The sequence below is a fragment of the Mucilaginibacter endophyticus genome (assembly GCF_003351025.1).
Classification (GTDB): Bacteria; Bacteroidota; Bacteroidia; order Sphingobacteriales; family Sphingobacteriaceae; genus Mucilaginibacter; species Mucilaginibacter endophyticus.
In genome coordinates this window covers 1-230,686 of record NZ_QPCG01000001.1, presented here as the reverse complement: position 1 = coordinate 230,686, position 230,686 = coordinate 1, and the positions used below count along the sequence as shown (strand labels likewise).

Below are 230,686 nucleotides of genomic sequence, written 5' to 3'. Positions count from 1 at the left end.
GGTACAGTCTTCAGGTAATCATCGGCCTCGGCTCCGGCACCATGCAACACGGATTTCTCGGGTGCATTGTAATCCACAACCACATTCAGCACGTCACCAGGCGAAAGATAAAGCTCATTTCGTCCCAGAAAAAAATAGTTAGCTTCCTTTAAATTGAATTTGACAGAGAAATACCCGTTTGTATCAGGCATGATCTGTAGGTTACTCTCAAAAGGCTTTAAATATGATAGTTCAGAATAGTCAAATAGTATAGCCCGGTCATTAAAGTTCACAAGTTTCCCGGATATAGTCACTTCATTATTTCCGTGTTTTAAGTCGGATACATTGAGAAGACCGCGTGAAACCGGATGCTTATTAACCTTCACCCCATTATCAATTTTAATAACAGGCTGTTTTTGCTGAGCAATAATTGGATTGTGAAATAGAAAAAGTAAAAACAAGGGCAAGATAAATTTGATTTTCATGAAAGGTTTAAGATTATATAAACTAAGATAGCCTGTTTTATAAACGCCATTTGTTAAATAGTCTTAAATATGAATGATCTCTCCCTTAACTCCTAACCCGCTTTTGATGGCAAACGTTAATAAACAACAAAGGCCGCCAATGGCAGCCTTTGTTGTTTTAAATATACTTTGGGTTCAATAATTATTGTTTATCCCAATATACCCTTGTATTAAGTGCATCTGCACCCTGACGTGCAATCACAGCATTATAATTGGCCGTGTTAAGATCACTTTCTGTTTGCGGGTATTGTTGCCTGCGCGGGATTTTTTGGCCCGGGCTTAATGAACCAGGAACCGGATCAAGCAGCTTAGGCAAACCTGTACGACGGTACTCTGCCCATGACTCCCAACCATTGCCTAAGAAACCGGCAATCCATTTTTGAGTCATGATCTGATCCATTGCTGTTGCAGCCGAAAACTGAACTGATGCCTGAGCAAGATAAGCAAGTTCATTAGTTAGAGTAACACCGTTTTGTTCCAATGACGCTTCTACGCCTTTATTATAGTAATCAGCGGCAGCACCGTCACCACCGGCTATCCAGCCAAGGTGGGCAGCTTCTGCCTGTGTAAACATGATTTGTGCGTATGAAGTCCAAACAGTTGGTGAAGCCTGACCAGAAACAGCTATACCTATTAACGATATGTTGCCTGGTTTGCTACGTGTACCTTGATTATAATCGCCCAAAGCATCGCCATATGTACCATACGGTAAACCTACGTAAGTACCTGCTGCAGTTGGCGCCGCATAAACAGATAACCTTGGGTCATGAAGATTAGTTAGTGTGTTAACAACTAAACTGCTAACCGCGTAATCATAACGGTTACGGTAGTTAGTATAGTAAGGGTTTTCGTTAGTTTGAGCAGCAAGGTAAGCGTAAACCGCGTTTTCGTTATTTGAAGCCATTAGACCACCAGCTACGGCTTTGGCATACTCTGTTTTGCCGGTAGCCGGGTCAACTTTCGAAAGCCTCAAAGCCATGATTGCATGTAATGAGTTGGCCCAGTGTTTCCATTTGGTGACACTTCCGCCAAATAAAATATCCTGTTGTCCATCGAAAAATGCCCCGCCGTCAAACTGAGCCTGCGCTTCGTCAAGCTCTTTCATTAAAGCTGTATACACATCTTTTTGAGCGTCAAACGCCGGAGAAAAGTTAGCCTTACCATTTAAAGCCTGTGAGTAAGGAATATCGCCCCAACGATCGGTAATAGTCAGGTAGATAAAAGCGGTTAGAATCCTGGCCGTAGCAATTTGATTGCTGGTAGAGCCATACCTTTTAACAATTTCCTGATCCTTTTTAGTTGGATCTGTGTTAACTTCTATTATCGTTTTCAGATCTTTTAACGGACCGGTATAGTAACCCTGATAATCGTATTGTTTCAATGAAAACAATGACTCATTGGTGTAAAAGGTTTCTGCCAGGTACTGCGAATACAAATTGCCTGTAAACGCGTTGATGTTGGTTGTAGCACCCGCACCACTAACACCGCCCAGGTATTGAATAGCACTGGACAATAAAAAGCCAGGCAGCGCATTTGGCGATTGGTTGGGGTTAACATTCAAGTCGCCCCCGGTTTTACATGAGGCCAGGATAACTATACCCGCCCCAACTATATATTTACTAATCTTAGATATTCTTTTCATGATTTGTGCGCTAATTAGAACGTTAACTTGATGTTAAACCCTAAATTTCTTGTGTTTGGTAACTGACCACCTTCGTAGAAAGAGGTTTGTAATTGAGATGGGTCTACTCCTTTTAATTTAGAATAGATCATCCAAGGGTTTTGAGAAGTTATGCCAAAATATGCTGTTTGGAACGGCAACCTACCCAGCATTTTTTTAGGGAATGAATAACCTACGCTAACTTCTCTTAATTTGATGTAAGAAGCATCGTAAGTCCATTTTTCCCAGATTTGGCTATATGACTGCTCATACAGGGTACGTGTTTCAACGTAAGTAGTGTTAGGTGTACCGTCTTCATGAACGCCAGCAACTAAAACACCGCCACCATCGGCAACTGGGTTACGTTTTGGATTGCCTTTAGCATTGTTACCTACAGTTTCGATACCTAAACCAGAACCGTTAAGGTTTTGCTGGGTAACTGACACAAATTTGCCGCCTTTCTGGAAATCAAGTGAGAAAGCCAGGATAAAGTTTTTGTAGTTAAACGAGTTGGTAAAACCACCGGTGAAGCTTGGCAGCATGCTTCCTAAATTAACGGTATTGTTTACAATAGGTAAGCCGTCGTCACCAACTATGATGTTACCGTTTTTGTCGCGGGTAAAGCCCGATCCTATAATCTGACCATAAGATTTGCCTACTATACCATTAACACCAAAGCTTGGTGAACCAACAAAGCCAAAGCTTTGGGTACCTGCAGCCTGATTGCCGCCCGAAGCTGTATAACCACCTAAACCATCAGGAGTAACTTTCAGATTATTAAGGCCAGGGTATAGTGATATAACTTTATTTCTGTTGAATGAAATATTGAAATCAGAATTCCAGGTAAATTCTTTCGATTTAATTGGTGTACCGCCAAGAGTGATCTCGATACCGTTGTTCCTGATCTGACCTGCGTTGATCACCGCTGTAGAGTAACCAGAAGTTCCGTTTACCGGAAGTGGCAGGATCTGATCTTTTTGAGTACGTGTATAGTAGTTGAAATCAAACCTTACACGGTCTTTAATGAAATGCAACTCGGTACCAATCTCATAAGATGTAGAAAGCGATGGCTTCAGGTTTGGATTAGGCAGCGTGTTTGGCACAGTTTGAATTGCAGCGTTACCCACTTTTGTAGGTCCGTACGGTGTGGTAGTTAAGTTATAAGTTTGGTAAATTGAGTAGATAGGAGCATCAGAACCCAATTTAGCAGCCGAAAGCCTTAATTTACCAAATGTAAGGATGTCATTTTTCGGCATCAGTTCGGTGAACACGAATGAACCTGATAAACCGCCATACCAATATGAATTATTATTTATCGGTAAAGTTGATGAAATATCATTACGAGCGTTGAAATCAAGATATAAGAAATCTTTATACCCGAATGAAGTAAAACCGTAATAGCTGTTTATCCTTGATAGTGCTTTGTAACTAAATGATGTTGGAGCATTTAAAGAGTTGGTAAGCGTATACAATTCAGGGATAGAAAGGCCACCATTTGTATTACCAGAAGTATACAGGTAACGGTCCTGACGGGTTTCGGCATATAAACCGGCTTTTACAGAAAGATCTTTAAAATTGTGGCTATATGCTAAGTTAGCAACATAGTTATTCTCTTTGTAAGTGTACTGGCTTTGTGAATATGAATCGGTGTTAACAGTACCCGAACCTACGCGTGAGTTATCATCACGGTTTAATAGATCTTCCCTTGCAATTAACGACAAAGATAGATCCTTAGTAAACTGGTAAGAAGCAGTTAAGTTACCAAATACACGATTGTTGTTTGACTGTGAAGTATTCACATAAGCCTCAGTATATGGGTTATCCCAGTAGTGTGGCGTTAAGTCGTCAGGACTTGTGATGTTCCATGAAGTATAAGTACCATCAGCCCTTCTGTAATTCTTAAGCTTGTCAATTTCAACATCCCTGTGAAACCACTGGCTAAATGAACCGGCAGTTTGAGTACCGTAACCTTCCTGAGGTACGTTATTTGAATTGATTTGCGAAAAGTTGAAGTTAGCGCTTACTGTTAATTTCTTGGTTAATTTAAGCTCGCCGTTTAAACCAACGTTGTTACGTTTTTGGTTACTGTTAGGGGTAATACCAGTACGATCGATGTTAGTATATGATACCCTGAAGTTGTAATTATCGGCAGCTTTTGAAAAGGCAGCATTCGTATTGTAAGTAACACCTGTACGGTAAAAATCACGTACGTTGTTTGGCTGGGCCACAAACGGTTTTAACTTACCAAAGTCAGGATTTGAAGGATCCCAGAAATACCATGGCGCATACAGGGTACCGTCCATTTTAGGGCCCCAGCTTTCATCAACACCATAATCGTAAATTTTTACACCATTAAATTTAGCAAATGATGCCGGAGATCCATTGTTAGGATCGTAGGTGTAAGTATCCCATTGCGTACTTGTACCACCGCCATACTCATTTTGATATTGAGGCAACTGATAAACTTTTTCAAAGGTTGTTGATTGGTTTAATGAAACACCAATCCCTTTATCGGCGCCTTTCTTCAAGGTTACCACAACTGCACCTTCAGATGCACGCTGACCGTAAAGCGCGGTAGCAGCAGGGCCTTTAAGCACCGTTAGCGACTCGATATCATCGTTGTTGACAGCGTTAGGATCGGTAACAACACCGTTAACCACGTAAATAGGATTAGCACCTGATAATGAATTGACACCACGGATACGAATAGTTGATGTACCAAATTTAGCGCCGGAGCCACCTAACACCTGTACACCGGCAATTTTACCGGCAAGGGCAGTGTTAAGGTCAGATTGCTTGGTTACTGTGAGGTCATCACCTTTTACCTGCTGCGCGGCATAGCCTAATGATTTTTGCTGCCTTGAGATACCTAAGGCAGTCACAATCACCTCATTAAGGCCTTTAGCCGACGCTTCTAAAACCACTTTCAGGTTTGCTGAAGCTCCAACAGGAACATCCTGAGTGGCATAGCCAATAAAGCTGAATGATAAAACCGCGTTGTTAGGAACGCTAAGTGAAAATTTACCGTCGACGGTAGTTTGAGTACCGGTTGTTGTACCTTTTATTTTAACCGATACACCCGGCAGAGGAAGACCGTCCTCTTTGGCTGTTACCGTGCCGGTAACAGTGTGATTTTGCGCAAAAAGCTGTGTTACAGCGAATACGAAACTGCACAAAATTAGTAGTAATCGTTTTTTCATAGAAAAAATTTAGCTAATAGTTAAGACGGCAAACTTAATATACAAGGGTAAAATAAAACAACAGCCGAATGTAATATTTCCTTTACAGGAATTTATTTAACCATAGAGAATGTTTTAGGAAATAACTAACAAGAAATTACCTTTGCCGACGTTAATACCACATGGCCGATTAGATCCGGCCGGTAATAAGTCAGTTAATATTGTTAATTATAAATTAGGAAAATGCGCGAGGCATTTTCCTAATTTGCTTTATAAGCGTCTGTATATCAAACTGCAATAAAATTAACTGCAACGATAGATTAAATAGAAAAATCTGTGTGTAAAGACGCATAAAACCGCGTCAGTTTTAGCCTAAAAAGCCCGGCGAAACCGCCTCTAAGAAGAAATTATTTCCCTGAAAAAGCATTAAAAACATTACTAAAATCATGTTTTTAAGCTTTAAAAATAGATGTAACAATATATTTACGTGATAAAAACCACTATATATGGCTTTAAACCGCATACTAAATGACAAAAGCCTGACAGAAGACGATAGTAAAATTGTCTTCCGCCAGGCCTTTTTGATCGTTTACTAACCTTTCAACACTTCCCTGCTGATCACTATTTTTTGGATTTCACTTGTTCCCTCCCCTATTGTACAAAGTTTGGCATCGCGGTAAAATTTCTCCACCGGGAAATCCTTTGTATAGCCATATCCGCCAAAGATCTGTACAGCTTCGGTAGCTGTACGTACCGCCGTTTCAGAGGCAAAATATTTAGCCATGGCCGATTGTTTGGTTACCGGCAAATGCCTGTTCTTTAAATCGGCCGCCTGCATTATCAATAGTTCGGCAGCTTCTATTTCAGTGGCCATATTGGCCAGCTTAAACGCTATCCCCTGAAAATTACCAATAGGTTGCCCAAACTGGTGGCGTTCCTTGGCATATGCAACAGCGGCATCAAAGGCGCCTTTTGCTATTCCTAACGACAGTGCCGCTATCGAAATTCTGCCACCATCCAACACTTTCATAGCTTGCTTAAAACCTTCACCCTCAACACCCAGCAGGTTTTCTTTAGGCACACGGCAGTTATCAAAAATAAGTTCGGTAGTTTCTGAAGCACGCATGCCCAGCTTATTTTCCTTTTTACCATGAGTAAATCCCGGTGTACCTTTTTCAATCACCAAAGCCGAGATGCCGTGCGAATCGCCTTTGTTGCCGGTACGTACCATCACCACGGCAACATTGCCCGATTTGCCATGGGTTATCCAGTTTTTGGAACCATTTACCACATAATGATCACCATCCAAAACAGCGGTAGTATTCATACCCAACGCGTCCGACCCGGTATTGGCCTCAGTAAGCCCCCAGGCACCAAGCCACTCGGCGGTAGCCAGTTTAGGCAACCATTTAAGTTTCTGCTCCTCGTTCCCAAAGGCCAGGATATGCCCCGTGCAAAGCGAATTATGAGCAGCAACTGATAAACCTATAGCCCCACAAACTTTGGCTATCTCACTTATTACGGTTACATATTCAAAATATCCGAAACCAGAGCCACCATATTGTTCAGGTACGAAAACGCCCATCATGCCCAATTCGCCCAGTTGCTTAAATAAGTCGATAGGAAAATGCTGGGCCTCGTCCCACTCCATTACATGAGGTTTAATATAGCGTTCGGCAAAGTCTTTGGCCATCTGGCCAACCATTTGCTGATTTTCGTTCATAGCAAAATTATACCCATCGGTATGAGGGGTATCAGTTAACATCGCATCCATACATTTTATAATTGGTTACCAACAAAATAACGTATAAAAAATGACATTGGTTTGCCTGTAAAAGCCTGCAAATCAAGAACGCTTTGGTATTGGGTATGAATTATAGGTTTAGTTTAAATAGGGTGGTTTTGGGGTAGAAAAATTGGTAAAAATATTTTTCAGGAAAATATTAATATAATCACTGTTTTAGTATCTCGCTACTAAAACAGTGATTATAAATAGAGTCAGGAAAGCTTGACATTTATGTTTCGTGCCTTTTTTAGGTCATAGTGTTATCTTCGGCCGGGCAGCACGCTCATAGGCTCGCAGGCCGGTATCCGCTCCTATCACTAACGCGAGGGATAGTAAAGAATTCAATAATTAATAATCTGCCAACACCACCAGCTTATCGCAAATAGGTGTTATACGATCCCGGCCATTCAGAAACCCAAGTCCTACTACAAAGGAAAAACCGGCAACAATGCCCCCCATTTCTTTAATAAGTTCGCTTGCCGCGGTTACGGTTCCACCGGTAGCCAGCAAATCGTCATGTAATAAGATGTGCTGGCCCGGTTCAAAGGCATCTGTATGCAGTTCGATAGTCGCGGTACCGTACTCCAGTTTATATGCTTTTTGTTTTATGGTGAACGGCAGCTTGCCGGCCTTGCGCACCGGAATAAACGGAACACCTAATTTGGTAGCCAAGGTAAGCCCAAACAGGAAGCCCCTGCTTTCAATTCCTGCCACAACGTCAATACGGGTACCCTTCAACTGCTCAACAAAAGCGTCAACAATGTTTTCGCACAGTTCGGGATCTTTAAGTATGGGGGTGATATCTTTAAAAATAATTCCTGGTTTCGGAAAATCGGGAATATCCCTTATGGCTGCTTTTATTTGCTGAGCTATCATTTGAAAACTAAATAAGGCCCAATTTTACGCAAAATTCCGTCATTAAGTATGGCAATATTTTTCAGATCGGTCAAGGTATTGTAATTACCATGCTCATCGCGGTAAGCGATAATGGCATCCATCTGCTTAAAACTCATATACGGAAAACGTTTGAGATCATTAAAAGTAGCTGTGTTAATGTTCACTTTAATAATATGCCTGCCATCTACCGCAACCTCATCTTTTATCTGGTCGTACTTTTCCAGGTCAAGGCCATAAACTTCCTTTAACTGCTCCTTGCTGTAAAAGCCGCCAACCCGCTGACGATAACGAACAATACGCCGGGCGAACGCGGGGCCTATCCCGTGGATCATGGTAAGCCTCGCTGAATCAGCACTGTTGATATCAACTACTTCGCCCGGCTTAACCTTATTGAGATGCAGGGCAGCACCATCAGGTAAATCAATATACGGCTCAAGACGCTTGTATTCGACCGGACTGATACTGTACATTTTCTGCACATCTCCTTTGGTAAAAAACCGCCCGCCTTTTTCTTCGTAATGTTTAATCACCTGTGCCTGGTGCGCTGTAAGGCCAAGCTTTATCCAGTTTGCAACGGCTAAATTATTGGGATTAAATTTAAAGAGTGTAACGGGTAAAACTGTATGATTGGTGGCAGAAGTATTCTCATCAGCTATAAGATCGCCCGTTTTATTGGCATCGGCTACTGCTTTATCAAAAGCCTTAAAATTTATTGTATTATCTTTGTGGTTTGCCAGGAATACATAGGGGGCCAACAAAACCATCGCTATTAAAATAATCAGCACTACCATTCCGTTCCATTCTTTTTTTGTGATGGACAGGTAGCTTTTAACTTGCGGCCTCATTTATATACATTCCTGCCGTTAAATTAAATAAAAATTTAGGATATTTATTTGTTAAAACATACTGCTTATAAACAATGAAAGTTATAACCACCGAAGAGTTTGCCAAAGCCACCAAACTGGATAAGTTGAAAATGCCGGGCCTGGCCGCTTTATTGATGGAATTAATGAAGATAAACCAGGTAAACGACCTGTTTGCACAGGCGCAACCTAAACAAGGACCTGAGTTTGTTGACGCAATATTAGAGGGATGCGGCATCGACATTGAATTTGACGAGCGCGAGCTGCGTAACATACCTAAAGACGGAAGCTTTATTGCCATAGCAAATCACCCTTACGGGGGTATCGAGGGCATGGTGCTGTTGAAAATCCTTTGCATGGCCCGCCCCGACTCGAAGTTGATGGCCAACTTCCTGCTCAAAAAAATCCCAAACCTTGCCGATTATTTTATAGGGGTAAACCCATTTGAAAACGTTGAACATTCATCAAGCATAAGTGGCCTAAAAAACACACTTGAATTGTTAAACCAAGGTACGCCGATAGGTATTTTCCCTGCAGGTGAGGTTTCAACCTTTAAAGTAGAACAAAAACAGGTGACCGACCGTATGTGGCACCCCGTTGTGGGCAAAATCATAGCTAAAGCTAAGGTACCTGTTGTTCCAATCTACTTCCATGGTAACAACGGCTTACTGTTTAACTTCCTGAGTTTACTGCACCCTACCCTGCGCACAGCCAAGCTACCCTCAGAGTTATTTAACAAGCATGGCCATACCATTAAGTTGCGTATAGGCAAGCCTATCAACGTAACCGAAATTCCTGATTATACTAACAGTACAAAACTGCTTAACTTTTTACGTGCCCGTACTTATGCTTTAGGCACTGGCCTGGAAGAAGAAAAGAAAATCTTTAGCCCGCGTAACCTGTTTAAAATTAAACGTGACGCGGAAGAAATTGCTCCTGAAATTGATAGCGCTATCCTTGAAAAAGAAATAGAGCCGCTAAGGGAAAACTACAAGGTTTGGACCGAAAAAAACTACGAAGTATTTATTGTTCCTACTTCAACCATTCCGAATGTAATTCGCGAGATTGGCCGTTTAAGAGAGATCACTTTCAGGCAAGTGGGCGAAGGAACAAATAAAAGCATCGACCTGGATGAATATGATATTTATTACCATCACCTTTTTATCTGGGATTTTGAGGCCAAAATGATTGTAGGTGCTTACCGCATTGGATTGGGGGATGAGATCTTTTACAGCGTGGGCAAAAAGGGCTTTTATGTGAATGAGTTGTTTAAACTTAAAACGCAATTTATTCCGGTATTGCGCCGCAGCCTTGAACTGGGCCGCTCGTGGATCCGCAAAGAGTATCAAACTAAGCCTTTACCGTTATTCCTGTTATGGAAAGGCATCCTGAAATTCCTGATAGATAATCCACGTTACCGTTACCTGATTGGGCCTGTAAGTATCAGTAACTCGTTCTCCAAGTTTTCGAAATCACTTATTGTAGATTATATCAACCGCAATCACTTTGATCATGAAATGGCGCAGTACGTTAAACCGCGCAAAAAATTCAAGGTTGATTTTGCCAAAATTGATACCGACCTGCTCATGGCCGGCGAAGACAGTTTTAAAGGCCTCGATAACCTGATATCGGAAGTAGAAACCCGAAACATGAAAGTGCCGGTATTGCTTCGTCAGTATATTGCCCTGAATGCAAAGATCATCAGCTTTAACATCGATCCTAAGTTTGCCGATTGCCTTGATGGCTTCCTGGTGCTTGATCTTGAAAAAGTACCACAGGATATATTGGATAAGCTGGGGAAAAATTTATAAGCACCCACCTCACAGTAAAAAAAGAGAGACACCCACGACGGGCTTGTCTCTCTTTTTTTATAAACCGTTATTATACAATTCCTCTAAAACAAAAAGGCCTCCGATATCGGAGGCCCTTTTGTTAACTATATTTTGTTTTACAATTACCAGCTGTAACGTAAACCAAATTGCATTTGCCAGCGTGAAGCGAACAAATCAACTGAGTATGGTAAACCTGGGTTGGTAAAATTATAAGTTGGGTATGAAGCCACATTACCATTTTTAACAAATGCAGGGCCACCAGCTGCACCAGGCAAGGCACTTACCGGCGTTAAACCAACACTTGCTGAAGAGTTGAATGTATTTGCTGAGAAATAATATTGGCCCCAGCTCTTGTTCAATAAATTGGTAAGGTTGATGATATCATAAGTAAATGTGATCATCTGTTTGTGTTTACCGTTACCAAATTTAAAGTCTTGAGTAAAGCGGAAATCTAATTGATTGTTCCAAGGTGTGAAAGCAGCATTACGTTCGGTAAACTGACCACGACGTGAGCTTAAATATTTGTCGGCATCAACGTATGCGTTAAATGCAGCTATCTGTTGTGCGGCAGTTTGTACTACTACACCATTTTTCACTTGATCCACAATCATCTTAGCTGTTTCATCTCTGGTTGGAATGTAAGCCAGGCTCAATTGCTGACCTGTTCCATCGATAGCATTCGGATAAGTATCCCAGGTATATGGGTTACCACTTTGTGCGCTAAAGAAGAAAGAGAAGTTAGCTGTATAGTTGTGTCCGGCATCCCAATCGTGTTTGAAGTTCACGTTTGATACGATGCGGTGACGGATATCAAAGTTTGAATTGGCTAAGCCCGGATTGTTAGGATTCAAAGCCTGGTTCAACTGCCAGTTTGACTCCATTGAGTTACGAATACCATTGGTAACATCTTTAGAGTGCCCGTAGGTATAGGCAACCGAGAAGTTTAATGCGTTCAGTGGATCAAACTGAGTAAATTTCGCTACTTGTGCAGTTGCACTGTAACGGTAGCCTTCGCTGGTATTTGATAACAAATAAGCGTTGGTATATTTTGAGTTGATTCCTTTGTTGATGAATATCGGCTGCTGGTGCTGGGTATCATAAGGATAATAAGTTACGCTATCCTTGGTATTTACTTGTTGGAATTTCAAGTCGTGGATAACTTTAGTATAAATACCTTCGGCAGTAAATTTCCATTGGTTATCAGTTGTATAATCAACTGCTAAGCTGCTTCTCCATACCTGTGGCATTTTGAAGTTATTATCAATCATATCCACCTGGGTAGAACCGGTAGCACCAGTATTAAAGTTACCTTGTTGATTAACAAAGTTTAAACCGCCATTAGAAGGAGCCTGAATAGGGTTAGTACCAGGAGTAATCGGCGATGTAGCTGATGGTTTTTTATCATAAGCTCCGTAAGTAGCACCGTTGTTATAAAACGCGTAACCAAACCATGCAAAAGGAACACGACCGGTAAAGAAACCGCTACCACCACGTAAAATAACACTTTGATCACCGTTGGCATCATAGTTAAATGATACACGTGGGTTCCACTCTATGTTACCCAGGTAATTTTGTTTGATATCTTTTGGTTTGGTATAAGTATAAGTAGTGCCATAGTTTGGATCAACCGGAGCACTAGTTGTTTTATCGCTCAATGGTTGTTTGTTTGGCACACCCGCATAATCGGCACGTAAAGCTACAGTCAACTTAAAGTTGTCAGTTAACTGAATATCATCCTGTCCATATAAACTCAGCAGGTTCACTTTAAACTGAGCTGAAGGATGCGCTAAGATATAATCGCGTGTATTATCTGTATAATTAAAGTTTGCACGTACACGAGAAGGATTGTTGGCAATAAAGTTTTCAATGCTGCTATAAGCCACACGACCGTTCCATGCGTTAACGAAGTTATAAGTAATATTATAAAACTCGTTGTGAGTACCAAATGTAAACGTATGTTTTCCTTTTGTTAAGGTTAAGTTGTCGGTAAACTCAGCAGTTTTTTGGTGCATATCAAAGATAGCGGCTTCACGGTCGGTACCCATGAATATGGTTGTACCTGGGGTACGACCAGTGATCTCGATTTGAGGTAGCGCTGGGTTTGAGTTAGGGTCACGATAATCATGAACTGCAGAGTAACCTAAAACCAAGCTATTGCTTAAGTTACCTGAAAACCTTGATTTCAATTCCGCAACTGTTGAAGTTGAGTTATTGTGTGAAGTATAATCAATACCGCTGAAACGGAAATTTTGCTGATCGCGCTCTAAGTTTGTAGCTTTTGAGCTGATGGTATTGTTACGGATAGTTAACTGGTTGTGATCATCGATATTCCAATCTAAACGGTTAAAGTATTTGTTTGAGTTAGAGAATATCGTAGTGTTGTTATAAGTACCTGGATCAATACCATTTGGGTGGGCAGCATCTGTAGTAAATGCCTTAAATGCTGCAACCAATTTATCACCATCAGCCTGGCTTAAGATATTAGCCGAACCATTGTGATCAAGACCACGGATAACCGGATCCTGCCTGCGGGCAAGCTCCTCATTGGTAAAGAAGAATAATTTATTTTTAATGATTGGGAAACCTAAACGGATACCGGTTTGGTAATCATGAAAATCGCTAAGTTTTGAACCATCACCGCCTAAAGCAGCTTTGGCATTGTTAGCGCCCACCATAAATGATCCACGGCCGTAACCATAAACAGCACCGCTAAAATCATTTGTACCGCTACGGGTTACAGCGTTGATACTACCACCTAATACGTTACCAATTTTGATATCGTAAGGAGCAACATAAACCTGGATGTCCTGGATAGCGTCAAGAGAGATAGGGCTTGTACGGGTACTGCTACCTACCTGACCTGAAGCGTTGTTCTGACCACCTAATGATGGGCTGAAACCGATAGCGTCATTGTTGATAGCACCGTCAAGCGTTACGTTGTTATAACGGTAGTTGGTACCCTGAAATGAGTTATTGTTACTTTGAGGGGTATTTCTGGTTAAATCCTGCAAGCTGCGGTTAATTGAAGGAGCAGTACGGATCTGGTTTTGACCAATACGGGTACTTGCACCTGTTTTTGCCGGACCAGCAGAAGCTTTTACTTTAACCTCTTGCAGCGTAGTAGTTTCGTCCTGCAATACAAAGTTTAAAGTAGCGTTACCTAATTGAAGTGTCAGGTCGCTTTTTTCGTCTTTTTTGTAACCGATAAAAGTAGCGGTTACGGTGTAAGGACCACCCGGGTTAATGTTGTTAACCGAGAAACGGCCTTCGGCATTGGTTTGAGCACCATACCTGGTACCAGTGCTGGTGTTAAGCACAGTAATGGTAACACCCGGAAGTGTAGTACCTTTTTGATCTGTGACTTTACCAACAAGTACCGAGGTGGTGATCTGAGCGTTTGCAACGCCCCCAACCCCAATAATTATTAGTGTTAAAATAAGAAAGTAGAGCTTTTTCATTTGTGATTTTTTATTGCACAAAATTGCCCAGACAATGTTAAGTTTACATTAACACCAGATTATTATATTAACAACTACTTAATGATTTCTTTTTTGCTTAACATAAAAGCATCTGCGAAAAAATAAAAACCACTGATTATCAAAAAGATACAAAACAACCCCAATGCATAATGTTAATTTTTCCCTCAATTACAGATTGAGCATAAATTACACAACTATGCACATTAAGACTAAAACCTGACACTATTAAGCCAATCTACCTAATTAATGATAATTAGGTTTTTAACAAATGCTTAATAAACGATATGATAAGATCAATTTTTGATTCTCAGCTTATTAAGCAATTGATTCAGCAGGTATGCCGGCGCTATAGTTAGTGATTTGATATTGAGTTTGTTTTTGGCAAACTCCGGTTCGCGGCTATTGCCTATGAGCAATGCGCTTACAGAAGGAATAAGCATAGAAACACATAACAGCCACATAGCAGGCCCTCCAGTTTGCTGCCACGCTACCAGCTCCATTATACCGTAACTAAACCCTAATAAAACAAACAGGATAAAGTAGGATATAATTGGTGAGAGTTTTAAATAGAAATAGATGGCAATAGCTATAACAAATGAGGCCCAGTTAAAATATCCATTATAAATTCCTAAAAAGCCCAAATGTGGAAAAGGAACGGCCCAGATCAACCCGAAGAGGCTAAACGCTAAAGTCGGGATGCAGATATAATGTATTATACGGTTAACGTCATCCTGGTGAGCTTCTTCATATTCTCTGAAATAGCGATCAACCGGGCGTTCATCAATATTTACCGTTGCTTTTTGTTTGTTGTTAGTTTTTGCGGCCACGCTGTAAAAATAAAAAACCCCTCCGGTTTTGTGCCGGAAGGGTGCTGTTTAATTTTATAATGATTACTTGGCAAATGCTACCGAGCGGGTTTCCCTGATAACGGTAACTTTAATTTGACCAGGATAAGTCATTTCTGTCTGGATCCTGTTTGAAATATCAGCAGCCAACACTTCCGATTGCGCATCGCTGATCTTTTCGCTCTCAACAACAACACGCAATTCACGACCGGCCTGTATCGCGAAGGTTTTTTCTACACCAGGATATGAAAGCGCTAATTCCTCCAACTCTTTCAATCGTTTGATGTAACTTTCAACAACCTCGCGGCGGGCACCAGGACGTGCACCTGAAATAGCATCACAAGCCTGAATTATTGGTGATAGCATTGAGGTCATCTCAATTTCATCATGGTGAGCACCAATGGCGTTACAAACTTCAGGATGTTCTTTATATTTTTCGGCCAGTTGCATACCTAAAATAGCGTGAGGCAGTTCCGGGTTATCATCTGGCACTTTACCAATATCATGCAGTAAGCCGGCACGTTTAGCAAGCTTTACGTTAAGGCCCAACTCAGCAGCCATAGTAGCGCAGAAGTTTGCAACCTCGCGCGAGTGCTGCAACAGGTTTTGACCATATGATGAACGGTAACGCATACGGCCAACCATGCGGATCAGCTCGGGGTGTAAACCATGAATGCCAAGGTCAATCACAGTGCGCTCACCTATTTCAACAATTTCTTCTTCGATTTGCTTTTTGGTTTTGGCAACCACCTCCTCAATGCGGGCAGGGTGGATACGGCCGTCGGTAACCAAGCGGTGCATTGCCAAACGGGCAATCTCGCGCCTTACCGGGTCAAAACCTGATAGAATGATTGCTTCCGGAGTATCGTCAACAATGATCTCGATACCGGTAGCAGCTTCCAAAGCACGGATGTTACGACCTTCGCGACCAATGATGCGGCCTTTGATCTCATCGTTTTCGATATTGAAAATAGATACCGTATTTTCAATAGCGCTTTCGGTAGCGGTACGCTGGATAGTTTGGATAACTATTTTCTTAGCCTCTTTGGTGGCAGTTAATTTAGCCTCGTCAACAATATCCTTGATTTGGATCATGGCTTTTGTGCGGGCCTCCTCGCGCAGGGTATCCACCAATTGGTTTTTAGCATCATCGGCAGATAAGCCGGCAATGGTTTCCAGTTGCTGGATGTGCTGATTTTTCAGGTGCTCAACCTCGTCCTGCTTTTTAACCACTACCTCTGTTTGTTTCTCAAGGTTTTTACGGGTGTTGTCAAGTTCGCTCTCCTTGCGGTTAACATTTTCCAGGCGCTGATTTAATGATTGCTCCTTTTGCTTAACGCTGTTTTCGCGCTGGTTTACAGCGTTGTTTTTATTGTTAACTTCCTGCTCGTGCTCAGCTTTCATCTGCAAAAACTTCTCTTTTGCTTCAAGGAGCTTATTTTTCTTCAGGATCTCGGCATTATTTTCAGCATCTTTTAAAATCTTCTTCACTTTATTCTGAGCTGAGGCTTCCTGGTCTTTGAAAAGCTTTCGAAGCAGGAAGCGGCCAATCAAAACGCCAATGATGGCGCCTACAAGCAGGCCGATGATAACGTATAGTAATATGTCCATTTTAGGTTTGGTGGTGTTGTATATATGTATGTAAATAAAAAAACCGCAACTAACTTTTAAGTATCATGTATTTAAAACTTCATTTCGGATATTGGGGACCATGGGTTGGTTAACGTTAATCGCAACTAACGCATGCCTCTTGATCCGCTTAATATTGAAGCGTTAAGTTTTTAATAGTGAAACCTAAAATTTAACTGCGGTTAAATCTTAATGTGCTCTTGTATATTATGTAAAGAACGTTTATTACTTCGAAAAAAATTCGGTCAACAAATGATCTAAATGATAAACTTTTTCTGTTACCTCGGTATCCTCCACGGTAACTTTCTTTTCAGCCTTCAATGATGATGTTGCATAATGCAGCACACACATTGAAAGTAAATCCTGCTTATCCCTAACCGCATAATTTTCTTGATATTCTTTTATCCGGTCGTTGATCAGCTTAGCCGCCCTGCGTATTATTTCTTCTTCTTCCATGTTAACCTTTAAGGGGTAAACACGGTCAGCAATATTTATTTTTATTGAGATTTCTCCCATTTGAGCTTTTCACTTTTTGTACTATTTTTTCAATAATACAATACACTTATCTATTTCCTGCACAAAGTCGTTAATTTTTTGCTTAATGTCAACACTTTTTTCATTTGTTTCAGAAAAAGACTTAGCAACTTTAACAACTTTTAATTTTTCTTCCAGTTCTTTTGTCTTGGCCTTACTGGCATTAAGGGCTACTGTAAGCGCCTCGCTCTCCAGTTTTAAAAGATCATTTTCTTCCTGCAAAGCAGCGCACAGTTCAATCAGGCGCTCGGTTTTATCTACAATTTTATTTAACTGCTCTGCTAATGAGGCCATGTTTTTGGTTAATTGGTTGATTAAGTTGATTGAGTTTAATGAAGCTCGTCAATCAGGAATAACCTAATCAACTACTCACCCAATCAACCATTCACTTAACTACTTCCTGATTTCCGCTCCGGCTTCTTTTCCTAAATTATAAATTAATTTCTGCATAATAGAATCAATTGCCTTATCCGTTAACGTTTTCTCGATATCCTGAATAATGAAACTTAAGGCATATGACTTTTTACCTGCAGGCAGTTTATCACCCTGGTAAACGTCAAACACATCAACTTCTTTAAGCAATTTACGCTCGGTACGCAGGGCAATTTGTTTCAACTGGCCAAAAGATACACTTTGGTCTATCAGCATAGAAAGATCGCGCCTTACAGCCGGGAATTTTGAAACATCCTGGAAAACGATCTTATTTTTACGGATGGCGGCCAATACAAGGTCGAAATTGAAATCGGCATAAAACACCTCTTTATCAACATCGGCCTTTTTCAATGAAGTACCGGCAACCGAACCAAATTTCACCAATTGCTTACCATTAAGCATGTATTGAATGCCAAACGACATTTTTTTGCAGGTTGCATCCTCAACAGTGAAGTTACTGATGTTCAGGCGTTGTAAAACGCCATCAACTACAGCCTTGATGTTGTAAAATGATACAGGTTTTGATTTCTGGTTCCATTGCTCGCCTGCATTAGCCCCTGTAATGAAAATGCTGAAACGCTGGGTTTCGATATATTTGTCATTTTCCAGTTTATACACTTTGCCAAACTCATAAAATTTCAAATCCGAGCTACGGCGGTTTTGGTTATAAGCGATAGCTTCCAAACCAGAGTACAACAAGGTTTGGCGCATTACATCAAGATCGCTGCTCAAAGGGTTCAGGATCTTAACGGCAGTATCCAGGTTATCTGAATAAGCAGATTTGGTAAGCGAGTTAGCCAGGATCTCATTAAAACCGTTCGCGCTCAACAAATCAGATAACTGATTTTGAACGGTATCTTTCTCCGGACGGGTAGAGTTATTTAGCGATGCCCTGATCTGAGTAGGTATCTCGATATTGTTATAACCATAAATCCTCAGGATCTCTTCAACCACATCCACATCGCGGGTAACATCCACACGATATGGTGGTACTTGTAACGATAGCGAATCCGCAGTTTCATTCACTATCTTAATATCAAGTGCCGTGATGATACCTCTGATCTCATCATTGCCAATCTTCTTACCAATCAATTTATCGATGGTGTTATAAGTGATCTCTACGGCGAAGGGTGCAACCGGAGCCGGATAATGATCAGAAATTTCTGACGATACCTGACCACCCGCCACCTGCTGAATCAGCAATGCAGCACGTTTTAATGCAAAAACGGTCATATCCGGATCGGTGCCACGCTCAAACCTGAACGAAGCATCGGTTTTTAAGCCATGCCTTTTTGAGGTTTTGCGAACAGATACCGGATTGAAGTAGGCACTCTCCAGGAAAATATTTTTGGTTGATTCCTTAACACCCGATTTCGCGCCGCCAAATACACCAGCTATGCACATAGGCTCTTCGGCGTTACCAATCATCAGGTCATCGGCAGATAACTTCCTGTCAACCTCATCAAGTGTTTTGAACACTGTACCTTCGGCATAGTTTTTTACCAATACCTTGCCGCCGGTTATTTCATCGGCATCAAAAGCATGTAACGGCTGACCAAGCTCATGCAGCACGTAATTGGTAACATCCACAATGTTATTGATAGCACGGATGCCGATAACAGCCAAACGCTCTTTTAACCATTGTGGCGATTCTTTAACTTCAACACCACTGATGGTTAAACCCGAATAACGAGGTGAAGCCTGTTCGTTCTCCACAATAACCTCTATGGTACGGTTTGTGTTATCAACTTTAAAAGCGCTTACATCGGGCTTTTGAATACCTATTTTCAGGAAAGCGGCAATATCCCTTGCAGTACCCAAATGCGAGGCCGCATCGGCACGGTTAGGGGTTAAGCCAATCTCGTACATGTAATCGTCGCTCAGCTTAAAATATTCTTTAGCTGGAGTACCCACAGGTGCATCTTCCGGCAATACCATAATACCTGCATGACTGGTTCCCAAACCTATCTCATCCTCAGCGCAGATCATCCCGTGAGATTCTTCGCCCCTGATCTTCGATTTTTTGATAGCAAAAGGCTCACCACTGGTTGGGTAAACTGTTGAGCCCACCACCGCAACCACTACTTTTTGTCCGGCAGCTACATTAGCCGCGCCACAAACAATCTGCAGGTCTTCGCCGGTGCCAACATCAACCTTAGTAACATGCAGGTGATCAGAATTGGCATGGTCAACACTTTCCTTTACGTAGCCAATTACCAGGCCTTCCAGTCCGCCAGGAACAGCCTGTACCTTCTCCAGACTTTCAACTTCCAAACCGGTTCCGGTAAGGATGATTGAAATTTCCTGAGGCGTTTTATCAGTATCAATAAATTCTTTAAGCCAGTTATAAGATATTTTCATTATTCCGAAATGATAATCGGCAAAGATATAAAGATTTCGGATGTGAGGTTGGTAGATATGCAGATTTAAGCTGATTCTTGATTATGCAAACCAATGTTACTTGTTCAACAAATAAAGCTAAACCCTGAATCGAAATCTTGGCAATCAAATATAAAATAACTTACATTGCATTGTTAATCCAAAGATTTTCCCGGAATAAACTTCAACCATTTCCATCAAACTATGATAAAAGATACGCTTAAAGCATTGATCATCCGTGACCTTGAAAAATTAAAGCAGGAAATAGAAGCTTACCAAAACGAGACAAAGCTCTGGCATATTGAAAAGAGTATATTAAATTCTGCGGGCAACCTTTGTTTACATTTGGTTGGCAACCTTAACACCTATATCGGTGCAGAATTTGGAAAAACCGGTTATGTAAGAAACCGCGTTGATGAATTTGCGCTAAAAGATGTACCGCGCTCAGAATTGCTGGATAAAATAGAACATACAATCCTCATGATCGAAAAAACCTTCGATATGATTTCAGACGATCAGTTGAACGAAAAATACCCGGCTGAAATAATCCTAAAAGATGCATCTACCGAATACTTTTTTGTTCACCTTGCCATGCATTTAAGCTACCATTTGGGTCAAATAAACTACCATCGCCGGCTGCTGGATAATTGACTATAGTTTGCACACCTTCAAATCACATCATCCCTTCGTCGGCTAAACTCAAATAGCCTCCATCGGTAATGATTAAATGATCAAACACACCGATGTCAAGCATCCGGCCCGCGGCGCTTATTTTTTTGGTAAGTTGGATATCTTCGTTACTGGGTTTCAGGTTACCAGACGGATGATTATGGACGAGGATCAGTCCACTGGCCTGGTATTGCAGGGCTGAATAAAAAATGATTTTAGGATCGCATACTGTTGCCGATAAGCCCCCCTTACTGATGAGCTCTTTCCCTAATACTTTATTGGAACGCCCTAATAGTATAATCCAAAATTCTTCGTGGTTCAGATCCATCAGGTGCCGGCGCATAACATTGTAACCATCCCTGCTGGAAGTAATCACCTCAATGGCGCCCGATTCAGACTCGTTACGGCGGCGACCGATTTCAAGCGCCGCGATGATAGATATAGCTTTGGCCTCTCCTATCCCTTTAAATTTAGACAGCTCGGTTATTGAGGCCTTGCCAAGTTTGTTAAGATCGTTATCATAATGATGCAAAATACGCTTACTCAACTCAACCGCGGTTTCGGTACGGCTGCCCGAGCCAATCAATATCGCTATCAGTTCGGCATCGGTAAGGGCGCGGCGCCCTTGCCCGCTTAATTTTTCCCGAGGCCGATCTTCCTCGGCCCATGATTTGATACTAATCTTGCTTTCGTAGTTTTCCACGCCCTGAAAGTATGAAAAAGCGCCAAACAAAAAAAGGGACAGTGTTGGTACACTATCCCCTTAGTATATTTTAAATAGCTAAGATTAGCTTAAGCCGTTAACAAATTTAGTAAGCTTTGATTTATTGTTCGAAGCTTTGTTTTTGTGAATAACGTTCTTTTTAGCCAAACGATCAAGCATAGAAATTACTTTACCTAACAATGCAGTTGCATCAGCTTTGGTAGTAGTGTTTCTTAATTTTTTAATAGCGTTCCTGGTTGTTTTAGCCTGGTACCTGTTACGCAGACGCTTCGCAGCGTTTGCCCTGATTCTTTTTAATGATGATTTATGATTTGCCATCTCGTATAGCTTGTTATTCTTTTCTACTTATTTTAAGGACTGCAAATATAGGGCGATTAAATTTAATATGCAAATGGTTTTTTGATTTATATTTTGAAGTAATTGAATTGATAATGTGCAGGATTACCTATTACCTTACAACCCCTGCCATACCCTTTTTAATAAGCTATTAACTTAAGGTTTACAAAGTGTTCATACAACACATTGATTTTTGCAGCGTTATTAATAACTAAAGTTATCGCATCATGGTTACCAACAACACCACCAGGTTTAGCAACCGGGTTGAAGATTATGTAAAATATCGTCCAGGCTACCCTGTTGAAATTGTTAAATTTTTACATGATACCTATAACCTGACCCAGGACAAACTTATTGCAGACATTGGTGCCGGCACAGGCATATCTACTGCCTTATTCCTGAATAAAGGCTACAGGGTAATTGCAGTTGAACCCAACCTGGAGATGCGCGAAAAAGCTATCGAATTATTAGGTGCATACCACGGCTTTATTCCCAAAAGCGGCACAGCCGAAAATACAGGCATTGAGGACAACACAATTAGCGCCATTATAGCCGGACAGGCCTTTCACTGGTTTGACGCAAAAAAAACCCGCATCGAGTTTAAAAGGATCTTAAAGCCGGATGGCATCGTTGCACTTATCTGGAATGAAAGAAAAACAACGTCGGCTTTTGAACAGGAGTATGATGAGCTTATCATAAAGCATGGCAACGATTACGTAAAGGTTGATCACCGTAATATCGATACTGAACATATTGAAGATTTCTTTAACCCCGAACCAGTTCACCTCGAAATATTTGCCAATAAACAGATTTTTGATTTTGAAGGCCTGAAAGGCAGACTGCTGTCATCATCATACATGCCTACGCGCTACGATGCGGGATACCAGCCAATGATCAATGATTTGCAAACGCTTTTTGATAAATTTCAGCGCGATGGGGTTATTGTAATTAATTACGATACCAAAGTGTATTCGGGTAAATTATAAGTTGAGCATTATTCCGTACTGGTGAAACAATCGAATGCGGGTGTTATCTAATAAGCAAAACATAGCTTATAAATACCACTTTTAAACATGATATACTGGATCATCATTATAATATTACTGCCCTTCATATTTATTTTAACGAGCCATTTAAAAAGCAAAGCACAACAAAAAAAGAAACTTGCTGAGATTAAGGAACGCTGGGGCAAACCCATAATTACGAGCAGGAATTTCAAACCGATCAGCAACTATTTAACAACCTATAAGGGCTCAAGCGAGATCTCAACAGATACCGCGACTGATCTGGATATCGATAGCGTATTTGAATATATCGACCGAACAAACTCAAAACCAGGCCAGCAATACTTATACAAACAACTTCATTCGCCGCAAATTTCGGAAGGTTATTTTAAAACGCTTGAACCACAGATCGATCTTGCTGCAACCAACAGAGAACTAAGAGAGCAAACCGAGCTTAAACTATCGGAATTGGGCAGTAATGACGCCTATTATTTACCCGAACTTTTCAAAAAGCCCCATTATTCCATTTTTCCTGCTCTCGGCAATTTTTATATCAGCATAGCGCCGTTTCTGATCATTGGCGTGGCCTTCAGCCTTTTTATAGTTCCTAATCAGTTTATGTTTATGCTGTTGCTGATATTAATGATAACAAATGTTATTATTCACTACAGCAATAAAACCCAAATGCTTAATTACACGCATTCCTTACCACAGCTGCTGATTTTATTCCGGGTTGCAAACTGGCTTAAAAATCACAACCTGCTCCGGGATGACGAACATACCTGCGCCAGCATGGTTAATATGGGCAAACTCAAAAAATCGTTAAATTACATCACCCTGCAAAACAAAGCGGCTATCGACCCAACCGATATCTATTATCTGGTTACCGAATGGCTAAAGATGTTCCTGCTTATTGAGCCGCTGGTATTTATCAAATCCATCAGCAAAGTGAACAAATACCTGGATGATATAAAGGTTATTTACGAAGCAGTGGCCGAAATTGATGTAGCCATTTCTATTCAGTCGGTACGCGAGGGAGCGCCCCATTATTGCAAGCCACAAATAACAACGGGTAACGACAATATTGTTATTAATGATCTTTATCATCCCCTTATTCCAAACTGTGTATCAAATTCTATCTCCATTGATAATACACAGGGCGTGTTAGTCACCGGGTCTAACATGTCGGGTAAAACTACTTTCATCAGGGCTATTGCAATTAATGCCTTGTTGTCGCAAACTATTAACACCAGTTTTGCTACAGTATACCAGGCACCTCCTCTTAAAATATTCACCAGTATCGATATGACTGATGATCTGGGTGATAATAAAAGCTATTTCCAGGCCGAAGCCATGGCTGTTAAAAATATAGTTTCACAAACCATAGCCAGCAAGCCCGTAAACAGCCTGGTGATCATTGATGAAATTTTCAGGGGAACCAACACCATTGAACGGATAGCCGCGGCCAAAGCTGTATTAAGCTATTTTATCCAAAACCAAAGTTTTGTATTTGTATCAACTCATGATCTGGAGCTGGCCGAGTTGTTGGGCAGCGATTATAAAGTTTTCTCGTTTGAGGAAGTGATAGGTGATGACCGGCTGGTATTTGATTATAAGATAAAAGAGGGTCTGCTTAAAAACAGAAATGGCATAGCGGTTTTAAAAGGCGTAGGTTTCCCGGAGAGTATCATTGACGATGCCAATAAAGTAAGCACCCAATTGCGGAAGAAGTATAATTTGTAATTTAAAACTCCCCTTTAAATTGCATCTTTAACCCATGAACCGCCGTATCATTTTAAGCATAACAGGAATCTGTTTAATCATGTTATGCTCATCATGGGGATTCTTTGCACATTACCGCATTAACCGATTGGCTGTTTTCACGTTACCTAAGGCCATGTCAGGCTTTTACAAGGCAAATATCGATTATATAACAGAACATGCCGTGAGCCCCGACAAACGCCGCTATGTTGACTCATCAGAAGCACCCCGCCATTTCTTTGATGCCGATCACTATGGTAAAAAGCCATTTGAAGCCATGCCTAAAAAATGGAAGGATGCGGTAGCCAAATACCCTAAAGATACCATCATTAAATACGGCACCGTTCCCTGGGCTATCCAATACCAATATTACCGGCTGGTGCGGGCTTTTAAAGCGCACGATACCACCGATATACTTAATGCCTCGGCATATTTAGGGCATTACATTGCCGATGCCCATGTGCCCCTACACTTGACCCAAAACTATAATGGTCAGCTTACCGGGCAAACCGGCACTCACGCCCTTTGGGAAAGCCGTCTACCAGAATTGTTTGCCGATCATTATAATTATTACGTTGGTAAAGCCAGGTATATCGATAATCCACTTAACGAGGCTTTCCGTATATGCAAGGCTACCTATAAACGTGTGGATACTGTTTTGCGTTTTGAGCGCATCCTAAACAAAACCTATCCGCAGGATAAAAAATACGAATTGGTGCAACATGGCAAAAGGCAGATCAGTGATTACTCGGTAGCCTACAGCCAGGCCTATCATAAAATGCTGAAGGGGATGGTCGCAAGGCAAATGCGGTCCTCCATACTTTCTGTAGGCAGTTTCTGGTATTCGGCCTGGGTTGATGCCGGGCAACCGGACCTGGATAAGCTTATCGCTACGCCATTAAGCCATGAACAAAAAACAAAACTCCTGCAAGAAGAAGCACTGTACCGTTTAGGCAAAGCACCGGTAATAAAATAATTAACAATCAAATACAGTAGCATCCCGGCTTTATCTTCCTCTACACTCCCTATATAAACTTCGCCAAAACAACGAAGGGATAACTTCGGCTATGCCTCGTTTTACATTATCACGGTACTAATACGCAGTTTTTCTATTAGGTATTTATACGCTATTAGCCGGTTTACAGCCCTCCTAACTTAGTTAAATAAATCAGAAAGTTGATTTGCCTCTCCCTTGTTTCTCGGGGCCGAAAGCCAGAAAGAGATTTAGATAAGCAGCAGGCCATATCAAGTGACTGTATTTTTTATCACTAAATATTTACATCTATAAACTATTATCTTATGGCAAACTTAACTTTAGCACCACGATGGGCATCGAGCGTGCTGCAACTCGGAAACACCGCATATGTTGATTGCGGTACACCAACCGTACTTAGCAATTTAACCTCCTTTACACTGGAGGCCTGGGTAAACGTGTCAAGCCTGAACGGATTTCAATCTGTAGTAGGGAATGTTGATAACGCGGTTGGCGGACAATACCAATTATTTATAGAATCAGGCTATGTTTATGCCTACGTAGGCATTGCTCCATACCTGATCAAATCAACCTTACCTATCACTATTAACGAATGGCACCACCTGGCCTCGGTATTTGACAGTACAACATCCAGTTTATCATTATATGTAGATGGAGTAGCTGTTGCGCAGAGTACTTTTTCAGGAACGTTGCCAACTAATGGTACCAATGTACTGTTGGGTGCCGTAATGCAACAGGGCAGCCCTATCTGGTACTTACAAGGCCAGATCGGCCGGATCATGATCTGGAACACCACACGCGACGCCGAAGATATTCTCAATGATTCGGTACAGGTAAATAATTACAGCGCTGTCCAAAATCCAAACCTTATCTTTTACAGCGACTTTTCCGAAATGCCGGGAGTTGACAGTTCGGGGAATAATATAGCCCTTAACTTCAAAAACAATGTACAATACGCGTTTAATGTTCCATCGGTTGTATTGGGAGCAGATGGCTATGTTGATTGCGGCTCCTTCCCCGAATACAGCATCCCCGGAAATGCGCCTTACACCATTGAAGGATGGTTTTTCCCCGGTAGCAGTAGTAATGGCATTTTGTTAAGCTATGGGTTAAACGGCGCATGGGAATACCGGGTAAGCTATCAAAACAACCAGGTTACAGGCCAGCGCAACAGCGACAGCATCTCTTTATCATCAGCCGCTTCTGTATTACCGCTTAGCTATTATCATTTCGCGCTTAGCTACGACAGTGATGTTAAGGCACTAAGCCTGTACGTAAATGGCAACCTTCAGGCTATTGATTATTTTCCTTCGCCGGTTACTGCCGTTCCGAACGGGCATGTACTCGTAGGTGCTCAGTACGACTCGAATGGAAATATTATCGACAATTTTAATGGCTCTATTCAAAACCTCCGGATCTGGAATGTATGCCTTGAACAATCGGAAATTGTTCAATGGATGTACAACGATGTGATAACCGATAACCGCTTAATTTCAAATTTTGACTTTACCGTTAACCCTCCTATAGATACCACCGATAAATCGACATTGGAGCTGGATAACGGTGCTGTACAGCAACTCCAAACCGTAAATGTTTTAACCACCGAGCAGATCGCGCTTTTGGGAATACCACAATCCATCAATGCCATCTATCTTAATCAAAACGTTGAAACACCGGTACCGCCACCTACAGACATATTATTTAGCAACCAGCCCCAGGTATTTACCGAAGATCATAAAGAAGAAAGCTGGGCTCAGTTCGAAGAATGGTTCGGCAGTAAAAATGGAGGCCCTGCAACCGAAGGTTTTCGTCAGCAATTTGATAACGCCTATGAAAAGGCCAGGCAAATGTTTGATGAAAATGCCAACTTATCCCGCGTTTTTACCCGTACCGATACCAATGGTATAACCCGCATTATTTACCATGGTGTAAAAGCCGACATGCTTGTTTATGAGGGAGCCGTAGGTGCTGAGTCGGATTGTACCTTATGGTGGATCCAATTCATCTTCGCGCTTACTGTAGGCTTCCTGCAGGCTGTGGGGCTGGCACCTACCACCGGCAATATAGCCACCCGTATTTATAACCTGCTGCGTGCAAACCAAACGGTAATGAATGCGATGAGCTCAATGGCCGGAAAAGCAATCAGCGCTACCGCTGCCATCGGATTTGTTGGTGTAGTATATCAGCAGGGATTAATGTGGACCATTATCAAATTTGTGCTGACATCTGCAGGATGGTACGCCTTATTCTGGATCCTGCGCAAAGTGATAGCCATTGTAACAGGCCTTGAGGCGGCAGCCATACTTGCCGGCTTTATTGTATGGGCTACTCAGCTTACCATACTTTCACTTAAATACAATACCTCATGCGGTCAACTTCTTCAATCAACCAAAGTTTCACCTTCTTTTAATTCATAAGCTATGCCAACTTCAGCACCTATTGTCGCTATACCTGTAGTAGATACTTCAGCAAGCATGACATATTCAAATTATGTTGCAATCACCGTCATCGATACCAAGGCTTTCCTGAACAATGCGCTCCCCGGCGATTATATCGGCGTGGCATCCTACGATGTTAACGGAAGGGTAACCTACAACTTAACCGTGGTTGATCAAAACCTCACCGTACCTGTTGCCGCGGCCGCGGCTGTGCAGAACCTAAGCTTCAACGGAAACTGTACCAATATGGGCGGCGGGCTGCAAACGGCAGTAAACATGCTTTCAACAGCTCCATCCGGTGTAAATAAGGGCCTTGTACTGCTTTCAGACGGTTATCAAAACTGCGGCACCAATCCCATACCCCTGCCTGCCGGAACCCCTCCCGTATATTCATGTGCAATGGGGCCTGCGTCTGACCAAAACTTAATGCAGCAAATTGCAACCCAAAGCGGCGGTCAGTATTATTATGCACCCTATGTTTACAACATGATGCAGATCTATAACCAAATCAGGGCGCAAACTCCAGCAGCACAGCTACTTGCCAACAGCTATAAGGTGGCCCAGGCTTATGATTACCTGATGATCCCTGCTACGGTATCTGCAGGTAACGATCTTGGACAGTTTTCGGTTGTATGGAGCGATACTAAATACACCTACACAAATGGCCAGCCCGGGCTTAATCAATTAAGTGTAACACTGGTAACACCAGCCGGTGTGGTAATTACGCCAATGCCTACTTTACAGGGAGGCGCCTATGTAGTGTTTAATATTCCTAATCCGGCCGTAGGCCTGTGGTACATCCAGATCATGTATGGAGGTACAACCCCGCAGGGTTTAACAGGAGGCGCATTTGAGTATGCCCCTTCGGGCAACGCTGCCCCGCTTCAACTTACGGTTGATGCACCTTCGGTTGTACGTAAAGGAGAGCCTATTACCTTTCACGCTCACCTGACTGATGATGGGAAACCGGTAACCGGACAACAGGTACACGCTTTTGTTACCCGCCCCAAACTCAGCCAGCATAGTGCAATTAAAGCCTATGCGGCGGACCTTAAAAGCATAAAGCTACCCGAAGAAACAATGGATACTATACAACATCCTGACTTAGCAAAGCTTGAACTGCTTTACAAACAGCGGTTGGCCGAGGAAGACCTTTTGCCGCATATAAAAAGCGGAGGTATTTTGGCAGCAGCAAAACAAGGCGGCTATTCCGGTTCAATACACGAAACCCATGAAGCCGGAAGCTACACAGTTGAGCTGGAGGTAACAGGATTTTCAGACAAGTCTAAAACCCCATTTTCACGAACTCATCGTTTTAACGTAGTAGTTACCGACGGTGATTGAATAAACCACACTTCCGTTTAATATGCAAAAGCCGTTGCCCGGAATTATATCCAGACAACGGCTTTTTATATTTTCATCTTTTAACAGCTTTTTACCGCCCTTCAGAAACCTTAGCAGTACGCCCTTTTATGGCGGCAAAAATTGGCGGTAATATTGATATCAGGATAATGATTACTCCTACCAACGAAAAGTTTTTAGCTATGATATCTACCTGACCTAATTTGTAACCCGCAAACAGGAATACGATGATCCATGATGCGCCACCGATGATGTTATAAAGGCTATAACGTAAAAAAGGCATCCTGCCAACACCGGCAACAAAAGGCGCTATGGTACGGATAATAGGCATAAAACGACTAAAAATCACCGCCTTGCCCCCGTGTTTGTCAAAAAATGCTTTGGTTTTAAGGTAGTATTCCAGCTTCAGGATCTTATTTTCTTCCTTAAAAACTTTTGGGCCAAGGTAGTTGCCTAAAAGATAGTTTACGGTATTACCTATAAATGCAGCGGCAATAAGTATAATACCTAACAGCCAGATATCTAAACCAGAGCTACCACCGGCAATTAAAGCTCCGGCTGCAAACAGCAGTGAGTCGCCGGGTAAAAAGGGGGTTACAACAAAACCAGTTTCGGCAAATATGATCAGGAAAAGAATGAGATAGGTCCATCCCTGGTAAGCGCTGGTGATTTGTACCAGGTGCTTGTCAATATGCAGTATAAAGTCGATGATGCTTTTTATTACTTCCACAGGCGTAAATTTTGCCCAAAAATATAAATATTAAACAGAAAGCCGCTATTGAAGTGTCTTACTTAGCAGATTATTAGTGAGTACACCTGCACCAAAGGCCAATGAATCGGCTGCGCCAACAACACCTTGGGTGTAAATGGTATAAGCCCGGCCATCCTGTATGGTTATATTTTGCAGGGTCGCCTCAATTTTGGTAGGGGTACGGGTTGCCCTGATGGTAAAGTTATAATTACCAGCAGTAAGATCGTAATATGGGGTAACCTTATTAAAGGTAGTGCCGCTAACCATAAGCGTATCGTTTGCCCTCAGATCGAGTGCGGCTGTACCAGGAGACGTATGCACAAACCTAACTTTGCCTTTACCTATAGGCGGCAAACTGGTACTGTCAGACAATATAAACGAACTGACAAAGGAACTATCCTTCCTGTAACCGGTTATAAACATGGTATATTTCCGGTTGGCTTTGAGCGCATTATCAAACTGAAGCAAAATTGTAGGTGCAGTAGTTGCAGTACGTAACTGTAAAGGCGCTTCCAATGTTGAAAGATAAAAATACCCCGAGCTGTTAGGATACGTATATGTAGTAGCGCTGTACCTGATATAATGCTGATAAAGATATACAGGCTGAATATCGGGACTTAAATTAACTATCTGGAACTGCGTATTGAGGCCTACTGACGATGCATTCCCCCCCTTGCCGCATGATGATATGCCGCATAAAAAAAGGCCGCACATCACAGCTACAAAAAACGAAACCAGAACCTTGCTCTTATTTTTATTAGCCATTAATGTAATTATTGATTAGTAAACAAACCTGTTGCCAGGCCGGTACTTTTATTGCCAAAACCGTAGTAGGTATATACCTTGCCGCCAACCAGCTGCACGGTATCCCTAACAATAGTACCCGGAAAAGCAGCCGAATGCATGGCCATATTGTGTTCTCCCGGCGCTACCAGGTAAAAAGTTGAGGTAGTTTTAAAACCGAGGTCTTTCACCTGTTCGGTATCTATGGCAACTTTATTAGTTGTACCTTCAAAATGCACACTGATATTTCCCGCGTCTGGTGAAGCATTTACAAACCTGATTTTGGCCGATGGTACTTTACTTGTATCGCCCACGATGATATCGGTAGTTTTAAATACCTGGTCTGATGCATTGCCTGCTATGTAAAATGAATACACAGAATCTTTACTGAGCGTTAAAGGCAAACTGAACAGTGGGTTAGGGTTGCTTGGACCATCTAACTTAACCGAATAATTTTGTGTTCCGGCTTTTACCAGGATATAACCCAGCGTACCGCCCGGATAAAAAGTTGTTGTATTGTTGATGCGGATACCGTTCTGGTAAACATTAACATTATTAAATGTGGCGTTGATTACGTTTAATGATGATGTTGATGAATCCACTGCATCGGGCTTATCATTATTTTTTTTGCACGATGCTATGCAACCTGCCGCCGCGGCAATCATCAAAAAAACTTTAACCTTTATCTTCATATACAATTATATGCTATAACTGCTTAGTGTAACTTTTGGTATCGGGTGCTGAACAAAAAAAGTCCGGTTTTATGTTACCGGACTTAGTTTTGGATTTATAATTTAAGTTTACACTTAAGCATAGCTATTGAGCATCACCGGCATTACCAGCATCAGCACATCTTCATTTTCATCTCCGCCTTGTGGCAACAATAAGCCCGCACGGTTTGGAGTCGACATTTCCAAAGATACTTCTTCGCAGCTTAAGTTCTTTAACATTTCTATCAAAAATCTTGCATTGAAGCCAATTTCCATGTCTTCGCCTTCATATTGGCAACTCAGGCGCTCGTGAGCTTCGTTAGCGAAGTCGATATCTTCTGACGAGATATTTAGCTCGCTGCCATTTATTTTAAGCCTTACCTGGTGGGTGGTTTTATTAGCATAGATAGCCACACGGTTTAACGAACCCAGGAAAGTAAGCCTGTCGATGTTTAATTTATTAGGATTATTTTGAGGGATAACAGCCTCATAATCCGGGTAACGCTCATCAATTAAACGGCAAACCAGGTTAATGTTGCCAAATTTAAAGAAAGCGCTGGTGTTGTTATATTCAACCGATACGTTAACATCATCGCTTGGTAATGATGATTTAAGCAGGGTTAAAGCTTTTTTAGGCAAAATGAATGATGCTGTGCTTGCGGCTTTAGCATCTTTACGACGGTACCTTACCAGTTTATGCGCATCGGTTGATACAAAGGTAAGCGCCGATGTAGTAAGCTGGCAGTAAACACCTGTCATGGCCGGGCGCAGCTCGTCATTACTTACCGCAAAAATGGTTTTGTTAATAGCTTCAGCTAAAACAGAAGCAGGCAGGTTTACCGATGAAGCGTTTTCAACAACCGGGATCTTAGGAAAATCCTCACCGTTTTCGCCGCTCAGTTTGTATTTACCATCACCAGCGTTTATTTCAATGGCAAAGGTTTTATCATCAACCGAAAAAGCTACAGGCTGCTCGGGTAACGATTTCAGGGTCTCTAACAATATACGCGACGGGATAGCAATCCTGCCGTTTTCTTTAGCCTCAACAGGCAAAGAGGTGGTCATGCTGGTTTGCAGGTCGGTAGCAGAAATGGTCAAGTTCCCATCCTTTATCTCGAACAAAAAGTTTTCCAATATAGGCAACACAGTGCTGCTGCTCAATGCGCCGCTCACCGCTTGCAGTTGTTTGAGTAATGTTGAGGTAGAAACAATAAATCTCATGTGGTTGTAATTAAGCAATCAAAAATATAAAATTTAACGGGCATACTTTTGCCTGCGGAGATAATGTTGAAAAATAGCACATATTAACACTAATACCAACGGAACAATGTTATTAACCAACTGCCAATACATTTTTTCGCTCCGAATACGCGCCCTATCAAGCAGGCGGATCTTAATTTCCTTGGTACGCAAGGCTATCAGGCCCGAATCATCGGTCATGTAATCGGCTATGTTGAGCAGCAGATTTTTGTTACCGTAAGTTTGATGCGTATAATGATCATACCCTAACGGATATGGCGAACCATCGTTACCTACCTGGTTCTTTAAAATATCGCCATCACTAATCACAATCATTTTTGTAGGCTCGCTTTGCGATAGTACAGGCACCTGCTCTTTTAAGCCTTCGGGCAGCGGACGGTTTTGCCAGTCGCTGGTAAAACGGCCTTCTAACAGTACACCGGTTATTTTAGGTGTACTTTGAAAATCTTTAGGGTTTGGCTCCTGCTCCAGGGCCTGCAATGATAATATGTGCGGGGCAGTTAGCTTTTTATTATAGGGCGATGATGTCAGCAACACCGTTTTATTAACGTTTTTGGTATCGAGGATATCGATAGAACTTGCAAACTCGCTGCTGATACCATCCAGATTTTTCACTACCGGGTGTTTACTTAGCGGAATAAATACCGGGTAATATAACCATGGCAGCATCTGTATCTGCGCCTGCCCGCCCACGTTGCCGGTACTCACCGGTATCTGCGAGCAGTTCATATCGGCTATCAGATCATAGTTAATGCGGATGCCATAACGGAAAAGCTGATCATCAAGGTTAAGCTGCTTGGCGAAAGCCAGTTGTTCGCCCCCATGCCCTCTGAGGCTATCCAGTTCGGCGCTTACCTGGTCTATTGCCCATAATACGCGGCCTCCGTGCATGATGTACTGGTCGAGTTTAAATTTCTCTACCTCGCTAAACTTTTGATCGGGCTTGGCTATTACCAGCAATTTGATCTTTTGCAGATCGGCAAAGGAAATAGCGCTGAGGTCTACCCTGCCTACCTGGAAACCTTCACTAAGCGTTTTCATGGCATCGTTCAGTTGCAGGTCGGTTAGTTCATGGTGGCCCTCGGTAAAGCCTATTTGCGGTCGCCCTCCGGCATCGGCTTTTTTTATGGCTGATGAAAAAGCGTATTCAAGATTTTGGATAGAGTTATTCAGCACTTCATCGGGCGAAAGACCGATACGGCTTAATAACAGCTTTACCGGGATATCCTTCCCTCCTGCCGATACCAATGCCGATGGAAATATCAGCTTTTGCGTTACGCCATTATCGGTTTTAACACTCAGGTTTGTTGGCTCAACACCTTCGGCAGCCATGTTCTGGATCACCTCGTTTTGCTGATCATTATTTAAACCCTTCAAGGGGTCGCGAAATTCAAACTGGATCTTACCATGGCTATAAGCCTGCAGATCGCTCAGCATATCGCGGGTAGCGCTTTGCAGGCGTTTAAAGCCGCCCGGCAGGTTATCGCCCTGTAAATACACTACCACCTTTACACGTTTTTGCAGCTTATCCATAATTTGCGTGCTGATGGGAGAAAGGGTAAAGCGTTTTTCGGCAGTAAAATCAAAACGGGTGAAGGTAAATGCAGATATCATCGCCAAAACAAACAATACCAGGGGTATACCTATCATCGTAGCATTACCTAAACCTGCCTGGCGTTGCTTTGCCAGTACAAACAGGGTAAGCCATATAAAAATACCGGTAGTGATGATAAAGTAAACCAGATCGCGGGTATCCAACACGCCACGGCTTACCGAATCATAATGCTGGGTGATACCTAAGTTCTGCAAGCCCAGATCCTGCAGGGATAACAACTGACTGATAGAATCAAACCCGCTGTAAAAAAAGAAACACAGGAAAACGGAAATGGTAAAAGCGATGATCTGATTTTTGGTGACAGATGAGGTAAACAAACCTATCCCCACAAATACAGCACCCAGCAAAAACAAACCGATGTACGAGCCTATTACAGCCCCGGTATCAATATTGCCATGCGGCATACCCAGTGCACTTACCGAGTAGTAATAAACCAGTGTTGGCAGCAAAGCAAAAAGCACTATTAATAAACAGGCCAGGTATTTGCCCAACACTATTTCCCAATCTTTTAAGGGGCGGGTAAACAGCAGCTCAAAAGTACCTTCTTTCCGCTCCTCGGCAAGAGAGCGCATGGTAATAGCCGGGATCAGGAACATGAACAGGTATGGCGCAGTGCTAAACAAACCTTCGAGCCCGGCGTAACCATATTCCAATATGCTCGACTCGGGGAATACCCATAAAAACAAGCCCAGCACCAGTAAAAATACACCTATGGTAACATAAGCCACCAATGAGCTCAGGTATGATATTATTTCTTTTTTAAGGATGCTCAGCACGTTATAATATATTGTGTTAAGCGCCGAAATTACAACAATATTGCGCCAAAGCAAAGTGCGTTTGGGTATAGGATATCGGAATTTCGATTTCGGATTTAGTTAATTGGCTGTGAAACTCAAAGGATAAAAGTATGGGATTGAGCGATTCCCCTCTTGAGAGGGGTGTAGGGGTGTGTTTCTGCTTTGATAAGTCAATCTCCCCCCTGCTACCGCTCATTCCTTCGCTCCCCTCTCAAGAGAGTAATAGCCCATGAAAAGGCATAATCGCTAAATCATCCCGTATATCGACTCACCCCGACATCGCTGCGCTCGTCACCCCTCTCTACGCAAGCGTAAAGAGGGGATTTTATTTCTTTATTTTTTCTCTCCCATCTCTGCCTGAAGGGCAGAGATGGTGGTCCAGCGTAGCGTAGACCGGGTGAGTCAACTATACAGCCTGCCATTTTCCGTTGCTGCCTTTTCATGGGCTATTACTCTCAAGAGGGGGATTTAAAATCCGCTGAACTTACTGCATCAAATAAATATTAAAGTGTCCGTCCGCTCCGGGAACCAACCATCCCGGCCAAAGCCGGACAATTACCAAAGCCTAAAACCTGTATTTATAAGCCACATTTAACACCAACTGACTAATGGCGTGGTCGTAATCGGTATTTTTATAGCCCCTTTCAAACTGCAAACCAAAATCAAGCCCATGATGCGGCCCAATTGGTACAACTGCTCCTGCCCCTCCTGCATAAATAAACGAAGTACGGGCCCTGCTATTGATACTGAAAGCGCTGCCGGCTTCGGCATTTACATAAAAGTGTTTTGCCCAGTAATATTTTAAGCCTGCAGTTACCGGCAGGTAAGCGTAAAGATTATGATAGTTGTTATCGTAAAAAACGTTTGACGAACTACTTGAAAATAAATAATCTGCGTTTGATTCGGTAAAAACCAAGCCGGTAGCTGCTGTAAAATGCAGGGTTTCGGTTATAGGCTTTTCCATTGTTAAGTTAATGCTAAAGCCTGAATTTATATTAATGTCGGTGCCGCTATCGTTGCGATTATTCATATTGAGCGGTGCAATTATTCCAGACCCTACGCTTAACGATGTTTGTTTGCCCCGCTGGGCGTTGGCGGCAAATGAAAATACAGTAAATAATAAAATGAACGTGATGCGGATAGGTTTATTAATCATGTTGTATAAGATTACAGGTGTTATTTAACGATGATAAGCTTTTCAGCAATATATCGCTACAAAAATATTATTATCGGCCAAACCGGTAAGCAAACCTGATAGCCGTTTGCTGCAAGGTATGGGCCGACCAGCTTTCGTACCTCAGGCCCAATTCAAAATTACGACCGTCGGTACCCGTAGGGATCAGGATTGCAGGGCCAACAGAAAAGGCGAACAGCTTACGCTCATCATAATTAAGCTCGATAGCGCTGCCTGCCTCGGCCTCCAGGAAAACGCCGGAGCTAACACTGTATCTTAGCCCGGCTTTAAGGGGCACAAAAATGTCGCCACCCGAGTGGCCGTTATTAAAGGGAGAATCTTTACGAAAAAAACTATTGAAGCCTGCGGTTAGCGTCAAACTTACCGGGCTTACAATCGGCTGCTCCAGTTTAAGCGATGCGCCAACACCCACATTATACAAACTGCGAGATGGAATGCCCAACTCAACACCGGCACTAAAAGCGGTTGAAGATTTCGGTGCATCCTGGGCATAGGTTTTAAGAGCGGGAAGAATAAGCAGCAGCAATAACAGTTTTTTCATAACGGGCCGAAAATACAAGATTGCTGTAAATATTCTTTAATTATTGGTAAGGCTGATAAACACTTCTTCCAGCGATTTGCCGCCGTTGTTTTTACGGAGCTGCTGCAGGGTATCATTGGCTACAATGGTGCCCTTATTAATGATGATAACCTGATTACATACGGCTTCAACCTCCTGCATAATATGGGTTGAAAGCACAATGGTTTTGTTTTTGCCCAGATCGAGGATTAACTGACGGATACCTATTAACTGGTTAGGGTCAAGGCCGGAAGTTGGCTCGTCTAATATCAGTACTTCAGGGTTATGCAGCATAGCCTGTGCCAGCCCCACCCTTTGGCGGTAACCCTTTGATAGCTGCCCTATCTTTTTATGCTGCTCGGGGCCAAGGCCTGTTTGTTCAATAATATCTGCAATGCGTTTGGCAGGCTCATGAATTTTATGGATGCCGGCAACAAAACCCAATGATTCTTTAACATACATATCGGTATACAGCGGGTTACTTTCGGGCAGATAACCTATGCGGCGTTTAACCTCAAGGGGTTGTTTGGCTACATCAAACCCGCATACCGATGCCGTACCCGATGTTTGCGGAATAAAGCCGGTAAGGATTTTCATGGTGGTTGATTTACCGGCGCCATTAGGCCCTAAAAAACCCAATACACCCGGCTGGGCAGTAAAACTAATGCCATCAACAGCCTTTTGTACGCCGTAAACCTTGGTTAATGCCTCAACACTGATACTCATGGCTGTAAAAATAGATTTTAGATTTGAGATGTGGAGTATTAGATATGAGATTTGAGACCTGAGATTTGAGATTGTGGGTGTCCGTCCGGAAAGGGGAACCACTGATGTTGGACAAATGCAGACGGGCTGATTTTAATTTAACTTCTCGTCAAATTCCGTAATGAATTTCTTGAAGCAGCGACAGTTTTTCTCTACTTTGTTGATGTCTAATTGGCTAAAAATATCGGGACAATCAGACTCTTTAAATTGCTTTCTATTTTTGGTTGTTACATTTATTAAGACTTTTTTAGGGTCTCTTACAAACATAGGATTACCTGATTTATGACTAACGTTATATATTTTATTAAACGATTCAATGTCACCAAGTATTAAGGCTTCAAGTTCCCAGATATTGAGCATAAGAATACCATTGCTCTCAACATGGTTGTCTAACTCTCTGAACCATTTAATCCTTTCCGTAAGTTTTCCTTTATGCGACTCTAATTCGTCCAAATCTCGAACATAAACTATAAAAGAGCACCCGGAATCGTCAAAATCAGCTTTAACAATTTTTTTAATTTTATTTAAAGAATCTAAATTGTTACCTGTGACACGTTTTGCCAAAGTATAAAATTGAACTTTGCCTCTATAACGTTGTTCCAGTAGATTTCTTACAGACGAAGTATCATTCGGGTCTTCGCCAACAAGCCCAACCTTTATCATTCTTCGAGATCTGAATACATCCAGTAATCGCTTAAAAAACCTACGTCTTTAGAGTATTTTTTGGCTTTAGCTTGTTCTTTATCGGTAAGATGCCTTAGTTGAGTGCCTCTTTCCTGATCGTAATAAGTAATAAGAATATTATTCAACTCGTCAGAAGATAGATGATCCAACGCTTTAGGTGAGTGCGTGGAAATGATAATTTGTTTGTTTTCTGATTGTTCTTTCAGGAAGCTCATTAACAAATTAAATTGATGAGGATGTACGCCGAGCTCGGGTTCTTCAATAAATATAGGCCCATCAGCATGAGTTACTTCTGTTATTATATAAAACAAACGACGTGTACCATCCGATAATTGCGACCAGGGCATCCAATTTCCATTGACCTTAAATTCAATTTTTACATTATCAATAATCACTGAATTATCTTGAGGAAAATATATGTTGATATTACTATTGAATCTCACGTCCTCTATTGCGGTAAATGTTCTAAGATTGTCGATTATGTTTTCGCCAATCTTCAAGCTTTCAAAAATAACTGTTGATGTTAAATGATCTAACGTTTTATCTGTTTCGCCATCTAAATATGAAAATTCAAAATCAAAAAAAATATCCTCTAAAAATCTTAAGGTATCTGGAAAATCCCAGTTCCAAACACCTTCGCTTTCATCTGTAACTTTAATTGTACCAATTGTTTCGATACATCCAAGGTCTTCTGGTAAATTAAATTTGATATACAACGGATCTAAATATTGATAACCTAAACGACCAAATAAACTATAAATATTAGTGTAAATGATTTGTTTGTCTCCAAATTTAAACTTTGCGCTCTTGTTTGTTATATTTTCAAAAGCTACTTTCCGATCGATCAAAAAAGATTCTGAAAAGATAATGCGATCTATAAAATCTTCTTTTTGAATTTTATTTAAAATTTCACGTTTAATTTCATATACAAAGACATGATCGTCAGTCGAATAAAACTCAACTTGAGAAGATTTATATGTGAATTTTGAGTTTACACTAATGCTAAGAATAATATTTAGAAACTCCAAAAAATTCGATTTCCCGGCCCCATTCTTCCCAATCAGGATATTCAATCCTTTTTGAAAATCAATGGTAACATCCTCAATGGATTTAAACCCTTTAAGGTGTACTTTATTTAAATAAACTCTCGGGCGTTCTTCGCTATTTGTTGGCATAAAATAATTACCGGTGTGTTTTACAAATGTATTTGTTTTTCCAAACATATTTGAAACGGGCGCAATTAAACAAACCACTCACCTAATCAACTCAATCAACCACTCACTTAAAAACCCCTACCTCAGCACCGTCACTTCCCCGCTTAGTTTTCCGCTGGCGCTTTTCGTATCTATTACATAATAATACGCGCCGGCAGGTACGGTTTTGCCGTTGGCAGTGCCGTCCCAGGGGTGTTGGTAGCCTACCGAGCGGTACATGATGGCGCCATAACGGTTATAAATATTTACAATGCAGTTGGTGTATGACAACAAACCGGGAATATACCAGGTATCATTATACCCATCACCATTGGGCGTAAACGTGTTGGGTACTATAATTTTTTCGGGAATTATTACGGCAACCGTAATGGTATTTGAGCTTACAGAAGGATTGGCGATACATGCTCCTCCCGAAACCATATTACAGGTAACCATATCCCCATCGGCCAGGGTTTTGCTGGTAAATGTAACGCTGTTAGTGCCCACAGTTTGCCCGTTAACATACCACTGATAAGTAGGATTATCCTGCACATCAGACGGTTGCGCTTTAAAAGTAACAGGAGAGCCTGCTGTAATTGTGCCGCTAACCGACGAACTGATGGTTAAGGTAAGCGTAACATACGGAGTGGTTTTTATGGTAGCCTGATTAGATACCGGGGAGGTTAACGGTACACATTCGTCATTATTGGTAACCACGCAGGTAATGATATCGCCGGTTTGTAATGTACTGCTGGTATAAGTATTTGTATGATCGCCACTGTTCTGGCCGTTTAGCATCCATTGGTAGGTTGCATTATTACCCGCGTTTTGGGCGGTGGCAGTGTACGTAACCTCCATACCATCGCATCCATCATACTTATCAGGTGAAATTTTTACTGATGGCATATCCGGAGGAACAACGGTTAATGGTTGCGATTTAGACGTGGCCGGATTATACAAGGTGTTACCGTTTTGCGATGCTGTGATAGTTGTAGAGCCGAGCCCTATGATATGAATAACACCTGTTGCCGAAACCGTGGCAACCGCCGTATTGCTGCTTACATACGTAAGCGGAATGGTAGAATTGGAGCTTGTTGCCCCAACAGGAAAATCAGGACTGCATTGCGACTTATTAGCCAGTACCGGAAAAGTGATTAACTGATTTTTCATGACGGTAAATGTTTGGGACACCGGCACTGCGGGGTCATAGTCATCATTTCCGTTTTGATGAGCAGTAATAACCGTTGTACCGGGTGCCACCGCATGAATTTGCCCATCGGCCCCAACAGTAGCTACATCAGGGTTACTACTGGTATAGGTGATTGGGGTTTGGGTATCGGTGTTTGTACTGGTAGCGTTGGGATGCAGGATATCATCAACATCCATATTGACTATTGCAGGGGGCGGAAATGTAATAACAGCCGGGGGCAGCGTTACATCCGACACCTTTATGCTTACAGTGGTACTGTTACTGCCGGTAGCATTATAACCGGTTATGGTATAAATTGTAGCTGGCGATAACGCAGTTGGCGTACCCGATATGATGCCCGTTTTAGGATCAAATACCAAGCCTTCCGGCAAAGGTTTATCAATGGTATAACCGGTTATTACTATTTTTCTTACGTCATTGTAAATATTTTCACCAACAAATAAATTCCCCTTTCCGTCCATTGCTAATCCAAGCGGCCCGTTGAATGAGGCAACTACCCCGGCGGCATCTTGTACGCCCGCCCCGGCAATAATGGTTACCGCTCCATCAGGACTTATTCTTTTAATCGTGTTGCCGTCCATCTCAGTAACATATACGTTACCGGTGCCATCTACCTTAAGCTCGCGTGGGAAATTAAACCCGGTTGCAAATGTAGAAACTATGCCCGCAGGAGTTATTTTTCGTACGGCGTTATTTAAAACATCCGAAACGTATAAATTACCCGCAGCATCAAACGCAACGCCGGTGGGTGTATTAAACGATGCGGAAGCCGCCGGGCCGTTATCACCCCCTGCAACGCCACTACCCGCATATGTTGTAACCACACCTGCAGCTGTTATTTTCCTGATCCTGTTGTTAGCCTGATCAGCCAGATAGAGATTTCCGGCATTATCCATAGCCAAAGCTCTCGGGTTATCGAACATTGCCGCAGAACCCATGCCATCGGCAAAACCCGGCGAATGGGGAGTGCCTGCAATTGTTGTTACAAAACCTCCCGGTGTTATTTTCCGGATCAGGTGACTTGCCTGATCGCTGAAGTAAATATTGCCCGCAGCATCCGAAAGCAGTGCATCAGGTTCATAAATGGTTGCAGTATTACCCGGCCCATCACTCCAACCGGCCTCTGAATGCCCCACAAAGGTTGAAAGATTTCCGGCAGGGGTTAATTTGTAAATTCTATTATCGGCCCAATCCGCAATAAATATATTTCCGGACGGATCAACGGTAACGCTTGTTACTGCATAAAAATAGCCAATGGTACCGCTGCCTGCTATCCTGCTTACCTGCCCGTAAATGGTTGCGGGCACAGCTCCTCCTGTATTTGTTGGTGCTAAAGGCGTTATAGGCGTAGTGATCTTATATGTATGCGGCGTTGTATATTTTATAACAGGTGCCTGGGCAAACAGATTTGGGGTATAAAAACTTAACGAAACAAGCAAAAACGCAGTAATTCGTAAAGTAGAAAACAATCGATACATTATTGTTTTGATCAGATAAAGTGACAAAGTAAAAGTTGGCGAAAATTAAGCTTTTTGTCTGATACCTGAAATAGATATGAGATTTGAGATTTGAGACGTGAGATATGAGATTTGAGATTGCCGCTAAATGAGGTGAGATCCGGGTGTCCGTCCGAAAGGGTAACAGGGTAGTGTTGGACGAAAGCGGACGGGGCATATTGTTTTTGATTTTACAGTTATGGCGCGTAGGCCAGCGTTAGGGATTGTAGTGTAAAGCCCACAGCTTGAGCAGGCCCTGAGTTTGTGCAAAGCGAGGACTTGCAACGGAAAGCCCGGGCCGCAGGCAACGCCCAAATTGATAATAAAATTAAAAAAGACTTGTTTAACCCCTCTCCACCACGTCATTGCGAGGTACGAAGCAATGACGGATTGGAGATTAACAACCACTCACTTAATCAACCCAATCAACCACTCACTCAAAAACAACTACCTCAACACCGTTACTTCTCCGGTTAGCTTTCCGCTGCTGCTTTTTGTATCTATCATGTAGTAGTACGCTCCGGCAGGTACTGTTATGCCATTGCTGGTACCGTCCCAGGGACGCGGGTAGCCTACCGAGTGATATATGATGGTACCATTCCGGTTATAAACATTTACAATGCATTGGGTATTTGACTGCAACCCGACAATATACCAGTTATCGTTATGCCCATCGCCATTAGGTGTGAATATATTGGGTATCATAACTTTTTCAGGAACTATAACTGCAACCGTAATGGTATTTGAATTTACCAATGGGTTAGCAATACACTTGCCTCCCGAGGTCATATTACAGTTAACTACATCGCCATTTGCCAAAGTTTTGCTGGTAAATGTAGCGCTGTTGGTGCCCACGGTTTGCCCGTTAACATACCATTGATAAACAGGATTATTTAATGTATTAGGAGATACAGCCGTAAAGGTAACCGATACACCCGAAGTAATTGTGCCGCTAACCGATGAGCTGATGGTTAGCTGCAGCATAACAGAAGGATCTACCCTGACGGTAGCCTCGTTGGATACCGGCGAAGTTAGCGGTATACATCCGTCATTATTAATTACCACGCAGGTAATGATATCGCCTGTGTGTAGCGTGCTGCTGGTAAAAGTTTTGGAATGATCGCCACTGTTTTGACCATTTACCATCCATTGATAGGTAGCATTATTGCCTGCATTTTGGGCATCGGCAGTGTACGTAACCTCCAGGCCATCACATCCTGACAACAAGCCCGGTGGCGATATGGTTACCGACGGCATAACCGGAGGAGTAATGGTTAATGGTTGCGACTTAGGCGTAGCCGGATTATACAAACTGTTGCCGCTTTGCGACGCTGTAATAGTTGCCGAGCCCGGTCCTACGATATGGATAATGCCAGTTGCCGAAACCGTGGCTACCGCCGTATTGCTGCTTACATAAGTAAGCGGAATGGTACTATTAGAGCTTGTTGCCCCTGCCGCAAAATCAGCACTACAGGTAGGTTTATCGGCCAGTGCAGGAAAGGTGATCAACTGATTTTTCATCACGGTAAATGTTTGGAAAACCGCTTCCGCAGGAGTGTATTCATCATTACCGGTTTGATGAGCAGTAATAACAGTTGTACCGGGTGCTACTGCATGAATTTGCCCATCGGCCCCCACAATGGCTACATTGGGGTTACTGCTGGTATAAGTGATTGGGGTTTGGGTATCGGTGTTTGTACTGGTAGCGTTGGGGTGCAGGATATCATCAACATCCATATTAACAATTGCGGGCAACGGAAATGTAATAACCGAGGGCTGGGGGGTAACAGACTCGGCTACCCCAATAGTAATGGTGGTAGTGCTGCTGCCATTACTGTTGTAGGCCGTTATGGTGTAAACAGTGGGTGGAAATAATACGGTTGGTTTACCCGAAATAATGCCTGTTTTAGGATCAAATACCAACCCCGAAGGTAAAGGAATAAGATTAATGGTATAACCTGTTAGCACAATTTTCAGAACATCACCTCCGCCTTCGCCAACATATAAATTACCGTTTCCGTCTATGGCCAATCCAATAGGGCCCTTAAATTCGATATTTCCGACACCGTTGGCATCAGGCCTGCCTGTTCCGGCTACAATTGTTACTGCGCCAGACGGGCTTATCCTTTTAATGAAACCTGCCTGTTCGGCAACGTATATATTTCCCGTGCCATCTACCCTAAGTTCGCGCGGAAAATCAAACCCCGATGCTATTGTAGAAACCACCCCCGCAGGCGTTATTTTTCTGACCATGTTATTTTCCGAATCGGAAACATACAGGTTACCGGCAGCATCTAACGCAACACCTGTTGGTGTATTAAAGGATGCTAAAGCTGAAGCGCCATTTTGCGAGCCGGCTGCGCCACTGCCCGCATATGTAGACACCACACCTGCAGGCGTTATTTTTCTGATCAGGTTGTTTGCCTGGTCGGCTACGTAAACGTTTCCGGCATTATCTACAGCCATGCCCCGCGGACCGTTAAACGTAGCGCTTGAACCTGTACCGTTTGTGGCTCCAACCCCATTTGGGGTACCTGCAAGCGTAGTTACTAAACCCGCAGGCGTTACTTTCCTGATCAGGTTATTTGACTGATCGCCAACGTATAAATTACCTTCGGCATCCAAAGCCAGTGCGTCGGGTTGGCTAAAAGTTGCTGCCGGGCCTAATCCATCGTTCCAGCCGGCAGCACCATTTCCGGCTAATACCGATAAATTTCCCGCGGCATTTATTTTATAAATTTTATTGCTATCCCAGTCTGCAAAAAATACGTTCCCATTCTTATCGGCAGCAACACCCGTCACTGTACTAAAATGGCCGAGAATGCCACGCCCAGCCTTAATACTCACCTGCCCGTAAACGGTTGCCGGCACCGCACCTCCTGTATTGGTAGGGGCTAAAGGAGTTATAAGCTTATTGACCTTATAAGTATGCGGCGTAGTGTATTTTATAACGGGTGCCTGGGCAAACAAATTTGGAGCATAAAAACTTAGCGAAACAAGCAGAAACGCAGTGATTCGTGCAACGGAAAACATCCGGTACATTATTATTCTGATGAGATACGGTGTCAAAGTAAAAGTTGCTAAAAACTAACCTTTTACCTCATACGTAAAAAAGATGCAAGATGTTGGATTTGAACGCTATTAAAAACCGGAGTATTGACCGATGTCCGTCCGTCCGGAAAGATATACCTTACTATACTTATGGATAGGCATCGGCGGGGCGTATCTCGTCCACTTCAAGTCCGGGAGTTGGGTACAACCGGACGGACGGACAGGCAAAATTCGAAATTGAGATAAATCCGAAATCGAAATTCCCAATTTCGAAATCAAACCCTATCGCTCAAATACTACCGATTCGGTATCAGCTCCCAAATCGCTTAATAAACTGCCGATCTCTTCAACCATAGCATCAGGACCGCATACGTAAAAATGTTTTGAAAAGTCTTTTACTTCGGCTTTCAGGAAATCGGCATTAATACGCCGCTGATCGTACATGCTATCCTTTTGATTGGTGATGCTGAAGTGAGCATTTTCGCCAAGTATGCTTTTCAGTTCATCGGCCAAAATAATATCCTTATCGGTTCGGTTTGAGAAAAACAGTTTATTATTGCCTATGGCGCCATCATTATTGAGCTGCCTTAATATTGCCAAAAATGGTGTTATGCCTGCACCTCCTGCAATAAAGTACCCCTCGCCTTTATACTCAATAGCACCCCATACATCACGAATAATAACCTCATCGCCAACGTTAAGCTTACTTAACTGATTGGTAACGCCATTATGGTCGTTATAGGTTTTGATAGTAAACTCAAGGTAATCATCGCTATTGAGGCAGGTAAAGGTAAAGGGGCGTTTTTCATCCTGCCATCCTTCGGTATTGATAGATAGCTCAGTAGCCTGCCCAGGTATAAAGCCATAGCCCGATGGTTTTTCAAGCCTGAACTGCCTTACATTATGGGTAACATATTTTGCCGAAAGTATTTTCACTATCTGTTCCATGGCTTTGCGTGTTATTGGTTTAACAATATTAATGCAGCAAATGGTTAATAGTTTTATTTGATGTTAATAATTGCAGGTGATTTACAAATGGGAGAGAAATTAACTCAATACTACGGCATAATAAGGAAGGTAGCAATCGCGACTACTTTCCATCACGCCATTGCGAGGCACGAAGCAATCGCGAACTGTACAGAGGTACTTGCATAGCTGCTCTGTAAGTAGGGGATTGCTTCGTACCTCGCAATGACGCTTATTTTAAAAATGACGATGACGTAAAAAAAAGCAATGACGCTTTTTAGAAAATACCCCTCCATTAGCTAATATTATTATTAACCTTGACCGTAAGCGGATGCTACCGACCTGTAGAATATGAGTGGATAAGCCGAACTGGATTGACCTGTCCGTCCGCCCCGGGGGAAGGGTCCTGACGGACAATAGCGGACAGCCTCATTATTGGAGATAATATTCGGCACTACAAATATACAGAAATTTCTTTATATTTAAAGAACCTATTCGCAACATATCTGTACGTCCGTCCGTCTGGTTGTGCCCAACTCCTAAAAATAAATGGACAAGTTATCACCACACTTTCTCTTAAAAATTGTCATTTCGATAGAGCAGCGAGGGGGGATTGAGCACTGGGGCGAAAGAGAAATCTTATACGCCCTGCATAGTCAATAAGCATGGCGTATAAGATTTCTCCTCTTTCCTCGTTCGATGACAATGGTTTGTAAACAATGCAAATCCGAAATCGAAATTCCGAAATCCGAAATCAAAGTAAATCCGAAATCGAAATTCTCAATTCCGAAATCAAAAATTATCTTTGCAGCTATTATGAGCAAATCAACCGACGAACTTTTTAAAAATGTTATTTCACACGCCAAAGAATATGGCTTTGTGTTCCCTTCCAGCGAGATTTATGATGGCTTAAGCGCGGTTTATGATTACGGCCAAAACGGTGCCGAACTGAAAAACAACATCAAAGCCTACTGGTGGAAAGCCATGGTGCAAATGAATGATAACATTGTGGGCATTGATTCGGCCATATTTATGCACCCTAAGATCTGGAAAGCAAGCGGTCACGTTGATGGCTTCAGCGACCCGATGATCGACAATAAAGATTCCAAAAAACGTTACCGCGCCGATCAGTTGCTGGAAGATAAAATAGAGCGCTACAGCAAAGACGGTAAAACCGATAAAGCCGAAAAACTACAGCACGATATGGATGAGGCCCTGAAAGCCGAAAACCTGCCGCGCCTGAAAGAACTGATCCTGGAACACGAAATTGCCGATCCTATAAGCGGTACCCGCAACTGGACAGATGTGCGCCAGTTTAACCTGATGTTCAGCACCCAGATGGGCGCCGTGGCTGATGATGCCGATACCATATACCTTCGCCCTGAAACCGCTCAGGGTATATTTGTAAACTACTTAAACGTGCAAAAATCGGGCAGGATGAAAATCCCTTTCGGTATAGCGCAAATTGGTAAGGCTTTCCGTAATGAGGTTATTGCCCGTCAGTTCATTATCCGCATGCGCGAGTTTGAACAAATGGAGATGCAGTTCTTTGTTCGCCCTGGCACACAAAAAGAGTGGTTTGACCAGTGGAAGGCCGCCCGCTTAAAATGGCACCTTGCCCTGGGTACCGATGCCGCTAAATACCGTTACCATGAGCACACCAAACTGGCCCATTATGCCGATGCCGCTTATGATATTGAGTTTGAGTTTCCGTTTGGCTTTAAAGAGGTTGAAGGGATCCACAGCCGCACCAATTTTGATTTAAGCCAGCACCAGGAGTTTTCGGGCAAAAAAATGCAATACTTTGATCCGGAGGTTGATCCTGAAACAGGCAAACCATACGGTAACTATGTGCCTTACGTAATTGAAACATCGATAGGTTTAGACAGGATGTTCCTGCTTACCATGATCAACGCTTACGAAGAGGAAGACCTGAGCACCGAAGATAAACAGGACAGCCGTACCGTGTTACGCCTGCACCCATGCCTGGCACCGGTTAAAGCCGCTATTTTCCCGCTTACCAAAAAAGATGGTTTGCCCGAAAAAGCCCGCGAGATCATGGATAAACTGAAGCTGGACTTCAACATTCAGTACGAAGAAAAAGACGCTATAGGCAAGCGCTACCGTCGTCAGGATGCTATTGGTACCCCTTTCTGTATCACCGTAGATCACCAGACTTTAGAAGACAACACCGTAACCATCCGTTACCGCGACAGCATGGCCCAGGAACGTGTTCCTGCCGATCAGCTTGACAAGATCATAGGCGATCAGGTTAGCTGGAGGAATGTGTTAGCGTAAGCTATCGCTGTATCATATTTGAAAGCCTGCATTAACCGTGCAGGCTTTTTTGTTTATGCCCGTTCTTAAAAATTGTCATTTCGATAGAGCCAGAGAGGGCACGAGCCTTGGGGCGAAAGAGAAATCTTATACATCAGGAATTATCGCTTAGCATTGCTGGCTTAGCTGAGCGTATAAGATTTCTCCTCGTCCCTCGTTCGAAATGACATGGTTTTTTATTTAAGGTTAGGAAGAAACAAGCAAGGGTACGTGCGATTTCCTCCCCTGGGAGGGTGTAGGGAGGGGTTTCGTCGCCTTGCAAGTTTCATCGCCTTGCAAGCTTACCAGGCAAAACGTATAAACCCCTCCCTGCCACCACACACCCAAACACACCCCTCCCGGGGGAGGGAATTTTTCTTTTTCCGTCCACTCCCTGTCCACACCACCCCTTACCCCCGAGCGGACGGACACCCTAACCCAATCAGCATAAAACCAGCCTAATTATCTGCGAAGCAAACAATTGCTTATCTTGTTCCTTTGAGTGTTAAAACCCCTGCATCAATGCCTGCTGTTAAAGAATACCCCTTTTACCTTAAAAGTACCGTTATACTTTTCGGATTGATTTTATTGGTTTATGTGTTTGCCCAACTGGCAGATGTCATGATCCCTTTGGCCTTTGCCGCTTTTATTGCCATTTTGCTAAACCCGGTAACTAACTGGCTGGAAGAACGCAAGGTGCCCAAGATATTAGCCATAGGCTTAGCCATGCTGCTCGGCGCTGTTTTACTGGCGGGACTGTTCTACTTCCTCTCTACCCAAATCATCCAGTTTGGCGACTCGCTGCCCATGCTTAAAAAGAAGTTTGCCGAGCTGTTCATCACCTTTAAAGATTGGGTTGCCACTACCTTCAACTACTCTGTTCAAAAGCAGGATAAGCTTATTAAAGATGCTATGGATAACAGTCAGGCGCTGGTTGGGCGCACGCTGGGCAATGTGCTGAGCACCTTTGGATTGGTGTTTGTTGTACCGGTATATGTATTCCTGATATTGTTTTATAAAATACTGATCCTTAATTTTCTGTTCGAGGTATTCTCTGAAGAAAACTCCAAACAGGTTGCCGAGGTGCTTAAAGAAACCAAATCGGCCATACAAAGCTATATACAGGGTTTATTGATTGAGATGCTAATAGTGGCTGTCATGAACTCGGCGGCATTGATGCTGTTAGGTGTTAAATATGGCATCCTGATAGGCGTTATCGGCGCTATCCTTAACCTGCTGCCTTACATTGGCGGCATCATAGCAATTGCCCTGCCCGTGCTGATGGCAACGGTTACCAAAGATGGTTACAGCACGCAGTTAGGAGTGATTATTGCTTATATGGTGATCCAGTTTATTGATAACAATATCCTGGTGCCGCGCATTGTATCATCAAAAGTACAGATCAACGCGCTGATATCCATCGTAGTAGTATTGCTGGGCAACATGCTCTGGGGCTTATCGGGCATGTTCCTATCTATCCCCTTTGTAGCAGTACTCAAAATCATTTTCGACAGGATAGATACCCTGAAGCCATGGGGCAAACTCCTGGGCGATACCGTACCCACCAAACCCAAAGGCGCCGGCTGGAGCAGAACCAGGAAAAAGGCGGTGCTACCGGAGGGAGAGGTGAAAGGTTAAAGGCGAAAGGTTAAAGGCAAAAGGCAAAAGGCAAAAAATAAAAGATTCCACGCGAGTGCGCTACCTTTCGCCTTTCACCTTTCACCTCCTAAAAAATTAATGCATCACCGGGTTATCGCCGTTGTGCAGCGTTCCGTTGATATATAGCAGTTGGTTTACTTTTTTAGGATCGCCCTGGTATACCCATACTATGTTGTTGATATACTTGCGGAAGGCGTTGCTTACGTCATCCGGGGTTAGCTTCTTTACGTCGTCAACCATGGTTAATGAACGTTTCCAGTTGTCGTGCAGTACTTCGTTTGCTGCTATTGATGATGCCTGGGCGCTGTTGGTTTCGTTTTTATAGTAGAAACCGGTAAGGTAGGTAACCTTCATATCGGCAACATCATCGGCTTTAAAGCCCTCGCGTTTAATTTTTTCAACCAGTTTATCAAATACGGCAATGTATTTATCAGGCTCGGTGGTTGATACCGAGAAACGGGCGGTTGATGTTTGACCGGCGCTAAACCATGCCTGCGGCGCGTATGACAAGCCGTTGTTGGTACGTACCTCTAAAAAGTGCATGTTCGAGAAAATGCGCATAGCTACGTTAAAGGCGTTAAAATCGGGCGTACCGGCAGCAGGACCGCTGGCAATACCTTCAACATAGTTGGTAGCCAGATCGCGTTTTTCAACGGCGATACTGTTTTTCTCGGTACGGAAAGTAGATTTCTTAAACGCGAAAGCCGAGCCTTGTTTAATACCGCTCAGCATTGCTTTTACCTTACCTTCAATAGCAGCCTGATCCAAATCGGCAACCACAACAATCACCATACGTGATTTAGTTAATATCGACTGGTAATAGGCCTTAGTTTCGGCCGGGGTTAAGGCTGTAACAATAGCTACGGTGCCGCTTGGGTCTTTAGCGTAATTGGTACCGGCAAAGGCAACCTTATCGGCATATTTATCAATAGCATTGTCGGGCTGTGAATCTTCCTGCTTAATGTTGTTGATGGCATCCTGCTTAATGCGGGCAAACTCTTTATCGTCAAACTTAGGCTGGGTTATAGCCTCAACATATAAAGGCCAAACCACGTCAAAGTCGCCTTTAATACAGTTCATGCGCACTACAGAGTAGTTTTTGTTGCTGCTGCCGTAAACAGTGGCGCTTACCTTATCCAGCTCATCTTTAAAGCTGTTTTTATCGTGCTTTAAGGTACCGCACTCGGTAAGGGCGCTCATGGCTAACGATTCGATACCTGCTTTGGTAGCCGGGTAGTTTTGCACACCGCCTTTTATAATGGTTTGGATCTCAACAATATCGTTACCGCTTGGCTGTACAATAACCTTTACGCCATCTACCGTGGTTTCATAGGCCTGTTTTTGCGCCTTAGCGGTATTTCCTATAGCCGCTGCTACCAGCAGGGCAATTATATATTTTTTCATCATGATGAGGTAGTTTTAAATTACTTGGCTGCAAAAAATGAAGCCGCGTTTACTGTTTTATTTAACTCAGGCGCTATGATCAAACCGGCAGCGTATGGCTTGCCAATGATGTAAGTTTCCAGGTACTTTTTAATATCGGCACGGGTAACTTTCTGATAGTTGGCATCCAGATCGGTATAAAAGTTAAATGAAGTGCTGCACCACTGAAAGCTGATCTGGCTTGGTAATGATGACGGTTTTTCTTTAGCGTGAATATCGTTACGGTGCAGGATAGCTTTGGCAGTAGCCATTTGTTCGTCGGTAAAGTAATCATCCTTGTTCCACATGCTTACCTGGTTCATGAGTTCGGTATAGCACTCTTTAAGCTTGTTGGGGTTAGGCACTACAAAAATATCAATAGGGCCAACGTAACGGCTGGTAGTATAGTTTACATAAACACCGCTGGCCAAACCTTTATCAACCAAAGCCTGCTGTAGTTTTGATGAGTTTAAACCTACGATGGTCGAAAACACATCGGCAACAACCGTACCGGCAGAGTCTGTTGGATATGAAGGGCCCTGCCAGGTAAACTCCATATAAGGTGTTTGGGCAATGGTTGCTTCCTTAACAAAATACTCGGGCTTGGTTAAAGGCTTAAATGCCGGGATTGGGAACTTGGTTTGCGGATCGAAACCACTGTTGGCCCAGTCGCCAAAAATGCTTTCGGCAAGGGCAAAGGCATTGTCATGTTTAACATCGCCGCAAATAGTAAGCAAGCTGTTATTAGGGAAATAATATTTATCCTTAATGATCATCATTTTTTCGGGCGTAGCCGTGTTGATCACTTCGTGGATACCGATAGGGTTTTTACGGGTGATAAGATCGCCCCAAAGCTTTTGCTGCATACCATACCAAAGCTGGAAACCCGGGTCGCTTTCGGCACGCTGAAACTCGCCGTCAACCACAGGGCGCTCCTTCTTCATATCCTCCTCGCGGTAAATAGGAAAACGGATAGCGGCGTTCATGAACTTTAAACCCGCTTTAAGGCTATCCCTGTCAAAGGTAAAGTAGTAGTTTACGCGCTCGGTATTAGTGGTACCATTCCAAATGGCGCCAAGCTCCTGCGTGCGTTTTAAAAACTTTTCCTGAGTTGGATAATCCTTATTAGCCTTAAAAAACATGTGCTCAAACAGGTGCGACAGACCGCTGTACTCCGGGCCTTCCGTATAAGCACCGTTTTTAACAGCTATTTCAATGGTGGTTAAAGGCACTTTGCTGTTTTCTATAACCAGCACGTCCAATCCGTTTGGCAATGTTTTAAGGAAGTAACCTTCCGGCAGCCTCACCTGGGCAGTAGCCATGCAGGCACTAAATACCGCGGCTACGCCTAATGCAAAAATTTTGATAAAATTTCGGTTCATATATTTACAATATTTTTAACACTATAAATATATCGGTATAATCTCAAACAAATGAATGATTTAACCGCTTATCCCCAATTTTTTAACATCAAATTAAGCCTGTGGTGATTTTGGCATATTTGCAAACCGGTAATTAAATACCGGCTTTAATACTATTATAAGGCAAACCCATATCATGTGCGGCATATTGGGTGAGCACGCTATCTTTTATGGTGATATAGTCGCCACTTTGGCTTACATGCAGTTTTTCAACGCCATCGCGGTTATCCATAAGCGGTATAGTGCGCGATACTACAGTGCCGGTGGTATCCAGCTCAATAATATAAGTTTCCTTTTTACCGCCGGCCATATCAGTAAATGGCACAATAACGGTATGGTTATTATCATCAATGAACCGGCCAATGATGTTTTTTCCATCCAGATCGGTTGGGTTTAAACCCAGCAGGTATTTAGCTTTTTCGGCCGAGATACCTGTGATGTTTAACCTAACGGTGTTACCGTCGGCATCTTTAGTGGTATCCTGCATGGTAACGTTATCGCCTTTGGGGTAGCGGGCCACAGCATAAAAAGTATTGGCTCCGGTACTTTTATCATTATGCCCCGGCAGTAAAAAGTTAAGCTGCAGGTTGCTCAGTTTAGCGCTATCAGCCTTAATTTGCGAGGTGATGCTCAGCAGCTCGGCCCATTTAAGCCTGCCATCTATTTTAACTGTAAGACTGGTAGCAGTGTCAGATTTGGTAACCCTCGATATAGTGTAATGCGGTACATTCTTTTTAGTGCAACCAAAAGCCACAAGCATGATTATAAAGCAGGGAAAGATATTCTTGATCATGTGGCAAAGGTAAACCGTTGATTTGAATTTTTGAACCCTGATTTTTAGGATTAGAGGATTACCCTGATAGATTGCTTTGGCTAAACTTACGAAGTTTTGAAAACCTCGTAAGTTTTCTGCACGCTTTTGTCCACTCTTTGGCCAACAATACCCCACTCCCTAAACGGACGGACGGTCGTTATCCTAAACCATTTAACATAATTCACCTTTCACCTTTCACCTTTCACCTTTCACCTTTCACCTTTCACCTTTCACCTTTCACCTTTCACCTTTCACCTTTCACCTTTCACCTTTCACCTTTCACCTTTCACCTTTCACCTTTCACCTTTCACCTTTCACCTTTCACCTTTCACCTTTCACCTTTCACCTTTCACCTTTCACCTTTCACCTTTCACCTTTCACCTTTCACCTTTCACCTTTCACCTTTCACCTTTCACCTTTCACCTTTCACCTTTCACCTTTCACCTTTCACCTTTCACCTTTCACCTTTCACCTTTCACCTTTCACCTTTCACCTTTCACCTTTCACCTTTCACCTTTCACCTTTCACCTTTCACCTTTCACCTTTCACCTTTCACCTTTCACCTTTCACCTTTCACCTTTCACCTTTCACCTTTCACCTTTCACCTTTCACCTTTCACCTTTCACCTTTCACCTTTCACCTTTCACCTTTCACCTTTCACCTTTCACCTTTCACCTTTCACCTTTCACCTTTCACCTTTCACCTTTCACCTTTCACCTTTCACCTTTCACCTTTCACCTTTCACCTTTCACCTTTCACCTTTCACCTTTCACCTTTCACCTTTCACCTTTCACCTTTCACCTTTCACCTTTCACCTTTCACCTTTCACCTTTCACCTTAAAGACTAATCCCCAGCCTTATCGCCGATTTTGCCTCGGTGCCGCCATTGTAGGATACACCATACATTAACCGGATATTGAGGTATTGCAAACCGAAACCAAGCTCTGTATAGTTTTTAAGCGTAGGCGTGTACAGGTAATTCACGTCGATGATCTCCTGGAGTTTAAACTTGCGTATGAGCGGGAGCTTATTGGTAATAAAGCCGGAAAAGTTGTGTTCAAAGTGCCCTTCTATGTATTTATCCGGAGTGCTGAAATCGTAATAATCCAGCAGCAGGAAGCGGTTTAGCCTTGGCTTGTATGAAAGCACCTCGTTACCTGCAAAGTGGAAATAATCGGGAAAGAATACACTTTTGGCATTCAAAAACTTACCTGCTCCTATAAAAAACGAGCTGCTCCCATAAAAGCCCATGCTGATATCTGATTTAGAAATATCCGCGCTGATCTTATCATAGTTAACATCCGAGCCTAACACATTGCTGATGCCTTTGGTATAATTTAGGCTGATGGTTGGGTATTTGGATGGCAGATAACGCCTGCCCGATGGGTAGGTTTCGTACCGGTTGCTGAAATCATAACTGGCCTGCAGGTTTACCGCAAGCGACTGATTTTCGGGAAACAGCAGTGTATTATGATCAGGATCAAGCGGGTTATTTGATGTAAACTGATGCGAATGCGGATCGAAAACACTGAATGACGCCGTGTTTAACAGCGCCTTGCGGTTAGCCCATTCAACCGAAGCACTGCCGCGCAAACCACCGGTAACCCTGCCCGAAAGTGATGCCAGTGCAAATTGCTTTTGATAAAGTTTTTTAAAGTTTTGTTGCGAAAGCAGGCTATGAACGGTATTCACAAAGGCAGACATCGGGGCCTGGTTATTCAGGTCAACCACATCCGAGCCGCCGCTTAAACCCAGCGTAAACCGCTGCATTACCGGGATTGCCGCACCTGCCGAGCCATTGAGCAAATGATTGGCAAAGCCGTAGCGCACCTTACCATTCAGCATAAAATAACGGTTGTTAACTGTATCAATCAGCTTGCTGTATGATGCTCCATAATCAAAAGCCAAACCTTCTACCGTGTTATAAAGCAGGGAGCCGATAATTGGGTCGTAATGAAAATATTCCTTTTTGTAACGGTTACGGGTGTTGATGCCTGTAAAAAGCAGGTTTACCGGTTTAAATTTATTGTTGGCTTTATCCAGCGAGTCGAGGTATTCTTTTGATTCGCGTTTTTTGGCGAGTTTATCTTTATTGGTGTAGTCGGTAACCTCCTCACCGGTAAGCGGTATTGGGCGAGCCTGGCTCCAGTATGCTGTATCTTTACTTATACCTTTGGTAATCCGGAGTACCTCGTTAAAATCGGATTTGTTTAAATCAGGGTCAAGGTTGTAGTTTTTATAGATCGAGATAAAATAGCCCCCCAGTTTAAAGCCAAACAAGCCTCCTGTAAACTCAAATTTAATAGACGAGGTCATCCAAACCTTGTCGCTCACCGGGAAAAACTGCTGGTTAACTTTAAGGGTATCAACAAAATTAATGTTAGCCTTTTTGGTGATGTAAAGCTGCAGGCCATAAATACGCCAGCTATCATCCAAAATATAAATATACCCTTCAAAACATGGGTCGTGCGCCCGTTTGGGCATTACCTCAATCTTGTTGATGGTTTCGCCGTTTTCTACCGATGTGCCTATGTATTTATAGTTATAATAAAACAAGGCGTTATCGGCAACAGGCGATACCAGGGGGCGGTTGCTCATGCCCTGCCAGGTTTCATAGTTCTGGTAAAAGTTAACCGCCATATCCGACGCCCGGTTAAAGCTAAACGCCCTGTTACGGCCAGACACTTTTGACGACACCTGCTCTTCGTGCACCTTATCGGGCCTGATAAAACTGTATTTTGATTCCGACTCAGAAAGATAAACTATCCCACGCCTGTTTGAATCAAGCCCGGCTTCGTTGGTGGCCTTTTGCACGTCAAAGCCCATAAAAGTTTTGGGGGCAGCCAGCAGCTTTTGCAGGCCTTTAATGTAAATATCGCAGGTATAAGCCTTTACTTCGTTAAGATAGGTTTTGCGTTTTTTAATAGCCTTACGCATAATGGCATATGCGGGGTCTTCGCCTCCGGCATGCACAGTAACATTATTAAGCTGATAAGTTTCTGCTTGCAGGCTGATATTGATCACCAGGTTGGCTGCAAGGGCAACAATTTTGCTTTGCTGGGCATAACCTACCGCCTTATACTGAATCTCCTGCCTGCCACCGTTTAAACGCAGTAGGTATGTACCCTCACTATTGGCAGATACACCAGTAGTGGTATTTTTTATAAATACAGAAGCGAAAGGGATGGGCTTACCGTCGTCGCCGGTAATTTTGCCGCTAATGCTGAATTGCTGGGCGTATGAGGAAAAACTAATGATTAAAAATAGCGCTATTAAGGCTTGCTTCATTTAGCAGATGTTTATGCTAAGATGAAACTTATTAATTGATTGTTACAGCACCAAATTGTTAAATAATGTAAAAAGGCACCCGGTTAGGATGCCTTTTTCTTTGAAATTTCGTTATTGCCAAGCGGTGGATGAATCTTGTTTTTAAGGTTCCAGTCGTCAATATCAATCAGGCCTGATTTGGTTTGATAGTGCGACTTATTTTTAGGGCATCTCACAACAAACTTTCCTTTAACCTGTTGAATTACTGGCCTTTCGCCACATTCCTTACACGGTTCACAAAAAATATTCGGTTGTATCTGTATAAATTTATCCATAGCAAATTATTCGGACATAGTACGTTTAATTAATTATGGGGGTCCCTTTGGGTACTACAAAGTAACTAATTTTTGAGTTAAAAAAGTAAAAATTTTAACCCAATGAATAAAATGAACCAAACACAGATGTTAATTTATTAACGCAATTAATTCGTCATCGCTAATAATCGGGATGTTAAGTTTATTGGCTTTTTCGAGCTTCGCAGGTCCCATATTATCGCCGGCAACCAGGTAATTAAGTTTAGCCGAAATACTGCTTAAAATCTTTCCCCCGTTTTGCTCAATAATATCTTTCAACTCATCGCGCGAGAATTTTTCGAACGTTCCCGAGATAATGAAGTTCATCCCGGCAAGCTTTTCGCTGGCCAGTACCACTTCTTTTTCTTCGGCTATAAACTGCAGGCCCTGCTCCCTAAGCTTTTGTATTTCCTGGCGATGGATGTCACCTGCAAAATACTCGGTGATACTTTGGGCAATCCTCTCACCTATTTCTTCGGCAGCAGTCAATTCTTCAACCGAGGCCGCCATCAGTTTATCAATCGACTTAAAATGGAAAGCCAGTTTACGGGCTACCGTTTCACCCACATAGCGGATCCCTAAACCAAACAACACTTTTTCGAAAGGCATTTTTTTAGATGCCTCGATGCCCTCCAGCATGTTATTGATGGATTTTTCGCCAAAGCGGCCCATCTGCTTCAATTCGGCGGCATGGGTATGCAGTTCATAGATATCGCTGATATGACTAATAAATCCTTTATTATACAGGGTTTCGATAGTTTCATCGCCCAAACCATCAATATTCATAGCCTTACGACCGATGAAATGCTGCATTTTGCCAACAATCTGCGGCGGGCAACCTTCATCATTAGGGCAATAAAAAGCGGCCTCACCTTCCTTACGTTCAAGCGGGGTATCACAAGCAGGGCAGGTAGTACGGTAAATAACAGGAACGGCATCGGCTTTCCGCTTTTCGGGATTTACGCTGATGATCTTAGGAATGATCTCACCGCCTTTTTCAACAAAAACGGTATCGCCCTCATGCAAATCCAAACGGATGATTTCATTGGCGTTATGCAGCGTGGCACGCTTTACCGTAGTACCGGCAAGCAGCACCGGCTTTAAATTGGCAACCGGGGTAACGGCACCTGTACGGCCAACCTGGTAGCTTACCTCAAGCAGTTCGGTCTCCACCCTTTCGGCTTTAAACTTATAGGAGATAGCCCAACGTGGCGATTTGGCGGTAAAGCCAAGCTCCTGCTGCTGCGAGTAGTTATTTACTTTAATAACAATGCCATCAATATCATAGCTCAGGTTAAAGCGCTCCTTATCCCATTTATTAATAAACTCCAAAACACAATTAACATCCGGGCAAAGCTCGCTATGCTCATTGGTATGGAAACCCCAGGTTTTAACAGCCTGCAGGCTTTCCCAATGGGTTTTAAATAATGGTTTTTCGGTATACAGGAAGTACAGAAAACAATCCAACGGGCGTTTAGCTACCTCAGCCGAGTCCTGCATTTTTACGGTACCAGAGGCAAAGTTACGGGGATTGGCATATGGTACCTCTCCGTTTTCAATACGCTCGTTGTTAAGCCTGTCAAAAGCTTTACGGTGCATAAACACCTCGCCACGAATATCAAAATAAGCAGGGTAGCCTTCGCCCTCGTGTAAACGCTTTGGTATGGTATGTATGGTTTTAATATTGGTAGTTACCTCATCGCCCTGTACGCCATCGCCACGGGTAACGCCGCGTACCAGCTTACCATCCTCATAGGTAAGGCTCATGCTCAGGCCATCAAACTTAAGCTCGCATACATACTCAAAATTATCGCCAATGGCTTTGCGGATTCGCTGATCAAAATCAAGCAGTTCCTGCTCATTGTAAGTATTACCTAACGACAGCATTGGCCAGCGGTGCCTAACGGTCACAAACTCCTTGGTAATATCCCCGCCTACCCTTTGTGTTGGCGAATCCGGGTCGGCAAATTCCGGGTATTCCTTTTCAAGCTTGTTAAGCTGCTCCAGTTTTTTATCAAAATCAAAATCAGAAATGGTTGGCATAGCCAGCACATAGTAATTGTAATTGTGCTGTTTAAGTTCGGCCGTTAATGCCTCTATTTGTTTTTTTGCTTCAGCTGATGACATAGCTACGAAGGTAATAATTTCCTTTATTCGTTTTTTTGTCGATGGCAAATACCAGAGCAACAGCTTTGGTTTCCTGCAATCGTCCGCCTTGTCCAAACTACCCCTACTCCCGGAGCGGACGGACACCAAACCTATACCCGGCAACAGTAGCAACCGGATATATGATATGGTATATAATATGAATAAAATAAATACATAAATATCCTTTTATAAAAGCACCCTGTAATGTAGTTTTATCAAACAAAAAACTACATCGAATGAAAACACTTAAACTGCTGATCCTATCCGTAATGCTGATGCCTTTTTTGGCGACAGCGCAAACCAAACCACATCATGCTGCAAAGGCGCACCACTTACCGGTACGTGGCGTTACCTACGAAGATTTTAAAAGCTCGGTAGCCGATTTCGCCGACAGCACAAAAAAACCACTTGCCGACTCGGCCTGGGTGTTCTTCAAAACAGAGAAATGGGATGACCTTGAAAAATTCTTCACCAGGAACAACCTTAACGGCGGTTGGCCACCAAACCGAGGCGCCGTAAACCTGATTATTGTTACCCTTAAAAAAGGCGTACTGATAGACCGTTATGGCGGCTACACAGATGATGCAGGCGCTTTTCAGGATAAAGGCACCTTTGTATCTCCAAAAGGTGTACCTTTCCCAATGCGTGCCCTGCCGGATAACACCCTGAGCAAGCCCTACAAAATTTATAAGATCCTGAAACCAATAGCCAAAGTAAGGGAAGGCAAAATCATCCCATGGTTTGGTAAACCGGGCTTAGGTATCCAGTATGAAGTACCAGCCACTGTTAACGACCTTAAGGCAGGTGGTTTCATTGAAGAAGTAAAACAGTAAAAACGATATATATTAAAATATGATCACAAAATATGAAGTAACAAAATCATTATTATTTGATGGCGATGAAGAGCAGGCGGTGCATAAATCATTTAGTCTGCCGGCCGGAAACATAAAGTTCAATGATTTTGCCAATAACAATTTTGAAGATCTGCAAAAGATACTTACACCTGGTGATTTCAATACCATAATAAAAACAGCCGGCTTTACCCCCGGTGGCTTCCTTAACCTATACCAGGGCAGCGATAGGCTCAGGCTTTATTATGCAAAAAAGGAAGACGCGATAATTGTTTTTGCCTATGGCGAATTTCAACCCACCCGGTATAAGCTTTACCTGGAAGGTGTTTGGATCTATAATCCCGGGAAATAATAAAAAATCCCTGTCGGTTTCGGCAGGGATTTTTTTATATGTTTAATTAATGATTTGTAGTTGAAGTTTCGCTTACAACACTCATGGGGAAGGTTACACCGCCTGGTACCTGCGGGCTATCCTTTATTTCTACCGCGCCATCAATGTTTTGTTTAACCTTTGAGCTTGAGATCCAGCCGGTAGCTTTATCAACAACAACATCTGATACCATAGTTCCTTTCATGTTGTATTTCATGGGTAAGTTTCCAACTGTTTTGTAACCGGCTGTGTTATCGGTTTCGATAGTAGCATTGCCATGAATTACAAAGCTTTGCGGCGTAATATCCATCAGTTGATAAACCGTAACCATTTTGGCGCTCATAGCCCCCTGCAGGTTATTTTTTATTGTCCACTTATCGTTTTTAGCAACGGGCACCTCCGGAAGGACAGCCATAGCCATTTCCAGATTGCTTTTAAGCGCGCCCGAACCAAATGACTGGCTTAGCTGAGTTTTTAATTGCTCCTTCTTATCAGCCGGAACTTCTTTAAAACCATCTATCATGGATGTGATCATATTCTCGGCATTCTCAATCGACCTGATCCTGCCGCTTTTGCTTAACGTGGCGGTAAACGGCTTATTGGTTATACCCGCCATGATCCGCGCCATAATATTAGTAGTATCCTTATCGTCAGAACTGAAAGCTACATTACCGTTAGGTAACTGCATATTCATACCTACTTTGGTGTAATTAACCTCCATGTAATACAACGAATCAACATTAAGCACCTTGAATGACATTTTGCCTTCAATGGTCATATCAATATTGTTAAGCTGCCCGTTTATAGTTTGCTTTACAACCGAATGTGCCAGGGTTGACAGGTAATAGGTGTTTCCTTTAACCAGTTTCAGTGCCGGTTTTACCTTTTGGGCATAACCCGCAAATGCCATCATAGCCAGCGCGCCAGCCAACAAAATCTTCTTCATAGTATGCAAAGATGTAAGTGCTAAATATATTATAATATATCTCGCAAAAAACTGAAAATTCCTAACAATTAATTAAAAACAAATTCGTTAACTTTATACTACGCTCAACTCTTTATTTTTTTTCACACACCTAATTTTACGAAGGAGAGGTTTTATGTTACAGCAGATAGCATTTATGCCACAGCACCAGTTTCATGTGCTTATCAATTTTTCGGGAGAAGATGAACGTATTTTGGCCATTTTACCCAATGAAGCCGGTAATTTCCGTGTGGTTTATCAGGGTAAAACAATCGCCGAGCTTAAACTGAACGAAGGTTGTTGTACCTGCTATAAGGGTAAACTGAAGAAGAACGTGATGAATCAGCTTGAGCATCAGATAAAAAATCACTACGCCTAAGCTGTTAATAAAAAGATTTTGATAGTTCATCAGGAAATAAACTCGTGGTTCATAGTCCACGAGTTTATACCTATGGACTATCAATTAATTTCCGCTGGTTTTGGCCAGCATGGCTTCTCGTATAAATTTAACCGGGGCACTACCGTAGCTCAAAAACTTTTCGTTAAACTCTTTCAGTTTATACTTATCGCCCATTTTTACTTTATAGGCATCCCTTAAATCAACAATCTCTTTATAACCGGTATAATAGCTGGTAAGTTGTACACTGGTTACGCTAACACGCTTCCATTTACCATCGGCTTCGGCTTGTTGTTGGAAAGCTTCGCGGGTTAATAACTTAATAGCTTCATCTTTAGTCATGCTGCCGCTGTGTACGCTGTAATCCAATATGGCATTACATACTGAGCGCAAGTTCCATTTGTACCACATTAGCATCATTTCGGGCTCGTTGTTGCCAAAGCCATTTTCCAGCATCATTTGCTCGGTATATACCGCCCAGCCTTCGGCCATGGCGCCATTACCAAATACCGCTTTAATAATGCTTGGTGCTTTGTTTGAATATACACCCTGCACATAATGCCCCGGTACGGCTTCGTGAATGCTCAGAATCTGTAAAATATAGTTATTGTACTCGCGCAGGTAACTTTCAGATTTTTCCTTACTCCAACCGGCCAGGCTGCCTACGTTATAGTATGAGTTACCATTTTTATCATACGGACCAGGCCCGCTCATAGATGCACCTGCTACACCGGCCATATAACCCGGCTCTTTACGGATGATCAATGGTTTTGACGGATCAAGTGTTAACAAGTCTTTAGATTTTACAAAGGCGTTAAGCTTAGGTATAATTTGCTCAATTGACGATTGAAAATCTTCAGGCTTAACATGTTTGGTCGATATCGTGTCTATCAGCTGGCTTATCATCAACAAACTATCGGCAGGTGCTGCTTGCTTACCAAAGTATTTTGGCCAAAGTTGCTTGCTGATCTTACCCATTTCGCGGTGAATGAATTTCTTACGTTCAACCGCAGCGTTGTAAATTTTATCGGCAGTGTTAGATGCTACAATCTCGTATTTAAACTTATCCTCATACAAATCTTTGCCCAACCTGAAACTTCTTGGATGATCGTTCTTCAGTGCTTTTAGCCAGTCGGCATATGCTTTAATAGCAACAATACTTTGAGCAGCTCTGTCGGTCATTAGCTTTTGTTCGGCTTTAGGAATATTAGTTTTCTTGAGCGAATCGGCAAAATCTTTTCCTATTACATCCATGCCGCCCAGATTTTGTTCAATAGCCAGGTTGGTAAGTTCTACAACCGGGTTTTTGATCTGCTTTTCGGCTTCTTTATAATATTGCGGAATGAATGACATGCGCTGATAAAAATGGCGCAGGCGTTTAGTCAATGGCTCGTAATGCTCATTCAAAATATAAGCAAAGGTGCCTATAACATTGTATGACGATGGATCCCACTCGTATTGTTTTAACTGGCGAACCTGCCATTGCACGTATTCAAGCTGATTTTGAAGGATCTTGTAATCTATTTTATTAGCTTCTGAAAGGGTATTTACTTCAAAGCGGCTTAACGAATCTACCTGATATTTGGCGAAGGTTACCAGCTTATCACGGCTTTGATCGTTAGGGATCACCATCAAACTATCATATTTATGATATCCTGCCGATGTAGCCCAGTCGGGGTTTAGCTTCCAGAAATTATCCAGAAATGTATTCTCATATTTCAGAAAAGCGGCATCATCCTTACCCAAAAGCGGACCGGTACCGCTTCCCCCCTCTTTTTTACAACCGGTAAAGGCTACCATAAATAAAACAACGGCGAGTCTTAATTTTAAGAATATATTTCTGATCACAACTGATGGGGTTTTACAATGAAGCATAAACTTAAAACATTTAAGCCAAATAAATCAAACCGGCGACGAATTTGTTACTTTATCAAACATTTGATTGACCTATGAATAATGAACACAAGATTTTAGTTGACGAAATCATCCATTTACTGCAAGGCGGCAACGCCCACGCCGATTTTAAAAAAGCAGTTGACGGTTTGCCGGTACAACTTCGCGGCGCTAAGGTTGACAAGCTCCCTTATACCATATGGCAACTGGTTGAACATATCCGGATAGCGCAATGGGATATGCTGGAGTTTAGTAAGGATGGAAATCATCAATCGCCAAAATGGCCGGAGGCTTACTGGCCAAAAGAACTTGAGCCAAAAGATGACCCAACCTGGAATAACAGCCTAAAACAAATTGACGACGACCTGAATGAACTGATTGAATTGGTCAAAACCGGGGATATCTATGGAAAAATCCCTCATGGCGATGGGCAGACCATCCTTCGTGAGGCTTTACAGGCGGCAGATCATAACGCTTATCATATTGCCGAGATCATTGTGATCAGGAGGTTGTTGGGAGCTTGGTAAGATAACCTCACCCAACCCTCTCCAAGGGAGAGGGCTTTAAACGCTTTCTAAAAGTCTCCCCTTTTGGGGGAGATTTAGAGGGGGTATTATCTCGTTGTTTTCAACACAAAATTGGTTATCGCCGTAACAAACTCCGGTTTAAGCGGCAGGTCGGGCTCATTGTAAGTAGCCTTATTCTTTTCCTTATCTGCCGGGGCTTCTTTCAGCACATGGTTCATGTTAGGGATAATATCAAGTATCGCGTCTGATTTTGCTTTTTTCAGTTTCTCGGCATCGCCAACAGTTACCTGCAAATCTGTTGTTCCCTGTATGATCAGTATTGGAGCCTTTACTTTCCTGATCTCGCGCTGTGGGTTGTACCTGAACCATGACATCAGGTATTTCTGGATACTTGGCCTTGCAATAAAGTATAGTGCAGGATCGATATTATCAGTTGTTTTGCCACGTTTTAAGCTATCCAGCATGCGGTTAAATCCGTCAGATATAAACGCTGGCTGTGATTTCATTTGCTCGGTCAGGATCTTATCTGCCGAATCACCCGCACCGGCTACTGATATAAAGCCTTTTACCGGCTCATCAAAAGCAGCCATCATACCAACCAACGAGCCTTCGCTATGCCCGAGTATAATCACCCTCGAAAATCTTTCATCGGCAGTAAACATATTAAGCAAGGCTGCAGCATCCTCAACATAATCTTCAAACCTAATCTCGTTTTCTTTGATTGAAGTGGTGCTTTTCCCAACCAAACGTTTATCATAACGTAATGATGCTATACCTTTTTTGCCCAACTCATTAGCAATCATTTTATAAATATTGGCATAAAGGCCCAACTTAGGACTGTTGCCGTCCCTATCCGTAGGACCTGAGCCCGCAATGATCAATACCAATGGCACTTTTCCGTTAGCATCCTTTGGCATAGCTAAGGTTCCTGATATTGAACCCAGCAAAGTTTTAACAGTTACGGGAGATTCAACTAACGAAGGGTCGGTTGCCAGGGCCGTGCTGCCTGCCGAAGTTGATACTGCAGCAGTGTTTTCTGCCTTGTATGGTGTTAATGAAAGCCCGGTAAATTTGTTATCGGCATTTAACGAGATGTTTAATAAAAAAACAGCTTTTTGAAATGTAGCTTTATAGTGCGCTATAGGAGTTTCATAGCTTTCAAGATCGGCCTGCAACAGCGAGCCTAACTGCGTTTTTAACTGCGCGGTAGTGCTTTTGAAGTCGGCTTGAGAAAGCGCCTTCATCATTTCGGGCCCAAACATGCTGTAAACACTGTCGGGTTGGTTATTGTTATATAGCTGCTTAAACTTATTTAAAGCCGTGGCATAATTGGCAGGAGGAGTTTGCGCAAACAATTTACCCGCAAAACAGGTAACTAATATAAACAGATAAATTTTTTTCATGTTATAATGGTCAATATACAGTGCGATGATGTACCGAGGCCGAAAATAAAGAAAAAATCAGGTTGTTTTGTCATTTATGTTACTGCAGGCGTTTTTGCAAACAATATATAAACCTTGCTACTGTAAAACCTTTTACCCAACATAATTCAATACTCATGTTGCAACATTATTTTATATTATAACGTTAAAATATCAATACAATACATATAGTTTAATATATATTGTATTATATTGCGGTACATTTTATAAATTTTTAAACTATAGCAAATTTCTACATCTACTGATTAATGAGGGGTTTAACAGCAGGCTTTTTTTTTGCATTCCTGACAGGAATGTATTGTTTTTCTTTTGCCCAAACCAAATCCTCAATAATACAGGGAAAGGTTTTAACAGAAAATAACCAGACAGCGGAAGCTGCTACCGCCGTTTTGCTCTCTGCCGCCGACTCCTCCATTCTAAAATCAAACCTGGTAAATAAGAATGGTCAGTTTGAGTTTACAGGGCTGCAACCCGACAGCTACTTAATACTCATTAGCAAAATAGGATATAATAAAGTTTATGCCGGGCCATACAAAGTAACTGCAGGTCAAAAAACAATTACCAGGGATATTATTTTAAAACTTTCGGATAACCAGCTGCAGGAAGTTAAAGTAGTGGCCAGGAAACCTTATATTGAGGTTAAACCCGGCAAAATTGTATTAAGTGTACAAAACAGTATCCTGGCCGAGGGTAATTCGGCCTTTGATATCTTAAGGCAATCTCCGGGGGTGAGGGTCAACAGTAATGAAACCTTAAGTATCAATGGCAGGCAAGCCGCGTTAATCACCATCGATGGTAAACCTACCAACCTCACCGGCGATGACCTTACCAGCCTGCTCCGCAGTATGCAAAGCAGCACTATCGATCAGGTTGAGATGATCAGTAGCCCATCGGCAAAATATGACGCATCTGGCGGAGGCATTATCAATATCATTCTAAAAAAAGGCAAAAATCTGGGTACAAATGGAACAATTACAGCCATGGCAGGCTACGGCAAGTATTATAAAAGTACAGCCGGAATCGTTTTCAACAATCGCACCAGCAAGCTCAATATCTTTGGCAATTACACTTACGATAATAACAAAGGCACCCGCACCATTACTACCAACCGCAACATTACTTATAACGATATCCTGAGCAACTACGATGTTGATTATAATAACATCCAGAAAACACGGAACCACAACTTTAAGTTAGGCGCCGATTATTCCATCAACACAAAGCAAACCATAGGCTTTTTGGTAAGCGGCATTATCAGGGAAGATGATTTTGCGAAAAACAACGATCTTTACATTCGCAATCAAGGCAAACTCGATTCCATAATCAGGGCCCAATCAAACCTTGACAGGGGCAGCAGCTATTTAAATTACAATATCAATTATAACGCGGTGCTGGATAAAACCGGCAGAAGTATCTCGATAGATGGCAACTATTCAACCTATAAGCGCCATTCAAATGAGTTTATTACTAACAGCTTTTTTACTCCGGCAGGCAATACTTACCGCGATGATCTGGACCTGGAAAATCTTTCGCCATCGGACATCCACATCTGGACATCAAAAATGGACTTTGTAAATCCGCTGAATAAAACTTCGCGATTAGAGGTCGGAATTAAATACAACGATGCCCGGAGCAACAATAATCTTGTTTTTGGCCCTAAAGTAAGTGGCAGATATCTGCCCGATGAAAATTTCAGCAACAGGTTCCTGTATTCAGAAGCTGTGAGTGCCGGTTATATTAACTATGTTAATAAAATAGGTAAATGGGATATCACTGCAGGAGTACGTGCCGAAAACACGCATGCAACAGGCAAATCATGGGGCTTGAATGATGATACCCCAAACGTAAACACTTATAATTATTTCAACCTTTTTCCGCAGGCGCAAATAAGTTATGAGGCCGATAAAAAAAATATTATAGGTATTAGTTATAACCGGGGCATCCACAGGCCGCTATATGAAGATATCAATCCCTTTTTGTACTACACCGATTTGTATGACTATCGCGCAGGTAATCCTCAGCTAAAACCCGAATACACCAATACCATACAGATATCGCACACATACGATCAAACTTTTTCGACCGAGTTATATTATACCGTTACTAACGATGCTTATGATTTCCCGGTTTATTACCAAAACGACTCTACCAAAGTTAATGTAACCTATCGCAAAAACTTTGGGCAGATATTTGTTTACGGCGCTTCATTTTATGCACCTGTGCAGTTCACCAAATGGTGGTCGGCCAGTTTTAACCTCGACGCTATTTATGTACGCTACAAAGCCTATGCCCGCAATGGCGATTTTAACCGGGGCAAACAGGATATCATTTTCGGCAGCACACAAAACTTTGTTATCACAAGTACATTGCTCGGCGAAATATCCGGCAGATATGAAACCCCGACCATTTACGGCATCAATGAATTAAAGGCCAGCTATGCGGTAAATGCCGGTATCAGCAAGCAAATATTAGATAAGCGGGCTACCATTAAATTAACACTGAACGATATTTTTAATACTGACAGAGGGCGCAACAGGGCCGTTTACCAAAACATAGATCTTTCTGAAGTTAACAAACGCGATACCCGTATTGTGAGGCTTAATTTTAGTTACCGCTTTGGCAAAAGCACCATTAAATCGGCCAACAAACGCAATACCGGTAACGATGATGAACGCCGCCGCACCGGAAACTAATAATGCGCAAACCTTACTTTTAATTCGGGGTATTTGCCTTTTATACGGGTAACAAAGAAGTTTCCCAGCGATTCGGCATTAATAAATTTTTTGTAGGTAGATAAAGGAAAACCAAAGTACTGCCATACACCACCATTTTCCCTGAATTCGAGTTCAAGGATCCGGGCGTCCGGGTCATAGCCAACGCTGCTTAAAGCCGATGATTGTACGGGGCGTCTCTGCATTTATTATATATACTATAATAAATACAAAAAAGTTTTCAAAAATATTATCCGGCATGGCCGCTTATCATGCTTGCCAGAATAATAAGCAGCACAAGCATAGTGATTCCGGTATACAGGAAATCCCTTTCCATAATGAAGCCAATAGCCGAAAATACCACCCTGATAACCGGAGTGGCTATCAGCAGCACTATCCCAGCCTGTATAATTGCCCGCCCGCGTAATGTAATTATGCCATGTATAATTCCAGCCGGATTACTCACAAAATCGGGTACACCAACAAATTTGCTGTAATCAACATGGGTATGGCCGTGGCGATACAGGTAAATAACTCCGCCAATAAAAACAATGCTCATTGATACCAGCACCCCTGCGCGCAGTATCCAGCCTATCACGGCCTGCATATCGGTATCTTTGAACTTTTTAGTCATTTTTTCAATCATTTGGTCATTAAGTCATTTCTTCTCATCATGTCGAACAGCCATTGTATTCAACGTCATACAAAAATGACTTAATGACGCAATGACTTAATGACTATATATTACCAGTGATTCCTTTATATATCATTTGTGAGGCCAAAAACGTAACCACCACGGCAAAAACCACACGCAGCCATCCGGATGATGAGGTATGCACCAATATTTTTGATCCGCTTAAAGCCCCTAATAAAACACCTATAGCAACCGGCATGGAAAGTCCCGGGTCGATATATCCCCTTTGCAGGTAAACTACCGCGCTTGCCGCTGCTGTAACCCCTATCATAAAATTACTGGTAGTGGTTGATACCTTAAACGGGATCCGCATAATCCCATCCATCGCCAAAACCTTTAGCGCTCCTGAGCCTATGCCCAGCAAACCTGATATCACTCCGGCAAAAAGCATCATAAAAAAACCGCCGCCAACATTTCTTACCGTATAAGGAACAGCGCCCGCCGGAGTAGGAAAACTACCGTTAAGCTTCAGCTTTTCGGCCAGCACGCTTTTTTGCTGATGAATATGCTCGGCCTTCTTTTTTAATGACATTACCGCCGAAAGGATCAGGATAACGCCAAATAAAATAGCGATGAAATTCGTAGGAATATAAACCGCAATCAGTGCGCCTACCATAGCGCCTATGGTGGTAGCTATTTCCAGGAACATACCCAGCCGGATGTTGGTTATCCCCTCTTTAACATAAGCCGCTGCCGAGCCTGAAGAGGTAGCAATTACCGATACCAGTGATGCGCCTATGGCATACTGAATATCAACACCAAGTAAAATGGTAAGCAGGGGAATAATAACAACACCTCCGCCTAAACCCGTTAATGAACCCAATAAACCCGCTAAGTACGACCCAACAAGTATAATAAGCGTAAGTATGGTAACCGACATAGGGGAATAATAATGATGCTAAAGTACGGATTACTTTCGTAGGATGATTCAATTTTTAAGTTAGCAGAACATTTTGCCGCCTTCAGGAATAAATTTATACCGAGTGAATTTCTTTTGTTATTTTAACCTGTAAAAACCTTATCTGCGTTAACCATGATAAAGAAAATTCACGTTTTATTATTACTCTTCGCAACTTCGCTGCCTGCATTGGCCCAGGTCAAAATCCCCGCAAACATGTTTGTAAAAACGCTGCAAAACGGGCTTACCGTGCTGGTAGTTGAAGACAACAGCGTTCCGTTGGCAACAGTTGCCATGACGTTCAAAACCGGGGCCTTTACGGAACCTTTAAAATACAGCGGACTTACCGGTTTGTACCAGATGATGCTTTTTAAAGCCAATAAGGACTATGGCAATGCTGAGCAGGTTGGCTATCGTACAAGTGTATTAGGCACTCAAAAAAACAGCTCTGTGCACGAAGAGTATGGAACTTGCTATTTTACGCTCCCAAGTTTTAATATAGAAGAAGGGCTAAAGTACATGAATTCCGCTATCCGTTTTCCGGTGCTTAACGCTGAAGAACTTGAACGTGAAAAAACAATTACGCTTGCTCAGTTAACCCAAAAAGAATCTACGGCGGCATTCAAATTTAACGTAGCAGTACAACAACATTTATGGGGTAACCTCGCCACCCGAAAAATTGCCATTGGCACACACGATGCCATAAATGCGGCCACATTGAGCATGGTTGATTCGGTAAAGCTAAAATATTACTATCCTAATAACGCCATACTCATAGTTGCAGGCAAAGTAAGCCATGATGCTATATTTAAACAGGTAACGCCGCTGTTTGGCAGCTGGCAGGCTTCGGCTGTTAGCCCTTTCAAAAAGTGGGTAGTACCGGAGTTTGAACCACTCAAAAAAACCGACTATTTTATTTCAGAATCCAACCTGGCAACCGTACCTTCAATTTATATGGGCTGGCAGGGCCCCGATACGCGGCATGATATTCCGGCAACATATGCTGCCGATATCTTTTCATATATACTTACCCAGCGGTCGTCAAAATTGAGTAAAGCCCTTGTTGAAACAGGCCTGGCCCAGGAAATCAACTTTAATTACCTTACACTGGCACACGGTGGCGAAATCTCCTTTTACATACAACCCAACCCGCAAAAAATTAAAGAATGCCTGGACGAGGCAAAAAAACAGATCAGCTTGTTTGACACTGATGACTATATCACCGACGAGCAGATCCAGACTGCCAAACGAAAACTCCAGATAAGCCAAGAACGACGAGCCGAGATCACTACCCAATACGTACAAACGCTAACATTCTGGTGGGCATCGGCATCACTCAATTATCACTTTACTTATAATGATAAAATAGACAAGATAACCAAAGCCGATGTACAGGCCTACGTGCGCAAATACATTAAAGCAAAACCATATTGTGCCGGCTTGCTGATCAATCCCGATTTAAAGGCACAGGTTAATGCAGATGATTTTTTCAAGGCCAATTAATTTAAACTTTATCATGAAACAATCTATTTTATCTATCATATTATTGCTCACCGGCATCTCTGTAACTTTTGCCCAGGCACCGGCAGCACCAACAGCAACCTCATTTGATGTAAACGGCATCAAAGTAATTTTTAAACCCAGTCCCAAAAATGTAGTTAACGTACGCATGTATTACCGTGGTGGCGTTAGTAATTACAAACCTAACAAAGCAGGTATCGAAGACCTTACCCTACAATCGCTAACCGATTGCGGAACTAAAAAATACACTTCTGCTGCCTTAAAAGATACTGCTGACAAGTACGAGATTTTTATGTACGGCAACTCGTCATACGATTGTGGCTATGTACAGGTTAACACCGTTTCCAAATACCTTAACCAGGCCTGGGACCTGTTTACCGAAGCCATTATGAACCCGGTATTTGAAGACCAGCAGGTTGAGCTGCTAAAAACCAAATTGATTTCGGAAACTAAAAGGGCACAGGCTTATCCCGATACAAGGCTGGAACAGCTGCAAATGCAAAATGCCTTTAGCGGAACGCCTTATGCCACACAACCCGAAGGCAACGAACTTACCTTGCGAAACTTAACAGCAGCCGATTTAAAAGAGTATTACAAAACCCTTTTAAATAAGAATAAGATATTCATAGTGATTGTAGGCAATTTAACCAAGCAGGAAATATTTGAAAAGGTGCTGGCCTCCTTCAGTAACATGCCATCGGCGTTTTATGCAAAGCCCGATTACCCTTCTCCGGCATGGACAGATAATAAACTGGTTGGTGAAAGACGTGATCTGCCAACCAATTATATATCGGCTATCATGAACTCACCGGCTGTTAACAGTGCCGATAATGTTCCGTTCAGGTTAGGGATCTCGGCTTTATCCAATACGCTTTACTATGAATTACGTAGCCAGCGTAAATTAGCCTATGACCCAAGTGCCTTTACATGGTCATACCAAATGCCTTTCGCACAAATGAATTTAAGTACCGACAAGCCACAGGAAGCTATCCCTGCCATGATTAACGTATTAAAAAATTTGCAGGCGGCAGGCGTTAACAATGAATGGCTCACCAGGCTCAAAAATTCTTTTCTGATCAGTAATTTCATTAATGACCAAAGCGCGGCATCGGTTACTAACCGGCTTGGCCTGGCCGAAATAAACGGCGGATGGCAATATGCCGACGATTTTCCCCAGTTAGTATATATGGCCACAACAGACCAGGTTGCTAAAGCTTTAAACACTTATATTGTTGGTTTACGATGGACATTTCTTGGCAATCCCGACGCGATTGAGGGCTTCAAGATTCCGCCATATTAAATTGAACTATTGTTTACTTTTGGCCAATTAATATATTTTAGTTGCTCATGGGTTACTCAAGTTTACAAGCCTGCATTACCGATCTCGAAAAAAACGGCCACCTTATTCGTATTAAGGAAGAAGTGGATCCTTACCTGCAAATGGCAGCGATACACTTACGCGTATTTGAAAACGAAGGGCCTGCCATATTATTTGAGAACGTAAAAGGCAGTAAATTTCCCGCGGTATCCAACCTTTTTGGTACCCTCGACAGGTCGAAATTTATTTTCAGGGACACGCTCGAAAAGATCAAGATTTTAGTCGATATCAAGAACGACCCGATAAAAGCGATAAAAAACCCATTTAAATATGCGGGTGTTGGTTTAACCGCCCTTTCGGCATTGCCTATGAAAAGCGGTGCAGGCGCGCCTATAAAATTTGGCAAATGTAATATCAGCGATATTCCGCAAATTGTAAACTGGCCTATGGATGGTGGCCCATTTGTTACCATGCCACAGGTATATACCGAAGATACAGATCAACCAGGCATTATGAACGCCAACCTGGGCATGTACCGCATTCAGCTGGCCGGTAATGATTATATTCAAAACCAGGAAATTGGTTTGCATTACCAGATCCACCGGGGTATAGGCGTGCATCAAACCAAAGCCAACGCCAAGGGCCAGCCGTTAAAAGTAAGCATATTTGTAGGCGGCCCGCCCGCACATCCGGTAGCCGCGGTAATGCCCCTGCCCGAGGGTTTATCGGAGATGACCTTCGCCGGAGCACTGGCCAATCGTCGTTTCCGGTATTTTTATGACAATGAAGGCTTTTGCATTTCGGCCGATGCTGATTTTGTGATTACGGGTACAGTTATGCCGCACGAAAATAAACCCGAAGGGCCTTTTGGCGACCATTTGGGTTACTATAGCCTGGTACACCCTTTTCCGTTGATGAAAGTGCACAACGTATATCACCGTAAAGATGCCGTCTGGTCGTTTACAGTGGTTGGTCGCCCGCCACAGGAGGATACCAGTTTTGGGGCACTGATTCATGAAATTACGGGTTCAGCTATTCCTAAGGAGATCCCGGGCCTGCATGCGGTTAACGCGGTTGATGCTGCCGGTGTACACCCGTTGCTTTTCGCCATTGGCAGCGAACGCTATACTCCTTATCTTAAAGAACGCAAGCCACAGGAGATAGTGACCATAGCCAATCATATATTGGGCAAAGGTCAGTTAAGTCTTGCCAAATACCTGTTCATTGCCGCTCATCAAGATGATCCAAAACTAAATGTGAACGACATCGGCGGTTTCCTGAAACACATCCTGCAAAGGATTGACCTTACCCGCGACCTGCACTTTCATACCAACACTACTATCGATACGCTCGACTATAGTGGCGAAGGCCTGAACTCCGGCAGTAAACTAGCGGTCACTGTAGCAGGCGGTATTAAGCGGGAACTATGGACGGAGTTGCCCGACTGGTTCAATCTCCCTCGCCCTATAACCGGCTACAAAATGGCTATGCCCGGCGTGCTGATGGTTGAAGTACCCAAGCATGTAAATCACAAGGATATTGATAACGTTATCAGTATTATTGAATATGGCCTACAGGATGAAGACCTCACCGGCTTACCATTAATGGTACTTTGTGACAACGCGGGCTTCGCGGCGCAAACCATCAATAATTTTGTTTGGGTGACGTTTACCCGCAGCAACCCATCGCATGATATTTACGGCGTAGGCAGCTTTACCGAGCATAAACACTGGGGCTGTAAAGGTCCGCTGATTATAGATGCCCGGATAAAACCACACCATGCCCCTGTGCTTGAGCGTGTACCTGAAGTGGAAAAAACAGTTGATAAGCTGGGTGAAAAAGGCGGATCATTGTTTGGGGTGATTTAGAGGTTAGAGGTTAGAGGTTAGAGGTTAGAGGTTAGAGGTTAGAGGTTAGAGGTTAGAGGTTAGAGGTTAGAGGTTAGAGGTTAGAGGACAATGCACTTTGAAATACTTTGTTTTATTTTTTTTGATTTTTCGCGTTAGGGATTGCAGCGGATACCGGCCTGTGGCTAATGCCTGTGCAGTATGAGCGCAAAGCCCGGCCGCAGGCAACGCCCCAATTCAGTTTACAGCTTATTTTTGTCTGAACTCGAATTAAACGAATTAAGAGAATTTATCGAATTTCAATTTAGCGCAAGTCTTGAGCCAGAGAATGCGCGATTGGAGACTTGTGCTTTCGGATAGACACAAGTGAGCATACCCACAGACAACCACACAACACTTGCGCCAAAAGAGAATATTAAGAGAATTTATCGAATTTCATAGTATTCTGGAAATTCTTTAATTCTATAAATTCAGGTTCAGACAAACCTCCCTGCCTCAAAATCTAACTTTAAACAACGCTAAGGCACTTTTCCCGAAAATAAACCTCTAATAAAACCTTAATCTCCAATCACTAATCACTATATTAGCATCCTTTTAATTTTACTCATGAATATATTTTACGGAACAGGGGTAGCTATGGTAACCCCTTTTCATGCGGATGGTCAAATTGACTACGACGGGTTGAGAAACCTGATTGAACATTTGATTGATGGCGGGGTGGAATACCTGGTATCGTTAGGTACAACTGGCGAAAGCGCCACATTGAGCGAGGCTGAACGAAAGCAAGTTTGGGCTTTCACTGCCGAAGTGGTAAATAAACGCGTTGGCCTGGTGGCCGGTATAGGCGGTAATAATACTCATGAAGTTGTTGAACAAATAAAATCATTTGATATTGATGGTTATGATGCTATACTTTCGGCAAGTCCGCATTATAACAAACCTACCCAGGAGGGCATATATCAGCATTATAAAGCAATTGCGCTAAACAGTAAATTGCCTATTATATTATACAATGTACCAAGCCGTACGGGCAGCACAGTTAGCGCCGAGACAACAGTACGACTGGCGAAAGAGTTTAAAAACATCATCGGTATTAAAGAGGCATCAGGCAATTTCGATCTGTTTAACCAACTGATGCGTGATAAACCTGAAGATTTCCTGTTTATTTCGGGCGATGATCCGGTTACTTTACCAATGATGGCTTTAGGCGGTGTAGGTGCAATATCTGTTATTGGTAACGCCCTTCCCCGTCAGTTATCTGAGATGGTCAGGCTCTTGCTTAGCAACGATTACAAAGGCGCACATGCTGCACATTTTGATTTGATAGAGTTTACCCGATTAATGTTTACCGAAGGCAGCCCTGCCGGTGTTAAAACCGCGTTGAAACAATTGGGCATCTGTGGTGATACAGTTAGGCTACCATTAGTACAAGTAAGCGAAAAAACGGCTGATGCCATTGCTACAGAGCTTAAAAAGCTTGCCCCGGTAGCGGTAAAAGCGTAAAAAGCTATAAGGATTCTCTATAAGCGTCATTGCGAGGTACGACGTTTTTTTATAGCCTTAAAGGAAAAGTATCTATAAATAAAAAACCCGGTCCATGGACCGGGTTTTTTATTGGAATAAGATGATAAAAAATCTTACTAAGCTTCTTTATTCTTAGCTTCCTGAACCTCAAGGCGGATTGCCTGAGCCAGGTTTTTTAGATCCTGCATGCCTTTACGTACACGTGTACCGGCAGCGCTGTTTCCTTTGTTGTAGAATTTGTCGGCATCAGCCTCTAAAGCAGCTACAAGCTCTTTTACTTCAGTAAATTTTTTCATTTAATTACTCCTTTTAAATTTTGAGGTTTATTGTTTTAATTAAAGCTAAGCTAAAATGTTTTTTGTTAATTAAAAACTTTTGAAGCCAAAAAATACGGCCTTAACAGTGGTTTTTTTCCACATTTTTGCCGGTTTCTATTTATGAGCCACCTCTTATTTTCTATTAAAAAGTTTAAATCAAACTTATATTTTAAAATAAGTTTGATTAATAATTAAAATACAAATCATATCGAAGTATAAATAATATCCATAGCTATCTATACAACTATAACATAGTATTTAAAATACTTTCAGGTATTAATATATTTACAGGTTTAAAAAGTCTGCTGCAGTATATCCGGGTAATGTTCGTGCACTTTTAGTATCAATTCGCCAAATAAGGTATTAGCCCAGGCAAACCATTTACGGGTAAAGTCCTTTGCATCGTCTTTATTGAATGATTCGTGCATGAAACCGGTGCCCGCATGAGTACTTTTCAGCCATTTGATACACTGTACAATCTCCGCTTTATCGGTTGATGTGATACCGCGCATAATAATTGCCATTGGCCAGATATAGCCAATACCAACGTGCGGACCACCAATACCTTCGGCAGCTGTGCCTTTAAAATAGTAAGGATTGCTATCGCTCAATACAAACTTACGGGTGCTTTGGTATAGCGGATCATCAACCTTTACCGAATCAAGGTATGGCAAAGCCAACAAGCTTGGCACGTTTGAATCGTCCATGAACAACTGGTTTCCATAACCGTCAACTTCAAACGGAATTACCTGTCCAAATTGTGGGTGATGACCAACGGCGTATTGCTTAAGTGCCGCCTGAACCTCTGCTGCCAACGTTTTGCAGGCATCAGCAGTAGCATTATCATGACCAATGGTGCTGTACATTTCGGCCATTTGATTTAAGCTTGCTACCGCGAAGTAGTTTGACGGGATCAGGAATGGATAAATCGTGGCATCATCCGATGGGCGGAAGATAGAGCAAATCAGGCCAACTGGTTTAATCGGGTTACCATATCCCCTGTTAGGGGCAGTATCGCTTTGCGTTTCGGTTTTACGCTGGAAAAAGTACGGACCTTTACCATCCTTACGTTGCTGCTCTTTAAAAGTAGCCAGGATGATCTTACCTGCTTTTTGCCAGTTTTCGTCGAAGAAACTGGTATCGCCGCTTATTTTCCAATAGTTGTAAGCCAGCCTTACAGGGTAACAAAGTGAATCGATCTCCCATTTACGTTCGTGTAACTCGGGTTTCATGGTAGTACGGTCGCTATCCCATTCGCTGCCGGTTGGGCCTTCGTTAAAGGCGTTTGCATAAGGATCAATGATCACGCATTTAGCCTGACGACTCAGCACACCCTGGATTAATTTCTTCAATGCCGGATCATTTTTAATGAGCGGCAGGTACGGCCAAACCTGTGCCGATGAATCGCGCATCCACATAGCATTGATGTCGCCAGTGATCACAAAAGTATCAGGCTTACCATCTTTTTCAGAATAGTTTACCGTAGTATCTAAAGTATTGGGATAGCAGTTTTCAAAAAGCCAGGCAACTTCAGGGTCTTTGATATCGGCTTTAACTTTTTTAATGATGGCTTCAACAGCCTTGCTGGTAAATTTACGGTCGGCAAGTTTCGGGCGTTGGCTTTCAAAGGCAGGGGCCACAGCTGAAGCAAATACCGGGGTTACACCCAAGCCGATGCCGGCTGCTGCAACGCTATTAATTTTTATAAAATGTCGTCTGGTTAATTTCATGGTTTTGATATGGTAGCCGTAAAAATAGAAAAGGTTTTAGTTAAACAAAAAAGCTTGCTAAAATAATTTAGAAAACGTTTTATCAAGGTTTTTAAATGTAGAGACGCGTAATTGCGTCTCCCACAGGACAAGCCAATCTGCAACCGTAAATTACACACGGTAGACGCAATTATGCGTCTCTACCGTAAATAAAAACCACAGATTCTAAAATACAAAAAGCCCCGGATATCTCCGGGGCTTTTAAATATATCATCAATTGCTGTTAAGCAATTTCCAATTTGTTCTCTTTGTAATAACCGGCTTTTAGCTTTTCGCCGATAGCGCTATAGGCATCAAGAGTACGCTGTACGTCTTCCAGGCTATGCGATGCTGTTGGGATTAACCTTAGCACGATCAAACCTTTAGGGATTACCGGGTAAACCACTATTGAACAGAAAACACCGTAGTTTTCACGAAGATCACGGGTTAGTGCTGTCGCTTCAAAAAGATCACCCTTTAAAAATACCGGGGTAACCATGGTGTTTGATGCACCCAGATCAAAACCACGTTCTTTTAAACCGGCCTGCAGGGTATTCGCGATCAACCATAGTTTCTCGCGAAGTTCCGGCTGGGTTTTCAGCATTTCAAAACGCTTTTTCAAACCTAGTACCATTGGCATTGGTAATGCTTTGGCAAATGTTTGCGAACGCATATTATAGCGCAGGTAATGGATGATATCCTGATCGGCAGCTACGAAAGCACCAATGCCGGCCATTGATTTGGCGAAGGTAGCAAAGTACACGTCCACCTCATCCATACAATCCTGCTCTTCATGCGTACCGGCACCGGTTTTACCCATAGTACCAAAACCATGAGCATCATCAACCAATAAACGGAAGTTGAATTTCTTTTTAAGATCGGCAACTGCTTTAAGCTTGCCTTGCGCACCCGACATACCAAAAACACCTTCGGTAATAAGCAATATACCACCACCGGTTTGTTCTGTTAAACGGGTTGCACGCTCCAGCTGTTTTTCGCAGCTTTCGATATCGTTATGCTGGTAAACAAAGCGTTTACCCATGTGTAAACGTACGCCATCAATAATACAAGCGTGCGATTCGGCATCATAAACAATAACATCGTTCCTGTCAACCAAAGCATCAATAATAGATACCATACCCTGGTAACCATAGTTAAGCAAAAAGGCTGATTGTTTACCAACAAATTTGGCTAAGCCATTCTCAAGCTCCTCGTGATGGATTGAGTTTCCCGACATCATCCTTGCGCCCATTGGGTAAGCCATACCGTAATCGGCAGCGGCTTGCGCGTCGGCTTGTCTTACTTCGGGATGGTTAGCCAAACCAAGGTAGTTGTTCAGGCTCCAAACCAAATGCTCTTTTCCATTAAACTGCATATGAGGGCCAATTTCGCCTTCCAGTTTAGGAAAAGAAAAATAACCATGCGACCACTTCTGGTGCTGCCCTATCGGCCCACCTAAGCTTTTTGTTATTTTATCAAATAAATCCAAAATGAATTGTTTTTATAAATTTAAATGCAAATATAGCCGTTAAAACACCTTTAAACAATAGCTATAACTTTTTAGAATAGGTTATAACTTAAGGGAAAGAAGAAGCAAGAAATCAAGAGTCAAGAATCAAGAATAAAAACTAATTCTGCTGTCTAAATAAAAACGGCTGTCATTTCGACACGAGGAACGAGTGAGAAATCTTACGCGTCCTGTTAAACCAACCTGCTTATCAAATTTGCGTGGCGTACAAGATTTCTCTTTCGCCCCAACGCTCTTAATCCCACTCTGCTCTATCGAAATGACATTTCTTTTCAACACAGTAGCAAAAAAAAGGAGACCAACTTCAGATATAATTCCTTTGTTGATCTCCCATTCATAGTTGTGGTTTTCGATTTTATCTTGACTCCTGACTCTAAAAGCCCTGATTCTTTTCTAAGTTTTGCCTCTCTCCTTAATCCGCGTTTCCGTGTAGATAAGAATTATTATTCCTGATCTCTACGTTACCTTCGCTATCCTGCATCAGGGAAAAACGCGAAATCTGGCTTTCGTCAGATGCAGGGGTATCCTGCAATGCTATCTCTTTACGTTTATAAGCTGGCACATTTTCCAATTCCTGGATATTACCTGTACGCAGTTTCATGCTCAGGTCTTTCAGCCTCATAATGCGCTCACGCGATTTTTTCAACTGCTCTTCTATCGATTCGTTGGTTTTGTTATCGTCTGCTCCAGCAAGCGCCTGCGGTGCAGGAGTTGGCTCTGGTTCAGGCTCCGGCATACGAGGTTGTTCCCTTACAGGCTGCTCATAGCTTACTGGTTCGCTCATTTTAAAAGTAAAACCAGCAGTATCCGGCTCGTTATCAGCCTCCAAATCTTCATGCATTAAGCTATGCCTTACAACAGCAGGCTCTTCCTGGCGGCTACCGGAAAACATGTCAAATAAACCAGCTTGTTTAGCATCCTCTTTAGGGGCTTTAGCATAAGGCTCGGCAGGAGCATCCGCTTTAACAGGTTTAATAAACTCATTAACCGGGCGCACTGGTTGAGGTTCTTCAGGAACCAGCATCGAAACTATTTTCTTGTTGTTGTTTTCCTTTTCGCGCTCATCTTTAGTTTGGAAACCGGTAGCAATAATGGTTACCGATAAATGTTCGCCCAAATTTTCGTCGATACAGTTACCCCATATCAGGTCGGCAGCTAAACCGGCTTCTTCCTGAATGTAATCAGTAATTACGCTGATCTCATCCATGGTAACCTCTTTAAGGCCCGAGCTAATGTTCAGCAATATATACCTTGCACCTTCAATTTCATTATCTTTCAATAACGGCGACGCCAATGCACCTTCAACAGCTTTAAGGGCCCGGTTTTCACCATCAGCAGTTGAGCTGCCCATGATAGATACACCGCTATCCTTCATCACTGTGCGCACATCCTTAAAGTCGACGTTGATATAACCCGGTAAGGTGATGATTTCGGCAATACCTTTGGCTGCCGTGGTCAATATGTTATCGGCCTGTGCAAATGCCGAACTCATGGTAAGGTTACCAAAAATCTGACGAAGCCTGTCGTTCGAGATCACGAGGAACGAATCGACATACTTACGCAGTTCTTCCAAACCAGCATCAGCCTGCATTTTACGGCGTTTACCTTCAAATGAGAAAGGTGTGGTTATAATACCCACCGTTAATATATCCATTTCGCGCGCTGCTTTGGCAATGATAGGGCTTGCGCCTGTACCCGTGCCACCGCCCATACCAGCTGTAATGAACAACATTTTGGTATTAACGCCCAACATCTGTTTAATATCGTCGATATTTTCAATAGCCGAATTTTTGCCTACTTCAGGTATTGAGCCTGCACCCATGCCCTCGGTTAAACTGGCACCTAATTGCACCTTGTTAGGTATAGGGCTCAGCTCCAATGCCTGGGCATCAGTGTTGCATATTATAAAATCAACACCGGTAATTCCTTGCCTGTACATATGGTTTACCGCGTTACCACCACCACCGCCAACACCAATTACCTTGATGATTGACGATTTTTCTTTTAACATTTCAAAATGCATAATCTTCGTTTTCAGCTATATGTAATTCAACCCAACATTAGATTTTACCATCGTAATAATAACACTTTTTCAACAAGGTTTATCCACATTTGTGAGCAATGTGAATAAATTTAACCCTTGTGAATAAATATTATTTCAGAAAGTCCTCATCCTTAATGTCATCCTTAATAAATGTTATACTCTTTTTCAGTAGCCTGTCTAACAAACCACCTTCTTTACTTTTTGTATCAAATTTTGGCTTAGCCGTTTTAACTTCGGCCGGGATCGCTTCATTCATGTATTCCATTTTCTGGATACCTTTAATCAGCAAACCAATACCGGTCGCAAAAGTTGGGCTTTGCAATTCTTCGTATGTTCCTTTTGGCAACACTTCGTTTTTAGCCAGGTGCTCGGTAGGGTAACCTACGCGGCAATCCAAACCGGTTACAAACTCAACCAGCTGACGCAAGTGTTTCAGCTGCGCGCCACCACCTGTTATCACGATGCCTGCAATCAGCTTTTTCTCATAGCCTGATGATTTGATCTCGTAGTAAACATGCTCTACGATCTCTTCCATACGGGCTTGAATTACATAAGCCAGGTTTTTCACCGAAATTTCTTTAGGCTCCCTGCCACGTAAACCCGGAACACATACTATCTCATTTTCCTTGTTCTCATCGGCCAGGGCAGATCCAAACCTTACTTTCAGTTGCTCGGCAATGTTGCGCATTACAGAACAGCCTTCGCGGATATCCTCAGTTACGCTATTACCGCCGAAAGGGATAACGGCTGTATGACGAATGATGCCTTCGTGGAAGATAGCTACGTCGGTAGTACCACCGCCGATATCAACCAAAACCACACCGGCTTCTTTTTCCTCTTCGCTCAAAACAGATTCTGAAGATGCCAGCGGCTCAAGGATCAGTTCCTGGCTTTCCAGGCTGGCCTTGTTAACACATTTTACAATGTTTTTAATAGCAGTTACCTGGCCAGATATGATATGGAAGTTAGCCTCAAGCCTAACACCGGCCATACCTATCGGATCTTTAATACCCGGCTCATTATCCACAGTAAACTCCTGCGGTAAAACGTGGATGATCTCCTCGCCCGGAGGCATCACCAGGTTATACATATCCTCTATCAGCTTGTCAATATCCTTACGACCGATCTCTGATTGCAGATCCCGACGGGTGATTAAACCACGGTGCTGTAAACTTTTAATGTGCTGACCCGCAATACCCACGTTCACTACCCTGATCTCCACATTTGATTGCGATCCTGCCACATCCACCGCCTGATGAATGCCCTGTACTGTTTTATCTATATTTGAAACCACGCCGCGCGTAACGCCTGCAGATTCGGCCTTGCCAATTCCTAAAACCTCAATCTTCCCGTTCTTGCTCCTGCGCCCAACAATGGCACATATCTTGGTAGTCCCGATATCCAATCCTACTACAATTGGCGAACTTTTTTCCTGAGTTGAGCTTTTGTCCATATTACAATTTAATTTGAGATGAATCCCTTTTCGTCCTGAGCGAATCCGCTTTGGCAGTCTTAGCCGCTTTAATCGAATCTGCTTTTATATTTTCATTTTTTATACCGATAACCTGATTGGTATATTTTACATTGATCACTTTATAAGTATCCCAGCCTACCTTTGGCAACACCTGTTTGTAAAAAGCCTGCAGGTTATTCAGCTTCACGTTAAGCGAATCCGCGTTACCTATCAGGATCCTTTGATTGCCCACCCTGGGGATCAGTTCAATCTCACGCTCATTGTTTACATACATCTGCGCTATCTGCGCATCCCAAAGCGAATCCTTGCGGATATAATCTGCTGCCCTGAACAAATCTTTCGCCAACCTTGTATGCAAAGAATCAACACGATTAGTAAACAACTCATCAATGAAGCCATTTGCTACCAATACCCTTGCGGTAAAGTTTGACGATAACGGGATTTTTAAACCATGCTGATCTACATAAAAATCCATATCGTAGCGGTTCATGATCCGCAGTATCGGCTGGCGTTGGCTTACCTCAACCCTCAATACCCCATCCATTTCGGTATAAACCTTGGCAAACTCAATAAAAGGGTTGGCCTTAAGCTTATCCTCCAGCTCCTGGATATTAATATTTTCGATACGTCTGCCTACCAGCGAGTGACTGGTAACTTCAATAATGTGATCAACCTCCTGCTTGTCAATAAAATACTGACCGCCAGGAATGCTCACATTTACCGAAGTACACCTAACATCCGCTTTTTTTGTTTCAATAAAACTCATAAGCACCACGAGGCCACCAAGGCATATTACCCAGGCACAACCTATCAGCAGGCGCTTCCAAATGAGTTTTTTATTCATTACTTAATACTTGTTTTAATGGCTGCACCAGCGTGTCAATATCACCTGCACCTACAGTTAACAGCAATTCGGGCTTTTCGGAAGCTATCGCAGCTACCGCGGCCTCTTTACTTAGTATCCTTTTGCTTTGCAGCTGCATGCGGTTAAGCAGCATCTGCGAGTTAACTCCTTCAATCGGTAATTCGCGCGCCGGGTAAATTTCCAGCAATATCAGCTCATCAACCATGTCCAGCACTTCGGCAAAGCCATCGGCAAAGTCGCGGGTGCGGGTAAATAAATGCGGCTGAAATATGGCCGTTAATTTTTTAGCCGGATACAACCTCTTGATTGATGATATACAAGCCCTCAACTCTTCAGGGTGATGCGCATAATCATCAATGTAGATATGCTCCGGTGTTTTAACAATATATTCAAACCTGCGTTTAACTCCTCTGAATGATGCCAGCGCCGCTTTAATATTTTCCGGCGAAATATTCAGCTTCAACACAGCTTCAATGGCAGCTACAGCATTCTCCACGTTGTGAGTGCCCGCTATACCCATTCTTATATCGGTGATATTTATCGCGGCACTGTTGTAATCAAAGTAAAAATCGCCGTCAATTATCCTCACGTTTGAGGCATGCGCGTCGGCAGTTGCATCTTCAAAAGCGTAGGTATAGCCACCATCTAATGGCAACCCATTTTTATGCACCAGCGTACCGCCCGGTTTTATCTGCGACGCGAATAGCTTGAATGATTCGGTTAAATGCGCGTGATCACCATAAATGTCCAGGTGGTCAGCATCCATCGATGTGATGATAGCCACATCAGGAAACAGCGTAAGGAACGAGCGATCGTACTCATCGGCCTCAACCACCATTACATTGTTTTTGCCGTACAGCACATTGGTTTGGTAGTTTGATGAAATACCACCCAAAAATGCCGAGCAATCATTGCCCGATGCCTTAAGCAAATGCGCTACCATAGTTGAGGTAGTAGTTTTTCCATGCGTACCGGCAACAGCGATGGTGAACGAGCTCTTGCTGATCAAACCTAAAACCTGCGACCGCTTGAACAACTCGAAGCCGTGGTTTTTAAAATAATTAACGATATGCGAATCCTTTGGTACAGCAGGTGTATAAATGATCAATGTATCGCTGCATGGTTTTTGAAAACTCATAGGGATATAATCCGCATTGTCTTCAAAAACTACCTGGATGCCTTCGTTGTGCAACTGGTTTGTTAAATCAGTCGACGTTTTATCGTATCCGCAAACAATGCAACCCAAATGATGGAAATAGCGTGCCAGGCCGCTCATACCGATGCCGCCTATGCCTATGAGATAAACTCTTTTTATGTCGTGCAGTTCCATTTTCAATTTGTTTAAAAAAGGCCCTCCTCCCTTTGGAAGAGGAGGACCATCATTTAATTGTTACTTATTATTTGGATAAGTTCCTTTGCTATAACTTCATCGGCATTTGGCATGGCCATTTTACCAATGTTATTGCTCAATTTTTTCTGCAGGTCGCGGTCTTCAAATAATTCAAGCGCCCTGTCAACCAGTTTTTCTTCGGCATCCCTGTCGGCTACAAATACGGCCGCGTTTTCATGCACCAGTGCCAAAGCGTTTTTTGTTTGATGATCTTCGGCCACATTGGGCGAAGGCACCAGGATCACCGGCTTTTTAATGGCACACAGCTCGGCAATAGTGCCGGCCCCTGCCCTTGATATAATAATATCGGCAGCGGCATAAGCCAGGTCCATCCGGGTTAAAAACTCCCTGATCTGCAAATCAGGGTGATAGTTTTCGCCCAGCTTTTCGATGATGCTTTTATAATAAAACTTACCGGTTTGCCATATCACCTGTACATCGGCAGCCAGCAGTTTATCAATACCATTCATGATACTGTTGTTTAGCGTACGTGCCCCAAGGCTGCCGCCAGTTATCAGTATCGTTTTTTTAAAATGCGACAAATGGTATAACTCCAAAGCCTGCATGTGTTTACCGGCAATGTTCACTGCATCCTTACGGATGGGGTTACCGGTTTTTATGATCTTATCGGCAGGGAAAAATTTCTCCATACCATCAAAGGCCACGCAGATCTTTTGGGCGTGTTTGCCTAACCATTTATTAGTAATACCCGCGTACGAGTTTTGCTCCTGTATGAGGTATGGAATCCCCTTTAGCGACGCGGCATATAACAGCGGCCCTGAAGCATATCCACCAACACCAACCGCGGCATCAGGCTTAAAATCTTTAATGATTTTAATAGCCTTGCGCACACTATTGGCAAGCTTGACAGGGAACATCAGGTTTTTAACAATAGAACCGCGCTGAATTCCCTGGATATCCAAACCGATAATTTTATAACCCGCCGCCGGAACTTTATCCATTTCCATACGACCGTTAGCGCCTACAAACAGGATCTCGGTATTGGGATCAATATTTTTTAAAGCATTGGCAATAGAGATAGCCGGGAAGATATGTCCTCCTGTTCCGCCACCGCTTATGATGATACGCGGCGACGCCCCCCCCGCCCCCTGAAGGGGGTGCTTTTGAGTTGCGTCTTTCATATCCTTGCTTTTATCTGTCACCTTTTGTTAACTTTTATATAACCATCTCAATCATTCCCCCTTTAGGGGGTTAGGGGGCGACTCACGCCGTCCTGATCTCTCCTACTATAATTTTATTCGGTCCTGCGTTATCTTCTTTTATAGTTTTATCTTTCTTAGGCTCTTCAATATCCTTGCTTACCGACAGGATAATACCGAAGGCTATACTGGTAAACAATATCGAAGTTCCACCCATACTCACCAGCGGTAATGGCACACCTGTTACCGGCCCCAAACCAACGGCTACAGCCATATTGGCAAAAGCCTGTATGGTTAAGCTGAAACTTAAACCACAAGCCAGTAACGCTCCAAAGGCTTTTGGCGCTTTGGTTATAATCTTGATACATCGGTATAGCAGGAACAAATAAATTCCTACCACAACTATACCACCTACCAAACCATACTCTTCAACAATAATGGCGTAAATTTCATCGGAGTATGATTCGGGCAGGTAATTTCTTTCAGTACTGTTCCCGGGGCCTTTGCCAAATAAACCACCTGTAGCGATAGCAATCTTGGCATGGTCACTCTGGAAGGACTTATCAGCCTTCGCCAGTTCGGGGTGCATAAATACCTTCATACGCGATACGTAAGTATGCCGCCTCGGACCAAGGAATATTACGCCCAGTAACAATATAAAGCCCGCAGCACAGGTGATAGCTATCTGCCTGATGCTGATACGGCCAATGATCAATAGTAATATGCTAACCCCAAACAGCATTAACGCTGTTGAAAGGTTGGCCAACGCAATCAGGATAAACACCACACAAACCGAGCCCATGATAGGCAAAAAGGATTCTTTAACATCCTTAATATTTTCCTGCTTGCGCGATAATGTACGGGCCAGGTAAGTGATTAGTGCCAGCTTAGCCAAATCCGAAGTCTGGAAACTTAACCCGGTTCCGGGGATAGCTATCCAGCGGCTGGCATTATTGATATGACTACCAAAAACCAGTGTATATAACAACAAGGGAATAGTTACAATCATCATCACCTTAGAAATGCCTGCATAATAGCGGTAATCAAGCTTGTGCGAAAAATACATCAGCGCAATACCGCCCACTATCATGAACACGTGTTTCATGAGGATGATCTCAACCCCTTTGCCCTGCTTAAATGCCAGCGTCCCCACCGAACTGTATACCGCCAACAAGGATATAACAGAAAGCAATATGACTATGAGCCATATCCAGCGATCCCCTTTTGTGTTGTTTAATATCCTATGCATTTCCTTTTTATTTGGTTCATGGTTGATGGCTCATAGATCATGGCTTAGATTCTTTTACTATGATCCATGAACTATCAACTATGAACTGTTTTACAATTCCTTCACTGCCGCCTTGAACTGGTCGCCACGGTCTTCATAATTTTTAAACAGGTCGAAACTGGCGCAGGCCGGTGACAGTAATACCGTATCACCTTTGGTTGCCAGATGGTAAGCCACAGTTGCAGCTTCCTGTGCCGATGATGTGTTTACTATAATTTCAACCATATCATCAAAAGCCTCGTGAATGCGTTTATTGTCTTTACCTAAACACACAATGGCTTTTACCTTTTGCTTAACCAGATCATTAAGCATAGTGTAATCATTTCCTTTGTCAACACCACCTAAAATCAGCACCACATCGCTGGTCATACTTTCCAAGGCGTACCAGGTTGAGTTAACGTTGGTAGCTTTTGAATCGTTAATGAAGCGGATGCCTGAAATATTGGCAACAAACTCCAGGCGATGTTCAATGCTTTTAAAGTTGCCCATGCTCTCTCTCATCGTTTCGTTACGCAGCTCCAACACCTTTGCTACAATACCCGATGCCATGGAGTTGTAAATGTTGTGCTTGCCTTGCAGGGCTAAATCTTGAATTGACATTGTAAAATGTTCTTGTGTTGTGTTAATGACAATATTGTCGTTGTTATCCAGGTATGCGCCCGGTTCAAATTTTTGCTGTATGGAAAATGGCAACAGCTGTGCCCCAAACGTTCGCTCTTTCATTCCCTTTACTGTTTCCGGATCATCGGCACAATAAATAAAATAATCGGCTGCAGTCTGGTTCTGCGTTATCCTGAATTTGGATGCCGCGTAGTTTTCCAGTTTATAATCATACCTGTCCAAATGGTCGGGTGTGATATTTAGTAGTACCGCTATGTCAACCTTAAACCTGAACATATCATCAAGCATAAAGCTGCTTAGCTCCAGCACATACCAGTCAAACTTTTCGGTAGCCACCTGGTAAGCAAAGCTTTTGCCTATGTTGCCTGCCAAACCAACGTTCATCCCCGCATCTTTTAAAATGTGGTAGGTTAAGCTGGTGGTAGTAGTTTTACCGTTTGAGCCTGTTATACCAATGATCTTTGCATCAGTGTACCTCCCGGCAAACTCAATCTCTGATATTACAGGCGTTCCTTTTTCGTGCAGCTTTTTGATGATCGGTGCCTTATCCGGAATACCGGGGCTTTTGACCACTTCTGTCGCGTTCAGGATCAGTTCTTCTGTATGTTGTTTCTCTTCAAAAGGAATTTTCCAATCTTCGAGCTGTTTTTTATAGTTATCGGCAATGCCGCCAAAATCCGACACAAAAACATCAAAGCCCTGCTGCTGCGCAAGGTATGCAGCACCAACACCGCTTTCGCCCGCACCGAGGATAACAAGACGCGACGCCCCCCCCGCCCCCTGAAGGGGGTGCTTTTGATTGGCCTCTTTGTTATTGTTGTCGTTCATTTTATTTACTTGATCTTTCTGATGCTTTTGACTGCATCAGTTTCATTTCTTGTTTCTTATTCTCTTGCCTCCGTGCTCTCCCCCTTTAGGGGGCCGGGGGGCTACTACCTCAGTTTCAACGTTATCACCGTAACTATCGCCAGTATGATACAAATGATCCAGAAGCGGGTAACAATTTTTGCTTCATGGAACCCTTTTTTCTGATAGTGGTGATGAAGCGGGGCCATTAAAAACACCCTTTTCCCTTCGCCAAATCTTTTTTTGGTGTATTTAAACCATGACACCTGGATGATCACCGAAAAATTCTCTACCAGGAAAATACCGCACAATAACGGCAGCATCAATTCCTTACGGATCATGATGGCAAACACCGCGATGATACCGCCTATGGCCAAACTGCCGGTATCGCCCATGAATACCTGTGCCGGGTATGAGTTATACCATAGAAAGCCTACGCACGCACCAACAAAAGCACCGGCAAAAACTACCAGCTCGCCCGAGTTAGGGATGTACATAATATTCAGGTAATCGGCAATAACCGTGTTACCCGATACATAGGCCAGTATAGCCAGCGTAATACCTATAATAGCAGAAGTACCCGTCGCCAGTCCGTCGATGCCATCAGTTATATTTGCGCCGTTTGATATAAACGTGATAATAAGGATCACAAAAAACAGGAACACCACCAGCGCGTATTGCTCGTAACCTTTACCTAAAAACTTTAGCACCTTGGCATAATCAAACTCATTGTTTTTATAAAACGGCATGGTTGTTTTGGTAGAATGCACATCCTGCGTATAAACCGGAGTATTACGTTTCATATGAAACTCAACCGGAGCATCGTCCTTTACAGGTAAAACCACTTCCTGACGAATGATGATGCTGCTGTTAAAATACATCGTCCACCCAACAATAAGCGACAAACCAACCTGACCAATGATCTTGAACCTTCCCGCTAAACCTTCTTTGTTCTTTTTAAATACTTTAATATAATCATCCAAAAAGCCGATAGCTCCCAGCCAAACGGTGGTAACTATCATCAGGATCACATAAACGTTTTCCAGCTTGGCAAACAAGAGCGTTGGTATTAAAATACCAAGCAAAATAATGACACCACCCATTGTAGGGGTACCCGATTTTTGCATCTGCCCTTCCAGGCCCAAATTCCGAACGGTTTCGCCAACCTGTTTAAAGCGCAGGTAATCAATCAACCTCCTGCCATAAACCGTAGTGATCAGCAATGATGTAATTACAGCCATCGCCATCCTGAAGGTGATGTATTGAAATACACCTATCCCCGGGATACTGTAATTTTTGCTTAAATAGTTAAACAGGTAATACAACATTGCTCTTCTCTTTTACTAATAGTATCTTCTTACACCAAATCTTTAAACCGGTTCTCCAATTCTTCCATATCATCGAAGTGGTTTTTCACTCCGTTTATTTCCTGGTACTTTTCGTGCCCTTTACCCGCTACCAGGATAATATCACCGGGGTTGGCCAACATACAGGCAGTCTTGATTGCTTCATGCCTGTCGATGATGCTAACCGTATGCCTTTTAAATGCCGGGTCAACACCCTCTTCCATTTCTTTGATGATCTGCGCAGGATCCTCGGTACGCGGATTATCTGAAGTCAGGATTACCTTATCGCTCCATTCACAGGCGGTTTTAGCCATGATAGGGCGTTTGGTTTTATCCCTATCGCCGCCGCAGCCAATTACTGTGATCACTTTCTCATTACCCTTACGGATATCATGAATGGTGCTCAGCACGTTTTGAACAGCATCCGGCGTGTGGGCATAATCAACTATACCCACCACTTTGTTAGGAGCGGTAATATATTCAAATCGGCCTTCGGCGCCGGTCAGTTTGCTTAAGCTGGTAAGCACTTTGGCTTTATCCTGTTCAAGCAGCATCGCGGTAGCGTAAACTCCTAACAAGTTGTAAGCATTGAATGTACCCACCATTTTAAACCATACTTCCTCGCCATCAATTTGCAGCAGCAAACCGCTGAATTGATTTTCAAGGATGCGTGCCTTATAATCGGCCATGGTTTTAAGGCCATAGCTTTTTTTGTGCGCCGCCGTATTTTGCAGCATTACATTACCATTCTTATCATCGCTGTTGGTAAGTGCGAAAGCCTCTTTCGGCAAGCCGTCAAAAAATTCCTTTTTGGCATTCAAATACCTCAGGAAGGTTTTATGATAATCTAAATGGTCGTGTGTTAAGTTGGTGAACACACCTCCTGCAAAAACCAAACTTTCTATTCGTTTTTGTGAAATTGCGTGCGAGCTTACCTCCATAAAGCAATAATCGCAACCGCTGTCCACCATTTCGGCCAGCAAACTGTTTAGCTCTACCGGATCGGGAGTGGTATGGGTTGATGGGATCACCTTGCCGTTGATCTGGTTTTCAACAGTTGATAGTAAACCGCATTTATAACCCAAATCGCGGAACAACTGGTAAAGTAACGTAGCGATAGTGGTTTTGCCATTAGTGCCTGTTACCCCAACCAATTTTAATTTAGCCGATGGATTATCGTAAAAGTTAGCAGCTACAATAGCCAAAGCCACAGCCGAATCGGCCACCATCAGGAAATCAACCTCGCCGGTGGTATGAGCAGGCAGGTCTTCGCAAATTACCGCTACAGCACCTTTTTTAATGGCCTGATCGATATAATCGTGCCCATCAACAACAGTACCTTTAACAGCAACAAACATCGCCCCCGGGATTACTTTTCTTGAATCAAAAGCAATCGCTGTGATCTCCACATCGGCGCTTCCCTGCAACTCAGTGAAGGCCAGTCCATCAATTACATCGCTTAAATACCTCATTGCAGCTCTAATAAAATTCGTGATCCTTTTGGTATAACACTTCCACCGGTAACCGATTGATTGGCAACTACACCGCTTCCGCGTACAGTTACCTTATAACCCGCGTTACCCATTACGTACAACGCATCGCTAAGCCCCATGCCCGTTACCGCCGGCACAGTACCATTTTTATATTTTACTTCCTCAAACGGAATTCCATTGCTTGTATCAACCGAACTATTGGCTGATGCATACAAAGGTTTAACGCCCAGTTTTGAATAAACTTTTTTCAGGGCTTTCATATTACCTTGTTTCACCTGCGGCAACACTGTATTGCCTACATAATGAGTTTGCGAATTCTGGTTAATATCCAGGTCATTGGCATAAACCCTATCTGCCACTTCCCTAAACACCGGACCAGCAACTTTCGCCGCCAGGTAATCGCCCTGCGTTGGGTTATTAATCACCACAATCATCGAATACTTAGGATGATCGGCAGGGAAATAACCGCAAAACGAAGCCTGGTATTTTTTATCCTTATAACCTTTGGTTCCGTTGGCCACCTGCGCTGTTCCGGTTTTGCCGGCCACGCTGTAAAGCTTGTTTTTAATCACATTTTTACCAGTACCATTCATTACCACCCCTTCAAGCATACCCCTTACTTTACCCAAAGTAGCCTCTGAGCAAACCTGCTCGGCAATTACCCTTGCCTGAAACTGCTCAATTGGATTGCCCAATCTCCTGATTTCGCGAACCAGCAGCGGGGCAATCATTTTACCGTTGTTAGCAACCGAGTTATAATAAGCCAGCATTTGAAGCGGCGTAATATTCATTTCGTAACCGTAAGCCATCTCAGGCAAGCTGTAGTTTTTGTTCCAGCTGCGGTTTGATGGATTTTTAATTACCGGCCTGCCTTCGCCCTGAATTTGAAGCCCAAGCTTTTCATTCAGATGATAGCTGTACAGCTTATTGATGTACTGCCATGGGTTATTATGGTAAAACTTATCAACCAATTTTGCTGCAGCCACGTTTGATGACTCTTCAAAAGCCCGCCTAACCGACATTTCATAATTATCATGTTCGGTATCGGTAATGGTTGGCCCTTTCGGGAACTTATATTTACCGCCCTCGGCATTAACTATGGTGCTGGTATCAATCTTATGCTGATCGAGCATGGTCATGTACGATGCCAGCTTAAAGGTTGACCCCGGATCGATGGCGTTACTGATAGCATAGTTCATCTGCTCCTTGTAATCACCATCTTTAGTGCGTGTGTAATTGGCAATCGCCCTGATCTCTCCTGTTGATACCTCCATCAGCACCACACAACCATGATCGGCAGCGCTTTTAACCAGCTGTTTCTTCAATGCATCCTGCGCCACATCCTGGAAATTTACGTTGATAGTTGAAATGATATCAGCACCATCTTTAGGTGCTATTTCATCATCGTCATCAACCGGCATCCAGATACCGCCCGGAATCCGTTGCATTAAACGCCTGCCGCTTTCACCGTTGATATATGAGGCATAAGCACCTTCCAAACCAACCGGGTTCTTCACATTTTCGTTTTTGTAACCGATGGTACGTGCCGCCAGCGACTGGAATGGCAAGATCCTTTTATTTTTCTGAATAACGATCAATCCGCCTTTGTACTTACCCATGTTAAACACCGGGAACTGGCGGATCTTTTTCAAATCCTGGTACGATACCTTACGCCTGATCAACACATAACGTGAGCTATCCCTGCGGGCCTCGCGCAATACGCGCGAATAATCCCTTGCAGACCTATCACCAAACATACCTGACAGCTTTGCAGCCAGCAGGTCGATATTATTATTAAATGCCGTATCCGATGCAATACCACCGGCCAGCATATCCATGTGCAACTCGTACTCCGGCACCGAAGTAGCCAGCAGACTTCCATCAACAGAAAAAATATTGCCCCTTGCCGCTTCAACAGTTTGATATTGAGCAGAAAGATCGGCAGCCATAGCTTTCCACTTGTCGCCCTGAACATATTGCAGGCGGCAAAGCTGCACAACAACGGCAATGGCCAAAAGCAAAACAAGACCAAAGGCTAAATAAACCCTGGCCAGTATGTTAGTCCTAATTCCCATCTACCACCTCCTTCACTGTTATTTTTCCCGGCGGATCAACCGACTGACTCAAACCCAATGTATCTGCACGCTTGGCCACTTCGGTCAGCGTGCTTTTGAATGCCATATCAGCCTTGGTCGATTTATAATCCCAGCCCAGCTCTTTAACCTCTTTGGTAAGCGCGTCAATTTCGCGTACCGATTTTTCGGCATAGTGCATATTACCAATGTACACCATACCTAAAAAGGCTAAAAACAAAACAAAGGGCAAAGCATTGGTAGCCTTCTCGGTTGTAAGAAAGCCTTTGGTGAAAAGCTGAGTAAAAAAGTTATCGGGCAGTTCCCTTGCAGGTCGCCTTTCTTCAACAACTTCTTCTACTTCCTCTTCTTCCTGAATTTCTGTACGTAAACGATTGGTCATTTTTTTACAGCTATTCTTAATTTAGCGCTCCGTGCCCTGTTATTTTTGATTATCTCCTCTGCCGATGCCGTTATAGCCCCGCGGCTTACAGCATCAAGCGGTTTATTATCGTTTCCATAAAGGTCTTTCTCCACCTCGCCACTGAACTTGCCTTTGGCTATGAAGTTTTTTACCAGCCTGTCTTCCAGCGAGTGGTATGACATCACTACCAGCCTGCCGCCAACCGCCAAAACATCTGCCGATTGCATTAAAAAATCCTTCAATGCTTCCAGCTCCTGGTTAACCTCTATCCTTAATGCCTGGAACACTTGTGCCAGGTATTTATTTTCTTTTCCTTTTGGGATGCGGTTACTGATCACATTTTTCAGATCGGCAATGGTAACTATCGGCACGTTTAACCTTGCAGTAGCAATGGTTTCGGCCAATGATTTAGCATTTTGAATTTCTCCGTAAATGCCAAAAATCCGGTGCAGGTCGGCAACCGAATAATTATTTACCACATCCTTAGCAGTCAGCTCGCCCAACTGGTTCATGCGCATATCCAACTCGGCATCAAACCGGATGGAAAACCCGCGATCGGCCTCATCAAACTGGTGCGATGAAACACCCAGATCAGCCAGGATACCATTTACAGGGATAGCACCATGTAAACGGCAAAAATTTTTGAGATACCTGAAATTCTGATCTACAAAAACAAAACGCTCATCATCAATAATATTCCGCTGCGCATCAGCATCCTGATCAAAAGCGATCAGCCTGCCTTTTGGCCCCAGGTGTTTTAATATCTCGCGCGAATGCCCGCCACCTCCAAAAGTCACATCCACATAAGTACCGTCCGGATCAATATTCAGCCCATCAATACACTCCTTCAGCATTACCGGTACATGGTACTCACTCATTCCTGCTCCTTATTTTTACCGCCCATTACTTTTTTAGCCAGCGCGCTAAAGCTTTTTGGCTCATCATCCATCAGTTTGCGGTGCGCTTCGGCATCCCAAACCTCAATTTTATTTAACTGGCAAGCCAGCACAACGTCACCTTTTATACCCGCATATTCCAACAGGAATTTCGGCAACAATACCCTACCGGCAGCATCAGGCATAAGCTCGGTGGCACCACGGGTAAAATATCGTATAAAGGCTATATTATCCTCTTCGTATTCATTAAGTTTGCTCAAATCTTCAAGTCGTTTATCCCATTCCTTTTTAGTGTATATGACAAGGTACTTTTCGAACCCGCGATTGATCACCAGGCCTTCAGATTCCAGTTCAGGAAGCTTTTTTTTAAGGCCAGCCGGGATCATCATCCTAAATTTAGGATCAAGCTTACACTCAAATTCACCGGTTAAAAACGACATTGTATGACTTGGGCAATTTTGTAACGTAAAAGTAAATACTTTTACCACTTTCTACCACTTTCCCCCACTAAAAGTTTTCAACAATTTTTAGGTGGCTCTGTTTTATGTTTTTTAAAGTTTTTTCGAATTCCGACCAACCACAAAAAACACTAATAAACAAGCAGTTACCACACCACACAGCTATAACTTACAAGCAATTAAAAAGTGGGAGAAAAAACCAATTATCGCGAAAGCATAACACCGGCAAACCACAACTGCTTGCCTGAGCCTGCCGGACTAATATTTTGTATATTAAGCCGTTGAATATGACAAAATACATGTATATCTATAAATACCAGGACCTGGCTTCGGCCCTATACGAAGCCCTCATCCCCGACCCTTTTTACATAGAATTGTTACGCGATATTACCGGCAGCGAGCAGGAAAAGCAGGAAATATTGATGAGATACATGGATTATTCCATGACAGAAGCTGAAAAGTACGGCCGGTTAACCATTGCCGGAGATTCATCTTACGGTGCAGCCATTTGGAGTAAACCTTTAGACGAAGCTACAGATAACGAAAAAAGCCTGTTAAAGAAAGATTTTATAAAAACCTACATGGGCGAAGCATCGCTCAATGCATACCAAACCATTGTTTCGTTTATGAGCGAACAGCTTGACGTAACACTGCAGGATGCTTGGTATTTGTCAATTGCGGGGATCAAGCCCGATTACCAGGGCAAAGGACTGGGCGCTGGCCTGTTAACGGAAGTACTTAACGAAACAGACAAAAACAGGATACCGACCTTCCTCGAAACTTTCACCCCGCGTAACATCAGGTTTTATGAGCGGATGGGATATAAAACAACAAAGGAAGTGCTTGAGCCGCTTACCGGCTGCCCTTACTGGATCATGGTCAGGGAGCCGTTAGGCTGATTACGTAACTATAACTTCACAGGGAGTTAACAAAATTAGGAGCACTTTTACCGCCGTTTCATTCCGGTTGCTAAAAGCTTTTAACTCCCCGGAAACTCTACATACCTACCATGAAAAAGCAATTATCCTTAGCATTACTCGCCCTGTTTATTACAACAGGACAAATGATGGCACAAACTGCCAAACACGTTATCTTCGTAACCATCGACGGGTTTCGCCCGGATTTTTATCTTGACAGCGAATGGCAAACACCTAACCTTCACGCGCTGATGAAAGAGGGCGCTTACGCCAAAGGCGTGAACAGCGTGTTCCCATCTATGACCTATCCTTCGCATACTACCATAGTTACCGGCGTTCAACCCGCTAAGCACGATATATTTTACAACAACATATTTACTCCCGACGGAGCACCGCAACAGCCTTACTGGCAGGATAGCTCTATCCACGCGCCCACCATCTGGAAGGCGGCAAAAGATAAAGGCATGACCGTTGCCTCACTTTACTGGCCGGTATCTGTCAATGCTCCTGTCGATTATAACATTCCCGACATAGGTGGCCTGGGCGATGGCATCCGTGAGCAGTATTCTTTACCGCAGGGTTTTTATGCCGAAGTAAAAAAAGAAGTGTTTGGCGGCGTGGACAAGATTGATGCAGGAAAAAATCAGAACATTGCCAAAATTGCCGCGTACGTGATCAAAAAAAGCAAGCCCGAATTGATGACCATTCACGTATTTTCTGTTGATGGCGCCGAGCATGCCGAAGGACGTTCCGGGGCACGGGTACAGGAAGCCGTTGCTGACGCGGATGCTGCGGTGGGCATTATCATTGATGCTTTGAAATCTGCAGGTATATGGGAAAGCACCGTATTACTGATTGGTGGCGACCATGGTTTTTATGATGTAAAGAAAACGATTTCGCCTAATGTGTGGCTAAGAGAAGCCGGATTAATTACCGACCTGAAAACCGGCGACTGGAAAGCCCAATTTAATGCAGTTGGCGGATCTGCGTACCTGTACCTGAAAGATCCCTCTGATAAAGCTACAGCTAATAAAGTAAAAACAATACTGGAAGCACAGCCTGATAGCGTGAAACAATATTACCGCATCATAAGCAGGGAACAATTAAATAAAGGCGGCTATAACCCGAATGTAGCGTTTGCTATTACCGGAGAACATGACGCATCGTTCAGCGCTGCCAATACGGGCAATGCTGTAAAGCCTGGCAAAGGTGGCACACACGGCCATTTTCCCGACACCAAAAATATCCGTACCGGCCTTATTGCTTATGGCCCGGGCATTCGTAAAGGCGCTGTGATAGAAGAAATGAACCTGCGCGATATGACGCCGATTATGGTTAAACTCCTGGGTATTCCATTTCCAAAAGTGGATGGGAAAATTCCGGCAGGGTTGTTAAAGTAAGTGGTTGCGGAAAAAGTTAAAAGATACCTATACCTTAAAAAAAATGTCATTTCGATAGAGCACGGGCAGAATGAGCGTTGGGGCGAAAGAGAAATCTTATACATCATGTCAGCGAAATATGCAGGGCGTATAAGATTTCTCCTTTCCCCTTGCGCACAATTGCCACCGCGGGGTTCGTTCGAAATGACATCGCGTTTTAGTGATTAGCCACCCTGCATAGTTGGGGATTGCTTCGTACCTCGCAATGACGTGACTTTATTATATGCTTACGTTTTCTTACTTAAGCAACCTCAACAGGCAATACCTTCGACCTGCCGCGAACCTGTTTTTTCTTTTTCTTGCTCGTACGATTAAGCCACATCATTACACCGGTTACCGGGAAAATGAGTGAAACCAGGGTGATCAAAAAGGCTAAAACCTGGGTAGGCCAGCCATAAATAGAACCTGTATGAATGGGTTTGATAACCCCTCTAATGCGCTGGCCAAGGCTTTTATCAGTATATAAAGCTGAGCCTGCTATTTTGCCGCTGTATTGATCAATATAATAAGTATCCGTAGCAAGTTCAACTGAACCTTTTTTGAGCACATTAAAAGTGTAAACCGATGTGGTATCCTTTGGATAACGGATAGTGAAATTTTCGGCATCGGTTATTTTACTACCTAAAGCGCCAATAGCAGCTTCAGGTGAAATAGCAGTAACGCCCGACTGATAGACTGAAAGCGGGGTTTTGATATCTTCTTTGGCAACAACTTTTGAATTGGTAAGGAAAAACAAAGTACTGTTTGCCCATTTAAAGGTCATGACCAAGCCGGAGGCCGAAATGATGATCAAAAATATAGAAGTATAAAAACCGGTAACGATATGCAGATCGTGTGTTAAACGCTTTCCGCTGCCGCCCCATTTTATTTTAAGACGCTGCTTCATAATAACCTTGGTTTTAGGCCACCAAAGTATTACACCGGTTATCAAAATCACCAGGAAAAACAAGGTTGAGAGACTAATCACCCAATCGCCCAGGCTATTTTTGCCGCCCAGTAAATAGCGGTGAAACATCTCTACCGAATACAGAAAAGTTTGCCTGCGGTTAAACTGATCAACTACTTGTCCGGTATATGGGTTTACAAATGCGGTAAGATTCGAGCGTTCCGCATCTTTTAGCTTAGTATCCTTTTTGGTATGCGTGCCAGCATGTTTCTCAGTCTTAGGAACACCAGCCGCTTTCTTATCCTTCTTTTCAGGTACAATAAGGGCCACCTCTACAGTACGCTCAGGATCCTCATAAACAGTGACAGTTGCCAGTTTTGATTTGGGAATCTGCTTTAAAACGCCTGCAGTCAGCGCAGATATCGGCAGCCTTTTATCCTGGGGTTTTACAAAATACCGCTGCGGATTAAGTGCCTGCTGAATTTCCTTTTCAAAAACCAGCATGGTACCGGTTAAGCACGAGCAAAAAATGATTACTCCTGCCGCAAGGCTTAAGTAGAGGTGGATGGTGCGGAAAAATACTTTCATCAGTTTTTATAAGCATAAAAACCGGGCATGTTCCCATGCCCGGTTAAATTCAATTAATTAGAATCGATAACTTAATGTAGTTAAGAACTGTCTTGGCGGTATAGGGTTAATACTATAGTTTTCGTGCACATTGTAATTAAGCACGTTGCCAATATTTGAGATCTTACCAATAATCGAGATCTTTTTATAAGTATAACCTACCGAAGCATCAACCGTGGTAAAGCCCGATACATTAACTAACCTCGATATAGTTTGGGTTTGACCTACTGTATTGGCATTACCCGCAACACGATCTCCCAGGTAGTAAACAGATGCGCCTACTTTAAAGCCTTTTAAATCGCCGTTATAAAAGGTATAAAATACGCTGGTGTTGGCGGTATGCTTTGGTGTATTTAATAATGGCTGTCCTGCAATGTTGCTGCCAACTGCAGTACCTGTTTTAGTGTATTTGGCATTGATATAGCTATAACCTGCCAATACATCCAAACCTTTTACCGGGTGACCGGCGATATCAAGCTCCACACCATCGCTTCTTGTTTCACCACTTAGTACTTTAATGTTGGTGTTGATGTTAGGTGTAACCCCATCAGCAGCAAATGGTGCTGTTTGGGCCAGGTTATTATTTTTAATACGGTAGGCTGTTACGTTTACTGACAGGTTACCGTTCAGGAAATCATTTTTAACACCAACTTCATACTGGTCGATCATTGAAGGATCGAGCGGCTTGTTAGTTATATCAGTACCGGTATTGGTTACAAATGAATTAGAGTAGCTTGCAAACAGGGCGGTATTAGCTATTGGCTTATAAACTACGCCCACACGCGGTGAAAATGCTTTATCTTCTTTACCGGCCGCCTGAGTTGCGGTAGCAAGTGTATTATAATTGCTAACTGATGTAGGTGATACATATTGATATGACCAACGGATACCGGCAAGTACTTTAACTTTTTCAGATAAACTGATCAGGTCATTGGCATAAGCGCCAAAACGATTGGTCGGCGTCAAAATGCTATAAAACGGATTCATCTGTGGTTTATCAGTGCGAAGCGTGTATTTATCAAGGTCAAAGATGTTGATCTTGTCATAAATTGCGTTTTGTGGCGCATTATTTTGATCAAGATAGCTTGATACTTTATTTACAGTAGCAACATAGGTATAAGCATTATTACGATACCAATCGGCATCAACACCGGCTAAAATATTGTGTTTTATAGCACCTGTGTTAAACTGGCCGGTAATATTGAATTGTCCTGTATAATAATCTTCAAGCGTTTTAGCCCTGTTTAGGGTACGGCCCCAATCGCCATTGGCATCTGGCAATACACGCTCGGTTGTTTGGTATTGGCGGTTAAAATGCTGGTATGAAAAACCACCGCTTAACTGCCAAAGGCTATTGAGCTGATGGTTAATAGTTGCAGTAGCTGTAGTTTGTTTGGTATTACCGGTTGACCATGAGGCACCCAAATACCTGTTACGCGGAACTTTGGCAATGACATTGTTGATTTGTCCGGTTCCGAAATCGGGGGTAAAATCATAGTTAAGATAATCGCCCTCAACAATCAAAGTTGTTTTATCGCTTATTTTATACAGGAATGACGGGTTAATATATTCCCTTTCTGATTTTACGTTATCGCGGTAGCTTTTAGCATTTTCATAAGTACCGTTTACTCGATAAGCTAATTTGGAAGATATAGGACCGTAAACATCAAACGATGGGCGGTAAAGATCATAGCTACCATAGGTCATGGATACCTGGCCGCCCCGCTCAAACAAAGGCTTTTTGGTTACCATATTCAGGATACCTCCGGGTGCAACGTTTCCGTATAGTAATGCAGCGCTACCTTTCAATACTTCTACACGCTCCAGTGAGCTGATCTCAGGCACAACGCCAGAGTTAACCCTGAAACCGTTTTTGAACATGTTGTTGCTTCCGAAGTTGTAACCGCGGGCGCCAAAAGTTTCCTGGGTATTACCACGGCTGCTATACAGGTATACGCCGTTAACGTTTTTAATAACATCGCTCAAACGTAATGACTGTTGCTGATCAAGCACATCGCGGCCTATTACGGTAACGCTTTGAGGCAGATCCATTGGCGATACGTTCATTTTGCCGATGTTTAGTTTTTTACGGTTGATGGTTTTGGTTGATGAAACCACAACCTCATCTAACTGGGCCGAACTTTCATTAAGTTTAAAAGATACCACAGTAGTTTTATTTGCGGTAACTGTTACGGTTTGTTCTTCGGTTTTGGTGCCTACATATGAAGTAACCAGGATATAAGTGCCAGGTTTAACGTTATGAAAGGCAAACGATCCGTTATCGGTTGTGGTAGTACTTTTGTTTAATCCTTTAATGGCAACATTTACAAATGAAGCCGGTTTATCATCGCTGGTTTTAACAACACCGGTTATTTTGCCGTTATTGCCTTCGTCTTCAGCTTTCAGGATCGATACATTTAAAAACAGGAATAAAATTAAAAAAGGGATTGTGCGCAGGGAGTAGTAAAGGTTATTTAACATTCTATTTAGATTAAGTCTAATTAAGCGCAAAAATATAAAAAGACTTCCTCTCTGCAAGTTTTATTTATAATTAGTTTAAATAACCGTAAATGCAAAAAGGCTGCACTGTTGATGATCGTGCAGCCTTCTGTTGAATAAATAACTTATTAATTGAAAACTATTTTATCCGGTCCGGATACTTTAGAGATATGACAATTACAGCCACCCGAAATTTTAAATGTGGCGGTCTTGGTGATATTGGTTACTACGTCAGTTGCAGTAAGTTCCACATCATCGCCTTCAGTCGAAAATTCACTTTTATTATTATCAGTAGCAATAGTAAATAAGTTAGGACCGATAGATGGCACAACAGCGCCACCGTTACCTTTGGCAATTATAGCCTCGTGAGTTCGTAAATTTATCACAGTTACATTTTTCCCTGGTGTAGGCAGGCCATCTTTGGTAACAAAGTGCACGGTTATTGAAGCAAATTCCTGCGTGCAGACCTGGCTTGGGCAGCCCGCTTGCTGGTTATGTTTTTTACAGCCTGATAAGACTGCCGCTACCATAAAAAAGATAATGTATTTGTACATGGTTATAGGTTTAACTAATAACCTTTACGGCGCTATGGTGTAAAACGTAACAGCCCCATGTAAATACATGAGGCTGTTACGCTTACATTGCAGTATTTTATTCAATAACCCTAACCTTTAAATAGCTCGGGTTTGTTTTTGAAGTATAAACCTTATGCGTGGCTTTTTTAAAGTCTGTATCTTTTGCTTTCATGATATCCTGAAACTGCTGCGTGTTCCTGTCGATAAGCGGGAACCAGGTGCTTTGTACCTGCACCATGATTTTGTGGCCTTTTTTGAAAGTGTGCAGCACATCCTGCAGCTCAAAGTTTACCGGCGTTATTTTACCGGGCACAAAAGGCTCAGGTTTATCAAAACCATTACGAAATTTACCGCGCATAGCTTCGCTGCGTACCATTTGCTGATAACCGCTCAGGTAAACATCTTTACCAGCCCATTTGGTATTTTTGGTAGAGTCAGGATAAACGTCAATCACCTTAACTACCCAGTCGGCATCGGTACCTGTAGTTGAAACTTTAAGATTAGCCCAGATATTACCTGCAATAGTTACATCCTTATCTAACAAACCGGTTTCATAAGTGAGCACATCCGGACGCTGTGATGCAAACCGCTGATCAGCAGTCATGTATTCGCGCTTCATATCCATATCAATACTGTTGATAAACGGCACTGGTTTATTAGGATCAGATACAAATTCGTCATGACTATCGGCTACAATAGTTGGTGCGGTAAATGATAATTTGCCACCCGGCAGCAGGTACAGGTTTTTCTCGGTAGCTTCTTTTGGCGGCCAGGTGTTATAAGTTCTCCACTCGTTAACACCGGTTTCAAAGGTTGATACCGGCTTCAGGTCGAAATCAGCAGAGCCTTTTAAATAATGACTAAAGAAGTTGAACTCAATTTTTTCACGGTAAAACGGACCGGTAGAACCGCCAAAGCCAACATCGCCCAGATGATCGCCTTCGCCACGCGCCCAGCCGCCGTGTACCCAAGGCCCCATGGCAAAGTAAACCGGGGTTTTAGGATTTTCTTTTACCAATGTTTTATAGGTATTGATGGCGCCGTATAAATCTTCGGCATCATACCAGCCACCGGTTACCAATACCGCAGTTTTGATGTCATGCAGATGATAAAGCACGTTACGATCTTTCCAATGCTGATCATAATTAGGGTGATCAAGCATTTCGTTCCACAGGCGAATGGTATCCTTATAATATTTAACATTTGAGTTTCTCATCGAACCCATCTTCATAAAAAAGTCATAGCCATCTTCAGTACCGGCATCAAAGCCTTTGCCGCGACGCTGGGTTGGTTTATCATCCTGTCTGTTGGTAAAGCCAGGATAAAAACCAAAGTTGGCAACCAGCATAAACGCGCCATTATGGAACGCGTCATCACGGTACAAATCGGCAATCGGGGCCTGCGGTGACGCTGCCACTAAAGCCGGGTGACGGCTTAACAAAGCAGTTGTAGTATAAAAACCCGGATACGAAATACCCCATACCCCTACTTTACCATTATTGTTCGGGATGTTTTTCAGCAACCAGTCGATAGTATCATAGGTATCTGTACCCTCATCAACATCTTTATTGGTTTTATGATCTTCCTTTTCAGGAGTCATTTCTTCGTAGATACCCTCACTCATCCAGCGGCCACGTACATCCTGGTAAACAAAAATATAACCATCGTGTGCAAACAGAGGCGATGGGCCAAGGCTGCCTTTATACAATTCTGTGCCGTAAGGCGCAACACTGTATGGGGTCCTGTCCATCATGAAGGGGTATTTTTTCGATTGATCTTTTGGCACATATACCGAGGTAAATAGTTTTTTACCGTCCCTCATCGGGATCTGGTATTCGTATTTCTGGTAATTGGCTTTGATATAATCGGCATCGGGCCCTTTGGGCTGAGCGTAAATACCTAATGCGGAAAGCAAAAGGCAAAAAGCGAGCAGTAAAGTTTTCTTCATAAATTTTTTGTCAGTCAATCAAATGTAGCCGAATAAAATAAAAAGGACAACAGGCGATACCCTAATTTAATAAAAGCCGCTTTTTTGTTACAGAATAAAGGTTTTTGTTAAAGTTAAAAATAAGTGTAAAAAATACTTTTATTAACTATGGTTGAATTTTTATAAAATAATAATTAAAACCTGTAGGCAATTTCCCCCGTTTAATGGTCTATACACTTGAACCGATATAACACCAACGCGGGGACCTAAAACGCGGCGGTAACCTAAATATTTTAAACAGCTTTTTTAAGAGATAGTAAATCCCTATGGCCGTGCTATGGGCTGACGTTACGCGAACCAAAATGCTAAAACAATTTATCTTTTATAAACAATTTAACAAACACAACAATTATGAGAACAAACCTTAATCTGCCCTTTGCAAAAACGTTAACCGCCTTATTCGGTATTGTAATGCTTATCACATCCGCCTGTAAAAAGGAAAAAGCCGCGCTACCAACCGACGCAGCCGGTGGCTCTTCAAAACTAAGCACCAATGCCATTGGTGTAGCCGGGCCAAAAGGTGTTTGCTATGTGGAAGTTAACAACAACGACATTCGTAATGTGGGCAACTACACCCTGTCAACCGGGCAGCAGCTTTTTGATATCGCTATCATATTCGCTGCCAATATCAATTATGATACAGGTACTCAAAAGGCAGTTTTGTACTTTAATCCGCAGGTAACCAATGTGCTTAACAACAAAGCCACTTACATTCAAAGCTTACAGGCTAAAGGTATTAAAGTACTATTGTCTATTTTGGGAAACCACCAGGGGGCAGGTATTTCCAATTTTCCAACTCAGGCCGCCGCAAATGATTTCGCTCAGCAACTAAGCAACGCGGTTACTACCTACGGTCTTGATGGTATCGACTTTGACGATGAATATGCCGATTACGGCACCAATGGTACCGGGCAGCCAAATGCAAGCTCATTTGTTTATTTGGTTACCGCGCTTCGCAACCTGATGCCTACCAAAATAATTTCCTTTTATTACTATGGCCCGGCAGCTTCACGTTTAAGCTATAATGGTGTAACTGTTGGCTCGCAGGTAAACTATAGCTGGAACGCCATTTATGGTACCTACTCAGTTCCAAACGTTCCGGGATTAACTGCCGCCAACCTTGGCCCTGCCGCTATTGACATTCAAAGCACCAGCTCATCAACTGCCGCATCACTGGCTACACAAACAGTTAATAATAACTATGGTATTTACCTGTATTACAACCTTCCTAATGCCGACTCGCACACTTACCTGTCAAGCGTATCAAACGCACTGTACGGCAAGCCTACAGTATATACAGGAACAAGTACTACAGGCGTAACTTTTTACCAGGACATCAATTACGGGGGCACAGTTACAAGCGCCATACCTAAAGGTACCTATACCCTTGCCCAACTTCAGGCCTATGGCTTTGTAGATAACTGGGCTTCATCGATGAAAATACCAACCGGCTGGACAGTAACGATGTATTCGAACGATAATTCGACTGGTACTTCATGGACACGGACCGCAAATACACCTAATTTCACCACACTATCGCCTAACGCTAATGATGTGGTAACTTCTGTTAAAATTCAATAATTGGAGGCGGACCAAAAGCCAGTGCTGTAGTCTTAGACTACAGGCATAGTCATCCGAAGTCAGAGACTTCGAATAGCGATTAGCCGTTCATATAATAAAAGGGCTTTTTCTATCTAAAAACGCCCTTTTATTATATGCTTTTCATTAAAAAATAATCGCCTAAGGTATCTCTACCTTCTTCCACAACTTGCCATCCCAAAGCCCGGTAGAATTGTAATGCTGCCTCATTTTTAACAAGGCATTTTAAACTGAGCGGCGATGGATAAGTTTGAGCTGCCAAAACCAGCAGGGCCTTGCCAACGCCTTTTCCCCTATGAGCAGCATCAACATATAAATGATGAATAAAAGCATCAGGTGACCAAACAGCCATAAAGCCTGCTATTTCATCATCGCACTCGGCTATCCATATATCTTCGTCCTTGGTATGGGCATCAAAATCGTTTAATGTAAATAAGGCACTATCCGCCCAATGAAAAACCTGGATCCGGCAAAGCAAGTAGATTTCTCTAAGCTTATCACGATCTGCTTCATTAAATAGCCGGATATGTAAATTATTTGATTTCAATACCAGCGAAAATACTATTTATAATTATCGAAGATCGAAACGCTTTGCTTCTTTAATAAACCTACAACATATCAAATTATCAAAAAAACTATATATTGTTTTTCCGCAATTCATCTGCCGCGTAGTTTGCGGCCCGTGCTGTGAGGGCCATGAAAGTTAGCGAAGGGTTTTGAGTCCCGGTAGATGTCATACAGGCGCCATCGGTTACAAACACATTCGGGCATGCATGCAGCTGGTTCCATTTGTTTAGCAATGATGTCCGCGGATCGGCTCCCATCCTTATCCCCCCTATCTCGTGAATATCCAGCCCAGGGGCCTGTTTACTATCATTAGGAGCTATATTTTTACAACCGGCCTTGTCAAGCATCTCAGCTCCCTGCTGCAAAAAATCGTTCATGGATTTCACATCGTTATCGTCATAATCTACCGAAACGGATAATAATGGTATCCCCCATTCATCCTTTTGGTCTTTACTCAGGCTCACCCTATTCGCAGCTTTGGGAATAGTTTCGCCCTGCATCATCATGTATATGTTCCAGCCTCCGGGTTCGGCGATATTTTCTTTATAGTTTGCTCCAATCTGATCGCCGTCAACCGCGTGGCCCCAGCTACTTCTTGTGGCGGTATAAAACGTCATATACCCCCTTAAAAAGTCGGTTTCCTGTTTATAAACGTTTCTGAAATTGGGCATCATAACCGCGGCAGGCCTTCTGCCATAATAATAGGTATCCAGGTATCCGTCGATAGTTGCTGTTAATGATCCTCGGTAATTATGAAAGGCGATATACCTGCCCAGCAAATCATTATCATTTCCCAATCCGTTTGGAAACCTGGATGATTTTGAGTTCAGTAAAATAAGATTGGAATTTAAGGTAGCAGCATTTACAAAAATGATGCGAGCATAATATTCGGTTGCTACTTTGGTATGTGCATCTATCACCCTTACGCCGGTTGCCTTTCCCTTTTGTTCATCATATATAATGGAATGCACAACAGAATCAGGTCGGAGTGTAAGATTACCGGTTTTTGCAGCCCATGGCAAGGTTGAAGAGTTAGAGCTAAAATATCCGCCAAACGGACAACCGCGCTCACATAAACTCCGGGCCTGGCATTGACCCCGGCCTTGTTGTAAGTGAATGGGCTGCGGCTTGGTTAAATGGGCGCATCTTCCGATAACAACATGCCGGTCTTTATACGCGTCCATGATCCTTTTTTGAATATGTTTTTCAACCACATTCATTTCCCATGGTGGTAAAAACTCTCCGTCGGGCAGTGTTTCCAAGCCATCCTTGTTGCCGGCAATACCTGCAAATAGCTCTACATGGCTATACCATGGTGCAATATCCTGGTAACTAACAGGCCAGGCAGTAGCAAATCCGTCCCTTGCCGGACCTTCAAAATCAAACTTGCTCCAACGTTGGGTTTGCCTGGCCCACAGCAATGATTTCCCGCCCACCTGGTACCCTCTGATCCAGTCGAAGGGTTTTTCCTGAACATATGGATGCTCTTTATCTTTAACAAAGAAATGAGTTGTGGCCTCGCTAAAAGCATAACATTTTCCGGCTATTGGGTTTTCGCTTTTTATCGCCTCAGGTAAGTGGCCGCGATGAGGGAAATCCCAGGGATTTTTAGTAGCTGTTGGATAGTCCTTTAAATGCGTAACATTCCGGCCACGTTCCAGCACCAGCGTTTTTAACCCTTTTTCGCAAAGCTCCTTAGCAGCCCATCCACCACTAATACCCGACCCGATAACGATAGCATCAAAAGTATGCTGAGCCGTCCCTCCGGAGTTAATGTTGACCATACTTTATAATTGGTTAAGACAATATTGAAAAACTCAATTTGAAGTTAAATAATTATAAAGAATAAGTTGATGACCTGTAAACAAAAAAAGCTCCGGTGACGGAGCCTTTTTTGTTCGTTTTAGTATGTATTAGTCGTTTATTGCTTTTACACCAGGCAATTCTTTGCCTTCCATGTACTCCAATAAAGCACCACCACCGGTTGACACGTAGCTTACCTCATCGGTCATGCCAAATTTAGCAACCGCAGCGGCAGAGTCACCACCACCAATTAATGAGAAAGCACCGTTTTCAGTAGCTTTAGCTACGGCTTCGGCAATGGCTTTAGTACCGCCTAAAAATTTCTCCATTTCAAAAACCCCCATCGGGCCGTTCCATAAAATGGTTTTTGATTCTTCAACTACCTTGCTGAATAAAGCAACAGTTTCAGGACCGATATCAAGGCCCATCCAGTTATCTTTTATTTCGCCGGTTTTAGCAATATCTGTGTTGGCGTCATTTGAAAAAGCATCGGCGATGATATTATCTAAAGGCAACAACAGGTTCACACCTTTGTCTTTAGCTTTTTGCCTTAAGCTTAATGCAAGGTCAAGTTTATCCATCTCAACCAATGAAGTACCTATGTTTCCACCATCAGCTTTAGCAAAGGTATAAGCCATACCACCACCAATGATCAGGTTATCAACTTTATCAAGCAAACGCTCAATCAGTTCAATTTTATCAGATACTTTTGAACCACCCATAATAGCAGTGAAAGGCTTAGGTGCGTTGTTCAGGATCTTTTCGGCATTGTTCAGCTCAGCGGCCATCAGGTAACCGAAGTATTTAGCCTCAGGGAAAAACTGAGCAATGATGGCAGTTGAAGCGTGAGCGCGGTGAGCAGTGCCGAACGCGTCATTTACGTATATATCACCTAATTTTGATAATTTTTCGGCAAAGGCAACATCACCTTTTTCTTCTTCTTTATAAAAACGAAGGTTTTCTAACAATAAAACCTCGCCGTTACCAAGTGCTTTTGATTTTTCAACAGCCTGCTCGCCGATGCAATCATCAGCAAACTGAACCTGCTGACCAAGCAGATCTGACAAATGAGATACGATATGCTTTAAAGAATATTTATCAGTAGGACCATCTTTCGGTCTGCCAAGGTGCGACATCAGGATAACTTTACCACCATCTTTTAATATCTTTTTAATGGTTGGCAAAGCTGCCGTCATACGGTTATCGTCGGTAATATTGAAATTCTCGTCAAGAGGCACGTTAAAATCAACCCTGATGAGGGCTTTTTTGCCGGCAAAACTAATTTGATCTATTGTTTTCATATCTATTAAAGGGTCATTTGTTATGAACGGGCGCAAATTGAGCATTTTAATTCAAAATACTTAACTAAAATGGAAAAAAGCTGTTTCATTCCGCCGAAATTTCATCTTATTTTAACATACATTACATGATGAGGCCCTATACCCGGCACCTCAAATTCGGGCGAAACAATCTCAAAACCAAGGTCACTATAAAAGCGGATAGCATTTTTACGAGCGTTGCACCACAGGTAATCTGCCTTTTGCCCGCGCAGGTATACCAGGGCAAAGTTAACCAGCTGGTTGCCGAAACCTTTTCCTCTGTATTTTTCAATGGTTGCCATACCACGCAATTGGTAACCCATACCATTAAATTCACCATAGCTTTGGGGATGAAAAGAAGCCACACATGCCAGCTCATCATCAACAAAATAACCAAGGTGAAAATTGCCTTCAGTATTATCTGACGGAAAACGGCATTCATCAAGGGTAAGTCTGCCCTCACGCAGCACTTCGTTGCGTACATGAAGCAACTCATCAACTTTAATAAACCTGACCATAGCCGCAAAATTGGCAAAATTCCCCGAATGGGGAATTTTTATCCCATAAAAATAATAACTGCAGGTTAACATTTCGCTGCTTCGCCCACTAACACCAACCTTCAATTAAAAGGATTTGCTTATTACTTACTATTAAACAAATCAGGAGTAAGGCATAGTTGTTGCCTCTGATGAGGAAAAAACTAACAATAAAAATGAAAAAATATATTACCTACATTTTCCTTATCACCGTTTTCGCAAGCTGCAAAAAAACTGATATAGTGCCCGAAGTAGCAAAAGGTGCTACGAGTATAAATACAGGCACCAATACCGGCTCAGACTCAGGTACAAACACCGGTTCAAATACAGACGCAAGTGTTCCGGCAGCAGGCGCTGTAAAACTTGATATAGCCGACCAAATAGTAAATACCAAAGTAACCGACGATATCCTTTATTTAAATTACACCGAAACCGTTAATTTGGTCCTAAACTCTGATGATTATCAAAAATCATCGGCAGTACATTTCAAAGAGGATTTTTCAAAATCGGGTTTGGCCAATTTTAACTTCACTACAATTAATAAAGACAACCAGGTAGCAACCAACTATCTTGACGACAACCTTAATAACGTAGCTATTAAGTCGGCATCAACCTCAACTGTAAATGGTAAAAAGCTTACCAAGCTGGTATTAGAAAGGGTAATAGTATTTTCGAAAGCCTATAAACAACATGACCTTGCTATTGAAGCTCAAAATGATATTCTGAAACAAGCTACTGACGTGATTGGCTTTTCTTCATATTATTATATGAACGGCAAAAACACCGACGCCACATCTACAACCGCTAAAGTAGTTTACAATAAATAATTGCCTACAGCCGGCTTAGGCCGGCTGCTTTTTTAGTTCGGCTATCTGAACTACCAGATCGGCCAATCGGCTGCTGTAGCCCATTTCATTATCATACCAGCCAACAACTTTTACAAGCCCTCCTACTATAGAAGTTAGTTGCGCATCAAAAATGCAGCTATGCGGATTATCCAGTATATCTGTTGATACAATAGGATCTTCGGTATATTCCAACACATTTTTCATTGGCCCATCGGCCGCCTGTTTAAAAGCCCCGTTAATTTCGTTTATGGTAGGCTGCTTTTTAAGGCTGCAGGTAAAATCTGTTAAAGAGCCGTTAAGCACCGGTACACGAATGCCGGCACCACCCAGCCGTCCATCTAAGTGCGGAAATATAGCTGTTATGGCTTTGGCAGCACCTGTGGTTGTAGGTATGATAGAAGCAGATGCGGCCCTTGCCCGCCTCAAGTCTTTATGCGGCGCGTCATGCAGGTTCTGATCACCGGTCATGGAATGCACAGTCGTAATATAACCATCAATAATACCCCAGTTTTCGTCCAGTATTTTCACCATCGCGGCAACATTGTTGGTTGTACATGAAGCGTTTGACAATATCGGCGACTGAAGGTCAACCTGCCCGTCATTCACTGCAAGCACAACAGTGGGTACATTTTTATCTGTTGAAGGGGCAGATATGATAACCTGCCGAGCCCCGGCGATTAAATGGGCCTCGGCGCCTTTTCTCGAAGTAAATTTACCGGTTGATTCGATAACAAGATCGATATCCAGCGCTTTCCAGGGTAGGTTAAGCGGGTCCCGTTCGGCAAGTACCTGTATATGGCTACCGTTAATGATAAGGCCGTTATCATCAGCGTTCACCTCGCCTTTGAATCCGCGGTGAACAGAATCGTACTTAAATAAATGGGCAAGAGTTTGCGTGTCGGTAAGGTCATTTATAGCAACCACCTGTATTTCAGGGTGCGATAGAATGTTCCTTAAAAATATGCGGCCAATGCGGCCAAACCCGTTTATAGCTATCTTCATTGCAAAGTATTATAGTGCAACAAAGTTAATGAAGATGGATGGTTAATTTCCTTGGTTTGTATGATTACTACCTGCAGGTTACAATTGATTGTCAATCGCCAAAATTGCGGAACATCAGGAACCCGCGTCTTTTTAAACGGATAAAATAGGTGATCGCCCAGTTAAAGGATAGCGATAATAAAAATATCAATACAATAAGCAAGGAGTTATTTAAACCATTGAAAATTAACACCATTACTATCGAAACAAGGTTCAGGCACGCTAAAACCATAGTGGTTTGCAAATGTGTTAAACCTATTTTCAATATGCGGTGATGGATATGGTTCCTGTCGGCATCAAACGGCGATTTTCCGTTTAAGATACGGATAGTAAAAACCCTGAGGGTGTCAAAAACAGGGCCTATAAGTATAGCAACAATTAAGGCCGGAGCGGTATATATAAAAGGTAATTTAACTGTTGAGGTTTTACTTAGCTCAATAAACTTAATAGCCATTACCGCCGTTACCAGGCCAATAAGCAAAGCCCCGGTATCACCCATAAATATTTTAGCGGGTGTAATATTAAAACGTAAAAAACCAAGTACCGCCCCCACCATAGCAAGTGAAATTGCTGCCAGCTCGTACTGTTGCATATAAATAAACAGCGCAGCAAAAGTACTGTTGGCAATAATGCCGGTTGTTGCAGCCAGTCCGTCAATACCGTCAATAAGGTTAAATGAATTGATGACAAGCATAATAACCAATATTGATAATATAACACTCGGAATATACGGCAGCGCAAAAATATCAAATACGCCATACATGCTGCTGATCCGGATATCTCCGGGAATAACCAATATAGCGGCAACTACAAACTGGATCAAGAACTTTGTACTGGAATTAACTCCCGATAGGTCATCCTTTAATCCCATGGCAAACAAAATGATACAAGCGGTTAGCAGGTAACTAACCGGCAGCGCTTTATCAATGATGCTGAACAGTAAAGCGGTAATGGTAAAACTCACAAAAATAGCCACACCACCCAAACGCGGAATACCCTGATCATGCTGTTTCCTGAAATGGCCAACATCATCATACAAATGGCGGGCACGCGCAACATGTAAAATTGAGGGTATACATAGTAGTGTTACCAGTGTTGAAAATACGACTATGAGCACATTATAAACAAAATGATAAGAGCGTAGAAATTCAAGCATATGCTATAAATGTGTTTTAGTGACCGGTCTATTCATTTAGGGGTTTACAACGCATTTATACGGAGATGGCCGTAAAAGGTTAACTAATGATTAAAATAATTGAGATTTTTCCAGTAACAACTTTAATACTGTAGCTAAATGGTAAAGCACACCGTCCGGGCAATGCTTTCAAAGCAATAATCAGCCCTCAACATGAATCATTAAATTCTTATTACCTAACCCGCCACCTGCATTCCTTTATGAATTTGTTAACAAAGCATATTGCCATCATACCACTTTTAATATTATTCCCTGCAAAATTATAGCGCTTAGCCTGTATATTTGGACTAAATGTACGATAAGCTTACCGGCGCAGATGCTAAAAACTGACCTTTCAATCTATAATAACTATCCTTATAATCCCGGCGGCAATGCTTTAAAACGTATTTTATGGTATTATTTTAATGCTGTATTTTTTAAAACCAGCATTATACCTTCAAGCGCATTTAAGGTATTTTGCCTGAAACTGTTTGGAGCACGGATAGGTAAGCACGTTACTATTAAACCTTGCGTAAATATCAAATATCCGTGGAACCTCCGTATAGGCGATGAAACCTGGGTTGGCGAAAACGTATGGATAGATAGCCTGGTGCTGATTGATATCGGGGCAAATGTGTGCTTGTCGCAGGGGGCGATATTGTTGACCGGCAGCCACAATTACAAAAGAAAATCCTTTGACTTGATAACCAAAGGCATAATTTTGGAGGATGGTGTGTGGATCTGTGCCGGGGCCATGGTAAACCCGGGCATAACAGCGGCATCGCACGCGGTACTTACCAGTGGCTCCATCGCCACAAACAATCTTGACGCGTACGGTATTTACCAGGGTAACCCCGCGATAAAGATCCGGACACGCGAAATCAGTTAACTATACATCATCTGCTTAAAATAACTATATGCTGAAACAAAAACTACAAGCCCACCAAATCATTCTATTGGTTGTCAGCGGGATTGTTTTCATTATGGGCGTCATGCTGATCATCGCCCCGGCAGCCATCTACCCTGACCCAAGCAAAGGCTTCCAGGTAATGCGCTCGATGGAACTGGGCTCAGCTTTTAATATCAGTGTAAAACCCAACCAAAACGATATCAGCAAAAACACATCTGAATTTTTGGCATGGTGGTCGCCGGGGCAATACCTGGTACCTTATTTTTTTAAGCTGATTTTTGGTGTTAATACCGGGCGTGCTTCCTCTATCGTAACCCTGTTATTTTCGCTATCTGGAATTTTTGGTTTTTACTGCTTCTTTAAAAAGGCGGGTTTTACGCCTATAATATCGGCCTTAAGCGTGCTGTTCATATTTATCCAGGTATCGTTTTTTACACCTTATGTATTTTATAACGGAGGCGAGGTATTGCTTTTAGGGTATACAGGCTGGTTTTTATACGGATGCGTAGCCTTTGAAAAAATCAGCTGGAAAATGGCGGTATTCCTGTTTGCTGCAGGGATCATCGGCTTTATTTGTAAATCATCGTTTTTATGGATGCTGGCCGCCGCCTGTTGCTTTTTATGGATCAGGTTTTCTATAGGAACAAAAGACATTGTTACCTGGATAAAAAACGGCATCTGGATAGGTATCCCCGCGGTACTTTCATTGCTCACAATAAATCACTTTTATCTTTCTAAAGGTGGAAACCCATCAACAGTACATGGGAGCATCAAGCTGGCCTGGGAAACTTTTGGCTTTCCGCTGGCATCGCCAATATTAACAGCCTTTTCTATAGATGATTTAACCAATGGCCTGCTGTTTCATGACGATACGCCTATATTCTCCTACGTTTGGGGTGTAATAATTGTATTGGTTTGTGCTTTATTAAGCATTTTATTGATCAGGTTTGTTGTGAAAAAGGTGCCGTACAAACACTACGCACTGCTATTAACAGTGTTTTATGGTGTGGCGGTGCTATTTTTTGGGCAATCATTCCTGAGGCAGGCCAATATCTCATACGAGGCAAGGCACTTAAGATTAATAGGACTTATTGCAGCTCCGGGCATCATTTACCTGGTAAGCGAACTGCAAAGAGGCTTCAAATACCTATTTTATTTTGTATGCTTTGTAATAGCCTATTCAAGCTATAAATATTTTGTACCAGGCTATTTTCAAAACAAAAATATCAGCGCGAGAGGATATTCAGGAATAGCACAGCTTTTTATTGATCAGCCATCGTTAAATTATATCCGCAACCTGGATAAACAAAACACCAATGCCATTTTTGTATTTAACAGCCCTGACCTTAGCCTGGAGATTGAACATAACCGTACCATAACGGTTGAAGATATTGGCCCCGAAGTAGCAATTGATTATGATGATTATGTATATAAAGGCCACGCCGGCCCGCTATACATCGTTTTGCCATCCAATTATCTCGGCCCCAAATCAACCATTATGCGCAAATGCTTTCCGGGATATAAGGGCTTTAAAATGACGATGCTGAGTAACGATTATATTTTGTGGGAAGCTAAATAACGCTGGCATTGATCTCTTTCCAAAGGAGGTCTTTTAGCTGATCGATATTTTTCTGGGCCACAGATGATATAAATACAAAGGGGATGCCATCAGGGATCTCCTTTTTCATTTCGGCCTGCAGTTCATCATCAAGCATATCGGTTTTGGTTACAGCCAGCACACGGGGCTTGTGCATTAGTTCGGGGTTGTATTCTTCCAATTCGCGCAGTAATATGTCATACTCTTCTTTGATGCTACGTGATGTATCGGCAGGTACCATAAACAACAATACCGAGTTACGTTCGATATGTCTTAAAAACCGAAGTCCTAAACCTTTTCCCTGCGATGCACCTTCTATAATGCCCGGGATATCAGCCATTACAAATGAGCGCCCACCACGGTATGATACGATACCCAAATTAGGCACCAGCGTGGTGAAAGCATAATCGGCAATCTCAGGCTTAGCGGCTGATACTACCGAAAGCAGGGTTGATTTACCCGCGTTAGGAAAACCTACCAAACCAACATCGGCCAGTACCTTCAATTCAAGAATATTCCAGTCTTCACGGCCCTCTTCGCCGGGTTGGGCAAAGCGGGGGGTTTGTAGTGTTGATGTTTTAAAATGCCAGTTACCTAAACCACCACGACCGCCGGGAGTAAGAATTTTGGTTTCGCCGTCTTGAGTTATCTCAAAAAGCACTTCGCCGGTTTCCGCATTTTTCACGGTTGTACCAAGGGGCACTTCCAGTATCTCGTCGCGACCGGTTTTGCCCGAACGTAATGAGCTACCTCCCGAATCGCCATCACCTGCAATTACGTGTTTACGATATTTAAGGTGGAGCATAGTCCATAGCTGGGCGTTACCTTTAACAATAACATGGCCGCCCCTGCCGCCGTCACCGCCATCAGGACCACCTTTTGAAGTTAATATATCACGGTGCAAATGGGCAGAACCGGCACCTCCGTGGCCCGAGCGGCAACAGATTTTTACATAATCAACAAAATTTGAACCCTGAGACATAATTTTTGATTTAGACGGAAAGTCCGAAAGTCAGTAAAGTCCGCAAAATTAAGAATTTTTAACGTTCCTAACTTGCGGACTTTACTGACTTTCGGTCTTAAGACTTTAAGACTATTTTTTATATGATTCGTTTACATCAACAATTTCAGCGAAGATCTCATTAACCGAGCCCACACCGTTTATACTTGTAAACTTATCTTGTTGTTGATAAAAACCAGCTACAGGAGCAGTTTTATCATTGTATTCTTTAATACGTTTGCGGATCACTTCGGGGTTGGCATCATCCGGACGACCAGATTCTTTACCACGCTCCAACAGGCGGCGCTCCAATTCATCATCACCAACTTCAAGCGCTATCATGCCCGAAATTGCTGATTCTTTTGATTCCAGTAACTGATCTAAAGCTTCGGCCTGCGCAACTGTACGCGGGAAACCATCAAAAATAAAACCTTTAGCGTCTTTGTTAGCGTCAAGCTTATTGCTGATCATGCCAATAACTACAGCATCCGGAACAAGTTTTCCGTCGTCCATCAGTTTTTTGGCTTCCAAACCCAACTCAGTACCTTGTGCAATTTCGCCACGTAACAAATCTCCAGTTGAAAGGTGGATCAAATCGTATTTTTCAATAAGTTTTTTCGACTGAGTACCTTTCCCGGCTCCGGGAGGGCCAAACAAAACCAGATTTAGCATGCTCTTGATAAATTAAAAGCCTTTCGGTAATACAACAGAAAGGCTTACAGTTAATTTGCACCTGCGGTGGAAAAATCCCGGGCTGCAGGCTTTGTTGTGCACTCGAAGGGAGTCGAACCCCTAACCTTCTGATCCGTAGTCAGATGCTCTATCCAATTGAGCTACGAGTGCCTGTTCCGAAATGGAATGCAAAGATAGGTTTTAAAACTTTCGTTGCAAATTTTTATTTAAAATTATTTCACAATTTCTGCAATAGCTTCAAAGTCAGGCAGCTGTCCGGCATCCTCAAGAACCTCGGCGTAAATGATATTCTGTTCTTCGTCAATTACAAAGGCTGCGCGCTTGGCTACTCCTTTAAGTCCCATAACAAATTGGTCGTAAATGGCGCCGTAAGCAGTAGATACATCTTTGTTAAAATCAGAAAGCAGATCGAACTGATAATTGTTCTCTTCTTTAAACTTAGCCAGGGTAAAAGGCGAATCAACAGAGATACCCAATATAGTAGCGTTTAAACCATCATAATAGCCAAAGCTATCGCGCATGGTACAAAGCTGCGTAGTACAAACACCTGTAAAAGCTAAAGGAAAAAAATGGATAACTACTTTGCGGCCTTTAAAATCGGCCAGTGAAACACTTTTTAATGCTGATGAAATTAAAATAAACTGAGGGGCCGGCTGGCCAATTTGTAATGACATACTATTTGCTTGTTTGTGACAAAAAAAGGAAAATAAAACGAGTTAAGTAAACTCATGTTCTTTTTTAACATTAAGATGTTTAAATGCCTGCCTACTTTATATAAAGCCTGATTAAACAATCTTAAAACTAAATAATTAGTTAATTGCCTTGTGTAACTAAAAATTTAGCTATAGATTTATGACATAAACCTTTTTATGCTATGATCAGGAACTATTTTAAAACCGCTTTTCGCAGTCTGCTTAAAAATAAGGGCTTCACTTTCATCAATATTTTAGGCCTGGCATTGGGCCTGGCCATTTGCCTGCTCATTACCTTTTATGTAGTAGATGAACTGAGCTATGACCGGTATAACACCAAACACGAGCGTGTATACCGGGTAAATACCGACCTGAAATTCAGTGGCACGCTTACCGAATATGCCGTAACCGCAATTCCGGTTGCCAACGTTTTAAAAACAGAATGCCCCGAAGTTGAAACAGCAGTGCGTATAACACCCGCACTCAATATCCGCTTTAAAAAGGGCGATGAAATTGTGCGGGAAGACGGCGCGACTTTCTACAGCGAGCCCAATATTTTCGATGTATTTACCCTTCCCCTACTTTCCGGAGATGCAAAAACGGCTTTAAAAGAGCCCAACACGGTGGTCATTGCCGAGTCGATGGCTAAAAAATATTTTAACCGCGTCAATGTAGTTGGGCAAACTCTGTTTTTGGTAACAAGCAGCACACCGCTCAAAATAACCGGGGTAATGAAAGATATGCCGGTACAATCACATTTCAGGGCCAACTTTTTACTGTCGGCCGGGCCGGTTAGCAATGATGCTCCGTGGAATAGGTTAACCGCCTTTGCCACCTATGTGCTGCTTAAACCCAATTCAAATGTTCCCCGCCTCGAATCAAAGCTTAATGCTGTGATGAAAGAGGGCCTCAAAGGTTCAACCACCATGAACTACAGCAAATTTACCGCAGGCGGTAATTACTTTAAGTTGGGCCTGATGCCGGTGACAGATATCCACCTTAAATCAAACCGGGTAATGGAACTGGGTGCCAATGGTAATAGTCAGTACGTTTACATTTTTGCAGCGGTAGCGATTTTTATCCTGCTGCTGGCCTGCATTAACTTCATGAACCTGTCTACGGCCCGCTCGGCCAACCGCGCCCGCGAGGTTGGTGTGCGTAAAGTTTTAGGCTCCTCCCGTAGTCACCTTATTTTCCAATTCCTTGCCGAATCACTTATCGTGACTTTTACTGCGGCCATTATAGCAGTGCTGGCCGCCTGGGCCTTATTGCCTTTATTCAATCACTTATCAAACAAACAATTAACTATAAATGCACAGACCATAACCTGGCTAATACCCGCTTTGTTAAGCATTGTTATCATTGTCGGTATTTTAGCGGGCTCCTACCCTGCTTTCTTTTTATCAGCCTTTCAGCCCATTAATGTTTTAAAAGGAAAGATCTCTACAGGGTTTAAAGGCGGTGCCTTCCGGAGCACACTGGTGGTTTTCCAGTTTTCTATCTCTATATTTTTGGTGATAGGCACCTTGGTTATTTATAATCAGCTTAACTATATCCAGAATAAAGATCTCGGCTTTAACCGCAATCAGGTGCTTATCCTCAATAATGTTAACACACTCGAGCATCCCGAATTACTGAAGCAGGAAATTAAAAAACTATCCGGGGTTGTTAACGCCACCCTTACCAGCTTTTTACCTACTGCCAACAACAAGGTTTTAAACTATATATCGCCGGGCGAAAAGCAAGAAGGGCAATCTACCCAGTTCTGGAAAATAGATGAAGACTACATTGGCACCATGGGCATGCAAATGAAAACAGGTCGCGGGTTTTCCGGGGAATTCAGAACTGATTCGACAGCGATGATCATCAATGAAACCGCCGCGAAAGTATTTGGCTATGGCGATAACGCCGTTGGTAAAACCATCACTACAGGCATCGCCAGGGATATCAAAAAATATCATGTGATAGGCGTAGTGAAGGATTTCAACTTCAGTTCGCTGCGCGATAATGTTACCCCGCTGGTGATGGCACTTGATAACGATTGGCTGGCGCGTTTAAGCATCCGCGTAAATACCCGTAATCTGCCAACCCTAATGGCCGGGATAGAAAAAACCTGGAAAACCATTGCCCCAAATGAGCATTTTGACTATTCGTTCATGGATGCCGATTTCGATGCCCTTTACCGTACCGAGCAACGCATGGGCCAGCTTTTTATAACATTTACGAGCTTGGCCATTGTAATTGCCTGCCTTGGCCTGTTTGGCCTCGCGGCTTATGCCGCCGAGCAACGCAACCGGGAAATTGGCATCCGGAAGGTGCTGGGTGCAAGCATCACAGCCATTGTAACCATGCTATCAAAAGATTTTGTAAAGCTGGTGATCATATCATTTGCCATAGCCGCCCCGTTGGCATGGCTAACCATGAACAAGTGGCTGCAGGGCTTTGCTTATCGTCAAAATATTCAATGGTGGCTGGTGGTATTGGCAGGCTCGGGAGCTATATTAATAGCTTTTGCCACTATCAGCTTACAATCATTCAGGGCAGCAGCGGCTAATCCGGTTGAGAGTTTGAGGGATGGAAGTTAGAGATTGGAGGCCGGAGATTGGAGGTTAGTTTTTCCCTTTCTGGCGCAAGTATGAAGGGCAGGCAAAGAGCGGAGGCTACTTGTGCCTTATAAGCAAGTTTTGTGTGATAGCCATGCGGGGTGGATGACTTGTGATATCTGCTTTTTAAAACACGAGGCACCTACGGAGCCCGATATATTTTTTCAATTACACTACAAACACGATACTCCTACGGAGTTTTGCATCTTAATATGCGCGATAGAACTCCGTAGGAGTATCGTATTTATAGAAAATAAAACAAAATTCTAAGGCTCCGTTAGGTGCCCCGTATTTACCGCTTTCATTAAAACCCATTACTGTTTTCTTATCCATATCTTAAACAAAACATCTTAACTTAGCTTTCAACCTTAAAGCTTATGAAAGCAATAGTAATTACTCAACCCGGCGGCCCGGAAGTTTTACAGCTTGCCGAAAGGCCCAAACCCCAATATGGAGCCGACGAAGTACTGATTAAAGTAATGGCGGCAGGTGTTAACCGGCCCGATATTTTTCAGCGCAAAGGGAACTACCCCCCGCCTGCCGGAGCGTCTGCAGATATCCCCGGACTGGAAGTGGCAGGTGTAATTGTCGAAGTGGGCGATGCCGTTATCCAATGGAAACCAGGCGATAAGGTTTGCGCACTGGTTACAGGCGGTGGTTATGCCGAATATTGCAAAGCGCCCGAAGGCCAATGTCTGCCTGTGCCTGTTAACCTTAGCTTCGCCGAGGCTGCGTCACTGCCCGAAACCTTTTTTACCGTGTGGAGCAATGTGTTTGATCGTGGTAAGCTTCAACCCCACCAATCGCTGTTGATACATGGCGGATCAAGCGGCATTGGTGTTACGGCTATTCAAATGGCCAAGGCTTTGGGCAGCACCGTTTTTGTAACAGCAGGATCGGATGAAAAGTGCAGCTTCTGCGAGCAGCTTGGCGCAGATAAAGCTATCAACTATAAAACAACTAATTTTAAAGATGCGATCAAATCGCTAACCCATAGCGTTGGCGTTAACGTGATCCTGGACATGATTGGCGGCGATTATATGCCTGGTAATATCGATTCACTGGCTATTGAAGGACGGCTGGTGATGATCAACGCCATGAATGGCCGCGAAGTGAAGCTTGATTTGAGTAAAGTAATGGCCAAAAGGCTCATCATTACGGGCTCTATGTTAAGGAGCAGAGAAGTTGCTTTTAAAACCGCGATCGCTAAAAACCTGGAGCAAAAAATCTGGCCGTTGATTGAATCGGGGGCTATAAAACCGGTGATATATAAAACATTTGGCGCTGAGGATGCCGCCGCCGCTCATAAGTTAATGGAAAGCAGTACACATACAGGCAAAATTGCGCTGAGTTTTGAACATTAAAACCAACTAATTAACAATGTTGAAATTATCGTTTAAAAAACTTGATTCAGTATTTAAATAATTGGATAGAAATCTTAACTTTGCGCCTCTGAAATAGCATCTTATACATTCCTGTTACAAATGATGTATGTAGCTGTTCAGTAAAAGTATTTTTTAAAAAACACCAGGTTATATATGCCAAACATTGGAAAAATTTCAAGGATCATTGGTCCGGTAGTTGACGTAAGTTTCGCTGATGACGCTCATCTTCCTAAAATTTATGACGCGTTAGAGATCACTAAAGACAATGGCCAAAAAGTTATTTTAGAGGTTCAGCAGCACTTAGGCGAAGATCGTGTACGTGCTATCGCGATGGACTCGACTGACGGCTTGTTACGCGGTATGAAGGTTTTAGATACCGAAGCTGCTATCAAAATGCCGGTAGGCGACAACATCAAAGGCCGCGTATTTAACGTGGTAGGTGATGCTATCGACGGTATCGCTGATCTTGACAAATCAAATGGTCGTCCTATTCACGCAACCCCTCCAAGGTTTGAAGACCTATCTACCGAAACTGAAGTACTTTTTACAGGTATTAAAGTTATCGACCTTTTAGAGCCTTATGCAAAAGGTGGTAAAATCGGTTTGTTTGGTGGTGCCGGTGTAGGTAAAACAGTATTGATCCAGGAACTGATCAACAACATCGCGAAAGCTTATGCAGGTTTATCTGTATTTGCAGGTGTTGGCGAGCGTACACGTGAAGGTAATGACCTTTTACGTGAGATGCTTGAATCAGGCATTATAAAATATGGCGACGCTTTCATGCATTCAATGGAAGAAGGCGGCTGGGATCTATCTAAAGTAGATACCGAAGCCATGAAAGATTCAAAAGCAACATTCGTGTTCGGTCAAATGAACGAGCCGCCGGGTGCACGTGCACGTGTGGCCCTTTCAGGCTTAACTATTGCCGAGTATTTCCGTGATGGTGATGAAGATGGTAAAGGCCGTGATATCCTTTTCTTTATCGATAACATCTTCCGCTTTACACAGGCAGGTTCAGAAGTATCAGCGCTATTAGGTCGTATGCCATCAGCGGTAGGTTACCAGCCAACGCTTGCTACCGAGATGGGTACCATGCAAGAGCGTATCACCTCAACCAAACGTGGTTCAATCACTTCAGTACAGGCCGTTTACGTACCTGCGGATGACTTGACTGACCCGGCGCCGGCTACAACCTTCGCCCACTTAGATGCTACTACCGTACTTTCACGTAAAATTGCCGAGCTTGGTATTTACCCTGCGGTGGATCCATTGGATTCAACCTCACGTATCCTTAGCCCAGCTGTTTTAGGTGATGAGCACTACAATACCGCTCAACGCGTTAAAGAAACTTTACAACGTTACAAAGAGCTTCAGGATATCATCGCCATCTTAGGTATGGACGAGCTTTCTGAAGAAGATAAGTTAGTTGTATCACGCGCCCGTCGTGTTCAGCGTTTCTTATCACAGCCGTTCCACGTTGCAGAGCAGTTCACCGGCTTAAAAGGTGTACTGGTTGACATTAAAGATACCATCAAAGGTTTCAACATGATCATGGACGGTGAAGTTGATGAGTACCCTGAAGCAGCTTTCAACTTAGTTGGCAGCATTGACGATGCTATTGAAAAAGGCAAAAAGCTGTTGGCTGAAGCCAACGCTTAGATTTGAGATGTGAGATATGAGATTTGAGATAGGGAAAAACCTATTTGAAACTTATATCTCACATTTAAAACCCGATTTAAGATCACAGATCAGGACAGAATTGTCTCACATCTCAAATCTAAAATCTCATATCTAAAAAGATGACATTAGAAATTCTTACTCCCGATAAAAAAGTTTACGAAGGCGAGGCCACCTCGGTAACCTTACCTGGTGCTTTGGGATTATTTGAAATACTGAACAACCACGCCCCTATTATTTCCACCCTTCAGGATGGCAAACTTACCGTACGCGGTGGTGCAGCTAAAGAAGAAGTGTTTTTTATTAAAGGCGGTGTTGTAGAAGCATTAAACAATAAAGTAACTGTTTTAGCCGAAGGCATTCAGCATAAATAAGCGATAAGCAGTATTTTATTAAAATCATAAAGCCCGGATAAGTTTTTATCCGGGCTTTTTTGTAAAATTCATTGCAGTATTAGTAGATTTATTGTAGTATTTTAATAAATTAATATCGTTATTTAAAAGCGATAACCTACTGCTTATCATGGACAAATTAGAATTCAGCGACCTATATAAATTTTTAGTTTCTGCTGGTATAATATTGATAGCGCTCGCCATTTTATTACCATGGTTCTATCTAAAGGAACCATTTGATTTGTTAATAGAAAACAATAAAATATTATTATTAACGAAAGAAGCTCAAAGTATAATAAAAGAAAGACAATCTCTTATCGGGACTTTATATACTACTATTCCCTTTGCCTCAGTGATTTTGCTATTATTTGGCATAATAAGTTCATTTATTGGGTTATTTAAATGGAACAAAAAACAAACAGATATTGATAAACGAGATCTGTTAACCACTAAAAAACTTGAGAATGAAGTTCAAAACATGACTGCTGCTGATGTTTTAAGCAAGAATACAAAAGAGTTCGAAGAAGCTGCAAATATTAGTTCTGATATTGATGAGCTCACCACCACTACCACCATCCCCCCTACCAAAGAAAATTTCATATCAAACTATGTTCAAATAGAGCAATTCCTGAGCAATAAGCTGACATCAATATTTCAAGGGCGTTATAAAATACTTCCCAATATTCAGATCAAAGAGGGTTCGATAAAGGCTGAATACGACCTTGTCTTAAGTTCGGAGCAATCTATAGTAACTGATCTCATTTTCGAGTTCAAGTTTTATCCTAATGGGGTAACAAGATCAACTGTACGCGACAACGTGATAAAATTAGATTGGAAAGTTAAATTATATTCTAACAAGGTAAAGAATAATGTCATGCCCATCTTACTTACAGTATTGCCAGCAGAAAGATTTAATCCTGATAGACTTGCCACATTAAGCAATTTCTCAAAAGAGCTCAATCTTATGAATAAGAACCTAAAAATTGTCTTTATAAAAGCGCAAGACTTGGATAATCTAAATGACAAATATTTTTTTGAATTGATATCCCAATAAGATTTGAGAAATAGGGACTAACTTTTAATTATTTTACTAAAACCATAAACACCTGCTCAAAACGAGCATGCTTAGATATACACATAAATTATAAGACACAAAAAAAGCGTCCAGGTATCACAACTTGGACGCTTTTTTTGTACCCTTTTTTCGGGTTATACGTAAACATCATTATTGTAATGTACGAAGCAATCTCCTATTAGCAGAGTGGCCCATGCAAAAAACTACCCTGTAATTGCCCTGGGGATTGCTTCGTACCTCACAATACATGACGACGTTCATAAATATTATTTCAAAGCCTTGTCAAGCTCGGCTAACAGTGCATCACCAAAAGACGGCCGTGCACTATTATTATTCACTATTTTTCCATCAGCACCAACGGTTACGTAATGCGGGATGCCGGTTATGTTGTACTTTTGGCAAACGGGATTTCTTGTCCATCCCTCTGCAATAACATTAACACCATTAACATTTAGCGAAGCCAGGTTACTTTTCCAGGTCTTCTCATCAGTATCTACGCAAATATTCAGGAAAACGATGTTCTTATCTTTATATCGTTCGTGTAAAGCCGCCGTGGTGTTTTTAATTTCGTAGATGCAAGGCCCGCACCCCACTCCCCAAAAATCAATATAAACTACCTTACCACGCAGACTTTTCAGGGATACCATCTCTCCCTTATCATTTTTCAAATTAAACTCAGGTGCCAGGTTGCCAGGTCGTAATACCTGTGCGGCTTTATAGGTTTGCTTAAGCGTATCGGCATACCGGGGCGTTTTAACCTTGGTAATAAAATCCTTATAAATATTTTCGGCATCTTCATAAGAATAGGCGCCAAAATCCATCTTTATCTCGTTGGTTACAAACCAGTCGCGTAGTTCCACTAAGCGTAAATTGGCCATAGCCAGATAATACTCATCCCATGCCGGGGCAAACGGCACCGTCTTATTATTCCAATCATTTCCTTCTGTCCTGGTACCGTTTAATCCTTTATTAAAGCGGATATAGTTAAAAAGGAAGCTTTTATAAGCATTACTGTTTCTGTAAGCAAACTCCGATTCTATATGATAGCCACCGTCGGGAAATTGCATATTGAGCCTTTTACCGGTTTCAGTAGTATCATTAATGTGAAGATTATATTTCTGCAATAAATTGTTACTTCTTAAAAGTTCAGCATATTTATAGTAAACATCAGTAATTAACTTTTCGCTTTCCGTATACTCAAGGTTTACCGCCGAGGCCTTCATTTCCTTGTTATATAGCCGGTTTATTTTTTCAAACTTTACGGAGTCGGTCATCTTATCCTTATAAAGCGACTCGCTCAGGTCCATCAGATCTTTACGGCAAAGGTTATAAACCGACATCATGGTTTGCAATCGCTCATTGATGCGAGGCTTAGGAGATGAAATGGTAAAAGTTTTGTTAAAATCGTTATTGTCCCAGTTAAGGGTTATGGTGTCATTTTTTTGAGCGCAGATAGTGATCGCGTCTTTATTGAGGTACAGGTAAAGATCTTCTGTATCTCCATCTATTCCGATGGTTTGGTTAAAGTTGCCATTCTTATCAATGGGTACCCATACCAGCCGATTTTCAAAATCGCCGGTCACTGCAAAACTCCAGTATTCGCCATTAAAATTTTTAACATTTCCTTTAATTACCGCAGTAGCTTTAGGAGCAGAGATAATTACAGGCTTATTTACAGGAGTTGTTCCGGCAGGCCGTTTTTTTGTTTGGGCAGCAAGATTTACCGTGAAAAACAACAGGGCTACAAATAAGAGGCGTTTCATTTAGGCTGATAAGATTTAGATTGATATAAAGGTATAAAAAAAATAAATTCAAATCCTATTTTTATAATTCAGGATCAGGCACTTTCTTTAAACGGCCAGAATAAAAATAAGCTAAAAAGAATCAGGCAACATCAGCAAAAAAGGCAGAGCGGCCGAGTAATCTAACAGGTCGTACTCAAGCCCCAACAACCTGATATTGTGGTAATATTCCCGACGATGATCGTAGTAGTATTTTTCTGATTGCAGAAACCAGGCTTTCGGGCCAAGCTTTTCGGCTATGAACCATTTTTCTAATAAGCGCGCCATGCGTCCGTTACCATCTTCAAAAGGGTGGATCTTTACAAATGCCAGATGCAGCATAGCAGCGCAAAAGAACACTTCGGTAGCGGTTAATTTTGTTTTTAATAATAAGTCAACATCATCAAAAAACAACTTTAACTTTTGTTCAACCAAATCGGGGGCACAGGCAACATACTCTATTTTCCCATCAGCAGTAATTACAAACATATTAGTAATACGCAATTGGCCCCGACGGTCCTTTCGAAGGATATGGTTAGTAAGCAAACTATGGGCCTCCTGAACTGTGTGGTAACTTAATTTGTGTTTTTGAGCAAACTGATACGCTTCATAAAGGTCATCTATTTTTTGCGTGTAATCAGGCAAAAAATGCACACCGATCATTTTATGTTTTATGAACGAATCAAGCTCAATATTTTCGCCTTCTATCTTTGAAGAAAAAACAGCTGACACCGAAGTATAAAAACTAAAATTATTTGTTGACAGGTTGCTATCTTTTAATTGATTGAAGTTTTGAAGAAGCACATGAGATACCCGCCGCTGATATTCGTCCAGCAGATCAATTGGCAATATATTAAACGGTAAATCCTTCATTGGATAACGTAAAGATACAATCACTCTTTATTATTATTCCGATTTGGAAATATTTAGATTGATTACACCTCAAACAAAGATCATACGACTGTAGGTTCAAGCGTCTACGCTTGAATAAACTTTTAAAGTAAGCGTCCACGCTTACCATCCCTCGGGAGCGTGGACGCCTCTATTTACTATCGTTCAAGTGCAGACGCTTAAACCTGCGAGTGAAAGTCTATTTTTCTTAACTTCACCCCTCCTTTTTCCCATTTCAGGCAGAAAATCGACAACTTACTATGCATGCATAAAAAACATACCGAATACCGTTTTGAACTTTGGTATATTTCATTAAAAATTTTATATCTTTGAATATTAAATAAACAGAATAAAATTTTACAAAAACTAATTAATTAAAATATAATTCTTATTTCAAAAAATCCGTGGCGGCTATTGCTATTGCCTGATGCGATGGCTACCTTACATATATTGATTTTCGATACCAAGTAAACCTGTATCACCAACAAAATTAAAGTACTAAAACTGTCTACATAATTAATAAAATGAGTTCATCATCAGATACCACCAAGGCTATAGAATTGAACAAGTATAGCAAAACCTTTACCCAGGACCCAACGCAGCCTGCAGCACAGGCTATGCTTTACGGGATTGGCTTAACCGACGACGATATGCGCAAAGCACAGGTCGGCGTGGCCAGCATGGGTTACGATGGTAACACCTGCAACATGCACCTTAACGATCTGGCAAAGCTGGTTAAACAAGGTATCTGGGATGAAGATATGGTGGGCCTCATTTTTCACACCATTGGCGTAAGCGATGGCATGAGCAACGGAACCGAAGGTATGCGTTACTCATTGGTAAGCCGCGATATCATTGCCGACTCCATTGAGGCTGTTACCGGCGCTCAGTATTATGATGGTTTAATTACCCTGCCTGGCTGCGATAAAAACATGCCTGGTTCTATAATGGCTATGGGCCGCTTAAACCGTCCTTCAATCATGGTTTACGGTGGAACTATTAAACCTGGCCACTGGAAAGGTGAAGACCTGAACATTGTATCAGCATTTGAAGCTTTAGGTAAAAAAATTGCCGGCCAGATAGATGATGTTGATTTTATGGGCGTAATTAAAAATGCCTGCCCAAGTGCCGGTGCATGCGGTGGTATTTACACTGCAAACACTATGGCTGCAGCTATCGAAGCATTGGGTATGAGCTTGCCATATTCGTCATCAAACCCTGCACTAAGCGACGAGAAAAAAGCAGAATGCCTTGCGGCCGGTAAAGCTATCAAGGTATTGTTAGAAAAAGATATTAAACCATCAGACATCATGACCCGCGAAGCATTTGAAAATGCTATTGTTGTGATCATGGTACTGGGTGGTTCAACCAACGCGGTATTGCACCTTATTGCAATGGCCAAAAGCGTTGATGTTAAATTAACCCAGGATGATTTCCAGACTGTAAGTAACCGTATCCCGGTACTGGCCGATATGAAACCAAGCGGTAAATACATGATGGAAGACCTGCACAATATTGGCGGCGTTCCGGCTGTAATGAAGTACTGTTTGGAGCAAGGCTGGCTGCATGGCGATTGCCTTACAGTTACAGGCAAAACCATTGCAGAAAACCTTGCTGAAATCCCTGCACTGGAATTTGAAATTCAAAAGATCATCAAACCCGTTGAAAACCCAATCAAAGCTACCGGTCACCTGCAGATCCTGTACGGAAACCTTGCAGAAGGTGGTAGTGTTGCCAAAATCACCGGTAAAGAAGGCGAACGCTTCACCGGCCCTGCCCGTGTATTTGATGGCGAGTTTGAACTGATTGCCGGTATCCAGAGCGGCCGTGTTAAAAAAGGCGATGTTGTGGTGATCCGCAATGTAGGCCCTAAAGGCGCGCCGGGTATGCCGGAGATGCTGAAACCAACCTCGGCCATATTTGGTGCCGGTTTGGGTAGTTCAGTAGCATTAATTACCGATGGACGCTTTAGTGGCGGTACTCATGGCTTCGTCGTCGGTCACATCACACCCGAGGCTTACGATGGCGGGTTTATAGCGATGGTACAAGATGATGATATAATTGAGATCGATGCCGTTGCAAATAAGATAAACGTTTCGCTGCCGCAAGAAGAAATAGCCGCACGCCGTGCCGCATGGCAAAAACCGGCGCTGAAGGTTACCAAGGGTGTGTTATACCGTTACGCTAAAAACGTAACTACCGCTGCTGAAGGCTGCGTTACCGACGAATAGTAAATAATGAACAAAATGGCTTGTTAAAAAAGCCATGAATAAAGTGAACGCAAACAAAGCGCGTTCATTTTAGCAAATTAGAGACAGATAGAGTAAAATCAATTTAGCACCCTCAAAACGTGTTATAAATATAAAAAAATACAGGTATGGAAGTTGCACAAGATACACTAACCGCACCCGCCGCCGCCGAAACCGTAAATGTTTCAGGATCGGTAGCATTATTGGAAGCATTAATAGCCGAAGGTACCGATACCATTTTTGGTTACCCAGGTGGCGCTATTATGCCAATTTATGATGCTTTGTTTGATTACAATGATAAACTGAACCACATACTGGTACGTCATGAGCAGGGCGGCATTCACGCCGGCCAGGGCTATGCACGTACCTCGGGCAAAGTGGGCGTGGTATTTGCCACCAGCGGTCCGGGTGCCACCAACCTGGTAACAGGTTTGGCCGATGCCCAGATTGACAGTACACCTTTGGTTTGTATTACCGGCCAGGTGTTCGCTCACCTTTTGGGTACCGATGCTTTCCAGGAAACCGACGTGATCAACATCACCACACCGGTTACTAAATGGAACTACCAGGTAACTGACGCAACCGAAATTCCGGAAGTTATTGCCAAGGCCTTTTACATTGCCCGCAGCGGCAGGCCCGGCCCGGTATTGATCGACATTACCAAAAACGCGCAGATCCAGTTATTTGACTTTGCAGGTTACAAACCTTGCGATCATATCCGCAGCTACAGGCCAAAACCTATTGTTCGCCCGCAATACATTCAACAGGCTGCAGAGCTGATCAACAGCGCTCAAAAACCTTTCATCCTGTTTGGTCAGGGTGTTATTTTGGGCGGTGCCGAGCAGGAGTTTAAAGCTTTTGTTGAAAAAAGCGGTATCCCTGCGGCATGGACAGTACTTGGTGCAGGCGCCATCCCTTCAGACCATCCGTTAAACGTAGGTATGTTAGGTATGCATGGCAACTACGGCCCTAACGTATTAACCAACGAGTGCGATGTATTGATCGCGATAGGTATGCGTTTTGACGACCGTGTAACAGGTCGCCTGGACAAATATGCTAAACAGGCTAAAGTTGTTCATTTGGATATCGACCCTGCCGAGATCGACAAGAACGTAAAATCAACCGTACCGGTTTGGGGCGATTGCAAGGAAACACTTCCATTGCTGACCAAAGCCATCGAAAAGAAAGAACATACTGAGTGGTTAGCTAAATTTAACGATTACACCCGTCAGGAAGTTGAGGCCGTTATCCATAACGAGCTTAATCCAACCACGCCTGAAATGACTATGGGCGAGGTGATCAAACAACTTAACGAGATCACCAAAGGTGAGGCCGTTATTGTTACCGATGTAGGTCAGCATCAAATGGTAGCTTGCCGTTACGCTAAGTTTAACAATACCCGCAGCAACGTTACCAGCGGAGGTTTAGGAACTATGGGTTTTGCGTTGCCTGCTGCTATTGGCGCTAAATTTGGCGCTCAGGATCGTACAGTAGTAGCTATTATTGGCGATGGAGGTTTCCAGATGACCTGCCAGGAATTGGGTACTATTATGCAAAGCGGTATCGATGTAAAGATTATCATCCTTAACAACCGCTTCCTGGGCATGGTAAGACAATGGCAGGAGCTGTTCAATTCGCGCCGTTACTCATTTGTTGATATTCAAAGTCCGGATTTTGTAGCATTAGCTGCGGCATACCGCATCCCGGGCAAATTAGTTGATGACCGTGCAGATTTGACTGCAGCATTAAATGAGATGCTAAACACACCGGGATCATTCCTTTTGGAAGTAATGGTTACCAAAGAGAACAACGTATTCCCGATGGTACCACAAGGATGCAGTGTAAGCGAGATCAGGTTAAAGTAAGCCCTCTAAAAAAGACAAAATCATGAGCGAAGCAGAAAAAAAACAGGAATTTAACATCACCATATATACCGAAAACCAAATTGGTTTATTAAGCAGGATAGCTATTATATTTACGCGCCGTAAAATCAATATCGACAGTCTGAATACTTCCCCGTCGGAGATTGACAGCATTCACCGCTTCAATATCGTGATTAACGAGTATGAAGAGGTAGTGCGTAAGCTTACCCGCCAGATTGAAAAGCAGGTTGAGGTGTTAAAAGCATATTATCACACCAACGAAGATGTGATTTGGCAGGAATTAGCGTTATATAAGGTGTCAACCGATGTAATTGCCGAAAAGGTTAGCGTTGAACGTTTATTACGCGAAAACGGTGCACGCGCGGTAGTGATCCGCAAGGACTACACGGTGTTTGAAACCACCGGTCACCGCGAGGAAACCGATAACCTGATCAGCATATTACAACCTTACGGCCTGATAGAGTTTGTGCGCAGCGCCCGCGTTGCTATCATTAAAGATAGCGAAGGATTTAATAGCAAACTGCGCGAATTTGAAAGGCTTGAACCAGGCGAAGAGGTAATCGAAAACGAATACCTGAACCAGGGCGAAAAGGTGTTTACGATGTAAGCCCGCCGCCTCTTAAAGGGGAAGTAAGAACACATTAGGTGTTGAGGCCTGTCATCCTGAGCTTGTCGAAGGACGCGCGTAGAGGCCCTACCCACCATGCTTCGACAGGCTCAGCATGACACCCGTTTGATAGCAAGTTAACGGAGCAATGACGGGATTAATAAAAAGAAACAAAAACTTAAATTACTAATACAATAAAATCGGTGAAATCACCCGCAATCGGTGAGAACACAAAAATCAAAAAACAATGGCAAAACTAAATTTCGGCGGCACTGAAGAAAACGTAGTAACCCGCGAAGAGTTCCCTTTATCAAAAGCTCAGGAAGTATTAAAAGATGAAGTAGTAGCGGTAATTGGCTACGGTGTACAAGGTCCGGGCCAGGCCCTGAACCAAAAAGATAACGGTATCAACGTAATTGTTGGTCAGCGTAAAGGCACCAAAACTTGGGATAAAGCTATCAGCGATGGCTTTGTACCGGGCGAAACCCTTTTTGAAATTGAAGAAGCTTTAGAAAAAGGAACTGTAATTTGCTACTTATTGAGCGATGCAGCCCAGATCGCGTTATGGCCAACTGTTAAAAAACACTTAACTCCAGGCAAAGCCCTTTATTTTTCTCATGGCTTTGGTATCACTTTCAACGAACAAACAGGTATCATTCCTCCTGCTGATGTTGACGTGTTCCTGGTTGCTCCTAAAGGTTCAGGTACTTCACTACGTCGTATGTTTCTGCAAGGCCGTGGCTTAAACTCAAGCTACGCTATCTTCCAGGATGCTACAGGTAAAGCATTTGATCGTGTTATCGCTTTAGGTATCGCTGTAGGTAGCGGTTACTTATTCGAAACTAACTTCAAAAAAGAAGTATACAGCGATTTAACCGGCGAGCGTGGTACTTTGATGGGTTGTGTTCAAGGTATCTTTGCTGCTCAGTACGATGTATTGCGTAGCCATGGTCACTCTCCGTCTGAAGCATTTAACGAAACTGTTGAAGAGCTTACCCAATCATTAATGCCGCTTGTTGCTGAAAACGGTATGGACTGGATGTATGCAAACTGCTCAACTACCGCTCAACGTGGTGCGCTTGACTGGTGGAAAAAATTCCGTGACGCTACTAAACCGGTATTTGAAGAGCTTTACGAAAGCGTTGCTACAGGTAAAGAATCTCAACGTTCTATCGATTCAAACAGCCAGCCAGATTACCGCGAAAAACTGGATGCCGAACTAAAAGAATTACGCGAAAGCGAATTATGGCAAGCAGGCAAAACCGTACGCAGCTTACGCCCTGAAAACCAGGTTGTAGAAGCTTAATATTTTAGGTGAAAGCCGAAAGGTAAAAGGCGAAAGGCCTTAAAATAAACTCACCAACACGTTATTGCGAGACACGAAGCAATTCCAAACTTACAGATCGGATCTGCTAATCGGGGATTGCTTCGTACCTCGCAATGACGTTACTAAAGAAAAATAATAAAATGGGACAAACATTATTTGATAAGATCTGGGATGCGCACGTCGTCAGCAGCAGCGAGGGGTTCCCGGATATTTTGTATATCGATACACATTTCATTCACGAGGTAACCAGTCCGCAGGCATTTGATGGTTTGCGTCAGAGAGGCTTACCTGTTTTCAGGCCAAAACAAACTGTGGCCACTGCCGATCACAACGTTCCAACTATTGATCAGCACTTACCCATTAAAGAAGAACTTTCACGCTACCAGGTAGATATGCTCACCAAAAACTGTAAAGAGTTTGGTATTGAGCTATATGGCTTAGGCCACCCGTACCAGGGTATCGTTCACGTTATAGGCCCCGAGCTGGGCATCACCCGTCCGGGTGGTACTTATGTTTGCGGCGACAGCCACACCTCAACCCACGGCGCTTTTGGTGCCATTGCCTTTGGTATTGGCACATCGCAGGTTGAGCAGGTGTTGGCTACTCAATGTTTACTTCAGTCGCGCCCAAAACGCATGAAAATTGAAGTGAACGGCAAATTACAAAAAGGCGTTGGCGCCAAAGATATTATCCTTTACATCATATCGCAGATCTCGGCTGCCGGTGGTACCGGTTATGCTGTTGAATATGCAGGCGATACTATCCGCTCATTGAGCATGGAAGGCCGCATGACCATCTGCAACATGAGTATTGAGATGGGTGCACGTTGTGGACTTATTGCTCCCGACGAAACCACCATCAACTACGTAAAAGGCCGCGAATTTGCCCCTAAAGGCGAAGAGTGGGATAAAGCAGTTGCTTACTGGGAAACTTTATATTCTGATGCTGACGCAGCTTTTGATGAAGTATTATCCTTTAAAGCCGAAGATATTGAGCCGATGATCACCTACGGAACCAATCCGGGTATGGGCATCGGTGTTACACAACACGTTCCTGAAACTGCTTCATTTGAAGCCAAAGAACAGGGATCATATAAAAAGGCTCTTGATTACATGGGCCTGCATGATGATGAAACGCTATTGGGCAAACCAATTGATTACGTATTCATCGGCAGCTGTACCAACTCGCGCATTGAAGACCTGCGCCAGGTTGCCGAGTTTGTAAAAGGCAAACACAAAGCCGATAATGTTACCGTATGGGTAGTTCCCGGCTCAAAACAAGTACAGCAGCAAGCCATAGCCGAAGGCCTCGACAAAATATTTAACGAAGCCGGTTTCCCGCTCCGCGAACCGGGTTGCAGCGCATGCCTTGGCATGAACGAGGACAAGATACCTGCAGGTAAATACTGCGTATCAACCTCAAACCGCAACTTTGAAGGCCGCCAGGGACCAAACAGCCGTACTTTCCTTGCCAGCCCACTAACCGCGGCAGCAAGCGCTATTACGGGTGTGGTTACGGATATCCGTACTTTCTTGAAGGAAGAGGAATTGGTCTGAACTCGAATTTTAGAGGAATTGAATGAATTAACGGAATGGAAGTTAATAGAAAACCAACACCTGAAGAATTTAAAGATTGTACCAGCAAAATAATTGGCTGTGCCATGCGCGTGCATTCTGCTTTGGGAAACGGTTTCCAGGAAGTAATTTATCAACGAGCCTTAGAAATAGAAATGGGTTTGGAAGGACTTGGATTTGTCCGAGAAATGGAGATGCCTATCTTTTACCGTAACGAACAAATCGGAACAAGAAGAGTGGATTTCTTTGTTGAAGGGGAAATAATGGTTGAATTGAAAGCTATTGCTCAGTTAGAAAACGTTCATTTAGCTCAAGCTATACCTCGAGGCTTATAACATCCAAACAGGTTTACTTATAAACTTCGGCAGCTTAAGCATGGAGTTTAAAAGATTATTGAATAAAAAATATATCCCAAATCTGAATTAAGGAATTTATTCGATTCGAAAAATTCCATTAATTCAAAAAATTCGAGTTCAGACAATATTATGGCAACTAAAATATTTAAACACATTCAAACCAGCGTAGTGCCTTTGCCTATCGAAAACATCGATACGGATCAAATTATCCCTGCAAGGTTTTTGAAGGCTACTACCCGCGATGGTTTTGGCAATAACTTATTCCGCGATTGGCGTTTTGATGGCGACGATAATCCCAAACAGGATTTCGTGCTTAATAATCCTAACTATAGCGGTAAGATCCTGGTTGCGGGCAAAAACTTCGGTTGCGGCAGTAGCCGCGAGCATGCTGCCTGGGCCATTGCCGATTATGGCTTTGATGCCGTGGTAAGCAGCTTCTTCGCCGATATTTTTAAAGGAAACGCACTTAACAACGGACTGCTGCCGGTGCAGGTAAGCGAAGACTTTTTAAAGAAGATCTTTGACGCTGTTTATGCCGATGAACATGCTGTAGTAGAGATTGACCTGGTTGACCAGTTCATTAAAATTGTAGCAACCGGCGAACAGGAAAGCTTTGAGGTTAACCCCTACAAAAAAGCCTGTATGACCAACGGCTACGATGATATCGATTACATCCTGAGCAAAAAGGATGAAATAGCGGAATTTGAATCAGTAAGGTAAAAGCTGAAAGGTTAAAGGCGAAAGGTCAGAAACCCGACCAGACTAATGAACAAATGAACTAATGAACCAGTCAACAACCAATAAAGTAATTCAGCGAGAAGGTAAAGGTACCGCCAAATTATTCGACGAACGGAGTTTAGCGAATGATTATGCAACCCTTGCCCCCCTGCTCAGGCCTGGCCTGAAGGTGCTGGATGTGGGTTGTGGTACGGGCGCTATCTCTAAAGATATTGCCGCGCTGGTTGGTGAAAGCGGTCATGTTACGGGCATTGACAATACCGAGTATTTTATCCAGAGCGGTAAGGAAACTTACGCTTCGGTTCAAAACATGGAACTGATCTACACTGATCTGTTCAGCTTTGAGCCGGAAGAAAAGTACGACCTTATTGTTTCGGCCCGTGTGTTACAATGGTTAAGCAATCCGGTTGAGGCATTAAAGAAAATGTATTCGCTGTTAAAACCCGGTGGTACAGTATCCATTCTGGATTATAACCACGAGGCTTTGCAATGGCAGCCACAACCACCGGTAAGCATGCAGCGCTTTTATGCTACTTTTTTAAGGTGGCGGGGCGATGCCGGCATGAATAATCACATTGCCGAAGACCTGCCCGAGTATTTGCAGGAAGCAGGCTTTACCAATATCGAAGTATTTAATGCCGATGAAGTTTATCAAAAAGGCGAATATAACTTTGAAGGCAAAGCGGGCATCTGGGCAAAAGTTGCCCAGTCAAAGCAAATGGTTGAGGAAGGCTATATTGATGATGAATCGCGCTTGCTGGCTATTGATGAGTACACCAACTGGGTGGAAAATGAAGCCGAGCAAATGGTGATGAAACTAAAAGAAGTACGCGGCGTAAAACCCGAATAAAATAAACATCTATAAAACAAAAAACCGCTGCCTCAGGCAGAGATTAGGGTTATGGGAATTAAAAAACACATATTAGTAATACCCGGCGACGGGATAGGCCCGGAGGTTACCACCTGGGGTAAAGCAGTTTTAGAAAAAATCGGTCAGGATTTTGGCCACGAATTTACTTTCGACGAAGCCCTGATGGGGCACGCGGGTATCGAGGCAACCGGCAATCCGCTGCCTGATGAAACACTGGCTAAAGCTAAAACAAGCGATGCTATCCTGTTTGGCGCTATCGGTCACATTAAATATGATAATGATCCTTCGGCCAAAGTACGCCCGGAGCAGGGATTATTAAAGATCCGTAAGGAGCTTGGTTTATACGCCAACCTGCGTCCTATTATGTTGTTTGATGAGCTTTTGGATGCGTCAAGCCTTAAGCCCGAAATATTGAAAGGTACGGATATCCTTTTCTTCCGCGAACTAACCGGCGACGTTTACTTCGGCGAGAAAAAACGCAGCGAAGACCGCAATACAGCTTCCGACCTGATGATCTATTCACGTTATGAAGTTGAGCGTATCGCTATAAAAGCATACGAAGCAGCGCGCGTACGTGGTAAAAGATTATGCTCAGTTGATAAAGCAAACGTGCTGGAGGCTTCTCGTTTATGGCGCGAAGTGGTACAGGAAATTGCCAAACAATATCCGGATGTTGAAACCGAGCACATGTTTATTGATAACGCGGCCATGCAGCTGGTTAAAAACCCTAAAAAGTTTGATGTGGTATTAACAGCTAATCTTTTTGGTGATATCCTTACCGACGAAGCATCACAAATTGCAGGTTCGATGGGGATGCTGGCTTCAGCTTCGGTAGGTGACGGAACCGGATTTTTTGAACCTATTCACGGTTCGGCACACGATATTGCCGGTCAGGATAAAGCAAATCCGCTGGCCTCTATCCTATCTGTTGCCCTGATGCTTGAAATAAGCTTCGGCCTTAAAGAGGAAGCCAAAAAGATAACAGACGCTATTGATAAAACGTTGAAAGACGGTTACCGTACCGGCGATATAGCTGATGCCAATACCGACAAAGCTAAAATCTTAGGCACTACGGCAATGGGCCAAAAAGTGCTTGAATATTTACAGTAAATAGCCATTGTCATGATGACTAAGTTCAGCATCTTCATGATGATATTGTTCCTCTTCTGCGGCTACGGAGCCAATAACGGAGGAGGGACATTTGCCTTTATTGAGGTGCTGATGGCCATGAGCATGGATGATAACGAAAAATTCGAAAACCTGGTATTGTTGTTCGCGATAGCAGCCCAGGTAGCCGGAATTTATGCCATCATCCGCTCAAACAACAGCCTGATGCTATGGGCAATAATAGCCCTGAGCCTGGTGGTGATAGTTGTAACCACTGCTTCGGCAGATGCTATTGGCAAAGTGATATGGGTTAATAGCCTTTTCATAGTAAGTACTATACTGTATGTAGTTACGTACTTTAAAAATAAAATAAAAACGCCGGTAACTGCGGTTCCTTCCTCAAGGAAGGAGTAAACAAGCATTTAAAGTTCCCCTCTTGAGAGGGGGCGCGGAGGAAACGAGCGAAAGCAGGGGTGTGTTATGCAAGCGATAAGCAACAAGCAGAAACACACCCCTCCACCCCTCTCAAGAGGGGAACCGCACAGAGCCAACGCTATTTTAAGTTAAAGACTTTCTCCCAAGGGAAGGATTAAAAAATCGGTGAAATCACCCTAATCAGTGAAATCATCAAAAATATAATAACATGAAATGGAACGCTGATTTATACGACCAAAAGCATGCCTTCGTATTCAAATACGGAGAAGATGTACTGGAGTTTCTGGATGTGAAACCGGGTGAGCACATCCTTGATCTGGGTTGCGGTACAGGCCATTTAACCAAACAAATACAAGATAAAGGCGCCGTAGTAAAAGGTACCGATTACTCGCCCGAAATGATAGCCCAGGCTAAACAACTTTACCCTGATGTTGATTTCGCGGTTGAAAACGCTGCCGATTTCTTCACCGATCAAAAATATGATGCAGTTTTTTCAAACGCGGCCCTGCATTGGGTGCTTGATGCTAACGGCGCAATCCGTAGTGTGTTTAACAGCCTGAAAAAAGGCGGCCGTTTTGTTGCCGAAATGGGTGGCAAAGGCAATGTTGAACGCCTGATAGAAGCTACTAAACAGGTGCTTCATAATCATGGTTATCATGAAAAAGCCGACGTTAAAGTTTGGTATTTTCCATCGGTAGGCGAATATACCACCAAACTGGAGGAGCATGGTTTCAGGGTTACCTATGTTATCCACTACGACCGAAAAACACCGCTTCAGGATGGAGAGCAGGGCGTAGCCAAATGGATCACGATGTTTGGCGCTCAGTTTTTAGATGGTATCCCTGAGGATGAAAAACAACAGATCCTGGCCGAGATCACCAAAAAGCTTGAACCTTTTTATAGTGAGAACGGCGAATGGTACGCCGACTACAAAAGGTTACGATTTATTGCAGTAAAAGAATAGATAGGAAACGTGAGATTTGAGATATGAGATTTTTTTTTCTAACTTGAATTTTGCTTTTTGATAAAAAAACAAAGAAATAAACACCGATGAAGGATAAGGGCATTATCTCCTATCCAACATCTCAAATCAAAATAAAAAGATATGTTACACGATCCCAACCGCGTTTATGTTTTTGATACCACGCTTCGCGATGGCGAGCAGGTACCGGGTTGCCAGTTAACAACCCCCGAAAAGATTGAGATAGCTAAAGAACTGGAACTACTGGGCGTGGATATTATTGAAGCAGGTTTCCCGGTTTCAAGTCCGGGCGACTTCCAAAGCGTTGTTGAAATTTCAAAAGCCGTTAAAGAGCCTACTGTTTGCGCGCTTACCCGTGCCAACAAAGGTGATATTGACGCTGCTGTAGCATCTCTGCAATACGCCAAACGCCCGAGGATCCATACAGGTATCGGTTCGTCTGACATGCACATCAAGCATAAATTTAACAGCACCCGCGAAGAGATTTTGGAGCGTGCTGTTGAAGCAGTTAAATATGCCAAGAAATCTGTAGAGGATATTGAGTTTTATGCCGAAGATGCAGGCAGGGCCGATGTGGTTTACCTGGCTCAAATGGTTGAAGCTGTTATTGCCGCCGGTGCAACCGTAGTAAACATTCCGGACACCAACGGCTATTGCTTGCCAGATCAGTACGGCGCTAAGATCAAGTTCCTGAAAGAGAATGTTAAAAACATTGATAAAGCTATCATCTCGGTACATTGCCATAACGACCTTGGTTTGGCTACTGCCAACTCTATAGCCGGCTTGCAAAACGGCGCCCGCCAAATTGAAGGTACCATTAACGGTATTGGCGAGCGTGCAGGTAACACCTCTATCGAAGAAGTGGTGATGATCCTGAAAACACACCAAACTTTAGGCTTGCATACCAACATCGACTCTAAAAAATTCTACGAATTGAGCCAGATGATCCGCACACAAATGCGTATGCCGGTACAGCCTAATAAAGCTATTGTAGGTGCCAATGCCTTTGCCCACAGCTCAGGTATTCACCAGGACGGCTTCCTTAAAATGCGTGAAAACTACGAGATCATTCGCCCTGAAGATGTAGGCTTTCCGAGCGCCACAATAGTGCTAACCGCGCGCAGCGGCAGGCATGCTCTGAAATTCCATCTGGAGCGTTTAGGATATACGCTGGATAAGGAAGAACTTGCTTTTGTTTACAATAACTTTTTAACGCTTGCTGATAGTAAGCTTGACATAAATGACCAGGATTTGCAAGGCCTTATGGCGCACCGACTGGTAAAAAATTAACAATGGAAACTGATACAAAAAGCCAGCTTGATTTTGAAGCGGCATACCAGCGGATAAAGGACGTTGTGAAACGTACCCCGCTGCAATATAACGCCGGTCTTTCGGCAAAATATGAATGTGATGTTTATTTAAAACGCGAAGACCTGCAGGTTGTGCGTTCATACAAGTTGCGCGGTGCGTACAATATGATCAGTCAGTTAAATGACGATGAATTGAGCCGCGGTGTAGTTTGCGCCAGCGCGGGCAACCATGCCCAGGGTGTAGCTTTTTCGTGCAACAAAAAAAATATTAAGGGCGTAATTTTTATGCCCGAAATAACGCCCAAACAAAAGGTTAAACAAACCGCTATGTTTGGGAACGGCAATATAGAGATTGTGCTCACCGGCGATACCTTTGATGATTGCCTGGCCGAAGCATTGATCTACACCGAAAAAAATCAGATGACCTTTATCCCCCCTTTCGATGACTACCGCGTTATTGAAGGCCAGGGAACCGTAGGTGTTGAAATACTGCAGGACCTGCCAGACATTGAAGTTGCAATCATGCCTATCGGCGGTGGTGGTTTTGCTTCTGGCACAGGTACCTATCTTAAAAATAACGTCCCAAACATTCACCTGATAGGCGTTGAGCCGGAAGGTGCACCATCAATGCTGGGTGCTATAAACCATGGTAAGCCCATTACATTAGATGAAATAGACCGTTTTGTTGACGGTGCCGCCGTTAAACGTGTTGGCGCGTTAACCTATGATATCTGTAAAGATATCCTGAACGATATGTTACTGGTTCCCGAAGGTAAAATCTGCACTACCATACTCAAGCTTTATAATGAGGATGCTATTGTGGTTGAACCGGCCGGTGCACTATCTGTAGCCGCGCTTGATGCCTGCAAAGAGCAAATCAAAGGCAAAAAGGTAGTTTGCATCATTAGCGGTGGTAATAACGATATTGCCCGCATGCAGGAGATCAAAGAAAAATCGCTGCTGTACGAAGGTCTAAAACACTACTTCATTGTAAGGTTCCCGCAACGTCCGGGTGCATTGAAGTTATTTGTAAACAGCGTATTAGGTCCGGGTGATGATATTACCCGTTTTGAGTTCATTAAAAAGAATGAAAAAGAAAACGGCCCGGCACTGGTAGGCATCGAGCTAAAAAATGCCGAGGACTACCCTGCGTTATTGCAGCGTATGCATGCACATCGTTTCAATGTTATTGAGCTGAATAAAGACCAGACTTTGTTTGAGTATTTGGTTTGATAAAATGATCTTCTAAAACTTACGAAGCTTTAAAAACTTCGTAAGTTTTTCCTTCCCAAATTCCCTCGGGATAATAATAAAAATGTTATTGCGAGCGAAGCGTGGCAACCGCACGGAAGCAAGGCCGCTCTGTACAGCATGCGATTGCTTCGTCGTTCCTCCTCGCAATGACATAAAAGAGCTATTCCTGCACCACATCAATCCAATTACCATCACCTTTGATGATATTGATCAATTCATCAAGTGCATTAGCTGAACTAATATTTTTTTTCACTGCTTCCTTACCACGGTAAAGGGTGATCTTATCCGTACCTGAGCCCACATAGCCATAATCGGCGTCGGCCATTTCGCCGGGGCCATTTACGATACAGCCCATGATTCCAATCTTCAATCCTTTGAGGTGACTTGTGCGACTGCGAATCATCTGGGTAGTAACCATTAGATCGAACAGGGTACGCCCGCAGCTTGGGCAGGAAATATACTCTGTTTTGGAAATGCGCGAGCGGGTAGCCTGCAAAATACCAAACGCGGTAGAGGTAATTACATTAGTAGGCAATTCAGGAGCATCAATCCAGATACCATCACCAAAACCATCAACCAATAAAGCGCCAAGGTCTGTTGAAGCGTATAGTTGTAATTTAGATGTGAGATCTGAGATTTGAGATTTGAGATCAGCTTCACTTTCGGACTTTCCGGCTTCCGGACTTCCGGACTCAAATAAATAACTTCTCTTCACAATCACCGGCACATCCAGACCTAATTCTTCCATTTTAAAGAAGAAAGCGCGCTGGTCGGCCATGCCGTGCAAGGCCTCGGTTTCCAGTACCAATACCAGCGAATTATCCAGCTGGATAGATCCGAAAGCGTCTGAGTCAATATCAGCTGGCTGTAGCTTTACTAAGTTTAGTTTTGAAGAGCGGTCGACATCGCCAATATATTCCTGTAGGGTAAATACGGGGTGGCAATTGGTTTTATCGGCCAGTTTAAGCCAGGTATTGTAATTATAAAGCTGCTTTAAATTTCCAGGTAAAGTAAATGAAGGCAATTCATCGGCCAGGTAAACAAAATCAACTGATTGTTCGGCCATGTTATATTTATCCAGCATCGGCGAGTACAGGTAGCCCGCTTCGTTCAATACGGCCGGGTCTTTCAGGTTCTTTTTCGATAAGTTAACCACTACCCTCGGCACCAAATGTCCGCCTATAAAAGCGTTGGCCTCATAGGTTTCGCGTTTTTTGTATTCGTATGGATTATGTTGAGCCGGTGAAATGTCAAATGTTAAAGGCGAAAGATTTTTATCTTCACCCAAAGCTTCGGCCTTTTGCCTTTCGCCTTTCGCCTTTTCCCTCAAAGAATAGCGGCGAACCAGCTCAATAGCAACCGGGGCTTCGGCTTCAGGCTCTTCGGTTAGGGATACACGCACAGTATCGCCGAGGCCATCTTCCAATAACGTTCCTATACCTACGGCAGATTTGATACGGCCGTCTTCACCATCGCCGGCTTCAGTTACACCAAGGTGCAGCGGATAGTTCATGCCTTCCGCAACCATAGTTTCAACCAGCAAACGGTAGGCCTGCACCATCACCTGCGGATTGCTCGATTTCATCGAGATCACGAGGTTATAGTAATTCAATTGCTCACACATCCGCATAAATTCCATGGCCGATTCAACCATGCCTTGCGGGGTATCGCCGTAACGGCTCATGATCCTGTCGCTCAGGGAGCCATGGTTGGTACCGATACGCATAGCTGTACCATATTCCTTACATACTTTTACCAATGGCGTAAATTTTTGGAAAATACGCTCCAGCTCGCCCTGGTATTCGAGGTCGGTATAATCTATCTGGTCAAATTTCTTTTTATCGGCATAGTTACCGGGGTTAACACGCACCTTTTCAACAATGCGGGCAGCTACCTCGGCAGCGTTAGGAGTAAAGTGGATATCAGCAACCAATGGCACTGTATAGCCACGGGCACGAAGCTGCTTTTTAATTTCGGCCAGGTTTTGGGCCTCTTTAATGCTGGGCGCTGTGATCCGCACATACTCGCAACCGGCATCAACCATACGGATGGTTTGCTCAACTGTACCAATGGTGTCCATGGTATCGGTAGTGGTCATGCTTTGTATGCGGATTGGATTATTCCCGCCCATGGGTATATCGCCAATATTAACCTCGCGGGTAATAAAACGCGAATATTCGATTAAGGAGTTACAATAACGACCGGGCAGCACTTTAACAGCATCAGTATTCATCAGTGATGGAAATTAGATTACAAAAATACGAAAGTTGTTTGATGGGAGGAAGTTGTAATGTTGAAACGCTGCGATGTTTAGCATAAATACACATTTGCCGACTGTCAAATACAAACAATATTCAGTAAATTTGAACATGGCAACTCAATTCATCACTAATGAAAAAGGCGAGAAAACCGCCGTAATTATTCCGATAAGTGAATATGAGAATTTGCTGCATCAGCATCACATTGATCTGGAGTTGACTGACGACTATAAAAAAATGATAGATTCGATGTTAGACTATGAAGATAAAGGCAAAGCAATGTACGTTTCATTTGAACACATTAAAAATAAGTTCAATAATGGCCTTTTAAAGAATAAATCCTTATAATTTCACCATCTACAGCATAAACAATTCTATGTTCCCTATCTATCCGTCTTGACCATTTTCCGGCCAATTGATACTTCAAGGCCTCCGGCTTGCCTATTCCCTGAAATGGAGTATCTCTAATTGAAAGTAACAGCTCCTTAATTTTCTTTGAACGGCAGTATTCCCACTCTTTTTCCATTCATTCAAATGTACTAAAGCTTCAGGAGTGAAAATTATTTCCATAAATTGTCGATATCGACCTTAACTCCTTTTCCAGCTTTCAGGTCTTCATCCCCTTTGAGAACCATTGCAACAAATTCAGGATCATAATCAGATTTCTCTTCTTCAAAAGAAATCTTAAATGCTTTCATGAACGTTTTTAAGGCATCCAATTGCTCTTTATTTTGTGGGTGTACAATTAGTGATTCCATATTCAAATTTAGCAATTAAATATTGATGTCCCAAACCCCTCATATCAACCGATCTTTAATCACCAAAGTCCCCGCAATCATATCATGTAAACACTGTTGTTGTTTATTAAAAAACGCTATCAGGTAACCGATAAAAAGGGTTAATACCGAAAATAGCTTGGCAAGGTTACGGCCAATGGCTTTTCCAACGCTGATCCGATTGCCATCCATATCCACTACTTTTATATTAAGCATTTGCTTACCGTAAGTAGCTTGCTTAACCGAGCTTTCCATTACCACATGATAAATAAATTTGCCAATGGGTATAAAAGCAATAATACCGATAGAGGTATAGATGCGGGCCTGCTTATCGGTAACGAACAGAAACACCACCACAGCCGCGAGCATAACAAATACCCCAAACACTATAAACCAATCAAGCGCTGATGCCAGCCAGCGCTGATCAAAGCTGCCGTAATATTGCATGAGTAGCTTTGGCCGGGCAAAACCTAATAGTTCCCGTAACTCGGTAATTTCCTGGGCTTCCTTGTAATCCACCATATCATCGGTCTTAACAAAATCGCCGGGTTTGATGCCGCGCGTTTTGAGCTCAGGGATAGTAAATGGCCCTTCGGGTTTACCGTTAATGACTAATATGTATGATTGGGACATGGGGCTACGAACTATAACGTCATTGCGAGGCACGAAGCAATCGCGAACTATACAAAGCGGCCCTGCCAATCGGGGATTGCTTCGTTCCTCGCAATGACGCTTGGTGAAATCTTAGTCTAAGATAGATATTCCTTCCACCAATCAGAATTATAAGCACCGTTTACCTCGGTTGGTTGGCCGGGTTTGGGAACAAATAAATCAATATGCTTTTGTTTTGCCATAGGTACCAACCATTCAACAGGCTCGTACCAGGCATGCGGAGCAAGATTGAATGTACCATAGTGGATAGGCATCATCAGTTTGCCTTTCAAATCAAGATGCGCGTTTGAAGCGTTATCCGGTCCCATGTGAATATCGGGCCAGAACTTTCCGTACGCGCCTATTTCCAGCATGGTCAAATCAAACGGGCCAAAGGCCTCTCCTATCGCTTTAAATTCAGGCGAATACCCTGAATCGGCACCAAAATAAATATTGTGTTCAGGTCCTTTAATCACAAATGATGACCAGAGCGTTTCGTTCCTCCCGGTAATTCCCCTGCCCGAAAAGTGGCGCGATGGCGTTGAAGTGAGTACAATTTCGTTGCCGATCATCGCGCTATCACCCCAATCCATTTCGGTGATAAAATTGGCAGCCATCCCCCAGCGGGTTAAATATTGAGCTACCCCCACCGAGCAGAAAAAGGGAATATTTTTATCAGCGAAAAATTTGATGGTAGCTTTATCCAAATGGTCATAATGGTCATGCGACTGGATCACGGCATCCAGCGGTGGCAGGTCTTCAAGAGCTATAGGCGGTTTAAAAAACCGCTTAGGCCCAAATGATTGCGAAAACGAAACCCTGTCGCTCCAAACGGGATCGGTAAGGATGCGTTTTCCATCTATCTCAATCAGGATGCTGGAGTGCCCAATCCAGGTGATACGTAAACCCGATGCAGGCGGCGTATTGTAAACCGATGGATCTGTTTTAAACGGACCTAAAGTTTTTTTAGGCGTATTCTCGGCTTTGTTATTCATATATTCCCTCAAAATGGGAATCATTTTGCCAAAGCCAGCCTCGTCGGTAGGTATAGTATTTTGATATTTTTGTCCTTTTTTTCGCGATGCGGGTAAACTCATAACAGCAATTATAGTACTTATGTCAGGTATGATATAAGTAACGCAAAAAAGTTACGATTGGTTGAATGGGAAGAACTTTTATTTACTTAAGAATGATATTGCGGTATCACAAAACTCAATTAACGGAGCTGGCAAGACGTCCCTGTCAAAAGGATGCAAACCTCCAAAAGTATGGTCAGCCTCTTTTTGTACGATGTATTCGGCAGCAGGATTAGCTTCGTGCAACTGCTGCGAATGACTAACCGGTACCGTAGGATCGGCATCACCATGAATAATTAGCCATGGCTGGGTTATTTTAGCAGCCTGCTTTAAAATATCTAACCTAAGCGGATTACGATCCAGATCATCTAACAAAGTTGATTTAACAGGCATTTGCTGATCTGTACGTTTATTTTCAAAATAAAAAACACCTTGCAGGCGCCATTGTGCCTCTATTTGTTTAGGCCACAAATTTCGGAAACCGGATATGGAAGCCATACTCACTAATTTTTTGATCCGCGGATCTTCGGCCGTTTTGATGATACTTATGCCGCCACCCATGCTATGGCCAATGAGGTATACGCCATCGGCAACGGGTATGCTCGCGCCGCTGCAGGCAAAATCAATGATGGTATCCAGGTCTTCCAGTTCGATAGAGATGGTATTATCCGCAAAAGCAGTCAGATCTGCAAAATCTTGAGGATGTGCAGGCGTTGTGCCATTATGCGAAAAATTAAATTTCAGGAAACGGAAGCCATTTTTGACAAAGTACCGGGCCAGCAGATCATGCGTACCCCAATCTTTAAAGCCCTTAAAACCATGAGCGAAAATTACCAGTGGCGCATTTTTAAAAGCATCATCATAGGTAACATCAATAAGCATTGGTCGGCCTTTAGCGCCGGGAAGGGTGAAATTATCTTTCCTGATCATGGCGGCTAAGTTAATATTAACCGGGATATTATTTCGGGAGCTGTCTGAAGTAATTAGGCTAAAGCCCTTCTTTGCTAACCCGATCCGTTGGCTAAAGCCACCGGCAATGAAAAACACAAGCTATTCAAAAGAAAGCGTCATTGCGAGGTACGAAGCAATCCCAAACTATACAGAGCGGATTTGCTAATCGGGGATTGCTTCGTACCTCGCAATGACGCTTTTTGTAATATCGTTTCCCTACACCCTTTTCCCGTTAAAAGTGATATTATACAAATCCGTGCGCCTGTCTTTGATATTTTGCACACTGCCGTATTCATGCAGCTCGTCCAATAACGACAGGTCAACATCAGCAATCACAATCATCTCGGTATTAGGTGTGGCTTCCGACTGAATACCATTTGTTGGGAAACCAAAATCAGATGGTGTAAATACCGCCGATTGCGCATAGCTCACCCCCATATTATTTACGTTAGGCAGGTTACCTACGCAACCTGCAATAGCCACATAACATTCATTTTCGACTGCACGGGCCTGAGCGCAAAACTTAACCCGGTTATAGCCATTTTGCGTATCGGTAAGGAAGGGCACAAATAAGATCTGCATATCCTGCCCTGCCATAATGCGCGACAGTTCCGGGAACTCCACGTCATAGCAAATCAGAATGCCTATTTTACCGGCATCCGTTTCAAACACCCTAACTTCATCACCCCCACGAATCCCCCATGAGCTAATTTCAGATGGTGTTGGGTGAATCTTGTAAACCTCCTCCATGCTACCGTTGCGGCGCAGCAGGTAGGATACGTTATACAACGATTCTTCATCAATTTTAGGCATGCTGCCCGCTATGATATTTACGTTATAGGATACGGCCAGTTTGCCAAATTCCTCAACAATCTGCTGGGTATATTTTGCCAGCTCGCGCATGGCCTTGGCCGTATCCATGTGGTTATAATCGGCCATGAGCGGCGTGTTAAATAACTCAGGGAACAGAATAAAATCGGCCTGATAGTCGCTCACCGCGTCAACAAAGTATTCGGCATGTTTAAGCAATTCGCTGATATTATTATAAGAGCGCATTTGCCACTGCACCAGCCCAATACGCACTACCGTTTTATGATTAATAGCATCACTTACTTCTTCATAGTAAACATTGTTCCACTCTATCAGTGTGGCAAAACCCTTTGAACGGCTATCCTCCGGCAGGTAGTTTTTCAGTACTTTACGTACGTGAAAATCATTAGATAGCTGGAACGATAATGTAGGATCATAAATCTCCTTGTATTTCACCTTGTCGATATACTGTCGTGGCGTAAGCTCGTTCTGATATTTCTGATAATTGGGGATGCGTCCCCCAGCTATAATACTTTTTAGGTTTAGCTTTTCGCATAGTGCCTTCCGTGCTTCATAAAGGCGGCGCGCCAAACGAAGACCACGATAATTGGGGTGTATGAAAATATCTATCCCATAAAGCACATCACCTTTTTCGTTATGGGTTTTAAAGGTGCTATCTCCTGTTATTTGTTTATAGGTATGGTTATCCCCAAACTTTTGATAGTCAACAATAATCGATAACGCGCAGCCGACAACCACATCGTTTACAGTTACGCAGATCTGCCCTTCGGGAAAAAGTTTAATGAGCTTTTTAATAGAATTGGCATCCCAATAGTCCTCATCCATATCCATATAAGCCGACTTCATCGACTTTTTAAGTTCCTGATAATCCTGTACTTCCAGGTTACGTAGTTCTACACTTTGCAGATCCATAGTTTTTTGTTACGATCAGTATTTTTATGTTATGCTGAACTGTCTCGAACGAGGTGTTTCAAACGCCCAACAAGACAAAGTTTGTTTATTGCAGTGCAGGGCAAACCAACAAGCTACCCCATCACTGTACTCCCAACATCCAAAAGCTCAATTGGTTTAAAGTAATTTTTCGCGATCGCTGGTATGCCACCAAACCCAATAGATCAGTACAAATTGTGCCGCAAGCCTGAGCCAGGCAAAAAAAGGCGTAATTGTCATCCCCTCAACCTTAAAAGGCGCGTCAAATATCATCCCAATATGCACGCTCAGAAAGGCAATCAGCATAAGCACAATGCCCCAGCCCGCCCAATACCTTGTTTTTGTTGAGATAAGTAATAAACCAAGCGTTATTTCCACAACACCCGCCACAATATTTAAAGCTTTCGGATATAGCAGGTTATGAGGCATTACAGCATAATAAAAACCGGGATCGCGGAAGTGATTAAGGCCGGCAAACACATAAAATGCTACAAGTATTATCAGGCTTATTTTTTTAAACTTATTCATGATTTAATTTACAAATATTTTGTTATACGCACCACAAAACAGTTTAAATACTGCAAAGCAAGCCGTTTTTATAATTTATAACCATTCCAAATAAGCCTGTTTGACAAAGTGTTGACATAGGATGTGCCGAATAGTGATACTTTTGTTCGGTCAAATTTTAAAACTGCTTTGAAGTATCTAAAGGTAATAGCTTTTACGCACAAACAGATTGAACTGAAGGAATTGGGTAGATTGGTGGTTTGCCAGGAAAATCTGACAGATAAACTTGCGCAGGTTAAAGAGCAGTTTAATATTCCCGAAATTTTCTACCTGGCTACCTGTAACCGTGTTGAGTTTGTGATGACAACCCCGCAAGCGGTTGACAAGGACTTTGCCAAAAAATTCATAGAAGCCTTTAACACAGAGCTTTGCCACGATTCGTTGAGCACTTTCATGAATAGCGCGTCTATTTATGAAGATCAGGAAGCCATGGTTCACCTGTTACGTACTTCTTGTTCGTTAGAGAGTTTGATCGTGGGCGAAAAAGAGATCCTTGCCCAGTTACGCCGGGCATATGAACATTGCAAAGAGGCAGGCCTAACCGGCGATGCCATGCGCATGATCATGAATTGTGTAGTAAAAACAGCCAAGGAGGTTTACACACATACCAATATCTCCAAAAACCCAATCTCGGTAGTATCGCTGGCTTACCGCAAGCTTAAAGACCTTAATCTTTGCTCAAATGCCCGAATCCTCATCATCGGTGCAGGCGAAACCAACCGCAATATTTCCAAATATCTTCAAAAACATAAATTTTCAAACTTCGCGGTATTTAACCGTACTGTGGCTAACGCCGAAAAATTAGCTGCCGATTTGGGTGGCGAGGCGTTTGACCTGGAAGCTTTGAAAACCTACAATAAAGGTTTCGATGCCATTATCACCTGCACATCAGCAGTGGAGCCTATCATCACTACCGAAATTTACCAATCGCTGTTAAACGGCGAAACAGGCAGGAAAACCATAGTTGACCTTGCTATCCCTAATGACACTGCTCCCGAAGTACTGGAGCAATTCCCGGTTAACTTTATCGAAGTACATTCCCTTAACGAGGTTGCCAAAAAGAACCTGCAGGAACGCTACCACGAACTGGTACATGCCGAAGCTATTATTGAGCAAAACATTGCCGAGTTTGTACAGCAGCTTAAACAGCGCCGTATTGAGGTAGCCATGCGCCAGGTGCCTGAAAAAATCAAAGAGATCCGCAACAATGCCATCAACACCGTTTTTGCCGACGAGGTACAAGGCCTGGATGAGCAATCACGCGAGATCCTTGAAAAAGTGATCAACTACATGGAGAAAAAATATATCAGCGTACCCATGATCATGGCGAAGGATATATTGATCAATGAAAATTGATTGAAGTATCTTGCAACCAGGCACTAAAAATTTTCTTTAAGAATTTTGTTTTAAGATATCGATATGCATTTAAAAAAAATGTCATTTCGAACAAGGTACGAGGAGAAATCCTTATCTCTGGTCGAAGTTTAGCGAAGCGTAACTTCGTCCTAAGATGGTTTAAGCTTTCAGCTTAACCAGCCCTGTATCTGGATATATCTTGTTACCTGCAAGCCAGGTGTAAACAACAACTTTAGATATTAGACACGCAAGCAGAATGCTTGCCTTATTTTAGGTCGAAGTTACGCTCCGCTAAACTTCAACCAGTTAATTCATCCCTATCGTACCGATAACACCCGTTCCAGATCATCCTTAAAATTCCTTCCGATCGGAATCTCGTGACCACTCAAAATAATACGGTTACTTTCTAAACGGGTTATTTTATTAATGGATACAATAAAAGATTTATGCACCCGCACAAAACGTTTCGGCGGAAAAATATCCAGCATCGCCTTGATCGACCCTTTTAACAGGATCTTCTCTTTGCTTGTATAAATTATAGCATAATCTTTTAACCCCTGGATGTGTGTAACCTCATTAAAATAAAGCTTAATCCGCTGAACACCACTTTTAACAAAAATAAAATCGGTGCTCTTGTCAGATAAAAGCTCCTCCGCATGGTCATATTGTGCTTTCAGCGATAGAAATTCTTTGATTTTGCTAATAGCCTGCTCAAAACGTTTAAAAGGTATCGGCTTCAGCAAAAAGTCAATTACGCCTAATTCGTAACCTTCAAAAGCGTAGTTACGATAAGCGGTTGTAAAAACGGTCACCGGTGGGTCTGCCAGCGTTTTCAGAAACTGGATGCCTGTCATCTCGGGCATTTCAATATCCAACAGCAACACATCGGACCGATGATCTTGCAAATGCCGCAGCGCATCACCCGCGTTACTAAACAAGAATACCGAATGCACCTGATCGATTTTTTTCAGGTAACCATCCAATATTTCAAGCGCAAGCGGCTCATCATCTACTACCACATATTTCAGCAAGGCATCCATTGTTACTCTTATAACTCAATTACCAGTTTTACCCAAAAGGTATCTTTTTTATCTTCCAGCAGCAGCGTATACCTATTCGGATAAAGCAGGTCCAGCCGTTTCCGCAAATTGTCAAGACCAATACCACCTTTAGTATGCCCTGCCATTAAAGGAGGTTTGGCATTTTCTATAATAAACTCCAGCGTATGTCCCTCCATGGCGATGTCCGCCTTTAACCATCCGCCCTTGGTTTGCTTGCCCAGTCCGTGTTTAAAAGCGTTTTCAATTAGTGGCAACAAAAGCAAAGGAGCTATTTCGTGCCCGTTTGGTTCAGCATTAATATTCAGGCTAATGGCAGCCTCATCGCTAAACCGCAATCGTTCCAGTTCCATGTAATTATGGAGATAGCCGATCTCTTTTTCCAGCGGCACTTTTTCACCGGTGCTGTCATACAGCATATATTCCATCATTTCTGATAGCTTCAGTACTACATCTGGGGCGAGTTCTGATTTTTTAAGCGTCAGGGCATAAAGGTTATTCAGGATATTAAACAGAAAATGTGGGTTTACCTGCGCCCGCAGAAAATTAACCTCGGCATTTAGCTTTTCAACTGTAATTCTCTGGATAACCAGTTGCTGGCCGTACCAGTCCATACTCAACTTCAAGGCAAGCATTAAGCCCAGGTACCATAGTGTGCTGAAAAAATTGTAGGATAACGATTCGACCAGGTTGCTGTTACGCATGGGGCCAACTACATAACCATATAAGTAAAAATCGAACAGGCTTTGCGCGGTTAAGTAGCCAATAACCGATAGGATGATTGCTGTAAAATAAGCCAGATATCGTCTTTTTAACAGGTACCGGGGTAAAAAATATTGCAGGTTAAGATAAGCGATAATAATAAGCAACACTATACGCCCGGTAACGCAGGCCACAAAGTAAGGCATACTGGCTTTATATATGAGGTATCTCTTCTCGTAAATAAAAAAGCCGGTGATGAGCACCCAATAAGCACCATGCATTAAGATATGTCTTAACGTAACCTTACGTTTTGAAAACGGCAGTTTAAGTAGTTTATCCAGCGCATCCATTTTGATGTTTCATATCATTTAGCATAAAAGAAACTAAAAGCATTTCGCCCGCAAAATTATATCGACAAACTGCGCAAATAATAGAGGAAGATACGGATAAAAGGGCTGATATCTATTTTTCAGGTTGTTGGTCTACTAATTTTCCGCCTCATTTCCGGTTGCCTTAATATTGCATGCACAAACAAATAAGTATTTCATTTAAAACTTTTTAATCATGAAACACATCAAATTTTATCAGGCGTTTATAGGGTTATTTACGCTGATAACGCTAAGCTTTACTGCATCGGGGTTCGCAAGCAAATTTGGGCTGGACGGTTACGAAATCTACCTAAACAACAAACTTATCCTGAAACAGTACGTTAACCAGCCCCTGAATTTGAGGGTACTGCAACTCACTAAAGCTAATGAAAGCGATGAGCTGCGCATTAAATATAACCATTGCCAAACCAAAGGCCCGGGTACAGGGCGCAGCCTTACACTACAGGATGAAAAAGGAAATACACTGAAGAAATGGGATTTTGCCGATGCCTCTGATTTTGCTATGGTGGTACCTGTAAAAGAGCTGTTGCAGCTGGAAAAGAAGAATAACAATCACGAACTCAGTTTACATTATACATCGCGCGAGCGACCTAATGGCGAGATGCTGGCAATGCTGAAGTAAAGACATGGTTATTTGCCTGTTACATATTGTATCCAACAACAACAATATGTAGCAGGCTTTTATTGGGGTAGTTCAAATACCAAGGGTTTTATAAGCCCGGTACTAATCATTGGTTCACCATCATTTCCAATAATAAAACGAACCTGATAAAGGGCGTTTATCGTTCTTCCATTCTTTTGCTAACTGCGCAGGAGATTTATACTTATTCCTGTCCCACCATTTTTGGTATAAAGCCTTCATCTCTTTCATATCGGCATACTCCAGTTGCAGATGCTTATAAAATATTATCTCCATAGTTCCAGTTCCGTCCGGCTTTCCGTTTAAACTCCCTTTCTGAATATGCTCGATTAAGTACATGGCCCACAGACCAACATAATCGCGGCGTTTGAGATTAGCAAACGATGATTGGAAATCATCTTTCCCACCAAAAACAATTTTCTCGTTCCAGTCAATTTTGTTGATCAAAAAAGGGATGGCGCTTTTCCCGGTATTAAACAATTTTTCCTGAAGCTCGATTGTTGTAGCACTATCAAGTTTGGCCTGTATATATTTACCTGCCAGCTTCTTTAAACTATCCTGTACCTGGCAACGAATTGTTCCAGTAAAAACCAGGCTAAGTATTATTAATAAAAGGCTGAGTCTTTTCGCCAGGAGCATTGTGATATACGGCTTAATTGTTAAACTAAGTTACCATTAATAAGCACACTATCACTCCGTCCTTAAACTCTTTATCGGGTTTACGGTAGCGGCTTTTACAGATTCATAACTTACCGTGATCCAGGCAATAGCTAACGCGGCTACAGAAGCTATAAAGAACACCGTCCAGCCCACATTAATGTGATATGCAAAGCCCGATAACCAACTATTTACAGCATACCAGGAAAGCGGGATAGCTATCACTATGGCAATGAGGATTAACCTGGTAATTCCTGATGATAATAAATAAACCAGGTTTACTACAGATGCCCCTAATACTTTACGTACGCCAATCTCTTTGGTGCGCTGCTCGGCCATAAAGGCTGATAAGCCATACAATCCCAGACATGAAATAAAGATACCCAAACCGGCAAAAAGGTTAAAGATATTGCCCATTTGTTGTTCGCCTTTGTAAAGTTTGGATAGCTCCTGATCAATAAAATCAAATTTGAAGGGATAGGCCGGGTTTAGTTGCTGGCTAATTGCTGATAAAATCTTTATAGTTGCCTCGGTTTTTCCGGGTAGCGTGCGTACCACCACATACCCACCAACTTTATTGAAAGGTATAACCAGTGGCTCAATGGTTTGCTGAACGGGCTTAAAATTAAAATCTTTTACAACCCCAACAATTGTACCCTTATTGCCCCAAACCGCTAATGGCTTGCCCACGGCAGTACTGGTGGTAAGGCCCATTAAACTCGCCATTTTTTCGTTGATCATATAATTATTCGAGTCGGTTTTAAAAGCCGATGAAAAACTTCGGCCGGCGGCTAATTTTATTCTGAATGTGCGCGTAAAATCTTCGTCGACAGCCATTACCGGGATAGAAATTTGCGAGCGCGGATCTTTGCCATTCCACTTCACGTTAAGCGTCCAACCGCCAAGCTCTGTCGGCAGATCGGTAATCGTAGTAAAATCGCTTGTAAGCGAGGTTTGTTTTAGTATATTTTTCAAAGCCTCCTGCTTATGCCAGATCTCGCCCGTCATGGGTATATATAGCAAGTTGGCTTTTTCAAAACCTGGGTTCCTGTCCCTGATAAATTTAAGCTGATTATAGATAACTACCGTACCAACCAACAATACAATAGATACCATGAACTGAACTACGACCAAAGTATTACGGAAAAACAAATTACCTCCCATCGACTTCATATTCCCCTTAAGCACTTTAACCGGGTTAAAGCCTGAAAGGAATAAGGCTGGGTAACTACCCGAAATGATACCGGTTACAAGGGCAATGCCTGCCAAACTAAACCAAAGTTTCGCGTCAGACAGGTTAATAACAAGTTTCCTATTAGCCAGATCATTAAACACCGGCAAAAACATACGGACAATAACAAGCGCAAGTAACAGGGAAAGAAAAGAAATAAATACCGATTCACTTAGAAACTGGATTACCAGTTGGCCGCGCACAGCACCTGCAACCTTGCGTAAGCCTATTTCTTTAGCTCTTCGTGCCGAGCGCGCGGTAGCCAGGTTCATAAAGTTGATACAGGCTACAACAAGTATCAATATGGCAATCACAAAAAAGATGCTTACATACTGTGAATTCCCGTGGCCCGGCGAATCTCCTAATCTTTCAGGAGCAAGATGTATTTGGGTTAAGGCTTGTAACTTAAATGTAGCCTTGGTATCGGGACTATGTTTATGAAAAATATGACCTATCTGTGTTTCCAGTTCAGATACATTGGCCGCAGACGGATCAAAATTTTTATCGAGTTGAACATAGCCGAAAAAGTTAAAATTGGCCCATTCATTATTTTTCAGATCGTAATTGGTTTGAGCTATCAAAGCCATCGGAAGCAGGATGTCAAACTGCAGATCGGAGTTGCCCGGAATATTGGCCATAACACCTGTAACTACTAAATTCTCTTTGTTATCCTTCCGGATCACCTTACCAATAGGATTTTCCTTTCCGAAGTATTTTGTAGCAATATCCTGTGTTATTAAAACACCATTGGCCTGGTTTAAAGCAGTGGCCCGGTCTCCTTTTAACAAAGGATACGAAAACATCTCCATGAAATTTGGATCAGCATAAAACACACGCTCTTCCTGAAATTTCCGGTTGTTAACATCAAATAAAACAGAAGGGAAACCCGGGTACAACCGGGCAGCGTTTTTAACAGCAGGTATCTCCGCTTTTAACCCAAAGGGCATTCCTGCCGAACTTGCCGCCGTTTTAGAATCGCCAAAATCGCTGTTGATTCGATAGATCTGCCCTGCATTTTTATGGAATTTATCATAGCTTAATTCATTTTGCACCCAAAGCAGAATCAGGATACTTGAGGCAAGTCCTATCGCTAAACCCGATATATTGATAATGGAATATGCCTTGTCTTTTAAAATATTCCGGTAAGCCAGTTTAAAATATGTTTTGAACATAGGTATGTGATTGTAGCAGATGTTAAACCTAAAATATTATTTAATACAGCTGAACGCCTAAAACTCATGCCACCCACTTAAACTACTGAAAAACAATAATTTAAACAAAGTCCGCTTATTACATCGTTCGGAAACGTTACAACAGGTGTGCGTTTTTGCCCGATACAGCGGCAGTCGGCAACAACGATTATGATCCTATCACCGCACAAATATCCGGGCGCGGAACCTGTTTACCATCTATGCGATATGCAAGGTAAATTTATACTGCACCTAACCCACACATTACAGTCATTTTGTTGCAATTAACAATAATTCGTTAAGTTGTTGTGCCTTATCATCGGCATAAAAAATTAAATTTGCAGCTGTAAAACATTCATTCTTTTGGACAGAAAACTGATTATAGGAACCCGTGGCAGCGAATTGGCTTTGTGGCAGGCCAATTTCGTTAAAGACAGCCTTGCTGCCATTAACATTACCGCCGAGTTAAAGATCATTAAAACCCAGGGCGACCGTATCCTGAACCTCAGCTTTGATAAGCTGGAAGGTAAAGGCTTTTTTACCAAAGAATTAGAAGAAGAATTAATTGCAGGCACTATAGATATCGCGGTCCACTCACATAAGGACCTGCCAACTGAAAATCCTCCGGGACTCATCATCGCAGCAGTTTCAGAACGGGAAGATCCGGCTGAACTGTTGTTGATCTTGAAAGACTGTGTTGATGTGCACCAAAAGCTATCTGTTAAATATGGCGCTATTGTGGGCACTTCATCAAACCGTCGTAAAGCGCAGCTATTGGCCCACCGTCCCGACCTTGAAATTGAAGACCTTCGCGGAAACGTGCCTACCCGTATTGGTAAGCTTCGCGATGAAAAATATGATGCCATTATGCTGGCCAAAGCTGGCGTTACCCGTTTAGGTCTTGACCTGAGCGAGTTTCATGTGGAAGAGATCACCCCGGTTGAACTGATCCCGGCACCTGCACAAGGCGCGCTGGCTATCCAGATCCGCGAAAACGACCATGAGCTTTTTGAAGCCCTGCAAGCATTACACCATACCAATGTTGCTGAAGAGCTTGCTGTTGAACGTACCGTATTGAAATTATTTGGCGGTGGCTGCCACCTGCCTTTGGGCTGTTACTGCCGCAAGGAAGATGGCCTTTTCCAGGTGTTTACTTCTAAAGCCAACGAAGGCGATGAATTTCCGGACAGACTATTTTTAGAAGCACCAACTACCGAAGGCCTTGCAGAAAAAGTAGTAGCCAAATTTGCTAAAGACCGCAAACACCCGGCGAGCGTGTTTATTTCGCGCGAACTTGGCCAACAAAGCTACTTCCGCAAAGCGCTTGAAAAACACGGCATCCAGATAGAAGATCGTTCGCTGATCCGTACCGTTCCTGTGATTACCCGTTTTGACTCATACATATTAAAAAATATCGACTGGGTATTTTTCTCCAGCAAAAATGCTGTTGAGTACTTTTTCCAGTTAAACCCTCAATTTCCTAAAAAAGTAAAATTTGGGGTAATGGGCAGTGGCAGCGAAGAAATGCTTCGCCGTAAAGGTCACTTTACCGATTATGTTGGCGAAGGAACTGATACCGCCGAAGTTGCCGAAGAATTTGCAAAACTGGCCAATGGTAAAATAGTACTGTTCCCAGGCGCCGAAAGCCCAATGAGGAGCATACAACAAGGCTTATCTGCCGATACCAAAATCATCGACTTGCCGGTTTACGAAACTGTACTGGAAGAAGATGTTGAAGCCAGCGGTGCCGACGTGATGGTGTTTACAAGCCCATCAAACGTAGAAGCCTACTTTGCCGATAACCTGCTGGACCCATACCAAAAGGTCGTGGCCATAGGTAAATCAACCGGCAAAAAGTTTGACGAAATGGGTGTAAAATACACGCTCCCCTACTCACCCGACGAAGTTGGGCTGGCAGAGGCAGTGTTTGGACTTTAAAGCGTTCATTGGTTCATTCGTTCACTGGTTCATTAGTATCGCTTTCATAAGCCTTGCAAATGAGAAAAGACCAATGAACTAATAAACCAGTGAACTAATGAACTAAATAAAATGTTACAACGACCAAGAAGGAATCGCAAAAGCGAAGTGATACGCCAGATGGTGCAGGAAACACATGTTAGCGCTGCTAACCTGATTTTTCCGCTGTTTATTATTGACGGCGTAAACCAGAAAAGTGAAGTGGCCTCAATGCCGGGCATTTTCCGTTATTCTATTGATAACCTGCTGCGCGAGATTGAAAGCTGCCTTAAGCTGGGCTTAAACTCTTTTGACCTGTTCCCTAATATCGCCGAAGAACTAAAAGACAAATTCGCTACTGAAAGCTACCGAGATGAAAGTCTTTATCTGCGCGCTATCCGCGAGGTAAAGAAAAACTTTCCTGAAGCCTGCGTAATTACCGACGTAGCTATGGATCCGTACAGCAGCGACGGTCATGATGGCATCGTGGAAAACGGCGTAATCCTGAATGATGAAACGCTTGACGTTTTAGGCAAAATGGCTTTGGCGCATGCGCAATCAGGTGCTGATATCATTGCCCCATCAGATATGATGGACGGTCGCGTAGGTTACATCCGTAATGTTTTGGATGATAACGGCTTTACCAATGTGTCTATCATGTCATACTCGGCAAAATATGCAAGCGCGTTTTATGGCCCTTTCAGGGATGCCCTTAATTCGGCACCTAAATTTGGCGATAAAAAAACCTACCAGATGAATCCGGCCAACCAGCGCGAAGCCTTGATTGAAGCCGAACTGGATGAGATTGAAGGCGCGGACTTCCTGATGGTAAAACCAGCCCTGCCCTACCTTGACGTTATTAAACTGATAAAAGATAATACCGAACTGCCGGTTGCCGCATATAACGTAAGTGGCGAATATGCCATGATCAAAGCCGCTATACAACGTGGCTGGTTAAATGAGCAGCGTGCCATCACCGAGGTGCTTACCAGCATCCGTCGTGCCGGTGCAACTGCTATTTTAACTTACCATGCCAAAGAGGTTTTGGAGAATAAGTGGTTGTAGGTTGAGGTGAAAGGGAAAAGGTGAAAGGCGAAAGGTAGAAGCTAATAACCATTAATTATCATCCCGTCATTGCGAGGCACGAAGCAATCGCGGACTTTACAGAGAGAGCCCCCAGTAATGACAACTTACAAAACGCCTTTAAGCCGGTTATAAAAAATACAAAAATCAAGCTTTAAGCCTTTGGCTTTCAGTTTTAAGCTCATAAAAATGTTCGATTCAATAAAAAAGATGTTTTCTGCAGAGGATGAACCGGTAAATACAACGGGCAAGCCCGATATCAGTCGTGAAAAATCGGCCGAGCTCTATGCTAAGGCCCAGACTTATTTTCCAGGTGGTGTAAACTCACCGGTAAGGGCTTTCAAGTCTGTTTATGGCACGCCGCTGTTTATTCAAAAAGGTGATGGCAGCCATATCTGGGATGCCGATGGCAATGAGTTCATTGACTTCTGCTGCTCATGGGGACCACTGATCCTTGGTCACAACAATGCCAAAGTAAGGGAAAAAGTTATTGAGGTAATGCAAAACGGCATGAGCTTCGGTGCTCCTACCGCGCTGGAAAATGAACTGGCCGAGCTGATCCTGAAAAACAATAAGTTTATTGAAAAAATTCGCTTTGTAAGCTCAGGTACTGAGGCTGTGATGTCGGCTATCAGGTTAGCCCGGGGATATACCAAACGCGATAAGATCTTAAAATTTGAAGGCTGCTATCATGGTCACGCCGATGCCTTATTGGTAAAAGCAGGATCAGGACTGGTTACCTTCGGCGAAACTTCATCTGCCGGTGTACCTAAATCAGTTGCCGACGAAACCATTGTGGTAGCGCTTAATGATAAAGAAGCTTTGGCTAAAGCTTTTGAAGAGTTTAAAGACCAGATTGCGGCTGTAATTATTGAGCCTGTACCGGCAAATAACGGCCTGCTATTGCAGGAAAAAGAATACCTGCAATACCTGCGCGAGATCTGTACTCAAAATGGCACTATGTTGATATTTGATGAGGTGATCTCAGGCTTCCGTGTTGGCTTTGAAGGCGCGGCCGGTTACTACCAGATCAAGCCAGATATCATTACTTATGGTAAAATTATTGGCGGAGGTATGCCTGTTGGTGCTTATGGCTCATCGGCGGCAATTATGAGCAATATTTCGCCAGAGGGTTCGGTTTACCAGGCAGGTACATTATCAGGTAATCCAGTTGCTATGGGTGCCGGTATCGCCCAGCTTAGCGAGCTTTTGCGCATGGGCTTTTACCGCGACCTGAACAATAAAACAGAAGAATTCGTAGAAGCTATCCAGCGTTTTGCTACTGCCCGTAATTATAAATTCAAAGTGTTTGGCATAGGCTCTATATTCTGGTTTGCTTTTACAGATAAAGAGTATATTCGTAAAGCCGAAGATATTGACGCGTCAAGCATGGAAAAATTCAAGAAATTCCATCGCGAGTTGCTAAACCGGGGCATTTATTTAGGTCCGTCGGGCTACGAGGTTGGTTTTATATCATCGGCACACACCAAGATTGACCTGGAGAAAACAAAACGTGCTATATTTGATAGTTTAGATTTAGTATTTAACGGTAAATAAGTTGGCAGTTGCCGGTAGGCAGTTTGCAATTGAATATGCAAACTGAAAAAATACTGCCAACAGCAAACCGCAAACTGAAAACTCGAATGAAAAAGTCATTTGTTATTTTTTACGCGCTCATCACCTATGCCGTTGCCGAACTGGTGTGGTGGGGCTATATGCTGGTTACGCTGCAACCGCGCCGTACCGGCATGATCCTGGGCGAAGGGGCCATGTTTGTTGCCGTATTTTTAATTGGCGCAATCAACCTGCACCGTTCTTTTAACAAAGAGCGTAAACTGCAGGAGCAGAAAAAAAACTTCCTGCTTTCGGTAACGCATGAATTGAAATCGCCGCTGGCATCTATAAAGATCCTGTTGCAAACCATTCAAAAAAGGCAGCTGACCAGGGAGCAGATCCTTGATTTTATCGACAAATCGTTAAACGACGTTGAACGCTTGGATGATATGGTTGAAAACATGCTGCTGGCGTCTAAAATCGAGAACCGCTCATACAGCTTCCCTAAGGCCAGTTTTAACCTTTCGGTTTTGGTTGATAGTATTGTTAACCGCCTGCAGATCACCAAATGCGATTGCAACCAGCAGATCATCGAGGCTGAGATTGAACCTAAGGTTGAGATTGTTGGCGATAAGTTTGCCCTTACATCGGTTGTAACCAATTTGATAGAAAACGCTGTAAAATATTCAAGCCCTTGCTCATCTGTAGGGGTAAAGCTGTTTTCGAAAGATGATAAAGTTTATTTACAGGTAGCCGATCATGGTATCGGTATAGCCGACGAGGAAAAGACGCGCATTTTTGATCGCTTTTACCGCGTAGGCAGCGAAGAAACCCGTAACACTAAAGGTACCGGATTGGGCCTTTATATTGTTAAGGAGGTGTTGGATAAACACCAGGCCAGCATCAGGGTTAAGGATAACCGCCCTGCTGGTAGTATTTTTGAAGTTACATTTGGATTAACCTAAATTAGAATATGAGCATGCCAAACAAAAAAAGGATTTTATTGGCCGAAGACGAAGAGCATTTGTTAGAAGCAATTAAGCTTAACCTTGAGCTGGAAGGCTACAAGGTAACTCCGGCTAAAAACGGCAAAAAAGCTTTACAACTGTTTAAAGAAGAGCGTTTTAACCTGGTAATACTTGACGTAATGATGCCCGAAATTGACGGCTTTGTTGTTGCGGAAACCATCAGGCTTGAAAATACAGAAGTACCTATCATGTTCCTTACGGCTAAAAACACCAATGAGGACAAGATCTCGGGCCTGAAAAAAGGAGCTGACGATTACCTTACCAAACCGTTTAACCTTGAGGAACTTATTTTAAGGGTAAACAACCTGGTAAAACGCAGCCTGAAAGGTGAAGACCTGAAAGAGTTTAACAGCTACAAAATCGGTGATAAAACTATCCACTTTAACTCGTTTGAACTGGTTAATGAAGATGGCTCAATTACCGCCCTTACCAAAAAGGAAACCATGCTGCTTAAATTGCTGATCGAGCGCCGTAATGACGCCGTATCACGTGAGCAGATCCTGGAAACCGTTTGGAACTATGACGTTTATCCGTCAACCCGTACTATCGATAACTTTATCCTAACCTTCCGCAAGTATTTTGAACCAGATCCTAAAAACCCGGTTTATTTTCACTCTATCCGCGGTGTAGGCTATAAATTTACCGATAACCAGCATTAATGTTCAGTAACAGGATACGTATTTTCATTGCGTTTATATTTCTGCTGTCGTTAGGTGTGTTGATGTATTTCCGTGTTTATGAGCTGGCAGCAGTAGCAGCAATGATGATCATCCTGCTTATCTGGGATTATTTCAGACAGGGTACTCTAATTGTTGCATCCAGGCATTTTCATGTTAAGGATTATGACAAAACAGCTGCATCGTTAAAGGAGATCATGAAACCCGAATGGCTCAGCAAAAACCGCAGAGGGTATTATGAGTTTATCTACGGCGGCTTATGCCTGCAAAGGCAGGAGTTTGAGGAGGCCGAGAAACATTATGAAATTGCGGCACAGTACCCTTTACGTTCGGTTAATGATCACGTAGCCGCCTTAGTTAGCGTGGCCAATATCAGCATCAGGCGGGGCAACCTTGAAAAAGCCCAGGCCTACCTGCAATTAGCCGAAAAGCATAAAGAAAAAATAACCGCCAAAATGAAGGAAGTAATTAACCGCCTTCAGCAGGAGTTGAAAAAAGAGCCAGGAAAGAAGAGTCAAGACTTTAAGAGTCAGGATTCAAGATAAAAAAGTCGGAAGACAAGAAAGTAAGAAAACAAGACGGCAAGAGTCAGGAAGCAAGAATTAGGAAGAAACACGTTATCTTCTTGGTTCTTGATTCTTGACTTCTTGTATCTAACCAAAATATGAGAGATTCGTTATTAATAAAAGCGGCATTTTCGGAGCAAACAGAACGCCCGCCGGTTTGGATGATGAGGCAGGCAGGCCGCTTTATGAAAGAGTATTGGGACATCAAAAACAAATACTCGTTCCTTGAAATGTGTAAAACACCGGAGATTGCTGCCGATGTTACCATGCTACCAGTTGATCTGTTAGGGATTGATGGTGCAATTTTGTTTTCAGATATCCTGGTTACCGGCGAAGCCATGGGCGGCGACCTGAGCTTTAACGCAGGCGTTGGTCCGCTGTTTGCAAACCCGGTACGTACACAGGCCGATGTTGACAACCTGCAAACAGATGTATTAGATAAACTGCAATATGTTGGCGATGCTATCAAAGTTATTCAGCAACGTCTTGCCGGTCGTATTCCTTTGATCGGTTTTGCAGGTGCCCCATTTACTGTAATGAGCTATTTGGTTGAAGGCGGATCATCAAAAGATTTTAAGCGCACCAAACTGATGCTGCACAATGAGCCGGAAATGGCCCATCAGCTGTTATCAAAAATTGCAACTGTTACAGCCGATTACCTGAACATGCAAATTGCAGCAGGCGTTAACGCCGTGCAGATCTTTGACAGCTGGGCACAGGCTTTAGCATGGGATGATTATAAAGAATTTAGTCACCGTTATATTGCCGAGATCATTAGCAAGCTAAACCGTAAAGATATCCCGGTGATCTCTTTCTGTAAAGGCAGCTCGGTTTTCGCGCCGTTAATGGCCGAGGCTAAGCCGGATGTGATCTCAATAGACTGGAATGTTGATTTGTTAGATATCAAAAAACGTTTACCGGCAGGTATAGCAGTACAAGGTAACCTTGATCCGCACATCCTTTATGCTGATAAAAAAGTAATTAAAGAACGCATCTATCGCCTGTTCGACCGTATGAAGGGCGAAAACGGCTTCATCTTTAACCTGGGTCACGGCATTATGCCCGATATTCCGTTTGATAATGTGAAGTACGCGGTAGAAGTGATAAAAGAATACCGAAACTAAAACCGACATGTAATTGCGAGCGATAGCGTGGCAATCGCGAATTATGCAAGCCTATATGCAAAGTTCGCGATTACTTCGTTTCTCGCAATGACAGTTTTTTACAATATGTACCAATACGTTCTCGCTATACACATCATTTTTGTAGTCTGCTGGATGGCGGGGTTATTTTATATCGTGCGCTTGTTTATCTATCATACCGAAGCACAGGATAAACCCGAACCCGAGCGCACCATCCTCTCCAAACAATTTGAAATTATGGAAAGCAGACTATGGAACGTTATAGCCAAACCATCCATGCTGCTTACCATCCTGGCGGGTTGTACCATGCTGTATTTATATCCTGCATGGTTAAAAATGCCATGGCTGCATATCAAACTAACTTTCGTATTTGGCTTGGTGGGCTATCATCACATTTGCGAATCCAAAATAAAACAAATGCGTAATGGCGTTTTCAAATGGACATCGGGTCAGCTACGCCTTTGGAATGAACTCGCAACCATTTTTCTATTTGCCATAGTTTTCCTGGCTGTAAAAAAAGATACCTTAAGCTGGGTGTTTGGCGTAGTGGGAATAGTTTCTTTAGGCGTGATATTGATGATTGCCGTTAAGATTTATAAAAGATACAGGGAGAAGAAGTAAACATCTAATTCGCTATCTCAATTTTTCCTGCCAATCCAATCAATATCTTTTGGCAGATGGACTACTCTTATAAATTAACCATCTACACGAGGCACCTACGGAGCCCCCTTTCCGATTGATTGTTTGCTACAAACACGATACTCCTAACGGAGTTTTGAAATCGCCGTTTACCCCAGCGGGGTAACGTGTTTATAGAAAATATTAAATCAATTTTAAGGGCTCCGTAGGTGCCTCGTATTTTAAAGCGATATCTCTATTTTGCATCGCTTTTTATCCAATAAACTATTTATCCAAAATATTTACATCACAATGCAACCATTTGCACCACTATGTCATCTTACTTATAAATGATGTTTTTGGAACCTAAATATACCATTCAGCAATTGATAGACCGCTGCCGGGCCGGCGAGCGAAAGGCGCAGGAACTGCTTTATAAACAGTTTGCCTCAAAAATGCTGGGGGTATGCATGCGCTACGCTACCGACCGCATGGAGGCCGAAGACATGTTGCAGAATGGTTTTATAAGGGTGTTCAAAAAAATGGATGATTACCGGGGCGAGGGATCGTTTGAGGGTTGGGTTAGGCGCATCATGGTTCACAGTTCAATTGAGTATTACCGTAAACATCATAAAATGATGCAGGTAATTGATATTGAAGAAGCAGGGCACGAGCCGTCGGTTAATCCGCTTGCGGCCGCTAACCTGGATGCAAAAGTGCTGATGGGCATGATACAGCGACTGGCGCCAGGATACCGCATAGTGTTTAACCTTTACGCGCTGGAAGGTTATTCGCACAAAGAGATAGCAGAAATTGTTGGCATTACCGAGGGTGCCTCAAAATCGCAGCTATCAAGGGCTCGTACAATATTGAAAGAACAAATTGCTAAAATGGAGGGCAAAAGTTATGGATATGCAGGATAAGGAACTGGACAGGCTGTTTCAACGAAAGCTTGATGACCTGGAAATACAACCATCGGCCCTGGTATGGCAGGACATCAACACCGAACTAAACGCGGATAAGCGTAAAAGGATATTATTGCCCTTGCTAAGCGCGGCGGCCGGCGTAATATTGCTGATTACCGCAGGCATACTGTTTATTCCTAAACAACCAATTAAACATAGTGACCAGCATCATCCAACAGAAATAGCAAAAACGCATGAACCAATAAAACAGCCCGTTGCACCTAAAGTTGAGCCGGTGGCACCTCCAACCCCAACTCAAAACAAAGTACCTGCAAATCCGGTTATAGCATCAACTAACAGTATAGCGCAAACGAGGAAAATTAAATCAAAAAAAAATTTGACACAAGCCATACCGGAGCCAACAACCGCTGCCCCATTACCTGTAATTATCCATGAAGCGGAACCCTTATTTGCAAGCGACCCTGCAGCAGGCTATCACGTTGTTAAAACCACGGCCCCGGATACAACAACAAAGATCAGCCCAACGGCAACCCTTATCAACAGCGAAAAAACACAGCCCGTGTTAATAGCCCAAACACCTGTACCATCTGCCCCGGCAACTGCAAAACCTGTTAAAAAACATCGGATCCGTAGCCTCGGCGATGTTTTCAACGTGGTGATTGCCGCTGTTGACAAACGTAAAGACAAAGTGATTGAATTTAGCAATACCGACGAAGACGACGCCACCATTACCGGCTTAAACCTCGGCTTTATTAAAGTGAAAAAAGACAAAGACAAATAATATTTTAGCGAACGATAGATATACCACAATAATATGAAACGCCTGACTTTTACCATCATAATGTGCCTTGCCGCGAGCTTTGTTTTCGCTCAAAGCACCCCAGCTGATTCTGCACAAAGCGCTACAGACACTACCACCCATAAAAAGCACGTCAAAGTAAAGCTTGGCTTTGGTGATGATGTGGCACAGGTTAATATTAACAATGACAGGTCTGATACCGCTTACCATGCTCACAAAGCGCCTGGCTTTTCATTCGGTGTAACCTTTTCAAGGATCGACCTTGGCTTTGCTACCTTAGTAGATAACGGCAGCTTTACCCTATCTAACAAGAATAAATTTTTAAGCTATCGCCAGTGGAAAACCAGCAACTTTGGTTTTGATGTGCTGCAATTTGGTTACCGGTTTAATAGCGCTTTCAAGATCTATGTTTCCGGCGGTTTCGACTGGACACATATCCGTCTCCGGAACGATATCACCATACAGCGTAATGCCCCTGTGTTAACATACGTTCAGGACAGTATTCATTATAGCAAAAACCGTTTTTCATCAAGCTATCTCCGCATTCCGCTATCGTTCTACTACCGCAGCCATGAAGACGACCGCGGAAATTATTTCAGGTTAGTTGCCGGTCCGGAGATTGGCATCTTGCTCAATGGTCGTGTAAAACAGATCAGCGATGAAAATGGTAAGCAGAAATTTAATGATGATTATCATTTTGCCAAACTTCGCAAAGGTGTATTTGTACGTATGGGTTATGGCATCATGGGCCTGTATGCCAAATATTACTTCAACGATATGTTTGAAAACAGCCCCGATCAAAAAGGCCTGAGGAACTTCTCGTTTGGATTAACATTTGGCTTCTGACCGTTGATCTTTTTTGATTACGTTGATTTCGCTGATGTTGTCCGCTCTTAAAAGATCAACGCAATTGGCCTAATCACAACTAATCAATGGTAAAAAATCAACGCAATCAACGTAATCATAACCATCAACGGTTTATCTTTGCCCTTGATGTCAGATATTCCTTTTTTGCAGGCGGTTGCCGTAACTAAAATATATCCTGGAAAACAGCAATCCGGTGTAAAAAAGACCGGATTGGTTATAGAACCGGGCAAGATCACAGCGATAATTGGCGAAAGTGGAAGCGGCAAAAGCACTTTACTCCGATTGCTTTATGGATTACTTTCTCCTGATGAAGGCACAGTTTATTTTAAGGGCGAACGCATTTGGGGACCTGAGGAAAAACTGATCCCCGGTCATGATGCCATGAAAATGGTTACACAACATACCGATGATCTCAACCTTTTTGCAAAAGTTTGGGATAACGTAGCGGCCATGCTCCCCGCAACCAATCTTAAAGCTAAAGAAGAAAAAACCGAAAAGGTACTAAAGCAACTTAATATGTTTGCTATGGCTGATAAGCGGGTTGCCGACCTGAGCGGTGGCGAAAAACAACGTGTAGCTATTGCGCGCGCCATTATCACCCATCCTGAAGTACTACTGCTCGACGAACCCTTTAACCAGGTTGATACATCATTCAGGGAAGGCTTGCAACATGATATCAGGCAGATAGTTAAAGAAACCGGCTTAACGGTAATTATGGTATCACATGACCCTGCAGAAGTACTCTCGATGGCCGATGAGCTTATTGTACTGAACAAAGGTGAAATAGTTGAACACGGTAATCCTAAAGCCCTATATAAACATCCTAAATTTCTTTATACCGCCCAGCTGCTTAGCAACTGCAATGTACTTAATGCTGCTGAAGCAAAACTTTGCGGTGTTGAAATATCAAAAGAATACGCGGTTATTTACCCTGAACATATCAAAATCAAATTAATAGCGGCTACCCGCAGTTGGGTTGTTAAACAGGTATTATTTAAAGGTTTTTATGAAGATCTGATCCTTGAGCATGGTGATATTATCCTACGGGTTTTGAGCGAAGAAACAGGGAAATATACTGAAGGAGATTCGGTAGCGCTACGGGTGGAGAAATACCTGGAATATTAAAAAACAAACCGGCGCCATACCTCGCGTTGGCTACCGGTTTTCTTAAACGTATATTTAAAAAAATCTTAATTCCTTAAATTAAGGCTTAGCATTACCAGGTTTTTGTTTTCGATATATGCGGTGCGTTCATTTAGCCTGTCTAATATCTGATCAAGCGCCAGGCGGGTCTTTTTCTTTTTGATATTGAGCTTGCTGTAAACCGTTTCCTCGTACATCAGCTTATTGTTATCGTTATAAAATCTAACGGTTTGTACACGGGGTAAATCAACGTTGTGTTCTACCACCCAAAAACCGTGGGTGTTTGTTATTTTATTCTGAGCCTGCACTGCAGCTGCTGCAAATGCCAGGATGCAAATTGTGATAATTAACTTCTTCATGGCGTTATTTTTTAATTTATAAACTAAAATTAAACGCCGTTAAATTGAGGTAAAAGTAATGTAGGCATACTACCTGCCAGTTACGATAAACTGCATTTTAACACGACGAATAAACTTTCGACAGTAGAAAGCGATGGTAGCTGCCCTATTCCCGGCTGTTCGTCATTAGTTGATTGCCGTTTGTCGCACTTTTGGGTAAGAAACCATTCAATTAAACTGTTTTACAGTAAATTAGCATTATGAATAATGGCTTCGATATAATGCTTAATAATGTCAGGCTGCCGCGTTTTTGGCAGCATGTGATATTTTGGGTGATTGTATCGTTTTTCATCACGACACTTTATTCGTTCCAAACCAACTTTTGGGTATCCATGCGTAATAACGTTTTGTATATGCCTATACAAATTGCTTATTATTATGCCATTGCCTATTGGCTGATCCCCAAATATGTTTTTGAAAAGCGCTATGTGATGTTTTTCCTGATGCTGATCCCGCTGGTGTTTGCATGTATGTTCATCAGCCGTACAATAGGGATCTTTTTTGTTGCTCCTTATCTCATCAGGGTGATGCACGTAACCGACGCGGATTATATAGCCTCTACACATCGCCCCTTCTTTGAGCAGTTAATGGATGGGCAAAGCCTTGTAAATTCGTTTAAAGGAACCAACCTGTTCACGGGTTTTGTGATTGCCATTAAGCTGTTTAAAATGTGGTATGAGCGCAAACAAGCCGCATTGGAAGCCGAGCTTAATGCGCTGAAAGCCCAGGTACATCCACACTTTTTATTTAACACACTTAATAACCTTTACTCTTTAAGTCTTAACAACTCGCCAAAATCACCGCAGGCTATTATCGGCCTGTCGGATCTGCTGCGTTACATGCTTTATGAATGCTCCGATAATGAAGTTCCTTTAGAGAAAGAAGTATTTATGATGCAGCAGTATGTAAAGCTTGAAAAGCTTCGGTACGAAGACCGTATTGATATAAACTTTACCATTACCGGTAATTTAAAAGATAAAACCATAGCACCGCTGCTGATATTGCCTTTTATCGAAAACGCCTTTAAGCATGGCACCAGCGAGCAGGTTGGCGCTACCTGGATCAATATTGATATAAGTGTTACGTTAAACCATTTTAAGCTAAAGGTAGCCAACAGCAAACCCGATCATCCTGTTGATACAAGCAATACGCCCGGACATATCGGTTTAAAAAATGTAACTAAAAGGCTCGACCTGCTTTACCCTCATTCGTCACGGTTGAAAATTGTAAATGAAGATGATACTTTTTTTGTGGCGCTCGATCTCGATCTGAAAACCGTAAAACAATCCGCAACACAACAAATGGTAACCGCATGAAAATACGTACCCTCATAGTTGATGATGAGCCCCATGCCATTGAGGTGTTGAAAAACTACCTTGCTCGCTTTAGCGAAATGGAGGTTACCGCCACTTGTACCGATGGTATCCAGGCTTTCAGGCTGCTACAACAAAAACCCATCGACTTGATGTTCCTCGATATCCAGATGCCTGGGATAAAAGGAACAGATCTGCTGAAAAGCCTAAAGAATCCGCCCAAGGTAATTTTCACCACAGCCTACAGCGAATACGCGCTTGATGGCTTTGAATTAAACGCTGTTGATTACCTGCTCAAACCTATTTCTTTCGAACGGTTTTTGCGGGCAGTTGATAAAATCTATCAGCTTAACGAGCATAAGAGTAAACCCTTGATTGCCCATGAGGAGCCGGTAAGCGATGCGCATACATTCATTTATTTGAAGGTAGATAGAAAAACGATCAAGGTAAATATCAATGATATTTTATGGATAGAAAGCCTGCGCGATTATGTGAAAGTAGTGGCCGTAAATAATCAGACGCATATCACACGGCAAAAGATAAGCCTGTTAGAAGAAATGCTGCCCGAAAACAGGTTTGTACGCATCCATCGTTCGTTTATAGTTGCGCTCAACAAAATAGATTCTTTCTATGCCTATAGCATAGATGTTGCCGGGCATGAGTTGCCTATCGGTCGTAATTATAAGCAGGACGTGCAGAAGAAATTAAAGAGCGAACGGTTGCAGATGGGGTAAAGGGTGTTACCTCAATCAACAGGCTTAAAACCTGCAAACATATCGTTAGTTTCTTTCAGCGTGTTTAACGGAACGTAATCACAAACCGCTGCATATTCACCCCACATTTGCTGTACGGCTTTATTGCTATGCGCATTGGCAATAGCTTCGGCGCTTAACCATTCAAAAACTTCAATAATAGTACCATCAGCTGCTTCCATGATGATAGATTCACGATCAGTTACCAAACCCTCCTGTTTAAGACGCGGTAGATGCGTTTTCATTAATTGTTTGAGTGCTTCCTCTTTGCCCGGTTTTGGCTTATAGGCTACAATTACAATCTGTCCCATGATTTTCAGGTTTTTATGAATGTAATTTACGAAAAACTGAAGACCTAATATAGGTTTAATCGTCTATGGCTTGAATTCAGACATTAGTAGGTTGTCCACGTCATATGAAAAAAGCGCGGGATTGTGTGATTCCCCCCTTGAGAGGGGGTGGAGGGTTGTGTTACTGTGCTTTGCTTATCGCATGCAGAAACACACCCCTGCTGCCGCTCATTCCTACGCGCCCCCTCTCAAGAGGGGATTCTTAAAATGACGACGATGCTTAAATCTGTAAAGGTTAAAGTAAAAACTTTATTCCCCCTCCGGAAAATCAGCACCTACCGTGGTTGCTTCCCAGGTATCAAAATCCTTTTGCAGCTCCTGCAGTTTATTGCGCGCGCCTTTCAAGGCCGCCTTGCCTAACAACAAACGTAACGGTGGATTTTCGGTTTCAACCGCGTCAACAATAGCTTTGGCAGCACGTTCCGGATCGCCGGGCTGTTTACCACTGTAACCACGGATATTGTTTTTGTTAGTGCCTGCTGTTTCTTTATAATCATCAATAACGATTTTGCTGTTATTAGCTGAGCGACCAGCCCAGTCGGTACGGAAACCGCTCGGAGCAATCACAGTAACCTTGATGCCTAAATGCTTGGTTTCTTTAGCTAATGCTTCAGAATATCCATCAACAGCAAATTTAGTGGCATTATAAAAACCTACTGCCGGGAAACCAACAAGTCCACCAATAGATGCTATGTTAAGTATATGTCCGCTTTTGTGTGCGCGCATAATTGGTAATACAGCTTTGGTCATGGCTGCAAGGCCAAAAAAGTTAATCTCAAACATGCGGCGTACTTCCTCATCCTCGCTCTCTTCAATAGCGCCAAAATAACCGATACCGGCATTGTTTACCAATACATCGATAGTGCCGAATTTCTGCGTAACCGTTTCAACAGCAGTTTTGACCTCCTCTGGCTTTGTTACATCAAGTTTTAATGCTACCGCGGTTTCAGGATAGCCTTCAACAATGTCTTTTACGTCATCGGTATTACGCGCGGCAACACCTGCTTTATAACCTAACTGCAAAACAAGCTTCGCCAGTTCACGGCCGAAACCGGTTGAGCAGCCTGTTATTAACCATACTTTGTTTTTCATAATAGTTTGTGTTTGATATTGTAAAATTAACGGTAGCAGCCGTAATTGTTTGTCAGGTGAACTTCATTGTTACACTATAGCCGCTCAAAATCCCCGATATAACCAACAAAAAACGGCGATGAGCTTTTAACTCATCGCCGTTTCTATAAAGTATCCCCTTTAGAGAGAATTTAGAGGGAAATTATTTTTTCCAAACGTTATTGTCCTGATTGTAGTCAGGCAATACTTTGTCCGGATCGTAAGTAACTGATTCAATTTCTTCTGTTGATGGATATTTGAATGTCCATGACGCGTAACGTTCCCAGATTTCAACCGGAAGTTTCATACGCTCAACTTTACCGCCTTTTGTTTTGATTTCCAGGATAACCGGCATTGCCATTTTACCCAGGTTGTCTAATGTGATCAATGCGCCTTTAGTTGGATCATTGTCAACATATTTTACATCGCTTACGGCAACATCTAAACGCCAATCGTTCAGGAACCAGCCTCTCCAAAACCATTGCAGGTTTTCACCGGCAGCATTTTCCATAGTGCGGAAAAAGTCGTCAGGAGTTGGGTGTTTAAATGCCCAGCGGTTGATGTACGTTTTAAACGCGAAATCAAAACGCTCAGGGCCTAATACCTGCTCACGCAGCAATACTAAACCAGCACTTGGTTTTGAGTAAAGCAGGGTACCTGTATTTCTTTCTTTCAGGTTAGCCGGCTGGCTCATAATAGGCTCAAGATCTGGCCTGGTGAAGTTGCTACCAGTGGCATGCATATCAGGCACACGGGTGCTTTTGTACTCGCCGTTGTTGAAGTTAGCTGTAGACAGGGTGTTGATGAAAGTGTTGAAACCTTCGTCCATCCAACCGTACATACGCTCGTTTGAACCTACGATCATCGGGAACCATGTATGACCAAACTCGTGGTCGTTAACACCCCAAAGGCTTGCCTTTTTAGCTTTAGCACCGCAGAAAACGATACCAGGGTATTCCATACCACCTACAATACCGGCAACTGCTGTAGCAGCAGGGTAAGGGTACTCAAACCATTTTGATGAGTTATACTCAATAGATTTTTTTACGTATTCAGTTGAACGGCCCCACGCATCGTTACCATCGCTTTCAACAGGGTAAGCTGATATCGCGGTTGATTTTTTTCCGCTTGGCAAGTCCATCTTGGCAGCATCAACAATAAATGCGGCAGATGAAGCCCATGAAGCGTCACGCGCGTTTTTGATTTTAAAATGCCAGGTTAATTCGGCTTTACCGGCAGGGCGTGATTTTGGATCGGTAACCTCATTAGCCGAACGGATGATCACCGTGCTTTCGCTTTTTTCGGCGGCTGCCCAGCGTTTCAACTGTTCAGGAGTATATACTTCCTGAGGGTTCAATAATTCGCCGGATGCTACTACGATGTGATTTGCAGGAGCAGTGATATTCAAGTCAAAATCACCATATTCAAGGTAAAACTCGCCCGGACCATTGTACGGTAAGGTGTTCCAGCCCATTACATCATCATATACACATACGCGTGGGTACCATTGTGCAATGGTATAAACTTTACCATTTTTGGTTTGCAGGTAACCCATACGGTCTGACCCGTAGTTTGGAGAAACGAATGAATACTCAATTTTCAATTTAGCCTGGCCACCGTTGGCTGCAATTTCCTTTGGAAGGAAAACCTGCATCCTGGTGTCAGTGATCAGGAATTTAACATCAACATATTCGCCTTTCAGGCCGGCAACTTTAACCGATTTAATTTTATAACCGGCGTCAAATGCCTCGCCACGGCCCCAGTTACGGCTACCTGCAGGCGGAACGATGGCAGTACCACGTGAATCAAGCTTAAACAAGTTTTGATCCAGCTGCATCCACATAAAACCTAATGTTTGCGGGCTGTTGTTGGTGTAAGTTAAAACTTCTGAACCGGTAATTTCATTGGTTTGATCGTTCAGTTTGGCAGCCAATTGATAATCGGCACGGTTTTGCCAGTATTTATATCCTGGTTCACCGCTCGCCGCGCGAAATTCGGTACCGTTTTTAGTATAAAACCCAGGACCAAAAGTTTCGTGATAATCATAAACAGATCCGGCGGGTGTGGTAGTGGTGGGAGGCGCTGGCTGTTGCGCGTAACTGGCGCTCGCGGCCAACATAAAGGCAAGGCTGCAACCTGCCATCAGTTTTAATTTCATGTTCAGTCAATCTATTGAGTAAAAGAACAAGTATACTACAAATTAGGTAAATGCAAGGGACTGGTAAAACGATTGTTACGGATTTATTAAATAATTTAATTCATCAGCAATATCTATATGTAAAGTAGATTTAACCAGAAGTTGTCTATCATCGGCAGGTCTAATTATTATTTCAAAACATATACTTTAACTTTTTATGTTACGTTTGTGCCATAGAAAACGTAAAGGTTAAAAAATAAATAACCATAACCATCCTAATTACCTATGATCAAATCGAACTTCCCCTGGATCGAATCGCCGTTTTTTTATAAGATCCTCGAGACAAAAAATCTAAGTGCCGAAGAAAAAAAATTGTGTATTGATTATCACGAAAATGGCTTTACGGCATTAAGCAACTTTTTCCCTGCCGACCTTATTGATAAAGTTCAACAAGAAACAGAAAATAAGGCTTTCGATACCAACTTCCCTATAAAAACGCATCGCACCAAAACCAGGGTTCAGGATTTTTGGGAGGTTTCAGAGTCTTGCAAAGATTTAGCTGCTTATCCCCCCCTCCTTAAATTGCTCGAAACTTTATATGGCAGGAAGCCTATTCCCTTTCAAACATTAAATTTTAGTGAGGGTACACAACAACTCGCCCATTCTGACACCATCCACTTTAGCTCGTTACCGGCCAAGTTTATGTGTGGTGTTTGGGTAGCTCTGGAAGATATAAATGAAGAAAACGGTCCGCTATTTTACTATCCGGGTTCACACCGTTTACCTGAATATAATTTTGCCCAGATTAAAGAGAATGCCACCAGCAACAACTATGACAACTATAACGAATACGAAGACTTTATAGAAGAAATTGTAAAGGTAAGCCCTTTTGAAAGGAAAATTTTTCACGCGAAAAAGGGTGATATGCTAATTTGGTCGAGCAATATCCTGCATGGCGGTATGCCCGTTTTAAAGGAAGGTTCATCAAGATGGTCGCAGGTAACGCATTACTTTTTTGAGGATTGCTATTATTACACCCCAATGCTGAGCAATATGGTTACTGATGAACTTTTCTTAAGAAATAACATAACCAATATTGCAACCGGCGAAAAAGTTGTACCGAATTATAACGGCGAAAAAATTGATTATTTAAGGGTGAATAAAACCCAATATATATTTAACCCAACCCGGGACAAGAAAGCACTGCTTAAGCTGTTATATAAAGCAGTATTCAAAAAGGAATAATGGTTTAACGAAAAAGCAAGTCATTGCAAGATCTGTAATGACTTGCTTTTTATAGGTCGTTCACCTCGCCGTTGTAGTGTTGTCACCAACAAGTGTCCGGAAGATGAAATTATATCTTAAAAAAAGTATGTCATTGCGAGCGCAGCGTGGCAATCTCGTAGCTATTCAGGGCGGACATGCATTAGCTACGAGATTGCTTCGTCTTGCCTCCTCGCAATGACATGGCTTTGAGCGTGTTCATAATATTAAGCTTTGCTCAAAATCAAATTACTTCCCCAAAAAATGATCGGCGTAAACCTTTTCATCAAAGCCGAAGAACAGGAAACCATTATCCTCAATAACCGGGCGTTTGATCATGCTGGTTTTTTGCTGTAATAATTGCAGCGCGTCGGTATTGGTTTTGATGCTTTCTTTAACTGCCGGGTCAAGCTGTTTCCAGGTGAGGCCCTGTTTGTTCATGAACTTTTCGTAGCCTGCTTTAGTATCCCATTCCTGTAGCTTTTCGGTGCTTACACCCAGTTTTTTAAAATCCTGAAAATCGTAAGCTACCTTATTTTCTTTAAGCCAGTCGAGGGCTTTTTTTACTGTATTGCAATTGGTTATTCCGTAAACTTTCATGGCGTAAATTTACGGTTTAAACCAATATGCCTGTAGTTACAAACTACAAGTTTATCGATTCGAAGTCCGGAGACTTCGAACAACTTGTACCTCTATACCTCAGATCAATCTATTTTATAATAAACAAAAAAGGCGCTATTACGCACCTTCTTCACAAATATCTGTTAACAATTATCCATTGCCACCGCTGCTGCTTTTGCCCCCGCCTTTGGTATCATCATTATTAATACCGCGCTGGTTCTTTTTAATATCGCTGCTCAACCTACCAAACTTATAGTTAAGCCTGATTGCGAAGTGACGATAGCGGTTATGGTATAATGATTCCTGGTCAAAATCGACGGTGTGAGTTGTTGACCGGAAGGTACGGTACTTGCTGTATGGGTTGTTGGCCACTAAGGATACTGTCAGCTTTTTACTCAGGAACTCTTTTGAAACAACATAAGAGTTATAAATAAAATTGCTTGATTTACCCTGTAAGGTAACATCGCCACTAAAGAAACCGGCATCCAAACCAACGCGGTAACCACCATCAAACTTGTAGCCGATATTGGCGAAAGCATTACCTGTATAGCCGTCGTTTTTATAAAATTGACCGTTATAAGTACCTTTTAACCAGATGTGCGAAATTTGTCCGTTGATATTAACCGTGAACTTTTTAGTAATGGAAATATTGGTATTGAGGTTTAATCCTAACGAGCGGTTACTTCCCAAATTCTGATATGTAGTAAAAGTAACTGTATCAATATGATCGCCCATGTTGTTTTGAATAAGGCTTGTTACATTCTGGATAGCATTATTGGAGAACGCATAACTTAAACCTATGTTGATAGATCCTTTTGAAAAATTGCTATAGTTCAATTCAAAAGTATTGTTCAACTCAGGTTTCAGATCGGGATTACCGGTACTGATAAATTTGGGGTTCGATTTATCAATAAAAGGGTTCAACTGGTAAATACCCGGCCTTTGAATACGCTGGGTAAAGCCTAAGCTAATGCTGCTGCTTTTCAGCGAGCGCTGGATAGATACCGACGGAATAAGGTTATTATAGTTTTTATCAAGCGGCGTACCTGTAAACACGGCATTTACCTGGGTATGCTCCAAACGTACACCTGCCTTACCTGTCCATTTATCAAACTTTAACTGGTACGAGTTATAGGCGCTGTACACATCCTGGTGATAATCAAACTCGCCTGTTTGTCCCGCGTTTACGTTGTACACCGAACTGGTTGAATCTTTATCCTCACGCCTGTAATCGCTAAAGTTATTACGGAGGATAACTTTACCCCCAGCCTCAATACTGATCTTTTTTAACGGGTAGGCGTAATCTAATTGAAATGTATGCTCGCGGTTACCGGCATTATTATACTGCCTGAAATCGGGCTGAAGGGCGTTGTAATAATTAACCCTGTCCGAAAACTGGTTATCAGTAAAGTTTTTGCTTGGCCCGTAGCTGTATTTGTAAGATAATGTCAGTAACTCATCTTTATGCCCTTTAAAGCCTAACTGGTAGTTGATAGACGCGTCAAGGCCCTGGTCATGATTGTAGCCGTTGCTCAACAGATTATACCCCTGGGTAAGGGCACCGGCAGCATTTGTTTGTGCCGACCGCTGTGAACCGTCCTGGTCAAATTCACCATGAAAGTATTCAAACGAACCTGTAAGCAGGTTCAGGGTATCTATTTCGTAACTCAACTCGGCATTGGCATACCGATATTTACCACCAAATGAGTTATCGCCTGTTTGCAATATCTCTGATTCGGGATTAAAGAAAGTTTGTTTTATGCTTGATGTATTGGTATTACGTTTCTGGTTACCAAAACCGGCATAACCCGAAACACCAAACTTACCTTGCTTAGCCGTCATGTTCAGGTTATAACCCGGCCCCCATACACTGTTATAACGCATGTTGACACTGCCGTTATAACCCTGATCGGCATTCTTTTTGGTGATAATATTGATAATACCGGCCAAGCCTTCCGCATCATATTTAGCGGGTGGTGTGGTGATTACCTCTATTTTTTCGATATTGGTAGCAGGCATCGCTTTCAATACGTCCGACGGGTTTTTAGCCATCAGTGCCGATTCTTTACCGTTAATCAATATCTTGTATTTGCCGCTGCCTTTCAGTTTAATGTTATCGTCACCATCTACGGCTAAAAGTGGAACTTTACGCATCATATCCAATGCCGAAATGGCCTTGCTTTCAGGGTCGGCAGTTACGTCATAACTAAGACGGTCAACCTCCTGCTTCATTACCGGCCTTACGGCAGTTATGGTTACCTCGTTTAGTTGTTTGTTTGACGTAGCTACCAAAATGCGTCCGGCATCAAACGTTTTACCAGTTATTTTTACAGGAAGTACTTTGGTCGCGTATCCAACCGAAGCAACAACCAACTGATAAGTTTTACCTTCGGGTGCTTTCAGTTCAAAGCTACCGTCATCTTTGGCGAGTGTGCTTTTTACGGGTGCTTTGGTAGCGGCATCCTGCAAGGCCACCGTACCATACCCCAATGGCTTGTTGGCTGCCGAATCTATCACGATACCTTTAACCGTTATATTTTGAACAGGTGCCGGTGTTGCTGCCTGCCCCATCACCATGCCCGTGACACAACAGCATAGCACTGTTAGTAGAAATTGTTTCATAATTGCGATTTTGGTCATAAGACGTTTAAGATACCCGGGTGTGACAGCAAAAAATATGCGTTTAACACTTTTTAACGTTTGTTTCTGTCACCCAACGGGTTAATTGTATATGTTTTTAATTGCGGCTTCCGCTACTGGTATCATCATTATTAATACCACGTTGATTTTTCTTTATGCTACTGTTAAGCCTGCCAAATTTGTAGCTCAGGCTCACGTTAATGGTGCGATAAAAGTTGTTGTTGGCTGTGTAAGTATCAAAGTCAGGAGTTTTGGTATAGAAATCGAGTTTATTGAATTTTTTGAACGGATTGTTAACATTTACCGATAAGGTGGCCTTTTCGTTAAACATGGTTTTGGTTCCGCTAATGGAACTGAAGAAGTAATAATTATCCTTTCCCTGCAACAATACATAACGGCTGTCGTAACCTATGTTTACACCCGCGCGGTAACCGCCGTCAAACTTGTAACTGGTATAAGTAAAAATGTGCCCCTGGTTACCACTGTTTTTGTACAACGAACCATTGTAGTAACCCTTCAGCCAAACAAATAATAACTCGGCGTTAATATTCACATTTAGTTTAGGAGTGATGGGATAATTAATATTTGCATCAAAGCCCCAGTTTTTGTTGGAGCCTACGTTATCATAGGTATTGGTAGTTACTCCTGCCGAATCAACACGTGCCAGGTTTTGTACCGTATTATTGGCAAAAGAGTAATTGGTGCTCAGGTTAATAGAACCTTTGGCAAAATTGCTGTATCCCAGCTCAAAGTTATTGGTAACCGCGGCTTTCAGATTAGGGTTACCCATGTTAACGTATTGTGGGTTTGTCCTATCGGTATAAGGGTTTAACTGGTAAATGCCCGGGCGCTGGATCCGTTGGGTATAACCTAAGGTAAGGCTGCTGCTTTTTAACGAGCGTTGAATAGATACCGATGGAACAAGATTATTGTAATTCTGGTTAACGGTACTGTTAGTAGTTGAAAAATCGGCATTTACTTTGGTGTGCTCCAATCGCAAGCCACCTTTAAAAGCCCATTTACTAAGCTTTACCGAGTATGAGTTGTACAAGCTGTAAACATCCTGATTATAGGTAAAATCATTGGTTTGGCTATCGTCAGTTTTATAGCTTCCGTCAGACTGTTTCAGGTCGGTAAAAAAGTTACTGTAGTTATCCCTTAAAATAATTTTACCACCAGCTTCAAGTGTTAATATTTTCCGCGGCTGAATATAATCGAGCTGGAAAGTATGTTGTTTTGAACCCGATTTGTTGTATTGCCTGTAATCGGCAGGTGCTTTACCAATGGAGTCGGCAGCTACAGTAGCACCATTGTTTTGGCCATTATTATTGTTATTGTATTTATAAGATACGGTAAGCAATTGGTCTTTATACTTCCTGAAACCTATCTGGTAGTTCAAGCCTAAATCCGAACCATGAAAAGTGCTGGTTCCGGCATTGAACAAACGATAAAACTGGGTAACGGCGTCAACACTATCCTTAATACTGGTAACCTGGTTGTTTTGCTGCTTACCCTTACCGTCATAAAAATCATACATACCGGTAATCAGGTTAAGGCTGTCAATTTCATAACTTAACTCGCCGCTGCCATAAACGTTATTGGCTCCGTTACCTCTTGTACCGGTTTGGCTAAGTGATGATGGCGGATGATAAAAGTTGCTAATGTTTTCAAAAGTTGAAGTTTGCACCGGCCTGTGATTGTATCCGGCGTAGCCGCTAAAACCAAACTTGCCCTGCTTAACAGTTACGTTCACATTAGCGCGTTCGCCAAAAACATTGTTGTAACCGGTATTGATGTTTACGTTATAACCCTGATCGGCATTCTTTTTGGTAATGATGTTGATGATACCCGCTAAACCTTCGGCATCATATTTTGCTGGCGGTGTAGTGATCACCTCTATCTTTTCAATATTGGCAGCCGGCATCGATTTTAATACGTCCGATGGATTTTTTGCCATCATGGCCGATTCTTTACCGTTGATCAGGATCTTATAATTATCGTTACCCCTGAGCTTAATATTGTCGCTTCCATCTACTGATAACAACGGCACTTTACGGATCATATCCAAAGCGGTGATCGATTTACTTTCCGGGTCGGCCTGTACATCATAGCTCAGGCGGTCTACCTCCTGTTTCATCACAGGCCTTACAGCGGTAACCGTAACCTCTTTTAATTGCTTGCTTGATGCCGAAAGCAGGATCCTGCCCGCGTTAAATGTATTACCGCTTAGTTTTACCGGGATGGTTTTAGTAGCGTAACCTATAAATACAGCTACTAACTGGTAAGTTTTACCTTCAGGGGCTTTCAGTTCAAAACTGCCGTCATCTTTAGCGAGGGTACTTTTTACAGGAGCTTTGGTAGCCGCATCCTGCAGGGCAACGGTAACATAACCCATAGGTTTGTTTATTGCCGAATCAATGATAATACCTTTTACAATAATATTGGGAACTGCCGGAGCAGCGGGAGTTTTGGTTTGAGCAAATATGAGCGTGGAAAAGCAACAGCAAAGTACCGTTAGTAGGATTTGTTTCATAAGGTTATTTAGGTTTACAAGACGTAAGAACATCATGCCGCGTTACAACGCGAATCATGATTTGAACGGGAATTTAACTATAATATTAGTTTGTAACAGCCATGTTACTTATTGTAACGGGTCATGGTAAGCTCGGTACCAATGGTAGCAAAACTCTTCACCATTTCTATCGAGCGATCAATAAGTGCGGGAAGTTCGGGCTGCTCATCTTTATCAAAAGCACTAAGTACAAAATCAACCTGACGACCTTTGGGGTAATTATCGCCAATACCAAAACGCAAGCGCGCGTAGTTGCTATTGCCAAGCACTGCCTCAATATTTTTAAGGCCATTATGCCCGGCAGCACTGCCTTTCGGTTTTAAACGCAGGGTACCCAGCGGCAGGGCAAGGTCATCTACAATAACCAAAACATTCTCAACCGGGATTTTAAGATCTTTCATCCAGTGGTTAAGGGCTTTACCACTCAGGTTCATGTAGGTAGTAGGTTTAATAAGGCAAAGGGTACGGCTTTTAAACGATACCTCGGTATAGTAAGCCAAACGTGAGTTTTGAAACCTTGTTCCCTCCTGCTTAGCCAGTTCATCCAATACCATAAAACCTATATTATGCCTGGTATCCGCATACTCCGGACCAATATTTCCTAAACCTACAATTAAATATTTCATGCCCCCTAACCCCCTAAAGGGGGAATTTTTGATTAACTTAAATTTTATGCGAAGATATTATTTATTGCTCAAACAAAAACAGCGATAGAGATACTCTACCGCTGTTTCTTGTTTTAAACTCCTGCTCCCCTTTAGGGGCGGGGGGCTTATTTTTTACCTTGAGCTGCTTCTTGCTCTGCCTGACGTAATGCACGTGAGGTAGTTACAGAAACAATGGTATCTTCTTTAGCGTTGGTGATAGTTAAGTTATCTAATTTAATATCAGATACTTTTACTGATTTACCAACTTCTAAAGACTCGATGCTTACTTCAATAGCATCAAGATGATCTTTAGGAAGCGCTTTGATACGCAGTTTCCTTAATTTTTGAACCAGTTTACCACCTACTTTAACACCTGGAGAAGTACCGGTTAATTTAACAGGGATCTCGATGGCGATAGGTTTTTTCTCGTCTAACAATAAAAAGTCAACGTGAGTGATTTTTTCAGTTAGTGGGTGGAACTGAATGTCCTGGATGATAGCTTGTGATTTAACACCGGCAACTTCAAGATCGATGAAATGAACAACCGGAGTGTAAACTACGGCTCTCAAATCAGCTGCGGACACTGCAAAGTGGGTCTGGGTAGCACCACCGTAAAGAACTGCAGGCACCAGGCCATTGTAACGCAGCTCTTTCGCGTCTCTTTTCCCTACGTTCTCTCTTAGAGAACCGCTAATAGCAATTGATTTCATTTTTATTTATTTGTTTATTTATTTAGTTCATGGTTCATAGATCATTGTTCTACTTTCCACAAAGCCTTTTTTAGTTCATGGTTCATAGATCATTGTTCTACTTTCCACAAAGCCTTTTTTAGTTCATGGTTCATAGATCATTGTTCATGGCCTAATTTCCCAATTACTTTATTCTTTTTTATTTTCCATGATAAATGTTCACTATGATCTATGAACCATCAACCATGAACTACCTACTACTCCACCTTAAACAAGGTACTTATCGAGCCGTGTTCGTTTACGTTGCTTATCGCTTTAGCAAACAATTCGGCAGTTGAAAGCACTTTTATTTTTGAGCTTTGTTGTTTCAGCGGTATAGTATCTGTAACTATCAGTTCGGTTAACGCCGAGTTTTCGATAGTTTCATATGCTTTGCCTGATAATACCGGGTGTGTACAAACGGCGCGTACGCTGCGCGCACCACGTTCCATGATCAGTCCGGCTGCTTTTGCCAATGTACCTGCTGTATCGCAGATGTCGTCAATCAATACTATGTCCTGATCGGTAACATCACCTATCAGTGTCATGGCTTCAATTTCGTTGGCACGTTTACGGCGTTTATCGCAAATTACCACTTCGGCGTTAAAAAACTTGGCAAAGCTACGGGCTCTGTATGAACCGCCCATATCAGGCGATGCAATAGTAAGGTGACCTAAACCAAGGCTTTTGATATAAGGCACAAAAATGATAGAAGCATCCAGGTGATCAACCGGAACATCAAAAAAGCCCTGAATTTGCGCTGCGTGCAAATCCATGGTCATGATACGGTTAATACCGGCTGCAACCAACAGGTTAGCTACCAGCTTTGCACCAATGGCAACACGTGGTTTATCTTTCCTGTCCTGACGGGCCAAACCAAAATAAGGTATAACGGCGGTTACATAATGGGCTGATGCACGACGGGCGGCATCAATCATCATGAGTAATTCCATTAAATTATCGGTAGGCTGATGGGTAGACTGGATCAGGAAAACATCACTCCCCCTTACAGATTCGTTAAAATGCGGCTGATATTCACCATCGCTGAAACGAGATATTACAACTTCTCCTAATTCACGACCATATGCATCAGCTATCAGACGCGCAAGCTCCGGCGAGCCTGATCCTGTAAATAATTTAACCGGGTTAAATTGTAAGGGCATTTTCTTTGATTTTGAATTTCGGATGTTCGATTTCGGATTGATTACTCTGCCTTATTAAAATAAGGCCTTCCCGCTTCACAAACGCCTTAAAACACAATTCGGATTTCAAGTTTTCCAATCAGAATTAATCCGAAATTGAAAATCCGAAATCCGAATTTTTATTGTTGCCCGACCAGGATTCGAACCTAGACAAACGGTACCAAAAACCGTCGTACTACCATTATACTATCAGGCAATCTCCTTTGGTTTGTATTACTCCCCGAAAAGGAATGCAAATATAGCGCTAAGATTTGAAAGTCAAAATAGAATTTTAAAAAAATTCATTAACACCTCAAATACAGCAAAATAAAATTCAAATACGCTTCAAAAGCCCGTTTTTGATGGCAACATCCCAATAGTTTTGTTATTTTCGGCTGCATTAATCCTGTTTTTTATATAGCATTCAAACATGAATTACAAAAAACTCAACAATATATTTGGCTGGGTAGCCTTTATTATTGCCACAGTAACCTACATTTTAACCCTTGAGCCATCATCAAGCTTTTGGGATTGCGGCGAGTTTATTGCCTGTATCTATCGCTTACAGGTAGCTCACCAACCCGGAGCCCCTTTATTTACCATGATAGGTAAAGTATTCACCCTGTTATCGATGGGTGATAATACTAAAGTTGCCTACTGGGCCAACATGGCATCGGCACTGGCCAGCGGCGCTACCATTATGTTCCTGTTTTGGACCATTACCGCCCTCGCCAAAAAACTCTTGGTTAAAACAGAGGAGCAGCTTAATAATACTAACCTGATCCTCATCCTTGGTTCGGGCCTTGTAGGTGCTTTGGCTTATGCCTGGTCGGATACTTTTTGGTTTTCGGCTGTTGAGTCTGAAGTTTACGCGCAATCATCACTTTGTACTGCAGTAGTATTTTGGGCTATATTGAAATGGGATGCCCATGCCGATGAACCTCATGCCAACAGGTGGATAGTTTTTATCGCTTATGTAATGGGCCTTTCTATAGGCATCCACTTATTAAACCTGCTGGTAATCCCGGCTATTGGCCTCGTGATCTATTTCCGCAAGGCTAAAAGCGTTACTACCAAAGGTACATTACTTACCTTTTTGGCCAGTGTTGTGGCATTAGCATTTGTGCTTTGGGGAGTTATCCAATACACCGTAAAAGGCGCGGCTTTTTCCGATCTGCTTTTTGTGAATACCCTGGGCATGGGCTTTGGCAGCGGCGCTGTGGTATTCTTTATTTTATTGATCATCACCATTGTAGCGGGTATTTATTATACCATAAACCCGGTTAAACCTGCCATTATTTTAGCGGCAGCATGCTTTGTGCTGATATTAGGTATTAGCGGTGGCATTATTGGCCTTATAGTAAGCGTAGGTATTTTAGCCTTATTAGAGTATGGCGTAAAGATCCGCGAAAAGCGTTTTGCGCTCAACAGCTTTTTGATTTGCCTGCTGTTTATCCTGTTCGGCTACAGTTCATTTGTGATGATTGTGGTACGTGCAAAGGCTAACCCTAACCTTAATAACAGCGACCCGGAAAATGCCTTCGCCCTGAACAGCTACCTTAACCGCGACCAGTACGGCGATACCCCATTATTGTACGGTCAGTTTTTTGATTCGGAAGCGACAGCCCAAACCGAGGGTGCTAATATTTACCGTCGCGGAGCAACCAAATATGAGGTAGCCGGCAAAAAGCTGAATACCGTTTATGACCGCAATACCATATTCCCGCGTATGTTTAGCGACAAACCTGGTCACCCGGAATTTTACCGCGAGTGGACAGGCCTTGGCGAAAGCGAACATCCAACCTTCGGTTCAAACATTAACTTTTTTGCTAAATGGCAAATTAACCAGATGTACACCCGCTACTTCCTCTGGAACTTTGTTGGCCGTTCTAACGACCTTGATGGCCAGAGTTTAGGCTCCGGAGCCGATGGCGAGTGGATCAGCGGATGGAATTTCAGCAAGCCTCTTCCCTACTCGGTTACCGAAAGCAAAAGCTATAACCGCCTGTTCTTTTTACCGCTTATCATAGGCCTTTTTGGCGCGGTATTTCATTTTGCCCGCAATCAGCGCGAAGCCGGTGTTGTGGCCATCCTGTTTGTTTGCACCGGTTTAGCCATTGTACTTTATCTGAACCAGGATCCGCTGCAGCCTCGTGAGCGTGACTATGCTTATGCAGGCTCCTTCTATGCCTTTGCAATATGGATAGGTTTGGGCGTAATAGGCATTGCCGATGTACTGAGCAAAAAGCTTAACGCCAGGGTAAGCGCTATCATCTCTACAGTAGTTTGTTTAGTTGCCGCTCCGTTACTGATGGCTAACCAGGAATGGGACGATCATAACCGCTCAACCAAGCTTACCCCGCATGATATGGCTTACAACTACCTTAACTCATGCGCGCCAAATGCTATTTTGTTTACTTATGGCGATAACGATACCTATCCGCTTTGGTACATTCAGGAGGTTGAAAACGTCCGTCCGGATGTACGTATCGTAAACCTGAGCTTGCTGGGTACCGACTGGTACATCCGTGGTATGAAAAACAAGATGAACGAGTCGGAACCATTGCCTATCAGCATGACTAACGATAAGTTTAAACCCGGTGTACGCGATGTGATCTATTTCAACGACCAGAAGATTCCCGAAGCAACCGAGCTAAAAGATGTTTTTGACTTTATCACTTCTGATAAAAAAGAAGCCATGGTTGAGTACAATAACGGCGATGTTGCCAATTACCTGCCAACCAACAAATTCAAATTAACGGTTAATGCCGATGAGGTTGTTAAAACCGGTACTGTTGCAGCTACCGATAAAGACAGGATAACACCAGAAATGGACTGGACATTTAACGGTCGTTACGTAACCAAAGATGTATTGGCCATGATGGATATCCTGACCCATAATGATTGGAAACGCCCTATTTATTTTTCGGTTACCGTGCCAAACAGCAACATGATTGGTTTGGATAAGTATATGTATAACGAAGGTTTCGCGTATCGTTTATTGCCGCTAAAACCAGATACCGCAGTTGGGCCGCTTGAAGCCAGCAACACCGGTAAAATGTACGAAAACATGATGACCAAATACAGGTGGGGCAATATGAAAAATGCCAGCTACCTTGATCATGAATCAATGACCATGTTTTACCCGCTTATCACCAGGCTTTACTCAACCCTGGCCGATGATCTGGCAAAAGCAGGTAAACCTGATTCGGCCCGTAAGGTGCTTAAGAAATATGATGAGGTAATGCCAACCACCATCAACTCGCTGGAGATTGCGGTACGCAAATATTACATGATCGAAAACGCTTACCGTCTAAACGACATTCCGTTAGGCAACAAGCTGGCAAACCTGGTTGACGATTATGTAAACAATCAGCTTAATTATAGCTATGCCCTGTTGCAAAAAGGCGAAACTAACCTCGAAAACCGCGATCTGCAGTATTCCATGCAGATATTAGGTGGCTTGGTTGAGTTTAGCAAGCAATACAAACAGCCGCAACTGTTCAACAAATTCAGTACACAACTGAGTGGCTTTGAAAAGAAATTTGGAGTGACAGGGAAGAGATAGATTGCTTCTTTGATATTTTGAAAATGCCCGCCAATAAGCGGGCATTTTTTGTTTTTAGCGGTCTTTATACTGGTCGAAGTTACGCTTCGCTAAACTTCGACCTAAAATAGTCCAAGCTTTCAGCTTGAGTGCCTTTATCTGAATACTATTTGAAATAAATTTTAACCGGAATTGCGGAAGCAGAATGCTTCCGGGGTTTTAGGACGAAGTTACGCTTCGCTAAACTTCGACCAGTGATAGCCTTTTTGTTCAACATCGTCATAACTAACTATCAAGCTCATCCCTCTTATTTTATCGTGTTATTTTATTGGGTCGAAGTTTAGAAAGCGCCTCCTTACTTTTCACCAGCTTCGTTTTGATAATTCTTTATATTATTCAAATAGTGAAGTATATATCTTTTCTTCTTTTTATTAAGCATCATCTTTTTTAGCCTCTGATGATAGGCGTTTATAAACAAAAGCTCGTTATCAATAAGGTAGCATGACAATATTTGAGGCCTGTTTATTTTAGATGATTCAAACTGCGCTTCTAACTTTTTTGTTTGCGCATTCCAGGTATACTTTACCAATGTTGAATCATCAACTATCATAGGCCCTCGTTTAGGATCAGCTACATAATGATCATATTCGGTGGTATCCTGAAATTGTTGGTGGTAAACAAACTTCATGACTAAAGGATTAGTATGTTGAATGGTCGATTCCAGCCAAATTTCACGAATGCCCCATGGCGAAGGCTGTAACAAGTTTGAATTCATTAATTCATTTAATACAGGGATTAATTTATCGCCATCGTATTTATAAAAGAAAGAATTAAACCACCAAATACCCGAACCCTCATTAAATTCCATTCGCCGGTAAACTATACTTTCGCCATCCACATTTTTAAAGTATTGCACATTATCAGTATACCTACTGTAGCCACTTTGCTTTGCTATTATTTTATTACCCTTAAAAAAATACAGTTCCGAGCTGTCGCAATGTCCCGCATCCCCTACTAATATTCCAAATTCATCAAACTTGCTTTTCTTACCGCCAAAAGGATAATATTGCAAATAAACATTTCCTTTTTTAACAGAATCAAACAACCCTTTCGCTGTACAGGTGCTATCAAATTTTAGTTCGCCAAATATGTTTCTGGCATCAACTGGTTTTATCATCCCCTTACGTATGCAGCTTTTCAATAACGTGAAATCAGCATCAGACAGCACCCTGCTCATCGGCTCTGTAAAATTCTCAAAAACAGAATCAGCCCAAAAAGCAGCTTTATTAGCTAAAGGCTCAACAGGCAACCTACCCACGCTATCAAAAAAAGCAATAAGCTGCGGCTCGGTGTATTTAACCTCTACATATTCCTTTGCTTTTGCCTTAACCGCTTTTTTAGGCGGCTTTTTATGTATCGGCTTGCTTTCATGATGGCAGCCCAATACCCCCAATAGAAGCACAAGGCACACCGCGTTGCTGACGATTTTGAAAGGATTAGGCATAAGCTGGCTTACAATTATTATCGCTTTAAATTAACGATATTCCTGATCAGTTTAACTAAAACATCACATAACTGGTTGAAGTTTATAAGGATGGTGTCCGTCCGGTAGCAGGGGCGGTACCTTGCGGACAGAGGTGCTGATACAGTAGCTTACCAATAACTGGCCGAAGTTTACCGATATTCCTGTTGAGTTTAACTAAAACATCATGCTTATTTATTGTTTATACTAAGCGTAATATATATTTGCCACAATGAAGATCCTGTTAATTGAAGATGAACCCAAACTGGTATCCATTATCCAGCGCGACCTTACTGCCGAAGGTCACGAAATAAGTGTTGCCCTTGATGGCACAACCGGGCTGGATATGGCCATGAAAATGGATTTTCAATTGATCATTCTGGATATTATGCTACCCGGCATTAATGGCATTGAGGTTTGCAGACGGTTGCGGCAGGCCAACCAAAACGCTGCCATACTAATGCTTACCGCCCTGGGCACTACCGAAAACGTGGTAGTAGGCCTTGACAGCGGTGCCGACGATTATATGGTTAAACCTTTCAGTTTGGCCGAACTTAACGCCCGCATCCGTACCCTTGCCCGTCGTAATACAAACCTTGCGCAACCGGCAAACGTGATTCAAATTGCCGACCTGGTCATCAACGGCGACGAAAAATCGGTTAAACGCGGCGATAAGATCATCGACCTTACCGCTACCGAATACCGCCTGCTGGAGTTTCTGGCTAAAAACAAAAACCACATGCTTAGCCGCATCGAAATACTGGAGCACGTTTGGAACATTGATTTTAATATGGGTACCAACGTGGTTGATGTGTATATCAACTACCTGCGCAAAAAGGTTGATAAGGATTTTGACAATAAGCTTATCCACACGGTTATTGGCATGGGCTATATTTTAAAAAATAACGCGGCATGACCATTCAGAAAAAAGTAGCGCTGCTGTTTTTTGGGCTAACAGTATCGGTAATATTGATATTGAGCAGCGCTGTTTTTTATTTTGTACACCAGTTTACCTTTGATGATTTTTATAAACGGCTTGAAACCCGGGTAAACATCTCCTCGCAAATCCATCACCTTAATGACCGCGACAGCCTTGGTATGTACAAGGAGATCAGGCAGCGCTATCTTGAACGCCTCATTGCCGAAAAGCAGTACGTTATTAAACCCGAAGTTTATACCAAAGGCAAAACTGTAAAAGGCGTTCCCCGCGAACTGATAAATAATATCCTCTACAACGGAAAATCAAGGTTTAAAGCCAACAATGTATTTTACGCCGGCAATATATTCCATTTCCCCGAGGGCGATGCTATTATTGTAGTTTCGGCAACCAACCCATCGGGCCTTAGCGAGCTTAATGATCTTGAACAGGTGTTGATCATCTGCTTTCTCAGCTCCATATTAATCGTTTATATTATCGGTCGCCGGTTTTCATACCATACTTTTAAGCCGGTACGTAAGATCATAAAAAAGGTAAATACCATTACAGCAAGTAACCTGCACTTGCGTTTGGAAGATTATAGCGGTAAAGATGAGATAGCCGAGCTTACCCAAACGTTCAACAACATGCTCGACAGGCTGGAAACCGCCTTTGAAACCCAGAACAACTTTATCAGCAATGCCTCGCACGAGTTGCGTACCCCGCTGGCTATCATTAAGGGCGAAGCCGAACTTTCGCTCAAAAACATTGATACACCGGGGGCCGATCTGCATAAAAACCTTAAAGAAATCCTGACAGGCACTCAAAGCTTGCAGGATATTATCACCAGTTTATTAGGCCTGGCACAAAGTGGGTTCGATGGTAAAAAGCAGAATTGGGAGCAGATACGGGCCGATGAACTGGCCTTTATGGTAAAAGATGCTGTAGACCATATCATCCCCACCAATAACCTCAGCATCGATTTTTCGTCGCTGCCCGATGATGTGGATAGCCTGGTAACGCAGGGAAATATCAACCTGCTTAAACTGGCCATCAGTAATATAGGCCTTAATGCCTGTAAATATTCTGAAAACAAGCCGGTAACGCTTAGAGTGTATACCGAAAACAACAGCATCATCTTCAGCATAAAAGATCAGGGCATAGGCATCCCCGAAAGCGATGTGCAGCATATCTTTGAGCCATTTTTTCGCGCATCAAATACAGGCAAGTATGAGGGGCATGGTGTTGGTTTGCCGCTGGCTCTGAATATTGTGCGACTGCATAAGGGTAACATCGGCATTATCTCTAAAGAGGGCGAAGGCACCGAGATCAGGGTAATGCTGCCGGTTTATAAGGGGTAGAAAAGGGAGCTCATTAATACCTATAAAAACAAATTATAATATTAATAATCGCACAGAGGCAGGTAACGACTGTTGTTGTAATGAATTTACATCGTCGCGCTCTTGGCCGCGCGAGGGCCAGATACTTTTGTCGCCACAAAAGTATCCAAAAAGGCTTACAGCAGAAAGGCTTCTTTGCGCTCATCCTTCCCTCCAACCCGCCGCCCGGCCTTTGCCCTGCAAAACGAACAGAACCACGGGCTGCAATTATTTTGCCCCGATTCGCCCTATCCCCAGCTTCTGCAAAAACTTGCTATGCCCCTGCAGCCACACATTCCCTACATTGTTCTGCCCGTTTTCACCCGAAGCTGATCTGCTGCGAAAAACATCCGGTTTTAATTATGTCATGGGCAGGCACGAAGGATCTTAACGTCTCATCAGGGTCTCTCGCAGAGGACCCTGATGTATACGCCATGCACATTTGCTTGTGCGGGGGCCGCGTTAGTGATAGTAGCGGATACCGGCCTTGTGGATAATGCCTGTGCAGTATAAGCGGATAGCACGGGCCGGAGGCAACGCCCATAGTTATAAAACGAAAACTTAATAGGTAATAACTCACAAATACGTTTTTATAAAACACTAAGATAACCGGCTGAAGGGTGCTCATTAATACCTATAAAAAGCAAACCACAATCAATAATCCCCAGCTTACAGCGCAGCTATGCAAATCCCTCTGTACAGTTCGCGATTGCTTCGTACCTTGCAATGACGCGGTGGTGATGCAACAAAAATCAATTCTAATCACATTCTAATTTCTTTCTTAAACCGCTTTAATGCCCGGTACCTACTATTGTATCAACAAACAGTAGTAAACACAAAAAAGGTATCATCATGAAAACATTAAACATCATTATCCCGTCTGATTTCACCTTATCATCATTAAACATTATACCTGTTTTAGCCGAGCGCTATTCAAAACAAAAACTGAATATATCGCTTGTTCACTTCCTGCAACTATCCGACTCTATATCCGACCTGTTATTGCTATCCCGCCGAAGCCGGGAATACCAACTAATCGACGACGATTTTTACGCGGGCTGTACCATGCTGAAAAACGACTATGCAGATCAGATAGAAAACATTACGCCCGACTTTTTTTATGGCAACACCGTAGCTGTATTCAAAAACTACCTGGAGGCAAAAGAAACCGAACTGATTGCCATGCCCGAAAACCATAGCTACGCAAGGTTAACACCCAACAGTTTCGACCCAACCATACTCATGCAGCGGAGCGGGTATAAAATAGTTACCATTAAAACTGAGGTTAAACAGCCTTTAACCTTGGTGAAGAACGAAGCAGAGCACGAGCTGCTGGAGGTTTAATATTTATTAATATCATTTAAAACATTTATCTATGTTACTAAAAGAAAATATCCCGGTAAAGTATGTGGTGGGAAAAATCAAGAACGAGCTTTTACTTGTTGCCGGTTATGCCATAACTATCGCCCTGTTCCATCGCTTTTTCCCTGAATACCGCATTTCAATCCCTATTGCTGTTCCGGCCATACTGGCAACCATCATATCATTGTTGCTGGCCTTCCGCTCAAACCAGGCTTATGACCGCTGGTGGGAAGCCCGCAGTATTTGGGGAGCTATCGTGAACGATTCGAGATCACTTACCCGCGAGCTTATCACCTTTTTAGAAGGCGATAAAGCTGACTGCGAAGAAATAGAAGGTTTCAAAAAGCGTTTTGTTTACCGTCAGATAGCCTGGTGCTACGGTTTGAGCCAGTCGCTGCGCAAGCAAGACCCTTATGCCAAAAACGCCCATCTGTTAGTTGACGAAGAAGTGAAGTTTACCCATCGTTTCAGTAACGTACCTAACAGCCTGTTAAAACTGCACGGGCTGGATTTAAGGCTGGCCTACAAAAACGGATGGCTTAATGATTACCAGCAGGTGCAGATAGATGGTACGCTTACCCGCCTGTGCGATGCCATGGGTAAATGCGAGCGGATCAAGAACACGGTGTTCCCGGTTACGTATAGCTTATACATTCATTTTTGCCTGTACCTGTTCATCATCCTGCTGCCCTTTGGCCTTATCGAGTTCTTCGGTATGTTTGAAGTACCGCTGATCATAGCTATAGCAGCAGCATTTTTACTGGTAGAGAAAATGGCTATTCATCTGCAAGACCCATTTGAAAGCAAACCAACAGACACCCCAACAACTGCCATTTCGCAAACCATTGAACGCGATTTGAAGCAGATGCTTAACGATAAACATGAGAGTGAAAAGGCAGCAGTTCAACCTGTCGCCGCTAAAGCAAACGTGTATTATATACTGTAAGCTTTACACCCCTGTGCGGGAAGGCACAGGGGTTCACTTATTTTATTCTTTAAAGCCTAAACCTTCTTCTTTCATTTTCTCCTTCACTATAGGCACCGAACTTTTGCCCACGCCGTGCAAATGCAAAAACTCTTTCTCGGTAAGTTTTGATAACTCAAGACACGATGTAATACCCGCATTGGCCAACGCACGCCGGGCCGGGTTACCCAGTTTACCAAAGGGGCTGTTTAATTCTTCAGTGTTCATAACAAACGGTTTAATTGATGATCAAATTTAACGATCATATTAATAAAAGCCATGTCATTGCGAGGAGTAAGAAAATAGAGATCTGTGAAGGTCAAATGACATATCCGCAGCGTCATTGCGAGGCACGAAGACAACCGACCAGAGGGAGTTAACGATTATTGTTGTAATGAACTTACATCGTCGCGCTCTTGGCCGCGCGAGGGCCAGGTACTTTTGTCGCCACAAAAGTACCCAAAAAGGCTTGCAGCAGAAAGGCTTCTTTGCCCACACCCTACCTAAGTCCGCCGCTTGGCCTTTGCCCTGCAAAACGAACAGAACCACGGGCTGCAATTATTTTGCCCCGATTCGCCTATCCCCTGCTTCTGCAAAAACTTGCTATGCCCCCTGCAGCCGCACATTCCCCGCATTGTTCTGTCCGTTTTCACCCGAAGCTGGTCTGCTGCGGAAAACGTACTTCTTCCAACTTGTTAGATGTAGGGGGACTGTCACCCTGAGCTTGTCGAAGGGTCGCGCGCAGAGGCCCTGCCCGCCATGCTTCGACTGGCTCAGCATGACACCCGTTTTTTTGCTCCTTACGCTCGCTTGCAACAACAGGCGTTATGGATTGCAAACGAGCGCAAGAAAAAAGTAAAAACACTCATATAATCTCTTGCAAATCCCACTGTTCAATTTTTGAAAGTGTAAACACTTTGCGTTTTGTCCCGAAATTGAACATCTAATAATCAGACACTTGCAAATCATCGAGTTTATTTAAAAACACTATTTGAACAAATTGCTACTGATAATCAACCATTTAAAATATCCATTTAAAAAACATTGAACACCTCGTTTTTAAAAATTGAACACTGACAAAATAGCGCCACCAACCGCGGACTTTTTAGTGGATAAATTTGAGTGCCCTTCATGATTGCCGGCAGGTTTGCGGCAAATAGCGATGGATTGTACCGCTTTAACTGCGGGACGGGGCAATAATTGTTATGGACCATACTTCGGAGAAACCTCTGGTTGTTCAAATGATTCAAAAGGATGTGAGGGCTATGGCGGATGCAGCCGCGCGTAAGGGGCAGATTGTGATGTCGGACCCGGATGCGGTGGTTGAATTGTTTGATATTTACCCGGCCAATGAGTGGATGGTGATGGAAACCGAACACGAAACGCCGCAGATGCTGTTTGGCAACTTTTGGCTGCAGGGCGAGTTGTGCATCCTGTTTGCCGATACCAATATGGGCAAAAGTCTGCTGGCTGTACAACTGGCCGACAGCATTAGTCGCGGTGAGCCTATTGCCCCTTTTGCGCTTGGGGCGGGTGCCTCGCCGGTATTGTATATTGATTTTGAGCTTAGCGGCAAGCAGTTTGAACAACGCTATACCGACGGCCAAAACCGCTATCACTTTGCCACCGAATTTTACCGCGGCGAATACAACCAGTTTAACCGTGCCAGCTCGCATTATCAAAAACTCGACAAGTATGTGATTGAGGCTTTAACACGAGGCATTAAGCGTACCGGCGCAGAAGTGCTCATTATTGATAACATTACCTGCCTGCGCAACGGAACCGAGAGCGCCGGTGCCGCCCTCACCCTGATGAAGGAACTGAAAAAGCTTAAAACCCGCCACGGTATCAGCATCCTGGTGCTGGCCCATACGCCCAAGCGTAACCCTCGCCTGCCGCTTAGTCGCAATGATTTGCAGGGCAGTAAAATGCTCATCAATTTTTGCGACAGCGCCTTTGCCATGGGCGAAAGTCACTCCGCCCCTGGCCAGCGATACCTGAAGCAAATTAAGCAGCGCAGCACCGCCGAAACCTATGGTGCCGACAATGTATGCCTTGCCCAGATGGAACGACACAACGGCTTTTTAAAATTTGTTTTTACGGGTAACGATTGCGAGAAAAACCACCTGCGCGACACCTCCAGGCAAGAGCGCGAACGCATGAGCCGCGAGGCTAAAGAATTAAGCGATGAAGGTTTGAGCCAGCGGCAGATAGCCGAACGGCTTGGCATGAGCGTGGGCAGTGTGAATAGGATGTTGAATAGCCAGCTGTAAATTTCTCCCTGCGGAGGAGATCAGGATAACAAATTATTCCTATTTAATCTATTCATAAGCTCAAATGGCTTATTTAGTAAGTCCGGATTCTTGTCGAGTTGGATAACCTGATCTATAGTTAGGTTGCGAATAATTACCTTCGGCTCACCATCTTTGGTTGTTTTTACAACAACAAGCGATCCCATTGCCATAGCCGCGTTAGGTACATCCTTTACTGCGTCCATTAGCGCTTTAGCCGCTTCGCTGTTGTTTTTATTTACTTCTGATTGTATTTTGTCTAAATGAGCTAATTCTAAAGCTTTTTTTGTTTTGTCGAAAATTTCTCTTGCTTCCTCACTTTTGAAAATCCGTTGAATAAACGCGATTCTTCTTTTTATCCATGACCCTTTTATAAATTCGCCGTCGTCGATAAATTTAAAGCCGAATGATTCACCAAAGTATTTGTATGCAAAAAATAAGTTTTCAGCAGTGAGATAGTTTTCGGTATCCAAATACAGATGCCCTTTGTGAGATACCGTTTTAGGTTCTGAGGTCTTATTATACTTCTTGAAATTTTCAGCCTGGTCAAATATTTCTTTATATACTTCGTCTCGGTCTACCGGGGGGTAATCATTTTCTGCTAATAGTATAATCAGATCAGCTTTTAGTTCTGCTTTGATATCATCGCGCCGACTCCAATCAGTGTATTTGGTTTTGTCGTCAACCACGGTTTTAACTTCCTGTGCCAAATGCAAAAGTTTCTCTTCAGGGTAATTAAAATCATATTTAACCATTAATGCCTTGAGGATGTCATAGAAGGCTTTTTCTTCAAAGTCGATACCCATCTCCTTAAATGAATCCTTTTCAGTCCTCAGCGCATTATAAAGATTGATAATTTCGTTTGTAAACTCTTCCAGTACTTCACTTCGTAATATATCAGCTTCCTTACGTTCGTTGTATCTCTCAACTAAGGCCTGCATTTTTTTTGAAAAGTCAATACCTGTTATTTTGTTTACCTTTTTGAACTCCTCAATAGCTTTTGCCAACAATTGTTGCAGCAGCTTTATTTTAGTGTTGGGTAATTTAATTTTGTCAATTTTTGCCAAATAGTCCTCATCGAAAATATCAACCTGGGTAGTGGCCTCATCACCTAATTTGAAAATTTCTTCGACTCCGGTACTTTCAATGGCATCTTTAATCATCTCCCTTACCCTTGCATTCATTTGCGCGGTGTCTGGGGCTGAGCCTTTTGTTAGCTTAAATACAATTGATCGAACAGCGAGGTAAAAGTGAATTTTATCGCGTTGTCCTTGTGTGAAAACATCGCTGCCCGCGCAAATATCGTAAGCTGTTTTAAGGCGTTTTACCAGGTACATAAAACGCTGCTCCAACTCATGGGTAATCTGTACAAACTCAGCTGCCATATTTAGAGTATGCAACTGTTCGAGCGGAGTGCCCTCGAAATATTTCGAAGCATCGAATTTGTGAAAAATTTTAGCCAGTAAGTCTAAATGGTCTTTCGCTATAACTATGGATTGTTGTACATCTTCAAAATTTTGCCCTTCAACCTGGTTGTATTGTTTTAATGCCAGGTTCATTTGTCTTTTAATGCCTATATAGTCAACTACAAGACCTTTATCTTTACCTTCATATTTGCGGTTTACTCTTGATATAGTTTGAATAAGGTTATGGCGTTGAATTGGCTTGTCGATATAAATCGTATCCAGGAAAGGGACATCAAAGCCCGTAAGCCACATGTCAACCACTATGGCTATTTTAAAGTTTGATTTTGGATTTTTAAATTGCCTATCTAATTCTTTACGATATTCTTTGGTGCCTAAAATGTCATAAAGTTCTTTTTCATCGTCTTTGCCACGCGTCATCACCATTTTGATGCGTGCCATAGGTTTAATTTCTTTTTTTTCTCTATCGGTTAGTTGCGCACCTTCTTCACTTGCTTTTACTTCAGCCCATACGGGGCGAAGCGTAATTACATCTTTATAAAACTCATAAGCAATGAAGCGATTACTGCAAACGAATATTGCTTTACCCTTTACGGTAGCTCCTTCGCTAACTCGTTTTTCATAGTGATTAACAAAGTCTTCAGCAAGAGCTTTTAATCTACCCGGATCGCCCAGGATAGCATTCATTTGGGCAACCGCTTTCTTGCTTTCTTCTATCTGGTATTCATTGGCACCCTCTTCAGCACATTGATTGTAGTATTCTTCTATTTCTTGTAACTTTTGATTATTGAGCAGTACTTTAGCAGCGCGGCCTTCGTACACAATACGAACAGTAATCTCGTCATTAACAGATTCTGTCATTGTATAGCTATCAATTACTTCTCCAAACACATCTAATGTGGCATCTACGGGCGTGCCGGTAAAACCAACGTAAGTAGCATTAGGCAAGCTGTCGTGCAAGTATTTGGCGAAGCCATAGGTTTTAGAGACCCCTTTTTCAGTAACCCGAAGTTTTTGATCCAAATTCGTTTGGCTGCGATGTGCTTCGTCTGATATACAGATTACATTAGTCCGGTCAGTAAGCAGTTTGGTGTCTTCTGTAAATTTATGGATTGTAGTTAAGAACACACCGCCACTATTTCGGCCTTGCAGTAATTCGCGTAACTCTTTTCTGCTTTCTACGCTTATTACCGTATTATCACCGATAAATCCCTTGGCATTGGTAAACTGCCCTGATAGCTGATCGTCTAAATCCGTCCTGTCCGTTATCAACACAATAGTAGGGCTGGAGAAATATTCGCTCTTCATCAACAACCGGGCTAAAAAAAGCATCGTATAACTTTTACCGCAACCTGTGGCACCAAAGTAAGTGCCGCCTTTGCCGTCACCATTAGGGCGTTGATGTAGTTTGATATTGTCGTATAGTTTGGTTGCTGCGTAATACTGCGGATAGCGGCAAACTAATTTTTCGTCCTTTTTTGAGCTATCTGGAAAGTAAATAAAATTGTGTATGATATCTCGTAGCCGATAGCGGTTGAACATACCGTGTATGAGGGTATACAGAGAATCTATCCCATCAACCTCTTTAATATAGCCTTCTATTTTTCGCCAGGCATAATAAAATTCATAGGGTGCAAAAAAAGAACCAGCTTTGTTATTTACACTGTCGCTAATAACACAAAAGGCATTATATTTAAATAGTTCAGGGATATCCCGTTTGTAACGTACAGTTAATTGAACGTAAGCATCGTGTATCGTGGTGTCCTCTTGTATCGCGGTTTTAAATTCAAACACTACCAACGGCAGGCCGTTAATGTAGACTATACCGTCAGGGATACGCTTCTCATACCCGGTAATTTCGAGTTGAGTAACTAATTTGTAAGTGTTTTGATCAAGTGCAGAATAATCTATAAGTTGAATATAAAAATCCTTTTTATTGACATCCTCACGTTTGAGTAAAAAGCCGTCGCTTATGCGCTTCATGATAGCTTTATTGCTCTCGTACAGATCAGATGAAGGGTATTTTTCTAATTCGCGAATGATACCCTCAATTTCGCTCAGGGTAATTTCTTCAACATCGTATTTGTTTAACAGAAAGGCGATCAGATCTTCTTTAATGAGCACCTCATCGGGTTGGCGCAGTATCGCAGCACCAAACAGGTGAGGAATATCTTCCTGTCCCAATAGCTCAATAATAGCTTTCTCTAATCGCGATTCTGTAAATTTCATCAGGCTACGCTGTTTCTAAAATTTCGAGTTTAGACATTTTTGTAAATAAAATCTCAGTTATATTTTCTAATAAGGTATTTTCTTTAATCTTTCGGCGAGTTTGTTCCTTGATTTTTGTTGAAACCATTTCAAATGCTTGAATTATATTTATTGGTGGAACGATTAGACGATGTAAATGCAAATGATTTCTATTCAAGGTGGGTACCGCAGACCCACTATTGTAGTCGCTTATATTAATGCTTTTTAATACGTAATAGATAAAAATAGGGGTACTGTTTTTGTAGGTTTTTACCCATAAGGTCGTATTTAAAGGCCAAAAATCTTCTTCTATATAAAATACTTCGCCTAAAGACCCACTTCTACCAGTTACAATACCAGGCCCCTTTACTTTAAAAGTTCTATGATTTTCTAAAGTTCCGGTCGACGCATAAATCGGATGAACACCGGGTAATCGGTCTTGAGTTGGTAAGTCAAATCCCCTTTGGAGTTCTATTAAATCCCCCAAACAGCCCTCCATCCAACCTTTAGGTATTTCTTGATTTAGCTCCTCACTCCAAACCATTAAGCCTCCATTCGATCTATATGGTTTGCCGTTATTATCGGGAAAATCAAAATCAACAAACCACTGCTTATATACGACCTGGGCCGTTTCTTCCAATTTTTGATTCAGTTTTTTATTATGTTTTAAGCGGTTTTTTATGGTGTTATATTCTTTTACAATTTGGCGTTGTGTTTCGATAGATGGGACGGGAAGTTCGATATTGCACATCTCATTCCAGTCAAAAATTTCCCTTGCACTGCCGTGAGATTTAAATCGTGCATAACGGTCAAATTCGGGGCGACTAAACCACATCATTAGATATTCTGGATCTAATTCTTCCCTACATGCGATCTCGAAAACAACATACGCTTGTGACACCATACCTTCATCATATTCACATAATGCAACTGATATTTTATCACCATTACGGGAAGTTACTGGCCCATAAGCAAACTGCTCTTTTTTTATGATCTTATAAGTAGTCATATCGGTACCAATAATATTGGCGATAGATGGTATCAGTATTTTTTGAATGCTAACGCCCAATAGCCTTGTATCAAGAAGATCATTATTGCGAATATTAACTTCGCGGATATAAGGCTCAAGCTTTTTATAGTGTGATCTCATATCCTAATTCCTTAAACACATTAAGTAAATCCTTTTTTGATTGCTCTTCCGCTTTTAACAGGATTGAAAATTCGTTTTGCAACAAAGTCATTTTTTCATCAAAATCGATATTCTCATTCCTGTTTACAAATTCGATGTACTTGCTTGGAACCAATGAGAAATCTTTGGCGGCTACTTCTTCAATTGTTGCCGAATAACAATATTCGGGAGTATTTTGATAAGTAGTTTCAAAATCAGTCTGTTGCCAATTATGATATGTTTTGGCTATACTTTTAATGTCACTTTCTGAAAACTGGGTGAATTTCTTTTCAAAAGGCTCGCCAACCTGGCGCAAATCCATAAAAGAATTTCATTATGCCTTTCGCGATAGTTCCTTACTACATCATTAAGCAAAATTGTACGTTCAGTTTTATTATTGTTTAAAATCCATAATGTCACGCTGATATCGGTTGTATAGAAAAGATTTCTTGGCAAAATCACAATTGCTTCCACCAAGCCATTCTCGACAAGTTTGCGGCGTATTTTATATTCGTCGCCACCGCCCGACAGTGCCCCATTAGCAAGGATAAAACCAGCAACACCATTTGCTGATAGTTTGGAAACGATATTTAGTATCCAGGCATAATTGGCATTACTGCTTGGGGGTACGTCATAACCACGCCAGCGAGGATCGTCGGCGAGTTCATTATTTGCACGCCAGTCTTTTTGATTGAACGGCGGGTTGGCCATAATAAAATCAGCTTTCAGGTCGGGATGTTGGTCTTTGCCAAAAGTATCGGCTGGTACAGCTCCCAAATTGGCAGCAATGCCACGTATAGCGAGGTTCATCTTGGCCAGTTTGTAAGTTGTGCCAGTGTATTCCTGCCCATAAATAGATACTTCTTTCTTATTGCCATGATGGCTCTCTATAAATTTAACAGATTGTACAAACATGCCTCCCGATCCACAAGCTGGGTCGTATATGATACCACGGTAAGGTTCAATCATTTCAGCTATAAGATTTACGATGCTTTTTGGAGTATAAAACTCGCCTTTTCCTTTTCCTTCTGCTAAAGCAAATTTACTCAAGAAGTATTCATAGACCCGACCAACAATATCTTGTTGGTTTTTTAAAGTATTAATATTGTTAATTGTATCTAACAATGCTGCTAATTTACTCACATCCATATTAAGTCGCGAGAAATAGTTATCCGGCAGAGCACCTTTTAATGAAGGGTTATTTTTTTCGACAGTAGCTAATGCTGTATCAATTTTAATTGCTATATCATTCTGCTTTGAGCGTTTTATGATGTAATCCCATCTTGATTCTTCGGGCAAATAAAATACGTTCTTTTGATTATAGAACTCTTTCATCTCCATAAATTTCTCTTTATGCTCTGCAATCAGTTCTTTACGGCGTTCCAGAAATTTGTCACTCGCAAATTTCAGGAAGATGAGGCTTAAAACAACGTGTTTATATTCTGAGGGTTCAACCGTACCCCGCAATTTGTTGGCCGAATCCCAAAGGGTTTCTTCCATTGATTTTTCCTTCTTTAACTTTTTGCTTTTTTCTGGTTTTGATTCTTCCTGTATCGCTTTCTTATTTTCCATGTATGTTAGTATCGTTGAATCCTCGGCAGAATTAACCGTAAATATTAGTAATACGGTAAAATTAAAGTTTTGATAACAATATCGAGATAAAAACACGCATTTCACATGCTTATCCGGCCCTGAGCCCCGGCCGCGTTAGGGATTGCAACGGAAAACCTACAGCCCGCACAGGCCTTCGCGCGCAACGCCCAGGGCGAGGATTTGGATCCGCCAGCTGGCGGACCGGCCCGTTAGCTAACGGGAACGCCACTGTTTTGATTTCGGAATTGAGATTTTCGATTTCGAAGTTGAGAGGTTGTGTAATTCTATTTGACAGGAATAACAATATGGCAATTGTACACGTTTGCCCTGTATAGCATGCGATTGCCACGCTATCGCTCGCAATGACATATTATAAAATTCCGTGATCTTGAGCTTGTTTCAACATCCCAACGCTAAGCCGGGTGCTGAGCAAAGCGTTTACCTGTCGCGCTTATAAACACACCCTGCTACCGCGCATTTCCACCGCGCCCCCTCTCAAGAGGGGATTTTTTTTGCCCAGGGCAACTGCTGCTGTCACTGCTACCGCTACTAAAAAACAACTGCTCACTGCCACTGCTACTAAAAAACAACTGCCACTGCCAATAAAAACTGCCAACTGAAACTACTGCAACGACACCACCTTGTACAAAATCCAGCTATCGGTTTCGTAAACACGTTTGTAGTTTACACCGCTGTTTAGGCGGCGGATTTCGGGAATGTATCTGTCGTTGAGCTGCGTGTAGCCGGTGAATGGGTTTTTAGGGGTGGCTATCAGGATATAGTCGTCGTACTTGTAGGGGGTTTCAATGGCCGACAGGAACGTATCAAGTTGGTACGGCAGGGTTAGCTTTTTTACATTATTGGTAAATGCTACAATGGGGTATGATACGGCATCGTCCATCAGGATGTGCGTTTCATCGGGCAGCTTGTTGATATACTCTGCCATCTCCTTGCTTTCGCTTTGATCTGTATTCGGGTTCAGGCGGTTAAGCGTGGTAATAAAGCGGCGCTCGTCGGTAATTAGCGAATGGGTTAAAAAAATGTAGCCTGTATATAGCTGCAATACAATTACGAAGGCAAGTCCTAATTTAACTGCCAGCTTGTTTTTGATGGTATGCACCTTAAATACCATACACAGTAGCGACACAAACAAAAAGATAAGATAATACTGGTAAGTGAGGAACAGCTTATCGTACTTAATGTGCAAAAACTCTACAAAGGCAAACAGGGTGATAACGGTTAATACCTGGTAGGTACTTTCGCGCAGCAGGTACATGCCAAACAAAATGAGCGGGCAAAAATAAATTACCCTTAATGATATCAGGATGCTGAGTTCGGGCAGTTGATAGTTTACCGCGGTTGAAACGGTATCGTAATTAAGCTTATCAACCAACACGTTCCAGGTAGCCAGCGGACTTTCAATAAAGTAATTAAGATCGCTGGCATGGGTTTGGTTAAGCAGCTTGTAGCATATCAATGACGCTATTGGCAGTATAAACAATATCACATAAATAGCAAAGGTTTTATTGATGAGCTTACGCCTTAACGAGGGACTGTTAAAACTCATGAACAACCTGAAGATGGATTCCTTTTCGCCCAGGTTAAGGCTGGCCAGCGTTATAGACAACACCAGCGGAATAAAGAACAGCGTAAGCCAGATAAAGCGATAATCGCAAAAAATGAGCGTTACCAAACACATACTGGCTACCGATACGTGAAACGTGGTATTGGAGCGGTAAAACTTAAGCAGGTTAAGGAAAAACAGGTACAAAAACGTAACTACCAGGTAAATGGCTTTGCCCGAGCAGGCCATATAAATAATACCAGGGTGCAGCACAAAAAGAATGGCTACCATAAACAGGTAAAAATCGTCCTTTACCCTGATTAAAAATGAACGCGAAATAAGGTAGAACAAACCCGCCGTACCTATTGCCGATGCCATTACCGGCGCCAGGTAACTGTTTATTGACGAAAATATAAAAGTGGAGTAAAAGGGTAACAGCGGCGCAGTAAGGCCCATTACCTTAAGGCGGTTGCCAAGCCCTTCAAACACTATTTTGGTTTTTTCGATATAAAACAGGCTCTCCTGGTTATAGTAGCCCAACTGGTTAAGGTAGATACCTATAAACAGGTACCAGCCTGCCAGTGCAAGGGTAAAAATAAACAGGTATGTACTTTTGGCAATTTTCATTTAACAACGTTTGTGGGGTTATTAACCTTACTTAAACCGTGGTTGGTTTTTTCCCAGTAAAACGGATTGGTGATAAGCTGATACAAACCCATGTATGCGGCAACCGAATGCAGCAGCCAGTAAATAGGATTGGCTATAGCAAACAAAATAAGCTCAAAATAACGGCGCTTAAATACGGCCATCATGTTGATATAGATCATGAGGATGTTGCCCACCATGAGGTTAAATATCGACATGAACAGCACCCAATCCGGAAACAGGTTGCGGATGGTTGAAAAATCAAATATCAGGTAACACACAAAGATGATAAGCAGCACCGGGTAAATCAGGAATGTTGCCGATGTGGCACCGATAAAAAAGTTAAAACCCAGGAAGCCTTTAAAGCCTATCCTTTTTATAAGGCCTACCGGGTTACGCATGTGCACCAGGTAGGTTTGCATATAACCCTTGATCCAACGCGAACGCTGACGGATCCAGTTCCAGTAGTTGTTGTTGGCTTCCTCGTAGGTAGATGAATTTACGATGGCTACCTTATAGCCTTTGGCATAAGCACGAACGCCAAGATCGGCATCTTCCGTTACGTTAAATGGGTCCCAGGCGCCAAGCTCAACCAGTGCATCCATTTTAAAGTGGTTGCTGGTGCCGCCAAGCGGGATGGGGATATCAAGTGTATCCAGGCCGGGCAGCATATAATCAAACCAGTACGAATACTCGAGGGTAAACATCCGGGTAAGGAAGTTCTCGTTGCGGTTAAAGTAGTTGAGGGCGCTTTGGATGCAGATATAGTTTTCGGGGAGCTTTTTAAACAGGGCTACCACTTTTTTAAGCTGATCGGTATCCGGGATATCCTCGGCATCATAAATAGTGAGGTACTGCCCCCTTGCAAAATGCAAACCGTAGTTACATGCCTTGGGTTTGGTTTTAGGCATGTGGAAAGGCACCACAATAACTTCAAACACCGATGGAAAGTCGAGATTTTTTACCGCATTCAGCGTTTTCTCATCATCCTCTTCAATAACCAGTTTAATATCCAGTTGCTCGCGCGGATAGTCGAGGCTCTGAAGGTTCCAGATAAGTTTTTTGATCAGTTTATCTTCCTTGTAAACGGGCAGCAATATGGTGTAAATGGGCAGCTCATCGTTTACAATATTGGCGAGGTCTTTTTTAGTAACGGCCTGATGCAGTTCAAAGCGCGAGCCTACCAGTGCTAAAAACAGCTTAAAGATTATCGCCACTAAAAAAAACGAACTGATAACCAAGTTAATGCCGATGGATACTGTTTTAAAGTTAAGGAACAGGCCAATGGCAATAATGCCCCATATGATAAAAATAAAGGCGAGTTGCCGTGGTGTGAAAGTTGTTGATGCCGAACTTTTAGGATCGCGTTTAACCAGGTCAAAAACTGCTGCCTTAACATATTTATCACCCAGAAGCTTGTGGCTTAGCCAGGTAATTTCAAGGTCAGACGCTACAATAACTTCAGGTTCAAGATCGTAAGTAAACCTTACAAAATCCAGGAACAGGTCATTACCAGGGTCGGCCATGATGGTAACCACCTTATTATTTTCGATACGGAGCGGAAGGCCCAGTTGATCGTTCACAAATTTCAGCTCTGCCTTGTCCAGAACATTTTGGTCGAAGGCTTCATTGCGGATGTCGGCAAACTGGTAGCCGGCATTACCTAAAGCGCGTTCGTAATTTTTACGGGAAACATAGCCAAAGTTAAGGGCTATTTTAAGGTATGACATACCCGATCTTTCCGAAAAAGCGTGGATCTTTTCCTGGTCGGCCGGCGAAATAAATCCGTGGGCAACCAAAATTTCAGGAATAGAAATACTCAGTGTATCCATATAAGGTGTCTAAACAAAAGCTAAAAGAGCCTCACCCCGGCCCTCTCCAAAGGAGAGGGAGCTCTTTTTTTAAGCCCTCTCTAAGCTTTTTTTCTTAAAACCCTCTCCTTTGGAGAGGGCTGGGTGAGGTATTAATCGTTAAACAGATCTTGCGATTTTTGAACTTTCGAACGCACATACAGGAACGAAAGCAGGATCAGGATCAGGATGCCTAACAAAATGTACAGGTTATAGCTGTCCCAGAAACGGGTAAGGCCGCTTTTGGTGTCAATATATTCCAGGTTTTCGCTCGATTTGTTGATGTTGAACAGGTATTTGTTAGAGTTAACATCAGAGATACAAACGTTGCTCGACAGGGTTGAAAGCTGCTCGGTAATTGATTTTGATACCGCCAGAAAAGCTTCGGCAACATGACTACCCGTTGCGGTAAGCACCAGCGTAGCGTTATTACTTCGCCCGTAAAAGATCTGGGCTAAACCGTTTGATACCGTATCCGACAGGGAGTAAACCGGTTTATTGTTATCGGTATAGTACAACCTGAAATCTTTATCAAACTGAATTGGCGCATCGGCAAACTCCTTCAGGATCTTGTCGTCCTTTGAAAGCAGGGCTATGATGTTATTTTTCTTCAGTTCATTAACATCAATGTCTTTTGAGTAAACAAACTCAGGGAAGTTATTGGCGTTGATGTTATTGTTAAGCTCATAAATGATCTCGCCCATAGCAGCGGCGGCATATTTAGCGTATTGCTCGCTTACTACAATTTTGGTGGTACCGCTGTTAAATGCTTCAGGGTATTGGTAAAAGCTCAGGTCGCTGGTGATGAATGGGTTTTTCGATTCAAGGTATGATTTATCAACATCAACCTCGGCAAAAAAGTTGGTGAAGCTGTTGCGGCAGTTGCCATTGGTTGGGTAAAACCTGAATTCGGCCTCAAGCGTGTTGTATTTATGGTGCTGATAGCGGTTAATGGTAATTGAGCTGTTCAGTTTACCTGAAGCGTCAAGCTTTTCACTGCTGATCAGTAAACCATTCAGGTATATATTGAAGAAACCACGGTCGCCAGGGGCAAGACCGCTGTAGTTAGCTACAAAACGAATCTCCACTTCCTTAGGGGTGAAGCTAAAATCACTATTCTTAAAGCTGTAAGCGCTTTTTAACGAACCAATACCTGATAGAAAATCACTTACACCACCAATTTGTTTCAATGATAATTTCGAGCGGTTTTCATCAATGGTTTTGAAGAAGGTATTCTCGGCTTTTTCAATCAGCAGGTAATCGCCATAGGTTGAGTTAAGGATATTCATGTTACCCAAAGCAGTAATGGCTTTTTCATAACCTGTAGGATCGCCACCGGTAACAAACAAGATCTCTTTAGGGGCTTGCTCCTGTGTTACTGTTTTAACAGGGGTAAGCTGGCCTTTAACATCAATCATGCGGGTAATGGTATCCGTTATAAGGCTCACCGATTTATGCAGGTAAAACAACCCTTGCGAAGCCTGTGGTGTAACTTTTACCAATTCGCGCTGATCTGCAGGCAGTTTATCTACAGTACCTACCCTGATGTAGTTGCGCACGCTATCGGGCAGTTTGCTTTCTTCATAAACCGCTATTTCACGAGTTTGGGTCTTTTTTAACCTCGAATAAGCCCAGGCCACAGCCTTAAGGTCATGCAGGCTTGGGTTTGAAGGATAAACAATAGCTTTTTTTGAATCGAAGCAGTTGCTGATATTTACGTTATCGAAGAAGTTTTTATTGCTTTTAACCAAACTCAGGTAGGAGTAGTTCTTGATTTTTAACCACATGGCCGGGTTATCAAGGTCCTTACACTGGTCGTCGGTAATGGTAAGCAGGGTTTTAACCTGAATTTTCAGGAACTTATCCGGGCTCAGGTCGGCACGGCTCAGGTTAAGGGTGATCTTCTGGATAGAATCCGGACCTAAGCGGCTGCTGTACGCCGGTTTATTATTAATAACCAGGTTAATGTATGAATGTGATTTTATCAGTGCCTGCGATGGTTCAAAGAATAACACCAGCTTACTGCCATTCATTTCAACCAAAGGCGTGATCTTGAAATAAAATGAAGTTGCACCGCTCATGCCATATATCATGTCATCTTCATGGCCATAAGCTTTAAAGGATGCAATGCTGTTGCCCTGAGCCTGTGAAGCCGTGCTGAATAATAAAATAAAGGCTAATAAGGTAAAAAACTTATTCATTGGGTATAAATATTAATTTATTACGTAAAATTCTACTCTGAAATAATTGCCGTTGTCATCGCTGCGGTAGGTTAATTCGCCGCCCATTTCCTGTGTCATCAGTTTGGCAATTGATAAACCCAAACCCAAACGGCTTTCGGTCATGCCATGGGTGTCGTTAAGGGTTTTAAGCTTGTTGAACATCATCTCCAGTTCCTGCTGACCAATGGCTATACCTTCGTCAATGATCTCGAAAACAAATTTCTGACGTTGCAGACTGGTTATTACTTTAACGGTATTATTGGTTTGCGAAAACTTAATAGCGTTTGATAACAGGTTTTGAAACACCTGGCCTGTAAAAACCCTGTCGAGCCTTACGTTTAGGGGTAGTTTCAGGATATTATCTACCAGGTGGATGTTTTTCATTTGGGCCGTTTCATACAAGCCTTTATAAACGTGCATTACTTCAACGTTGATATCAAAGATCTCCATGTTAAACTTCATCTCCGGCGATTCGATCTCCTTAACATCCATCAGTTTGTTAAGCATGTATTGCATTTTCTCGGCCGATTCGGAGATATAACCAACAAACTCTTTCTGATCGGTACTGAGCCTGAAATCCTCTTCCTTAATCATGTTGTTACTCATCACTATGGAGCCAATGAGGTTTTTAAGATCATGGCCTGCTATGTTAATGAAGCTATTTTTCTGACTATCGAGCTTGCGGAGCTGCTCATACTGCAAATCGATCAGGTTATTTTTTTCGGCGATATCCTTGTTTTGCTGTTTAAGCTGCTCGTTTGATTTTTCGATCATGATCTGCGAGCGTACCTCACGCTGGATAACTTTGTAACGTGCACCAGGTATTAAGCAGGAAATACCTGCAATGATGAAGAAGATCTGCCCGCCGTTGCTTAAAACCAGATCAAGGTTGTATTCGCTCAGCAGGTTAAAGAAAATGGCAAGTAACAGTAATGCCATTAAGGTTTGGATGATAGAATTTAACGGCTCCCAAAACACCTGCAGGTTAAAAAACAGCAGTGTAGTAGCAAACAACATAAAGTAAATGGTCAAAAACTGAATATTTACCAGGTTGCACAATATAGCTGCCGTGACCGAGAGCATAAAAAAGCTGATATGCAGCAATATGCGATAACTGAACTGTTTATGCTGAAAATAGCTAAACAGGCCATATATGATCAGGATGGTAATAATGCGGATAATGAAAAACTGCAGCCAAAAATTTGTAGCGTAGATAAAATCAACAATGCTGAAAAGCGGGTATAAGAATATAATTGTCCAGATTATATTATTGGTTTGGTACCATGCTTTTTTTGAGGTCTCTCTAATTAATTCTTCGTTAGTAATTTGAACAAACATTATTCGTTATCTTGAATTGTAATTAAAAATTAAGGCCGTTGTTTAAATTAATCCGGTTAAAATATTGGTTAATAAAAATATTCGTTATACGATAATTCAAACAAGTTTGTTGTTGCTGGTGTCAATAGCAATAACCTCCGTTGCAAAAAGTCGTCCAAATCCTGAACAAGCGCGTTTAATGGCGTTTCAACGTGCCAAAAATCTAAATAATGGCATCAGTATTTCATGGCTCGAGCAAACCTGGAATGAAAGTTCTCTGGCTCAAAACGCGCCTAAAAAATCTGATTTTCTGCTGCTCAAAAAACTGGGCTTTAAAAGCATCAGGTTGCCTGTGGCTTTTACTTCCTTTAATCCTAAAACAAATGCACAACTGTTTACCTACATAGATAAAGTTATTGAGCAGTGCGAAACTTACGGATTTAGGCTGGTGATAGATTACCATTATGGCCGTTTAAGCGATAATAATTATCTTACCGAAACACCACTGATAATTGATTTGTGGCTAAAATTAACCAAAAGGTATAAAACTGCAAGTTATGACAACCTTTATTTTGAGATCTATAATGAGCCGCCCCATATCAACCCCAAAGTGTGGAAAGATGCCGCGTACAATATCGTAACTGCCATCCGTAAAATCGACAAGCAACGTACGCTGATTGTTGGCGCTTCAAACTATAACAGTATCTACGAGTTAAGCAGGTTTGAAAGGCTTGCCGATGAAAATATTATTTACACCTTTCACTTCTACGAACCTTTCTTTTTTACCCACCAGGGTGCAAGCTGGGTGGGCGACCAGGCGGCTACCACCGGGGTATCATTTCCATACAATGCGGAAAATTTTCCTGCACTTAATCCCAAAGCAAAAAATACTTCAGGCGAAAGTAACTACCATATGTACCCGCGCGATGGTAACGAACAATCAATAAATGATAAATTACAAATTGTTAAAAACTGGGCGCTTAAATATGATGTTCCTGTTATATGTGGCGAATATGGCGTGTATAATAAATACGCGGATCCGGATAGCCGGTGCCGTTACATCAAAGCCGTACGTAAAGCGTTAAAGCGGCTTGATATTCCCGGCATACTTTGGGAGTATAATAGTAGTTTTTCGCTGTTTAACGGCAGGCCGTCTATTGCGAATTTGCCCCTGTGTATGAAAGACGCAATTAGCGCCACACAGTGAAATTTTAAACATTAATGTAACAAATTTAGTTACCTTTGCTCACTAATATACAGTTATGAGATTTTTTGAAGAAAAGCGCAGAGAAGTAATGGTGCACATCGAAAAGTTCATGTTAGAAAAAATACATGAATACCTGAAACCGATTGACACCATCTGGCAACCGTCTGATTTTTTGCCCGATTCTTCGAGGGATTCTTTCTTTACTGAAATTAAGGAATTACAGGAAAGCGCTGCAGGCCTTTCATACGATCTGATTGCCGTTTTAATTGGCGATACCATTACCGAAGAGGCCCTGCCTACTTACGAATCATGGCTAACCATGGTTGAAGGTGTATCTGACAGCGAAGAAGGTGGCTGGATGAAGTGGACCCGCCACTGGACTGGTGAGGAAAACCGCCATGGCGACCTGCTGAACAAATACCTGTACCTGTCTGGCCGTGTTGATATGCGCATGATGGAGATCTCTACCCAATACCTCATTTCTGATGGTTTTGATATCGGTACCGGTCATGACCCTTACCGTAACTTTATATACACTTCTTTCCAGGAGCTGGCAACCAATGTATCGCACCGTCGTGTAGCTTCACAGGCAAAAAAATACGGTGATCCCCTGCTATCAAAAATGTGCGGTGTTATCGCATCTGACGAAGCTCGTCACGCCAAAGCTTACAAATACTTTATCGAAAAAATATTTGAGGTAGACCCAAGCGAGGCTATGATAGCTTTTGAAGATATGATGCGCAAAAAGATTGTGATGCCTGCCCACTTCCTGCGTGAAGTTGGTTTAAAGGTTGGTCAAACTTTTGGTCACTTTACCGATGCTGCACAGCGCTTGGGCATTTACACCGCTATCGACTATGTTGATATCCTGAAAGAGCTTTTAACCGACTGGCATATCGAAAGCATAACAGGTCTGGATGAAGCCGGCGAAAAAGCCCGCGATTATGTGGTAAACCTTCCGGCCCGCTTACTTCGTGTAGCCGAACGTATGAAAAACCCAATGCTGGAGTACAAATTTACCTGGATAAACGGGTAAGCAATCAAATAACTTTAAGGAGAGATTCTATCCACGCGTCATTGCGAGGTACGAAGCAATCGCGAACTATACAGGGCGAACCTGTAAATCGGTGGTTGCTTCGTATCTCGCAATGACGTCTTTTTTATAAGGTCTATTAAGCTTGGCCCACAATTCACGCTACGCCTCCCGCTCTATTTTATACCCCGGCTTTTTATAACCTTCGGCAACATAATTTTCGGGGATCTGGATATGGCTTCCATCACGCACTGCTGTGAAATGCGGCGACATGATCTCCATGCCTGCTTCATTAAACTTATCTTGTATGTTTTGGTATAAAGCAGAATAGATGACCGCCATTTTACCGGGCTTATCAGTATAGGCGTTTATCTGGTAGCTTACGTTAAAATCATTTAGCGCGGTTTGCAGCACAAATGGTTTTGGTTCGGCAAGTATCCCCTCCGTAGCCTCCGCCGCGTTGATGAGCAGGTTATGAATTGTTTGCCAGGGCGCGTCATAACCAATGGTAACACTGGTGTTCAATATCAATCCCAAAGTTTTTGACGACGAGGTATAGTTAATTGTAGCGCCACTTAAAATGGAGGCATTAGGCACGGTTACATCTTCGTTTTTAATGGTACGCACACGGGTAACCAGCAGGTTTTTCTCAATTACATCGCCCATAATTTCGCCAACCTTTATCCTGTCGCCAATTTTAAAAGGACGCATATAAGTAAGTACAATCCCCGACACCATGTTAGATATAGCAGATGATGATCCCAGCGAAAACAGCACACCAATAAAAACAGTCACTCCCTGAAATACTTTGGATTGAGAGCCGGGCAGATAGGGAAATATCACCACAAACATAAAAGCATACATCAGCACACGGATGATATTGTAAGTTGGGATAGCCCATTCGGGATAAAAACCTTTTAAGGTGATGGCACCGTTGGCAATTTCGGTAGCTACAAACTTTACCAGTTTCACAATGTAGCGGGTAACCAAATAAATAACCGTTATGGTAAGCAGGTTAGGGATAAAGTGAACAATAGCCAGCAATATACTTTTCAGCGGATCGACCACAAAACCAATAAGCTGCGTAGCTATAGATTGCGACGAAGGGAAAATATAAAATAACACCGGCAAGGCCAGGTAAACCAGCAACAGGATAATAAGCAAGCGCCCGATATTGATCAGCCCGCTGATAAAAGGAAGCAGACGCGAAGCATAAGCTACAGGAGCCCCTTTTGCTGCCAGCTTTTCAACCCTGCGCTCCCAGGCCTGTATGCTTTTTAGTTTTACCCACCTGAATCCTTTATTAACAACCCATATCAACACGATAAGCAATATGATAACAGCAACCGCTTCCAGCACATTGGTTATCAATTGCTTTGGGCTATTGCTTTCAAAAACATTGCCCAGCTTGCTTTTAAGAATAGCCAGATAACTCGCTGCCAATTGTGGCCTGGTCAATTCGGAGTAAGAAGCATCGGCATTATTAACCCCCATGATCATTTGCCCGTTGTAGGTTATCAGGGACATGGAAGTATCATTTTTAAGCGTCAGTGAATCGGCGTTAAAATCTATCCGACTCATGAGGGCTTCAATACGTTTGGTAACTATTCCGGCCCGTTCCTTTGGGTCAAACAAGCCCTGTGGGGCATAAAACTTAAACAGGGTATCCCGGTTAACAATTACCGGTTCACCATTTTTTTCGGGGAGTTTTTGAGCCTGTGTGGTGAACACGGCAAACAGAAAAAGGATGAGCAGGTTGAAAAATTTAGGCATAGGGATGTTTTTCTGTTAAAGCTAAAAATTATTTAGCTCATTTCAACCTGCCTACCATTAGCGTATTTATCCCTCCTGCACCAGATCTGTACCCAAATCACCTGCTACATTACCAAACAGGTCGTTCAGGATTGATTCAACAGTAAGGGAATTTACATCATCTACATAATGTTCATTACGGGTGATCCATAGTTCATGACCATTGATCGCAATGCTAAACAAAACGCCATCATAAACAGCAGGTAACGAAATGGTCACTTCTTCGCCTTTACGCTCAACTGTAAAATTTAAGTCGCTTTGACGTTGTTCATGAAACAAGGTGTTCAGTTTTTCGTGTAGTAGCAGGTACAGTTGATTAATGTCGATGTCGGTATGAAGGGTGATGATTTTCATAATTTGGTATATTAGCGATGTATTAAATAGTACAAAACAGAGCGGGGGATTGTTTGGGAAGACGAGCTTCGCACCCAATTAGGCTATTATAATATGTCATTGCGAGGAGGAACGACGAAGCAATCTCGTAGCTATACAGATCGTACATGCAATGGCTACGGGATTGCCACGTCGCCCCCTCGCTCCTTCCCCATGCTGCTCCTCGCAATGACATGAGTTTTATAACCATAGCTATGATATAATTTAAACAATAATTGCAAAGCCCTGAGCAATATTTTAGATTCGTGCAACGCCTTATCTAATGCAAATACACCAATACTTCGTTTATATTTTAACAAACAAAGCTAATACGGCATTATACGTAGGTGTATCGAGTGATTTACATAATAGGATATTAGAACACAAGGGAAAGGCATATAAGGGCTATACGGCTAAGTACTCATGCGATAAATTAGTTTACTTTGAACAATTTCAATGGATAGATGATGCTATAGCCAGAGAAAAGCAGTTAAAAGCAGGATCGAGACAAAAGAAAATTGATTTGATAATCGCAACTAATCCATCCTGGGGAGATTTAAGTATCGACTGGTATGATTAATCTGTACAGTTGTAATGCATTGGCTACGAGATTGCCACGCTCCGCTCGCAATGACATATTTTTTTAATAATACACAAAACATCACCATATATGAATTACAAATTATTGGGCCGCTCGGGCCTTAAAGTTTCTGAACTATGCCTGGGCGCTATGGGTTTTGGTACCGAAGGTGGCTGGGGAGCCGAAAAGGATGCCAGCTTTGCCATTATGGATGCCTTTGCCGAAGCAGGCGGCAATTTTATTGATACCGCCAACGTATACAAACTGGGTACCAGCGAAAAGATCATTGGTGAATACCTGGGCAATCATGATCGTGATTATTTTGTGCTGGCAACCAAATACACTTTAAAAGATAACACCACCAATCCCAACGCGTCGGGCAATAACCGCAAAAACATGATGCGCAGTGTGGAGGAAAGTCTTAAGCGCTTAAAAACCGATTTTATTGATGTGCTGTACCTGCACATCTGGGATAACATCACCCCTATTGACGAGGTGTTGCGCGGCCTGGACGACCTCATTAAACAAGGCAAAGTAACCTATGCAGCTATCAGTGATACTCCAGCCTGGGTAGTATCAAAGGGAAACACCCTGGCCGAACTGATGGGCTGGAGCCAGTTCATTGCTTTACAGGTTGAGTATAGCCTGCTGGCCCGCACGGCAGAGCGTGAGCTGATCCCGATGGCGAAACACTATGGCATGACAGTTACTCCATGGGCCCCGCTGGCCGGTGGCGCTTTAACAGGCAAATACCTGCGTGGCGAACAAGGCCGTGTAAAAGCTGAAAGTAACCGCCGTAACAACAGGGCGCAAACTATCACCGAAGCCGTTGTTGACATAGCTGCCGACCTGGGCGTATCCGAAAGTCATGTTGCCCTACAGTGGATGATGGACAGGGATTTCAGCTGTATCCCCATCGTAGGTGCCACTAAAATTGACCAGCTAAAGGATAACCTGAAAGCAATTGATACCAAACTATCTCCCGAACATTTCAAAAAGCTTAATGAGGTAAGCGCCATAGAATTAGGTTTCCCAGGCGATTTTTTTAATGAGGATGCTGTAAAAATGAACAGCTTTGGCGGGTTTTATGACAGGGTGGAGAAAAGGTAATTACCCCTTGCCTTATATAAAATGTCATTTCGATTGAGCGAGGGCTGACTTGAGCATAGGGGCGAAAGAGAAATCTTATACATCATGTTAAGATGTTAAGCGTTTTACAGCATGGCGTATAAGATTTCTCCTCCCCCCTGCTCTTTCCCTAACCGGTTCGTCGAAATGACAATTTGATATTTATTGATGCCCTAAAACCGCTTCAAATAATTCTTGCTGATAAGCTCCCCATAAAGTATTCCGCTGTGCTGATCCATCGTAAACCATGGTGAGCCATATTGCAGCACCTGGATGTTTTGTGCAGGCATAAAACTTTGCGCCAGTAAAAACTGCTTTTGATGGACTGCGTTTTCCGCCACATCCAGCACAATAAAACAATGCCCAGGCGAACCGCCGTGGATAAATACATCTCCCGGCTTAAGATCGTTAGGGTTTGACACCGCTTTTAGCTCCTTTTGCAATGATATAGTACCTGCATAGCTGAACACCAGGTTCATGTATTTTAAAAACGTTTGGTATGAATAATCGGGTTTGGCTTTTAAAACCCAATGGTCATTTTTATAGCGGTAACCTTTGGCGTAGTGCTCATAATCGCATTTAAAACCGCTGGTGAAGTTGAAAGAAATATCGCTATACTTTTTTTGTTGATAAAGGTATTCGCCACGTAAGCGCATTACCGCGTCGGCACATTGTTGCAAGTCCTGGTTACCCACGCTCATATCGATAACCGCGGCAGTGTAAACGTCCGTCCGGGCAATATCCCCTTTGTAAGTTTTAGTTGGCGTACCTGCAGGTTTTAAAGGCAAAGCCTGTAGCCAGGCCCCGAAACTACCGGGCGAGGCCGGGATACGATGATAGCCTGCGGGTACTGCAAATCTTTTAACTACATTATCCGGAGGTGGGGCAATGTTGATATTCAAAAGCAGCAGCAGGCAGACAATCAGGACTTTCATAGTGTTCGGGCTTTTTTTAACTGTTCATATGGATTATAAGGTACGGGGATCCCGTCAACCAGTTTAAATTCCGAAAAATGCAGGTGCGTTGGCGAACGTTTTTTATAAGCATTATAACCTGTACGGCCAACCTCAGCAATTTTCTGCCCCTGCGTAACATAGCTGCCAGGCTTAACAAAAATGGCGCTGTTATGGGCATAATAGGTAAAAACAGCCGCCTTAGGATGATAGATCCAGATGAACTTGCCGCCCCGCATATTACTGTTTGATTCCCATTCGTTACAGCAGGCTATCACCCAGCCATCGTCAACACTAAGCACATCAACAGGCTTACCGGTATGGTCATCAATATAGTCCTGGTTTTTATCATTAATAAAAATATCATGGGCGGGATGAGCGCCGTGTTTGTTTCCATCCAGATAACGGTAACCTTTATCAAAATAACCATTCCCGTGCGTGCCGCCTATCGCGCTGCTGTTATACCCTTTAAGCGGGAATACCCATTGCAGTTTGGGCTGAATGAATTCGGCACGCAGCATTTCAAGTAAAGCAATTCGTTTTAATACCATATCGAATTGCTTCTGCGCCTCCGCCTTTTTTATGCCGCCGTTTAAAACCGCGTTATTAAAACTGTTGAATTTGGTGAAAGCAGCTGTATCGCGCTGAGCCAAAGCTCCGGTACTTACCAATAACAAAGAAAAAAACAGGATAAGTTTTTGCATAAGGTTTATAATCAACAACATTAACTAATAAACAGATAAAATATTGCTACCTATCCGGATATCACATTTTAATTAAGTATTCAATAGGATATTAGGAATAGCGAAGATGTGTGGCGTATACATCAGGGTCCTCTCTGAGAGACCCTGATGGGACGTTTAAATATTGCTACCCTATCCGGATATCATATTTATTAAGCAACCCAGGCAAACCATGAAGCGAGAACTTCGCTTTCTTGATGATATTATCATCCGGGTCAATAATGAAGTTATAAGACGTACTCAGGTCGGCATTTTTAAGTATGGTGCGACTAAAGAACGCGTTTTTAAGATTGCAGTTGTTGAATTTACAATCGGTCAGATCGGCTTCCGTCAGATCGGTTTCGATCATGGAGCAATCGGTATATGTAGCCTTTTTGTTCTTCTTTTTGTAAAACACGGCATTATCCAAAATGCAATCCTCAAAATGCACCTCGAATAAAAAGTCGTTTGCCTTGCCAAAGTTTACCCCGCTTATTTTGCAATGTTTAAAGCGGATATTTTGCAAACCGGTATTTCCTAACTCTGCAAGAAGCAGGTTGCAGGTATCAAACAAACAATCAACGAAAGTGATGCCCGCAAATTGGGCGTTAGAAAAGTCGCAGCCGATGAATTTGCAGTTTTCGTAAGTAGCGCCGGTGAGCTGCCCGGCAGTTATTTTAGTAAAAGTTTGGTCTTCGAAGGGTAGGGTTTGCATGGTAGCAAATGTAAAGTTTAACAGTAACATGCCCCCCGGGTAGCAAGCGATTTGAAGAAAAAATGTATGTTTGAGTTGAAACCTACTGTTGATTTTAACTTATTAGCCTTATCAATAAACATGGGAAACACCTATACCCAATTATATATCCATTTTGTATTCGCGGTAAAATATCGTGCATCTTTAATTGACGAAACATGGGCAGAAAGATTACGACAATACATAACTTCTATTGTTCAAAAACAAGAACATAAAATCATCGCCATTAATAACATGCCAGACCATCTACACTTATTTGTAGGCTTAAATCCTAACCAGGCAATTTCGGATTTGATAAGAATAGTCAAAAGTGATTCATCTGAGTGGATCAACAGAGAAGGATTAACGCACGGCAAATTTCAATGGCAGCAGGGGTATGGTGCTTTTAGTCACAGCAGATCCCAAGTAAGTAAGGTTGCCAACTACATTGCAAATCAACAAGAGCATCATAAAAGGAAAACATTTTTAGAAGAATATCAACAGATTTTAAAGGATTTTAATATCGAGTTTGATGAGCAATACATTTTCAAATTGCCAGAATAAAATGCTTTATAAGTGGAGCTCCTATGGAGCTCTGAAATATCTGTGATAACATATTCTACAGACCTGTTGTCCCGCTGGGACAATCACAACGTAGAGATTGATTGGCTACGACAGGATTTAAGAACCTAATTAATTGCACCATAGGTGCAAAAGGTCTGTACAAACAAAACAAATAAAATTCTTAGTGTGCCAGAGGTACACAACTCCGGCGTTCCGTACCTCTGGCACGGGTGTTTTTGGATATACTATTGCTACAAACCTTTACTTCCTTCCGGGAGATTTCGCTTAACTCAATTACTCGCTGGGACAATCACAAAACAGAAATTGATTGACGGCATTAGAAGTTAATAGCATGATTGGTTGCACCAGAGGTGCAAAAGGTCTGTAGAAAACAAATAATAAAATTCGTTGTGTANTGTGATAACATATTCTACAGACCTGTTGTCCCGCTGGGACAATCACAACGTAGAGATTGATTGGCTACGACAGGATTTAAGAACCTAATTAATTGCACCATAGGTGCAAAAGGTCTGTACAAACAAAACAAATAAAATTCTTAGTGTGCCAGAGGTACACAACTCCGGCGTTCCGTACCTCTGGCACGGGTGTTTTTGGATATACTATTGCTACAAACCTTTACTTCCTTCCGGGAGATTTCGCTTAACTCAATTACTCGCTGGGACAATCACAAAACAGAAATTGATTGACGGCATTAGAAGTTAATAGCATGATTGGTTGCACCAGAGGTGCAAAAGGTCTGTAGAAAACAAAATAATATTTCATAGTGTGCCGTAGGTACACAACTTCTAAAATGTGATTATAAATATCTATCCCCCCATCACTGGCACAGCTATTGTTTTAACTAACCCGTATCAAAACTATACGCTATGAAAGCATTGAAGATAAAACTGGCCACGGTGTTACTGGGATTAACATTAGGCGCTACTGTCCCGGTTTTGGCACAATCATCAAAAGATACATCATCAGCTACCACTAAAGCCAATGGCGCTGGTGCCGGAAACGGGGTAAGCCAGGGCGCACCCGGAACGGCTATCGTATCGGGTACGGGAACCGGCACTTTGCAGGATAGCGATAAAACCAGCGTACCCAGCGGCGATGCCGGTGTTAAACAAATTACCGACCAAAAAACGGTGAATCCATCGCAAGTGACGGGCTACTGGATTTTGGGCGCCTTTAGCTTTATCGGCCTCATCGCGTTAATCCTTCTTCGCTGTACCCGGAAAGTTAACCCGTAATTAGTTTACCTCGATGATCCTGATGCCCCAGGGCTCCAGTTTTAGGCTGGCATCTTTGCTGATATTATCACCTGATATCAGCTCTTTACCATTATTATAAGGATAGGTGAAGCTGGTTTCACTGGCCGAATAATTGAAATAATAATGCACCGTTTTACCACCCTGGTTTACCCCTTGTTTGGTGATAACGGGCCAGGCTATTTGCTGATCGGCCCCCCATAAGCCGATGGATTTTATCTCGTCGGCAAGCAGCTTATCAGTAACAGCGCTGGTGGTGAGCGTACCAATATAGGTAGCTACCCCCTTGCCATATTTGTTTTGAGTAATGGCCGCATACTTACCCCAAACCGGGTGATCATAATAAGCCAATACTTTGGCTGTGGTTGGGGTGATCAGTTCCATCCAGGTGTTTAGCTTTTTATCTTCGGGTTTCAGGTTCCAATCATCTACTTTTAATGAAGCGTTGCTTGGCTCGGTAAACTGGCTGTAGTAAATACCGCAAGCCTCGTCAATAATGCCCGGCTGATGCGTAGTGCGCACCTTTACATTTTCATCGGCAAAGCCACTTTTACAGGTATAAATGATATGCCCGCCGTTTTTAACATAGGCGTTAAGGCGTTTTAGCAGGCTATCGGGCGCGGCATACAGCAGGGGCACTACAAGCAGTTTATAGTCTTCAATGTTTTTGCTTGTCGGGTCTACAAAATCGCAGCCCACGTTCATGTGATACAGGCCATCATAAAACTGACGTAACACATCGTTATAGCCGGTTCGTGTTCCCCAGCCAAAGCCGAAAGCTTTAAAACCGGTTAGCGCTTCGTTGCTGAACAGGATAGCTACATCGTTTTTCTTTTTCAGGTTGATGAGCTTGCTGCTTAACCTGTCGAAATCTTTACCTATCGTTTTAGCTTCGTCATAAACCGGGTTGGGTTCAAAATCATGGCTTAACAAACCTTTCCAATAAGTTTCGGCAGAGTTATGGATAGAATGCCATGGCCAGTAGCTTACCATGTTGGCACCCGATGCCAGGTGACTAAAAGCCTGCAACCTCAGCTGACCAGGATATGGTACCCATTGCGGAAAACCCTGCGCCTCGGTTTCGATAGTCAGATAATTTTTACCGCCTTTCATGGAGCGGGCTACATCGCCCCCAAAAGAAATTTCCACGCCGGTAAGTTTATCCTGGCTGGGGTGATAAATATCTATGCCTGCAATATCCAAAGCTTTGGCTGCTGCAAAATGATCAACATCGGGTTGGATACCGAATGAATAGCCGTGCCATTCCAAGTCGAAGTTTTGGGTAATGAACTGGTCGGGGCGTTTATATTCGCGCACTATGGCGGCCTGCCATGTTAAATAATCGGTAACCAGCTGGCGCTGAAACTTGGCAAACTCCGACGAAAGACTACCATTAATAGTATTAACCATCGATGGAAAGTCGTCCCAGTTATTAATGCGGTTACTCCAGTAATCGAGCCCAAAAATGTGGTTAATGTTATCCAACGTTTTATATTTCGCCTTCATGTAGTTAACAAACAGCGCCTGCACATTTGGCCCTGCCGTTCCATACGATTTGGTTTCGTTATCTACCTGGTAACCTATCACCGCCTTGTTATCTTTCACATGCTCCATAATCTTTCGGATAACACGCTCGGCATAAAAACGATAATCTTTATTAGTGATATCCATATTTTGCCTTGGCCCGTACTGGTTTTGGCCCGATGGGGTAATGGCCAGAATCTCGGGATGCTTTTTTACCATCCATGTAGGTACGGCATAGGTTGGCGTACCTATAATAACGCGGATCCCGGCTTTTTGCATGGCGTTTAATACCCTGTCGATATGCGTAAAATCGAAAACACCGTCCTGTGGCTCTTCCGTGCTCCAGGTCGATTCGGCAATGCGCACCACGTTAATGCCGCAGGCTTTCATCATTTGCACATCCTTTTCCAGCCTTTCATAAGGCATATATTCGTCATAGTAAGCTACCCCGTAAAGCAGCTTATCCATTTTAGGATATTGAGCAAACGCAGACGCGGCAAAAACTATTTGCGCGATAACGAACAGCAGGTATTTCTTGTTCATAAAAAGCAGTATTTAAGATAATTGGCTTGCGCTGATGAAAGTACGAATTAATTGTATTTTTAACACACATTAATAAAATATTTTATGATGTGAAACAGATGTAGTAGTACACAACATTTTTATTGCTGTTTAAAAACTGATATTAGCGCCCTGTTGTAATACCATTATAACCTGTTAATATCCTTTATGAAAACAGTTACCCGTACCCTGCTCATCCTGATGTTTTGCTGCGCGATGAGCGCCAATGCGCAACAAAAGCGCCTTACTTATTGTAACCCGCTTAACCTTGATTATGGTTATACCCCCTTCGAAACCTTTGCCGGTTGGGGTAAGCACCGCGCCACTGCCGACCCAACCATGACCCTTTTTAAAGGTAAATATTACCTGTTCTCGACTAACCAGTTTGGTTACTGGTGGAGCGATGACATGCTGAACTGGAACTTTGTTTACCGCAAATTCGTCCGCCCGTATAATGAAGTAAAGGGCGATGAGCTTTGCGCACCCGCTACATTGGTTTTGGGCGATACCCTGCTGGTGATAGGATCTACCTATAATAAAGATTTTACCCTATGGATGAGCACCAACCCTACGCATGATGACTGGAAAGCAGCTAAAGACTATTTTAAAGTAGGCGCATGGGATCCCGGTATGTTTGCCGATGATGATGGCAGGGTTTATATTTATCATGGTTCCAGCAATACGCTGCCGCTTTACGGGCAGGAGATAGACAGGCATACCTTCGAGCCTATTGGCCCTAAAAAAGAGATGGTAAAGCTTAACCCCGAAGAGCATGGCTGGGAGCGTTTTGGCGAACATAATGATAACGTATTCCTGCTGCCGTTTATTGAAGGCTCATGGATGAACAAGTACAAAGGCAAATATTACCTGCAATTTGGCGCTCCCGGTACCGAGCAAAGTGGCTACGGCGATGGCGTTTTTGTGGGCGATCATCCGCTTGGGCCTTTCACTTATCAAAAGCATAACCCATTCTCATACAAACCCGGTGGCTTTGCCAAAGGCGCAGGTCATGGCGCTACCTGGGCCGATAAGTATGGCAATTACTGGCATATCAGCACCATGGGCATCTCGGTAAAAAATAACTTTGAGCGCCGCATCGGTTTCTGGCCTGCCGGATTTGATAAGGATGGTGTGCTGTACAGCAACACTGCCTATGGCGATTATCCGCACTACTTATCCAACGGGCCCGAAGATCATCTGAAAAGCAATTTCACCGGCTGGATGATCCTCAACTACAATAAACCTGCCGAGGTTTCGTCAACCCTTGGCGCTTATGCCGCCAACAACGCTGTGGATGAGGATATCAAAACCTACTGGAGCGCCAAAACAGCCAACAAAGGCGAATGGTTTAAAACCGACCTGGGCAAGGTTAGCACGGTAAACGCCATACAGATAAACTATGCCGACCAGGATGCGGAGTTTATGGGTAAATCATTAGGCGTATATCACCAGTACATCATCTACTCATCCATCAACGGCAAAACATGGCAGCCCCTTATCGACAAAAGTAAAAACCGTAAAGATGTACCCCACGATTACATCGAACTAAAAACCCCAGCCAAAGCCCGCTATATAAAAATGGTGAACCTGCACATGCCAACAGGTAAGTTTGCCCTATCCGGCTTAAGGGTATTTGGCAAAGGTGCCGGTGCCAAGCCCGATACCGTACAAAACCTGATAGTACTGCGTGGCGATAGTGAGCGCCGTAACGCCTGGCTTAAATGGAAACCTAATGATAATGCAACAGGCTACACCGTTTACTTCGGTATAGCGCCCGATAAACTGTACAACAGCATGATGGTTTACGGCAAAAACGAATACTATTTTAATGGAATGGATAAAAGCCTGCCATACTATTTTCAGATAGAAGCGTTTAATGAAAACGGCATTTCGGCAAGAACAAAGGTTCTGAAAGTAGAGTAATGTTGACTCACCCCGACATCGCTGCCCTCGTCCCCCTCTTTGCTTCGCAAAGAGGGGGATTTTTTACTACCTACCTTCTTTCCGCCAAAGGCGAAGAGAGGGTGGTCCAGCGAAGCACAGACCGGGTGAGTAAACTATGCATCGTATAAGATTATTGCTAAATTTAGCGTTTCTTAGAAGCTATTTTAAGTTAATAAATATGGTTTTCGGATAGGTAACTTCATTGCTGTTGGTTTTAACCAACGGGATAATGAGCAATTCAAAGAGGCTTTAGCCTAAATCCGCTTGTATAATTAGGCTAAAGCCAAGACCTTTTTTGCTTTTTTACCGTTGGTTAAAACCAACGGCAATGAATGTATATTTAAACAGCATCTTACATATTCAAATATTCTTTAACATAAGGCGTTAACTCCCCCATGCTAAAAACCATCCTCCCTATCATTATAACCGTAATGCTCGGCATTACTGCCAAAGCCCAACAAGCCGATAGCACCCTGAAAAAATCGCCCATAAAAACACTTAATGATAAACAGTTTACCCAGCTAATTACCGGCGAGTATTTATTTGACGATATTGAGCAGGTAGCCCGGCTTAACCATTACCCCATGCCCGATGCCTCATTGAAGTTTAAAAAAGAGCTTAGTCTGAGCCCCGTACAGGTTACCAAAATAACCGCTATAGCTACCGAGCTGCACCGCAAACGGATAGAGATGGGCAATTTTATAGTAACTAACGAAACCACGCTTGATAAGCTAATGAAAAAAGGAACGGATAATGGCAGTATTATATTTTACGCCAACCGCTCGGGATTGTATTACGGAGAGCTCCGGAATGCCATTTTACAGGCCTGTTTAAGTACCGGAAACGCCCTTGCGCCACAGCAAATTACCAAGTTAGAAACACTCAACGTTCATAATTGAAAATATACCATTTGATTTGCTTAATTTAGCGCCTCCAAATAAAGTGTATGAAGATTACGTTTGATTTTGAAAAACCACTGGCTGAGCTACAGCAGCAGATAGAGAAGGTGAAACAGGTTGAGGAAAAAAACAAACTCGACATGTCGGCAACCGTTGCCGAACTGGAAGGCAAGCTGGAAGAAGCGAAAAAAGATATATACAACAACCTTTCAGGCTGGCAAAAAGTACAAATTTCGCGTCACCCCGAAAGACCGTATACCCTGCAGTACATCGAGCTGATGTGTGATGATTTCATTGAACTGCATGGCGATCGTACTGTAGGCGATGACAAAGCCATCATTGGCGGCTTCGGCACGCTGAATGGCCAAACCGTTATGTTTATCGGTCACCAGAAAGGCCGTAATACTAAAGAGCGCCAGTACCGCAACTTCGGTATGGCAAACCCCGAAGGTTACCGCAAGGCATTAAGGCTCATGAAAATGGCCGAGAAATTCAACAAGCCGGTTGTTACCCTGATAGATACTCCGGGAGCGTATCCTGGCTTAGAGGCCGAAGAACGCGGTCAGGGTGAAGCCATTGCCCGCAATTTGCTCGAAATGTCGGTATTGAAAGTTCCCGTAATTTGTGTTATCATTGGCGAAGGAGCATCGGGCGGTGCGTTGGGTATTGGTATTGGCGATAAGGTGCTGATGCTGGATAACTCATGGTATTCGGTGATTTCGCCCGAAAACTGCTCAACCATCCTTTGGAAAACCTGGGAAAACAAAGAACGTGCAGCCGAAGTACTTAAATTAACCTCGACAGAGATGTTAAAAAACAAGCTTATTGACGGCGTGATCAAAGAGCCTCTTGGCGGCGCACATCAGGATCCTGTTGCTATGGCCGGCATCCTGAAGAAACAATTACTAAAAGACCTCAAAATCCTCACAGAACGCAATATCGATGAGCTTGTAGCCGAGCGTATCGACAAATTTTGCTCAATGGGTGTGGTTAACGAATAAGATATTTTTTTGATAGCAAGAGAGCTGCCCCTAAAAGGCGGCTCTTGTTGTTTATAGGCAGATTTTACCGAATACCCCTATGGCATCTCCTCTATCACGTCATTGCGAGGCACGAAGCAATCGCGAACTGCACAGAGAGATCCTCCTACAGCTGCTCCGTAATTCGGGGATTGCTTCGTGCCTCGCAATGATGTTGGTGAGTTCAGGGGGGACGTGGCGGGATGGCAGCAACTGGCCGCAATACCCCATCCCCCGGGGGCGGACGGACACCTCACCGCCGATAAACAAGAAAGGCCCGCCGAAACCCGGCAGACCTTTTAAAATTCTTTTTGAGCCCGTACGCTTACTCTTTGCTTTTCTTTTTAGCCGGTTCAACATATTTTTCGCCGAGGGCTTCCAGTGCCGCAATTAGCTTTTTGCGTTCCACATTGTTATCGGGCACGGTAGCCAGCTTTTCGCGGCGGGCTTCCTCCACTTTACGGATCTTCTCGTCGAAAGCTTTATTGATCTTATCAAGCTCAGGGGTGGTATCCAGTTTGGCTATTTCTAATTTAATTTGGGCTGCTAATTTTTCAAATTCCATGAGGCTATTTTTGGAAGCGCAAACATAAAAAAATGATTCTAAGTTATTATTACCACAATAAAAAGTATGTGCGTTAACTTGTAATTTTTGTTGGTTCGGTATGTATAATATCCTATCAATTTTATGATACCCGATCATCAGTAAGTGTCGGGCAAAAACGGCAAAACAATCTATAATTAAATAATTGCAGGAGCATAGTAAGTTTTTCGGGTAGCACTATAGCTGCAAAAGTTTATATAATAAAACAAGCGGCATTTTGTGTGCCTGAGGCCAATGTCATTAAGTTAAGAGATTGACAGGCTGCACCAGAGGTGCAAAAGGTTTGTAGAAGCAAGATATAGCAAATTTTTAGTGTGCCAGAGGTACGCAACTTCCGCCTTCCGTTTCTTTCGCCAGCCTCTTTAATAGCTATACTGCGATAACCCTATACCATTCTCCTTAACTTAAAACCTTACACCCGGATTCTGTCGAAGCATTACCATTTGTCCGGGAATTATTAAATAATATAATGGGCGTTGCCTTCGGCCGGGCTATACGCTCATACGCCTGCAGGCCTTAAGCGCGGGCCGGTATCCGC

At 42.8% G+C, this 230,686-nt stretch carries 184 protein-coding genes and 2 tRNA genes (1 of these 186 cut by a window edge); 75 read left to right on the top strand and 111 right to left on the bottom strand.

Annotated elements, in window-relative coordinates:
- From DUL71_RS00945 to DUL71_RS00920, 6 genes are all read right to left on the bottom strand, one after another.
- A protein-coding gene (locus tag DUL71_RS00945) for a TlpA family protein disulfide reductase (protein WP_114936344.1) crosses the window boundary here: on the bottom strand, positions 1-464 show its 5' portion. Its footprint begins 979 nt before the window's first position; the window shows 464 of its 1,443 coding nt (coding positions 1-464); it begins with the start codon at positions 462-464; its stop codon lies beyond the left edge, outside the window.
- Between the two features lie 181 nt (positions 465-645).
- Positions 646-2,145 carry a SusD/RagB family nutrient-binding outer membrane lipoprotein gene (locus DUL71_RS00940; protein ID WP_114936343.1) on the bottom strand — a complete coding sequence of 500 codons (1,500 nt, stop codon included), beginning with the start codon at positions 2,143-2,145 and terminating at the stop codon, positions 646-648.
- A 14-nt stretch (positions 2,146-2,159) separates the two neighbouring features.
- The gene (locus tag DUL71_RS00935; protein ID WP_114936342.1) at positions 2,160-5,363 is read right to left on the bottom strand and encodes a SusC/RagA family TonB-linked outer membrane protein; all 3,204 of its coding nucleotides are present in this window, start codon (positions 5,361-5,363) and stop codon (positions 2,160-2,162) included.
- A 571-nt stretch (positions 5,364-5,934) separates the two neighbouring features.
- Entirely contained in the window at positions 5,935-7,116 is a 1,182-nt protein-coding gene (locus DUL71_RS00930) for an acyl-CoA dehydrogenase (RefSeq protein ID WP_112572669.1), read from the bottom strand.
- 360 nt (positions 7,117-7,476) lie between these two features.
- Positions 7,477-8,004 (bottom strand): adenine phosphoribosyltransferase, encoded by a 528-nt coding sequence (locus DUL71_RS00925; protein WP_114936341.1) that lies wholly within the window; start codon positions 8,002-8,004, stop codon positions 7,477-7,479.
- Positions 8,001-8,870 carry a ComEA family DNA-binding protein gene (locus tag DUL71_RS00920; protein ID WP_114936340.1) on the bottom strand — a complete coding sequence of 290 codons (870 nt, stop codon included), beginning with the start codon at positions 8,868-8,870 and terminating at the stop codon, positions 8,001-8,003. The genes DUL71_RS00925 and DUL71_RS00920 overlap by 4 nt, the downstream gene beginning before the upstream one ends.
- A gap of 74 nt (positions 8,871-8,944) precedes the next feature.
- Between DUL71_RS00920 and DUL71_RS00915 the strand changes: the two genes are divergently transcribed.
- Entirely contained in the window at positions 8,945-10,699 is a 1,755-nt protein-coding gene (locus DUL71_RS00915; protein ID WP_114936339.1) for a lysophospholipid acyltransferase family protein, read from the top strand.
- A 143-nt stretch (positions 10,700-10,842) separates the two neighbouring features.
- On the opposite strand, the gene DUL71_RS00910 is transcribed toward DUL71_RS00915, so the two are convergent.
- The 6 genes from DUL71_RS00910 to pheT all read right to left on the bottom strand — a co-directional run bounded on the left by DUL71_RS00910 (position 10,843) and on the right by pheT (position 20,000).
- Positions 10,843-14,178 (bottom strand): TonB-dependent receptor, encoded by a 3,336-nt coding sequence (locus DUL71_RS00910; RefSeq protein WP_114936338.1) that lies wholly within the window; start codon positions 14,176-14,178, stop codon positions 10,843-10,845.
- Positions 14,179-14,492: 314 nt separating this feature from the next.
- A complete protein-coding gene (locus DUL71_RS00905) occupies positions 14,493-15,026 on the bottom strand; it encodes an Mpo1-like protein (RefSeq protein ID WP_114936337.1) in 534 nt (177 codons plus the stop codon).
- 63 nt (positions 15,027-15,089) lie between these two features.
- The gene (gene rny / locus DUL71_RS00900) at positions 15,090-16,655 is read right to left on the bottom strand and encodes a ribonuclease Y (protein ID WP_112572683.1); all 1,566 of its coding nucleotides are present in this window, start codon (positions 16,653-16,655) and stop codon (positions 15,090-15,092) included.
- Between the two features lie 243 nt (positions 16,656-16,898).
- Entirely contained in the window at positions 16,899-17,189 is a 291-nt protein-coding gene (locus DUL71_RS00895) for a cell division protein ZapA (protein ID WP_090529762.1), read from the bottom strand.
- A gap of 21 nt (positions 17,190-17,210) precedes the next feature.
- The gene (locus tag DUL71_RS00890) at positions 17,211-17,501 is read right to left on the bottom strand and encodes a hypothetical protein (RefSeq protein WP_090529765.1); all 291 of its coding nucleotides are present in this window, start codon (positions 17,499-17,501) and stop codon (positions 17,211-17,213) included.
- 99 nt (positions 17,502-17,600) lie between these two features.
- Positions 17,601-20,000, bottom strand: a complete 2,400-nt coding sequence (gene pheT / locus DUL71_RS00885) for a phenylalanine--tRNA ligase subunit beta (RefSeq protein WP_114936336.1) — start codon at positions 19,998-20,000, stop codon at positions 17,601-17,603.
- Positions 20,001-20,222: 222 nt separating this feature from the next.
- On the opposite strand from pheT, the gene DUL71_RS00880 reads away from it, so the two are divergent.
- Positions 20,223-20,669, top strand: coding sequence for a DUF1572 family protein (locus DUL71_RS00880; protein WP_114936335.1), 447 nt, complete (start codon positions 20,223-20,225; stop codon positions 20,667-20,669).
- 22 nt (positions 20,670-20,691) lie between these two features.
- Here the strand turns inward: DUL71_RS00880 and radC are convergent, their stop codons facing one another.
- Both radC and rpsT read right to left on the bottom strand, forming a co-directional pair.
- Complete coding sequence (gene radC, locus DUL71_RS00875; protein ID WP_114936334.1) at positions 20,692-21,390, bottom strand: RadC family protein; 699 nt, start codon at positions 21,388-21,390, stop codon at positions 20,692-20,694.
- 84 nt (positions 21,391-21,474) lie between these two features.
- Positions 21,475-21,729, bottom strand: a complete 255-nt coding sequence (gene rpsT, locus DUL71_RS00870; RefSeq protein ID WP_112572690.1) for a 30S ribosomal protein S20 — start codon at positions 21,727-21,729, stop codon at positions 21,475-21,477.
- 245 nt (positions 21,730-21,974) lie between these two features.
- Here rpsT and DUL71_RS00865 point away from each other — a divergent pair, with 245 nt between their 5' ends.
- From DUL71_RS00865 to DUL71_RS00845, 5 genes are all read left to right on the top strand, one after another.
- Positions 21,975-22,733, top strand: coding sequence for a class I SAM-dependent methyltransferase (locus DUL71_RS00865; RefSeq protein ID WP_114936333.1), 759 nt, complete (start codon positions 21,975-21,977; stop codon positions 22,731-22,733).
- 87 nt (positions 22,734-22,820) lie between these two features.
- Positions 22,821-24,494 (top strand): MutS-related protein, encoded by a 1,674-nt coding sequence (locus DUL71_RS00860; RefSeq protein ID WP_114936332.1) that lies wholly within the window; start codon positions 22,821-22,823, stop codon positions 24,492-24,494.
- A 34-nt stretch (positions 24,495-24,528) separates the two neighbouring features.
- Positions 24,529-25,488, top strand: a complete 960-nt coding sequence (locus DUL71_RS00855; RefSeq protein WP_244228672.1) for a zinc dependent phospholipase C family protein — start codon at positions 24,529-24,531, stop codon at positions 25,486-25,488.
- A gap of 323 nt (positions 25,489-25,811) precedes the next feature.
- On the top strand, positions 25,812-27,923 hold the full coding sequence (locus DUL71_RS00850; protein WP_114936331.1) for a LamG domain-containing protein: 2,112 nt from the start codon (positions 25,812-25,814) through the stop codon (positions 27,921-27,923).
- 3 nt (positions 27,924-27,926) lie between these two features.
- On the top strand, positions 27,927-29,288 hold the full coding sequence (locus DUL71_RS00845; RefSeq protein WP_114936330.1) for a vWA domain-containing protein: 1,362 nt from the start codon (positions 27,927-27,929) through the stop codon (positions 29,286-29,288).
- A gap of 91 nt (positions 29,289-29,379) precedes the next feature.
- On the opposite strand, the gene DUL71_RS00840 is transcribed toward DUL71_RS00845, so the two are convergent.
- From DUL71_RS00840 to DUL71_RS00780, 13 genes are all read right to left on the bottom strand, one after another.
- Complete coding sequence (locus DUL71_RS00840) at positions 29,380-30,036, bottom strand: DedA family protein (protein ID WP_114936329.1); 657 nt, start codon at positions 30,034-30,036, stop codon at positions 29,380-29,382.
- Positions 30,037-30,081: 45 nt separating this feature from the next.
- Positions 30,082-30,822 (bottom strand): DUF4397 domain-containing protein, encoded by a 741-nt coding sequence (locus DUL71_RS00835; protein WP_114936328.1) that lies wholly within the window; start codon positions 30,820-30,822, stop codon positions 30,082-30,084.
- Positions 30,823-30,830: 8 nt separating this feature from the next.
- Positions 30,831-31,532, bottom strand: coding sequence for a DUF4397 domain-containing protein (locus tag DUL71_RS00830; protein WP_114936327.1), 702 nt, complete (start codon positions 31,530-31,532; stop codon positions 30,831-30,833).
- A 114-nt stretch (positions 31,533-31,646) separates the two neighbouring features.
- The gene (gene dnaN, locus DUL71_RS00825; RefSeq protein ID WP_114936326.1) at positions 31,647-32,771 is read right to left on the bottom strand and encodes a DNA polymerase III subunit beta; all 1,125 of its coding nucleotides are present in this window, start codon (positions 32,769-32,771) and stop codon (positions 31,647-31,649) included.
- A 33-nt stretch (positions 32,772-32,804) separates the two neighbouring features.
- On the bottom strand, positions 32,805-35,201 hold the full coding sequence (gene gldG / locus DUL71_RS00820; protein ID WP_114937426.1) for a gliding motility-associated ABC transporter substrate-binding protein GldG: 2,397 nt from the start codon (positions 35,199-35,201) through the stop codon (positions 32,805-32,807).
- Positions 35,202-35,787: 586 nt separating this feature from the next.
- Positions 35,788-36,378, bottom strand: coding sequence for a hypothetical protein (locus DUL71_RS00815; protein WP_114936325.1), 591 nt, complete (start codon positions 36,376-36,378; stop codon positions 35,788-35,790).
- A gap of 70 nt (positions 36,379-36,448) precedes the next feature.
- On the bottom strand, positions 36,449-36,958 hold the full coding sequence (locus DUL71_RS00810) for a hypothetical protein (protein WP_114936324.1): 510 nt from the start codon (positions 36,956-36,958) through the stop codon (positions 36,449-36,451).
- Between the two features lie 36 nt (positions 36,959-36,994).
- Entirely contained in the window at positions 36,995-37,702 is a 708-nt protein-coding gene (locus DUL71_RS00805) for an ATP-binding cassette domain-containing protein (RefSeq protein WP_114936323.1), read from the bottom strand.
- A gap of 132 nt (positions 37,703-37,834) precedes the next feature.
- Positions 37,835-38,404 (bottom strand): DUF4276 family protein, encoded by a 570-nt coding sequence (locus tag DUL71_RS00800; RefSeq protein WP_114936322.1) that lies wholly within the window; start codon positions 38,402-38,404, stop codon positions 37,835-37,837.
- Positions 38,401-39,648: an AAA family ATPase gene (locus DUL71_RS00795; protein ID WP_114936321.1), complete on the bottom strand. Its 1,248-nt coding sequence runs from the start codon at positions 39,646-39,648 to the stop codon at positions 38,401-38,403. The genes DUL71_RS00800 and DUL71_RS00795 overlap by 4 nt, the downstream gene beginning before the upstream one ends.
- A 69-nt stretch (positions 39,649-39,717) precedes the next feature.
- On the bottom strand, positions 39,718-42,306 hold the full coding sequence (locus DUL71_RS00790) for a T9SS type B sorting domain-containing protein (RefSeq protein WP_114936320.1): 2,589 nt from the start codon (positions 42,304-42,306) through the stop codon (positions 39,718-39,720).
- A gap of 465 nt (positions 42,307-42,771) precedes the next feature.
- Complete coding sequence (locus DUL71_RS00785) at positions 42,772-45,366, bottom strand: T9SS type B sorting domain-containing protein (protein WP_114936319.1); 2,595 nt, start codon at positions 45,364-45,366, stop codon at positions 42,772-42,774.
- Between the two features lie 291 nt (positions 45,367-45,657).
- Entirely contained in the window at positions 45,658-46,323 is a 666-nt protein-coding gene (locus DUL71_RS00780) for an FAD-binding oxidoreductase (RefSeq protein ID WP_114936318.1), read from the bottom strand.
- Positions 46,324-47,157: 834 nt separating this feature from the next.
- On the opposite strand from DUL71_RS00780, the gene DUL71_RS00775 reads away from it, so the two are divergent.
- Positions 47,158-48,639, top strand: a complete 1,482-nt coding sequence (locus tag DUL71_RS00775; protein WP_114936317.1) for a glycine--tRNA ligase — start codon at positions 47,158-47,160, stop codon at positions 48,637-48,639.
- A 540-nt stretch (positions 48,640-49,179) separates the two neighbouring features.
- On the top strand, positions 49,180-50,295 hold the full coding sequence (locus DUL71_RS00770) for an AI-2E family transporter (protein ID WP_114936316.1): 1,116 nt from the start codon (positions 49,180-49,182) through the stop codon (positions 50,293-50,295).
- Positions 50,296-50,391: 96 nt separating this feature from the next.
- Here the strand turns inward: DUL71_RS00770 and DUL71_RS00765 are convergent, their stop codons facing one another.
- From DUL71_RS00765 to ligA, 6 genes are all read right to left on the bottom strand, one after another.
- A complete protein-coding gene (locus tag DUL71_RS00765; RefSeq protein ID WP_114936315.1) occupies positions 50,392-51,723 on the bottom strand; it encodes a M16 family metallopeptidase in 1,332 nt (443 codons plus the stop codon).
- Between the two features lie 17 nt (positions 51,724-51,740).
- On the bottom strand, positions 51,741-53,120 hold the full coding sequence (locus DUL71_RS00760; RefSeq protein WP_244228671.1) for a M16 family metallopeptidase: 1,380 nt from the start codon (positions 53,118-53,120) through the stop codon (positions 51,741-51,743).
- 133 nt (positions 53,121-53,253) lie between these two features.
- The gene (locus tag DUL71_RS00755; RefSeq protein WP_114936314.1) at positions 53,254-53,952 is read right to left on the bottom strand and encodes a hypothetical protein; all 699 of its coding nucleotides are present in this window, start codon (positions 53,950-53,952) and stop codon (positions 53,254-53,256) included.
- An 858-nt stretch (positions 53,953-54,810) separates the two neighbouring features.
- Positions 54,811-57,261: a DUF5686 and carboxypeptidase regulatory-like domain-containing protein gene (locus DUL71_RS00740; protein ID WP_114936313.1), complete on the bottom strand. Its 2,451-nt coding sequence runs from the start codon at positions 57,259-57,261 to the stop codon at positions 54,811-54,813.
- An 83-nt stretch (positions 57,262-57,344) separates the two neighbouring features.
- Entirely contained in the window at positions 57,345-57,476 is a 132-nt protein-coding gene (locus DUL71_RS32630; RefSeq protein WP_279629780.1) for a hypothetical protein, read from the bottom strand.
- A 228-nt stretch (positions 57,477-57,704) separates the two neighbouring features.
- The gene (gene ligA, locus DUL71_RS00730; RefSeq protein WP_114936311.1) at positions 57,705-59,720 is read right to left on the bottom strand and encodes an NAD-dependent DNA ligase LigA; all 2,016 of its coding nucleotides are present in this window, start codon (positions 59,718-59,720) and stop codon (positions 57,705-57,707) included.
- A gap of 257 nt (positions 59,721-59,977) precedes the next feature.
- Between ligA and DUL71_RS00725 the strand changes: the two genes are divergently transcribed.
- Both DUL71_RS00725 and DUL71_RS00720 read left to right on the top strand, forming a co-directional pair.
- The gene (locus DUL71_RS00725) at positions 59,978-60,574 is read left to right on the top strand and encodes a TNT domain-containing protein (protein WP_114936310.1); all 597 of its coding nucleotides are present in this window, start codon (positions 59,978-59,980) and stop codon (positions 60,572-60,574) included.
- A 19-nt stretch (positions 60,575-60,593) separates the two neighbouring features.
- Positions 60,594-60,944 (top strand): hypothetical protein, encoded by a 351-nt coding sequence (locus tag DUL71_RS00720; RefSeq protein WP_114936309.1) that lies wholly within the window; start codon positions 60,594-60,596, stop codon positions 60,942-60,944.
- Between the two features lie 46 nt (positions 60,945-60,990).
- Here the strand turns inward: DUL71_RS00720 and DUL71_RS00715 are convergent, their stop codons facing one another.
- Positions 60,991-61,908, bottom strand: a complete 918-nt coding sequence (locus tag DUL71_RS00715) for a DUF6263 family protein (protein ID WP_114936308.1) — start codon at positions 61,906-61,908, stop codon at positions 60,991-60,993.
- A 154-nt stretch (positions 61,909-62,062) separates the two neighbouring features.
- On the opposite strand from DUL71_RS00715, the gene DUL71_RS00710 reads away from it, so the two are divergent.
- Positions 62,063-62,305, top strand: a complete 243-nt coding sequence (locus DUL71_RS00710; RefSeq protein ID WP_114936307.1) for a hypothetical protein — start codon at positions 62,063-62,065, stop codon at positions 62,303-62,305.
- 84 nt (positions 62,306-62,389) lie between these two features.
- Here the strand turns inward: DUL71_RS00710 and DUL71_RS00705 are convergent, their stop codons facing one another.
- On the bottom strand, positions 62,390-64,171 hold the full coding sequence (locus DUL71_RS00705; protein ID WP_244228670.1) for a DUF885 domain-containing protein: 1,782 nt from the start codon (positions 64,169-64,171) through the stop codon (positions 62,390-62,392).
- Between the two features lie 101 nt (positions 64,172-64,272).
- Here DUL71_RS00705 and DUL71_RS00700 point away from each other — a divergent pair, with 101 nt between their 5' ends.
- Complete coding sequence (locus DUL71_RS00700; RefSeq protein ID WP_114936305.1) at positions 64,273-64,743, top strand: DinB family protein; 471 nt, start codon at positions 64,273-64,275, stop codon at positions 64,741-64,743.
- A gap of 86 nt (positions 64,744-64,829) precedes the next feature.
- Here the strand turns inward: DUL71_RS00700 and DUL71_RS00695 are convergent, their stop codons facing one another.
- Positions 64,830-66,146, bottom strand: coding sequence for an alpha/beta fold hydrolase (locus DUL71_RS00695; protein WP_114936304.1), 1,317 nt, complete (start codon positions 66,144-66,146; stop codon positions 64,830-64,832).
- A 287-nt stretch (positions 66,147-66,433) separates the two neighbouring features.
- Between DUL71_RS00695 and DUL71_RS00690 the strand changes: the two genes are divergently transcribed.
- On the top strand, positions 66,434-68,878 hold the full coding sequence (locus DUL71_RS00690; RefSeq protein WP_114936303.1) for an outer membrane beta-barrel family protein: 2,445 nt from the start codon (positions 66,434-66,436) through the stop codon (positions 68,876-68,878).
- Here the strand turns inward: DUL71_RS00690 and DUL71_RS00685 are convergent.
- The 3 genes from DUL71_RS00685 to DUL71_RS00675 all read right to left on the bottom strand — a co-directional run bounded on the left by DUL71_RS00685 (position 68,875) and on the right by DUL71_RS00675 (position 70,470).
- Positions 68,875-69,102: a KTSC domain-containing protein gene (locus DUL71_RS00685; RefSeq protein WP_114936302.1), complete on the bottom strand. Its 228-nt coding sequence runs from the start codon at positions 69,100-69,102 to the stop codon at positions 68,875-68,877. The genes DUL71_RS00690 and DUL71_RS00685 overlap by 4 nt on opposite strands.
- Before the next feature lie 44 nt (positions 69,103-69,146).
- Entirely contained in the window at positions 69,147-69,530 is a 384-nt protein-coding gene (locus tag DUL71_RS00680; protein WP_114937424.1) for a DUF1634 domain-containing protein, read from the bottom strand.
- Positions 69,531-69,633: 103 nt separating this feature from the next.
- Positions 69,634-70,470: a sulfite exporter TauE/SafE family protein gene (locus tag DUL71_RS00675; protein ID WP_112574982.1), complete on the bottom strand. Its 837-nt coding sequence runs from the start codon at positions 70,468-70,470 to the stop codon at positions 69,634-69,636.
- 153 nt (positions 70,471-70,623) lie between these two features.
- Here DUL71_RS00675 and DUL71_RS00670 point away from each other — a divergent pair, with 153 nt between their 5' ends.
- The 4 genes from DUL71_RS00670 to dapA all read left to right on the top strand — a co-directional run bounded on the left by DUL71_RS00670 (position 70,624) and on the right by dapA (position 76,677).
- Complete coding sequence (locus DUL71_RS00670) at positions 70,624-71,991, top strand: M16 family metallopeptidase (protein ID WP_114936301.1); 1,368 nt, start codon at positions 70,624-70,626, stop codon at positions 71,989-71,991.
- Between the two features lie 13 nt (positions 71,992-72,004).
- Positions 72,005-73,309, top strand: coding sequence for a M16 family metallopeptidase (locus DUL71_RS00665; RefSeq protein ID WP_161964352.1), 1,305 nt, complete (start codon positions 72,005-72,007; stop codon positions 73,307-73,309).
- A gap of 47 nt (positions 73,310-73,356) precedes the next feature.
- Positions 73,357-75,195: a UbiD family decarboxylase gene (locus DUL71_RS00660; RefSeq protein WP_114936299.1), complete on the top strand. Its 1,839-nt coding sequence runs from the start codon at positions 73,357-73,359 to the stop codon at positions 75,193-75,195.
- A gap of 585 nt (positions 75,196-75,780) precedes the next feature.
- Entirely contained in the window at positions 75,781-76,677 is an 897-nt protein-coding gene (gene dapA / locus DUL71_RS00655; RefSeq protein WP_114936298.1) for a 4-hydroxy-tetrahydrodipicolinate synthase, read from the top strand.
- A 137-nt stretch (positions 76,678-76,814) separates the two neighbouring features.
- On the opposite strand, the gene DUL71_RS00650 is transcribed toward dapA, so the two are convergent.
- The 16 genes from DUL71_RS00650 to DUL71_RS00575 all read right to left on the bottom strand — a co-directional run bounded on the left by DUL71_RS00650 (position 76,815) and on the right by DUL71_RS00575 (position 96,650).
- Positions 76,815-76,994, bottom strand: a complete 180-nt coding sequence (locus tag DUL71_RS00650; RefSeq protein WP_090529881.1) for a histone H1 — start codon at positions 76,992-76,994, stop codon at positions 76,815-76,817.
- Between the two features lie 314 nt (positions 76,995-77,308).
- On the bottom strand, positions 77,309-78,745 hold the full coding sequence (locus DUL71_RS00645; RefSeq protein WP_112574987.1) for a glycoside hydrolase family 125 protein: 1,437 nt from the start codon (positions 78,743-78,745) through the stop codon (positions 77,309-77,311).
- Positions 78,746-79,007: 262 nt separating this feature from the next.
- Complete coding sequence (locus tag DUL71_RS00640) at positions 79,008-80,252, bottom strand: aminotransferase class I/II-fold pyridoxal phosphate-dependent enzyme (protein WP_114936297.1); 1,245 nt, start codon at positions 80,250-80,252, stop codon at positions 79,008-79,010.
- A 451-nt stretch (positions 80,253-80,703) separates the two neighbouring features.
- A complete protein-coding gene (ftsZ, locus tag DUL71_RS00635; protein ID WP_114936296.1) occupies positions 80,704-82,314 on the bottom strand; it encodes a cell division protein FtsZ in 1,611 nt (536 codons plus the stop codon).
- 130 nt (positions 82,315-82,444) lie between these two features.
- Entirely contained in the window at positions 82,445-83,788 is a 1,344-nt protein-coding gene (gene ftsA / locus DUL71_RS00630) for a cell division protein FtsA (protein ID WP_112574990.1), read from the bottom strand.
- Between the two features lies 1 nt (position 83,789).
- A complete protein-coding gene (locus DUL71_RS00625; RefSeq protein WP_208645462.1) occupies positions 83,790-84,653 on the bottom strand; it encodes a cell division protein FtsQ/DivIB in 864 nt (287 codons plus the stop codon).
- Positions 84,646-86,004 (bottom strand): UDP-N-acetylmuramate--L-alanine ligase, encoded by a 1,359-nt coding sequence (murC, locus tag DUL71_RS00620; protein WP_114936295.1) that lies wholly within the window; start codon positions 86,002-86,004, stop codon positions 84,646-84,648. Before murC ends, DUL71_RS00625 begins: the two co-directional genes overlap by 8 nt.
- Before the next feature lie 53 nt (positions 86,005-86,057).
- A complete protein-coding gene (gene murG / locus DUL71_RS00615; protein WP_114936294.1) occupies positions 86,058-87,206 on the bottom strand; it encodes an undecaprenyldiphospho-muramoylpentapeptide beta-N-acetylglucosaminyltransferase in 1,149 nt (382 codons plus the stop codon).
- A gap of 82 nt (positions 87,207-87,288) precedes the next feature.
- Positions 87,289-88,473 (bottom strand): FtsW/RodA/SpoVE family cell cycle protein, encoded by a 1,185-nt coding sequence (locus tag DUL71_RS00610; RefSeq protein WP_114936293.1) that lies wholly within the window; start codon positions 88,471-88,473, stop codon positions 87,289-87,291.
- Between the two features lie 90 nt (positions 88,474-88,563).
- The gene (murD, locus tag DUL71_RS00605; RefSeq protein WP_114936292.1) at positions 88,564-89,961 is read right to left on the bottom strand and encodes a UDP-N-acetylmuramoyl-L-alanine--D-glutamate ligase; all 1,398 of its coding nucleotides are present in this window, start codon (positions 89,959-89,961) and stop codon (positions 88,564-88,566) included.
- Between the two features lie 104 nt (positions 89,962-90,065).
- Entirely contained in the window at positions 90,066-91,307 is a 1,242-nt protein-coding gene (mraY, locus tag DUL71_RS00600) for a phospho-N-acetylmuramoyl-pentapeptide-transferase (protein WP_114936291.1), read from the bottom strand.
- Positions 91,308-91,336: 29 nt separating this feature from the next.
- Positions 91,337-92,797, bottom strand: coding sequence for a UDP-N-acetylmuramoyl-L-alanyl-D-glutamate--2,6-diaminopimelate ligase (locus tag DUL71_RS00595; protein WP_114936290.1), 1,461 nt, complete (start codon positions 92,795-92,797; stop codon positions 91,337-91,339).
- Entirely contained in the window at positions 92,794-94,893 is a 2,100-nt protein-coding gene (locus tag DUL71_RS00590) for a penicillin-binding protein (protein ID WP_114936289.1), read from the bottom strand. Before DUL71_RS00590 ends, DUL71_RS00595 begins: the two co-directional genes overlap by 4 nt.
- Positions 94,883-95,293, bottom strand: coding sequence for an FtsL-like putative cell division protein (locus DUL71_RS00585; RefSeq protein WP_114936288.1), 411 nt, complete (start codon positions 95,291-95,293; stop codon positions 94,883-94,885). Before DUL71_RS00585 ends, DUL71_RS00590 begins: the two co-directional genes overlap by 11 nt.
- Positions 95,290-96,192, bottom strand: a complete 903-nt coding sequence (gene rsmH / locus DUL71_RS00580) for a 16S rRNA (cytosine(1402)-N(4))-methyltransferase RsmH (RefSeq protein ID WP_114936287.1) — start codon at positions 96,190-96,192, stop codon at positions 95,290-95,292. Before rsmH ends, DUL71_RS00585 begins: the two co-directional genes overlap by 4 nt.
- Positions 96,189-96,650 (bottom strand): division/cell wall cluster transcriptional repressor MraZ, encoded by a 462-nt coding sequence (locus DUL71_RS00575; RefSeq protein WP_091213347.1) that lies wholly within the window; start codon positions 96,648-96,650, stop codon positions 96,189-96,191. Before DUL71_RS00575 ends, rsmH begins: the two co-directional genes overlap by 4 nt.
- A 305-nt stretch (positions 96,651-96,955) precedes the next feature.
- Here DUL71_RS00575 and DUL71_RS00570 point away from each other — a divergent pair, with 305 nt between their 5' ends.
- The gene (locus DUL71_RS00570; protein ID WP_114936286.1) at positions 96,956-97,567 is read left to right on the top strand and encodes a GNAT family N-acetyltransferase; all 612 of its coding nucleotides are present in this window, start codon (positions 96,956-96,958) and stop codon (positions 97,565-97,567) included.
- 110 nt (positions 97,568-97,677) lie between these two features.
- On the top strand, positions 97,678-98,985 hold the full coding sequence (locus DUL71_RS00565) for an alkaline phosphatase family protein (protein WP_114936285.1): 1,308 nt from the start codon (positions 97,678-97,680) through the stop codon (positions 98,983-98,985).
- A gap of 280 nt (positions 98,986-99,265) precedes the next feature.
- On the opposite strand, the gene DUL71_RS00560 is transcribed toward DUL71_RS00565, so the two are convergent.
- From DUL71_RS00560 to DUL71_RS00545, 4 genes are all read right to left on the bottom strand, one after another.
- Entirely contained in the window at positions 99,266-100,498 is a 1,233-nt protein-coding gene (locus tag DUL71_RS00560) for a PepSY-associated TM helix domain-containing protein (RefSeq protein ID WP_114936284.1), read from the bottom strand.
- A 57-nt stretch (positions 100,499-100,555) separates the two neighbouring features.
- Positions 100,556-103,018: a TonB-dependent receptor gene (locus DUL71_RS00555; protein ID WP_114936283.1), complete on the bottom strand. Its 2,463-nt coding sequence runs from the start codon at positions 103,016-103,018 to the stop codon at positions 100,556-100,558.
- A 146-nt stretch (positions 103,019-103,164) separates the two neighbouring features.
- A complete protein-coding gene (locus DUL71_RS00550) occupies positions 103,165-103,590 on the bottom strand; it encodes a hypothetical protein (RefSeq protein ID WP_114936282.1) in 426 nt (141 codons plus the stop codon).
- Between the two features lie 97 nt (positions 103,591-103,687).
- The gene (locus tag DUL71_RS00545; RefSeq protein WP_114936281.1) at positions 103,688-105,559 is read right to left on the bottom strand and encodes a CocE/NonD family hydrolase; all 1,872 of its coding nucleotides are present in this window, start codon (positions 105,557-105,559) and stop codon (positions 103,688-103,690) included.
- A 390-nt stretch (positions 105,560-105,949) separates the two neighbouring features.
- Here DUL71_RS00545 and DUL71_RS00540 point away from each other — a divergent pair, with 390 nt between their 5' ends.
- Complete coding sequence (locus DUL71_RS00540; protein WP_208645461.1) at positions 105,950-107,179, top strand: endo-beta-N-acetylglucosaminidase H; 1,230 nt, start codon at positions 105,950-105,952, stop codon at positions 107,177-107,179.
- 130 nt (positions 107,180-107,309) lie between these two features.
- Here the strand turns inward: DUL71_RS00540 and DUL71_RS00535 are convergent, their stop codons facing one another.
- From DUL71_RS00535 to DUL71_RS00520, 4 genes are all read right to left on the bottom strand, one after another.
- Positions 107,310-107,744 (bottom strand): GNAT family N-acetyltransferase, encoded by a 435-nt coding sequence (locus DUL71_RS00535; RefSeq protein WP_161964351.1) that lies wholly within the window; start codon positions 107,742-107,744, stop codon positions 107,310-107,312.
- Between the two features lie 88 nt (positions 107,745-107,832).
- Complete coding sequence (locus DUL71_RS00530; RefSeq protein ID WP_114936279.1) at positions 107,833-109,548, bottom strand: GMC oxidoreductase; 1,716 nt, start codon at positions 109,546-109,548, stop codon at positions 107,833-107,835.
- A gap of 129 nt (positions 109,549-109,677) precedes the next feature.
- On the bottom strand, positions 109,678-110,868 hold the full coding sequence (locus tag DUL71_RS00525; protein WP_112575040.1) for a phosphoglycerate kinase: 1,191 nt from the start codon (positions 110,866-110,868) through the stop codon (positions 109,678-109,680).
- Between the two features lie 101 nt (positions 110,869-110,969).
- The gene (locus DUL71_RS00520; protein WP_114937422.1) at positions 110,970-111,404 is read right to left on the bottom strand and encodes a GNAT family N-acetyltransferase; all 435 of its coding nucleotides are present in this window, start codon (positions 111,402-111,404) and stop codon (positions 110,970-110,972) included.
- Positions 111,405-111,598: 194 nt separating this feature from the next.
- On the opposite strand from DUL71_RS00520, the gene DUL71_RS00515 reads away from it, so the two are divergent.
- Positions 111,599-112,249 (top strand): hypothetical protein, encoded by a 651-nt coding sequence (locus DUL71_RS00515; protein ID WP_154402289.1) that lies wholly within the window; start codon positions 111,599-111,601, stop codon positions 112,247-112,249.
- Between the two features lie 15 nt (positions 112,250-112,264).
- Here DUL71_RS00515 and gap read toward each other — a convergent pair whose 3' ends face one another.
- Positions 112,265-113,272 (bottom strand): type I glyceraldehyde-3-phosphate dehydrogenase, encoded by a 1,008-nt coding sequence (gene gap / locus DUL71_RS00510; RefSeq protein WP_114936277.1) that lies wholly within the window; start codon positions 113,270-113,272, stop codon positions 112,265-112,267.
- Between the two features lie 91 nt (positions 113,273-113,363).
- Positions 113,364-114,467, bottom strand: coding sequence for an MraY family glycosyltransferase (locus tag DUL71_RS00505; protein WP_114936276.1), 1,104 nt, complete (start codon positions 114,465-114,467; stop codon positions 113,364-113,366).
- A 355-nt stretch (positions 114,468-114,822) separates the two neighbouring features.
- On the opposite strand from DUL71_RS00505, the gene DUL71_RS00500 reads away from it, so the two are divergent.
- Complete coding sequence (locus DUL71_RS00500) at positions 114,823-115,374, top strand: WcaF family extracellular polysaccharide biosynthesis acetyltransferase (RefSeq protein ID WP_114936275.1); 552 nt, start codon at positions 114,823-114,825, stop codon at positions 115,372-115,374.
- Between the two features lie 28 nt (positions 115,375-115,402).
- Positions 115,403-116,974 (top strand): hypothetical protein, encoded by a 1,572-nt coding sequence (locus tag DUL71_RS00495; RefSeq protein WP_114936274.1) that lies wholly within the window; start codon positions 115,403-115,405, stop codon positions 116,972-116,974.
- Here the strand turns inward: DUL71_RS00495 and obgE are convergent.
- The 4 genes from obgE to DUL71_RS00475 form a co-directional block, all read right to left on the bottom strand.
- Positions 116,967-117,974 carry a GTPase ObgE gene (gene obgE, locus DUL71_RS00490; RefSeq protein ID WP_112575031.1) on the bottom strand — a complete coding sequence of 336 codons (1,008 nt, stop codon included), beginning with the start codon at positions 117,972-117,974 and terminating at the stop codon, positions 116,967-116,969. The two genes, DUL71_RS00495 and obgE, sit on opposite strands and share 8 nt — an antisense overlap.
- A 111-nt stretch (positions 117,975-118,085) precedes the next feature.
- Complete coding sequence (locus DUL71_RS00485; RefSeq protein WP_112573015.1) at positions 118,086-118,664, bottom strand: adenylate kinase; 579 nt, start codon at positions 118,662-118,664, stop codon at positions 118,086-118,088.
- Between the two features lie 97 nt (positions 118,665-118,761).
- Positions 118,762-118,835, bottom strand: a tRNA-Arg gene (locus DUL71_RS00480).
- Between the two features lie 62 nt (positions 118,836-118,897).
- Positions 118,898-119,359 carry a redoxin domain-containing protein gene (locus DUL71_RS00475; protein WP_114936273.1) on the bottom strand — a complete coding sequence of 154 codons (462 nt, stop codon included), beginning with the start codon at positions 119,357-119,359 and terminating at the stop codon, positions 118,898-118,900.
- A 200-nt stretch (positions 119,360-119,559) separates the two neighbouring features.
- Between DUL71_RS00475 and DUL71_RS00470 the strand changes: the two genes are divergently transcribed.
- The 5 genes from DUL71_RS00470 to DUL71_RS00450 all read left to right on the top strand — a co-directional run bounded on the left by DUL71_RS00470 (position 119,560) and on the right by DUL71_RS00450 (position 126,488).
- Positions 119,560-121,962, top strand: coding sequence for an ABC transporter permease (locus DUL71_RS00470; RefSeq protein WP_114936272.1), 2,403 nt, complete (start codon positions 119,560-119,562; stop codon positions 121,960-121,962).
- A 395-nt stretch (positions 121,963-122,357) separates the two neighbouring features.
- Positions 122,358-123,344 carry an NAD(P)H-quinone oxidoreductase gene (locus DUL71_RS00465; RefSeq protein ID WP_114936271.1) on the top strand — a complete coding sequence of 329 codons (987 nt, stop codon included), beginning with the start codon at positions 122,358-122,360 and terminating at the stop codon, positions 123,342-123,344.
- 174 nt (positions 123,345-123,518) lie between these two features.
- Positions 123,519-125,024, top strand: coding sequence for a F0F1 ATP synthase subunit beta (atpD, locus tag DUL71_RS00460; RefSeq protein ID WP_114936270.1), 1,506 nt, complete (start codon positions 123,519-123,521; stop codon positions 125,022-125,024).
- A 140-nt stretch (positions 125,025-125,164) separates the two neighbouring features.
- Entirely contained in the window at positions 125,165-125,416 is a 252-nt protein-coding gene (atpC, locus tag DUL71_RS00455; RefSeq protein WP_091174059.1) for an ATP synthase F1 subunit epsilon, read from the top strand.
- A gap of 148 nt (positions 125,417-125,564) precedes the next feature.
- Positions 125,565-126,488 (top strand): hypothetical protein, encoded by a 924-nt coding sequence (locus DUL71_RS00450; RefSeq protein WP_114936269.1) that lies wholly within the window; start codon positions 125,565-125,567, stop codon positions 126,486-126,488.
- Positions 126,489-126,775: 287 nt separating this feature from the next.
- Here DUL71_RS00450 and DUL71_RS00445 read toward each other — a convergent pair whose 3' ends face one another.
- Together DUL71_RS00445 and DUL71_RS00440 are read right to left on the bottom strand one after the other, a co-directional pair.
- Entirely contained in the window at positions 126,776-128,272 is a 1,497-nt protein-coding gene (locus DUL71_RS00445; protein ID WP_114936268.1) for a TlpA family protein disulfide reductase, read from the bottom strand.
- Between the two features lie 111 nt (positions 128,273-128,383).
- Positions 128,384-129,163, bottom strand: a complete 780-nt coding sequence (locus DUL71_RS00440; RefSeq protein WP_114936267.1) for a Fic family protein — start codon at positions 129,161-129,163, stop codon at positions 128,384-128,386.
- Between the two features lie 542 nt (positions 129,164-129,705).
- On the opposite strand from DUL71_RS00440, the gene ilvD reads away from it, so the two are divergent.
- The 13 genes from ilvD to ilvA all read left to right on the top strand — a co-directional run bounded on the left by ilvD (position 129,706) and on the right by ilvA (position 143,853).
- On the top strand, positions 129,706-131,412 hold the full coding sequence (gene ilvD / locus DUL71_RS00435) for a dihydroxy-acid dehydratase (RefSeq protein ID WP_208645460.1): 1,707 nt from the start codon (positions 129,706-129,708) through the stop codon (positions 131,410-131,412).
- Positions 131,413-131,558: 146 nt separating this feature from the next.
- A complete protein-coding gene (gene ilvB / locus DUL71_RS00430) occupies positions 131,559-133,295 on the top strand; it encodes a biosynthetic-type acetolactate synthase large subunit (protein ID WP_114936266.1) in 1,737 nt (578 codons plus the stop codon).
- 22 nt (positions 133,296-133,317) lie between these two features.
- The gene (gene ilvN, locus DUL71_RS00425) at positions 133,318-133,920 is read left to right on the top strand and encodes an acetolactate synthase small subunit (RefSeq protein ID WP_112572997.1); all 603 of its coding nucleotides are present in this window, start codon (positions 133,318-133,320) and stop codon (positions 133,918-133,920) included.
- A 247-nt stretch (positions 133,921-134,167) separates the two neighbouring features.
- On the top strand, positions 134,168-135,226 hold the full coding sequence (gene ilvC / locus DUL71_RS00420; RefSeq protein ID WP_114936265.1) for a ketol-acid reductoisomerase: 1,059 nt from the start codon (positions 134,168-134,170) through the stop codon (positions 135,224-135,226).
- A gap of 161 nt (positions 135,227-135,387) precedes the next feature.
- Positions 135,388-136,803 (top strand): 3-isopropylmalate dehydratase large subunit, encoded by a 1,416-nt coding sequence (gene leuC / locus DUL71_RS00415; RefSeq protein ID WP_114937420.1) that lies wholly within the window; start codon positions 135,388-135,390, stop codon positions 136,801-136,803.
- 35 nt (positions 136,804-136,838) lie between these two features.
- Positions 136,839-137,156 (top strand): GxxExxY protein, encoded by a 318-nt coding sequence (locus DUL71_RS00410; protein WP_244228669.1) that lies wholly within the window; start codon positions 136,839-136,841, stop codon positions 137,154-137,156.
- Between the two features lie 150 nt (positions 137,157-137,306).
- Positions 137,307-137,897: a 3-isopropylmalate dehydratase small subunit gene (gene leuD / locus DUL71_RS00405; RefSeq protein ID WP_114936264.1), complete on the top strand. Its 591-nt coding sequence runs from the start codon at positions 137,307-137,309 to the stop codon at positions 137,895-137,897.
- Positions 137,898-137,958: 61 nt separating this feature from the next.
- A complete protein-coding gene (locus DUL71_RS00400; RefSeq protein WP_114936263.1) occupies positions 137,959-138,765 on the top strand; it encodes a methyltransferase domain-containing protein in 807 nt (268 codons plus the stop codon).
- A gap of 57 nt (positions 138,766-138,822) precedes the next feature.
- Positions 138,823-139,896 carry a 3-isopropylmalate dehydrogenase gene (gene leuB, locus DUL71_RS00395; RefSeq protein ID WP_114937419.1) on the top strand — a complete coding sequence of 358 codons (1,074 nt, stop codon included), beginning with the start codon at positions 138,823-138,825 and terminating at the stop codon, positions 139,894-139,896.
- Between the two features lie 12 nt (positions 139,897-139,908).
- Positions 139,909-140,307, top strand: coding sequence for a hypothetical protein (locus DUL71_RS00390; protein WP_154402288.1), 399 nt, complete (start codon positions 139,909-139,911; stop codon positions 140,305-140,307).
- A gap of 229 nt (positions 140,308-140,536) precedes the next feature.
- Positions 140,537-141,292: a class I SAM-dependent methyltransferase gene (locus DUL71_RS00385; protein WP_114936261.1), complete on the top strand. Its 756-nt coding sequence runs from the start codon at positions 140,537-140,539 to the stop codon at positions 141,290-141,292.
- Between the two features lie 141 nt (positions 141,293-141,433).
- Complete coding sequence (locus DUL71_RS00380; protein WP_112572986.1) at positions 141,434-142,600, top strand: 2-isopropylmalate synthase; 1,167 nt, start codon at positions 141,434-141,436, stop codon at positions 142,598-142,600.
- 2 nt (positions 142,601-142,602) lie between these two features.
- Positions 142,603-143,853 carry a threonine ammonia-lyase IlvA gene (ilvA, locus tag DUL71_RS00375; protein ID WP_114936260.1) on the top strand — a complete coding sequence of 417 codons (1,251 nt, stop codon included), beginning with the start codon at positions 142,603-142,605 and terminating at the stop codon, positions 143,851-143,853.
- Between the two features lie 181 nt (positions 143,854-144,034).
- On the opposite strand, the gene ispG is transcribed toward ilvA, so the two are convergent.
- Positions 144,035-146,107, bottom strand: coding sequence for a (E)-4-hydroxy-3-methylbut-2-enyl-diphosphate synthase (gene ispG / locus DUL71_RS00370; RefSeq protein ID WP_114936259.1), 2,073 nt, complete (start codon positions 146,105-146,107; stop codon positions 144,035-144,037).
- Positions 146,108-146,243: 136 nt separating this feature from the next.
- On the opposite strand from ispG, the gene DUL71_RS00365 reads away from it, so the two are divergent.
- Positions 146,244-146,480 (top strand): hypothetical protein, encoded by a 237-nt coding sequence (locus tag DUL71_RS00365; protein ID WP_114936258.1) that lies wholly within the window; start codon positions 146,244-146,246, stop codon positions 146,478-146,480.
- Here DUL71_RS00365 and DUL71_RS00360 read toward each other — a convergent pair.
- The 7 genes from DUL71_RS00360 to DUL71_RS00330 form a co-directional block, all read right to left on the bottom strand.
- Positions 146,446-146,658, bottom strand: a complete 213-nt coding sequence (locus tag DUL71_RS00360) for a Txe/YoeB family addiction module toxin (RefSeq protein WP_114936257.1) — start codon at positions 146,656-146,658, stop codon at positions 146,446-146,448. The genes DUL71_RS00365 and DUL71_RS00360 overlap by 35 nt on opposite strands.
- Before the next feature lie 34 nt (positions 146,659-146,692).
- Positions 146,693-146,890: a DUF2683 family protein gene (locus DUL71_RS00355; protein ID WP_114936256.1), complete on the bottom strand. Its 198-nt coding sequence runs from the start codon at positions 146,888-146,890 to the stop codon at positions 146,693-146,695.
- Between the two features lie 39 nt (positions 146,891-146,929).
- Positions 146,930-147,541 carry an RDD family protein gene (locus DUL71_RS00350; RefSeq protein ID WP_114936255.1) on the bottom strand — a complete coding sequence of 204 codons (612 nt, stop codon included), beginning with the start codon at positions 147,539-147,541 and terminating at the stop codon, positions 146,930-146,932.
- Positions 147,542-147,657: 116 nt separating this feature from the next.
- On the bottom strand, positions 147,658-148,656 hold the full coding sequence (locus tag DUL71_RS00345; RefSeq protein ID WP_114936254.1) for an MBL fold metallo-hydrolase: 999 nt from the start codon (positions 148,654-148,656) through the stop codon (positions 147,658-147,660).
- 78 nt (positions 148,657-148,734) lie between these two features.
- Entirely contained in the window at positions 148,735-149,565 is an 831-nt protein-coding gene (locus DUL71_RS00340; protein WP_114937418.1) for an alpha/beta hydrolase family protein, read from the bottom strand.
- A gap of 237 nt (positions 149,566-149,802) precedes the next feature.
- Positions 149,803-151,329 carry a carbon-nitrogen hydrolase family protein gene (locus DUL71_RS00335; RefSeq protein WP_112572974.1) on the bottom strand — a complete coding sequence of 509 codons (1,527 nt, stop codon included), beginning with the start codon at positions 151,327-151,329 and terminating at the stop codon, positions 149,803-149,805.
- 156 nt (positions 151,330-151,485) lie between these two features.
- Complete coding sequence (locus DUL71_RS00330; protein ID WP_114936253.1) at positions 151,486-151,875, bottom strand: DoxX family protein; 390 nt, start codon at positions 151,873-151,875, stop codon at positions 151,486-151,488.
- A 168-nt stretch (positions 151,876-152,043) separates the two neighbouring features.
- On the opposite strand from DUL71_RS00330, the gene hemA reads away from it, so the two are divergent.
- A complete protein-coding gene (gene hemA / locus DUL71_RS00325; protein WP_112572970.1) occupies positions 152,044-153,270 on the top strand; it encodes a glutamyl-tRNA reductase in 1,227 nt (408 codons plus the stop codon).
- Between the two features lie 317 nt (positions 153,271-153,587).
- Here the strand turns inward: hemA and DUL71_RS00320 are convergent, their stop codons facing one another.
- A complete protein-coding gene (locus DUL71_RS00320) occupies positions 153,588-154,310 on the bottom strand; it encodes a LytR/AlgR family response regulator transcription factor (protein WP_208645459.1) in 723 nt (240 codons plus the stop codon).
- Between the two features lie 8 nt (positions 154,311-154,318).
- A complete protein-coding gene (locus DUL71_RS00315) occupies positions 154,319-155,380 on the bottom strand; it encodes a sensor histidine kinase (protein WP_167443283.1) in 1,062 nt (353 codons plus the stop codon).
- 214 nt (positions 155,381-155,594) lie between these two features.
- Here DUL71_RS00315 and DUL71_RS00310 point away from each other — a divergent pair, with 214 nt between their 5' ends.
- Positions 155,595-156,041, top strand: a complete 447-nt coding sequence (locus DUL71_RS00310) for a hypothetical protein (protein WP_114936252.1) — start codon at positions 155,595-155,597, stop codon at positions 156,039-156,041.
- Positions 156,042-156,161: 120 nt separating this feature from the next.
- Here DUL71_RS00310 and DUL71_RS00305 read toward each other — a convergent pair whose 3' ends face one another.
- Both DUL71_RS00305 and DUL71_RS00300 read right to left on the bottom strand, forming a co-directional pair.
- Complete coding sequence (locus DUL71_RS00305) at positions 156,162-156,698, bottom strand: hypothetical protein (protein WP_114936251.1); 537 nt, start codon at positions 156,696-156,698, stop codon at positions 156,162-156,164.
- A gap of 51 nt (positions 156,699-156,749) precedes the next feature.
- A complete protein-coding gene (locus DUL71_RS00300) occupies positions 156,750-159,119 on the bottom strand; it encodes an ABC transporter permease (protein WP_114936250.1) in 2,370 nt (789 codons plus the stop codon).
- Between the two features lie 381 nt (positions 159,120-159,500).
- Between DUL71_RS00300 and hemC the strand changes: the two genes are divergently transcribed.
- The 12 genes from hemC to DUL71_RS00240 all read left to right on the top strand — a co-directional run bounded on the left by hemC (position 159,501) and on the right by DUL71_RS00240 (position 171,478).
- Positions 159,501-161,075 carry a hydroxymethylbilane synthase gene (gene hemC / locus DUL71_RS00295; protein WP_114936249.1) on the top strand — a complete coding sequence of 525 codons (1,575 nt, stop codon included), beginning with the start codon at positions 159,501-159,503 and terminating at the stop codon, positions 161,073-161,075.
- 111 nt (positions 161,076-161,186) lie between these two features.
- Positions 161,187-162,158, top strand: coding sequence for a porphobilinogen synthase (gene hemB, locus DUL71_RS00290; protein ID WP_114936248.1), 972 nt, complete (start codon positions 161,187-161,189; stop codon positions 162,156-162,158).
- A 207-nt stretch (positions 162,159-162,365) separates the two neighbouring features.
- Positions 162,366-163,733 carry a glutamate-1-semialdehyde 2,1-aminomutase gene (gene hemL / locus DUL71_RS00285; RefSeq protein ID WP_114936247.1) on the top strand — a complete coding sequence of 456 codons (1,368 nt, stop codon included), beginning with the start codon at positions 162,366-162,368 and terminating at the stop codon, positions 163,731-163,733.
- Positions 163,734-163,819: 86 nt separating this feature from the next.
- A complete protein-coding gene (locus tag DUL71_RS00280) occupies positions 163,820-164,695 on the top strand; it encodes a sensor histidine kinase (protein WP_114937415.1) in 876 nt (291 codons plus the stop codon).
- A gap of 14 nt (positions 164,696-164,709) precedes the next feature.
- On the top strand, positions 164,710-165,417 hold the full coding sequence (locus tag DUL71_RS00275; protein ID WP_090529686.1) for a response regulator transcription factor: 708 nt from the start codon (positions 164,710-164,712) through the stop codon (positions 165,415-165,417).
- Positions 165,417-165,980 carry a hypothetical protein gene (locus DUL71_RS00270; protein WP_114936246.1) on the top strand — a complete coding sequence of 188 codons (564 nt, stop codon included), beginning with the start codon at positions 165,417-165,419 and terminating at the stop codon, positions 165,978-165,980. Before DUL71_RS00275 ends, DUL71_RS00270 begins: the two co-directional genes overlap by 1 nt.
- 119 nt (positions 165,981-166,099) lie before the next feature.
- Positions 166,100-167,125: a uroporphyrinogen decarboxylase gene (hemE, locus tag DUL71_RS00265; RefSeq protein WP_114936245.1), complete on the top strand. Its 1,026-nt coding sequence runs from the start codon at positions 166,100-166,102 to the stop codon at positions 167,123-167,125.
- Between the two features lie 105 nt (positions 167,126-167,230).
- Positions 167,231-167,764 carry a CopD family protein gene (locus DUL71_RS00260; protein WP_114936244.1) on the top strand — a complete coding sequence of 178 codons (534 nt, stop codon included), beginning with the start codon at positions 167,231-167,233 and terminating at the stop codon, positions 167,762-167,764.
- Between the two features lie 350 nt (positions 167,765-168,114).
- Complete coding sequence (locus DUL71_RS00255) at positions 168,115-168,684, top strand: RNA polymerase sigma factor (RefSeq protein ID WP_114937414.1); 570 nt, start codon at positions 168,115-168,117, stop codon at positions 168,682-168,684.
- Complete coding sequence (locus tag DUL71_RS00250) at positions 168,668-169,468, top strand: hypothetical protein (RefSeq protein ID WP_114936243.1); 801 nt, start codon at positions 168,668-168,670, stop codon at positions 169,466-169,468. Before DUL71_RS00255 ends, DUL71_RS00250 begins: the two co-directional genes overlap by 17 nt.
- 33 nt (positions 169,469-169,501) lie before the next feature.
- Entirely contained in the window at positions 169,502-170,332 is an 831-nt protein-coding gene (locus DUL71_RS00245; RefSeq protein ID WP_114936242.1) for an outer membrane beta-barrel protein, read from the top strand.
- Positions 170,333-170,479: 147 nt separating this feature from the next.
- Positions 170,480-171,478, top strand: coding sequence for an ABC transporter ATP-binding protein (locus DUL71_RS00240; protein ID WP_114936241.1), 999 nt, complete (start codon positions 170,480-170,482; stop codon positions 171,476-171,478).
- A gap of 65 nt (positions 171,479-171,543) precedes the next feature.
- Here DUL71_RS00240 and DUL71_RS00235 read toward each other — a convergent pair whose 3' ends face one another.
- Positions 171,544-171,855, bottom strand: coding sequence for a hypothetical protein (locus DUL71_RS00235; RefSeq protein ID WP_114936240.1), 312 nt, complete (start codon positions 171,853-171,855; stop codon positions 171,544-171,546).
- Between the two features lie 239 nt (positions 171,856-172,094).
- Here DUL71_RS00235 and DUL71_RS00230 point away from each other — a divergent pair, with 239 nt between their 5' ends.
- A complete protein-coding gene (locus DUL71_RS00230; protein ID WP_114936239.1) occupies positions 172,095-173,210 on the top strand; it encodes a sensor histidine kinase in 1,116 nt (371 codons plus the stop codon).
- Positions 173,207-173,941: a LytR/AlgR family response regulator transcription factor gene (locus DUL71_RS00225; protein WP_114936238.1), complete on the top strand. Its 735-nt coding sequence runs from the start codon at positions 173,207-173,209 to the stop codon at positions 173,939-173,941. The genes DUL71_RS00230 and DUL71_RS00225 overlap by 4 nt, the downstream gene beginning before the upstream one ends.
- Before the next feature lie 11 nt (positions 173,942-173,952).
- Here DUL71_RS00225 and DUL71_RS00220 read toward each other — a convergent pair whose 3' ends face one another.
- From DUL71_RS00220 to DUL71_RS00210, 3 genes are all read right to left on the bottom strand, one after another.
- Positions 173,953-174,270 (bottom strand): hypothetical protein, encoded by a 318-nt coding sequence (locus DUL71_RS00220; RefSeq protein WP_114936237.1) that lies wholly within the window; start codon positions 174,268-174,270, stop codon positions 173,953-173,955.
- A 288-nt stretch (positions 174,271-174,558) separates the two neighbouring features.
- Positions 174,559-175,401 (bottom strand): oxidoreductase, encoded by an 843-nt coding sequence (locus tag DUL71_RS00215; RefSeq protein ID WP_114936236.1) that lies wholly within the window; start codon positions 175,399-175,401, stop codon positions 174,559-174,561.
- 181 nt (positions 175,402-175,582) lie between these two features.
- Complete coding sequence (locus DUL71_RS00210) at positions 175,583-177,577, bottom strand: M1 family metallopeptidase (protein ID WP_114936235.1); 1,995 nt, start codon at positions 177,575-177,577, stop codon at positions 175,583-175,585.
- A 264-nt stretch (positions 177,578-177,841) separates the two neighbouring features.
- Between DUL71_RS00210 and DUL71_RS00205 the strand changes: the two genes are divergently transcribed.
- On the top strand, positions 177,842-178,801 hold the full coding sequence (locus DUL71_RS00205; protein ID WP_114936234.1) for a phytanoyl-CoA dioxygenase family protein: 960 nt from the start codon (positions 177,842-177,844) through the stop codon (positions 178,799-178,801).
- A gap of 267 nt (positions 178,802-179,068) precedes the next feature.
- Here the strand turns inward: DUL71_RS00205 and DUL71_RS00200 are convergent, their stop codons facing one another.
- The 7 genes from DUL71_RS00200 to DUL71_RS00170 form a co-directional block, all read right to left on the bottom strand.
- A complete protein-coding gene (locus tag DUL71_RS00200; protein ID WP_112572923.1) occupies positions 179,069-179,419 on the bottom strand; it encodes a Spx/MgsR family RNA polymerase-binding regulatory protein in 351 nt (116 codons plus the stop codon).
- Positions 179,420-179,590: 171 nt separating this feature from the next.
- The gene (locus DUL71_RS00195) at positions 179,591-182,062 is read right to left on the bottom strand and encodes a TonB-dependent receptor (protein ID WP_161964350.1); all 2,472 of its coding nucleotides are present in this window, start codon (positions 182,060-182,062) and stop codon (positions 179,591-179,593) included.
- A gap of 115 nt (positions 182,063-182,177) precedes the next feature.
- Positions 182,178-184,613 (bottom strand): TonB-dependent receptor, encoded by a 2,436-nt coding sequence (locus tag DUL71_RS00190; protein WP_161964349.1) that lies wholly within the window; start codon positions 184,611-184,613, stop codon positions 182,178-182,180.
- Positions 184,614-184,717: 104 nt separating this feature from the next.
- Complete coding sequence (gene pth / locus DUL71_RS00185) at positions 184,718-185,278, bottom strand: aminoacyl-tRNA hydrolase (protein WP_114936231.1); 561 nt, start codon at positions 185,276-185,278, stop codon at positions 184,718-184,720.
- A 146-nt stretch (positions 185,279-185,424) separates the two neighbouring features.
- Complete coding sequence (locus DUL71_RS00180) at positions 185,425-186,009, bottom strand: 50S ribosomal protein L25/general stress protein Ctc (protein WP_114936230.1); 585 nt, start codon at positions 186,007-186,009, stop codon at positions 185,425-185,427.
- Positions 186,010-186,245: 236 nt separating this feature from the next.
- Entirely contained in the window at positions 186,246-187,190 is a 945-nt protein-coding gene (locus DUL71_RS00175) for a ribose-phosphate pyrophosphokinase (RefSeq protein WP_112572913.1), read from the bottom strand.
- Positions 187,191-187,354: 164 nt separating this feature from the next.
- A tRNA-Gln gene (locus DUL71_RS00170) sits at positions 187,355-187,425 on the bottom strand.
- 213 nt (positions 187,426-187,638) lie between these two features.
- On the opposite strand from DUL71_RS00170, the gene DUL71_RS00165 reads away from it, so the two are divergent.
- Positions 187,639-190,776 (top strand): glycosyltransferase family 117 protein, encoded by a 3,138-nt coding sequence (locus DUL71_RS00165; protein ID WP_114936229.1) that lies wholly within the window; start codon positions 187,639-187,641, stop codon positions 190,774-190,776.
- A 334-nt stretch (positions 190,777-191,110) separates the two neighbouring features.
- Here DUL71_RS00165 and DUL71_RS00160 read toward each other — a convergent pair whose 3' ends face one another.
- A complete protein-coding gene (locus tag DUL71_RS00160) occupies positions 191,111-192,259 on the bottom strand; it encodes a hypothetical protein (protein ID WP_114936228.1) in 1,149 nt (382 codons plus the stop codon).
- A gap of 250 nt (positions 192,260-192,509) precedes the next feature.
- Here DUL71_RS00160 and DUL71_RS00155 point away from each other — a divergent pair, with 250 nt between their 5' ends.
- The 4 genes from DUL71_RS00155 to DUL71_RS00135 all read left to right on the top strand — a co-directional run bounded on the left by DUL71_RS00155 (position 192,510) and on the right by DUL71_RS00135 (position 196,880).
- Positions 192,510-193,193: a response regulator transcription factor gene (locus DUL71_RS00155; RefSeq protein WP_114936227.1), complete on the top strand. Its 684-nt coding sequence runs from the start codon at positions 192,510-192,512 to the stop codon at positions 193,191-193,193.
- The gene (locus DUL71_RS00150; RefSeq protein WP_114936226.1) at positions 193,190-194,554 is read left to right on the top strand and encodes a HAMP domain-containing sensor histidine kinase; all 1,365 of its coding nucleotides are present in this window, start codon (positions 193,190-193,192) and stop codon (positions 194,552-194,554) included. The genes DUL71_RS00155 and DUL71_RS00150 overlap by 4 nt, the downstream gene beginning before the upstream one ends.
- An 870-nt stretch (positions 194,555-195,424) precedes the next feature.
- Entirely contained in the window at positions 195,425-195,916 is a 492-nt protein-coding gene (locus DUL71_RS00140; protein WP_114936225.1) for a hypothetical protein, read from the top strand.
- A gap of 31 nt (positions 195,917-195,947) precedes the next feature.
- On the top strand, positions 195,948-196,880 hold the full coding sequence (locus tag DUL71_RS00135) for a bestrophin family protein (RefSeq protein WP_114936224.1): 933 nt from the start codon (positions 195,948-195,950) through the stop codon (positions 196,878-196,880).
- 42 nt (positions 196,881-196,922) lie between these two features.
- Here the strand turns inward: DUL71_RS00135 and DUL71_RS32260 are convergent, their stop codons facing one another.
- Positions 196,923-197,126 carry a helix-hairpin-helix domain-containing protein gene (locus tag DUL71_RS32260; protein WP_114936223.1) on the bottom strand — a complete coding sequence of 68 codons (204 nt, stop codon included), beginning with the start codon at positions 197,124-197,126 and terminating at the stop codon, positions 196,923-196,925.
- 977 nt (positions 197,127-198,103) lie between these two features.
- Between DUL71_RS32260 and DUL71_RS00125 the strand changes: the two genes are divergently transcribed.
- Positions 198,104-199,171, top strand: coding sequence for an AAA family ATPase (locus DUL71_RS00125; RefSeq protein ID WP_114937413.1), 1,068 nt, complete (start codon positions 198,104-198,106; stop codon positions 199,169-199,171).
- Between the two features lie 20 nt (positions 199,172-199,191).
- Here the strand turns inward: DUL71_RS00125 and DUL71_RS00120 are convergent, their stop codons facing one another.
- From DUL71_RS00120 to DUL71_RS00085, 8 genes are all read right to left on the bottom strand, one after another.
- Entirely contained in the window at positions 199,192-202,842 is a 3,651-nt protein-coding gene (locus DUL71_RS00120; RefSeq protein WP_114936222.1) for a type I restriction endonuclease subunit R, read from the bottom strand.
- A 4-nt stretch (positions 202,843-202,846) separates the two neighbouring features.
- A complete protein-coding gene (locus tag DUL71_RS00115) occupies positions 202,847-204,010 on the bottom strand; it encodes a restriction endonuclease subunit S (RefSeq protein ID WP_114936221.1) in 1,164 nt (387 codons plus the stop codon).
- Positions 203,994-204,350 carry an N-6 DNA methylase gene (locus tag DUL71_RS32625; protein WP_208645458.1) on the bottom strand — a complete coding sequence of 119 codons (357 nt, stop codon included), beginning with the start codon at positions 204,348-204,350 and terminating at the stop codon, positions 203,994-203,996. Before DUL71_RS32625 ends, DUL71_RS00115 begins: the two co-directional genes overlap by 17 nt.
- On the bottom strand, positions 204,275-205,600 hold the full coding sequence (locus DUL71_RS00110; protein ID WP_208645457.1) for a type I restriction-modification system subunit M: 1,326 nt from the start codon (positions 205,598-205,600) through the stop codon (positions 204,275-204,277). Before DUL71_RS00110 ends, DUL71_RS32625 begins: the two co-directional genes overlap by 76 nt.
- Positions 205,601-206,243: 643 nt before the next feature.
- A complete protein-coding gene (locus DUL71_RS00100; RefSeq protein ID WP_114936219.1) occupies positions 206,244-207,812 on the bottom strand; it encodes a hypothetical protein in 1,569 nt (522 codons plus the stop codon).
- Positions 207,809-209,662, bottom strand: a complete 1,854-nt coding sequence (locus tag DUL71_RS00095) for a glycosyltransferase family 2 protein (protein ID WP_114936218.1) — start codon at positions 209,660-209,662, stop codon at positions 207,809-207,811. Before DUL71_RS00095 ends, DUL71_RS00100 begins: the two co-directional genes overlap by 4 nt.
- Positions 209,663-209,793: 131 nt before the next feature.
- On the bottom strand, positions 209,794-211,881 hold the full coding sequence (locus tag DUL71_RS00090) for a cellulose biosynthesis cyclic di-GMP-binding regulatory protein BcsB (RefSeq protein WP_112572879.1): 2,088 nt from the start codon (positions 211,879-211,881) through the stop codon (positions 209,794-209,796).
- A 12-nt stretch (positions 211,882-211,893) separates the two neighbouring features.
- Positions 211,894-213,240 (bottom strand): sensor histidine kinase, encoded by a 1,347-nt coding sequence (locus DUL71_RS00085; protein WP_112572877.1) that lies wholly within the window; start codon positions 213,238-213,240, stop codon positions 211,894-211,896.
- Between the two features lie 178 nt (positions 213,241-213,418).
- Here DUL71_RS00085 and DUL71_RS00080 point away from each other — a divergent pair, with 178 nt between their 5' ends.
- Together DUL71_RS00080 and DUL71_RS00075 are read left to right on the top strand one after the other, a co-directional pair.
- Complete coding sequence (locus DUL71_RS00080) at positions 213,419-214,426, top strand: glycoside hydrolase family 5 protein (RefSeq protein WP_114936217.1); 1,008 nt, start codon at positions 213,419-213,421, stop codon at positions 214,424-214,426.
- A gap of 55 nt (positions 214,427-214,481) precedes the next feature.
- Complete coding sequence (locus tag DUL71_RS00075) at positions 214,482-215,462, top strand: acyl-ACP desaturase (RefSeq protein ID WP_112572873.1); 981 nt, start codon at positions 214,482-214,484, stop codon at positions 215,460-215,462.
- A 159-nt stretch (positions 215,463-215,621) separates the two neighbouring features.
- Here DUL71_RS00075 and DUL71_RS00070 read toward each other — a convergent pair whose 3' ends face one another.
- The gene (locus DUL71_RS00070; RefSeq protein ID WP_114936216.1) at positions 215,622-217,232 is read right to left on the bottom strand and encodes a mechanosensitive ion channel family protein; all 1,611 of its coding nucleotides are present in this window, start codon (positions 217,230-217,232) and stop codon (positions 215,622-215,624) included.
- A gap of 66 nt (positions 217,233-217,298) precedes the next feature.
- Positions 217,299-217,625 carry a hypothetical protein gene (locus DUL71_RS00065; RefSeq protein ID WP_114936215.1) on the bottom strand — a complete coding sequence of 109 codons (327 nt, stop codon included), beginning with the start codon at positions 217,623-217,625 and terminating at the stop codon, positions 217,299-217,301.
- A gap of 301 nt (positions 217,626-217,926) precedes the next feature.
- On the opposite strand from DUL71_RS00065, the gene DUL71_RS00060 reads away from it, so the two are divergent.
- Positions 217,927-218,223, top strand: a complete 297-nt coding sequence (locus tag DUL71_RS00060) for a GIY-YIG nuclease family protein (RefSeq protein WP_208645456.1) — start codon at positions 217,927-217,929, stop codon at positions 218,221-218,223.
- A 90-nt stretch (positions 218,224-218,313) separates the two neighbouring features.
- A complete protein-coding gene (locus tag DUL71_RS00055) occupies positions 218,314-219,333 on the top strand; it encodes an aldo/keto reductase (RefSeq protein ID WP_114936214.1) in 1,020 nt (339 codons plus the stop codon).
- Between the two features lie 191 nt (positions 219,334-219,524).
- Here the strand turns inward: DUL71_RS00055 and DUL71_RS00050 are convergent, their stop codons facing one another.
- The 3 genes from DUL71_RS00050 to DUL71_RS00040 all read right to left on the bottom strand — a co-directional run bounded on the left by DUL71_RS00050 (position 219,525) and on the right by DUL71_RS00040 (position 221,741).
- A complete protein-coding gene (locus DUL71_RS00050; RefSeq protein ID WP_114936213.1) occupies positions 219,525-220,286 on the bottom strand; it encodes a DUF4846 domain-containing protein in 762 nt (253 codons plus the stop codon).
- Entirely contained in the window at positions 220,283-221,008 is a 726-nt protein-coding gene (locus DUL71_RS00045; RefSeq protein ID WP_161964348.1) for a M23 family metallopeptidase, read from the bottom strand. The genes DUL71_RS00050 and DUL71_RS00045 overlap by 4 nt, the downstream gene beginning before the upstream one ends.
- 166 nt (positions 221,009-221,174) lie before the next feature.
- Positions 221,175-221,741 carry a pentapeptide repeat-containing protein gene (locus tag DUL71_RS00040; protein WP_161964347.1) on the bottom strand — a complete coding sequence of 189 codons (567 nt, stop codon included), beginning with the start codon at positions 221,739-221,741 and terminating at the stop codon, positions 221,175-221,177.
- Between the two features lie 120 nt (positions 221,742-221,861).
- On the opposite strand from DUL71_RS00040, the gene tnpA reads away from it, so the two are divergent.
- Positions 221,862-222,323, top strand: a complete 462-nt coding sequence (gene tnpA, locus DUL71_RS00035) for an IS200/IS605 family transposase (RefSeq protein ID WP_114937411.1) — start codon at positions 221,862-221,864, stop codon at positions 222,321-222,323.
- A gap of 887 nt (positions 222,324-223,210) precedes the next feature.
- Entirely contained in the window at positions 223,211-223,579 is a 369-nt protein-coding gene (locus tag DUL71_RS00030) for a hypothetical protein (protein WP_114936210.1), read from the top strand.
- Here DUL71_RS00030 and DUL71_RS00025 read toward each other — a convergent pair whose 3' ends face one another.
- Positions 223,580-225,664, bottom strand: coding sequence for a beta-galactosidase (locus tag DUL71_RS00025; protein ID WP_208645455.1), 2,085 nt, complete (start codon positions 225,662-225,664; stop codon positions 223,580-223,582).
- Positions 225,665-225,850: 186 nt separating this feature from the next.
- On the opposite strand from DUL71_RS00025, the gene DUL71_RS00020 reads away from it, so the two are divergent.
- The 3 genes from DUL71_RS00020 to DUL71_RS00010 all read left to right on the top strand — a co-directional run bounded on the left by DUL71_RS00020 (position 225,851) and on the right by DUL71_RS00010 (position 229,526).
- Positions 225,851-227,605 (top strand): family 43 glycosylhydrolase, encoded by a 1,755-nt coding sequence (locus DUL71_RS00020; protein ID WP_244228668.1) that lies wholly within the window; start codon positions 225,851-225,853, stop codon positions 227,603-227,605.
- Positions 227,606-228,021: 416 nt separating this feature from the next.
- Positions 228,022-228,525 (top strand): hypothetical protein, encoded by a 504-nt coding sequence (locus tag DUL71_RS00015; protein WP_114936209.1) that lies wholly within the window; start codon positions 228,022-228,024, stop codon positions 228,523-228,525.
- A gap of 47 nt (positions 228,526-228,572) precedes the next feature.
- On the top strand, positions 228,573-229,526 hold the full coding sequence (locus DUL71_RS00010) for an acetyl-CoA carboxylase carboxyltransferase subunit alpha (RefSeq protein ID WP_114936208.1): 954 nt from the start codon (positions 228,573-228,575) through the stop codon (positions 229,524-229,526).
- Between the two features lie 343 nt (positions 229,527-229,869).
- Here the strand turns inward: DUL71_RS00010 and DUL71_RS31820 are convergent, their stop codons facing one another.
- Positions 229,870-230,109: a hypothetical protein gene (locus DUL71_RS31820; RefSeq protein ID WP_154402286.1), complete on the bottom strand. Its 240-nt coding sequence runs from the start codon at positions 230,107-230,109 to the stop codon at positions 229,870-229,872.
- Between the last annotated feature and the right edge of the window lie 577 nt (positions 230,110-230,686).

Excerpts from the sequence above, each read along its gene's own strand:
- DUL71_RS00085 (WP_112572877.1), bottom strand. The coding sequence starts at position 213,240 with ATGTTTGTTCAAATTACTAACGAAGAATTAATTAGAGAGACCTCAAAA.
- DUL71_RS00255 (WP_114937414.1), top strand. The coding sequence starts at position 168,115 with ATGTTTTTGGAACCTAAATATACCATTCAGCAATTGATAGACCGCTGC.
- DUL71_RS00210 (WP_114936235.1), bottom strand. The coding sequence starts at position 177,577 with ATGAAATTAAAACTGATGGCAGGTTGCAGCCTTGCCTTTATGTTGGCC.
- DUL71_RS00440 (WP_114936267.1), bottom strand. The coding sequence starts at position 129,163 with ATGAAGGATTTACCGTTTAATATATTGCCAATTGATCTGCTGGACGAA.
- DUL71_RS00625 (WP_208645462.1), bottom strand. The coding sequence starts at position 84,653 with ATGAATAAAAAACTCATTTGGAAGCGCCTGCTGATAGGTTGTGCCTGG.
- DUL71_RS00670 (WP_114936301.1), top strand. The coding sequence starts at position 70,624 with ATGATAAAGAAAATTCACGTTTTATTATTACTCTTCGCAACTTCGCTG.
- DUL71_RS00025 (WP_208645455.1), bottom strand. The coding sequence starts at position 225,664 with ATGAACAAGAAATACCTGCTGTTCGTTATCGCGCAAATAGTTTTTGCC.
- ilvB (WP_114936266.1), top strand. The coding sequence starts at position 131,559 with ATGGAAGTTGCACAAGATACACTAACCGCACCCGCCGCCGCCGAAACC.
- rsmH (WP_114936287.1), bottom strand. The coding sequence starts at position 96,192 with ATGAGTGAGTACCATGTACCGGTAATGCTGAAGGAGTGTATTGATGGG.
- DUL71_RS00165 (WP_114936229.1), top strand. The coding sequence starts at position 187,639 with ATGAATTACAAAAAACTCAACAATATATTTGGCTGGGTAGCCTTTATT.
- DUL71_RS00380 (WP_112572986.1), top strand. The coding sequence starts at position 141,434 with ATGTTACACGATCCCAACCGCGTTTATGTTTTTGATACCACGCTTCGC.
- DUL71_RS00925 (WP_114936341.1), bottom strand. The coding sequence starts at position 8,004 with ATGATAGCTCAGCAAATAAAAGCAGCCATAAGGGATATTCCCGATTTT.
- DUL71_RS00570 (WP_114936286.1), top strand. The coding sequence starts at position 96,956 with ATGACAAAATACATGTATATCTATAAATACCAGGACCTGGCTTCGGCC.
- DUL71_RS00400 (WP_114936263.1), top strand. The coding sequence starts at position 137,959 with ATGAACCAGTCAACAACCAATAAAGTAATTCAGCGAGAAGGTAAAGGT.
- DUL71_RS00160 (WP_114936228.1), bottom strand. The coding sequence starts at position 192,259 with ATGCCTAATCCTTTCAAAATCGTCAGCAACGCGGTGTGCCTTGTGCTT.
- DUL71_RS00650 (WP_090529881.1), bottom strand. The coding sequence starts at position 76,994 with ATGAAAAAATTTACTGAAGTAAAAGAGCTTGTAGCTGCTTTAGAGGCT.
- DUL71_RS00565 (WP_114936285.1), top strand. The coding sequence starts at position 97,678 with ATGAAAAAGCAATTATCCTTAGCATTACTCGCCCTGTTTATTACAACA.
- DUL71_RS00470 (WP_114936272.1), top strand. The coding sequence starts at position 119,560 with ATGATCAGGAACTATTTTAAAACCGCTTTTCGCAGTCTGCTTAAAAAT.
- DUL71_RS00180 (WP_114936230.1), bottom strand. The coding sequence starts at position 186,009 with ATGAAATCAATTGCTATTAGCGGTTCTCTAAGAGAGAACGTAGGGAAA.
- DUL71_RS00645 (WP_112574987.1), bottom strand. The coding sequence starts at position 78,745 with ATGAAATTAACCAGACGACATTTTATAAAAATTAATAGCGTTGCAGCA.
- murC (WP_114936295.1), bottom strand. The coding sequence starts at position 86,004 with ATGGAACTGCACGACATAAAAAGAGTTTATCTCATAGGCATAGGCGGC.
- murG (WP_114936294.1), bottom strand. The coding sequence starts at position 87,206 with ATGAAAGACGCAACTCAAAAGCACCCCCTTCAGGGGGCGGGGGGGGCG.
- DUL71_RS00060 (WP_208645456.1), top strand. The coding sequence starts at position 217,927 with ATGCAAATACACCAATACTTCGTTTATATTTTAACAAACAAAGCTAAT.
- DUL71_RS00890 (WP_090529765.1), bottom strand. The coding sequence starts at position 17,501 with ATGGCCTCATTAGCAGAGCAGTTAAATAAAATTGTAGATAAAACCGAG.
- DUL71_RS00345 (WP_114936254.1), bottom strand. The coding sequence starts at position 148,656 with ATGAGTTTACCCGCATCGCGAAAAAAAGGACAAAAATATCAAAATACT.
- DUL71_RS00590 (WP_114936289.1), bottom strand. The coding sequence starts at position 94,893 with ATGGGAATTAGGACTAACATACTGGCCAGGGTTTATTTAGCCTTTGGT.
- DUL71_RS00545 (WP_114936281.1), bottom strand. The coding sequence starts at position 105,559 with ATGAAGAAAACTTTACTGCTCGCTTTTTGCCTTTTGCTTTCCGCATTA.
- DUL71_RS00250 (WP_114936243.1), top strand. The coding sequence starts at position 168,668 with ATGGATATGCAGGATAAGGAACTGGACAGGCTGTTTCAACGAAAGCTT.
- DUL71_RS00740 (WP_114936313.1), bottom strand. The coding sequence starts at position 57,261 with ATGAAGCAAGCCTTAATAGCGCTATTTTTAATCATTAGTTTTTCCTCA.
- DUL71_RS00280 (WP_114937415.1), top strand. The coding sequence starts at position 163,820 with ATGAAAAAGTCATTTGTTATTTTTTACGCGCTCATCACCTATGCCGTT.
- DUL71_RS00335 (WP_112572974.1), bottom strand. The coding sequence starts at position 151,329 with ATGGATCTGCAAAGTGTAGAACTACGTAACCTGGAAGTACAGGATTAT.
- DUL71_RS00205 (WP_114936234.1), top strand. The coding sequence starts at position 177,842 with ATGATCAAATCGAACTTCCCCTGGATCGAATCGCCGTTTTTTTATAAG.
- ispG (WP_114936259.1), bottom strand. The coding sequence starts at position 146,107 with ATGAATACTGATGCTGTTAAAGTGCTGCCCGGTCGTTATTGTAACTCC.
- DUL71_RS00190 (WP_161964349.1), bottom strand. The coding sequence starts at position 184,613 with ATGAAACAAATCCTACTAACGGTACTTTGCTGTTGCTTTTCCACGCTC.
- DUL71_RS00915 (WP_114936339.1), top strand. The coding sequence starts at position 8,945 with ATGAAAGTTATAACCACCGAAGAGTTTGCCAAAGCCACCAAACTGGAT.
- DUL71_RS00765 (WP_114936315.1), bottom strand. The coding sequence starts at position 51,723 with ATGATGAAAAAATATATAATTGCCCTGCTGGTAGCAGCGGCTATAGGA.
- DUL71_RS32625 (WP_208645458.1), bottom strand. The coding sequence starts at position 204,350 with ATGGATTTGCGCCAGGTTGGCGAGCCTTTTGAAAAGAAATTCACCCAG.
- DUL71_RS00850 (WP_114936331.1), top strand. The coding sequence starts at position 25,812 with ATGGCAAACTTAACTTTAGCACCACGATGGGCATCGAGCGTGCTGCAA.
- DUL71_RS32260 (WP_114936223.1), bottom strand. The coding sequence starts at position 197,126 with ATGAACACTGAAGAATTAAACAGCCCCTTTGGTAAACTGGGTAACCCG.
- DUL71_RS00010 (WP_114936208.1), top strand. The coding sequence starts at position 228,573 with ATGAAGATTACGTTTGATTTTGAAAAACCACTGGCTGAGCTACAGCAG.
- DUL71_RS00465 (WP_114936271.1), top strand. The coding sequence starts at position 122,358 with ATGAAAGCAATAGTAATTACTCAACCCGGCGGCCCGGAAGTTTTACAG.
- DUL71_RS00710 (WP_114936307.1), top strand. The coding sequence starts at position 62,063 with ATGTTACAGCAGATAGCATTTATGCCACAGCACCAGTTTCATGTGCTT.
- rny (WP_112572683.1), bottom strand. The coding sequence starts at position 16,655 with ATGGACATATTACTATACGTTATCATCGGCCTGCTTGTAGGCGCCATC.
- DUL71_RS00175 (WP_112572913.1), bottom strand. The coding sequence starts at position 187,190 with ATGCCCTTACAATTTAACCCGGTTAAATTATTTACAGGATCAGGCTCG.
- DUL71_RS00715 (WP_114936308.1), bottom strand. The coding sequence starts at position 61,908 with ATGAAGAAGATTTTGTTGGCTGGCGCGCTGGCTATGATGGCATTTGCG.
- DUL71_RS00350 (WP_114936255.1), bottom strand. The coding sequence starts at position 147,541 with ATGTCCCAATCATACATATTAGTCATTAACGGTAAACCCGAAGGGCCA.
- DUL71_RS00895 (WP_090529762.1), bottom strand. The coding sequence starts at position 17,189 with ATGGGAGAAATCTCAATAAAAATAAATATTGCTGACCGTGTTTACCCC.
- DUL71_RS00240 (WP_114936241.1), top strand. The coding sequence starts at position 170,480 with ATGTCAGATATTCCTTTTTTGCAGGCGGTTGCCGTAACTAAAATATAT.
- DUL71_RS00320 (WP_208645459.1), bottom strand. The coding sequence starts at position 154,310 with ATGGATGCCTTGCTGAAATATGTGGTAGTAGATGATGAGCCGCTTGCG.
- DUL71_RS00200 (WP_112572923.1), bottom strand. The coding sequence starts at position 179,419 with ATGAAAGTTTACGGAATAACCAATTGCAATACAGTAAAAAAAGCCCTC.
- DUL71_RS00030 (WP_114936210.1), top strand. The coding sequence starts at position 223,211 with ATGAAAGCATTGAAGATAAAACTGGCCACGGTGTTACTGGGATTAACA.
- DUL71_RS00550 (WP_114936282.1), bottom strand. The coding sequence starts at position 103,590 with ATGTACAAATACATTATCTTTTTTATGGTAGCGGCAGTCTTATCAGGC.
- DUL71_RS00125 (WP_114937413.1), top strand. The coding sequence starts at position 198,104 with ATGGACCATACTTCGGAGAAACCTCTGGTTGTTCAAATGATTCAAAAG.
- pth (WP_114936231.1), bottom strand. The coding sequence starts at position 185,278 with ATGAAATATTTAATTGTAGGTTTAGGAAATATTGGTCCGGAGTATGCG.
- ftsA (WP_112574990.1), bottom strand. The coding sequence starts at position 83,788 with ATGGACAAAAGCTCAACTCAGGAAAAAAGTTCGCCAATTGTAGTAGGA.
- DUL71_RS00505 (WP_114936276.1), bottom strand. The coding sequence starts at position 114,467 with ATGCTTGAATTTCTACGCTCTTATCATTTTGTTTATAATGTGCTCATA.
- hemL (WP_114936247.1), top strand. The coding sequence starts at position 162,366 with ATGTTCGATTCAATAAAAAAGATGTTTTCTGCAGAGGATGAACCGGTA.
- DUL71_RS00135 (WP_114936224.1), top strand. The coding sequence starts at position 195,948 with ATGTTACTAAAAGAAAATATCCCGGTAAAGTATGTGGTGGGAAAAATC.
- DUL71_RS00385 (WP_114936261.1), top strand. The coding sequence starts at position 140,537 with ATGAAATGGAACGCTGATTTATACGACCAAAAGCATGCCTTCGTATTC.
- DUL71_RS00935 (WP_114936342.1), bottom strand. The coding sequence starts at position 5,363 with ATGAAAAAACGATTACTACTAATTTTGTGCAGTTTCGTATTCGCTGTA.
- DUL71_RS00475 (WP_114936273.1), bottom strand. The coding sequence starts at position 119,359 with ATGTCATTACAAATTGGCCAGCCGGCCCCTCAGTTTATTTTAATTTCA.
- atpC (WP_091174059.1), top strand. The coding sequence starts at position 125,165 with ATGACATTAGAAATTCTTACTCCCGATAAAAAAGTTTACGAAGGCGAG.
- DUL71_RS00800 (WP_114936322.1), bottom strand. The coding sequence starts at position 38,404 with ATGATAAAGGTTGGGCTTGTTGGCGAAGACCCGAATGATACTTCGTCT.
- leuD (WP_114936264.1), top strand. The coding sequence starts at position 137,307 with ATGGCAACTAAAATATTTAAACACATTCAAACCAGCGTAGTGCCTTTG.
- rpsT (WP_112572690.1), bottom strand. The coding sequence starts at position 21,729 with ATGGCAAATCATAAATCATCATTAAAAAGAATCAGGGCAAACGCTGCG.
- DUL71_RS00685 (WP_114936302.1), bottom strand. The coding sequence starts at position 69,102 with ATGCAGAGACGCCCCGTACAATCATCGGCTTTAAGCAGCGTTGGCTAT.
- DUL71_RS00910 (WP_114936338.1), bottom strand. The coding sequence starts at position 14,178 with ATGAAAAAGCTCTACTTTCTTATTTTAACACTAATAATTATTGGGGTT.
- DUL71_RS00700 (WP_114936305.1), top strand. The coding sequence starts at position 64,273 with ATGAATAATGAACACAAGATTTTAGTTGACGAAATCATCCATTTACTG.
- DUL71_RS00300 (WP_114936250.1), bottom strand. The coding sequence starts at position 159,119 with ATGTTCAAAACATATTTTAAACTGGCTTACCGGAATATTTTAAAAGAC.
- pheT (WP_114936336.1), bottom strand. The coding sequence starts at position 20,000 with ATGAAAATATCTTATAACTGGCTTAAAGAATTTATTGATACTGATAAA.
- DUL71_RS00065 (WP_114936215.1), bottom strand. The coding sequence starts at position 217,625 with ATGAAAATCATCACCCTTCATACCGACATCGACATTAATCAACTGTAC.
- DUL71_RS00305 (WP_114936251.1), bottom strand. The coding sequence starts at position 156,698 with ATGCTCCTGGCGAAAAGACTCAGCCTTTTATTAATAATACTTAGCCTG.
- DUL71_RS00015 (WP_114936209.1), top strand. The coding sequence starts at position 228,022 with ATGCTAAAAACCATCCTCCCTATCATTATAACCGTAATGCTCGGCATT.
- DUL71_RS00230 (WP_114936239.1), top strand. The coding sequence starts at position 172,095 with ATGAATAATGGCTTCGATATAATGCTTAATAATGTCAGGCTGCCGCGT.
- DUL71_RS00525 (WP_112575040.1), bottom strand. The coding sequence starts at position 110,868 with ATGAAAACAATAGATCAAATTAGTTTTGCCGGCAAAAAAGCCCTCATC.
- ftsZ (WP_114936296.1), bottom strand. The coding sequence starts at position 82,314 with ATGCATTTTGAAATGTTAAAAGAAAAATCGTCAATCATCAAGGTAATT.
- DUL71_RS00775 (WP_114936317.1), top strand. The coding sequence starts at position 47,158 with ATGAGCAAATCAACCGACGAACTTTTTAAAAATGTTATTTCACACGCC.
- DUL71_RS31820 (WP_154402286.1), bottom strand. The coding sequence starts at position 230,109 with ATGGAATTTGAAAAATTAGCAGCCCAAATTAAATTAGAAATAGCCAAA.
- DUL71_RS00195 (WP_161964350.1), bottom strand. The coding sequence starts at position 182,062 with ATGAAACAATTTCTACTAACAGTGCTATGCTGTTGTGTCACGGGCATG.
- DUL71_RS00100 (WP_114936219.1), bottom strand. The coding sequence starts at position 207,812 with ATGAAAATTGCCAAAAGTACATACCTGTTTATTTTTACCCTTGCACTG.
- DUL71_RS00330 (WP_114936253.1), bottom strand. The coding sequence starts at position 151,875 with ATGAATAAGTTTAAAAAAATAAGCCTGATAATACTTGTAGCATTTTAT.
- DUL71_RS00055 (WP_114936214.1), top strand. The coding sequence starts at position 218,314 with ATGAATTACAAATTATTGGGCCGCTCGGGCCTTAAAGTTTCTGAACTA.
- DUL71_RS00500 (WP_114936275.1), top strand. The coding sequence starts at position 114,823 with ATGCTAAAAACTGACCTTTCAATCTATAATAACTATCCTTATAATCCC.
- DUL71_RS00070 (WP_114936216.1), bottom strand. The coding sequence starts at position 217,232 with ATGCCTAAATTTTTCAACCTGCTCATCCTTTTTCTGTTTGCCGTGTTC.
- murD (WP_114936292.1), bottom strand. The coding sequence starts at position 89,961 with ATGAACGACAACAATAACAAAGAGGCCAATCAAAAGCACCCCCTTCAG.
- DUL71_RS00270 (WP_114936246.1), top strand. The coding sequence starts at position 165,417 with ATGTTCAGTAACAGGATACGTATTTTCATTGCGTTTATATTTCTGCTG.
- DUL71_RS00785 (WP_114936319.1), bottom strand. The coding sequence starts at position 45,366 with ATGTACCGGATGTTTTCCGTTGCACGAATCACTGCGTTTCTGCTTGTT.
- DUL71_RS00695 (WP_114936304.1), bottom strand. The coding sequence starts at position 66,146 with ATGAAAAAAATTTATCTGTTTATATTAGTTACCTGTTTTGCGGGTAAA.
- DUL71_RS00665 (WP_161964352.1), top strand. The coding sequence starts at position 72,005 with ATGAAACAATCTATTTTATCTATCATATTATTGCTCACCGGCATCTCT.
- tnpA (WP_114937411.1), top strand. The coding sequence starts at position 221,862 with ATGGGAAACACCTATACCCAATTATATATCCATTTTGTATTCGCGGTA.
- DUL71_RS00725 (WP_114936310.1), top strand. The coding sequence starts at position 59,978 with ATGAAAACACTTAAACTGCTGATCCTATCCGTAATGCTGATGCCTTTT.
- dapA (WP_114936298.1), top strand. The coding sequence starts at position 75,781 with ATGAATATATTTTACGGAACAGGGGTAGCTATGGTAACCCCTTTTCAT.
- gap (WP_114936277.1), bottom strand. The coding sequence starts at position 113,272 with ATGAAGATAGCTATAAACGGGTTTGGCCGCATTGGCCGCATATTTTTA.
- DUL71_RS00090 (WP_112572879.1), bottom strand. The coding sequence starts at position 211,881 with ATGAATAAGTTTTTTACCTTATTAGCCTTTATTTTATTATTCAGCACG.
- DUL71_RS00040 (WP_161964347.1), bottom strand. The coding sequence starts at position 221,741 with ATGCAAACCCTACCCTTCGAAGACCAAACTTTTACTAAAATAACTGCC.
- DUL71_RS00595 (WP_114936290.1), bottom strand. The coding sequence starts at position 92,797 with ATGAGGTATTTAAGCGATGTAATTGATGGACTGGCCTTCACTGAGTTG.
- DUL71_RS00315 (WP_167443283.1), bottom strand. The coding sequence starts at position 155,380 with ATGGATGCGCTGGATAAACTACTTAAACTGCCGTTTTCAAAACGTAAG.
- DUL71_RS00610 (WP_114936293.1), bottom strand. The coding sequence starts at position 88,473 with ATGCATAGGATATTAAACAACACAAAAGGGGATCGCTGGATATGGCTC.
- DUL71_RS00680 (WP_114937424.1), bottom strand. The coding sequence starts at position 69,530 with ATGACTAAAAAGTTCAAAGATACCGATATGCAGGCCGTGATAGGCTGG.
- DUL71_RS00795 (WP_114936321.1), bottom strand. The coding sequence starts at position 39,648 with ATGTTTGGAAAAACAAATACATTTGTAAAACACACCGGTAATTATTTT.
- DUL71_RS00140 (WP_114936225.1), top strand. The coding sequence starts at position 195,425 with ATGAAAACATTAAACATCATTATCCCGTCTGATTTCACCTTATCATCA.
- DUL71_RS00845 (WP_114936330.1), top strand. The coding sequence starts at position 27,927 with ATGCCAACTTCAGCACCTATTGTCGCTATACCTGTAGTAGATACTTCA.
- DUL71_RS00790 (WP_114936320.1), bottom strand. The coding sequence starts at position 42,306 with ATGTATCGATTGTTTTCTACTTTACGAATTACTGCGTTTTTGCTTGTT.
- DUL71_RS00245 (WP_114936242.1), top strand. The coding sequence starts at position 169,502 with ATGAAACGCCTGACTTTTACCATCATAATGTGCCTTGCCGCGAGCTTT.
- DUL71_RS00575 (WP_091213347.1), bottom strand. The coding sequence starts at position 96,650 with ATGTCGTTTTTAACCGGTGAATTTGAGTGTAAGCTTGATCCTAAATTT.
- hemB (WP_114936248.1), top strand. The coding sequence starts at position 161,187 with ATGTTACAACGACCAAGAAGGAATCGCAAAAGCGAAGTGATACGCCAG.
- DUL71_RS00660 (WP_114936299.1), top strand. The coding sequence starts at position 73,357 with ATGGGTTACTCAAGTTTACAAGCCTGCATTACCGATCTCGAAAAAAAC.
- DUL71_RS00830 (WP_114936327.1), bottom strand. The coding sequence starts at position 31,532 with ATGAAGATAAAGGTTAAAGTTTTTTTGATGATTGCCGCGGCGGCAGGT.
- leuC (WP_114937420.1), top strand. The coding sequence starts at position 135,388 with ATGGGACAAACATTATTTGATAAGATCTGGGATGCGCACGTCGTCAGC.
- DUL71_RS00020 (WP_244228668.1), top strand. The coding sequence starts at position 225,851 with ATGAAAACAGTTACCCGTACCCTGCTCATCCTGATGTTTTGCTGCGCG.
- DUL71_RS00235 (WP_114936240.1), bottom strand. The coding sequence starts at position 171,855 with ATGAAGAAGTTAATTATCACAATTTGCATCCTGGCATTTGCAGCAGCT.
- DUL71_RS00720 (WP_114936309.1), top strand. The coding sequence starts at position 60,594 with ATGATCACAAAATATGAAGTAACAAAATCATTATTATTTGATGGCGAT.
- dnaN (WP_114936326.1), bottom strand. The coding sequence starts at position 32,771 with ATGAGATTTATTGTTTCTACCTCAACATTACTCAAACAACTGCAAGCG.
- DUL71_RS00815 (WP_114936325.1), bottom strand. The coding sequence starts at position 36,378 with ATGATTAATAAACCTATCCGCATCACGTTCATTTTATTATTTACTGTA.
- DUL71_RS00760 (WP_244228671.1), bottom strand. The coding sequence starts at position 53,120 with ATGAACCGAAATTTTATCAAAATTTTTGCATTAGGCGTAGCCGCGGTA.
- DUL71_RS00120 (WP_114936222.1), bottom strand. The coding sequence starts at position 202,842 with ATGAAATTTACAGAATCGCGATTAGAGAAAGCTATTATTGAGCTATTG.
- ilvA (WP_114936260.1), top strand. The coding sequence starts at position 142,603 with ATGGAAACTGATACAAAAAGCCAGCTTGATTTTGAAGCGGCATACCAG.
- DUL71_RS00520 (WP_114937422.1), bottom strand. The coding sequence starts at position 111,404 with ATGGTCAGGTTTATTAAAGTTGATGAGTTGCTTCATGTACGCAACGAA.
- DUL71_RS00450 (WP_114936269.1), top strand. The coding sequence starts at position 125,565 with ATGGACAAATTAGAATTCAGCGACCTATATAAATTTTTAGTTTCTGCT.
- DUL71_RS00920 (WP_114936340.1), bottom strand. The coding sequence starts at position 8,870 with ATGAGGCCGCAAGTTAAAAGCTACCTGTCCATCACAAAAAAAGAATGG.
- DUL71_RS00340 (WP_114937418.1), bottom strand. The coding sequence starts at position 149,565 with ATGATCAGGAAAGATAATTTCACCCTTCCCGGCGCTAAAGGCCGACCA.
- DUL71_RS00095 (WP_114936218.1), bottom strand. The coding sequence starts at position 209,662 with ATGGATACACTGAGTATTTCTATTCCTGAAATTTTGGTTGCCCACGGA.
- obgE (WP_112575031.1), bottom strand. The coding sequence starts at position 117,974 with ATGTCTCAGGGTTCAAATTTTGTTGATTATGTAAAAATCTGTTGCCGC.
- DUL71_RS00560 (WP_114936284.1), bottom strand. The coding sequence starts at position 100,498 with ATGAAAGTATTTTTCCGCACCATCCACCTCTACTTAAGCCTTGCGGCA.
- DUL71_RS00110 (WP_208645457.1), bottom strand. The coding sequence starts at position 205,600 with ATGGAAAATAAGAAAGCGATACAGGAAGAATCAAAACCAGAAAAAAGC.
- DUL71_RS00075 (WP_112572873.1), top strand. The coding sequence starts at position 214,482 with ATGAGATTTTTTGAAGAAAAGCGCAGAGAAGTAATGGTGCACATCGAA.
- DUL71_RS00855 (WP_244228672.1), top strand. The coding sequence starts at position 24,529 with ATGAACCGCCGTATCATTTTAAGCATAACAGGAATCTGTTTAATCATG.
- DUL71_RS00365 (WP_114936258.1), top strand. The coding sequence starts at position 146,244 with ATGGCAACTCAATTCATCACTAATGAAAAAGGCGAGAAAACCGCCGTA.
- DUL71_RS00080 (WP_114936217.1), top strand. The coding sequence starts at position 213,419 with ATGGCGTTTCAACGTGCCAAAAATCTAAATAATGGCATCAGTATTTCA.
- DUL71_RS00445 (WP_114936268.1), bottom strand. The coding sequence starts at position 128,272 with ATGAAACGCCTCTTATTTGTAGCCCTGTTGTTTTTCACGGTAAATCTT.
- DUL71_RS00495 (WP_114936274.1), top strand. The coding sequence starts at position 115,403 with ATGCTGAAACAAAAACTACAAGCCCACCAAATCATTCTATTGGTTGTC.
- DUL71_RS00150 (WP_114936226.1), top strand. The coding sequence starts at position 193,190 with ATGACCATTCAGAAAAAAGTAGCGCTGCTGTTTTTTGGGCTAACAGTA.
- DUL71_RS00390 (WP_154402288.1), top strand. The coding sequence starts at position 139,909 with ATGATGACTAAGTTCAGCATCTTCATGATGATATTGTTCCTCTTCTGC.
- DUL71_RS00045 (WP_161964348.1), bottom strand. The coding sequence starts at position 221,008 with ATGCAAAAACTTATCCTGTTTTTTTCTTTGTTATTGGTAAGTACCGGA.
- DUL71_RS00755 (WP_114936314.1), bottom strand. The coding sequence starts at position 53,952 with ATGATCAAGAATATCTTTCCCTGCTTTATAATCATGCTTGTGGCTTTT.
- DUL71_RS00155 (WP_114936227.1), top strand. The coding sequence starts at position 192,510 with ATGAAGATCCTGTTAATTGAAGATGAACCCAAACTGGTATCCATTATC.
- ilvC (WP_114936265.1), top strand. The coding sequence starts at position 134,168 with ATGGCAAAACTAAATTTCGGCGGCACTGAAGAAAACGTAGTAACCCGC.
- DUL71_RS00675 (WP_112574982.1), bottom strand. The coding sequence starts at position 70,470 with ATGTCGGTTACCATACTTACGCTTATTATACTTGTTGGGTCGTACTTA.
- DUL71_RS00260 (WP_114936244.1), top strand. The coding sequence starts at position 167,231 with ATGTACCAATACGTTCTCGCTATACACATCATTTTTGTAGTCTGCTGG.
- ligA (WP_114936311.1), bottom strand. The coding sequence starts at position 59,720 with ATGTCATCAGCTGAAGCAAAAAAACAAATAGAGGCATTAACGGCCGAA.
- ilvD (WP_208645460.1), top strand. The coding sequence starts at position 129,706 with ATGAGTTCATCATCAGATACCACCAAGGCTATAGAATTGAACAAGTAT.
- DUL71_RS00930 (WP_112572669.1), bottom strand. The coding sequence starts at position 7,116 with ATGGATGCGATGTTAACTGATACCCCTCATACCGATGGGTATAATTTT.
- DUL71_RS00940 (WP_114936343.1), bottom strand. The coding sequence starts at position 2,145 with ATGAAAAGAATATCTAAGATTAGTAAATATATAGTTGGGGCGGGTATA.
- DUL71_RS00115 (WP_114936221.1), bottom strand. The coding sequence starts at position 204,010 with ATGAGATCACACTATAAAAAGCTTGAGCCTTATATCCGCGAAGTTAAT.
- DUL71_RS00410 (WP_244228669.1), top strand. The coding sequence starts at position 136,839 with ATGGAAGTTAATAGAAAACCAACACCTGAAGAATTTAAAGATTGTACC.
- DUL71_RS00225 (WP_114936238.1), top strand. The coding sequence starts at position 173,207 with ATGAAAATACGTACCCTCATAGTTGATGATGAGCCCCATGCCATTGAG.
- DUL71_RS00585 (WP_114936288.1), bottom strand. The coding sequence starts at position 95,293 with ATGACCAATCGTTTACGTACAGAAATTCAGGAAGAAGAGGAAGTAGAA.
- DUL71_RS00530 (WP_114936279.1), bottom strand. The coding sequence starts at position 109,548 with ATGGTCAACATTAACTCCGGAGGGACGGCTCAGCATACTTTTGATGCT.
- DUL71_RS00865 (WP_114936333.1), top strand. The coding sequence starts at position 21,975 with ATGGTTACCAACAACACCACCAGGTTTAGCAACCGGGTTGAAGATTAT.
- DUL71_RS00310 (WP_114936252.1), top strand. The coding sequence starts at position 155,595 with ATGAAACACATCAAATTTTATCAGGCGTTTATAGGGTTATTTACGCTG.
- DUL71_RS00780 (WP_114936318.1), bottom strand. The coding sequence starts at position 46,323 with ATGGAACAGATAGTGAAAATACTTTCGGCAAAATATGTTACCCATAAT.
- DUL71_RS00770 (WP_114936316.1), top strand. The coding sequence starts at position 49,180 with ATGCCTGCTGTTAAAGAATACCCCTTTTACCTTAAAAGTACCGTTATA.
- DUL71_RS00360 (WP_114936257.1), bottom strand. The coding sequence starts at position 146,658 with ATGGAAAAAGAGTGGGAATACTGCCGTTCAAAGAAAATTAAGGAGCTG.
- DUL71_RS00485 (WP_112573015.1), bottom strand. The coding sequence starts at position 118,664 with ATGCTAAATCTGGTTTTGTTTGGCCCTCCCGGAGCCGGGAAAGGTACT.
- atpD (WP_114936270.1), top strand. The coding sequence starts at position 123,519 with ATGCCAAACATTGGAAAAATTTCAAGGATCATTGGTCCGGTAGTTGAC.
- DUL71_RS00810 (WP_114936324.1), bottom strand. The coding sequence starts at position 36,958 with ATGAAAAAACTGTTATTGCTGCTGCTTATTCTTCCCGCTCTTAAAACC.
- DUL71_RS00690 (WP_114936303.1), top strand. The coding sequence starts at position 66,434 with ATGAGGGGTTTAACAGCAGGCTTTTTTTTTGCATTCCTGACAGGAATG.
- DUL71_RS00860 (WP_114936332.1), top strand. The coding sequence starts at position 22,821 with ATGATATACTGGATCATCATTATAATATTACTGCCCTTCATATTTATT.
- DUL71_RS00050 (WP_114936213.1), bottom strand. The coding sequence starts at position 220,286 with ATGAAAGTCCTGATTGTCTGCCTGCTGCTGCTTTTGAATATCAACATT.
- ilvN (WP_112572997.1), top strand. The coding sequence starts at position 133,318 with ATGAGCGAAGCAGAAAAAAAACAGGAATTTAACATCACCATATATACC.
- mraY (WP_114936291.1), bottom strand. The coding sequence starts at position 91,307 with ATGTTGTATTACCTGTTTAACTATTTAAGCAAAAATTACAGTATCCCG.
- DUL71_RS00220 (WP_114936237.1), bottom strand. The coding sequence starts at position 174,270 with ATGGGACAGATTGTAATTGTAGCCTATAAGCCAAAACCGGGCAAAGAG.
- hemE (WP_114936245.1), top strand. The coding sequence starts at position 166,100 with ATGAGAGATTCGTTATTAATAAAAGCGGCATTTTCGGAGCAAACAGAA.
- DUL71_RS00805 (WP_114936323.1), bottom strand. The coding sequence starts at position 37,702 with ATGAGTATCAGTGTTGAGGCATTAACCAAGGTTTACGGCGTACAAAAG.
- DUL71_RS00355 (WP_114936256.1), bottom strand. The coding sequence starts at position 146,890 with ATGGAATCACTAATTGTACACCCACAAAATAAAGAGCAATTGGATGCC.
- DUL71_RS00835 (WP_114936328.1), bottom strand. The coding sequence starts at position 30,822 with ATGGCTAATAAAAATAAGAGCAAGGTTCTGGTTTCGTTTTTTGTAGCT.
- DUL71_RS00515 (WP_154402289.1), top strand. The coding sequence starts at position 111,599 with ATGAAAAAATATATTACCTACATTTTCCTTATCACCGTTTTCGCAAGC.
- DUL71_RS00555 (WP_114936283.1), bottom strand. The coding sequence starts at position 103,018 with ATGTTAAATAACCTTTACTACTCCCTGCGCACAATCCCTTTTTTAATT.
- DUL71_RS00215 (WP_114936236.1), bottom strand. The coding sequence starts at position 175,401 with ATGAAAAACAAAGTATGGTTAATAACAGGCTGCTCAACCGGTTTCGGC.
- DUL71_RS00275 (WP_090529686.1), top strand. The coding sequence starts at position 164,710 with ATGCCAAACAAAAAAAGGATTTTATTGGCCGAAGACGAAGAGCATTTG.
- DUL71_RS00880 (WP_114936335.1), top strand. The coding sequence starts at position 20,223 with ATGATAAAAGATACGCTTAAAGCATTGATCATCCGTGACCTTGAAAAA.
- DUL71_RS00540 (WP_208645461.1), top strand. The coding sequence starts at position 105,950 with ATGAGAACAAACCTTAATCTGCCCTTTGCAAAAACGTTAACCGCCTTA.